The sequence below is a fragment of the Klebsiella sp. Sb-30 genome (genome assembly GCF_057652795.1).
Genome location: NZ_CM172749.1, coordinates 3,205,235 through 3,433,468, shown reverse-complemented (window position 1 = coordinate 3,433,468; position 228,234 = coordinate 3,205,235). Strand labels below are relative to the sequence as shown.

The following is a 228,234-nucleotide window of genomic DNA, read 5'->3' as shown; positions in this document are numbered from 1 at the left end:
AGCAGGTTAAAACACAGCAGAACCAGCAGGGTGATGAACATTGTCGCGTGGGCATACTGTACGTTGCGAAAAGCAAAAAACAGCACGCCGGTCAGGACAATGAGCAGCAGCTGGCCTTCAACAGATGGCACGAGCAGTAATATCGGCAGGCCTATGGCCACCCCAACCAGGGTACCGATAATCCTCAGCGCGAGCCGATGACGGGTGGCGTTATAGTTCGGCTGGCAGACAAACAGGCTGGTCAGGAGTATCCAGTATCCGTGGTCTAAGCCGGTGAACTGGATAAATGCATAGCCGGTACAGAGGACCAGTGACATCCTGACCGCATGACGGAACAGCGCCGATTCTGGCGACATGTTGCGGCGCAGCCGCAGCCAAATATCGCTGAAACTGTTAAGTCCATCGTCCGCGAGCAGGTTTTCGGTCGCGCTGTTTGCCGGGGCACTGGTTTGCGCCGATTCAATTGTTGCCAGCTGAGCATCGATCGCACGGAGATTGTTAAGCAGAAAGCCCAGCGCTTTCATCTGTTCAGCCGGAGCGCCGCTGGCGTGTACGCGGTCGAGGGCGGCATCAAGGTGCATAAATGCCCGCTCGAAATGGGCATCGTGCTGGTAAGGTTCGCGTAAAAGAATCGCGCGGGATAATTTCTGGCATGCCTGCGCCTGCATCGACAGCATGCGCTGGAAGCGGAACATTACATCGCTATAGCGAAAATGATCGCGTAGCGTTTGGTACTGAATGTGTGATGAACTGGCGCGCTCGTGAATATCCTGAGCAACAAAGTAGTATTGTAACGTGCGGCGGGTGCCGCGCTGGCCACGGTCGCCGCGCAGACGCGTCAGCAGAGAGGCCTTGGTCTGATTGAGCGTCGTCACCAGTTGACCATTGGCAATGGCTAAATCATACAGCGGCGCCTGGCTCTCATCCTCAATATCCGGGTCAAACAGACGGGATTTGAGCTCAAGGTAATGCGCCAGCTGTTCATAGCTGCGCGCAAGATTATCCTGCAGGGGGCGAATCGGGAAAATCAGGTGTCCGCAGAGGGTCAGCAGGTTGTACCAGACCGCACCGGTCAGCAGAAAGCACGGCTGCAGATACCAGCGATCGTAGAGCGTTACGCCCAGCATGGTATAAATGGCGATCAGCAAGGCGCCAAATGCGATAGTGGCATAACGCTGTCCCAGACCGCCGAGCAAAATAAATCCGGTGGTCGATACGGTTAACCCAAGCGCAAACAGCCAGGGCCAGGGGAACAGTAGCTCCACCGAGGCGGAAGCAATAAAAAAACACACCAGCGTGATGGCCAGATTGCGCAACCGGCCGGCCAGACGATCGTCGAGGTCGGTCAATGCCGCGGCCACCACGCCCAGCGTCAGGGGAATGGTCAGTTTGACTTCGCCAAGCCACCATGGAACGGCGGTTGTGCCGCAGAGTGCGATAAAAATCCTGGCGTTATACAGCCAGGCACTGTTCCATGTATAACGGCGTAGCAAGGGGCTAAGCATGGTCGTGTTCCGTCCGGTTACTGAAAGCGACGACGCGCATTTGCTTCACGCGCGGCACGAGCCGTTTCGACGGAAACCACTCTACGTCCCACCGGCCATAATGCAATGGCGGCAATTTTAAAATTAGCAATACCGACCGGGATGCCAATGATGGTCAGGCATTGGGCGATACCGCTGAAAATATGCATCAGGCACAGCCACCAGCCAAAAAAGATAAACCACAAAATATTCAGAATCGTACCACCGGCATTCAGCAGGCTATTTTTGCCTTGCGGTTCAAGTTCATCGACATGAATGGCTTCATTCCCGTAAGGCAGCAGGGAGAGTCGGGTAATTTCCCAGCATGAGCGGGTTAATGGCAAGGTGAAGATCAGGATGATGCTGACCAGGGTTGCCAGCAGCCAGCCCAGCGTGGTGGCGAAACCGCCAAGGATAAAGTTCAAAATATTCAGAATGGTACGCATAAACCCTCAGTTCAGTCCTGGAGATAATAAGACCTGACCATTGTAACGTTTTTTACGCTGGAGCACCTGGTCGCTGGCGGTTAAACTTAAAAACATCCAACCTGATTGAAATTCGGCATGATATGGAACTTAAAGCGACAACATTGGGCAAACGTATGGCACAGCATCCCTACGACCGGGTGCAACTGCTTAACGCGGGAGTAAAAGTCTCGGGTGATAACCATGAGTATCTTATCCCTTTCAATCAGTTATTGTCAGTTCAATGTAAGCGCGGCCTGGTCTGGGGCGAACTGGAGTTCGTTTTACCGGACAGCAAAGTCGTGCGTTTACACGGCACCGAGTGGAATGAAACGCAGCGTTTTTATCATCATCTGAATACCCTCTGGCAGCAGTGGAGCGCGGAAATGAGCGGTATTGCCGCCGGTGTTCTCCAGCAGCAGCTGGAGGAGGTTGCCCGCGCCAGCGCCGAAGGCAAGTGGCTAACCCGTCAGCAGGTTACTGATATTCAGGTGAAGATTCGTCGTGCGTTGACCGGTCTGCCGATGCCGACCAGCCGTCTTGACGCTTTCGAGAACTGTCGTGAGCTGTGGCGGCAGTGCCAAAGCTGGCTGGCTGATACCGAAGAGGCCCGGCTGGCTCATAATCAGGCTTTTACCGAATCGATGCTCGAGCAGTATCACGGATTTTTTGCCAGCGTCGAAACTTCTCCGCTGAATCCCGCGCAGGCGCGGGCGGTGGTCAACGGCGAGCGCGCTTTGTTGGTGCTTGCCGGGGCCGGAAGCGGCAAAACCTCCGTGCTGGTGGCGCGAGCCGGGTGGTTATTAACGCGGGGAGAAGCCGCCGCCGATCAGATTCTGCTGCTGGCATTTGGCCGCCAGGCGGCGCAGGAAATGGATGAGCGTATTCGTGAACGTCTGGGTTCAGAAGAGATCGCGGCTCGTACCTTTCACTCTCTGGCATTACATATTATTCAGCAGGGCAGCAAAAAAGTGCCGACCATCAGCAAGCTGGAGAGCGACAGCACGGCCCGCCAGACCTTGCTGCTGAAAAACTGGCGCCAGCAGTGCCAGGAGAAAAAAGCGCAGGCCAAGGGGTGGCGGCAGTGGCTGGAGGAAGAGATGGGCTGGCAGGTGCCGGACGGCGAATTCTGGCAGGATAAAAAAATCCAGCGGCGAATGGCCAGTCGCCTCGATCGCTGGGTTAGCCTGATGCGCATGCACGGGGGATCGCAGGCGGAGATGATCGCCGGCGCGCCGGAAGAGGTGCGCGACCTGTTCGGCAAGCGCGTTAAGCTGATGGCGCCGCTGTTAAAAGCGTGGAAAACGGCGCTGAAAGACGAAGGCGCGGTCGATTTTTCCGGGCTGATACATCAGGCGATTAATATTCTGGATAAAGGGCGCTTCGTCAGCCCGTGGAAACATATTCTGGTCGACGAGTTTCAGGATATCTCGCCGCAGCGCGCCGCCTTGCTTGCTGCGCTGCGTCGGCAGAACACGCAGGCGACGTTATTTGCCGTTGGCGATGACTGGCAGGCTATCTATCGCTTCAGCGGGGCTCAACTCTCTTTGACCACCGCATTCAATCACTATTTTGGCGAAGGCGATTGCTGTGCGCTGGATACCACCTACCGGTTTAACGGGCGTATTGGGGAGGTGGCGAACGGTTTTATACAACAAAACCCGCATCAGTTGAGTAAACCATTGAACAGCCTGACGACCGGAGACAAGAAAGCCGTGACGCTGCTGGCGGACGATAAGCTCGACGATCTCCTCGATAAACTCAGCGGCTATGCGAAACCGGACCAGCGGATTTTATTGCTGGCGCGCTATCATCATTTGAAACCCGAGGCGCTGGAAAAAGCGGCGACGCGCTGGCCGCATCTGCAGCTCGATTTTATGACCATTCATGCCAGTAAAGGCCAGCAGGCGGATTATGTCATTGTGTTGGGGCTGCAGGAGGGGGACGATGCGTTTCCGGCCCCGGCGCGCGAATCCATTATGGAGCAGGCGCTACTGCCGCAGCCGGAGGATTTTCCGGATGCGGAAGAGCGGCGCTTGCTCTATGTCGCTATTACGCGTGCGCGGCTTCGCGTCTGGCTGTTGTTCAACAAAGCGCGGCCTTCGCCGTTTGTCGAAATGTTAGAAGATCTGGATGTGCCGGTGGCGAGAAAACCGTAAGTGCCGGCGGGCGGGCCGCCGGCCGGGATTACTTCAGACGGTCGGCGAGGTAACGTTGATAATCCGGGATCAGAATATCGAGAGGTTCGGCGAAATTCGGCGACAGAATAATAAAGTCGGCCGTTGAGGCATTGGTGGCTACAGGGATGTTCCACACCGTAGCCAGGCGCAGCAGTGCCTTGACGTCCGGGTCGTGCGGCACGGCGTTGAGCGGATCCCAGAAGAAAATCAGCACATCGATTTTACCTTCCGAGATCAGCGCGCCGACCTGCTGATCGCCACCCATCGGTCCGCTCAGCATCGCGTTAACCTCCAGCCCGGTTGCGCGGGAGATAAGGTTACCGGTGGTGCCGGTTGCATAGAGTTCGTGCTGGGCCAGCAGCGGCTGGTGGCGCGCAACCCATTTCATCAGCATATCTTTACAGTGATCGTGAGCAACCAGCGCGATATGTTTGCGTGCGGGTAACGTACGTGTCGTCAGTTCCATATTTTCATTCCACATTTTGACCTGCAGACAGATTACTGGAAGTGACTGCTGCTGCAAGTGTCCGGGTGAAAATTTTTGACGCATCCGTAAGTTAGGATGAATGGCTCGTTCAGTCGGATTAGCATACACTTGGGCTAAAGAGTGGAGGATAAAATGAAAGAGAACGATATCGCAGGCATTCTCACCTCAACCCAGACGATTGCGCTGGTGGGGGCGAGTGACAAACCGGATCGCCCAAGTTATCGGGTGATGAAATACCTTCTTGAACAGGGCTATCACGTTATCCCCGTTTCGCCGAAAGTTGCTGGTACCACGCTGATGGGGCAGAAAGGTTACGCCACCCTTGGCGATGTACCGGAAAAAGTGGATATGGTCGATGTCTTCCGCAACTCCGATGCGGCGCTGGCCGTTGCTCAGGAGGCCATCGCAATTGGTGCGAAAACGCTGTGGCTGCAGCTGGGAGTGATTAACGAACAGGCGGCGGTACTGGCGCGCGAGGCTGGGCTGAATGTGGTGATGGATCGCTGCCCGGCGATTGAAATACCGCGCTTAGGTCTGGCGAAGTAAATAAAAAACCCCGCAATAGCGGGGTTTTTTTACATCAGTTACGTAGCCGCGGGGCCTGCAGCTGTCGGCGAATCGTTCTGGCCAGCTCGTCCATCGACGGCTGTTCCGGATGTTCATCGCTGGCTTCACCGCTCAGCTGCGCTTCCGCAAGATAAGTGTGGATCGGCTGGCCGTCCTCATCTTCCATTACCACATGATACCAGGGCGAGGCGCGCAGTTCGTCATTGGCTGCAATTTCATCCTCTTCCGGTTCGGCGAGCGAGTATACCGGATCGATATCAACAACCACGCCGAGGTAGCCTAATAGCGTATGGCGAACCTGCTGGCCGATACCGAATTTGCTGGCAATCATAGGCACCTCCTGGGAAACGTTATTACCTGCTATATGCGGGCAATGTTCCGCTTTTCAAGTTACATGATGCGACAGGCAAACCCTTTCAGATACAGCCCTTCCGGGTAGGTTGCAATCACCGGGTGATCGGCAGCCTGACGGAACTGTTCTATAAATTGTACATCACGTCCGGCATCAATTGCGGCATCGGCAATGATTTTCTGAAATAAATCGGTCGCCATCAGACCCGAGCAGGAGAAGGTCAGCAGGATGCCGCCGGGATTCAAGAGCTGAATCGCCAACATATTGATATCTTTATAACCACGGCAGGCGCCCATCAGCTGGTTTTTATTCTCGACGAACTTCGGCGGATCCATGACGATAACGTCAAACGTCTCCCCCTGATCGCGATATTTACGCAGCAGTTTAAAGACGTCGTCGCGAACAAATTCCGCTCTGGAAAGATCCAGCTTGTTCAGCTCTACGTTTTGTTTCGCAACGTCCAGCGCCTCCTGGGAGGTATCGACGCTAATAACCTGGCGGCAGCCGCCCATCAGGGCGGAAACAGCGAAACCACCGGTATAGGAGAAACAGTTAAGAACGCGCTTGTCGGCGACATAGCGGCGGGTCGCCAGACGGCTATCGCGCTGGTCGAGGTAGTAACCGGTTTTGTGGCCGCCCTGAATGTCGACCAGCAGCTGCATACCGTGCTCGGTAATCGGCAGCAGGGCCGGCGGCAGTTCGCCGACAACCGGACCTTGCGCCAGCTCCAGCCCCTCTTTTTTACGCACCGCGACGTCGCTGCGATCGTAGATAGAGCAGTTCGGGAACAGCGTTTGCAACGCGCTGACGATGGCGGCACGCTGGTATTCAGCACCGGCGCTCAGCAGCTGCAGGACGAAGAAGTGACCAAAGCGATCGATGGTCACGCCCGGCAGACCGTCGGATTCGCCGGCGATCAGACGATAGCTGTCAAGGCCATCGCGAGCCGCCAGCCATTCGCGCCAGGTCTGCGCCTGCTGCAGGCGACGCTCGAAAAAGGCGTTATCGATAGCTTCATTGCGATCGAAGCTCCAGACGCGAGCGCGGATCTGCGAAGAGGGCGAATACGCGCCGCGGGCCAGCCATTTCCCTTGCGAATCAACGATATCGATGGTCTCACCGGAGCGAGCTTTACCTTCCATCCGGGCGACGGCGCCGGAGAAAATCCACGGATGGCGACGCAGCAGGGATTTCTCGCGTCCTTTGGTTAACACTAAGCGGGGGAAAATGGAATCTGTCATGGAGCTACCTTTAAGCAACGGGAATGTCGGCACCGAAAAATGGCGCGTAGGTTAGCACAAGTGACCGGCGCAAGCATCATTCCACCCGCGCCGACAGGTGAGCGTTTCGGCACAAAACGCAGGCGCTTTGGCACAATAAAAACCTTCCCGCGATCTTACAGTGATTCCTCACCCAACGGAGGAAAATACGATGAAAACAGGATCCCGGTTAGCGGCAATCTTAATTGCGGTTATCAGTACCAGCGCGGCAGCGGCGCCATTTCGCGTCACCAGCAGCGACATGCGCGAAGGGGATAGCCTGGCGGCATCCCAACAGTTTAATGGTTTTGGCTGTCGCGGGGGGAATGTCTCGCCCCAGCTGGTCTGGGAACATGCGCCGACGGGCACCCGCAGTTTTGCGGTGACCGCCTACGACCCGGATGCCCCCAGCGGAAGCGGGTGGTGGCACTGGACGGTTGTGAACATACCGTCGACGGTTTCCAGCCTGGCGACTGGTGCCGGAGATAAAAACAACGCTAAACTGCCTGCAGGTGCCGTGCAGGGGCGAAATGACTTCGGCTATGCGGGCTTTGGCGGAGCGTGTCCTCCGCCTGGGGATAAGCCTCATCATTACCACTTTACGGTATGGGCGCTGAATACGCCGACTTTACCGATTGATGCACAGGCCAGCGGCGCGTTGGTGGGCTTTATGCTGCGCAGCCATGCTATCGCCAGCGCCCGGCTGACGGCCATGTCAGGACGCTAAACGACAGACAGAGAGCTCAAATGCGGAATATTCACTTTCAGCATAACGCGTTATCGGCGGCAGAAATCACCTCCCGGCGATTATATAAACTGCACCGCGTCAGGCTTTTTTCGCCTGCGCTGTGTCGGGTCAATCGTGGAAGTAAAATCATCGTGCAGGGGGCCAGTCAGATGCAGGTCACCCCGCAGCAGCTGATTATTTTGCCCGCCGACCTTGAGCTTGAGGTCATTAATCAGCCGGACAATGGGCTATTTTGTTCCGACCTGCTCTCGTTGACCGCAGACCTGCTCGCGGATTTTAAAGCCCGTTACATGAGCGAGCCGCCGCCCGGCCGGCTGACATCACTATGCGCGCCGATGACCCCGGAGCTGTCGTTTATGTGGCAGAACGTGTTGCAAGCGGTGAGAGGGGGACTCTCGACGGAGCTGCAGCATCATCAGGCGATGGGGCTGCTGCTGGCATTGCAGCAGGCGGGATATGCCGGACCGCTATTAAACGAAAGACAGCAGGATCTGACCGGCCAGGTACGGCAAATTATCATGCTGTCGCCGGCGGAAGCGTGGAGCGTTCCTCGGGTGGCCAGGTTGTTGTTTCTGGGGGAGTCGACGCTGCGCCGCCGTTTACAGCAGGAATCGCAAAGTTTTCGCCTGATCGTTGAAGAGGTTCGTATGGCGTACGCCTTAGGCCAGCTGCAGTCAACGTCGCTGCCTATAGGTGAGATCGCACTCAACAGCGGCTATCAGTCCGGGTCACGCTTTACCGCGCGTTTTCGTCAACACTATGGCCTGTTGCCGAAGCATGTGCGCTGACGAGAATTTGCTATTCTGTGCTTCAGGGCAGGCCAAAAAAGGAGTGTAACGATGGCGACAATCTGCACAATGGCATGGGTATATGGCTCGGTTCAGGGCGTGGGGTTTCGCTACTCGACGCAGCGGGAGGCGCTACGCCTTGGGCTGACGGGCTATGCACGTAATCTTGATGATGGCAGCGTGGAGGTGCTGGCCTGCGGGGAAGAAGACCAGGTTGCGGCACTTATCGCCTGGCTAAACGCCGGTGGGCCGCGCAGTGCGCGGGTTGACAGGGTCAATACTGAGCCTCATCAACCCACCAGAGAGTGGCAAAAATTTGCCATCCTCTATTAGATGCATTTCACCGGTTTAGGCAGGCCGGCAATTTTGGTGGCCTGTTTAGCCGGTCCTTTCGGGAACAGGCGATAGAGATAGCGGCTGTTGCCTTTCTCTTCGCCAAACTTATTCGCCATCGCCTTTACTAACATGCGAATGGCGGGCGATGTGTTGAATTCCAGATAAAATTCGCGCACAAAACGCACCACTTCCCAGTGTTCAACGGAAAGCGTAATGCCCTCCTGCCCGGCGATAACTTCCGCCATGGCTTCGTTCCACTGTGTCGTCTCTTTCAGATAGCCTTCGCTATCGGTCTCAATTTCGTTGCCTTCAAAGATAAACATAATTCTTCACATACCGTTCAGACTGGCCGCAGTGTAGCAAAAAATAAGGCCCCGCATAAGCGGGGCCTGAGTACGGCGTCGGCAGAGGTTAGTCCCGGCTTGCGAAGCCAAGGATGCTCAGCAGGCTGACGAAGATGTTGTACAGCGACACGTACAGGCTGACGGTAGCGCGGATATAGTTGGTCTCACCGCCGCGGATGATATTGCTGGTTTCAAACAGGATTGCGCCTGAAGAAATCAGGATAAACACCGCGCTGATGGCCAGGTGCAGAGCCGGCAGCTGCAGGAAGATGTTAGCAACCATACCGATCAGCACCACCACTACGCCTGCCATCAGCATTCCGCCGAGGAAGGACATGTCTTTACGGGTGGTCAACACATAGGCCGAGCAGCAGAAGAACACCAGAGCGGTACCGCCCAGCGCCAGACCAATCAGGTCACCCATGCCCGCAGACAGATAGGCGTTGAGCATTGGCCCAAGGATATAACCCAGGAAGCCGGTGAAAGCGAAGGCCGCCAGAATACCTGTCGGCTTATTGGCCAGTTTATAGGTCAGGAACATCAGACCATACATACCCACCAGCGTCAGAATCAGCCCTGGAGAAGGCAGCATCAGCACCGTGCTGGCCGTTGCCGTAATGGCGGAAAATGCCAGCGTCAGACTGAGGAGGAAATAGGTGTTCCGCAGAACTTTATGCGTACTGAGCAGCGATGAACGGTCACGCGACGACGTAATAATACGATCCATGAGTCACTCTCTTATGACAGATGTAATTAATAATGAAGCATAAAAAAACCACGACGGAAGCCATAGTGCTTTTACCCATCTTTACTTAGACCCCCGAGGCAATCACGCAGCATATTATGCTAATAAATAATGGAAAGGTGGTGAGTTTGTGTGTTTGGCTTCAGGAACCAGATCGGAATCTGATAGGTTACTGAAAAATATTGCGTTATTGCCGTTCTGTGGCTAAGTGTGGAGAGGGTACAAACGAAGCGTAATAAAGGCAAGGGATATGAAATCACAAAAATACAATCACATCACGCAAGCAGTGCTGGCTCTCGGTTTACTCTGCACGACGGCCACGGTATTTGCCGCTCAGGTTCCCCCCGGGACGGTGCTGGCAGAGAAGCAGGAACTGGTAAGAAATAACGGCAGCGAGCCGGCATCACTGGATCCGCATAAGGTCGAGAGTGACGTTGAGTTTAATATTATCAGCGATCTTTTCGAAGGGCTGGTCAGCGTCTCACCGGCTGGTGAAATACAGCCGCGGCTGGCGGAAAAGTGGGAAAATAAAGAGAACACCGTCTGGACCTTCCATTTACGTCCGGGCATTACCTGGTCGGACGGGACCGCCATTACCGCTCAGGATATTGTCTGGAGCTGGCAGCGACTGGTCTCTCCTCTGACGGCATCACCTTATTCCAGCTACCCGGGCAATATGCATATTGTGAACGCGAAGGAGATTGCCGAAGGGAAAAAAGCGCCGGAGACGCTGGGGGTGAAGGCGGTGGATGATGCGACGCTGGAAGTTACATTAACCCAGCCGAACGCGGCGTTTTTAGCGATGCTGGCGCACCCTTCGCTGGTTCCGATTGATAAAGTGCTGGTAAACCGCTTTGGCGAACAGTGGACCAAACCGGAGCATATCGTGACCAGCGGTCCGTATAAGCTGTCTGCGTGGGTCGTTAACGAGCGCATCGTGGCCGAACGTAACCCGCGTTATTGGGACAATGAGCATACGGTAATCAATAAAGTGACCTGGCTGCCGATTCATTCAGAAGCGGCGGACGTTAACCGTTATAAAGCGGGTGAAATCGATATTGTTTATACGGTACCGATTAACCAGTTCGCGCAGCTTAAAAAGACCATGGGCGATCAGCTGAATGTGTCGCCGCAGCTGGCGACCTATTATTACGAGTTCAACACCACCAGGCCGCCATTTAACGATCCGCGTGTCCGGCTGGCGCTGAACATGGCGCTGGATAAAGACATCATTGCGGAAAAAGTACTGGGGCAGGGACAACGCCCGGCCTGGCTGATTAGCCAGCCTGATATCGGCGGCGTAAAACTGCAAAATCCGGAATACGCCAGCTGGCCGCGCGAGAAACGCATTGCCGAAGCCAAAAAACTGCTGAGCGAAGCGGGATACTCAGATAATCACCCGCTGGTGTTTAATCTGCTGTACAACACATCGGAATCACACCAGCGCGTGGCGATTGCCGCCAGTTCGATGTGGAAGAAAAATCTCGGCGTGGAGGCGAAGCTGCAAAACCAGGAGTGGAAGACGATGCTCGACACCATGCACACGCACAATTTTGACGCGGTGCGCTATGCGTGGATTGCCGATTATGACGATGCCGCCACTTTCCTGAATAACTTCCGCACCGGCGACAGTGAGAATACCAGCCAGTACAGCAATCCTGCCTATGATGAAGCCTTAAAGAACGCCGCCAAAGCGTCAGATGGGGTGACGCGCGGTAAGTACTACCAGCAGGCAGAGGATCTGCTGGCGAAAGATGTGCCGGCGGTTCCGGTTTATCACTATGTTCGTACCCACCTGGTAAAACCGTGGGTGGGGGGATTTACGCCGGATAAGCTGGGATACTACTTCACCAAAGATATGTACATCAAAAAGCACTAACGCTCAGGGGTAAGATTTTGTGCTGAAAAAACGGTCAATCTGTTGTTGATTCAACCGATTAACAGCATTTTGGTTATTTTTGAAGCAAGTGAACGGTTGCTGGCTTTACACGACGCAAGTAGCTGTTTATAGTGCGCCTCATTACGGAAGTGTGGCCGAGTGGTTGAAGGCACCGGTCTTGAAAACCGGCGACCCGAAAGGGTTCTAGAGTTCGAATCTCTACGCTTCCGCCAGATACAAAAAAATCCCGCGATAGAAATATCGCGGGATTTTTTTTTGTCTACACTGCGGAATCTTGCTGTCAGGGCCTGGTCTTGTCACTGCGCCAGCCCATCATAGATTCAGCGTAACGTGTGCTATCCAGCAGAGGCTTTGCTTGCACCCAGCCATCATTGACTTCTTTTTGCCAGGATTCTCCCCAGCTGTTTATAACCTTCAGAACCTCTATGCACGGATTTCCGCTGGCATTTCATCGGCACGGTAAGTTTAACCACGAAGTCGCGATAAGTAGGTTCCCGCATGAGCCTGAGAAAACTGACCGACTCCTGTTTTATATTGGGAAATATTTTCTTTAAGGTTGAGAATGCTGTTTTGTGAGTATGAAAAAAATTCTCAATGCATGCCTGACAATTAAAGTTTATTTTTTGAACTGTGTTTGTGAGGTTTTCGTAAATATTATAAACCTGATTCCACATTGTATATTCCCGAATACCACCATCATCGTTATCGGCGAAATCAGGCATCGTTTTATCTTTTGACGAGCACTCCAGTGATGGGTTACCGAACGCGACATATGCGGCATAATTTAAGGCATTTATTGCACTCCCGCCTTCATCTGCAAGAGGCTCATGACTTCCTGAATCCTCTTCACCAAAAGGTTTTACCAGCCCGTAAGGTGAAAAAATCTTGTCTGGCGTATAGCGAGTACAATCCTCAGGTAATTTGAGGCCGTTTTCTGCAGTAAGCATGACTGCCGCAGAGGCGGCGTAACAGATCCCCCGGCCACCCTGTGCAGGCACGTTGGGTAAGTTAGTGACTTCACTCAGATCGCTTTGCACCACATATTCTTTCGACGGTGGGGTGAATGCCGCAAATGCAGGATATTGAGCCGATGCTTCAGAGGGGAGCAATAAAATAAACGCCAAAATAGCTAAGGCGTTGACCCTTTTCATATCGGCGAACCTTCTCTATGGGCGCCGTTGTAAATAACGATGTTAGCGCATTGCTCGTTTTTTGCGCCATTGCGAGAGAAACCTCCGCGTTCGATAAATTCCTGCTTTACATGGCGCTAAGAGGTGTTTATAGTGCGCGTCATTCTGGAAGCGTGGCCGAGCGGTTGAAGGCACCGGTCTTGAAAACCGGCGACCCGAAAGGGTTCTAGAGTTCGAATCTCTACGCTTCCGCCAAATAAAAAAAGGGGTTACCGAAAGGTAACCCCTTTTTGCTTTGGGGTCGTTTCCCCATCAGTAACATCGCCTCCATTGTGAGGCGCTCAGGACGCCACGCTCTTGACCCTGCTGCGCCGGGGCCGCGAACTGAGTTCCGGGCCGTTGTCTATTCGCCGTTTCCCGGCATCACCCGTTCATCCAGTCTGCTATCAGGCGCCAAAAGTAGAGCATCCTGCTCAGCGATAGTGACTATCTTGCCTGGCCCGGAATAACCCCTCCCAGGGAACTTATCTGTTATGGATAGATTGCAACGCATCGCCTTACTGCTTGCTCGCATTGATGAAAAGCAGAGACCATTCCTGCGGGGGCATTCACTTCTGTCATTGAGATAAGCTTTCATATAGGGATTCGGCACTTTTATTGGCAAAGGTATTTGTCTGGTACAATTTCGGTACTGGAGCATTCGAACCGATCCGCCAGCATATCCCGCAGCGAACAGATGCGCTGCGCAGGTAGCGTCGCCGGCGAGGATAACATTGCGCGACCTTGAAACTAGCCGGAAAGGTGACTAAATTCCAATGTGGTCACAAATTTCAATCAATGGCTATCACGCTAAGCTGAAAAAATGACTAAGAATATGAACGTCCCATCATCACGTGGTCCACTTGATCACAGCGTCCGAGAGCAAATTGTCGAAGCTGCTTTTGAGCATTTCGGCCACTACGGCTACGAAAAAACCACCGTGGCAGAGCTTGCTAAATCTATAGGTTTTTCAAAATCTTACATCTATAAATTTTTTGATTCTAAACAGGCTATCGGCGAGGTGATCTGCGCTAACCGTCTGTCGTTGATCATGGAGGCCGTGCATTCGGCAATAGCCGATGCGCCGTCAGCCAGCGAGAAACTCCGTCGTCTCTTCGGGGCGCTCACCGAAGCGGGGAGCGAGCTGTTTTTCCACGATCGTAAGCTTTACGACATTGCCGCCGTAGCCGCACGGGACCGGTGGCCTGCGACGGAAAAGTATACAGAACATCTGATGAAGCTGATTGAGGGCATTCTGCTTGAAGGCAGGAAGAACGGGGAGTTTGAAAGAAAAACGCCGCTGGATGAAGCCACGCACGCGGTATATCTGGTGATGTGTCCTTTCGTTAACCCCGTCCAGCTGCAGTTTAATCTCGAAGCGGCTCCCAAAGCAGCGGTACTGCTTTCTTCACTGATTTTAAGAAGCCTGGCCCCCTGATTTGTGACCATTGACTTTATTGGTCACTAGTCTGAGAATGCGGATACCATTCTGCTAATGCAATAAGGTTCCCATGCTCAGGCTTAATTCAGCCCGCCTTGCCGTCTGCCTCCTGCCGTTCATCCTGGGGGCCTGCGGCGACAATTCCGCTAATGACGATCCGCGCACGCGGCCGCCGCTCGTCAGAGCCGGGTCCGTTGAACTCGCGAACACCACTTCCCGGAGCTTTACCGGCGTGGTGGTAGCACGAACGCAAAGCGATCTTGGTTTCAGGGTGCAGGGTAAGATCCTCGAACGTTTTGTGGATACTGGCCAGAGCGTTAAACGTGGTCAGCCATTGATGCGACTGGACCCTGTTGACCTGAAGCTGCAGGCGCTGGCGCAGCAACAGGCCGTTGATGCCGCCAGGGCACGCGCAAGAAAAGCAATCAGTGATGAGGCGCGCTATCGTGGCCTCGTTGCCTCTGGCGCCGTATCCGCGTCAGAGTATGACCAGATTAAAGCGGCGGCCGATTCGGCTAAAGCGGAGCTCAGCGCCGCCCAGGCTCAGGCAAACGTGGCGCAAAACGCGACGGGCTATGCCGTGCTGCTGGCCGATTCCGACGGCGTGGTGATGGAGACCCTCGGCGAACCCGGTCAGGTCGTCAGCGCCGGACAGGCGGTGATCCGGTTGGCGAGAGCGGGGCAGCGCGAGGCGCTGGTGCAGCTACCGGAGACGTTGCGTCCCGCCATCGGCAGCGAAGCTCAGGCTACGCGCTATGGCAACGAAACAGAGCCTGTCGTTGCCAGACTGCGGCTGCTTTCGGATTCGGCCGATGCGACGACCCGCACATTCGAGGCGCGGTACGTGCTGGAAGGGCCGCTGGCGAACGCCCCGCTGGGGTCGACCGTGACGCTGCAAATCCAAAAAAATAGCGGGGAGCGCCCGGTGATGCAGGTTCCGCTGGCTGCTCTGTACGATGCGGGCAAAGGGCCCGGTATCTGGCGCATTTCCGCGCGGCCGACAAAGGTCGTCTGGCAGCCGGTGAAGGTGCTTAGCGTAGGTGCGGAAGCGGTGCAGGTGACTGGCGATCTGCGGCCGGGCGAGAAGATTGTGGCGCTAGGGGCGCATCTTCTGCATGAAGGCGAGTCTGTCCGACTTGCTGAACCACGCGATGCTGCCCATGCGGGGAGCAAACCATGAGCGCAAAACGCTTCAATCTGTCAGCGCTTGCGGTGCGCGAGCGCTCGATCACGCTGTTTTTGATTATTCTGATTACGATAGCCGGTATTTATTCGTTTTTTGGCCTTGGGCGAGCGGAAGATCCGCCCTTTACGGTCAAACAGATGACCATTATCAGCGTCTGGCCAGGGGCGACCGCGCAGGAAATTCAGGATCAGGTTGCCGAGCCGCTGGAAAAACGTCTGCAGGAGCTCAAATGGTATGACCGTACGGAAACCTATACCCGCCCCGGCATGGCATTTATCACGCTCTCATTGCAGGACAGCACGCCGCCATCTCAGGTGCAGGAAGAGTTCTATCAGGCGCGAAAAAAGCTTGGGGATGAGGCCAAAAATCTCCCCGCTGGCGTGACCGGGCCGATGATCAATGATGAATTCGCCGACGTGACTTTCGCGCTCTTTGCGCTGAAAGCGAAAGGGGAGCCGCAGCGCCTGTTGGTTCGTGATGCCGAAACATTACGCCAGCAGCTCCTGCACGTCCCTGGCGTGAAGAAAGTCAATATTATCGGCGAGCAGGCTGAACGGATTTATATCTCTTTCTCGCATGAGCGTCTGGCTACGATGGGACTCTCTCCGCAGGATATTTTCAATGCGCTTAACAGCCAGAACGCCTTAACCCCGGCGGGCTCCATCGAGACTCGCGGCGCGCAGATCTTTATTCGCCTCGATGGCGCTTTCGACGAATTGCAGAAGATCCGCGATACGCCATTTATCGCTCAGGGTAAAACGCTCAAGCTATCCGACGTGGCAACGGTGGAACGAGGCTATGAAGATCCTCCCACGCTGCAGATTCGTAACCAGTCTGAACCAGCGCTGCTGCTCGGTATTGTCATGCGCGAAGGCTGGAATGGTCTGGCGTTAGGTAAAGCGCTGGATGCCGAAGCGGCAAAAATCAATGCGGCTATGCCGCTGGGGCTGACCCTGACGAAAGTCACCGATCAGTCGGTGAATATCGGCGCGTCGGTCGACGAGTTCATGATCAAATTCTTCGCCGCCCTGCTGGTCGTTATGATGGTCTGTTTTGTCAGCATGGGGTGGCGCGTGGGCGTTGTGGTCGCGGCGGCGGTCCCCCTGACGCTGGCGATTGTTTTTGTGGTGATGGAAGCCTCCGGTATCAACTTTGACCGCGTCACCCTCGGCTCGCTTATTCTTGCTCTCGGCCTGCTGGTCGATGATGCCATTATCGCCATCGAAATGATGGTGGTGAAAATGGAGGAGGGCTACGACAGAATTAAAGCTTCGGCCTACGCCTGGAGCCATACCGCCGCGCCAATGCTGGCAGGAACGCTGGTGACAGCCATTGGCTTTATGCCAAATGGTTTTGCGCAGTCTACGGCCGGAGAATACACCAGCAATATGTTCTGGATTGTCGGCCTCGCTCTGATCGCCTCGTGGCTGGTTGCCGTTGTTTTCACACCGTATCTGGGCGTGAAGATGCTGCCGGATATTGTAAAAGTGGAAGGCGGCCATGCCGCTATCTATAACACGCCGCGCTATAACCGCTTCCGCCGTATGCTGGCCCGCGTTATCGCAAGCAAATGGGGAGTGGCCGGTTCCGTCGTCGCTATTTTCGTTCTGGCCGTTCTCGGAATGGGGCTGGTGAAAAAACAATTTTTCCCCACCTCTGACCGGCCGGAAGTTCTGGTCGAAGTGCAGATGCCCTATGGCACCTCGATTGGGCAGACCAGCGCAGCGGCGGCCAAAATAGAGGCGTGGTTGCAAAAACAGCCGGAAGCGAAAATTGTTACCGCCTACATCGGCCAGGGCTCACCGCGCTTTTATCTGGCGATGGCCCCCGAGCTACCCGACCCGTCGTTTGCCAAAATAGTGGTGTTGACGGACAGCCAGCAATCACGCGATGCGCTCAAACTTCGACTGCGGGAAGCCGTCGCCAGCGGACTGGCGCCAGAAGCGCGCGTTCGCGTAACGCAACTGGTGTTTGGCCCGTATTCACCTTTCCCGGTGGCATGGCGGGTGATGGGGCCAGATAGTGATAAATTGCGCGACATCGCCGATAAGGTTAAGGCTGTGCTGCAGGCAAGCCCGATGATGAGGACCGTCAATACCGACTGGGGGACAAAGGTACCAGCCTTACATTTCATCCTCGATCAGGACCGTCTGCAGGCAACCGGTTTAACGTCGAATGCCGTGGCCCAACAGCTCCAGTTCCTGTTATCGGGTATTCCCATTACCTCGGTACGGGAAGATATTCGCTCGGTGCAGGTAACGGGGCGCGCCGCCGGTGATATACGTCTGGATCCGGCGAAAATTGAGGGGCTTACCCTGGTGGGCAAGGCGGGGCAGCGCATTCCTCTGGCGCAAATCGGCGAGGTGGAGGTGAGAATGGAAGACCCGCTACTGCGTCGTCGCGATCGAACGCCCACCATTACCGTGCGGGGGGACATTGCCGATAATCTTCAGCCGCCGGACGTTTCTGCCGCCCTCATGAAGCAGCTACAGCCGATTATTGATTCGCTCCCGCCCGGATACCGTATCGACATGGCGGGCTCGATTGAGGAATCGGGCAAAGCCACTCAGGCGATGGCGCCGTTGTTCCCCATCATGATTGCCCTGACGCTGCTGATCATCATTCTGCAGGTACGTTCAATGTCAGCCATGGTGATGGTGTTTCTTACCGCTCCGCTGGGGCTGATCGGCGTGGTTCCTGCGCTGCTGCTTTTCAATCAACCGTTTGGCATCAATGCTCTTGTCGGGTTGATCGCGCTTTCGGGGATCCTTATGCGTAATACGCTGATTCTTATCGGCCAAATCCATCATAACGAGAGGCAAGGCCTCGACCCGTACCATGCGGTGATAGAAGCTACGGTACAGCGGGCAAGACCCGTACTCCTGACGGCAATGGCCGCTGTGCTGGCGTTTATTCCCCTGACCCATTCGGTGTTCTGGGGGACCCTCGCTTATACGCTGATTGGCGGAACGTTAGGGGGCACCATCATGACGCTGGTCTTCTTGCCGGCGATGTATGCGATCTGGTTCCGGATCCGTCCTGAGGTTCCGTTCCATTCGATACGACCACAGGCGTAAACGGTATTTCTTCTCATCGCGCGCGACCGACCAGGAGGGGAGGAGACCTCAGGCTCCCCCCCGAACGGGGAGGGGTATTTTTGTGATGCAAGTCATAAAATAACCCCCGGTTATTGTGATGTTACTTGCATGCAATGGATTTGAATTTGAATCGACCCGCTCTATCTCTGCGGGTTTTTTTTTCTTCCCGCGAGTGCTGACCGGCGATCGGCTGCACGTCAGGCGGATTCAATGGCCGAAACCAGCACCGAATCCAACACATTCCAGCCAACGCGTTCTTGACCTTGCGCCAGGGATTCACTCATCCATCGCTGGGCTATAGGCCGCTGAGCGAGAACATCTGTCTGGCGCAGGCTATTTGCGCTTTTCCAGATGATGCCCGCCAGATAATGCTATCGCCACGAGTCTTGCGCCATGCCTGACGTCGTAAAACTCACGGGATCGGCGTTGTTGCTGTATTTCCCTGTCAGGATTGCCATGATTTATCTTCCGGGTCTATGCTGAATGAGCAGGCATCATGTGCCGTCCAGGCAGGTTAAACACTGATTAACAGGTGTTGTTATGGCCACTGATCCGGAACTGATTTATCTTGAGATCCTGGAAACTATCCTGATGGCCACGCTGGATCCCCAGCTGTGGAAACTCGCGCTGCAGAAGCTGTCGTTCCTGACAGGTCATCAGTACGCGGCATTACTTTTTTATGATAAAGGTAATGCACATCTGATGACCGATTCCTTCCTCTTTGAAGAAAAGGTATTTACGGCCTACCGGGATGTATTTCTGGCCATTGACCCTGCTGAAAAAATACTGACGGGGCTGCCTGTCGGGCAGATGTACAGGGACAGGGAGTTTTTAGGCGATAAATTTATTGCTAACAGCATTTATTACAATGAATTTCATCACCCGAATGACCTGAATTATCTGACCAGTGTCAAGCTGTGTACCGTCAACGGTTATTCCACCTATTTATCGCTGATGACAGCCAACGATGCCGCCTATCCGCAGTCTGCACAATTTGACGTATTTCGGCGGCTCATCCCGGCGTTAATTACCGCCAGTCAGCTTCACGCCAGATTTGAGCAACTTCGTGACACGATTGAGTATCAAACTGCGATTATGGATAACGGTATTTACCCGGTCTGGCTGGTGGATCGTAGCGGGAAAATTCTTTACGCCAGTGCCCATGCCGAAAGTTACCAGCGTGCGAGCGTCCGGTTGGTCTGGTCTGCCGGCGCGGATACACTCAGTCTGGATACTGACAGCAAAAAACTGAAACATGCCATCGAACAGGCCACGCGAACCGGGGCGCCCCCCCGGGCGGGATTGTGCTACACCACCAGACGCCCTGCAAAACCGATCCTGGTGCTTCCGGCCTCCCGTATTCCCGGAGTCGCCTGCATTATCATCCCCGAGCCTTTCCTCAGCGGCAGCGCCTTAATGGAGGTGTTTGATGTTAAACCCGCCGAGAATGCGGTGGCAGAACTGCTGGTCAGGGGGATGACCCCGGATGAATGCGCCCTACATCTGGGCGTATCCATCACCACCATCAGAAGCCATCTCAGTGCGCTGTACCGGAAAACACATACCCGAAATCAGTCCGAATTGCTGCTCATTATCCGGGCCATTCACGGCTGATTTATTTCACGCACTCCTTCATATGAATGAGTGAGAGTTGCATTCCCGCCATTATACTCATGCTTATACGGCTGACCGGATTTTCACTACCTTCATTCATGCCGGCAGTATATCCGTGTCTGTTTACGGGATGCGGGAATGATGTTTTATCTTTATCTGACCGTCTTACTGTTTTTAGCGCGCCGGGTTATGTTTGGTGTGTGGAATTTGATGAGAAATAACCTGAAACGTCTTTCGTTCATCATTCTGACATCACTGCTATCGGCGTGTGGTTCTGAACAGGCGCGAAGCACGGAACCCCGGAATGGCGAAAAGAAGCGAGATCGCATCCTGTGTAACGGATGTCATTATATGAATGACGCTATCTTCACATGTCAATAATAAATGAAAGTTATATTGATGAGGAGTGTATTTATGTTTTCTCGCAAAACATACTGGTCAGCACATGCAATATGCCTGCTCTTTTTTTCTGCTTCAGTCCTGGCCGGGGAACCATCAGCACAGGGGCAGTATCTGTGTGAGGAAAATTACAGATGTATTTTCTTACCTGTCATACTTTTTATTGTCATCTGCGGTACGCTGGTTTCTATTTTAGTTATCCGCCGCTCTCTTCCTGAAACGTGGTCTTTGGCGGATGCGCTTTCTGAAGATGTGGAGTTATCTGCCGTCACTGAAGTTAAGGAAACAAAAGATGGTATTGATACAGTGACCAAAACACCGCTTTATGACCCGGCAGGCAAACCTGTTCTGGAAACCGTAATGAAAGCCAGCTCGAGTCGACTCATTGCACTGACAGGAATGCTGGTCATTTTATTTATGTTTATTGGTTTTGGGTCCTTAATATTACTTGATTATGGCATGACTGGTAAAATATCAAGTCCTGAATCCGTTGGCGAGATTATTAAATTCCTGTCTGCCGGGATGACATTATTTGCACCATACCTGGTGAATAAGTTCTCTTCTTTGTTTCAGAGCCTGTCCTCAAATAAATAGAGACGAAATCGCGTCTCTGCAGTAATAAACCCATGAAGGAGAATATTATGGAGACGATCAACAAACGTATATTCATCACGACCCGCTATCCCGTCAGCGCGCAACATGGTCGCCCGCCCATCGCGTTTCTGCAACAACTGGTGGAGACTCTGGATGGGTTACCCGATGATGTTTTTGCTGAAAATGAGCTTCATGATATCTATGCCGTCATGAAAGGTGTGCTTGGGCCTTACACCAGCCTTAAACACCGAAAAGCAGTGATGTGTGAAGTGCTTCGCGTGCAGGCGGGGTTTGAATCGGACTGGCGCTGGGATGCTGGCGTCGATTCGGGAAATCATCGTTCCCGGACTCACATTGAAAGCGAAGAGACCGGAGCCTTCCAGGTATCATTTGACAGTATTGGCACCAGACAATCGGCACTGCTGGGTTTTGCGAAACAGCATGGCATAGACACGGCAGAAACGTTCATTACTAAAATGAAAACGGACCACGGCCTGGCCGTGGAATATTGTGCCCGATTATTGCGGATCAGCACCGCCTGGTGCGGTACGATAAAAGACCCGACTAAGGTTATCTCCCACGTGCGGCGCGATGCCGTAGAGGAATTTCAGACATTCCTCTCGCCCCGAATATCGTCCCAAACGCTCTCCGCGGCAGGTATCGGGCCGCTCAGCGACAAAGATAAAATGATTGAGGTGATAAATATTGCCAGAACGCCAGCCCGTTATGAAAAAGTACAGGAGATTGCCGCGAGTGAGCTCTTTAAGCTGACCCATGAGAGCTGGCCACATGACGGCTGTGCGTTAAATCTGGCTAATCTATTGCAGGAAGGTGGCATTGCCGTTCCCGATATTACGCAAGCATTAGCTTTGGGCAACTATCTTCACGATGAAAGAAAATGGCAAAAAATTCCTGTTGGACAACAGCAACCTGGAGATGTTGGTTCTACCTGCGGCCCGACGGCCCACCATGGTTATGATCATATTTATCTGGTGCTGGAACGCCAGGACAGCGACAAAATGGTGATTGTCGATAATCAACAACCCCTACCTCATGAACGACTCGCCAGCGGAAAGGGTAAAACACCGACGAAATTCTTTTTGCGCCCGGTCTGAAGCAACCAACAAAGATCGGCCTGGTTTGCGCGTAGCGTCTCTCCCGCTGCGGCCGGGGAACCGTCAACGCGAGCTGAAGCACAAGTCGGCAACTGCGTTATTTCAGCAGTTGCCGCGCAGGACCCACGCGATATTTGGCGGCTGGCCCTCTACGCTCATTCGGCGCTAAGCCCCCAAAGCATCTGCTCTGCATTCCTCGCTGGCTGCGTGCAGGGTGCGCAATCCCGATCTATTATCGCAGCGGCGAGAGCGGTTATTTAGTTAGCAGCTTATTATAGACGTAGAAATCCGTGTCGCGTACGAAGCCATTTTTCTCATACAGCGCTTGTGCTCGCGTATTATCCGTTGCGGTACTGAGCATAATAAAAGCCGAGTCGGACTCTTTGGCTAACTGCCCGGCGCGGGCGATAAGCGCTTCAGCAACCCCCTGTTTACGGGACGAAGGATCAACAAACAAGTCATACAGTAACCAGATACGCTTCATTTCTAATGAGCAGAACAGCGGATACAGTTGCGTAAATCCCACGACTTTGTCGGCAATTTGAGCAAAGAAAATAGTCGATTCATTAAGCTGTAAGCGTTGCAGAATAAAATCACGCGCCTGCTCACGCTGGGCCCCGACATCATAAAATTCGCGATATGCAAGAAACAGCGGCAGGATTTTATCCACATCCTTGGGTTGCGCCTGATAAATATTCATCTTAAACCTCGTGGCAAAGACCCATTATTGTAGGCCGAATTATCCCACTGTAAATACCAACCTTGTGGGGGAACAAAATACCGACCATTTCACCCACAGCGCGCGGTGGGTGTGCGGAGGATTGAACGTGCCGTCAGCGGGCAGACCCGCTGCTATTGTGGCGCATATTCGCGCTCGCTGGCGTCCGGTGAGCTGATGGTGTAGGATTTTTGTTCGCGGCATAAATGCAATCTGGATCATATTTTTAATATTTTCCGCGAAAAACGATCGCATCTTAAGGTTGTTTTAATCTTTTATTTTATCTTGTTTTAAATAAAGCATTTTCAGATAAGAAAGCGATGCGGGGCAATATTTTTAACTGTTTTTATTTTATGGGAATTGTTTTCATTATCATTCCCATTTCTCTGTGTTTTAATCCTTTCCGGCCAGGCTATCGGCGGCCATTTATCCATTAATACTAAGGATTAGCACATGAATTTTCGCCTGTCGTCTTATTGCTCCGCCGCGCTCGTCGCTGCTTCTGTGTTTCTTGCTCCTCAGGTCCTGGCGGCCGAAAGCGGTGAAGGCATTGTTGTCTATAACGCGCAGCATGAAAATCTGGTCAAGTCGTGGGTGGATGGCTTTACCAAAGAAACCGGTATTAAAGTGACTCTGCGTAACGGCGGTGATAGCGAGCTGGGAAATCAGCTGGTGCAGGAAGGCGCGGCTTCGCCGGCTGACGTTTTCCTGACGGAAAACTCCCCGTCAATGGTCCTGGTCGACAATGCAAAATTATTCGCGCCGCTGAACGCCGACACCTTAAGTCAGGTGGCGCCGGAATTTCGCCCTGATCACGGCCGCTGGATCGGCATCGCGGCGCGTAGCACCGTTTTTGTCTATAACCCGGAAAAAATCAGCGAAGCTCAGCTGCCGCATTCTCTGATGGATCTGGCGAAACCGGAATGGAAAGGGCGCTGGGCCGCATCGCCATCGGGTGCTGATTTCCAGGCCATTGTCAGCGCGATGCTGGCACTGAAGGGCGAGCAAGCGACGCTGGACTGGCTCAAAGCGATGAAAACCAACTTCGTGGCCTATAAAGGCAACAGCACCGTGATGAAGGCCGTCAATGCCGGGCAAATTGATGGCGGGGTGATTTACCACTACTATCGCTTTGTCGATCAGGCCAAAACCGGTGAAAACAGCAAAAACACCAAACTGTATTATTTCAAACATCAGGATCCGGGTGCTTTCGTGAGTATCTCCGGCGGCGGCGTGCTGGCCTCCAGCAAACATAAAGAGCAGGCGCAGGCCTTCATCAAGTGGATCACCGGTAAGCAGGGTCAGGATGAGCTGAGAACCAATAATGCCTTTGAATATGCCGTAGGTGTCGATGCCGCCTCTAACCCGAAACTGACGCCGCTGAAAGAACTGGATGCGCCGAAAGTAGAGCCTTCTTCGCTGAACAGCAAAAAAGTTATCGAACTGATGACGCAAGCTGGCCTGCTGTGATCCCTCCGGTGAAGTGAATACCTTATGTCTGGTCTGAGTATTACACTCGGAAAAAAAGTACGACGCCTGCCTGAGCGCAGGCGTCCTGCATTTCCGATGGTTGCATTAGCGGTACTGTTTTCATTATTAGCACTCCTCCCGCCGGGTTTTGTCGTTGCCGTGGGGATTGATACCGGATGGGAGACCATTAAGGCGCTGGTGTTCCGTCCGCGCGTCGGGGAGTTGCTCAGCAATACGCTGTGGCTCAGCGCCCTGACCGTCCCGGCGTGCATTGCGCTCGGCGTGACGGTCGCGTGGCTGACTGAACGCACGACCCTGGCAGGGCGGCAGGTCTGGTCGGCGCTGGCGGTTGCCCCGCTGGCGATTCCGGCGTTTGTTCAGAGCTATGCCTGGGTCAGCGCGGTGCCATCGATGCACGGCCTCTCCTCCGGCGTGTTCCTCTCGGTGCTTGCCTACTATCCCTTCATCTATATGCCGGTCGCGGCGGTGCTTCGCCGCCTGGATCCGACGCTGGAAGACGTTGCCGCCTCGCTGGGCACGCCGCCGTGGAAGGTTTTTTTCCGCGTGGTGTTACCGCAGCTGAAGCTGGCCATTTGCGGCGGCGCGCTGCTGGTGGCGCTGCACCTGCTGGCGGAATACGGCCTGTATGCGATGATCCGTTTCGATACCTTTACGACCGCGATCTATGACCAGTTCCAGTCCACGTTCAGCGGTCCGGCGGCCAATATGCTGGCCGGCGTGCTGGCGCTGTGCTGCCTGGCGTTCCTGCTGCTGGAGAGCGCCACCCGGGGGAAAGCGCGCTATGCCCGTATTGGCGCCGGGGCCGCGCGGGAGCAGAAACGCAAACGCATGAATGTGATGGCGACCCTCGCTGCACAGTCGCTGCTGTGTGCGCTGGTGCTGCTGGCGCTAGGGGTACCGCTGCTGGTGCTGTGTCGCTGGCTGTGGTTGGGGGGCCTCGAGAACTGGATGAACGCCGACCTGTGGCACTCTCTTCGCCAGACGCTGGTGCTGGGGGCCAGCGGTGCGCTGCTGACGACCGCCTGCGGTATCCCCATCGCCTGGCTGGGGATTCGCTACCCGCATCGTCTGTTTCGCCTGCTTGAAGGGTGCAATTACATGACCAGTTCGCTGCCGGGTATTGTGACCGCGCTGGCGCTGGTTACGGTGACTATCCACTATGCCCGGCCCATCTATCAGACTGAAGTGACGCTGTTTCTGGCCTACCTGCTGATGTTTATGCCTCGTGCGCTGATCAATCTTCGCGCGGGAATCGCCCAGGCGCCGGTGGAGCTGGAAAACGTCGCGCGGAGTCTGGGAAGAAGCCCGGGGCGGGCGCTGTGGAGCATCACGATGCGTCTCGCCGCGCCGGGCGCGACGGCCGGGGCCGCTCTGGTCTTTCTCGGCGTCAGCAACGAACTGACCGCGACGCTGCTGCTTTCACCGCTGGGAACCCGTACGCTGGCCACCGGCTTTTGGGCACTAACCAGCGAGATAGATTATGTCGCTGCGGCGCCCTACGCGATGCTGATGATCGCGATTTCTCTACCGTTGACCGGTGTGCTCTATCACCAGTCGAAAAAAATTGCAGGTCTGTAAATGCTGGAATTAACCTCGATCTCAAAATCTTTTGCCGATGTTCAGGTGCTGGATAACCTTTTTCTGTCGGTGGCCCCCGGCAGCCGCACGGCCATCGTCGGGCCGTCCGGCTCCGGAAAAACAACGCTGCTGCGTATTCTCGCCGGGTTTGAAACGCCGGATGCCGGGCGCATCGTGATGCAGGGCAGAACGCTGTTTGATGAGGGGATTTTTATTCCCGCCCATCAGCGCGGCATCGGTTTCGTCCCGCAGGAGGGAGCCTTGTTCCCGCACCTTAACGTCGCCGACAATATTGCCTGGGGCTTAGATTGCTCCCGGCAGGAGAAGCGCCGTCGGGTCGCGGCATTGATGGAGATGGTGTCGCTGGATGGGCAGCTGGCCACGCACTGGCCGCATGAAATATCCGGCGGCCAGCAGCAGCGCGTGGCCCTCGCCCGGGCGCTGGCGCAGCGGCCATCGCTGATGCTGCTGGATGAACCTTTTTCCGCCCTCGATACCGGACTTCGTGCCACCACGCGAAAGGCGACGGCAGACCTGCTTGCCCAGGCCGGCGTCGCCGCGATTCTGGTGACCCACGATCAGAATGAAGCGCTGTCGTTTGCCAGCCAGGTTGCGGTGATGCGTCAGGGGCGCTTTACCCAGGTGGGCACCCCGTTTGAGGTCTATTCGCGGCCCGCCGATGAAGCCACGGCGCTGTTTCTGGGCGATGCGCTGGTGCTTCCTGCCGAGCTTCAAGGCGGACGGGCGCAGTGCGCGATTGGCGCGCTGCTGACCGATAATGACGATATCACCGGGCAGGGGCGGGTTATGCTGCGTCCGGAACAGCTAATGATTACGCCTTGCCAGAATGAGGAGAGTGCCGCCACCATCCTCGACGTGGATTTTTCCGGCCATTTGTCGACTTTAACGCTGGCGATCGCGCAGCAGACGCTGACCCTGAAAACCGTCAGCCGGGCGGACTGGGTGCCGGGCCGCCGGGTACATATTGAGGTCAGCGGTAAAGGGCGGGTGTTTATTCCTTAATAAATGAAAATCGCGCCAGGGTATTTCTGGCGTCATTTATTCTACCGGCGACCGTGACGTGGATGAATAATATCGACACGCATGGTCTGGCGGCTAAAAATGCTGATTGCGGATCCCTGTCGGCTAATCGCGCCGCATTTTCGCGCCCGTCATGCCGGCGTACAGGCTAGCGTTAGCCCTTGAGTTAACTGAATGAATCGATTAATGTGAGTCGTCGTTCACCCATCCTTTGCACGTTCCGTGGGGCCTCTGAACAACTAAAAATACGAATAAGATAACACTCACTTCCTCTTTGCTATCGGTGAAGCGTAACGGCGTGCGCGGTAATGCACAATAAGAGAATAATGATAGTGCTGGAGTTCATATGTGGACTGTGATTGGCATTTTTTTAGTTCTGGTTTTTATCGGCAATGTAATAAAGAAAAAAGAAACGCCCCCTACTAAAAAAGGTAGTCGGGTGGCCGAGCCGTTGGTTGACGTTGAAAAACGAAAAGCATATACCCTGCAGGTTGACCCGGTAAAGCCGGTGACGAAGCCGCGGATGCTTTTGAGTGACATAGCGACGGATGACAAGGCGCCGCACTCGTTAATGGTCGATGTAAATAAGGCTGCGCCCGGTATTACGATAGCGGAAGCGCTAAATCTTATTATGCATATTGACGGGTTTAAAGAGTATATGTTAACGCGCTATGCAATAACGGGATTAACTCACCTGGCACCGGCTTATATGTCCGATGTCCATGATAATTTCATGCGCTTAATTGTGAATAAACCCTTCTATGCTATTCAGCAATTTAACTGGGCACGAGTCATTGATTTTTCTTCTACCCCGCGGAGAAATATTTCTTCGTTATATCACTTTAGCCACCTGTCAAATCTGAGAAGCATATTTAAATCTGGGATTATTAGCCGCCAACGACTCGAAGAGGGTGGGCACCGTTTTCACTATAATGATGAACTGAGGCTGGAGGGGGTAAGGGATGCGATTTCCCTGTCGTTAGGTGAGGTGAATAAAAAAATGCTCTACAAATATTCCCACGGGCTGCGCGATCGCGACTGGGTGATCTTCAAAATTAAAAAAGAGCTAATTAGCGGACCCACCCAACCTTCATTCGATCATCGGGCTTTGCTCAAACGAGCCATTTTTTGCCACCACAACGCGGCGTCTTCCGCTGTCAGAGCCATCAGCGTGGAGCAGCGGCAAAAACATCAGGCTTTCCAGGCGATGTTTTGCGGTGATAATCATCAAGATTCCGGCGATCGCCCGTATGATATCCAGGCCGAAATTTTATATTCTGGCGAGATCCCAGTCTGGTTTATTAGTGACGTTATTTTTTATTCCGCGGATAAGATCCCGCCGTGGTTACGCGACTATACGGTGAACATCGTGGTTGACCCTTCACATTTTTCTTTCAGGTGAGTTTATGGCCGTTCGTCCCGTCTTTATCCCGACCCGAGAAGGGGAGGCGCTGGTTGACATCGTTAACGTGGATTTCAGCTGGTCACCGGGTCTGGCGGTCAGCCAGAAACAAAAGTCTATAGCCGCGCTGCATGACGGTTACGCCCGGATGTCGCCGGAAGCAAAGATTCTTGAAGTATCCAGTAAATCTCCGGATGCACTGGGCGTTCAGCTCAGCGCCTTTAACATGGGCGTCGGTAGCCTCGGCGGACAATTTATCAGCGTGGAATCGCTGTTCCAGTCTTCGAAAGTGTTTACCGATAGCGGAACGGTACGCGGGCCCTTTCGCGAGCTGATGCGAAAGGCGCCAAAAGAGGCCCGACGCGCGGAGGTGCTCAAAACTTCGGGGCGCTTAACCCACTTTTCCTTTCAGCCCAACGAGGCGCGTGAACCGGTTATCTGGCCGCTGGAGCCGAAAAGCGCGTTCTATGACTGGCTGTATCTCAACGCGCTGTACCACTCGCCTTGTAAAGAGCAGGTGCTGAACTATTCGGCCTTTACCGATATCGAATTTAATCCGGCGAAATCGGTCAACTGCCAGGCCTACTCCGTGGCGCTGTGGTGCGCGCTACGCCAGCGGCAATTGTTAACAACGGCTATTCCCCCGCGAGATGCGTTCATCGCACTGATCGAACGCTTCACCATTTACAACACCAGCGATGGCGATCTCCGCAATATGTCTCTTTTCTAACTAATCAGGAGCGATAATGGCAAGGCAACGACTCAATGGCGATATCCCTGTGCCGACCGCTTCTGCGGCAGATACCTTTGACGATATTCCGCAGGCGCGTAAGCAGGCGATTCGGGAAGAGGTGATGGACGACTATTACGCGCGCCTCCAGGCTGTGAAAAAAGAGGTGGATGCGATGACCATTACCCAGCGCGAAATGTTTCACCGTAGTCTGACAGAGACGCTGGCATTGCTGTCGGTCGGGGAGACGAAAAAATGAATGAGAATAAAATCCTGGCCGCCGTTGCTGAATCCCTTAGTAAAACCCACGACGCCATCAACCAGGCCAATAATGCGCTCGGGACGCTGGCACGCGAGTATTTGTATCGCTCAATGCTGGAGAGCGCGCTCTCCGGAGAGCTGATTGCGATGGAAGCGGCCTTGAAATCGGTGCAGGAGCGTATCCAGCGCCAGGAAAAACATGAGGCGATGCTGGCGGAAATGGATCCCCAAAATCGGGAGGCGTTTAACGCGCTGTACGAAGAAAACAGGGCCAGATACGCCCGGCTGCTGAATGAAAAACACCCCGGAAAGTAAGCCGCCATCGCTGTATTCCGGCGGCGAAAAAAAAGCCAGCCAGAAACTGGCTGGCAAAGTTTCGGATACAACTCCATATTATGATTGGTGTTTCGGGGGAACCTGAACACCTGTCTGGACACGGCGGTAGACGCTGCAATACCCAGAAAGCTGGCCAGCTATCGTCGCCTCGCGGGGTTATTCTCCGGCCAGCAGCTTTTTGCAACTGTAGATAAACGCGCTGGAACGCCGGGTTAACCCTTCAATCTCCCTCGGCTTCATGCCGTTACGCAGATGGGTCATAATCCATTGCCGATCGGCGTCGACATGGGAGCGGCAGTGGTATTTCGCTGCCTCTTTCTCTACTTTTTGCTGCGCCAGCAGGGCGGCGATCTCCTGCTGCTTTTGGCGGGCTATCGGCGCCAGCTCGCTGTCCTCGTGTCGCGCTATTTCGTTCCAGATCGCTAAGGCGCGCCGCAATAATCCCCGCTCCTGCAGACTTTGCGCCTGAATCTGTTTCTCTTGCAGTGTTGTTACCATGATATCGGCACGGCCCGTTCGCTGTGGGGTTATTTGTCATACAAATATGGCGATGATTGATTCAGAAAGAAAATGAATAATTTTTATCTTAATTATGAATGAATGGCATGATTTTATATCTTGCTGATTATAATAAATTTTATTGTGATGCGCGGGAGAGGGCAGGTCCGGCGTCTGAGAGGCTGGTGTGCGCTATCATCAGACTCCGGAAAGATAAAAATTACAAATCAATCAGCAAGTTGGCCGAGCGGCTGCGGGAGCAGCACAGGGCTATCTGCTGTGCGGCGGCGGCTTTCTCGGCCTCTGACTGTACCGTATCACGATGATCGGCCTCGCCGGCCATCAGCGGGGTCAGGCAGGCGCCACACATCCCCATTTCGCAGGAGAGCGCCACGGCAACGCCATGTTCCTGCAGCACCTGGGCAATGGTTTTATCGCCCGGGACCGGCCACGTCTCGCCCGACGACGCCAGGGTGACGGTAAACGTATCCTGACCATCGGTCGCCGCGGCGACCTTCAGCGGCTGGAAGGCTTCGCTGTGAACCTGCGCCTCGGGCCAGTTTTTTTCCGCCGCAATCCGCCGGGCGGTAGCCATAAAACCCGACGGGCCGCAGAGATACAGATGGTGGTCGGCGCGCGCATCGCCCAGCGTATCAGCCAACGATGCGCGTGGACTTTGCCCTTCATCTGAACAATGGACCACGCAGGTGCCGTGGCTGATGATTTTTGCCATTTCGCCGACAAAAGCCGCATTTTCCCGACATTTAACGTAATAATGCAGCTCAAACGGCGTGCCCACCGCGTCGAGATACAGCGCCATGGTATACAGCGGCGTGATGCCAATGCCGGCGGCCAGCAGCGTTACCTGTCGCGCAGGCTGCAGCGCAAACAGATTGCGCGGCGGAGAGATAAGCAGCGTCTGGCCCGGGCGCAGCGTCTCATGAATATAACGTGACCCGCCGCGGGAGGCCTCCTCCCGGCTAACGCAGATCAGATAAGCGTCGGCGCCCGCTTCGGCGTGGGGACCGGTAAGCGAATACTGGCGAATTATCCCGCAGGGCAGGTGAACATCAATATGCGCCCCCGGCAGCCAGCCGGGAAGCGGTCTGCCGTCCTGGGCTAACAATTTGATAGCGAGGCTTTTGTCCCCCTCGCGCCACAGGCCATCGACAACCACCTTCAGTACGTCACTCATCACTCTTCTCCCTTTACACCAGGAAAAACTCACCAAAGCCCATTTTCTTCAGGCTACGACGATAGGCGATTGAACTGCGATCGGCGGGAATGTGCGCCTCAAGCGTTAAGTCCAGCGGCAGTCGTTCCGGACGCTGGGTCTCCACCATCAGACGGTCTTCTTCGAACACGCGCAGGTTGAAGGCATGTACCTCTTCGACCGGCACATGCAGATCAAAATTGCGCGCAATGGGGGCAAACATTCGGGTCACCCGCGATGAGACCGGTGAGGCGGCATTCATGATCACCAGTCGGGCCTCGCCGGGGAAATGGATGGTCAGGGTCGCCGTGAAGGGCAGGTGCAACTCAAAATGGCGCAGCCACTGGAAGCCGTCCGGGGCCCGAAATTCAGAACTGGCCGGGTAATTGCCGACCGAACTCCAGTAATCGGCGGTGAAGCCAAAGGGGGTCTCCTGCGGGATATAGTCGGGAACCAGCTGATTATCGGGATCCGCAAAGGTGTCGGTATGGATCCAGGCGAAGTGGGCAACATCGAGAAATCCCTCGACCTGGCGGCCGGCAAAGCCATTGACCTCAAATCCGGGGCAGTTAATCTGCTGGAAGCCCTCATCGTCCCAGTGGGGAAGGGTGGGCAACGGCATTGGGTTTTCCGCGTCGAAAGCCAGGCAGGTCCAGATCAGCCCGTAGCGCTCTTCGACCGCGTAGCAGGTGAGATTAAGCTTTGCCGGCACCGGACGATCGGGGCTTGAGGGAATGCGGTTGCAGAGGCCATCCTCCCCGAAGCGCAGGCCGTGATAGGGACAAACGATCCCTTCTCCATCATGGAAGCCCAGCGTCAGCGGCACGCCGCGGTGCGGGCAGACGTCGCGCGCAACCACGACCTGCCCCTTAACGCGATAGATAACCAGCTGTTCATCCAGCAACACTGCTTTCACCGGCGCGGCGCCAATATCTTCGGCGCGGGCGACCGGATGCCAGCAGCGGGCCAGGCGTAGCCAGTCTTCAGGATCGAAAGTGCAATGGGCGGGGGGCGTTGGCGCGGCTCTGTTCATGATTTTCCTTCCTGCTCACAGAATACATTTGTTTAATTGTTGTGAGTTTATTGTTGTCATATTAGGGTGTTGACATCCATCAGCATTATTTCACTCACCCGTTGCAAAAAAGAGGACAGGGTAGGCATGAGTCCGTTTTCGCGTTTTGCGCTCTATTTTGCTGAAGTCGCCCGCAGCGGCAGCCTGCGTCGCGCCGCTGAAAAGCTGCATATTTCGGCTTCGGCGATCAATCGCCAGATCCTGCAGGCCGAAGAGGCATTTGGTACGCCGCTGTTCGAACGTCTACCGGAAGGTCTGCGGATGACGGCCGCCGGCGAGCTGCTGTATGACAATCTGCTGCGCTGGCAAAAAGAGTTTCGCCTGACCCGGCAAAAGTTTGATGAGCTGCAGGGGCTGAAGCGTGGAACGGTCAGCGTGGGGATGGTGCAGGCGCTGGCGGAGGGGAGCTTTGCCGCGGCGCTGGCCGATATCATCGGCACCTGGGACTGGCTGGAGCTGGTTTTGCAGGTGGCCGACAGCCATACGGTCAGTGAAAAAGTCCGTCAGGCCGATCTTGATTTCGGCCTGATTCTTGACCCGGAAGGCCAGGCGGGGCTGAGCGTACTGGCGTTTGTTGAACTGGAAATGGGGGTGGTCATGCGTCCGGATAATCCCCTGGCGGATGCGGCTACGCTCTCGCTGGGGGAGCTCAGCCAGCAGCGCCATATCGTCCCTGGCGCTCCGCTGATTGTGCACGACCGTGTCGGCATGCTCTATCGCCATTATGATTTTAGCCCGGCCAACAGCATCAGCTGCAACGATATCCGGCTGATTAAATCGCTGGTGCTGAAGGGCAGCGGCGTGACCGTTCTGAGCCTGCTGGATGTTCTGGATGACGTGAAAAGCGGCCAGCTGGCGTTTGTTCCGCTGCGCAATAAGCTGCTGCGGCCGCTTACGCTGGCGCTGTGTACGGCGCCATCGCGCCAGCTATCTCGCCCGGCGCAAATGGCGATTCAAAAATTGACGGCGGTGATGGAGGAGATGCAAACCGTTGGCGGAGGTTAGCCCAGCGGGCCGCCCTGGATGGTTTCACACAGGCCATTGATAATTCGCTCTCCGGTCTCCTCCTTGAGCTCCTGATACCACGCCTGGGTCAGAGCCATATCTTTCCCGTGCGTGATGTCGCAGCGCTTGCGCGCCTTGAGTATCAGGTCGCGCACGCGCGCGCAGCGCAGCGCTTCGTACTGCCGCAGCGCGGAAACAATCTCGCGATTTTCCAGGAAAATATTGCCCAGCACCACCGCATCCTCCATTGCCGCGCAGCCGCCCTGTCCGATGTCCGGGGTCGTGCTGTGTCCGGCGTCGCCGAGCAGCGCGACCTTGCCGCGCACCAGGGTATCGAAGGGCTCAATGTCATGGATTTCAACGCGGTTGGTCGTCTGTGGATCCAGAGCGGCAATCAGTTTTTGTACCGCTGGCGCCCAGCCGCTGAAGTAGCGGCTGAGATCGTCGCGCAAAGTGTGCCGATCTTCGGCCAGACCGGCGGGCAGCGGAACATCAAAGAAGAAATAGAAACGGCCATGCGCCACCGGCATCAGCGAGACGCGCTTGCCTTCACCAACGAAGGTGGTCCACTGATCCGCCGGGGCAATGCTCTCATCGATATCCACCAGTCCATTCCAGTTGACGTAACCCGCATAGCGGCGTTCGGGCTTATGACCAAGTACATAGGGGCGCAGCGCCGAGTGGCTGCCGTCGGCGGCGATCAGAAAATCACCGTGGGCCGTGGTCCCGTCGCTAAACCAGACGGTCACGCCGTCGGCGTTTTCTTCCGCACGGGTCACCCGTTTACCAAACTGCACCGCCTCGCGTCCCCAAAAATCGAGCATCTCCCTTTGTAGTTCGCTACGTGACACGGGGCAGGGGCGGCCGCCGGTGCGTTCAACCAGCGGGGCAAGGCTAAACCGGGTCAGGGTTTCTCCGCCCTGATACTCTTTATAGGCTAAAAAGTGCATCGGGCCGCCGTAGGTTTCGATGATCTCGCCCATGCCGAGGTTTTTCATGCACTTCACGCCGTTTGGCCAGATGGAGATCGCCGCGCCGACCGGTTTTATCTCTTTCACCGCCTCAAACACCTCGCAGGTGATTCCCGCATTCTTCAAGGCCACCGCCGCGCTCAGACCGCCGATGCCGGCACCAATCACTAATGCTTTCATGCTGTTCTCCTTATATTGCGTCATCAGGAGGTGAGCAATTTGCGTACCAGCTTGCGCAAAGCACCAAAATCGGCCTTGCGGCGACAGCACGGCAAGGTTTCGCACTCATCTGGTGCGTTGGAGGGTGGCAACTGCCATTTTATGAACTAAAAATTTCTTAATGGTGATGAAGGAATCGAAAGTTTCATGAATGGCGCCCCCCTGATGAGCGGACAAGCAACGGTGTCATAGGATAATTATCATTAATAAACAATCGGTTATTGAACTCTGCAACTGATGAGAGATCCGCGGTGCCACTCTGGCCTGCTTTGTGCACTGTGCAGACAACGTTGATGTGAAACAGGGGAATGATAATGTTGCAAAACAAGAACCGCGGTCAGTTTACGGCCGGGACAATGGGCAATGGCGCTGGATCCTGTCGGCGCGGTCAACGGCTGGCGACGACCCTGCGCCGGGCGATATCACGCGGACAACGCGGGGCGGCGGCAAGGAGCGACAATGATCCCGCTGACTCACTTTAACCAACTTCCTCCCGACGAGGCCGCGCGTCTGCTGGAACCGTGCGTGGCGATTGATAGCTGGGTGACGGCGCTGGTGCAGGCCCGGCCATATCCGGACCTTGCGACGCTGCACGCCGTAGCGCGGCAGACGTCGCTGGCGTGGGGCGAACCGGAACTGGATCTGGCGCTGAGCGCGCATCCGCGCATTGGCGAAAAACCCGCCGCCCGGCACGGGCATGCCGCGCTGTCGCGGCAGGAACAGGCGGCGGTCAACGATCGTGACGCGTCGCTCATCCAGGCGTTAATGGAGGGGAACGCCCGCTACGAAGCGCGCTTTGGCCGGGTATTCCTGATTCGCGCCACGGGCCGCAGCGGGGAGGAGATACTGCAGGCGCTGGGGCAACGACTGACCCACAACGCGGCGCAAGAGGTTGCGTCCGCGCTGGCACAGCTCCGTGAAATTACCTTATTACGACTAACGGGAGTCATTGGCGAATGAATACGTTAAGTACCCATATTCTGGATATTTCCACCGGTAAGCCTGCACAGGGAGTGGCGGTCAATCTGCTGCGGGGAGGGCAATCTATCGCCAGCGGCATCACGGATGAAAAGGGGCGTATCGCGTCGCTGGCGCCGGGCAAGCTAACCGCCGGTCGCTACCGGCTGGTGGCGGAGACGGGCGACTGGTTCACACGCGGCGGCCTCGAGACGCTGTATCTGTGCGCGCAGATTGATTTTGCGATTGCCGAGGAGGCGGATGAGCATTTCCATCTGCCGTTCTTGATTGCCCCGGGGGGCTGGTCAACCTATCGCGGAAGCTGAGCGCACCGACGCCCGGCGGCTGGCCGGGCTTGCTTATTCCGCCTCTCTCTGCCAGACGCACTCGCCGTTGACCCAGGTCTGGTGAATATTGCGTTCGTCGCCCAGCGTCATCAGGACAAACAGCTGTTCGTAAATATCCTGACAGCGGGAGAGGCGCAGCCGCTGCAGCGGCGTCACCCCTGGCGTGATGGCGACAAAGTCGGCCTCTTTTCCCGGCTGGAAGTTGCCAATCCTCTCATCGAGACACAGCGCGCGGGCTCCTCCCAGCGTAGCATGGTAAAACGCTTCGCTGGCACGCAGACGATAGCTTTGCAGCTGTGCCACTTTATAGGCTTCACCCAGAGTGCGTAGCATACTGAAGGTCGTCCCCGCGCCGACGTCGCTGCCGATGCCAATACGCACCTTCTGCTGCCAGCTGGTGGGCAAGCGGAACAGACCGCTGCCGAGAAACAGGTTTGAGGTCGGGCAGAAGGCGAGCGCCGAGCCGGTTTCGTGCAGGCATCGCCACTCCGCATCGGCGAGATGAATTCCGTGGGCAAATACGCTGCGTTCGCCGGTTAAGCGGTAGTGGTGATACACATCAAGATAGTGCTCATGCTCCGGCCACAGGCTTTTCACCCACGCAATCTCATTGAGGTTTTCGCTCAAATGGGTATGCAGCCAGGTATCCGGGAACTCTTCCCGCAGGCGTTGAACCGCCGTCAGCAGCTCTGGCGTCGACGTAGGGGCAAAACGCGGCGTGATGGCGTAGCCGAGGCGGCCCTGATGGTGCCAGCGCTGAATGAGCTCCCGGGTCTGCCGGTAGCTCTGCTCCGCCGTTTCACTCAGATAGTCCGGAGTGTGGCGGTCCATCATCACTTTACCGGCGAGCAGGCGCATATTCAGCCGCAGGGCTTCGGTAAACAGCGCATCGACCGATTCGGGATGCAGGGTACAAAACACCAGCGCGGTGGTGGTGCCGTGGCTCAGCAGCTGGTTGATAAAGAACTGCGCGATCTCTGCGGCATACTCTTCATCACAAAACTGACTCTCCACCGGAAAGGTGTAGGTGGTCAGCCACTCCAGCAGCTGCTCGCCGAAGGCGCCAATCATCTCAGTTTGCGGATAATGCACGTGCGCATCGACAAAACCGGGGAGTAACAGCTGCCCGCGCAGATCGAGATAGCCTGTTTGCGGATGCAGGTACCGTTCGCCCTCCTGCCACGGCAGCAGCGCCTGAATTTTTCCCTGCTGGATAAACAGCACGCCATCATCAAGGTAGCGCGCATGGCGAGCGATATCGTCGGCGCTGTCGGCGATGCGGGCGATATCGAAAAAAGCGCCGCGAACGGCGGTGTGGTATTCAATCATCAGGACAACCTTCTTTGTTCCAGACAGGGGCAGGGGTATTGAGCAAAATTAATGCCAGTTTGCCGGACGGGAGATACCGCGGCGCAGCGCCGCGGCAAAAGGGAGCGGGCTACTCTTTCTGGGTAAGCGGGCGGGAGGTCAAGCGCGATGCGGCGGGGGCGCGATCGTCGCGGGCGATCCAGCGATAGGCCGCGCCGCTCAGGAAGACGCCGATAAACCAGCTAAAGTTCGCCACTTCATGCAGGGCCGGAATAAAGCTAATCACCAGACCGATCGCCACCGATGGGATCAACGCCGCAATGGCTTTCGGGTTAAAGCCGTTGCGATACCAGTACTGACCCTGCGGCGTGGCATCAAACAAGTCGTCGACGGACACCTGGCCGCGCTTAATCAGGTAGAAGTCGACAATCAGAATACCAAACAGCGGGCCGATAAAGGCGCCCAGAACATCCAGCGTATAGTGAATCAGCTCCGGTGAGTTAAACAGGTTCCACGGCGTGAGCACAATGGAGCCGACCGCGGCGATCATGCCGCCGGTACGGAAGCTGATTTTCTGCGGCGAGCAGTTGGAGAAGTCAAACGCCGGTGAGACAAAGTTGGCGACAATATTGATACCGATGGTGGCCGTAATCATCGTCAGCAGACCAATGGCGACCGCCAGGTCGTTCCCCACGCGGCTGACGGTTTCAATCGGGTCGGTGATCATCCGGCCGAACAGCGACTGGGTGCCGGAGACAATCACCACGGTAACGATCGAAAACAGCAGGAAGTTAAACGGCAAACCCCAGCGATTACCGCGGCGGATTTCACCCATGCTTTTGCCGTAGCGCGAGAAGTCGCCGAAGTTCAGCAGCGGGCCGGAGAAGTAGGAGACCACCAGCGCGGTGGCGGTGATCATCTGCCAGGTCTGCTCGCCGGCGGTCAGCGATTTGCTGGCCAGGGTAAAGGAAATACCGTCAAAGCCGGTTTTGTATACAATCCAGCCCGCCAGCGCCAGCATCACCACGTAGACCGCCGGCCCGGCAATATCAATAAAGCGCTTAATGGCGCTCATCCCGTGCCAGAAAACCATCGCCTGCAGTAGCCACATGGTGGCGAAACAGAGCCATCCGAGGTGCGACAGGCCAAGGAAGGAGGCTGCGGTTAATGTCGCCAGCGAAGGCCAGAACTTGAGCAGCACCAGCATCAGCGCGTTGGCCGCCAGATAGGTCTGAATGCCGTACCAGGCGAAGGCGATAAGACCGCGGATCACCGCCGGGATATTGGCGCCAAAGACGCCAAATGCCTGACGACAGATGACCGCATAGGGCACCCCCGCCATCTGGCTCGGCTTCGCTACCAGGTTGGCGCACAGCTGGACGATACAAATTCCCACCAGCAGGCAGAGAAGGACCTGCCAGCTGGCCAGCCCGAGCGTGAAGAAGCTCGCCGCGACCACGTAGCCTCCCATGCTATGGACGTCGGACATCCAGAAAGAAAAGATGTTGTACCAGCTCCAGTTCTGGTCGCGCGTCGGCGCCAGATCCTCATTACACAGCCGTGGGCTGTAGCCGACGGTGGAGTCAGCGGCCTTAACCTGATGGGTATGTTGTCTGTTTGGCATGAAACCTGCTCCTCTGAATGAAAACCCTTTTACGTTACTGGTTGAGGCTGTTGCAGGATTCAGGCCAGAATCGTTAATCTTGTATACAAGAAATTTATTTTATGTATACGATTGGCTATCGAAAAGTAAAATCCGGAGTGGGTGAATGCGTAATGAAAACCGTCAGCAGGCCGCGGCAGCGCCGCATGACAAGGATGAATCCATCTATCAGGCCCTGATGACCGCCATCGTCGAACATCAGCTCCTGCCGGGCAGCAGGTTGCCGGAGGAGGCGCTGGCCGAAGTGTTCGGCGTGAGTCGGACCGGGATCCGCAAGGTGCTGCAACGACTCAATGCTGTGCAAATGGTGACATTAGCGCCCAAACGTGGTGCACAGGTCGCCAGCCCGACGGTGGAAGAGGCGCGGGAGATCTTCCGCACCCGCGCGCTGCTGGAGGTGGCGAACCTGCCCGATGTCATCGCCCGCTGCCAGCCACCGCACCTGGCGGCGCTGGAGGCGATTATTCGCCAGGAGCAGCAGGCGCATGAAACCGGTGATGGCCCGGCGGCGATTCGCTTTTCCGCCGAATTTCATATTCAGCTGCAGGCCATTTCCGGCAATCAGGTCCTCACCGAAATGGTGACCCGCCTGAGTCAGCGCTCTTCATTAGTGATTGCGGCATGGGGGGCGCCGTGGCGTCAGGGCTGTCGCTGCGACGATCACCAGCAGCTTGTCCAGCTGCTGCGGCAAAAAGCGCTGCCGCCCCTCAGCGCGGCGTTAACGCACCATTTTGAACATATTGTTGCCAGCCTCTGCTTTGAGCGGGCTGGTGAATGCCTGCCTGATTTTGCCCGGCTCTTTGCCGGCGACAAGGAGTCCTGATGGCCGCTATTTGTATACAAGTGATTAATCCCAACACCAACGCCGGGATGACCGACACCATCGCGATCGCCGCCCGCATGGCGGCGGCGCCGGGGACCGAGATTATGGCGGTCTCTGCACGGGAAGGGGTGCCGTCCATTGAAGGCCATTTTGATGAAGCCATCGCCGCCGTCGGCGTGCTGGAGCAGATTCAGGCCGGCCGCCAGCAGGGCGTTTCGGGCCACGTCATCGCCTGTTTCGGCGATCCGGGATTGCTGGCGGCCCGCGAACTGGCGCAGGGGCCGGTGATCGGCATTGCCGAAGCGGCGATGCATATGGCCACGCTGGTAGCCACGCGCTTTTCCATTGTGACCACGCTGCCGCGTACGCTGATCATCGCCCGCCATCTGCTGCACCAGTATGGCTTTTACGACCACTGTTCCGGGCTACACGCCATCGATCTGCCGGTGCTGGCGCTGGAAGACGGCAGCGGCGTGGCGCAGGAGAAGGTGCGCGCGCGCTGTATCCAGGCATTAAAAGAGGATGGCTGTGGCACCATCGTGCTGGGCTGCGGCGGAATGGCGACCCTGGCCCAGGAGCTGACCCGCGAACTGCAGGCGCCGGTCATTGATGGCGTCAGCGCAGCGGTAAAGATGGTGGAGTCGCTGGTGGCGCTGGGGCTGTCGACCAGCAAACGCGGGGACCTGGCGTTCCCGGAAGCCAAAACCCTGAGCGGTAAATTTCAGGCATTCAATACATTTTCAATTTAAGGGGTGGGAGATGACGTCAGCAGCACAGAATTACCCTCGCGACCTGCGAGGATACGCCGGTCAACCGCCGCACGCGCAGTGGCCGAACCAGGCGCGCATTGCCGTGCAGTTTGTCCTCAATTATGAAGAGGGGGCGGAAAACCATGTTCTGCATGGCGACGCCGGTTCCGAGCAGTTTCTCTCCGATATTATCGGCGCCGCCAGCTACCCGGACCGGCACATGTCGATGGACTCGCTGTATGAGTACGGCAGCCGCGCCGGGTTCTGGCGCATTCATCAGGAGTTCAGCCGGCGCGGGCTGCCGCTGACGGTGTTCGGCGTGGCGATGGCCCTCGCGCGTCACCCCGATATCGTCGCGGCGATTAAAGCCGCCGACTACGACGTGGTTAGCCACGGCTGGCGTTGGATCCACTATCAGCATATGGATAGCGACATGGAGCGCGAGCATCTGCACAAGGCAGTGCACGTCTTAACAGACCTGTTCGGCAAGCCGCCAACCGGCTGGTACACCGGGCGGGACAGTCCCAATACGCGGCGGCTGGTGGTGGAACACGGCGGTTTCGAGTATGACAGCGACTACTATGGCGATGATTTACCTTTCTGGACCGAGGTGCCGTGCGGCGACGGTTCGCGCAAGCCGCATCTGATCGTCCCCTATACCCTCGACGCCAACGACATGCGCTTTGCCACCGCGCAGGGGTTCAATACCGCTGAGCAGTTTTATACCTACCTGAAAGATAGTTTTGATGTGCTGTATGAAGAAGGGGAAGATGCGCCGAAGATGATGTCTATCGGTATGCACTGTCGCCTGCTTGGCCGGCCGGGGCGCTTCCGCGCCCTGCAGCGTTTCCTCGATTATGTCCAGCAGCACGAGCGGGTGTGGGTCTGTACGCGCCAGCAGATCGCCACGCACTGGCGCGAAGTCCATCCGTACCGGGAATAGCTGTCGTTCCCGGGTAGCCCGGCTCAGCGCCGGGCTAGCTCATCAGGCTGACCTGCGCGGCAACAATCCGCCAGCCAAAAGGAAAGCGGACCCAGGTTTGCTGCTGGCGGCCGATGCGATCGCTGCCGGCGCGGGTAAACTCGGTGCTGCACACCGCGTAATCCTCGCCGAAGGTGACGATCTCGGTGTGGCGTAATTCGCGCTGTAATCCCGCCGCCGGACGTGCGGCGCGAAAGGCGCGAATTTCATCGATACCGTAGAGGTTCTCGCCGGCGCCCAGGCGCACCGTCCGTTTATCGTGCCAGAAGAGCTCATCCAGCACCGCAATGTTGTTGCTGACCAGCGCCTCTTCGTAGCGGTAAAAGGCGGCCGTTACCTCGGCCAGAACGCGCGGCCGGTTAATATTATCCTGATTGATCATCGTGCTCTCTCCGCAGGGCGGGCCTCGCTGATGCCCGCGTGTTCCAGCGCGCGCGCGGCGCGCAGACAGGCCAGTTCATTAAACGGCGCGGCAATCAGCTGCACGCCAATGGGGCGGTTGGACGCGGTGCGCAACGGGACCGTCACCACCGGCAGGCCAAGGAACGAGATGGGCTGAGTGAGCATGCCCATACTGGCGCGAACGGGCAGCATCTCGCCGTTGATCGTCATCGTCGGTTGGCCGATAAGGGTGGCGCTGCACGGCGTCGCCGGGGCGATGAGTACATCGACGTGGTGAAACAGCGATTTTATCGCCTCCCGGGCATGGCGCCGAAAACGCTGCGCCTGAAGATACCAGGCCGAAGGAATCATCGCCCCGGCCAGCAGACGCTCCCGCGAGTTCGGTTCAAAGCGAGCCGGTTCACGCCGCAGCGCCGGCAGATAGTGATTGCCCCCTTCGGAGGCGCTGATGATAAACGCCGCCGAACGGGCAAGCTCCGCCTCGGGGAAAACATGCTCTTCGCGGGCCTCAAGGGCCTGCGCCACACGTGCCACGGCGGCACGGGCGTCGCTATCGCACCAGTCGCTGAAATAGCCGCCCAGCACTCCGCAGCGCAGATCCTCCGCCCCGCGTTCCAGCCGCTGGCGAGTGGGGGCAACGGCTTCGTCCGCCTGGGCATCATCATCGGGGTCGTGCCCCTGTAAGGCATCGTACACCGCCGCCAGATCGTCGACGCAGCGGGCAAACGGGCCAATGTGATCGAGGCTGGCGACGAACGGATGGCTGCCCGCACGCGACAGGCGGCCAAACGTCGGTTTCAGACCAAAAATGCCGCACAGGGAGGCCGGGACGCGGATTGAGCCGTTGGTATCGCTTCCCAGAGAGAAGTGAACCAGCCCGGCGGCAACCGCCGCTGCCGAACCGCCGGAAGAGCCGCCGGCAATACGCTGCAGATCGTGCGGATTATGGGTGGCGCCATAGTGGCTGTTTTCGGTGGTGAACCCGTAGGCGTAGGCATCCATATTGACCATTCCGCTAAGCAGGCCGCCTGCCGCGCAGATCTGCCGTACCGCCCAGCCGTCATTGACGGCAGGCGGGCGGTCGCTGAACAGCTGTGCGCCGGCGAGGGTGGTTTCCCCGGCAACGTCGAACAGATTTTTTACCGCGTAGGGGACCCCCGCCAGCGCCGGTAACGGCTGACGGGTTCGACACAGCGCATCAATCTGGTCGGCTTCGGCGAGCATCCGGCGTTCGGTGATCTGCGTCCAGGCATTAATCTGCGGGTTAACCTGCGCCATGTCGTCCAGGGTGCGGCGGGCAATTTCTCTGGCGCTCAGCTCACCCTCGGCCAGCGCGCGCTGAATATCAGCAATCGTCATCTCAGTCAGCGTCATGCTTTGTACACTCCGGCAATCTCCAGGCGTTCATCGAGGGGAAAGGCCATCAGCGGCTCAGCCATGGCGGCAATGCGGGCGAACTGTAGCTGAAGCTCGCCGCGGCGGGTGTCGTCCAGTTCCAGCGCCAGCAGGTGTTCCATTTGCGCCAGATAAGCGCGCCAGTCGTTTACGCTATGCGTCATGTTGGTCTCCTAATAACCGGCGGCGGAGCCGTTGCTGCGTGGATCGGAGGCCCCTTCAAACAGGCCGTTGGGATGGCGGACGATGGCGCCGGCGTGGCCCATGGCTTCGCTATAATCGGCCAGCACCTCCACGTCATGACCCAGCGCCCGTAGACGGGCGATGCTATCCGGCGGGAAGCGACCTTCCAGCTTCAGTGAATCTGAGGTTTGTCCCCAGGTCCGGCCCAGCAGCCAGCGCGGGCGCGAAATACTCTCCTGCAGCGGGATGCCCTGCAGAATGTAGCGGGTGAAAATGGCCGCCTGAGTTTGCGGTTGGCCATCCCCACCCATTGACCCATATACCATGACCCGGCCATCGTTAAGGCGCGCGGCGGCGGGGTTGAGGGTATGAAACGGCTGTTTGCCTGGCGCCAGCGCCAGCAGATGCGCGGGGTCGAGACTGAACGAGGCGCCGCGGTTTTGCCAGACGATCCCGCTATCCGGCAGGACGACACCGCTGCCAAATTCATGATAAAGACTTTGAATAAAGGAGACCGCCAGCCCGCTGCTGTCTATCACCCCCATCCAGACGGTGTCGCCGGGGCCTTTTCCCGCTCCCCAGGGGGCGGCCTGCCGATCGTCGATGTTTTCGGCCAGCTGCTGGAGCGCCTGCGGGTCGAGCAGGCTTTGAATATCCACGTCGAGATGACGGGGGTCGGTAATGTGGGCATCGCGCAGGCCAAAAGCCTGCTTGGTGGCCTCGACGATACGGTGCACGGTCTGCGCGTCATCGGCATCGTGCATCGCCAGCCGGTCGGTAATCCCGAGGATCGCCAGCGAGACCAGTCCCTGCGTGGGCGGCGCCAGATTCCACAATTCGCCGTGCTGGTGCTGAAGCTTCAGCGGCGCAGGGCGACGGGCGCGATGCTGCTGGAGGTCTGCAAGGGTGACGGGCAGGCCGCAGGCCGCCATCCCCGCAGCCAGACGGCGGGCCAGCGGGCCGCGATAAAAACTGTCGAGGCCATCGTCGACCAGCTGCTTAAGCGTTGATGCCAGCGCGGGCTGGCGAAACCGACTGCCGGCGACCGGCGGTTGGCCGTTGACCAGAAAGGTCTCGGCGAACCCCGGCAGGTCGCGGAGTTCGGCGAGTTTTCCGGCGCTGGCGCTGGACTGGGACGCCGTCACCGGCGTGCCGTCAGCGGCATAGCGAATCGCATCCTCCAGCAGGCGCGCCAGCGGCAGCGCTTTTCCGGTCAGCGTCTGCGAGATCTTGAGCGCTTCATCCCAGCCGCTGACGGTCCCGGCGACGGTCAGCGCCGCTTGCGGCCCGCGGTGCGGAATTTGCGCCAGCCCGGCGTAGGCTTCCGGGGTGGCCAGCGACCCCGCCGCGCCGCTGGCGTCAATGGCTATCGGTTCGCCCTCCGGCGGGACGATAAGCCAGAAGCCATCGCCGCCCAGGCCGTTCATATGTGGGTAAACCACCGCAATGGTGGCCGCCGCGGCGACCATGGCTTCTATCGCGCTGCCGCCTTCGCGCAGCACGGCAACCGCGCTTTGGCTGGCCAGATGGTGCGGGGCGACCGCCATCCCGTGGGCGGATACATTACTCTGCATGGGTTGTCCTCATGATCCAAACGTGATGCCAACGCTGCAAAAGCTGTTCCACTTTGAGCGTAAAGTTTCATTCGTCAGGGGGCCGGACCTTTTTCTTAAACTGGCATGCATTATGAAAGGGCTCACATCATGTATAGTTTGATGAAACAAAAGTTACAGAGGCCGTATGGAACAACTGGATGAACGCTTGAAAGGGCAATATGCCTCATTGTCGCCTCAGGAACAGCGGGTGGCGGATTTTATTTTCGATCACTTCGACGACCTGATTAGCTATAACAGCGCCGAGCTGGCGCAGCTGAGCGGGGTGTCAAAAGCCACGGTGAGCCGTCTGTTTAAGCGGCTGGGCTACGAAAAATATAAGGATATGCGCGATGAGCTGCGCACGTTACGCCAGAGCGGAATGCCGCTGACCGATCATCGCGATGCGGTGCAGGGGAACACGCTGCTGGCGCGGCACTATAAACAGGAAATGGCGAATCTGACGCAGTGGGTCAATGCGCTCGACGCGCAGCAGTTTGCCGATGCGATTAGCGGGATGGTCGATGCCCGGCGCATTGCGATCATCGGAATGCGCAACTCCTGGCCGGTGGCGCTGCACCTGCGCCAGCAGCTGCTGCAGGCGCGCGGGCAGGTACAGGTGCTGCCGCAGCCGGGGCAGAGTTTAAGCGAAGAGCTGGTGGATCTGACGGCGGACGATCTGGTGGTGGTTATGGCTTTTCGCCGCCGTCCGCGCATTATTCGCCCGCTGTTGCAGCAGCTCCAGCTGCGCGGTATTCCGGTACTGCTGATTTGCGAACCGCAGGCATACAGCCTGTTTCCGCTGTCCCGCTGGCAGCTGTGCGCCCCCCTGGATAGCGTCTCGGCCTATGACAGCTACAGCTCGGTAAACAGCTTGATCAACCTGCTGGCGAATGCGTTTTTACATGAAATTCTCGATAAAGGCCGTCCGCGTATCCACGATATAGCCACCCTCTATCAGCAGCTGGACGAGCTTGAGCAACGATAATGGGGCCTCAGGCTGGTGCTTTGCTCTTTTTTGGTGCAATAAAATAGTGGGGAAATGAGCTCCGTTTTCCCACTTCTTTCCGCTATATCCTGTTTATTCTCTCTTTTTTTGCGCTTTCTGGCGTGGCCCTCTCATTTTTTGTATCTGGCACATTAGTTGCAGAAGTTTATTTAAAGAATCTTTTGTTTCATACTAACGTAACGGGTAAACATCATGAAAAAACTGCTGATCGCACTGGCCGGGGCCGCTTGTCTGTTCACGCAAATCACAGCGGCAAAAGCCGACCAGCTGCAGGATATTGAAAAGCGCGGCGTGATTCGCATTGCGGTACCGCAGGATTTCCCGCCGTTCGGTTCGGTGGGAACCGATCTCCAGCCGCAGGGCTATGACATCGATATGGCGCGTTACCTTGCCAGTCAGATGAAGCTCAAGCTGCAGCTGGTGCCGGTCACCAGCGCCAACCGGGTACCTTATCTGCAAACCGATAAAGTTGACCTGGTGATCTCCAGCCTCGGTAAGAATGCCGAGCGCGAGAAGGTGATTGATTTCAGCCGCGCCTATGCGCCGTTCTTCCTCGGCGTGTTTGGCCCGAAAGGGGCGGAGATCAAAGAGGCGGCGGCGCTGAGCGGGAAAACTATCGGCGTGACCCGCGGTGCGGTGGAAGATATGGTGCTGACCGGTATCGCGCCAAAAGAGGCGCAGATTAAACGCTACGAAGACAACAACACCACGCTGTCGGCTTATCTCTCCGGCCAGGTACAGTACGTGGCGACCGGGAACCTGGTGGTAGCGGCGATCGCCCGCCAGAATCCGGCGAAAGCGCCGGTACCGAGTTTTATGCTGAAAGATTCGCCGTGCGTGATTGGTCTGAAAAAGAATGAACCGGCGCTGAAAGCCAAAGTGGATGCGCTGATTGAGCAAGGCATCAAAGACGGTACCCTCAACGCGTTATCGCAGCAGTGGCTGAAAGCGCCGTTGCCCGCCGACTTTTCCGCATAAGGTCAGTGAATGACGGAACAACTTCATTTTTCTGCGCTCTGGCCGCACTGGCCGGAGCTGCTGGCCGGGCTGTGGGTGACTATTCAACTGACGGTCATGGCCACGATCGGCGGCCTGGCTATCGGCATTTTGGGGGCCGCCATTCGCAGCGGGCGGCCATCGTGGTTGAGTCGGATTTGGGGCGGCTATGTGGAGCTGATTCGCAACACGCCGTTCGTGGTCCAGCTGTTTTTTATCGTCTTTGGGCTGCCTAACCTCGGGCTCAAGATGACGGCGGGTGAAGCCGCGCTGCTGGCGATGGTGGTCAACCTTGGCGCCTACAGTACCGAGATTGTCCGCGCCGGGATCCAGGTGACGCCAAAAGGGCAGTGGGAGGCCGGGCGCGTGCTGGGGCTGAGCCGCACGCAGACCTTTATCCGGGTGGTATTACCGCCGGCGCTACAGCGGATTTATCCGGCGCTGGTCAGTCAGTGCATTATCGTGATGTTGGGATCGTCGGTGGTTTCTCAGGTCTCTTATGAAGAGCTGACCTTTGCCGCCAACCTGATCCAGTCGCGGACGTTTCTGAGCTTCGAGGTCTATCTGGTGACGACGGGGATCTACTTAGTGTTATCGATAACGCTGCGTCAGCTGCTGATGGCGGCAGGGCGAAAATGGCTGGGGGTGCAGGCATGATGGTCACCTTTACCGACTGGGACATTATTCGCAATCTGCTGCTGGCCGGCCGCTGGACGGTGCTGCTGTCGCTGGTGGCCTTTATCGGCGGCGCGCTGGTGACGTTGCCGCTGCTGCTGCTGCGCCTGACCGGCGGACGCCAGGTCAGACGTCTGATTCGCGGCTATATCGAACTGTTTCAGGGGACGCCGCTGCTGATGCAGCTGTTTCTGGCCTTTTTCGGCGTGGCGCTGTTCGGCATCGATGTTTCGCCGTGGACCGCTGCGTCGATGGCGCTGACCTTCTACACCAGCGCCTTTTTACTTGATATCTGGTTTGGCAGCATCCGCGCGTTGCCGAAAGGGCAGTGGGAAGCTTCGCGCTGTCTGGGCCTCAGTTTCGCCCAGACGCTGTTTCGCGTCATTGCGCCGCAGGCGCTGCGTATCGCCATTGCGCCCACCGTGGGGTTTGCGGTGCAGGTGGTGAAAGGTACCGCGCTGGCATCGATTATCGGCTTCGTCGAGCTGACCAAAGCCGGCACGATGCTGACCAACGTCACCTATCAGCCGTTTAAAGTCTTTGCGCTGGTGGCGCTGGGCTACTTCATTCTGTGCTACCCGCTGTCCCGCTACAGCCGCTATCTGGAGAATAAATTCAATGCCTCTCATCACCATTAATCAGATGCAGAAGTACTACGGCGACAACCACGTGCTGAAAGGTGTCGATCTGGACATCGAGATGGGCGAGGTGATTTCCATTATTGGCCGTAGCGGCTCGGGAAAAAGCACGCTGCTGCGCTGCATCAACGGGCTGGAAGGTTATCAGGATGGCAGCATCAAACTGGGCGGCATGACCATCACCGACCGCGATTCGCAGGCCCGCGAGATCAGCCGTTCCGTCGGGATGGTGTTCCAGAACTTTAACCTGTTTCCGCACATGACCGCGCTGGAAAACGTCATGCTGGCGCCGCGACGGGTGCTGAAAAAAAGCGCCGCCGAATGTCGTGAGCTGGCGCAGCGAATGCTGGAGAAGGTCGGTCTTGGCGATCGGCTGGACTATTATCCTTCCAGTCTCTCCGGCGGCCAGCAGCAGCGGGTGGCGATTGCCCGCGCGCTGGCGATGTCGCCAAAGGTGTTACTGTGTGACGAGATTACCTCGGCGCTGGATCCTGAACTGGTGGGTGAAGTGCTCAAGGTTCTTGAGCAGCTGGCTGCTGAGGGAATGACGCTGATTCTCGTCACCCATGAAATGAATTTTGCCCGTGAAGTGGGCGATCGGGTGGTGTTTATGCATCAGGGACGGGTCTGGGAACAGGGTGACAGTAAAACGCTGTTTGCCAACCCGCAGACCAATGAACTGAAGCAGTTTATCTCCTCCGTTCGCGGCCTGAATTAATCAAAGGACTCTAAAATGGATATCGCTCAATTTTCGCAACTCAACCCGCCGCCGCGCCTGCTGATGGGGCCGGGGCCGATTAACGCCGACCCGCGCGTGCTGCGCGCCATGTCGAGTCAGCTGATTGGTCAGTACGATCCGGCGATGACCCACTATATGAATGAGGTCATGGCGCTGTATCGCGGGGTGTTCCGTACCGAAAACCGTTGGACGATGCTGGTGGACGGCACCTCGCGCGCGGGAATCGAAGCGATTCTGGTATCGGCTATTCGCCCTGGCGATAAGGTGCTGGTGCCGGTATTTGGCCGCTTCGGCCATCTGCTGTGCGAAATCGCCCGCCGCTGTCGTGCCGAGGTTCACACCATCGAGGTACCGTGGGGCGAAGTCTTCACTCCCGATCGGATTGAAGACGCCATCAAACGCGTGCGTCCGCGCCTGCTGCTGACCGTGCAGGGCGACACCTCGACCACCATGCTCCAGCCGCTGGCGGAGCTGGGCGATATCTGTCGCCGTCACGAGGTGCTGTTTTACACCGACGCGACCGCCTCGCTGGCCGGCAACGCCCTGGAGACCGATGCCTGGGGGCTGGATGCGGTGTCGGCAGGCATGCAGAAATGCCTCGGCGGCCCGTCCGGAACCTCGCCGATTACCCTCAGCGCGCGCATGGAGGAGGTGATTCGCCGCCGCAAATGCGTGGAGGAGGGCATTCGTACCGACGCCCACCTTGATGGTGTGGATGAGATGGTTTACTCCAACTACTTCGACCTCGGCATGGTGATGGACTACTGGGGGCCGGAGCGCCTGAATCACCACACCGAAGCTACATCGGCGCTGTTTGGCGCCCGCGAATGCGCGCGCCTGATCCTGCAGGAGGGGCTGGATCAGGGGATCGCCCGGCATAAGCTGCATGGCGATGCGCTGCTCAAAGGCATTCAGGCGATGGGGCTGGAGACCTTTGGCGACCTGCAACATAAGATGAACAACGTGCTCGGCGTCATGATTCCGCAGGGCATCAACGGTGACCAGGTACGGAAACTGATGCTGGAAGATTTCGGCATTGAGATCGGCACCTCCTTTGGCCCGCTGCATGGCAAAGTGTGGCGCATCGGCACTATGGGCTATAACGCGCGGAAAGATTGCGTGCTGACCACGCTCAGCGCTCTGGAGTCGGTACTGAATTACCTGAAATTCTCTACCACCCAGGGCGCGGCGATGCAGGCGGCGTGGGATCACTATTGCAGCGAGAGTGCGCGATGAATCAATCAACACGCCAGCAGGCGGAGATGATGGCGGCCGCGGAGCGGGTGATGGCCCGCGCCGATGAGCTGGCCGCGATCAGCGAAACGGCAGAAGGACTGACCCGGGTGTATCTCTCGCCGCAGCATTTGCAGGCCAATCAGCAGGTGGCGCGCTGGATGACGCAGGCGGGGATGACCGTCTGGCAGGATAGCGTCGGGAACATTTGCGGGCGCTATGAAGGCGAGCAGGAGGGGGCGCCGGCAATTCTGCTGGGGTCGCATCTGGATACGGTACGCAATGCCGGGCGCTACGACGGCATGCTGGGGGTGCTCACGGCGATTGACGTGGTGGAAAACCTGCATCAGCAGGGGCGTCGCCTGGCGAAAGCGATAGAGATTGTGGGTTTCTGCGATGAAGAAGGGACCCGTTTTGGCATCACGTTGCTGGGCAGCCGCGGCCTGACGGGAACCTGGCCAGAGAGCTGGCTGACGCAGACCGATGCCCAGGGGATCAGCGTGGCGCAGGCGATGGTGCAGGTCGGGCTTGATCCTGCGCGAGTCAGTCTGGCCGCGCGTCCGACGGCGGATATCGCTGGTTATCTGGAGCTGCACATTGAGCAGGGGCCGTGCCTTGAGCAAGCGGGGCTGGCGCTCGGGGTGGTGGAGGCGATCAACGGTGCCCGCCGCCTGAACTGCCGTTTTACCGGCGAAGCGGGCCATGCCGGAACGGTTCCGATGAGTCAGCGTCGGGATGCGCTGGCCGCCGCCGCCGAATGGATGGTCCTCATTGAGACGACAACCCGGCAGCACGGGGGAAACCTGGTGGCTACGGTGGGGACGCTGCGCTGCTCCCCGGGCGCGGTTAACGTCATTCCCGGCGAGGTGGCGCTGACGCTGGATATTCGCGGCCCGCAGGATGGTCCGCTCGACGCGCTGCTCGCCACGTTGCTGGATGCCGCGCAGGCGATAGCCGCTCGTCGCCATCTGCACTTTGCCGCCGAAGCGTTCTACCACATCGCCGCGACCGCCTGCGATCGGCGGCTACAGGCGGTGTTGACGCAAGCCGTCAACGAGGTTCAGGGGCGCTCGCTGTCCCTGCCGAGCGGCGCCGGGCACGATGCGATCGCCATCGCCGAACGTTGGCCGGTAGGTATGCTGTTTGTGCGCTGCAAAGGCGGCGTCAGCCACCACCCGGCGGAGTCCGTGACCCGGCAGGATGTGGCGTTGGCTATTGCCGCGTTTCGCCGCGCGACCTGGGCGCTGGCCGAAAACGCATAAGTCGTCCCGCGCGGTCGCACTCGCGGCTTCTTCTGCGCCGGCGCCGCGCTGGAGGCCGCTGACCGGCGGCAGATTGACCGCAGTGAAGGGCTATTTTTACGCGAAAGTAGCACAAAGTGCTAAATGTGCGGGTGATGAACTCTATACCATCCGCGGCACTGACCTCGTCGCCATGGATTGGTAGTCAGTTGGAATAATTCCGCGGGGTCAGTCTGCTCTTCTTGTCAAGCATCGATGACGCCTTTAACCCTCAGATAATCATCATTTTTATTCGCTGAAAATTCCCCGACTGTTATGCTACCTTGTGAAAAGATATGCTGCTGACGAGAGACATGCCGATGCTGAATTCAGATAAGAGTATTAATATACAGACGCAGTCCTCCCGTTCCGGGATGAATCTTTTCCCCGCATTACTGGTGATTATCGCCGTTTCCACATTGTGTGTCGTGATATCGAAACCATTAGGTCCCTGGGAGGTTATCTTCGCCAACGCCGGGCTGTATATTGATCTGTTAGCCTTATTGTTCCTGGTGTTTATGTTATGGATTTCGGCAAAAGTCAGAATGAGCTATGTCGCGGTAAACTGGGTGCGCTACGGGCTGTTACTCTGGATAGCCGGCGGCACCTTTGATTTAATGGACGAGATATTTGTCCAGCCGAAATGGATGGGCTATTACTGCGAAGATCTGCTCCGTCTTTCCGGCATGCTGTTGACGACTATCGGCATCTACAAAATTATCGAGCGTATTAACGTGCTGTACGTGGACGCGCGTTCTCAATCGTTAAAAGACGAGCTGACTCAACTGCCTAACCGGCGCTTTTTCATTGATACTATCCGGGAAAAACAGGGCCATCAGCTGGCGCTGATGATTCTGGATATTGATTTTTTCAAGAAGATAAATGATACCTACGGCCATCTGGTGGGCGATGAGGTGCTATTCGCGTTGGGTAAACAGCTGGCAAAATTAACCAGCGATAAAATTCTGCCGGCCCGGATTGGTGGCGAAGAGTTTGCCATTATTGTTGACGGAATGTCGGCCGAAGAGGTGCGCAACCTGGCGCAGTCCATTCTGGAGAATGTCCGCTCCATTCTGATTAATCATGATTATCCGCTGTCGGTCAGCATTGGCGTCGGCATGCGTGAAAAAGATGAAGCGCAGGATGCGTTTATTAAGAAGGTGGATGAAGCGCTCTACCAGGCTAAACATAACGGCCGCGGACGCGTCGAGTGGGCCGCATCCTGAGGCCGCTACCCCTGCTGCGCGCTGCGACAATGGCGGCGATATTCGGAAGGCGAACGTTCGGTATAGCGTTTAAACACCCGGCAAAAATAGTTGCTGTCGATAAAGCCGCAGTTGTGGGCAATCTCTTTGACTTTTAAGTCGTAACCCCGCAGCAGCTTTTTGGCCTGCTCCAGCCGGACGCGGGTCAGGTATTCGTTAAAACCGACGGAACCCGATTTCTGAAAAATGTGCGACAGGTAGTTTGGGGTGATATGAAAACGTTTTGCCACCGATTCGCGGGTTAACGGCTGGCTGAGATTCTCCTCCAGATAATCCTGTACCGCCATAAACAGATCGCGGCTGCGGCTGACCCGCATCTCCAGGCCGACCAGCTGTTCAAGGCAGTGGCTCAGCAGCGCCGACACCACAAGCCGGGCGGTGACCGGGTCTGGCTGCAGACAGATTTCGTTCAGCGCCAGCAGCAGATAAGAGCCCACGCGCGGCCCCAGGCGGGCGACGCTTTGTTTCTCCGTTCGCAGCCGTTTACCGTCCCAGTGCTGGATGCAAAACCCCAGCTTTTGTCTGCCAAATAAAATACTTAAGGTCGATGCCTGACCGGTCCACTGCGGGCAGGTCCACTTTCCCGCCTGGACATAAAGCACCTGCGATGTTGACAGCACCATATCGGACAAGGGTAAACCGTTCTCCCGCAGCTCGCCCTCCAGCACAATCTCCAGACGCGGAAACGCGACCTGATAGGCCAGTTCCGGGACAGAAATATCCGGTTCCGGGAACCTGACCAGCAGCCTGTCCTTCTGATTGACCAGACGATTTAAAATATCCGGCAGATCTTCAATCATCCCTTCACCCCGAGAGCGAACTATTATCCTGTTGAATATAATCTATTTAATATCCGCAGATCTCTTTTAGTTCGCCCGATTGAGCGCGCAGAGCCAGCCTGCGGCCGCCTGAGTCTCAGAGTTTGACGATCATCACACTTTGCCTCCCCGCGTACGGATGTCCAGTTTTTCGTAGGAATCGCCTCATGTATTTCCCCTGGCCGACGATTAGAGTTTATTTCGTGTTATCGAAAGGTTAAGGAAAGGAAATATGGAACATCAATCTGCTGTCTATCTGGATGCCCTCGGCGCCAACATCGCCTTATCCGACAAAATGAAACAGGAGCTGGATACGCTTGGCTACACCGTGGTGCATCATCTGGCCGACCCGGCGTGGCTGGCGGCGATGCGCGAGCTCATCGATACGCTTGTCGAGAGCGAGGGGGATAACCTGGCCATAGAACACCATCAGGAGGCGACCGCGACGCGCATTGCCAACCTGGTGAATAAAGGGGTGATTTGGGAGAAGGTGTGGTCCCATCCGCTGGTGCTGTCGGCCTGCCGCTATATTTTTCAGGGCGATTTTAAAGTGTCCAGCCTGAATGCGCGCGAGGCGCTGGTTAACGGCGGCCACCAGCCGCTACATGCCGACTGGAAAAAACCGCGTCCCGATTTTCCCAAAGTGCATCTGGTGAATACCATCTGGGCAATCGATGATTTGAGTGCTGAGAATGGCGCCCCGCGAATTATTCCCGGTACGCATCTGCGCCCGGAGCTGCCCGAGGAGGTCCTGAGCGACCCTGAACTGCCGCACCCGGATGAGGTGGTGTTTGCCGCCCCGGCGGGGAGCGTAATGATTTATAACGCACATACCTGGCACGGCGGAACCTGTAATACCACCGGCAGCAGAAGACGGGTGCTGCACGGTTTATACATTGACCGCCAGGACAGCGCGCAGCAGGACCAGCGGCGCTGGCTAAAGCCGGAAACCGCCAGTCGCCTGACGCCGGCGCAAAAATGGCTGCTGGATGTGGAGTAAGCCCGGGCGTCCATTTTTTGCCAGATGGCGGCGGGATAGATTATTTGCCCGGGCTACGGCCCGGCATCCCTTGCCGGTTCGGTATCAGGTAGCCCCGGTAAGCGTAGCGCCACCGGGGAGAGACTCCCGGGCGGCGGGATAAATTATTTGCCCGGGCTACGGCCCGGCATCCCTTGTCGGTTCGGTATCAGGTAGCCCCGGTAAGCGCAGCATCACCGGGGAGGTTCCCGGGCGGCGGGATAAATTATTTGCCCGGGCTACGGCCCGGCATCCCTTGTCGGTTCGGTATCAGGTAGCCCCGGTAAGCGCAGCGTCACCGGGGAGAGGTTCCCGGGCGGCGGGATAGATTATTTGCCCGGGCTACGGCCCGGCATCCCTTGTCGGTGCGGTATCAAGTAGCCCCGGTAAGCGCAGCGTCACCGGGGAGAGACTCCCGGGCGGCGGGATAAATTATTTGCCCGGGCTACGGCCCGGCATCCCTTGTCGGTTCGGCGGCGCGGCTCTGCTGTCCGGGCGACAAACCGGCAGACGATAGCGGTTCGTCGTTCCTGAGAAGCAGTGGAATGCGCCAGCCCGCTCTCAGGGGATCTCTAAATAGACGACCGGCTTTTTCATGATGCTTTTTACCGCTTCAGCGATCTGCTGCGGCTGAAGTAAAAACGTTTTGATGCTGGTTTTAATCGTGCGCTGGCCGCAAAAGCGCCTGGCGTCGTCGATTTCAATATCCGTAACCAGCAGGACGACATCGGCCCCGGCAATATCGTCGGGGGTAATTTTATTTTCAATCCCCAGCGCGCCCTGGGTTTCGATTTTGATCTGCCACTTTTCGTGGTGGCCGACTTTTTGTAACCGCTCCGCCGCCATATAGGTATGGGCCACGCCGCTCACGCAGGCCGTGACCGCAACGATCTTGAGATCCATAGCATCCTCCGGGCATTAGCCACCGACAGTTACGCGAAAACCAGCTTGTTCAGCCATGAGAGTGAATCGGTTAATCTCTGCTGCCGATGGCGCTCCGACCTTTGCCATCGCCCATCTCTTGCCCAACAGCGAGTATTTCGGTTCGCCATAGTGGTGAAACGGCAGCAGGTGAATGTCAGGCAGCGCAAACGGCGCCAGGAAGGAGAGAATCTGGCTGAAGTTCTTTTCACACAGGGTAAAGCCGGGAATGAGCGGCACTCTGGGAATGACGTGAACGCCATTTTCCACCAGCCGGCTGAAATTTTCCAGCACCCGGGGGAGATTCAGGGCGAGCTGTTCTCTGGCCTGCCCGGGATCCATCATTTTCAGATCAAACAGCACTTCGTCGCATGCCTGGGCAAGAGGGTAAACGCGGCTGAAGGCGGCGTCGCCCGCCGTTTCTATCGCCGTGTGGATCCCCCACTGGCGCAACGCGCGTAAGAAACGGGTGGCAAACCCGGCCTGCATCAACACCTCTCCACCCGATAGCGTGACGCCGCCGCCCGAGGCGCGAAAAAAGATCTCATCTTTCAGAACCTCTTTGAGCAACGCTTCCTGAGTGACATCGCGGCCAATTTGCTCCCATGCGCCGGAAGGGCACTCTTCGACGTCCTGCTGGCAGCGAGCGCAGTGGAGACACCGGCTTTCCCGGCGCACGGTTTCAATTTGGGGGGAGAGGGATTCCGGGTTGGCACACCACGGGCAGGTATGCGGGCAACCTTTAAAAAAGACGACGGTTCTGATCCCCTGGCCATCGTTCAGCGAGTAGCGCTGGAGATTGAAAATGCGCGCCCGGTCGGCGCGCGTCTCGATAACGTCACAGTTGATGCGTGGTGCGGTGGATAATGTCATCCTGGATCTCCTTCGATAACTCCACAAAGAAGGCGCTGTAGCCCGCGACGCGTACCACCAGGCCGGCGAAATCCTGAGGGCGCTGCTGCGCTTCGCGCAGCGTCTGTGCGTTGACCACGTTAAACTGGATATGCTGTAGCTTCAGGCTGGTGAAAGCCTGTAAGAAATCGGCCAGCTTGTTGAGCCCGCTCTCTCCGCTCAGGGTCGCCGGGGTGAACTTCACGTTCAGCAGCGTGCCGTTGGAGAGCAGGTAGTTATCCAGCTTGCTGACCGATTTCAGGACCGCCGTTGGCCCCTGAGAATCCTGGCCGACCATCGGCGACAGACCGCCATCGGCTAACTGCTCGCCGGCCAGGCGGCCATCCGGCGTTGCGCCGACCACCGAGCCGAGCGGAACGTGCGCCGAGACGGTATAGGAACCGGGGGTGAAGTGCCCGCCGCGCGGGTTGCGGTACTGCTCAACCTCTTTACAGTAAAAGCGCAGCACGTCGGCGCTGATATTGTCTACCTCGTCGATATCGTTGCCATATTTTTCAAAGCGGTGAACCAGTCGGGCGCGGATTTTCTCGCCTTCCGGCGTCTGGAAATTGGCCTTGAGGACCTGAATCAGCTCGTCGTAGCTCATGCGCTGCTGCTCGAAGACCATCCCCTTGAGCGCATGCAGGGAGTCGCTGAGATTGGCGATACCAATTCCCTGAACGCCGGAGAAGTTGTAGCGCGCGCCGCCTTCGGTGATGTCCTTTCCGTGCAACACGCAATCCTGAATAAACGAAGAGAGCAGGGGAACCGGCGCCTGATCCCGGTGGCCGAGGTCGCAAATGTTGCTGCCTTCGACCATCAGCCTGATGTAGTAGCGGATTTTCTCGCGGATCTGCTGAATCAGCCCGTCCCAGCTGATATCGGGGTTACCTTCGTTCTCCAGCATCACGATCTCCATGACCTTCAGCAGGTTGAACATCGCAATATCGTGCAGCCCATAGGTGCGGCCGGGGATAGAGAGTTCGACGCAGCCGACGACGGCATAATCCCGCGCATCCTCCAGCGAGACGCCGCGGTTGAGAAAGGCCGGAACCACCACTTCGTCGTTGAAAATTTGTGGGATCCCGGTACCTAAGCGGATGGTTTCCGCCGTTTTGTGCAGGAACGGGCGGTCGATCAGTTCGTTGACGCGCACGCCGAGATTGGGCTGCGGCAGACGGACGTTCTGGTAGGCATCCAGCGCGAGAAAGGAGAGCACGTTTACCGCGCTGCGTCCGGTCTCACTCAGGCCGCCGAGCAAGGCGGTATAGCCCGTCGGAAAGCCGGCAAAGTAGCGGGCGCTGCTGGATGAGCGCAGCAGGACAATATCGTTGCACTTGACCCACAGCGATTCCAGCAGCGTTTTCAGCAACGCGGGATCCTCGCCACGGGTTAACGACGCCTGATAAAACGGCAGCATATACTGGTCAAAACGGCCAAGCGAAATCGAACTGGCGTTGGACTCGTACTGCAGAATGATGTTCATGTACCAGAACAGCTGGCAGGCCTGCCAGAAATCTTCCGGGCGATGCGCGGCGTTATGGCGCGAATGAGCGGCAATCGTCTCCAGCTCCTGGCGTCGCTGCGGATCGTCGCAGCGGCGGGCCATGTCAGCGGCGAGGGTGGCGTAACGCAAAATGTGGCGCTGCGAGGCCGCCAGTAAAATCAGCACCGCCTGATAAAAGTCGTTCTCCGGATGCTGTCGGGCCAGACTTTTCATTTCCGTCGCCAGCGCCGCCAGTCCTTTATTCAGCAGGCGGGGATAATCGATAATGATGTGCCCCTGGCCCTTGTCGGTCTGGTTGATGCTGAAAATCTGCGTGCCTACCGCCGCTTTCACCTCGTCGGTCATCTGGGCGTTAATAACATCTTTCATCGAGCGTTTTTCCCAGTACGGGAACAGCGCTTCACGGTAGATGCGCTTGTCTTCATCGCTGATGGCGAAGCGATCCTGCGGGCGAACCGGGAACCGATCCAGCTCGTTAAGCAACCAGTAGGGGTCCATCTCGGGCGAGACGATGCCGGCGCGCGGTTTGATTGTCCGGTTGCCGGCGATCAGTTCATCATTACGAATCGAAATCTGTACATGGTCAAGGATCCAGGCGGTGGCCTTCGCCCGACGAATCATCGTCGGCTCCCCCTCGGTGCGTTTGTGGCTTTCGGTATAGAGCAGGGCGCGTTCGAGCGAGATTTCCCGCGGGTGAGCGAACAGGCCCGCTATTAAGCGTTGGGTACGATTGGTCATGACAAACTCCATGTGAACGCCCTCTCCACGCGCGGATTGAGGCAATTCGCGACGCGCGTTGCGCACGGACTGCCGGTCACTATGACGCTCGTGGAGCGGGGCGCTGAGTTTTGCGCAGCGTCGCTGCGCGCGACGGTATTCAGGCTTTCTGCGAAAGATGGCTGTCGATTTTGTTCATAATGGCGTCAGCCCGCTTCACGGCATCGCTGATATTGACGCGAACGATGGTTTTACCGGCAAACCGCTCTTCACTCTTGATGCCGATATCTTTGGTCAGAATCACGATATCGGCGCTGGCGACATCGTCTGCCGACAGCTCATTTTCAATACCGATGGAGCCCTGGGTCTCCACCTTGACCTGCCAGCCTTTGGCTGTGGCGGCGCTCTCCAGCGACTCCGCTGCCATGTAGGTGTGTGCGACGCCGGACGGGCAGGCGGTAACGGCGATAATCCTGGTCATAAACTATTCCTTCTGCGGTTTCAGTTAATTTCGAAATCAAGATCCAGTTCGTCATCGGCTTTGGCTTCTGACGCTTTCTTCCTGGTGAGGGCTTTAAGCACGATGACGCAGGCGGCGCTGACCAATGCCCCGACCAGCAGGCCGATGATGAACCCGCCTTTACCCTGAACCACCGGCAGGACAATCAGTCCGCCCCAGCCGGCGTAGCACTGAACGCCGAGCAGGGCGGTCGTCGCGCAGCCGCTGGCGGCGCCAATCATGATCGACGGGATGACGCGCAGCGGGTCGGCGGCCGCGAAGGGGATGGCGCCTTCCGACACGCCAACGCAGCCCATGACCAGCGCGGCTTTGCCCGCTTCTCGCTCCTCTGGCGTGAAGTATTTGCGACCCACCAGCGTCGCCAGACCCATGCCCAGCGGCGGAATGGCGATCCCGACGGCGGCGATAGCCACCACGCTATAAACCCCCTGGGAGACGCAAATCAGCATGAAGGCGTAGGCCACTTTATTGACCGGCCCCCCCATGTCGAAGGCCAGCATCAGCCCCATGATGATGGCGAGAAGCACGATGCTGCCCTCGCGCATGCCCTGTAGCCAGGTTGTCAGACCGGCGGTGAGCGCGCCGATAGGTTCACCCAGCCCCCACATCATGATCCCGGCCGTAATAAAAGTGCCGATAATGGGGATAACAAAAATGGGCATCACGGAGCGCAGCACTTTGTGGACTGGGATTTTCTTCAGGTAGTAAACCACCAGGCCGCCGATCATCCCGGCGATCAGTGCGCCGAAAAAACCGGCGCCAAAACTGTTGCCGACCCACGCGCCAATGGCGCACGGGGCCAGCGCCGCGCGGTCAGAAATGGAGTAGCCGATATAGGCCGCCAGAAAAGGCACCATCAGGGTCAGTCCGGCGACGCCAATATCAAACAGTTTTTTCAGGTTGGGATCCGTCGCGCCATCGGGCACGGCGCCTTTGCCGTATAGCATGACCGAGACGGCGAGGAGGATCCCGCCGGAGACCACAAAGGGGATCATATGTGAGACGCCGGTCATGAGATGCTGGCGTGTATTTTTTAGTATTTGCACCAGTTCGTTCATTGCTTGCTCCTGAGCGCGCTAACGCTCGTGACAGTATTGTTGCTTCAACAGTAGGAAAATGGCGGGGGAGAAAACAGTAGAGAAAAAGTGCATTTACTGGATATTTGTAAGGTGCGCGTGAAATTGCGATCCACCTCAAATCTTAGGTGTTATGGGGGAATGTTGCGAGCAAACGAGAGAATTGTGAGCCGGAACAGAAAAAAGATCTCTGTGTACAATTTTCCAGTAATTCACTCTTTTCTCGCGTAGTTCCTGCGGCGCGCTTTCTTTACCGTTGAGGCAATGATGTCTTGCTCAGGAGAAAGCCAATGGCCCAGGTTATTAAATTCCGTTGTGATTTGCCAAATGGCGTCCACGCCCGTCCGGCTAGTCTGGTAGAAACGCTATGCAATACCTTTTTGTCTTCTGTTGACTGGTGGAATACGCGCAGCGACCTGCGCGGCAATGCGAAAAGCGCGCTGGCTATTATTGCCACCAACACAATACAGGGCGACGAGTGCCAGTTAATTATCCGCGGTGAGGATGAGCAGCGGGCGCTTGCTGCCCTGTCGGCATTTATTCAGGATGAATTTCCGCACTGCGATACGCCGTTGCCGGCGGCGGAAAGTCCAGAGGTACAGCCGGTTCCGGAATCGCTGTCGCGGCTGAATCCCATCCTGTTGCACGGGCGGCCAGTGTGTGCCGGGAGCGCCGGGGGCACGCTCACCCGGCTGAAATCTTTCGATCTGCGCGACCCGGGCCCGCTGCCCGCTGCCGGGAATGTTGAGCACGAGCAGGCGCTGCTGGATCAAGGTTTGCTGCTGCTGGTTAAAAATATCGAGCTGCGGCTGCTGGATAACGACGGAACCGCCGGCGCCATTCTGGAGGCGCATCGTTCGCTGGCGACGGATGCTTCTCTACGCCAGCATCTGCTTGGCGGGCTGCTGACCGGCCTGAGCTGCGCCCAGGCGATCGTCGCCAGCGGCGAGCACTTCTGCGCTCAGTTCCACGACTCCGGCAACCGCTATTTACAGGAGCGGGTGCTGGACATCCGCGATGTCTGCTTCCAGCTTCTGCAGCATATCTACGGCGAGTCCCGCTTCCCGGCTCCGGGTAAGCTGACCGTCCCGGCGATTTGTCTTGCCGATGAGTTAACGCCCAGCCAGTTTCTTGAGCTGGATAAAACGCTGCTGAAAGGCCTGCTGCTGAGCGGCGGCGGGACCACTTCGCATACCGTGATTCTGGCGCGTTCGTTTAATATTCCGACTCTGGTCGGCGTGGAGATGGCGGCGCTGCAGCCGTGGGTGGGGCAACCGGTATATATCGACGGCAATGCCGGGCTGGTGGCGGTTAACCCGGATGAGGCGGTGACGCGCTACTACCAGCAGGAGGCCTGGGCCGCGGCGCAGTTACGTCGTCAGCAGCAGGCGTGGTTTGATAAAGACGGGGTCACAAAAGATGGCCTGCGTCTGGAGGTGGCGGCCAATATTGCCCACTCCGTTGAAGCCGCCGCGGCGTTTGGCAACGGCGCACAGGCGGTGGGCCTGTTTCGTACCGAAATGCTGTATATGGACCGGCCCGGCGCGCCGTCCGAAGATGAGCTGTATAATATTTTTTGTCAGGCGCTGGAACCGGCGAAGGGCCGCAGCATTATTATTCGCACCATGGATATCGGGGGCGATAAGCCGGTGGCCTATCTCAATATCCCGGCGGAAAACAACCCCTTCCTCGGCTATCGCGCGGTGCGAATTTACGAAGAGTACCAGACGCTGTTCCGCACGCAGCTCAGGGCGATTCTGCGCGCCTCGGCGCACGGCTCGTTGAAAATTATGATTCCGATGATCTCCTCGATGGAGGAGATTCTGTGGGTGAAAGAAAGGCTGGCCGAAGCCAGGCAATCCCTGCGCGATGAACATATTCCGTTCGATGAGAAGATCCCGTTTGGCATCATGCTGGAAGTGCCGTCGGTGATGTTTATCATCGACCAGTGCTGTGAAGAGATCGATTTTTTCAGTATTGGCAGCAATGACCTGACGCAGTATCTGCTGGCGGTGGATCGTGATAACAGCAAAGTCACGCGCCACTACAACAGCCTCAACCCGGCTTTTTTGCGCGCGCTGGACTACGCCGTGCAGGCGGTACATCGGCAGGGGAAATGGATTGGTCTGTGCGGTGAACTGGGGGCGAAAGGCTCGGTGCTGCCGCTGCTGGTGGGACTTGGGCTGGATGAACTGAGCATGAGCGCGCCGGCGATTCCGGCGACGAAAGCGCGTCTGGCCCGGCTGGATAGTCGGGCCTGTCGCCAGCTGCTGAACCAGGCTATGCAGTGTCGCACCTCGCTGGAGGTGGAACATTTATTAGCTCAGTTCCGCATGGCCCAGCAGGACGCGCCGCTGATTACCACGCAGTGCATTACCTTAAACAGCGACTGGCGCAGTAAAGAAGAGGTGCTGAAAGGCATGACCGACAATCTGCTGCTGGCGGGGCGTTGCCGCTACCCGCGTAAGCTGGAGGCCGATCTCTGGGCGCGCGAAGCGGTATTTTCCACCGGGCTGGGCTTCAGCTTTGCCATTCCGCACAGCAAGTCGGAACATATTGAGCAGTCCACCATCAGCGTGGCTCGCCTGGCCCGGCCGGTGGCGTGGGGAGAGGACGAAGCGCAATTTGTGATTATGCTGACGCTGAACAAACATGCCGCCGGGGATCAGCATATGCGCATCTTCTCTCGTCTGGCGCGGCGCATTATGCACGAGGCGTTTCGTCACGCGCTGGTCACCGCCGACAGCAGCGAGGCCATCGCCGGGTTATTGCAGCGCGAGCTGGAGCTGTAGTTTCTCCGGCGGAACGGTGCCGCCGGAGAGGCGGGTTAGCGCAAAATCGCCTGGCAGATGGCTTCGCTGACCTGCCGGGTCGAGGCATCCCCCTTCATATCCGGCGTTTTCGGCCCGCTGGCGATAACCTGCTCAATAGCCTGTAAAATACCGTCATGGGCGGCCTGATAACGCGCATCGCCGGCGCCGAGGAAATCCAGCATCATGGCGCCCGCCCAGATAGTCGCTATCGGGTTGGCGATGTTCTGACCGTAAATATCCGGCGCTGAGCCGTGGACCGGCTCGAACAGAGACGGGAAGGTACGCTCCGGATTCAGGTTCGCCGACGGGGCGATGCCAATGGTACCGGTACAGGCCGGGCCAAGATCGGAGAGGATATCGCCGAACAGATTTGAGCCGACGACCACGTCGAAGCGTTCCGGCTGGAGGACGAAGCGGGCGCACAGAATATCGATATGCTGTTTGTCCCAGCGGATCTCAGGATACTCCCGGGCCATGGCTTCTACGCGCTCATCCCAGTAAGGCATGCTGATGGCCAGCCCGTTGGATTTGGTGGCGGAGGTCAGGGTTTTACGCGGGCGGCTTTGCGCCAGTTCAAACGCGTAGCGCAGGATCCGGTCTACGCCGCGGCGGGTGAAGACCGACTCCTGAATCACCATCTCATACTCGGTCCCGGGGTTCACGCGTCCGCCGAGCGAGGAGTATTCCCCTTCGGTATTCTCCCGCACCACGTAGAAATCAATATCGCCGGCTTTTTTACCCGCCAGCGGGCAGGGAACGCCGGGGAACAGGCGCACCGGACGCAGGTTGACGTACTGATCGAACTCGCGGCGAAACTTGAGCAGCGAGCCCCACAGTGAGACGTGATCCGCTACGGTGTCGGGCCAGCCGACGGCGCCAAAATAGAGAGCATCAAAGGTTTTGAGCTGCTCATGCCAGTCGTCGGGCATCATTTTACCGTGGCGGACATAATAGTCGCAGCTGGCCCATTCAATCTGTTCAAAGCTTAATGACAAATCCCAGCGTTCAGCCGCGGCTTGTAAGACGCGAATACCTTCAGGCAGCACTTCTTTACCTATCCCGTCTCCTGGGATGGCGGCAATACGACAGCTTTTCTTCATACCGGTTCTCACTTATCAGCGATGAAAATTGACTTCCTTTCTATCCTATAATTGACTGGTTCATAATTAATCACGCTAACTGGTGAAACATAAAACACAGTTCATGAATAATCTGCCGCTGCTAAATGATTTACGCGTGTTTATGCTGGTAGCCCGCCGCGCCGGTTTTGCCTCTGCCGCCGAAGAGCTCGGCGTTTCGCCCGCCTTTGTCAGCAAGCGCATTTCTTTGCTTGAGCAGACGCTGAATGTGCTGCTGCTGCACCGCACTACCCGTCGGGTCACGATAACCGAAGAGGGCGAGCGCATCTACGAATGGGCGCAGCGCATTTTGCAGGACGTCGACCAAATGATGGATGAGCTGTCCGATGTGCGTCAGGTGCCGCAGGGTACGCTGCGGATTATCAGCAGCTTTGGTTTTGGCCGCCGGGTGGTGGCGCCGGCGCTGTCGGCGCTGTCGCGTCAGTATCCGCAGCTGGAGCTGCGGTTTGATGTTGAAGACCGGCTGGTCGACCTCGTGAATGAAGGCGTCGATCTCGATATTCGCGTGGGTGATGATATTGCCCCCAATCTGATTGCCCGCAAACTGGCGACCAACCAGCGGATTCTCTGCGCTTCACCGGCGTTTCTGGCCCGCTATCCGCAGCCCAGGCAGCTCAGCGATCTGGCGACCTTGCCCTGTCTGGTGATTAAAGAGCGCGATCGACCGTTTGGCGTCTGGCAGCTCCACGGTAAAGAGGGGGAGCAGGCGATTAAGGTGACCGGCCCGCTCGCCTCTAACCACGGGGAGATCGTGCATCAGTGGTGTCTTGACGGGCAGGGGATCTCGCTACGCTCGTGGTGGGATGTCAGTGACAATATCGCCAGCGGTCACCTGGTGCATCTGCTGCCGGAATACTCTCAGCCGGCCAACATCTGGGCGGTGTATGTGTCGCGGCTGGCGACTTCGGCGAAAATTCGGGCCACGGTGGAGTTTTTACGCCACTACTTTCAGCAGCACTATCCGCAGCAATGCGTTGTGAGCCGCGAAACCTGATGCGCAAGACGAGAACACCACCGGCGTTGGCTGTCGGTGGTGCGGACGGCGTTAACGCCGCCGGGCGTTGGCTCAAACAGCGGCGCGCCGGGCGCCGGATCAACGCACCCGGCGGCTGTTGTTCCAGGCGGCGTAGCGGCTCACACGCCGAGGCGGTCGCGCAAGCTGTAGTACGCCGCGCCCATTGCGGTAAACGGAATGCGTAAGCTGCGCCCGCCCGGGAACGGGTAGTGGGGCAGGTTCGCAAAGGCGTCGAAGCGCTCGGCATCCCCGCGCAGCAGCTCGGAGATCAGCCGCCCGGCGAGATGGGTACAGGTGACGCCGTGGCCGCTGTAACCCTGCATATAGTAGATGTTGTTGTCCAGGCGTCCGAACTGCGGCATCCTCGAAAGCGTCAGCAGGAAGTTGCCGGTCCAGCGATAATCGATTTTCACCCCTTTCAGCTGCGGGAAAGTCTTCAGCAGTTTCGGCATGATCAGCCGTTCAACGTCGTCCGGATCGCGGGCGCCGTAGACGACGCCGCCGCCGTACAACAGGCGGTTATCGCCGGTCAGACGGTAGTAGTCCAGCAGGTAGTTGCAGTCTTCCACGCAGTAATTTTTCGGGATCAGCGAACGGGCGACGTCGTCGGACAGCGGCTCGGTGGTGACGACCTGGGTACCGCACGGCATACTGCGTTTGGCCAGCTCCGGCTCCACTTTGTCGCCAAGGTAGGCGTTTCCGGCGACGATCACGTAGCGTGCGGTCACCTGGCCTTTGGCGGTGCTCACCACCGCCGGGCTGGTGTGCTGGATGCGGATGACCGGCGATTGTTCATAAATCCGACCGCCGTTCAGACGAATGGCATCCGCTTCGCCGATGGCCAGATTCAGGGGATGAATATGACCACCGCTATGATCGAGCAGGGCGCCGATATAACGATCGCTGTTGACCTCACGGCGGATGGCATTGGCATCCAGCAGCTCCAGCTGGTTGTTACCGTAGCGCTGCCAGTTGGCTTTCTGCTCTTCCAGAGTTTCCAGCTGTTTGTGGTTCATCGCCACAAACAGGCCGCCGGGGCGATAGTCGCACTGAATCTGATAGCGCTGGATACGTTCGCGGATGATCTCGCCACCTTCAAACATCATGCTGCCGAGCATTCTTGCCGCGTCCGGTCCGTAGGTTTTTTCAATGACGTCAATATCGCGGCTATAGGAGTTAACCAACTGGCCGCCGTTGCGTCCGCTGGCGCCAAAGCCAATTCGGGCGCTTTCCAGCAGCACCACGTCGTAGCCCATTTCGGCAAGATGTAGGGCGGAAGAGAGGCCGGTGTAGCCGCCGCCGACGACGCAGACGTCGCAGCTGATGGATTCGCTCAGCGTCGGAAACGGTGCGTATTTGTTGGCGCTGGCGGCGTAATAACTGGTGGTATGTTCGGTCATGATTAAGACTCCAGAGTCATCCAGATCGTTTTCAGTTCGGTGAATTTTTCCAGCGCGTGCAGAGATTTATCGCGTCCGTTGCCGCTTTGTTTATAGCCGCCAAACGGGACGGTCATATCACCATCGTTATAGTTGTTCACAAAAACGGAGCCCGCTTTCAGGCGGCGGCTCATGCGGTGGGCGCGGGAAAGATCGCGGGTCCAGACCGCTGCGCCCAGGCCGTAATGGCTGTCGTTGGCAAGCCGCAGTGCCTCGGCTTCTGAGGTGAAGCGGGTGACCACCAGTACCGGGCCGAAAATCTCTTCCCGACTCAGGGGAGAGGCCGGATCGACATCAACGAAAATGGTCGGGCCGACGGCGGCCGGCCACGGATTTTTCCGGCCATCGAGCAGTAAGGTGCTGTGACTTTCTCCCACGCGGATAAAACTGTGGACGCTGTCGGCATGGGTGTTATCAATCAACATGCCCATGGTGGTGTTGGGGTCGAGCGGGTTGCCCGGCTGCCAGAGGCGAGCCTGCTCCTGCAGACGGCTGAGGAACTCATCGGCAATGCTCTCTTCAACCAGCAGGCGGGTACCGGCGATGCACACCTGGCCCTGGTTGTAAAAGATGCCGCCGGCGGTGGCGTTGACCGCTTTTTGCAGATCCGGGCAGTCGGCAAAGACGATATTGGCGCTTTTCCCCCCCGCTTCCAGCCAGACGCGCTTCATGTTGCTGTCGCCGGCATCTTTTAACAGCTGTTTGCCGGTGCGGGTAGAGCCGGTAAAGGTGATGACCTCAACGTCCGGGTGCAGCGACAGGGCCTGGCCCGCCTCGTGGCCAAACCCGCTGATCACGTTCAGCACGCCGTCCGGCAGCCCGGCTTCTTTCGCCAGGCCAGCAAGACGCAGGGCGGTGAGCGGTGATTTTTCAGACGGTTTAAGCACGATGCTATTGCCGGTGGCCAGCGCCGGGCCGAGTTTCCAGCAGGCCAGCAGCAGCGGGAAATTCCACGGGACCACGGCGGCAATCACGCCTACCGGCTCACGGACGATCATCGCCAGTTCATTGACGCCGGTAGGGGCGACTTCGCCATACACTTTGTCGATGGCTTCCGCATACCAGCGGATCGCCCGCGCCGCGCCGGGGATATCGTCGCGCAGGCTGTGGCGGATCGGCTTTCCGGTATCGAGCGTCTCCAGCAGCGCCAGCTCTTCACGGTGGCTTTCCATCAGGTCCGCCAGCTTATTGAGCACCGCTTTACGCTGCGCGGGTGAGGTCTGCGACCAGTCGCCGCGTTCAAAAACGCGGCGCGCGGCCTGAACGGCGAGGTCGACGTCGGCCTTTTTACCGCGGGCGACGTGCGCCAGAGTTTGCTGGGCGGCAGGGTCGATGGTTTCAAACGTGGTATTATCGACAGCAGAGCAGTATTCGCCATTAATAAATAACCGCGTTTCAATCTCCATGCTTTTCGCTTTATCCTGCCACCAGGCCAGATGTTTGAAATCCATATAAGACTCCTTAATCACATAATCGAATAGTGGGCATTTCAGACAGCACAGGGCGCAGGGCGTCCCCGGAGTCAGATACCGTCTTTCGCGCGTTTTATTTGCGCGTATTATTGAGGCCAGCAGGAAATAAGATTCCGCACTACGCTGCGTATTATTTGCGTGTTCTTCGCTCCGCCGGAAACAGGGCATCCGACGGAGCAGGCCAGAAGAAAGCCTGAAACCTGCTCAGGCTAAAAAATCAGAATGTGGTGGGAGTATGGGCACTGATAATTCGGCAAATGCCGGCCGAAGTATTGCTGAAACTGTGCGGTATGCCGGTATTTATGGCATAGCTTTGCCCAGCCACCAGATGATACGACTGACCATTTATGACCAGTACGACTTCACCTTCCAGTATGGTGCCAATTTCCTCACCTTGATGTTTGATCCTCTCCCCGGTTGTGGTTCCAGGCTGGTAAGTTTCAAAAATCATCGCCAGCGTACGGTTCGGATTTCCGTTATGCACCAGCTTCATCGAAACCCCCTGACTGCCGATTTCGATAAGGTCATCCTGATTAATAACCACCTGCGGTTCATCAGGTTTTTCTGGTTCAGAAAAGAATTCCGAGAGCGACAGCCCATAAACTTTCAGCAGCTTTTGCAGCGTACTGATGGCAGGACTGACTTTGTCCTGTTCTATGGTACTGATGGCACTATGTGTTAACCCAGACAGTTCGGCGGCACGACGTTGTGAGAGACCCAGCTGTTGGCGGATCTCTGACAGACGTTTTCCTGGCGCCAGTCCGTCATCGCTCATATTTGCATTTCCTTAACTGTAATGGTCAGAGTCGCGGCTTTTCAGCCATGCGCTTCTGACAGGCGGTGATAAAACCTTCAAACAACAAACGCGACAGGGCGTATTCACTACTGTTCCATTCCGGATGCCACTGTACCCCCAGCGCGAAGGGGTGGTCATTAACGCTGACCGCTTCTGCCAGCCCATCGGAAGAACGGGCTTCGACGCGCAGACGCGAGCTTAATGTCTTTGCTCCCTGCCCATGTAGCGAGTTTACCCAAAACGTGTTGCAGCCCGGTATTAACTGAGAAAGTAATCCTCCTTGCTGAACCTGTACTTCGTGAGACGGCGCATATTGCTGCTCAACCGGCAGTTCCGGATCTTCGCGATGTTCGAGGAGCTCCGGCTGCTCGAAAAGACGACGATACAGAGTCCCACCGGTGGCGACAACCAGTTCCTGTAACCCACGGCAGATGGCGAAAATGGGGATGCGCCTTTCGAGTGCGGCGTTAATCAGTGCCATGCTCAGAAGATCACGCCCGGGATCGGCGTCAGGCTCATCGCCGTTTTCACCATAAAGGTGCGGCTGCACATTGCTGGGGCTGCCCGGCAGGTAAATTCCGTCCAGTTGAGGTAACAACGCGGCAAGCAGTTCCGGTTCAGCCAGCGCATGCGGCAGGGCAATCGGTAATCCACCGGCGTTAATTATTGCATTCAGGTATTTTTCTTGCAGGGTCTGGGTCTGGTGACCCTTCAGCCTGTTCCTGCACATCACGACACCAATAACTGGCTTGTACATTATATTTTCCATGATCGCCCTCACAAAGTGGACTAAATTATGACCATTTAGCGCTTTAAATGGCCATATCGTTCAATATTTTCTCAATCTAGCAGTGAGAATTGCCGTTTGCAAACTTAATTTAACATTTGACAAACATTTTGTTTGCATACACATTCGAAGAGTGGACATTATATTTAACGGCAAGAAAGCCCGGCTCCGAAACCAACACAACGGCGGTGAATGATGGAAACCAATATTGTAGAAGTTGAGAATTTTGTTCAGCAGTCAGAAGAGAGACGGGGCAGCGCATTCACCTGGGAAGTGAAGCGCTACCTTGAGCAGTATCCGAATACGCAGTATGTCGATGTGCTGCTGACCGATCTGAACGGCTGTTTCCGCGGGAAGCGCATCCCGGTCTCCAGCCTGAGCAAACTGGAAAAAGGGTGCTACTTCCCGGCCTCCGTTTTTGCCATGGATATTCTGGGAAATGTGGTAGAAGAGGCCGGTCTCGGCCAGGAGATGGGGGAACCGGACTGCACCTGCGTACCGGTACCGGGTACCTTAACGCCTTCTGCTGCCGACCCGGCATTTATCGCGCAGCTGCAGCTGACCATGGTTGATGAAGATGGCGCTCCCTTTGACGTTGAGCCGCGGAACGTTCTCAATCGACTCTGGCAGCAGCTGCGCCAGCGTGGGTTGTTCCCCGTGGTAGCGGTAGAGCTGGAGTTCTATTTACTCGATCGTAAACGCGATGCTGAAGGCTATCTCCAGCCGCCTTGCGCGCCGGGTACCGGCGATCGCAACACCCAAAGCCAGGTCTATTCCGTGGATAACCTCAACCACTTCGCCGACGTGCTCAACGATATTGATGAGCTGGCCCAGCTGCAGCTGATTCCGGCCGATGGCGCGGTGGCAGAAGCGTCGCCGGGTCAGTTCGAAATCAACCTTCATCATACCGATAACGTGCTGGATGCCTGCGATGATGCGCTGGCGTTAAAACGCCTCGTGCGTTTGATGGCCGAGAAGCATAAGATGCATGCCACTTTTATGGCCAAGCCTTATGAAGAACATGCCGGTAGCGGGATGCATATCCATATCAGCATGCAAAACAACAAGGGTGAAAACGTCCTCGCGGATGCCAATGGCGAAGATTCTGCGCTGTTGAAACGCGCGCTCGCCGGGATGATTGACCTGATGCCGGCGTCGATGGCGCTGCTGGCGCCAAACGTCAACTCATACCGCCGCTTCCAGCCGGGTATGTATGTGCCGACGCAGGCCTCCTGGGGGCATAACAACCGGACGGTGGCGCTGCGGATCCCCTGCGGCGACCGCCAGAATCACCGCGTGGAGTATCGCGTGGCGGGGGCCGACGCCAACCCGTATCTGGTGATGGCGGCGATTTTTGCCGGCATTTTGCACGGTCTGGACAATACGCTGCCGTTGCAGGAAGAGGTGGAAGGCAACGGCCTGGAGCAGGAAGGGCTGCCGTTCCCGATCCGTCAAAGCGATGCGCTGTGGGAGTTTATGCAAAACGATAGCCTGCGCGAGCGCCTGGGTGAACGTTTCTGCCACGTTTACCACGCCTGTAAACATGACGAATTACTGCAATTTGAGCGTCTTATCACAGAAACAGAAATTGAGTGGATGTTGAAAAACGCCTGATTGTCGCCCCGCAAGGGGCCTGTAGATTTGATCGACAAGTAGCATCATACGGCCTGAGCGGAGCCTGGTCGGACGTTTTTGCTGGGAGTCCAGCCATTTCCCGGATGTCGCGTAAAGGAGCGCAGGCGATAACGGGGCTTCAGTTAACGACACAGTGTGTGACGAGGTAAGAGATGACGCCGATGTTCAAATATCCGCAGGGAGAAGGGGGCCATGAAGGCCGCAATAACACAGAATTAACCGCCGTAAGTCGATACGTTTTAACCGATTATTTATGCCTTACCCCCTTGCTAAGCAGGTTTGTTACCCGGTCATTGCGCCTACAAACCCACGTTTACATGGGGGGGTATGACTATGGCTGCTAACGCTTCTCTCGATATCTCATCCGAGGCGGGAAAACCTCGTCTGCGTAAGTCGCTCAAGCTCTGGCAGGTGGTGGTTATGGGGCTGGCCTATCTCACGCCGATGTCGGTATTTGATACGTTTGGTATTGTGTCGGGTATCAGCAATGGCCACGTGCCGGCCTCCTATATTCTGGCGTTGGCTGGGGTACTGTTCACCGCTATTAGCTATGGCAAGCTGGTCCGTCAGTTCCCCGAAGCGGGGTCGGCGTATACCTATGCGCAGAAGTCGATCAGTCCGCACGTGGGCTTTATGGTGGGCTGGTCGTCGCTGCTGGATTATCTTTTCTTACCGATGATCAACGTGCTGCTGGCGAAGATTTATCTGTCGGCGCTGTTCCCGGAGGTGCCGCCGTGGATCTGGGTGGTAGGTTTTGTCGCGATTCTGACCGCGGCGAATCTTAAAAGCGTCAATCTGGTGGCCAACTTCAATACGCTGTTTGTGCTGGTGCAGATTGCGATCATGGTGGTCTTTATCTTCCTGGTGGTGCAGGGATTACATAAGGGAGAAGGGGTCGGGACCGTCTGGTCGCTGCAACCGTTCATCAGCCAGAATGCCCATCTGATTCCGATTATCACCGGGGCGACGATTGTCTGTTTCTCGTTCCTCGGTTTTGATGCGGTCACCACGCTATCGGAAGAGACGCCGGATGCCGCGCGCACCATTCCGAAAGCCATTTTCCTGACGGCGGTCTATGGCGGGATTATCTTTATCGTCGCCTCCTTCTTTATGCAGCTCTTTTTCCCCGATATCAGCCGCTTTAAGGATCCGGATGCGGCGCTGCCGGAAATTGCGCTGTACGTTGGCGGAAAACTGTTCCAGTCGATTTTCCTCTGCACCACCTTCGTCAACACGCTGGCCTCGGGTCTGGCCTCACACGCCAGCGTCTCCCGCCTGCTGTACGTCATGGGGCGCGATAACGTCTTTCCGGAGCGTATTTTTGGCTATGTGCATCCGAAATGGCGGACTCCGGCCCTCAACGTGCTGATGGTGGGCGTGGTGGCGATGTCGGCGCTGTTCTTTGATCTGGTGACCGCGACGGCGCTGATTAACTTTGGCGCGCTGGTGGCGTTTACCTTCGTCAACCTGTCGGTGTTCAACCACTTCTGGCGGCGTAAAGGCTATAACAAAACGTGGAAGGATCGCGTGCACTACCTGATTCTACCGCTGATTGGCGCGGCGACGGTGGCGGTGCTGTGGGTTAACCTGGAGGTAACATCATTGACCCTCGGTCTGGTGTGGGCGGCGGTAGGGCTGCTGTATCTGACCTGGTTGACCCGTCGCTTCCGTCAGCCTCCGCCGCAGTTCGATGGCCGCAAAGCGGAGCAGGCCTGGGAGTCGTAACCGTTCAGACTGAACAGGAAGTAAAGAATAAAAGCAGGCATAACGCCTGCTTTTATTCTTCTATGATGCGTCGTGGCGCAACGTGGTATATCGAGAGGGGCTATTTTTTCTTCTTATGGGTCGGGAGCTGGCTGGCGCGGCGTTCTTTGACGTATGACACCAGACTGTAAATCGCCACTCCCAGCAAAATGACCGCGACAACAATGAGAATAATACCGGACATAAGCGATCCTGGGCTTGAGTTGAAAACCATGAACTCTATTAAGTTACGTGTAAGATAGCATCAGGATGTGTCCGAAATATGACTCGTTTTTCGGTTAAAATCGAAAAAAATCAGGATGATAAAACCATGCTGACCGGTCTGAAGCGCCGTTTCGTCGGTCGGGTAACACTCCGTTAAGTGATTTTACAGACGTACAGCCCGCGGGCTGATACCCTGCATTTGAGTAAGAATTATCTGAGAGTAATGCATGCGTAATCAACATATCGTCGGCCTGGTTGGGCTGACTCTTATCCTGACTTCATTTGCCGGCGCAGCGGAGTCAGATCGCCAACAAACCCGCGAACGCATCATGGATCAGGTGCTAAAACCCTGTGAAGGCAAAAAAGCGGGGGACAAAGTAGTGATGGTCGATCGCCGCGGCGGCGAACATCAGGCGATCTGCACGCTGGCGGCGGTACCGCTACCGGAGTAACCCCCGCCGCCGCCGGGTCAGAGATTTCCCGTGCCGCCATCCACCCGCAGTTCGCTGCCGAGGACGTAGCTGGACTCATCCGATGCCAGATACAGAGCGGCGTTGGCCAGTTCCTGCGGCGTGCCCATCCGTCCCAGCGGCACCAGGTTTTTGATCTCCTCCTGCAGGTCGCTCAAGGCCTGGGCGCTGAGGCCCAGCTTATCCAGCGCCGGGGTGCGCACGGGGCCCGGACTCAGGCCATTCACCCGGATCCCGCGCGGCAGCAGCTCCGCCGACAGGGTGCGCGCCAGCGACAGCAGCCCGGCTTTACTGGCGGCATAGGCGCTGCTGGTGGGCAGGCCGATGTGGGCGCTGACCGATCCGCAAAGAATGACCGACGCCGGGTTGGCGAGCAGCGGCAGCAGCGCCTGCAGCAAGAAGAACGGCCCTTTCAGGTTGATATTCATCAATCGATCCCACTCCGCTTCGCGCCAGTCGCCGAAGGGGGCGTGGGTGACATCACCGGCGTTGACGAACACCACATCCAGCTGCGGCCAGCGGTCGGCGAGGGTTGCGGCCAGCTGGCGCTGCCCGGCGGCGTCGCCGGAATCGGCGGCGATGACCCAGCCATTGTCACCCAATAGCGCCTGCGCCTGCTCAAGGGCGAGCGGATTACGCCCGGTCACCGCCACCTGCGCCCCTTCGGCGATAAACGTCTGCGCCGTCGCGAGACCAATCCCGCTGGTGCCGCCGGTGATCAGCGCATATTTTCCTGCTAAACGTCCCATTATCTTCTCCTGACTGTGCTCTGGAAAAGGGACTATAAAAGCTTTAGTATCCAAAGGATACCAGGTACCAATTGGATACTAATGAGGCGAAAGGTGTGCTATGGCGAAGAGAGCGGCGCGCGTCGGGGAAAATAATTTTGTGCAGCATGCGTGCCCGATGACCGATTTTGTGAATCTGATTGCCGGGAAGTGGGCGATCCCGATTCTCTACCGGCTGATTGTCCTTAATGCGCCGGTGCGCTTCGGCGAGCTGCTGCGCGCGGCGGCGCCGATTACGCAAAAAGAGCTGACCCGCCAGCTGCGGCTGTTCGAGCAGCGCGGGCTGGTGTCGCGCTGCGTCTATCCCGAAATTCCCCCCCGCGTTGAATATCAGATAACTGTCCTGGGGCTGTCGATGCGCAGTGCGCTTCAGCCGCTGGCGGAGTGGATGAGTCAGCACGGCCACCTGCTCAAACGTTAAGCCCGGCGATAGCGCGGCGCCGGTTGGCCGGTGCGTGCACTGCCGAACAGCGCGAGTCTCGCCTGGTCGAAATGGGTCCACAGCGCCAGATCGTGAACCGGCGGCAGGGTGATATTCTCGCCCTGATCGAGGCCGCTCAGCGCCGCGTCCACCAGATCTTCCGTCGTCATCACCGATCCTGCCGGCAGGGCGTCAAGAGCGACGCCGGAGGTGGGCCACAGATCCGTCGCGGTTGCCGCCGGAAGCACCGCCTGAATACGCACACCGCTGTCGGCAAACTCTTCCTGAAGCGCGCGGGTAAAGCTCAGCACCCACGCTTTGCTGGCGCTGTAGACGGCGCTGCCCGGTAGCGCATGCAGCGCAAGGATTGAGGCGATATTGATCAGCGTCCCCTGACCTCGGGGGCTGAAGGCGGCCAACGCAGCATAGCTCAGGCGCAGCAGAGCGGTGGTATTCAGGGTATGAATCATCTGATGCTCGCGCACATCCGCGCTCAGCAATCCTCCCATTTTCGCCGTGCCGGCGTTATTAATCACCAGCGCAATCGTCGGATCCGACTGCAGGCGCGCTTCAACGGCGCGGATACCGCTTTCTTCGCTCAGGTCTGCCTTTAGCACGTCGGCCCGAATGCCATACTGGCGTTGCAGATCCTCGGCGAGGGCCTGCAAACGTTCTTCACGGCGTGCGACCAGAATCAGGTGATAGCCGCGCGCGGCGAGACGTTCGGCATACAGGGCGCCGATGCCGGAAGATGCGCCGGTAATTAACGCGGTTTGGGAAGGGATCGTCATGGCGTTACCTCAAGTAATATGGTTGCATTATTAAACCAAATTCAGCATGAGTTAAATGGTTTAATAATGCAACCAATATGTAAGGATTATTTTATTATGAGAAATGATTAAAACAGAATAATAATTAAAATCAGTCTGTTACAGGTAGTCTGGTGGTGATGTCATCGGGTCGGAGCGTCCGGCCATCGGCGGCCTGCAGCACCAGTTTGCGCAGCGGCTGGCGCGTGAGATTATCAATCAATACGGTGGCGGGTTCGTCGGGCGTCAACAGATACTCGTCGGCCCATTGCGCCAGCGCCACCAGCACAGTTTGCAGCCCACGCCCCTTTTCGGTAAGCACGTACTCCTGCCATGCGCTACCGTCTGAAGCGGGCTGCATCGTGAGAATACCTTCATCCACCAGCATTTTTAGCCGCCCGGCGAGCATGTTCTTAGCAATGCCAAGGTGCTTTTGAAATTCGCTGAAGCGCCGGGTCCCCCCCAAGGCATCGCGGACAATGAGTAGCGACCACCAGTCGCCAATGACGTCAAGTGAGCGGGCAATAGGGCAACTGCTGTTTTCCAGACGGGTACGTTTCACGAGAGCTCCTGTGGCTTCAGTTGTTTTATTATAAAACTATTTCCCCGGGCTGAGAAAAGTTTCTCCCGTTGCGTCAGTTTGCGAGCCGTCGTGCGGAAAAATGTCATCAATTTGTCACAATGTAAGCGATGATAATCACTGACTGAGGATTAAGGGATGCAAAAGAGTCTACTCGCCAGCGTCGTGGCCGGCGCCATATTGTTATCGACGGCTGCCCAGGCTGAGGAACAGACGGCACCGCAGGGCTATCAGCTACAGCAGGTGTTGATCATGAGTCGCCACAACCTGCGCGCGCCGCTGGCCAACAACGGCAGCGTGCTGGAGCAGTCAACGCCGAAATCATGGCCGGAGTGGGATGTGCCCGGCGGTCAGCTGACCACGAAGGGCGGAGTGCTTGAGGTCTATATGGGGCACTATATGCGTGAATGGCTGGCGCAGCAGGGGCTGGTCACCCGCGGTGAGTGTCCGCCGGAGAATACCGTTTACGCTTACGCCAACAGTCTGCAACGTACCGTGGCGACCGCGCAGTTCTTTATAACCGGCGCCTTCCCAGGCTGTGGAGTCACGGTTCATCACCAGCCGCAAATGGGCACCATGGACCCGACGTTTAACCCGGTGATTACCGACGATTCTGCCGCCTTTAGCGAAAAAGCCGTACAGGCGATGGAAAAAGAGCGGCAGACAATGCAGCTGGCCGACAGCTACAAGCTACTCGAAGTGATGACGGACTATCAAAATTCACCCTCCTGTAAAGAGAAGCAGCAGTGCTCGCTGAGCGACGGCAAAGATACCTTCAGCGCAAAATATCAGCAGGAACCGGGTGTTTCCGGGCCGTTAAAGGTGGGTAATTCGCTGGTTGATGCCTTCACGCTGCAGTATTACGAAGGGTATCCGCTGGATCAGGTGGCGTGGGGTGAGATAAAAACCGACAAACAGTGGCAGGTGTTATCGAAGCTGAAAAACGGCTATCAGGATAGCCTGTTCACCTCGGCAGAAGTGGCGCGCAACGTGGCTAAACCGCTGGTGAAATATATCGATAAAGCGCTGGTCAGCGATCCCGCTCAGGCGGCGAAAGTGACGCTGCTGGTGGGGCACGATTCCAATATTGCCTCACTGCTGACGGCATTAGACTTCAGACCTTATCAGCTGCATGACCAGTATGAACGCACCCCGATCGGCGGGAAGATCGTTTTCCAGCGCTGGCATGATAGCGGCGCTAACCGCGAGCTGATGAAAATTGAGTATGTGTATCAAAGCACGGCGCAGCTGCGCAATACCGAAACCTTAACCCTGCAATCCCCGCCGCAGCGCGTGACCCTGGCGCTGAACGGCTGCCCGGTGGATGCCAACGGCTTCTGTCCGATGGAGACCTTTAAGCAGGTGATGAACGACGCGGCGAAATAGAAAAAACGGACCGGCCATGGCTGGTCGGTCCGGGTTTTGTTTTGTTGGCCCGATCGTGCGCCGGGCGCTTCGGGTTATACGTTTTTGCGCTCGATGGTTTGCTCACCCCAGAAAAGGGCGTCTTTATCTGTTTTCGCGAAGGCCAAAGAGAGCACTTCATCGCTGCCTTCTTCCCAGATTTTTTCTGCTAACTTCTCATCGTATTTGGCTAATTCAAAAATCGCTTCGGCGATCTCTAAAGAGGTATTTCGTAAACTTGCCCATTCACCCACGTGGTGGGCTTTCGCTTCTTGAGTTGGCATGCAAATCCTCCTGCTGAAGGTTAGCCGTGTAGTTTAACTGCCAGTCCTGCGACATGTTCACCCTGATAGCGGGCGATCGCCAGCTCTTCCTGACTTGGCTGACGGGAACCATCGCCGCCGGCGATAGTGGTTGCGCCATACGGTGTGCCGCCGCGCACCGCCGACACATCAAAAAGCTCCTGGGCACCGTAGCCGATAGGGACAATCACCATCCCATGGTGGGCAAGCGTTGTCCAGGTAGAGGTAATGGTCTGCTCTTGTCCACCGCCGGTACCGGTAGAGCTAAAGACGCTGGCCAGTTTGCCGTACAGTGCGCCCGATGCCCACAGGCCGCCGGTCTGATCGAGGAAGGTGCGCATTTGCCCGGACATATTGCCGAAGCGGGTGGGGGTACCAAAGATGATAGCATCATACTCTGCCAGTTCCTGCGGCGTGGCGACGGGCGCATTTTGCGTTTTCCCGCCTGCTTTGGCGAACGCCTCAGCTTGCATAGTTTCCGGCACGCGCTTCACGACCACCTCAACGCCGTCTACTTTGTTCGCCCCTTCGGCGACGGCATGAGCCATGGTTTCGATGTGTCCATACATTGAATAATAAAGCACCAGAATTTTAGCCATTTGCATCACTCCTCGGTTGCGTTTGAGACCAGCCAAACGACTGGCTACCTTTAAAGATAAGGCCTCTGGCTAAGAGTGCAAATCTAACAATCATTTATTTGATTTATAACAAAATTGCAAAGAACGCGTTTGTCGCAAAAAGAAACATCTTTATCCGCCCGCTTTTCATCAGCCATAAGAGACGCTTAGCGCGGCGCGGACGGCGGTAAATCCGTTGCGGGCGTCAAATTATTACAGAATGTTACTATTTACCTGGCGAATGAGTTTCATTCACTACGCTTAACAGCACGCAATACGAAAAATGGCCATGCCATATGCCGCTGAGTCGCGGCCTCGTATTGTACGCAATGCAAGATGATGTCTAACCAAGTGGAGGTCAGTGATGGCAAACCATCGTGGCGGTTCCGGCAATTTTGCTGAGGATCGTGAAAGAGCATCAGAAGCAGGTCGTAAGGGTGGCCAGCATAGCGGGGGGAACTTCAAAAACGATCCCCAGCGCGCCTCGGAAGCAGGCAAAAAAGGGGGGAAAAACAGTCACGGCAATCGTCATAGCTGATCGGCGCGGCTGACTGTGTTCGATGTGGCTATCCTCTCCTCGGCGCCAGCCACATTCTCCTCGCCGCCGGCATTCGCCGGCGGTTTTTATTGCCCATCGCGAGAGCCTGCTGGCAGCGCATAGAGGGTGGGGCGACACCCTCTTCGCCGCCCATAAGCGCTGCGATTTAAACGGGGGTGACGCCGGGCTGTTCTGCTTCACGTGCGCGGCGGTTAAGCAGCGCGTGAAGTAAAATGGCGCCGAAGGTGGCCGTTCCGATCCCGCCAAGGGTAAACCCGCCCAGCGACAGGGCAAAATCGCCGGCACCGAGCACCAGCGTGACCGCCACCATGATCAGATTGCTGTTCTGGCTCAGATCAACCCGATTCTGCACCCAGATACGGGCGCCGGCGACCGCAATCAAGCCAAACACCACGATCGACGCGCCGCCGATAACCGGCCCGGGAATGGTGTGGATTAACGCGCCAAACTTCGGTGAAAAGCCGAGTAAAATGGCAATCAGCGCGGCGGCTACGAACACCAGGGTGGAATAGACTTTGGTCACCGCCATCACGCCGATATTTTCGGCATAGGTGGTCACGCCGCTGCCGCCAACCGCGCCGGAGAGCATCGTCGCCAGCCCGTCACCGACGAACGCCCGTCCCATATAAGGATCCATATTGCGTCCGGTCATTCCGGCGACCGCTTTCAGATGCCCCAGGTTTTCCGCCACCAGAATCACCGCCACCGGGGCTATCAGCATCATTGCCTGGCCGTCAAAGGTCGGGGCGGTAAAGTGCGGCAGCCCGAACCACGCCGCCTGGTGGAGTAAGGTAAAGTCGAGCGGTTTACCCAGCCCGAGGAGATTCGCCAGCAGCGCGTACAGCCCGCAGGCGACGATCAGGCCAACGAGAATCAGCAGCCGCTGGATCATCCCGCGGGTAAAAACCGCCACCAGTCCAATACAGAGTACGGTCAGCACCGCAATCCAGCCATCGAAGGCGGAGGCGGAGACGCTGTGCACGGCGATAGGGGCGAGATTGAGCCCAATGGCCATCACCACCGCGCCGGTCACTACCGGCGGCATCAGTCGTTCAATCCAGCGGGTACCGATTTTCATCACCACGACGCCAATCAGGGTGTAGACCAGGCCGCAGGCGATAATCCCCCCGAGGGCAACGCTAAGGTGCGGATTGAGTCCCTGCCCATTAAAGCCGGTGACGGCGATAACCACGCCGATGAAGGCGGCGCTGGAGCCCAGGTAGCTTGGCACCCGGCCGCCGGTCACGAGGAAAAACAGTAGCGTGCCGATACCGGACAATAAAATCGCCAGGTTAGGATCCAGCCCCATCAGGATGGGCATCAGCACCGTGGCGCCAAACATGGCGACCGCGTGCTGGACGCCCATGACCATCGTTTGTCCGACGGAGAGGCGTTCATCGGGGGCCACCACGCCGGACGCGGCGGAAGGGGAGGTCAACTGCCAGCGAGGAAAATCGAAAAGTGCCATGATGATATCCCGGGTTTGAAGTTAACAGGCTGGACGCATAAGCGTATGGTAGCCGCGGTCGAACCACATCAGCCCGCGCGGCTCTGGATGTCTGACGATGGCGGCCACTTCACAGAACAAAATGTCGTGGGTGCCGACGCTGACTATCTGGTTGATACGACAATCGAAGCTGACCAGCGCATCCACCAGCCGCGGGCAGCCGGTGAGACCGGTTTGCCATTCGGCGGCAGCGAAACGCTCCGCCATCGGCGTTTTACCACCAAAGACGTTGGAGAGCGACTCCTGGCCAGCCGCCAGGGTGTTGACGCACAGCGCCTGGTGCTGGCGGAAGGTTGGCCACACCGAGGCGGAACGGTTGAGACAGACCAGCAGCGTGGGGGGCGTATCGGTCACGCTACAGACCGCGCTGGCGGTAAATCCGGCCCGACCCGCCGGGCCATCGGTGGTAATGACGTTGACCGCCGCGCCGACCTGGGCCATGGCGTCACGAAAACTCTGTTTATCCGCTACGGACATAGTGGCTCCTTACGCCAGCTGGCAGGCATCATCGAAGGGCAGGCGCGGCAGACGACCATACAGCCGGGTCTCGTCGCCGTAACCGATATTGATCAACAGATTGCTCTTCCAGCCGTTTTCGGCGAAGAACGCCGCATCGACCTTGTCGCGGTCAAATCCCGACATCGGGCCGGTATCCAGGCCAAGGGCGCGGCAGGCGAAAATCAGATATGCCGCCTGCAGAGAGCTGTTGCGAAAGGCGGTCTCTTCCGCCAGCTGTGGGCTGGAGGTGAACCAGCTGCGGGCATCGCCGTGGGGAAACAGCGTCGGCAGACGATCGTAGAAGGCGCGATCCCAGGCCACGATGGCGGTCACCGGCGCGCGCAGGGTTTTTTCGAGGTTGCCGCTGGAGAGCGTCGGGCGCAGCTTCTCCTTTCCTTCCGGCGTGCGGACAAAAAGGATCCGCGCGGGGGAGCAGTTGGCGGAGGTCGGACCCATTTTCATCAGATCGTATATTTCGTGCAGCAGGCTATCGCTGACCGGTTTATCCAGCCAGCCGTTGTGGGTACGGGCGTGAGTAAACAGACTGTCGCGCGCGCTTTGGCTAATGCTTTCGCTCATAGATTCTCCTGATATCAGGCCAGCATGGCGGCCAGACCGTTGCATAAAATAGGGTTGAAGGTGTCGGCATCGGTCACGTTGCAGGCGTGGCCGCCCCAGGCCATCTCGACCCGCTGGCTACCCGGTATCGCCGCTTGTAGCGTGCGCGAGCAGGAAGCAGGAACCAGCAGATCGTCATGGGCGCTGACGATCAGGGTCGGGCATGCCACGGCGGCGGCCCGGCGAGTGAAGTCGGCCTGCTTCAGCGCCTGCAGCCGCTTGAGCAGATTCTCCTTGCCCTGAAAATGGCTGAGCGCAAGCGCATCTTCCGCTTCCAGCCTTGGCATCCGGGCGGCCATCCACTCCGCGGGGTAGAGGAACAAAGGCTGCGCCTCAACCCACGCCTGGGCACCGCCGGCGTGCAGCAGCCGCTCGCGTACCTGAAAACAGCGACGGGTGTGGGGAGACAGGGTTAGCCAGCCGTTGACCAACACCAGGCCGCTGACCGCGTCGGGAAAATCCAACGCCAGCTGCAGGGCGATCAGCGCACCGAGGGCGTGCCCCACCAGGGCAAAGCGGGAGATTCCCGCCGCCTGCAGCGCCTGATTGAGCTCCTGCGCCATGATCGCCATGCTGTAGCCGGCGGGCAGCGGCCCGGCGTTTTCACCGGTGCCGTTCTGATCATAGCTCACCAGCTGATACCGTTGTTCCAGCGCCGCGCGCTGCGGGAGCCAGTAGCTGCCCGCACCGCCTAAACCGGCGCTCAGCACCACCGTCGGTGCGCCCTCAAAGGGGGCCGGGGAGATATTCAGTTTCATGATGCGGTTTTTCCGATATGGGCGACGGTCGCAATCTCAACCAGCGCCTCTGGCTTGACCAGTCCGCACTGGATGCAGAAGCGCGCCGGTTTATCCCCGGGGAAGAACTCGGCATAGACTTCGTTAATCGCGGCGTAGTTTTTCCAGTCGGTGATAAAGATGCTGTTGAACGTCACATCCTCCATGCGGCCACCCGCCGTTTCGATCACCGTTTTGATCGTTTCGAGAACGTGGCGGGTTTGCGCCTTTGGGTCATCGAGATAGACCACGTTATTGTGTTTATCAAACGGCAGCGTACCGGAGACGTAAACCACGCCATCGGCCAGCGTACCGGGGACAAAAGGGGCGATCGGCGTGGTGGTGCCGGGCGGAATAATGACCTGTTTAGGCATAACGTTTCTCCTCCGGGAGAGAGTGCGCGGCGGCCGGGGCCAGCGCATCGCAGAAGCTGGCGACATCGCTGACCCAGCCAAAAAAGGTCTCAATATTGAACAGCGCAGCCTGCTGGGCGAAGGCCGGGCCCGCCTGGTGGGTGGCGTCTTCCAGCACGACGCCGAAATACTCCAGGAAGAAGCCGTCGCGCAGGGTGGACTCCACGCAAACGTTGGTGGCGATACCGGTAAAAATCAGGTGACGGATGCCGCGGCTGCGCAAAATACTGTCCAGTTGCGTGTTGAAAAAGCCGCTGTAGCGCGGTTTCGGCAGCACCACATCACCGGGCAGGGGCTGCAGCTCATCGACCAGCTGATAATCCCAACCGCCTTTAGCCAGCAGCTTGCCCTGCAGCTCAGGACGACGGCGCATGGTCTTCAGGGCGTTAGATTTGTGGTAGTTCGGCGACCCCGGGCCACCGGCTTCCATATACTCCTCGTCCCAGCCGTTCTGGAACCAGACGATCGCCATTCCGGCGGCGCGAGCCGCGGCAACGGCGGTTTTAATGTTGTCGATAACCGGCCGGGTGGTGGAGACGTCAAATCCGGCGAGGTCGAGATACCCTCCCTGGCTGGCATAGGCGTTTTGCATATCGACGACGATCAGCGCGCTGTTTTGCGCCGGGAAGGTCAGGGATTCCGGACGGGCGGAAAGCGTAATCATCAGGCAACCTCGCGGGTAACGGTGGCAATATGGTCGCGGCAGCGCATCAGCGGCTGAATGCGCTCGCCAAAGGCATCGATGCCGGAAAGAAAATCATCAAACGTGAGCAGTACGCCGTCGGTGCCGGGTACGGAGGCGACGTCGTCGAGCATACGGGCGACGCTGGCGTAGGATCCAACCAGCGTGCCCATATTGATATTGACCGCCGAGGTCGGATCGGCCATTTGCCGCACGTTGGTGTCGCTCCCGGAACGGGTGTCTTTCTGGCTTTGTTCGGTGAGCCAGGCCAGCGCTTCGTCATCGGCTCCCGCCTTGTAGTGCTCCCATTTAGCACGAGCCGCTTCGTCGGTTTCATCGGCGATAACCATGAACAGCACATAGGAGCCCACGTCGCGACCGGTCTTTTCCGCCGCCTGCATCATGCGCGCGGCGGTCGGCGCAAAGGCGGTCGGCGTATTGACCCCTTTGCCGAAGCAGAAGTTATAGTCGGCATACTGGGCGGAGAAGGCCATCCCCGCATCGCTCTGTCCGGCGCAGATAACTTTCATCGGCTGCGACGGCTGCGGGCTGACGCGGCAGTCATTCATCGTGAAGTAGTCGCCTTTAAAGTCGCTGCGCCCGGTGCCCCACAGGTCGCGCAGCACCTGGACATATTCGGTGAGATAGTCGTAGCGACGGGCGAAGTAGTCGTCGCCGGGCCAGATGCCCATCTGCTCATATTCTGGTTTTTGCCAGCCGGTCACCAGATTGACGCCAAAGCGGCCGCCGGAGATAGCGTCGATGGTGGAGGCCATACGAGCGACAATGGCCGGCGGCAGCGTGAGCGTCGCGGCGGTGGCGTAGATCTGGATCCGCGAGGTGACCGCCGCCAGGCCGGCCATTAAGGTGAAGGATTCGAGGTTGTGATCCCAGAATTCGGTTTTGCCGCCGAAACCGCGCAGTTTGATCATCGACAGCGCAAAATCAAAGTGGTAATGCTCCGCTTTCTGGACGATCGCTTTATTCAGTTCGAACGTCGGCATGTACTGCGGAGCGTGGGTTGAAATCAGCCAGCCGTTATTACCAATCGGAACGAAGACACCAATTTTCATACGTACCTCTCTGCAATCGTGAAGAAGAAGGCGCGCGGTGCTGCATCCTGCATCTCCTGGGTCACCTCGCCAGAAAGCTAAAGCAAAGGCGATGCCAGTTTTGCAAAAACCAATGTTATTAATGTGTTGCGTATTGGTTGCTGAAAGTGAGCGTGATAAAAGTGGACTGAATGGTCAAAATGAGTGCACGAAAAAACGGCAGTCATGCGCAATTGGAGTGCATAAGGTCGTGCCAGGGGTGGGCTTTTGCTATGCTGATGGCGTTGAAAGAAGGAGATGATGATGGCAGAGGGCGCTGTGAAAAAAACCGGGAAGCGTTCGCAGGCGGTGAGCGCAAAGAAAGAGGCTATCCTGGCCGCTGCGCTGGACGCATTTTCCCAATTTGGTATCCACGGTACGCGGCTTGAGCAGGTTGCAGAGTTGGCCGGGGTATCGAAAACCAATCTACTCTATTACTACCCGTCGAAAGAGGCGCTGTATGTCGCCGTACTGCAGCAGATCCTCACCATCTGGCTGGCGCCGCTGAGGGCGTTTCGCGAAGATATCAGCCCGCTGGTTGCTATCCGCGAATATATTCGCCTTAAGCTGGAGGTGTCGCGCGATTATCCGCAGGCCTCCCGGCTGTTTTGTCTGGAGATGCTACAGGGCGCGCCGCTGCTGATGGGCGAGCTGACCGGCGATCTGAAAGCGCTGGTTGATGAGAAATCGGCGATTGTCTCTGGCTGGGTCGATAGCGGGAAACTGGCGCCGGTCGACCCTCAGCATCTGATCTTCATGATCTGGGCCACCACTCAACATTACGCCGATTTTGCCACGCAGATTGAGGCGGTCACCGGCGCAACGTTACGCGACGAGGCGTTTTTTCAACAAACCGTAGACAACGTCCAGCGGATGATCATTGAAGGAATCCGGGTACGTTAATTGGCGGGGGGAAGCGGGCAGCTCTGGTCGCCATCTTCACACTGCAGCAGCGAAGCAAGGAACGATTCGCGCTCAACGGTTTTGTCTGCCATACACTGGTTAATAAGCATCGGCTGGACGCTGCCGCCTTCGGCGCCGGAAGCGAGGAAGGTGCAGTCGGCGTCGCGCAGCGCTATCCACGCCAGCTGCGCTTTTTTCAGCTGTTCCTGCTGTTTACCCGCCGCGCGCTTCAACGCTTCCTGATAAGTCTGATTCAGCTTGCTATCGGCCGCCTGATATTGCGCGGCCGTACACTGGTTCATCTCAGCCTGATTGCCGGCGTTGGCGCATTCGTCCGCCAGCGCATGTCCGCTTGCCAGCAGAGCTGCGAGGGCAACTAAAGTTCGTTTCATTGGTCCACTCCCATAAAAAAAGCTCCCGTCGGGGAGCTTTAATTAACCACAGCCGGCGTCCGGTGTCATCAGCCGACATGGATACCGGTCGGAACAGACCCTTAGCCGATGGTCATCAGGCTGGCGTTACCGCCTGCCGCCGCGGTATTGACGCTCAGCGAGCGTTCAATGTAGAGGCGTTCCAGCAGCAGGTTGGTTTCACCGCGGGCGAAGCCCTGGACCGAAATAATCGCGCCGTCGCGTGCCGCCACCTGTTCGCACAATTCACGCAGCTGATCGGAGTCGCCGTGGTAGATCACCGCATCGAAAGCCTGAGCGGTCAGCATCTCTGGTTTGGCAAAGTGGAGACGTTCGCTGACCTCGCGCGGCAGCTTTTTCGCCAGCTCACGATGCAGAGCGCTCTCCGGCCACAGGATTTCACAGCCGACCGCGGTGACCGCCGCCAGCTGAATCAGCGCATCCTGCTCGTTATCCGCTACGCACAGTACGCGGTCGCGAGGGATAAAGGTCAGGGTATTGCGCTCGCCGGTCGGGCCCGGCAGCAGACGTTGGGTTCCGGCTTGCGCCAGGTCACGGTACTGCTGGCACAGCGCCTGCAGTTCAGGGCGACCGGCGGCCCACTGCTGCAGCGCGTTCAGCGGTTTTTCCAGCAGGGTTTTCAGCTGCGCATCCAGCGGACGTTCCGCATCCTGGCGGGCAAGGGTGGTCCCCACGGCATTTTGCGGACGGCTGGAGAGCAGGCGATACAGATACAGAGGGCCGCCGGCTTTCGGTCCGGTCCCCGACAGACCTTCGCCGCCAAACGGCTGCACGCCGACCACGGCGCCAACCATATTGCGGTTAACGTACAGGTTGCCGACTTTGGCGCTGCCGGTGACCTGAGCGATGGTCTCATCGATGCGGGTATGGACGCCGAGGGTCAGACCGTAGCCGGAGGCGTTAATCTGCTCGACCAGCTGATCCAGGGCGTTACGGTTATAGCGAACCACGTGCAGCACCGGGCCAAAGACCTCTTTTTTCAGCTCATCAAAGCTCTCGAGCTCGATCAGGGTCGGCGGAATGAAGGTCCCGCTTTGCCACTCACGCGCATCCTCGCTGTTTTCCCGTACCGCCTGGAACACCGTGCGGCCCTTGGCGCGCAGGCTCTGAATATGGCGTTCAATATTCTCTTTCGCTTCGGCATCGATGACCGGACCAATGTCGGTGGTCAGACGGCCAGGGTTGCCCATCCGGCATTCGCCCATCGCGCCGCGCAGCATGGTCAGCGTATGGTCGGCGATCTCTTCCTGCAGGCAGAGTATACGCAGGGCGGAACAGCGCTGCCCGGCGCTATCAAACGCCGAGGCCAGCACGTCGACCACCACTTGCTCGGTGAGGGCGGAGGAGTCGACGATCATGGCGTTCATCCCGCCGGTTTCAGCGATAAGCGGCGTCGGGCGACCCTGTGCATCCAGGCGGCTGGCGATGTTGCGTTGCAGCAACGTGGCGACTTCGGTTGAGCCTGTGAACATCACGCCGCGAACGCGTTCGTCGGTGGTTAGCGCGGCGCCGACGGTTTCCCCGCGGCCCGGCAGCAGCTGAATGACGCCCGGCGGAACGCCGGCTTCCAGCAGAATTGCCACGCCCTGAGCGGCAATCAGCGGCGTCTGTTCGGCGGGTTTCGCCAGTACGCTGTTACCGGCGGCCAGCGCGGCGGCAATCTGACCGGTGAAAATCGCCAGCGGGAAGTTCCACGGACTAATACAAACGACCGGTCCCAGCGGACGGTGGGTTTCATTATCGAAATCGTCGCGCACCTGACCGGCATAGTAGTGGAGGAAATCGACGGCTTCGCGGACTTCGGCGATGGCGTTGCTGAAGGTTTTACCGGCTTCGCGGACCAGAATGCCGATCAGCGTCTGCATCTGATCTTCCATCAGCACCGCCGCGCGTTCAAGGATCGCCGCTCGCTCCTGCGGCGGGGTGGCAAACCAGATAGGCGCGTTATTGACTGCGCTGGTCAGCGCCAGTTCAATCTCTTCCGGGCGGGCTTCACGCACGTGGCCGACGATATCTTTCGGCTCGGCCGGGTTAATTACCGTCTGCAGTTCCCCGGCAATGACCGGATGTTCCAGCGCCGGCAGCGCCTGCCATTTGTGCAATGCGCTGTTTAGCAGAGAGGAGGAGAGGGAGGCCAGACGATGTTCGTTGGCCAGATCCAGGCCCGCGGAGTTGCTGCGGCCTTTGCCGTACAGATCGCGCGGCAGCGGGATCTTCGGATGGGGCAGACCGGCCTGACCCTCCTGCTGAGCCAGTTTTTCCACGGCGCTGACCGGGTCGGCAACCAGCTCATCCAGCGGTAGCGTCGTATCCGCGATACGGTTAACAAAGGAGGTGTTGGCGCCGTTTTCCAGCAGGCGGCGTACCAGGTATGCCAGCAGCGTTTCGTGGGTCCCGACCGGCGCATAAATCCGGCACGGACGGTTCAGTTTCCCGTCGGCAACCTTGCCGACTACCTGTTCGTAGAGCGGTTCACCCATGCCGTGCAGGCACTGGAATTCATACTGGCCCGGATAGTAGTTCTGCCCGGCCAACTGATAAATGGCTGCCAGAGTGTGGGCGTTGTGGGTGGCGAACTGCGGATAGATCAGGCTCGGCACCGCCAGCAGCTTTTTCGCGCAGGCGAGGTAGGAGACGTCGGTATACACTTTGCGGGTATAGACCGGATAGCCTTCGAGGCCGTCCATCTGCGCGCGTTTGATTTCACTATCCCAGTAGGCCCCTTTTACCAGGCGGATCATCAGGCGACGGCGGCTGCGGGTGGCAAGATCGATCAGAGAATCAATGACGAACGGGCAGCGTTTCTGATAGGCCTGAATGACGAAGCCGATCCCGTTCCAGCCGGCCAGCTCCGGTTCAAAGCACAGCTTCTCCAGCAGGTCGAGAGAGATCTCCAGGCGATCGGCCTCTTCGGCATCGATGTTAATCCCGATATCGTACTGACGCGCCAGCAGGGTCAATGATTTCAGGCGCGGATACAGTTCATCCATTACCCGATCGTATTGCGCGCGGCTGTAGCGCGGGTGCAGCGCGGAGAGCTTGATCGAAATCCCCGGGCCTTCATAAATGCCGCGGCCATTAGAGGCTTTGCCGATCGCGTGGATCGCCTGCTGGTAGGAGACCATATAGGCCTGAGCATCGGCGGCGGTGAGCGCCGCTTCGCCCAGCATATCGTAGGAGTAACGGAACCCTTTCTCTTCCAGCTTGCGGGCGTTGGCCAGCGCTTCGGCGATGGTTTCGCCGGTCACGAACTGTTCGCCCATCAAACGCATCGCCATGTCGACGCCTTTGCGAATCAGCGGTTCGCCGCTTTTGCCGATAATCCGGTTCAGCGAGCGCGAAAGGCTGGTTTCGTTGTGGGTTGAGACCAGTTTGCCGGTAAACAGCAGGCCCCAGGTTGCCGCATTGACGAACAGCGAAGGGCTGCGACCGATGTGCGACTGCCAGTTACCGTTGCTGATTTTGTCGCGGATAAGGGCATCGCGGGTGGCTTTGTCCGGAATACGCAGCAGCGCCTCCGCCAGACACATCAGCGCCACCCCTTCCTGTGAAGAGAGCGAAAACTCCTGCAGCAGACTCTGCACCATGCCGGCGCGACCGCTGGCGGTTTTTTGATTACGCAGTTTTTCCGCCAGCTGATAAGCCAGCTTATGCGCCTGGTCTGCCAGCGGCTGCGGCAGGCGCGCCTGCTCCAGCAACATCGGGACGGCGTCGGTTTCTGCCCGGCGGTAGGCGGCGGTAATCGAGGCCCGGGTGACGGACTGCGGCAGAATCTGCTCGGCAAAATCGAGGAAAGGCTGCCACGGTTCATCGACCGGGCTGCTGACGTCATCGCTTTCATTGGCGGCGCCGGCAAGCAGGGCCGGCAGCTCGGGCAGCGTCTCGTCGTTTTCCAGCTTTTCCAGATAGTTGAAAATGGCCTGTTTAATCAGCCAATGCGGCGTGCGGTCAATACGGCTCGCGGCGAACTTGATGCGTTCACGCGTCGCGTCGTCAAGCTTAACACCCATGGTAGTGGTGCCCATGCTTATCACTCCTGTTATGAATCGTTGTTCTTTTTTGCGGTTACGCGAAAATATCCACTATGTTGCAACTTTGTGCAACCTTGTTAATCGTGACCTGTGTAGCAAGCTGAGAAATGAGTGAGTTGTTAATTGAGATGGTGGATGTAACGGGAAATTAACCTTTCTCCATCAGGGTGTTTTTATGCGTCAGTTAACAGTTTTACAAGGTGCAACCAATAAAAACGTGAGAGAGTGCAACCTATAACAAAATGAAGTTTGGTGCGGACAAAAAGTAGTGTAAATGCTGTGTTAAATCGTTTGTGAAATTCCGACGCTTCCGTCAGGATACGGTCGCCCAATACAACCATTGTGCCATTACCCCGTTCCGGTAGTGGAATAAAATGACAAAGCAGGATGTTGTCGACAAAAGAATCTGGAGATTTTACATGGCTATTAGCACCCCCATGTTGGTGACTTTTACTATTTATATATTTGGCATGGTACTGATCGGTTTTATTGCCTGGCGATCGACGAAAAACTTTGATGATTATATTCTCGGCGGCCGCAGTCTCGGGCCATTTGTGACGGCGCTCTCCGCCGGCGCCTCCGATATGAGCGGCTGGCTGCTGATGGGATTACCTGGCGCAATATTTCTCTCCGGTATTTCTGAGAGCTGGATTGCCATTGGTCTGACGCTTGGCGCATGGATTAACTGGAAACTGGTCGCCGGTCGTCTGCGCGTTCATACCGAGGTAAATAATAATGCGCTGACCTTGCCGGATTATTTTACCGGCCGCTTTGAAGATAAAAGCCGTGTGCTGCGTATTATTTCGGCGCTGGTTATTTTGCTGTTCTTCACCATTTATTGTGCCTCCGGGATTGTCGCCGGTGCTCGTCTGTTTGAAAGCACCTTTGGCATGAGCTATGAAACGGCGCTGTGGGCCGGTGCGGCGGCGACGATTGTGTATACCTTCGTCGGCGGATTCCTCGCGGTAAGCTGGACCGATACCGTGCAGGCCAGCCTGATGATTTTCGCGCTGATTCTGACGCCGGTGATGGTGATTATTTCCGTTGGCGGTTTTGGCGAATCGCTGGAAGTGATCAAGCAGAAGAGCATTGAAAACGTCGATATGCTCAAAGGACTGAATTTTGTGGCGATTATTTCGCTGATGGGCTGGGGCCTGGGCTACTTTGGCCAGCCGCATATTCTGGCGCGTTTTATGGCGGCGGATTCCCACCACAGTATCGTTCACGCACGTCGTATCAGCATGACCTGGATGATTCTCTGCCTGGCGGGTGCCGTGGCGGTCGGTTTCTTCGGTATTGCATGGTTCAATAATAACCCGGCGCTGGCCGGCGCGGTGAATCAGAACTCCGAGCGCGTGTTTATCGAACTGGCGCAAATCCTGTTTAACCCGTGGATTGCCGGTATTCTGCTGTCGGCGATTCTGGCGGCGGTAATGTCCACCCTGAGCTGCCAGCTGCTGGTGTGCTCCAGCGCGATTACCGAAGACCTGTATAAAGCGTTTCTGCGTAAAAACGCCGGTCAGAAAGAGCTGGTGTGGGTCGGACGGACGATGGTCCTGGTGGTGGCGCTGATCGCCATTGCGCTGGCGGCAAACCCGAACAACCGTGTGCTGGGTCTGGTGAGCTATGCCTGGGCAGGCTTCGGTGCCGCGTTTGGTCCGGTGGTGCTGTTCTCGGTGATGTGGTCGCGCATGACGCGTAACGGGGCGCTGGCCGGGATGGTGATTGGCGCGCTGACGGTGATTGTCTGGAAACAGTTCGGCTGGCTGGGGCTGTATGAAATCATCCCTGGCTTTATCTTCGGCAGCCTGGGCATCGTGGTCTTCAGCCTGCTGGGCAAAGCCCCGTCGACATCCATGCAGCAACGCTTTGCCGAAGCGGACGCCCATTATCATTCGGCTCCGCCGATACCGGCTACCGCCGAGTAAATTCAGGATCGCTTAATCAAGCCCGCGCTCAGCGGGCTTTTTTGTTGCTGAAAGCAGTTCCGGCGTCCGCCACAGCTCCCCCCTCTTGCTAATTCCATGAAAATACGCTGATATCGGGGGCACAAAAAACAATGAGGATAGCAAAATGACGTTCAGACAGGGTGCGCTGGTGCTGGTGATGGCAGGGCTGCTTGGCGGTTGCGTGGCGCCGGCGAAGAAGCGTCCGCCGACTCCCACGGCAGCGGTATGCCCGGCAGAGAATGCGATGGTGCAGACCACGCTCTATTTCGGTTTAAGCCGGCCGGCGGGTAAAGATATCACCGCCCAGGAGTGGCAGCAGTTTGTTGACCGCGACGTCACGCCGCGTTTTCGCGAGGGGTTAACGGTGTTTGACGCCCGGGGGCAGTGGCTGGGGAATGACGGCAGCGTGGCCCGCGAGCAGAGCAAAGCGCTGATGCTGATTCATGGTAAAGACGGTGGCAGCGAAGAGGGGATTGAGGCGTTACGTCACCTCTATAAATCGCGCTTTGCCCAGGAGTCGGTGATGCGCGTTGACCAGCCGGTCTGCGTTCACTTCTGAAAACAGGGCGGGGAAATTCCCCGCCCTGTCTGTTACAGCACCAGGCCGGCGAAGCTGGCGGAAAGCAGACTGACCAGCGTGGCGCCGTAGACCAGACGCAGGCCGAAGCGGGAGACGATATTCCCCTGCTGTTCGTTCAGTCCTTTAATGGCTCCGGCAATAATGCCGATGGAGGCAAAGTTCGCGAAAGAGACCAGGAAGACCGAGAGGATACCCAGTCCACGCGGGGTCATGCCGGCGGCAATTTTTTGCAGCTCAATCATCGCCACGAACTCATTCGCCACCAGCTTGGTTGCCATAATACTTCCGGCGCTCAACGCATCGCTGAGCGGAATACCAATCAGCCAGGCCAGCGGATAAAAAACGTAGCCGAGAATTTGTTGGAAACTCAGGCCAAATAGCGTGGCAAACAGGGCATTAATGGCGCTGATCAGGGCAATAAAACCAATCAGCATCGCCAGAATAATCATCGCCACTTTAAAGCCGGCAAGAATATATTCCCCGAGCATTTCGAAGAAGCTTTGTGATTCGTGGAGCTTCTCCAGCTTAATCTCTTCTTCGCTACCCGGACGCGTCGGGTTAATAATCGACAGTACAATAAAGGTGCTGAACATATTAAGGATCAGCGCCGCGACCACATATTTTGCATCGAGCATGCTCATATAGGCGCCGACGATGGAGAGCGATACCGTTGACATCGCGGTGGCCGCCATGGTGAACAGCCGGCGTGAGGAGAGGTCGCCGAGCACGCCCTTATAGGCGATAAAGTTCTCCGACTGGCCGAGAATCAGCGAGCTGACGGCGTTGAAGGATTCCAGTTTACCCATGCCGTTGACTTTGGAGAGCAGGGTGCCAATCACACGGATGAAAACAGGCAGAATGCGCCAGTGCTGAAGAATACCGATCAGCGCCGAAATAAAGACAATCGGGCACAGCACGCCAAGGAAAATAAACGCCATTCCTTTTTCGCTCATACCGCCAAATACAAAGTTGGTGCCTTCGGCAGCAAAACCGAGCAACGAAGTGAAAAAGCTTGAGATATTTTTAACTATCCACAGACCGCTTTCGGCATGCAGAAAAAAGAATGCCAGCGCAATTTCAATGATAATTAACTGGATAATATAACGAACACGGATTTTTTGTCGGTCATAGCTGGCAAGCCAGGCAAGGCCGAGAATAACCGCCAGCGCCAGCAGGAAGTGCAAGAATTGTGTCATGTTGTTCTTTTCGCAGGTCAATAAGGCCGCTATTTAGCCACAGCCGGTCAGCCTGGTAAATATCTGTAGCGAAAAAACCGCCGCGCCGGCTGCCTGACCGCGATGAAGACAGATAATCCCCTAAGTAATTATTTTAAAGCGATTAATTTACAACTCGATACCAAACTCTCTACATTTCACTTGTGTTTCTGATTATTGTAATGATAATCACTATCAGAAATATTTACTTATCTTTGCATCCACTGACTGCGATTCACATTGAAGGGTGTCGGCATGTTCGTTCCATTTCTCATTATGTTACGCGAAGGGCTGGAGGCGGCGCTGATTGTCAGCCTGATTGCCAGCTATCTCAAACGCACCCAGCGCGGCAGCTTGATTGGCGTCATGTGGATTGGCGTTATCCTGGCGGCGGCGCTGTGCCTGGGCCTGGGGATCTTCATTAACGAAACGACCGGCGAGTTTCCCCAGCGGGAACAGGAGCTGTTCGAAGGCATCGTGGCACTGGTAGCGGTATGCATCCTGACCTGGATGGTCTTCTGGATGCGCAAAGTCTCGCGCAACGTGAAACAGCAGCTGGAACAGGCGGTGGATAATGCGCTGCAGCGCGGTAATCATCATGGCTGGGCGCTGATCATGATGGTCTTTTTCGCCGTCGCGCGGGAAGGGCTGGAGTCGGTGTTCTTCCTGCTGGCGGCCTTCCAGCAGGATGTGGGGATTTGGCCGCCGCTCGGGGCGATGCTGGGGCTGGCTACCGCGATTGTCCTCGGCTTTCTGCTTTACTGGGGCGGGATCCGCCTCAACCTCGGCGTGTTCTTCAAATGGACCAGTCTGTTCATTCTGCTGGTGGCGGCCGGGCTGGCGGCCGGGGCCATTCGCGCCTTCCATGAGGCCGGTCTGTGGAACCACTTCCAGGACGTGGCGTTTGACCTGAGCGGCGTGCTGTCGACCCACACGCTTTTCGGCACGCTGCTCGAAGGGATCTTCGGTTACCAGGAGGCGCCTACCGTCAGTGAAGTGGCGGTCTACTTTATCTATTTGATTCCGGCGCTGGTGCTGTTTGCGCTGCCGCCGCGTAGCAATACAGCAACCTCGCGCACTGCTCCGCTTAAGTAGGGCGCCGCAGGATTATGGTTACAACATACTTACCGAAAGGGATGATCATGATGATTCATTTTCGCCGTAATGCGCTGCAGCTTGCCGTCGCAGCGTTGTTCAGCTCTGCCTTCTACGCTCAGGCTGCGGATATCCCGCAGGTAAAAGTCACCGTTAACGATAAACAGTGTGAGCCGATGAACGTCACCGTGAAAGCGGGGAAAACGCAGTTCATTATTCAAAACCACAGTCAGAAAGCGCTGGAGTGGGAGATTCTCAAAGGCGTGATGGTCGTTGAAGAGCGCGAGAACATTGCGCCAGGCTTTACGCAAAAGCTGACGGCGAACCTGCAGCCGGGCGAATACGACATGACCTGCGGGCTGCTGACCAACCCGAAAGGCAAGCTGATTGTGACCGGTGCCGCCACCAAAGATGCGGCGAAAGCCGATGCGCTGCTGAGTCTTGGCGAGGCGATTACCGCCTATAAAGCCTACGTTACGGCGGAAACCGCACAGCTGGTTAGCGGCACGAAAGCGTTCACCGACGCGGTGAAGGCGGGAGATATTGAAAAAGCGAAAGCGCTGTATGCTCCGACGCGTCAGCACTACGAGCGCATTGAACCGATCGCGGAGCTGTTCTCCGATCTGGACGGCAGTATTGATGCTCGTGAAGACGATTACGAGAAAAAAGCCGCAGATCCGAAATTCACCGGCTTCCACCGTCTGGAAAAAGCCCTGTTTGGCGACAACAGCGTCAAGGGGATGGAAAAGTATGCCGATCAGCTGAACAGCGATGTGCTTGAACTGCAAAAACGCATCAGCGAACTGGCGTTCCCGCCGTCGAAAGTGGTGGGCGGCGCGGCGGGCCTGATTGAAGAAGTCGCGGCCAGCAAAATCAGCGGTGAAGAAGATCGCTACAGCCACACCGATCTGTGGGACTTCCAGGCGAACATCGACGGCGCGCAGAAGATCGTTGACCTGCTGCGCCCGCAGCTGCAAAAAGAGAACAGCGCGCTGCTGGCGAAAGTTGACGCTAACTTCAAGAAAGTTGACGCTATCCTCAGCAAATACCGCACTAAAGACGGCTTCGAAACGTATGACAAGCTGACGGATGCGGATCGTAATGCGTTAAAAGGGCCGATCACCACGCTGGCGGAAGATCTGGCTCAGTTGCGCGGGATCCTTGGGCTGGACTAAGTCGATGGCAGAACAGAAGCAACTTGATGTGAATGAACCTTCACGTCGTCGATTATTAAAAGGGATCGGCGCGCTTGGCGGCGCGCTGGCTATCACCGGCGGCTGTCCGGTGGCACACGCGGCGAAGGGCAACAGCTCTCCGGGCGTGCTGTCGCCGGACGCGCGTGCCGAAGCGCAGCCTTTTTACGGGCAGCACCAGGCCGGCGTGCTGACGCCGCAGCAGGCATCGATGATGCTGGTGGCCTTTGATGTGCTGGCCAGCGATAAAGCTGACCTGGAGCGCCTGTTTCGCCTGCTGACTCAGCGCATTGCCTTTCTGACCAAAGGGGGGCCGGCGCCGGACACGCCAAATCCGCGTCTGCCGCCGATGGATTCGGGGATCCTCGGCGCGTGGATCTCCCCGGATAACCTGACTGTCACCGTTTCGGTTGGCCATTCGCTGTTTGATGAGCGCTATGGATTAGCGGATAAGGCGCCGAAAAAGCTGCAAAAAATGACCCGCTTCCCCAACGATTCGCTGGATGCGGCGCTCTGTCATGGCGATCTGCTGTTGCAAATCTGTGCCAATACTCAGGATACGGTTATCCATGCGCTGCGCGATGTGATTAAACATACGCCGGACCTGCTCAGCGTCCGCTGGAAGCGCGAAGGGTTTATTTCCGATAGCGCCGCGCGGAGTAAAGGCAAAGAGACGCCGGTTAACCTGCTGGGCTTTAAAGACGGCACCGCGAACCCGGTCAGTACCGATAAGGCGCTGATGGATGAAGTGGTATGGGTGACCTCCGATCAAGGCGAGCCTGCGTGGGCAACCGGCGGCAGCTATCAGGCGGCGCGTATCATCCAGTTCCATGTGGAGTTCTGGGATCGCACCCCGCTGAAAGAGCAGCAGACCATTTTTGGGCGCGATAAGCACAGCGGCGCGCCGCTGGGTATGCAGCATGAGCATGACGTGCCGGATTACAGTCGGGATCCTGATGGCGATATTATCGCGCTGGATAGCCACATTCGTCTGGCGAACCCGCGCACACCGCAGACGCAGTCCAGTCTGATGATGCGTCGCGGCTACAGTTATTCGCTGGGGGTGACCAACTCCGGGCAGCTGGATATGGGACTGCTGTTTGTCTGCTATCAGCATGATCTGGAGAAGGGATTCCTGACGGTGCAAAAACGCCTTAACGGCGAAGCGCTGGAGGAGTACGTCAAACCTATCGGCGGCGGCTACTTCTTTGTGTTACCGGGCGTAATCGACAGCCAGCACTACCTGGCGCAATCTCTGCTCGAAGCCTGACGCACCTGCCCGCAAGGGCAGGGCGTTTCTGCTGTTTTTCCATTCTTTTTTTGTATTTCCTGCCTTGTGTTATTTTTCTGTAATCTATTTGTCGGAAACTCTCCTGAGCTGCGATGAGAATTATTTGTTGTCCGCATGTAAAAAATAAGTTGCATTAAGAATTATTTTTGATGTACTTATTACAGACGCGGTAGTTCCCGGCAGTGATGTCGTTTCACTATGGAGATCGCGAATGCCCGATTGCTGTAACGGAAAATGTAAATCTTCTTACCGTACTCCTCAGCACGGGGGCCACACTTCCGGCCGCGATTCCCACACCTCGAATTTTTCTCCAGTCACCACCAATAACCTAAACCCAGACCGGGTACGCGGTGCGCGTAGCCGTGACCCGTTGTCAATTCGACAGGCAAGCAATGGCTTACAAGGAAGCCAAACCTCAATCGTTCGTGCGCATAATCGCGTCGATATTGACGCGTGTGATGTAAACCAACAACGCAAGGTGCTATCCATGGGAAGACAAAAAGCAGTGACCAAAGCTCGTCGTGAGGCCAAACGTGTGCTGAGACAGGATTCGCGCAGCCATAAGCAACGCGAAGAAGAATCGGTCACATCGCTTGTGCAAATGAGTGGCGTAGAAGCAATTGGCATGGCGCGGGACAGCCGTGATACTTCCCCAATTGAAGCGCGCAATGACGCTCAGGCGCATTATTTGAATGCCATCGACAATAAACAGCTGATTTTTGCCACGGGCGAAGCCGGGTGCGGTAAAACCTGGATTAGCGCAGCAAAAGCCGCTGAAGCCCTGATTCACAAAGATGTGGACAGGATTATTGTTACCCGTCCCGTTCTGCAGGCCGATGAAGATCTCGGCTTCTTACCGGGAGATATCGCCGAGAAGTTTGCTCCCTATTTCCGACCGGTGTACGACGTACTGGTGAGAAGGCTGGGCGCTTCCTTTATGCAATACTGCCTGCGACCGGAAATTGGCAAGGTGGAAATCGCGCCGTTCGCCTATATGCGCGGACGTACATTTGAAAATGCGGTTGTGATTCTGGACGAGGCTCAGAACGTGACCGCTGCGCAAATGAAAATGTTTTTAACCCGCCTCGGGGAAAACGTGACGGTCATCGTGAACGGCGACATTACCCAGTGTGATTTACCCTCTGGCGTGAAGTCCGGGCTGGTCGATGCGCTGGCGCGTTTTGCGGAAGACGACATGATCGGCGTTGTGCGTTTTACCGCCGATGATTGCGTCCGTTCGATGCTTTGCCAGCGAACGTTGAAAGCCTACTACTGATCGCTATCTTGTGTGCAAAGCCCGGGGAAACCCGGGCTTTGTTATCTGGAGCGCAGGGCGTTAGCCGATCGCGCCCAGCGCATCTTCGCTGCCCTGGGTTTTTGGCAGCAGGAACAGGGTGGCGAAAATATCCAGCAGATAGAGCAGGGCCAGCAGGGTGATCGCCGCGGTAAACGACCAGTGGCTGACGAACAGGCCAATCACCAGCGGTCCAAAGCCGCCCACGCCGCGCCCGAGGTTAAACAGCACGTTCTGCGCGGTGGCGCGGACCTGTAGCGGGTAGGTATCAGAGATCAGCGCGCCATAGCCGCCAATCATGCCGTTGACAAACATCCCCATTACCGCTCCGGTAAACAGCATCAGGGTCGGGTCCCGCAGCTGGGCGTAGACGATGACCATCACGACGGCCCCCACCTGGTAAATCAGAAAGATCTTCCAGCGGGCGAAACGGTCTGCCAGCACGCCGAACAGCCAGATGCCGAAGGTCATCCCCACGACGGTGACCGCCGTCCACAGCCCTGATTTGGTGAGCGAAAAGCCAAAACTGGAGGAGAGATAGCTGGGCATCCAGATCATCAGGCCATAGTAGCCAAAATTCTGTACCGAGCAGAGGATGAGGATGCCGATACTGGCCTTCGAGGTGGCGCGGTCGGCAAACAGCATCCTGAGGCGCGCGGTGAACGATATTTCCTGCGCGACGCGGCTATCTTTGGTAAACGCCTCCGGTTCTCCCATCCCGCGGCGGATGGCAAATGAGACCAGCGCCGGCAGAAGGCCAACCAGAAACATCCCGCGCCAGCCGATGATATCCAGCAGGAGAGGGGTGATAAAGGCGGCCAGCAGCACGCCAAGCTGCCAGCCGATACCAACCCACGCCGAGGCGCGGTTGCGCTTATGGGCCGGCCAGACTTCGGCAATCAGCGCCATGCCGATACCGAATTCGCCGCCGAGCCCCATACCCGCAAGGGTGCGATAGGCCAGCAGATCCCAATAGCCCTGGGCAACCGCACAGAGACCGGTAAAGACCGAGAACATCAGGATCGTGAAGGTCAGGACGCGAATGCGGCCCAGACGGTCGCTGAGATGGCCGAAAAAAATCCCGCCCAGTACCGCGCCAATCAGCGTCCAGGTAACGAGGGAACCGGCCTGAGAAGTGGTGAGCGCCAGCGAAACGCTGATTGCCGGCAGCATGAAACCGAGGATCAGCAGGTCAAAGCCATCCATTGCGTAGCCGCTGATCGCCGCGACCATGGCTTTCGCCGGCGTTACGCCGCGTTTGTTAAGTGGAGAAGAGAACGTCATGTCCAGACCTTTGGAATAAAAATGTGCGCTAAGTATAAATTTGTCGGCGGATGCGATCTACTCGGTTGAGGGGCATTGTGGGCTGTTATGATGACATTAACTGTATGTTTTTAATATTTATAACGGAATAAATGACCAGGGTTTTATTTAAAACACTGTCTGTCATGCTTCATGGGGAAAGACTGGTAACGTAATGTGTTGACGACAAAAAACGACGAACGTCGGATTCTGCCTGCGGGGCGGCCAGTCGGGGAGGCATTTATGCCGATTCCGGGAGAAGGACGTATGCCTGTATGTGGGAGTTTTGCTTCGCCTGTAGACAATCTTTCTTGTAGCGGAGTTTGTGCCCTGACATTTCGCTTAACCATTTATTAAGCGGCTTTTCTTTGTCATTTAATCCGGCGGTGCGCTGGCGTATCAGGTTGAGCCGCTCTTCATCGAAACGCGCCCACGCTTCGGCGCGTCGTCGCCGCCCAGCACTTTCCCCAGCAGCCTTTTGCTGGTGACGCTGTTGGTAAGAGGGCGCAGGCGAAAGTCGATAAAGACGACGGGAATACCGATCGCCGCAAGCAGATCCAGCACGCGGCTCTCTTTCAGTTTTCCCCGTACGCCAAAATCGAAGACGTTCAGATCCGGCTGCATCTGAACGGCGCGCTCGACGCTGAAACCAGTGAGATATGCATTTTCAAGCATCGGCAGCTGTTTTAGCTGGGGGGATTTTGCAAGATAAAGCGAGTCAAGGTCCGGCGCTTTGATTTTGAGGGGATTATCCCAGGCAATCAGCTGCGCAAAAGGATTATCCGGATGCACAATCTGTCATGCCTGAATGGCCCTGGCATCCGCCAGGATGACTCTTTTTGCCGGTTGCTGGAGGGGCACTTCTCTTCCGACAATATCCATCGCCGTGACGGGAGATGCCTGTAAATTTGCTGCCGACAGTAAAAGTAGCCAGCCTAATACCAGCCGCCAGAAAAGTTTCTGCCTCATTTTATCCAATCCGTCTGTCCGCAGCCGTGAGACAACCCGGCCAGTTTGGCTGGAGCGTAAAACAACCTTCCGTTCAAAAAAAAGTTTACATTGCTATGTATTGCTAACTATTATCATTTCGTTTCTCATAATTCAAATCATTCGCAACACAAATAATTGATAATTAATATATTTATTTTACAGGGGATCTTCTCATGTCTGGTCACTTCCGGCTCTCGCTGCTTGCTAGCGCTATTGTTTTAGCGTTCCCGGCCTGGGCTGCTGATAAAAATGATAACTCTTCATCAACCGATCGTACGGATACCCTGACGGTCGTGGGCAACTGGCTTGATTCGCCGGATTACAGTACGGTAGTGCTCGATCATCCCGGCGCAAGGACCATCGTGACGGAGCAGCAGGTTAAAGAAAAAGGCGGCGAGACGATTTCAGAAGCGCTGCGCGGTATTCCCGGGGTTCAGGTTCAGGAGAATAACGGCACCGGCGGGAGCGATGTGTCACTGAACGTCGGCGTGCGCGGCCTGACATCGCGCCTTTCGCCTCGCTCAACCATCATGATGGACGGCGTACCGCTTTCTGTCGCGCCTTACGGCCAGCCGCAGCTGTCAATGGCTCCGCTGTCAATGGGGAACATTCAGTCCATTGACGTCATCCGCGGCGGCAGCGCCGTTCGTTACGGGCCGCAGAACGTCGGCGGAGTGATCAACTTTGTCTCGAAGGATATTCCGGAAACGTTCGGCGGTGCGGTGAGCGCGCAAACGGAAGGGGCCTCACACGGCGGATTAAAAACGCTGACCAGCGCTTCCGTTGGCGGCACGGCGGAGAACGGTCTGGGGGCGGAGCTGCTGTACTCGGGCTTGCACGGGCAGGGATACCGGGAAAATAATGACAATACCGATATTGACGATTTTATGCTGAAAACGCGTTATCGTTTCACTCCGCAGGACGAACTGACCGGTAACTTCCATTATTATAACGCCTCCGCGGGTATGCCCGGCGGCCTGACGAAAGAGCAGTACCAGCAAAATCCCTTCCAGTCAGTGCGCCCGTTCGATCAGTTTGCCGGACGCCGCCAGGATATGTCTTTCAAATATCGCCATCAGGAAGAGGATAGCCAGTTTGAAGTGCTGACCTATTTCACCAAAAGTTTCCGCACCAGCGATATTCAGACCAACGGCTCCGGGGCTCTGGAAGGGCAGAGTCGTCTGGCTGCCGCCCCTCGCCACTACACCACCTGGGCCATCGAACCAACCTATTCGCATCTGTTCCGCTTCTGGGATATGGCCCATGAAGTCACCCTTGGCTATCGCTATCTGAACGAGACATCGGATGAAAAAGGATATCGGTCCAACTGGTACGATCCGACGACCACGACCTCTGCCCCGAATTCTAAAGAAAACTATTATCAGCATACCTCCGGCGGTACGGAAGCTAACGCGTTTTATATTGATGATGCCGTCAACGTTGGTAACTGGACGATTACCCCGGGGCTGCGTTATGAAAGCATCCGCACGCATGTGAATGACGCTTTTGCCGATATTGCGCGTGAAAAATCGTACAGTGAACCGCTGCCATCGATCAACGTGATGTATCACCTGTCCGATAGCTGGAAGCTATTTGCTAATGCCAATACCTCTTTCGGCAGCTTGCAGTATTTCCAGCTCACCCGCGGAGGGAATCACGGGCAGCCGGCTCCGGGCCTGCAGCCGGAAAAGGCGCGCACCTATGAAGTCGGTACCCGCTATGACGACTCCTTACTCAAAGCGGAGCTGACGGCTTTCTACATTGATTTTGATAATCAGCTGCAGTACATCAACAACACCATCGGCTGGACCACGCTGGGCGCCACCAAACATCAAGGCGTCGAGCTGGCTCTGAACTACGATCTCAGCGAACTGACGCACAGCCTGGATGGGGTCAGCCTCTATTCCACCTATACCTATACCCGCGCCGTATCCGTCAGCGGCGAGTTTTCGGGTAAAGATCTGCCCTTCTATTCCCGCCAGGTACTGACGGTGGGTTCCCGCTACGCGACGGGCAACTGGGTGTGGAACGTCGATGGCTATTCGCAATCCCGCCAGCATTCTCCGGGATCTTCTGCTGCCGGGAATGGCTATATCACCCAAGAGAGCGATGATGGTCAGTACGGTAATATTGCCGGCTATATGGTGTGGAATATGCGCGGCGAATATGACATGGGGCCGTCGTGGTCAAATCTGAAACTGGGCGCCGGGGTTAAAAACCTTTTCGATCAGCGCTACTACACGCGTTCAACGGATAATAACTACGGCAAATATGTCGGCGAGCCGCGAACCTTCTTTGTTCAGGCGTCGCTGGCGTTCTAAACGTGTGACGCTTCGCGGGGCAGGGATGCACCGCGAAGCGGTCAGGTCAGAGAGCGGGGGTTTGGCGGAGGAGCGATAAGGCCATACCTCCGGCTGGCTGCGCCAGCTGTCGACCCCCGGTCGGGGTTTCTCATCCCCCCGGGCGGTGCCACAGGCGAAAAAAAAGCCCGTACCTGCGTACGAGCTCTTCTTTAAATATGGCGGTGAGGGGGGGATTCGAACCCCCGATACGTTGCCGTATACACACTTTCCAGGCGTGCTCCTTCAGCCACTCGGACACCTCACCATATTGTTTTGCTGCTCACCTTGGGTGGGCAACGGGGCGCTACTATAGGGAGTTGCGCTAAAACGGTCAAGCAGTATTTATTCTTTCTTTACCGTTCGGTCAAGCAATGAACACTGCCCCGCTGAAAACCGACGGGGCAGCGATTTTAACGCAGAGAATCAAGCTGTTTGCGATGCTTCACCAGCCTCGTGCGCTGCTTTAGCGCCACGCTGGCAGGCCGGGAAGGCACTGATGTCAGATTTGGCCAAAGCGTCCGCCGTTAAAATCGCGCACGGCTTCTGCGATCTGCTGCCTGGTATTCATCACAAACGGACCGTAACCCACAATGGGCTCCCGCAACGGTTCACCGGCCAGCAGCAGCACTTTGGCATTCGCCGTTGCATGAAGATGAATTGCTTCTCCCTGCTGACTAAACACCACCAGCTGCCCTTCACGTGCCTGCTCTGCACCGTTGACCGTAATCTCACCTTCAAGGACCACTAGCGCACTGCTCCAGCCATCAGGCTGACGGAGCGTGATGTCATGGCCCTGATTCAGCTGCATATCCCAGACGTTCAGTGGCGAGAAAGTGTGCGCAGGTCCAGTCACCTGGTCATAGCTGCCGGCGATAACCCGGATATTTCCCGCGCCGTCCGCCAGGGCGACATCGGGGATGACATCCGCGGTGATGCTCTGATAGCCCGGATGAGTCATTTTGTCTTTCGCCGGCAGGTTGACCCACAGCTGGATCATCTTCAGTTCGCCGCCGGTGCGGGTAAACTCCGCCGAATGGAACTCTTCATGCAGAATGCCGGCGCCGGCGGTCATCCACTGCACATCGCCCGGGCCAATGACCCCACCTTTACCCGTCGAGTCACGGTGTTCAACTTCACCGGAATAGACGATGGTGACGGTTTCAAATCCGCGATGCGGATGTTCGCCAACCCCACGTCTGCCGCTTCCCGCCGGGAAGTGGTGAGGACCGGCGTAGTCCAGCAGCAGGAAGGGGCTTAACGGTTCGCCATGAGTCTGGTAAGAGAACAGTGAGCGAACCGGAAAGCCATCCCCAACCCAATGTTGGGCCGGTGCGGTGTAGACGCCTGTAATCTGTTTCATGGTGCTCTCCTGTGTCGCGATTTCTGATGACTATAAGATTAGATCTGCGGCCAATAAACCGGTAGATAGCAAAACTGGCCTATACTGTTCTGAAAATGGAACAATGGAGGAAGGATGCTGGATCTCAATGACTTAGCCTGGTTTGTCCAGGTCGTCGATCATGAAGGATTCGCCGCGGCGGGCAGGGCGCTCGATCAGCCGAAATCAAAATTAAGCCGTCGGATCGCGCAGCTGGAAGAGCGGCTTGGTGTGCGGCTGATTCATCGCACGACCCGGCAGTTCGTGGTCACCGAAGTGGGGCAGACCTTCTACCAGCACTGCAAAGCGATGCTGATAGAGGCCGAGGCGGCGCAGCAGGCGGTGGAAACGCTGCGTTCGGAGCCGCGCGGCAGCGTTAAACTCACCTGCCCGGTGACCTTATTGCATGCCCATGTCGGGCCGATGCTGGCGCGGTTTATGCTACGTTACCCGGGCGTCAATGTGCAGCTGGAGGCTACCAATCGGCGGGTGGACGTTGTTGGCGAAGGGATTGACGTTGCGATCCGCGTGCGCCCGCGTCCGTTTGACGATAGCGATCTGGTGATGCGGGTACTGGCCGACCGCGGACAGCGTCTGGTCGCCAGCCCGGCTTGTATTGCGCGAATGGGGCGGCCACAGGCGCCATCGCAGCTGAGTACGTGGCCGGGACTGAGTCTCGATGCCGGAAAGCATCAGCATAAGTGGCAACTGAGCGGGCCGGAGGGGGCAAGGGCGGAAGTCTATTTCACGCCGCGGATGGTCACGACGGACATGCTGGCATTGCGTGAAGCGGCGATAGCCGGCGTTGGGGTGGTTCAGCTTCCTCTCTTAATGGTGCGCGATCAGCTGGCTGCCGGGACCCTGGAGGTGGTACTGGATGCGTGGCAACCACAGCGGGAAGTCATTCATGCGGTTTTTGCCTCTCGTCGCGGTCTGCTGCCGTCGGTGAGAGCACTGGTAGACTTTCTGAGCGAAGAATACCAGCGGATGGAAGAGGATTGATAAGGGGGTTGTATCCCGGGCAAAGCACGCATGTCGACACCCGGTCGGGGCTTCTCATCCCCCCCGGGCGGTGCCACAGGCGAAAAAAAAGCCCGTACCTGCGTACGAGCTCTTCTTTAAAGATGGCGGTGAGGGGAGGATTGATTCGCTTCGCTCACCGTTACTCGGCCCGTCCCTGGGCCTCGCCCCTTCGGGGCCAACGCAGGCGTTGTTCAAAAATGCTCCCGGCATTTTTGTGCGGGCAGCCCGCTCGCAGGCTCGCGGTCTGTCCAGCTGGCTGCGCCAGCTGTCGACCCCCGATCGGGGTTTCTCATCCCCCCGGGCGGTGCCACAGGCGAAAAAAAAGCCCGTACTTGCGTACGAGCTCTTCTTTAAATATGGCGGTGAGGGGGGGATTCGAACCCCCGATACGTTGCCGTATACACACTTTCCAGGCGTGCTCCTTCAGCCACTCGGACACCTCACCATATTGTTTTGCTGCTCACCCTGGGTGGTCAACGGGCGCTAATTTAGGGAAATACGTATCTCTCGTCAATCAACTTTTTCAAAAAACAGCGCGTTTAGACAAACTTCGCGCAACTTGCTTTTTAAATGCGCGACAATCGATTTTTTTGTCGCCACCCTCTTTTTATTCGATAGAAAAATGAAATTTGCTATGCTGGCAATCCAATAGAAAACAATAAGTAAAATACGGCGCCAGGGTCAACCTGCAACCAGCGCCCGCGATCAGGAGCCATGATGGACATAATCTTTTATCACCCGACATTTGATACCGCTTACTGGATTGCTGAGCTGGAAAAACAGCTGCCGGGCGCGCGCGTACGCGAATGGAAATCCGGCGATACTCAGCATGCGGACTATGCGCTGGTCTGGCATCCGCCGGTGGAAATGCTTCAGGGACGGGACTTAAAAGCCGTTTTTGCCCTCGGCGCTGGCGTCGATTCAATTCTGACTAAACTCCGTGAACACCCGGAAATGCTGCCGATGTCGATTCCACTCTTTCGCCTCGAAGACACCGGAATGGGTCAGCAGATGCAAGAGTATGCGGTGAGCCAGGTGCTGCACTGGTTCCGTCGCTTCGACGACTACCAGGCATTAAAACAGCAGGCCCGCTGGCAGCCGCTGGAGGATTATCGTCGCGAAGAGTTCACTATCGGGATAATGGGCGCGGGCGTGCTTGGTTCGAAAGTGGCGGAAGCGCTTCAGGTATGGGGATTTCCGCTGCGGAGCTGGAGCCGTAGTCGTAAATCCTGGCCTCAGGTGCAAAGCTTTGCCGGTCAGGAGGAGCTGGGCGACTTCCTCGGCGCGACGCGGGTACTGATCAACCTGCTGCCAAACACGGCGGAAACCGTCGGCATTATTAATCAGCGACTGTTGGCGCAGCTTCCGGATAACAGCTATGTTCTCAATCTGGCACGTGGCGTTCACGTGGTCGAAGCGGATCTGCTGGCGGCACTGAATAGCGGTAAGCTTAAAGGCGCGATGCTGGATGTCTTTAGCCGCGAGCCATTACCGGCGGAAAGTCCGCTGTGGGCGCATCCTCGGGTGGCGATGACGCCACATGTCGCCGCAGTCACCCGTCCGCTGGAAGCGATCACCTATATTGCCAGCACCATTGGCCGCCTGGAGCGTGGGGAGGCGGTGAACGGGCAGGTCGATCGTCAGCGCGGATACTAAGAGAAACCCCGCTGTGGCGGGGTTTTGCTAATCATGCGTCCTGATTCCTGCTATTCTTGCCACAAACAGAGAAGGAGATTGTGATGTATCCTGTTGACCTGCACATGCATACCGTCGCCAGTACCCACGCCTACAGTACCCTGCACGATTATATTGCTGAAGCAAAGCGTAAGGGGATCAAACTTTTTGCCATAACCGATCATGGTCCGGATATGGCCGATGCTCCGCACTACTGGCATTTCGTCAATATGCGCATCTGGCCGCGGATGGTCGACGGCGTCGGCATTTTACGGGGTATTGAAGCCAACATAAAAAATACCCTCGGCGAAATTGACTGCACCGGGCCGATGCTGACCTCGCTGGACCTGTTCATTGCGGGCTTCCATGAGCCGGTTTTCCCGCCGCAGGATAAAGCCACCCATACTGAAGCGATGATCGCCACTATGGCGAGCGGCGCGGTACATATTATTAGCCATCCGGGTAATCCGAAATACCCCGTCGATATTCCGGCGATAGCCGCCGCGGCGGCAAAATACCAGGTGGCGCTGGAAATCAACAACTCATCCTTCGTCTCGTCGCGTGTGGGCAGCGAAGATAACTGCCGGGCGGTTGCCGCCGCCGTGCGCGATGCCGGAGGTTGGGTCGCGCTGGGATCGGATTCGCATACCGCATTTACGCTCGGCGAGTTCAAAGAGTGTCGTAAGATCCTCGATGATGTGAACTTCCCCGAAGAGCGGATCCTTAACGTGTCCCCGCGTCGGCTGTTGAATTTCCTTGAGTCTCGCGGGATGCCGGCGATCCCTGAATTTGCCGATCTTTAATATGAATAACTGGAAAAATTGAATGAACGAGTTTTCAATCCTCTGCCGCGTGCTGGGCTCTTTGTACTACCGTCAGCCGCAGGATCCGCTGCTGGTGCCGCTGTTTACCCTGATCCGTGAAGGGAAGCTGGCGGCGAGCTGGCCGCTGGAGCAGGATGAGCTGCTGGAACGTCTGCAAAAAAGCTGCGACGTGCAACCGCTGGCCGCCGATTACAATGCGCTGTTTGTCGGTGAAGAGTGCAGCGTTCCTCCTTATCGTAGCGCGTGGGTTGAAGGGGCAAGCGAAGCTGAAGTTCGCGGTTTCTTCAGCGAACACGGGATCCCGACCGGAGAAGGTCAGGCCGACCACATTGGGTCACTGCTGCTGGCGGCCTCGTGGCTTGAAGATCATGCTACGGAAGATGAAAGCGAAACGCTGGAAACGCTGTTTGCTGACTACATTTTGCCGTGGTGCGGGGTTTTCCTCGGCAAAGTCGAGGCGCATGCCGGGACACCTTTCTGGCGGACGATGGCGCCCCTGACGCGGGAAGCGCTCTCCGCCATGTGGGATGAACTGCAGGAGGAATCGGAAGAGTAAATGTGATATTTGTCACGTTTTTATTGCAATGGAAAGTATGAGATTGCATATAACGTGCTTCAGATCTCATTTGGCGGACGCGTATCTGCTATGATACGCGTCATGAACATACTCTTCGCAATCGCAATAACGACAGGCATTCTCTCCGGAATCTGGGGATGGGTGGCGGTCGCGCTTGGTCTGCTGAGCTGGGCGGGCTTCCTGGGCTGCACGGCCTATTTCGCTTGCCCGCAGGGCGGGCTAAAAGGGTTGCTGATCTCAACCTGTACGGTAATGAGCGGTGTGGTGTGGGCGCTGGTCATTATTTACGGCAGTGCGCTGGCGCCGCATCTGGAAATCCTTGGCTATATGATGACCGGGGGCGTGGCCTTCCTGATGTGTATTCAGGCTCGTCAGCTGCTGCTCTCTTTTGTCCCCGGCACTTTTATTGGCGCCTGCGCCACATTTGCCGGCGACGGGAACTGGCGGCTGGTGGTACCTTCTCTGGCGCTAGGGCTGGTGTTTGGTTACGCGATGAAAAATTGTGGGCTATGGCTGGCCGCGCGTGCGCGGAAAAACAAATCCACATTAGTGAACGAAACGCCCGACCAGGCATAAGCTGATGTCACCCGCACAAGAAACAGGACCTCAGGTCCTGTTTTTCTTTCTGCTGGCGCTGGTCGGGCTGTTCAGACTTGCGGCCCGTCGACCCGACTCACGGGGTAGCCCCCGCCACGCAACCGTAACGTGAAAGAATATTAACCCGCAACATAGCCTTGCTATCCTCCAGACGGGTTATAGCCGCCGCAAGTTTCCCGGACTTTCGTCGGGCGGGCTATCGTGCCATATTACCCTCTGTGCTTTATGTAAAGACGTTTGCCGACAGGAGGCGAAATGACTGTTAAACCTGAGGTTATTCTCGGCGACATCACTACGCTTGACGTCGATGTTATCGTCAATGCCGCCAATCCCTCGCTGCTAGGCGGCGGGGGCGTGGATGGCGCAATCCATCGTGCAGCCGGGCCGGAGCTCCTTGCCGCGTGTCAGGTCGTCCGGCAACAACAAGGCGAGTGCCCTCCGGGTCATGCGGTGATTACTACCGCGGGTCAGCTGCCGGCCAGCGCGGTGATCCATGCCGTCGGGCCCGTCTGGCACGGTGGCGGGCATCAGGAGGCTGAACTGCTTGCTGACGCGTATCGAAACAGCCTGCAGCTGGCGTCAGCGAACAGCTATCGATCGATTGCCTTCCCGGCCATCAGTACCGGCGTATATGGATATCCTAAGCAGGCGGCGGCAGAAATTGCCGTGCAGACGGTCAGCACCTTTCTGACGCGTTACAATCCTTTAGAGCGCGTCTGCTTTGTCTGTTTCGATGAGGAGACCGCGGACATTTACCGGCGCTTGCTTGAGCCGCAGCGAGGTGCGTGAAAGTCGGGGGCCCCGACCACCCGCCGCCTGACATCTGCGGGCGAGCGGGCGGGCGATCAGCCAGCGGACACTTGAGTCTTAGCTGCTTTCGGCTGGAATTTTCCCGAAAAGAGAAAGCGTAGCAGAGGAATGCGCAGATGAATTTCATACAGCACCAGCGCAATACCGACCACGAAGACTAAGCCAGCAATAAACCCAAGCGCGTTGGATTTGATCGCCGGCGCCAGCCATGCGCCATAAAGCAGGGTCAGCGGGTGGTGCACCAGATAAATGAACAGCGAAGCATTAACAAAATAGGTCACCCGCGCCGACTGAAAGTTCAGCAGACGGTGGCCGAGAGAAAAGACCACGTTCACCATCCACAGACCCAGAACCATGGTAATGACCGATTCGGTTTCATACATCCAGCCATCACCGGAACCATATTGCTGATTCAGGCGATAGGCGATAAAGCCTAGCAGCGCGCCGACGAAGCACCATGGCGACGGAGTGGTAAACATCGTTTTTAAGCGCGGATTGATAAATACCTGGGCACCAAGAATGAAGAAGGGCAGGTAAAACAGAGTCTGCATCACGATGAAATTAAACAGGCCGTTGCTGAGCACGGGGGCGTAAAGGACAAACAGCGAGCGGCGGATCACCGCGTAAAGCACGCCGAGCGCCAGAAAAATCATCGACAGCTGAGCTAATGTGACGGTGTCACCAAAGGTCGATGCCCTGGCTGAGCGGCGGCCGGTCAGCCAGCGAAACAGCACGACTCCCAGAGAGGTCAGGACCACCAGCACCAGTAAAAACCACAGGTGAGAAACCAGTTCCCACGCCAGAGTATTGAATTTGTCGTAACCCGAGAGGGTGTGCCAGTTTTCGGCCTTGCCGTTAACGTACTGCAGCATGATGAACTGCGGCAGCGTCAGCAGAGGAATGGCGGTCAGCATCGGAATGCCGACACGCTCAACGCGCACTTTCCACCACTTCTTCAGCGGATAACGTAAAAAAAGCATGTAGGAAAAGTAGCCAGAAATGACAAAGAAGACCTGCATGCGAAAAGCATGGATAAAATCGTTAAACAGCGTCAGCCACCAGGAGGGCTCGAGGCTATTCACATGCCAGCTGTGGCTGGAATAGATCAGTGATATATGAAAAGGGATCCCCAGTAGCATCAGCCAGGCGCGGATGCTATCGAAGAAATATTCACGTTGTACTGGCGTATTATTCATACAATATCACTACATTCTCGGACAATTCGTCTTATCACTCAACGTGATAACGTTTAAATTCTCAGCAACCCTACATCAACTCTGGATACCTGTCTCCAGGATAAGTACGTAAAGTACAAATGTGGCAGTTAACTGCCTATTACCTGCGCCGCTAAGGTGAACAAAGCAGGGATTATGTTGTCGGATTGCCTGAATTACCATTAAAATAGATCGGATCGATTTAAGCACACAAAGGGGGAAGTGCTTACTTATATGAAACTTAAACCACAGATGATGAAAATGCGCTGGTTAAGCGCAGCCGTAATGTTGTCCCTGTGTACTTCATCTGCATGGGCGTTTAGCATTGATGACGTTGCAAAACAGGCCAAAGCGTTAGCCGGGAAAGGCTATGAAGCGCCGAAGAGCAACTTGCCCTCCGCTTTCCGCGACATGAAATACGCGGACTACCAGCAAATCCAGTTTAATCACGATAAGGCTTACTGGAACAATCAGAAAACCCCATTCAAACTTGAGTTTTATCATCAGGGCATGTACTTCGACACGCCGGTCACCATTAACGAAGTGACGGCAAGCAGCGTGCGTAAGATTAAATATAATCCGGATTACTTTAATTTTGGCAGCGTCCAGCATGATAAAGATACGGTGAAAGACCTGGGCTTCGCCGGTTTCAAAGTACTGTACCCGATCAACAGCAAAGATAAGAACGACGAAATCGTCAGCATGCTCGGCGCCAGCTACTTCCGTGTTCTGGGTCAGGGCCAGGTGTACGGGCTTTCCGCGCGCGGCCTGGCTATCGATACCGCGCTGCCTTCCGGCGAAGAATTCCCTCGTTTTCGTGAGTTCTGGATTGAGCATCCAAAAGCCACGGACAAGCGTTTGACTATTTATGCACTGCTTGACTCCCCACGTGCGACCGGCGCCTACCGTTTTGTGATTATGCCGGGCCGCGATACCGTCGTTGATGTGCAGTCTAAAGTGTACCTGCGTGACAAAGTCGGCAAACTAGGCGTTGCACCGCTGACCAGCATGTTCCTGTTCGGGCCGAATCAACCCTCTCCGGCGACCAACTATCGTCCGGCGCTGCATGATTCTAACGGCCTGTCGATTCTTGCCGGTAACGGCGAGTGGATCTGGCGTCCGCTGAACAATCCGAAGCATCTGGCCGTCAGCAGCTATGCGATGGAAAATCCGCAGGGCTTCGGCCTGCTGCAGCGCGGCCGTCAGTTCTCGCGCTTTGAGGACCTCGACGACCGTTACGATCTGCGCCCGAGCGCCTGGATCACGCCGAAGGGCGACTGGGGTAAAGGGAAAATCGAACTGGTTGAAATCCCGACCAATGACGAAACCAACGATAACATCGTGACCTACTGGACGCCGGATCAGCTGCCGGAACCGGGTAAAGAGATGAACTTCAAATACTCGATTACCTTCAGCCGCGATGAAGACAAACTGCACGCGCCGGATAACGCCTATGTGATGCAGACCCGCCGTTCTACCGGGGATGTGAAGCAGTCGAACCTGATTCGTCAGCCGGATGGCACCATTGCCTTTATCGTTGACTTCACCGGCGCTGAAATGAAAAAAATGCCGTCAGATACGCCGGTAACGGCGCAGGCGAGCATCGGCGATAACGCAGAAATTGTTGAGAATACCGTGCGTTATAACCCGGTCACTAAGGGCTGGCGTATGGTTCTGCGTGTGAAGGTAAAAGATCCGAAGAAAACCACGGAAATGCGCGCTGCGCTGGTCAATGCTGATCAGACGCTGAGTGAAACCTGGAGCTATCAGCTGCCTGCCAATGAATAAGATAACGAAGTACATTGACGCGTTGCCGCTGTCTGAGGCTGAAAAAGCCGCGCTGCCTGATACAAGCCTGCAGGCCGTACATGAAGCGCTGGACGCCGATCATCATGCTTTTGTTCGTGAAGACGATTCCCCGCTGGGTTCCGTGAAATCACGACTGGAACATAGCTGGCCAGACTCCCTGGCCGGTAACCAGCTGATAAAAGATGATGAAGGGCGTACTCAGCTCAACGCAATGCCGAAAGCAAAACGCTCCTCAATGTTCCCGGACCCGTGGCGCACCAACCCGGTTGGGCGTTTCTGGGATCGGCTACGGGGACGTGATGTCACCCCGCGCTATCTTTCTCGCCTGACCAAAGAAGAGCAGGAGAGCGAGCAGAAGTGGCGTACCGTCGGGACCATCCGTCGTTACATCCTGCTGCTGCTGACGCTGGCGCAGACCGTTGTCGCAACCTGGTACATGAAAACCATCCTGCCGTATCAGGGATGGGCGCTCATCAATCCGGCTGACATGGTCGGGCAGAATCTGTGGATTTCCTTCATGCAGCTGCTGCCGTACATGCTGCAAACTGGGATCCTGATCCTTTTCGCGGTCCTTTTCTGTTGGGTTTCCGCCGGTTTCTGGACCGCGCTGATGGGCTTCCTGCAGCTGCTGATGGGGCGCGATAAGTACAGTATCTCCGCGTCAACCGTCGGCGATGAACCGCTGAACCCAGAACACCGTACGGCGCTGATCATGCCGATCTGCAACGAAGACGTCGATCGCGTATTCGCCGGCCTGCGTGCCACCTGGGAGTCGGTGAAGGCGACAGGGCAACAGCAGCACTTCGACGTGTATATCCTGAGTGACAGCTACAATCCGGATATTTGCGTTGCCGAGCAGAAAGCGTGGATGGAGCTGATTGCGGAAGTGCAGGGCGAGGGGCAGATTTTCTATCGCCGTCGTCGTCGTCGTGTGAAGCGTAAGAGCGGTAACATCGATGACTTCTGCCGTCGCTGGGGCAGCCAGTATAGCTATATGGTGGTGCTGGATGCTGACTCGGTGATGACCGGTGAATGTCTGACCGGGCTGGTGCGTCTGATGGAGGCGAACCCGAATGCCGGGATCATTCAGTCCTCGCCGCGCGCTTCTGGTATGGACACCCTGTATGCCCGTTGCCAGCAGTTTGCGACCCGCGTTTACGGTCCGCTGTTCACCGCCGGCCTGCACTTCTGGCAGCTTGGTGAATCACACTACTGGGGCCATAACGCCATTATCCGCGTGAAGCCGTTTATCGAGCACTGCGCGCTGGCGCCGCTGCCGGGAGAAGGTTCATTTGCCGGGTCGATTCTGTCGCACGACTTCGTGGAAGCGGCGCTGATGCGTCGTGCCGGCTGGGGGGTGTGGATTGCCTACGATCTGCCGGGCTCTTATGAAGAACTGCCGCCGAACCTGCTGGATGAACTGAAGCGTGACCGCCGCTGGTGCCACGGTAACCTGATGAACTTCCGTCTGTTCCTGGTCAAAGGCATGCACCCGGTGCACCGGGCGGTGTTCCTGACCGGCGTCATGTCCTACCTGTCGGCGCCGCTGTGGTTCATGTTCCTCGCCCTGTCGACCGCGCTACAGGTCGTGCATGCGCTGACTGAGCCACAGTACTTCCTGCAGCCGCGGCAGCTGTTCCCGGTCTGGCCGCAGTGGCGTCCGGAGCTGGCGATTGCGCTGTTCGCCTCGACGATGGTGCTGCTGTTCCTGCCGAAATTGTTGAGCATTATTCTGGTGTGGTGCAAAGGTTCAAAAGAGTACGGCGGCTTCATTCGCGTGACGCTCTCTTTGCTGCTGGAAGTGCTGTTCTCGGTACTGCTGGCGCCGGTGCGTATGCTGTTCCATACCGTGTTTGTGGTCAGTGCGTTCCTCGGTTGGGAAGTGGTATGGAATTCTCCGCAGCGTGATGATGACTCCACCCCATGGGGTGAAGCCTTTATGCGCCACGGTTCGCAGCTGCTGCTGGGGCTGGTGTGGGCGGTCGGTATGGCGTGGCTGGATCTGCGTTTCCTGTTCTGGCTGGCGCCGATCGTCTTCTCGCTGATCCTGTCGCCGTTCGTGTCGGTGATTTCCAGTCGGGCCACCGTGGGCCTGCGTACCAAACGCTGGAAGCTGTTCCTGATCCCGGAAGAGTATTCCCCGCCGCAGGTGCTGAAGGATACCGATGCATATCTGACCCTGAACCGTCAGCGTTCCCTGGACGATGGGTTTATGCACGCCGTGTTTAACCCGTCCTTCAACGCGCTGGCGACGGCAATGGCGACGGCACGTCACCGCCATGGTCACATTCTGGATATCGCCCGCGAACGTCACGTTGAACAGGCGCTGAACGAGACGCCCGACAAACTCAATCGCGACCGTCGTCTGGTGCTGTTGAGCGACCCGGTCACCTTGTCACGTTTGCACTATCGTGTGTGGGCCGCGCCGGAGAAATACTCTTCGTGGGTGAGCGCCTATCAGCAGGTGACGCTCAACCCGCTGGCGTTGAAAACGAAATAAGCGGTATGTGAAGGAAAATACCGGCAATATTGCCGGTATTTTTTTATCTGAGCATTGAGGTAGCAGATGAGAATTTTACTGGTTATTGCCATGGCGCTGCTGCTCAGCGGCTGCGGCAGTATTATTAGCCGCACGGTGCCGGGGCAGGGGCATGGGAATCAGTATTACCCCGGCGTGCAGTGGGATGTGCGTGATTCGTCATGGCGATACATCACCATTCTCGATCTGCCTTTTTCGCTGGTGTTCGATACGTTGCTGTTGCCGCTTGATGCCAGCCACGGTCCGTACAACTAATCAGCGTTCATCCCACTCATCGGCGGCGGTCTGACCCTCTTCGGTATCCAGAGAGGGTTCCAGCTGAAACTCTCCTTCGTCCCACTCATGCAGCGTATTCTCTTCCAGCCACTCCTGACGCAGCTCTATCTCGTCATAGTCGCCGTCAAAAACGCTCTGTGCCGCTTCGCCGCTTAACATCGGCAGGCATTCGCCTTCTTCATCTTCGTCGGCAAAAAATTCGGCCTGCCAGGCGATATCGCCATCCTGCAGAACGTACTTTTGGATATTCAGCTGCTCAACGTTGGCACTCTCCTCGTCGCTATCCGGATTATTGACCAGGAACTCTTCGCGGGCCGCATCGATAGCTTCTTCGAGCGTGGCATAGAAAATCGAATCCTTTGGCATAGATAACCCCCTAAGAAGAATGAAAAATGGACACGATTCAATCTATAGAAGGCGGTGAGCGTTGCGTCAAGGGGAAGGCGACGCTGTTGAACTTAATTTACCGAACGACCGCCCGAGTCCGCGTTCTGCGCGGGTTCATCACCGGAAGGACGCCGCAAGCTGAGGGTGGAATAGATAGCGTTGAACAGGACGACCGTTGCGGTGACAAAAAAGACCGCCCGGAAACCATAGCTGGCAGATACCGCTGCGCCGATCAATGGGCCGGTGACGTTGCCGATATCGCGAAATGACTGGTTATAGCTAAAAATGCGCCCGGCCACCTGGCTGGTTGAGTTGTACACCAGCAGCGTCTGGACGGCCGGCAGCAGCGCGCCGTCGGCGGCACCCAGCAGAAAGCGTAAAATAGCCAGCTGCAGCGGCGTCTGGACGAATGACATTGGAATCAGCAGCAGAACGGAGACCATCAGCGCGACGATAAGGATTTTTTCCGGCCCGATACGATCCCCGAGCTTACCGAGGCGCGGGGCGCTGATCAGCGCCGCGACGCCCGGAACGGAGGCTATCATCCCGCTGATAAAGGCGATATTTCCGACGTCTCCGGCCAGCTCCCGAACGTAGAGGGTCAGGATAGGAGCGATTGAGCCGGTGGCGACCTGAATAATCATCGTGGTGACAAACAGACTCAAGACCAGCTTTGGGCTTTTCAGGGACGAAAAGACATCCCTTGCATTAAGCATCTCTTTCTTCGCGACCGGGACGAACTGCTCGCGAATGAAAAACAGCGTCAGGATAAAACAGACGAGCAGGACGCTGGCGGTCAGAAAGAAGACGGTGCGTAGTCCCCAATGGTCGGCAAGAAAGCCGCCCGCCAGCGGGCCAAGCAGCGCGCCGCTCACGGCGCCGGTAGATAGCGTACCCAGCGCCCAGCCGCTCTTCTGGCGCGGGATCTGGGTGGCGATCAGGGCATTCGCATTGGGAATAAAACCACCCAACAGCCCCAGCAAGGCCCGCAGTACCAGAAACTGCCAGATGTTTTGCGCCAGCCCCATCAACATCATGACGATAGCCATCCCCAGCGCGGAGCGCAGCAGCATAATTTTTCGCCCTTTGCGATCGGCCAGGCCGCCCCAGAAGGGAGAGGCAACGGCGGAGAACAAGAAGGTAATGCTGAATACCAGTCCTGACCACATATTCAGGGCACTGTGGCCCGTCACGCCAAGCTGCTCGACGTAGAGCGGGAGAAAGGGCATGACCAGGCTAAAAGCGGCACCGGTCAAAAAACAGCCGAGCCAGGTGACCGTGAGATTTCGTTTCCAGTTAATCGGACTATCTGCAGACGACATAGGCTTCCATTGGCCTGCGATGCAGGACAAAAAACAAAAGATGAGCCTGCTAATTATGCGCCTGAGTAACGATCATCGCAATGGAGGAGAGCGCTTAACGCTAAAGCGGAAAGTGCCTCCGGCAGCATCGGGCTGCCGGAGGAAGCACACTTAATAGCGTGAAGGTACGCCGGGCGGACGGGTCTTAAAGCGGCGGTGCAGCCACATATATTGCTCCGGCGCCATCAGAATGCATTTCTCGACGATGCGGTTCATCCAGGCCGCGGTCGTTTCCGCATCATCAAGCGGCGGATCGCATTCCGGCGGCAGAATAATCAGCTCATAACCTTTACCGTCGGGTTTACGCCGCGGAACGAACGGAACAATGCAGGCTTTCGACATCTTTGCCAGCATCCAGGTCCCCGACGTCGTTGCCGCCTGGTCGACGGCAAAGAGCGGCACGAATACGCTGGCGGTCGGGCCGTAGTCGTGGTCAGGCGCATACCAGATCACTTCGCCTTTTTTCAGCGCGCGAATCATCCCTTTCAGATCTTTACGGTCGATCATGTCTTTATTCGAGCGCAGCCGGCCCCAGGTTTGCAGCCAGTCAATGACCGGATTGTCATTTGGACGGTAGACGCCGATGCCGGGTTCGTTGATACCAAACATCCGCGCCCCCATTTCCAGCGTGAGGAAGTGAATGCCGATCAGCAGAATGCCGCGCTGTTGCGCCTGAACGTCCCGGATATGCTCAACGCCGATGGAGTCGGTCCAGCGCGCAATACGCCGGGTCGGCCAGAACCAGGCCATCCCGGTCTCCATTAACCCCATCCCCACCGATTCGAAGTTTTGCACCACCATCTGATGGCGCTCTTCTTCGCTTTTGTCCGGGAAGCACAGCTCCAGGTTACGGTAAGCGATTTTGGCGCGGCGTTTCATAAAGCGCATTGCCAGGCGGCCAATCGCATTGCCAAGGCGGTAAATCAACGGATAGGGAAGCTGAACAACCAGCCACAGCAGGCCAATACCTAGCCAAAGCAGCCAGTAACGCGGATGCAGCAGCGCCGCGGAAAATTTAGGTAAATGGGTCATCTCATACCTGTTTAAATAAGCAACTCATTCTATTATCGCATTTTTTCATGCTTCAGCCAAAACGGCTGTCCCAGGTGGCATTTATTGTTAAACGCGAACGAACGGGAGTGAAATGAATGTAGCGCAAAATGTGGGGATGTAAATTAACGTCGTTTGCTATATGATGCCGGCCGTTTATTTACCTCATTTCCTATGTCGAGCAGGTACACCATGCCAGTGTTACATAACCGCATTTCAAATGAGACGTTAAAAGCGCAGATGTTAGCTGAGAGCGAACCGCGTACAACGATCTCGTTTTATAAATATTTCACCATCGTGGATCCAAAAGCCACGCGCGATGCATTGTGGATTGCCCTCACCAAATTAAACGTGTTTGGTCGTATCTATCTGGCCCACGAAGGGATCAATGCCCAAATCAGCGTGCCAGAAAGTCAGGTCGATGCGCTACGCGAGTTTCTCTACGCCTTCGACCCGGCGCTGGATGGCCTGCGGATGAACATCGCGCTGGACGACGACGGAAAATCCTTCTGGGTGCTACGCCTGAAAGTCCGCGATCGTATCGTGGCGGATGGGATCGATGATCCGACGTTTGATGCCTCAGACGTGGGTGATTATCTGAAAGCGGCGGAAGTGAATGCGATGCTGGACGATCCCGATGCGGTGTTTATCGATATGCGTAACCACTATGAATATGAAGTGGGCCATTTTGAGCAGGCGCTGGAAATCCCGGCGGACACGTTCCGCGATCAGTTGCCGAAAGCGGTCGAGATGATGCAGGAACATAAAGATAAAAAAATCGTTATGTACTGCACCGGCGGTATTCGTTGTGAAAAAGCCAGCGCCTGGATGAAGCACAACGGCTTCAGTAAGGTCTGGCACATTGAGGGCGGGATTATTGAATATGCCCGTCGTGCGCGCGAACAGGGGCTGCCGGTACGCTTTATCGGTAAGAACTTTGTCTTTGACGAGCGGATGGGGGAGCGGATTTCCGATGATGTGATTGCCCATTGCCACCAGTGCGGTACCCCGTGTGATAGCCATACGAACTGCCTGAATGACGGCTGCCATCTGCTGTTTATACAGTGCCCGAGCTGCGCCGAGAAGTTCGCCGGCTGCTGTAGCGAGGCGTGCATGGAAGAGCATAAGCTGCCGGAAGAGGAGCAGCGTCAGCTGCGTGCCGGACGAGAAAACGGCAATAAGATCTTCAACAAATCTCGCGGCCGCCTGAACACGAAGCTGGGGATCCCGGACCCTGAGACCTCAGAAAAACCATAACCAGATAAGATCAACGATCGCCAGCAGCAGCCATAGTGCGAGATAAATCATAAAGTGCTCGCGGACGTTGTTGACCAGTAAATCGTACAGGCGACGCATAAACTCTCTCTGTGATGAACGGCCTCCTCTGAGGCCGTTTTTTATTGCTCAAATCAACACCGCGCACGGCGGCCATCTAACCCTGAAAGCGTGCCAGCGAGAAGGGGGTCAGGTCGAAGGCGGGGGTTTCCCCCTGGGCAAACTGCGTGGCAATTTCTCCCAGCACCGGGGCGAATTTGAAACCATGACCGCTTAACCCGCTAATCAGCAACGTTTCAGGATGGCCGGGGAGGGTGTCGATAATAAAGTCTTCGTCCGTCGTATTATCGTAGGTACAGGAGGCGCCATGCAGGCAGCCGCCGATACCGGGCAGCACGTTACGCAGGAAACTGAACGACTCAGAGCCGTCGGTGGCCACCGCGCCAAATGGCGTGCGTTCTTCCGGCGCGGAGATAAGTTGCCCGCCGTTGTGCTTGCCGATCTTCAGTTCATTGTCTTCCGCCGGGAAACCATAGAACTGGTCGCCGTTTGGCAGCTCACCGGTAAATGCCGGGAAGTGGTTTTTAGTGCTATAGCGTCCATCAGCCTGGAACCAGGCGAAGATTTTGCGTACGGGCTGGACTGGCAGGTCGGGCAGCAGACGCGTTACCCATGTACCGGCGCTGACCAGCAGTTTCTTGCCGCTGTAGCTGCCATCGGCGGTGTCGATTGTCACGCCATCCGGGTGATGGTGTATGGCGGTAACCGGGCAATTAAACAGCTGAGCGCAGCCCGCCTCACGCGCGAGACGTATCCAGGTTTCGATGGCCAGCTCGCTACGTAAAACCCCGGATGCCGGTTCGAATATGCCACGATAATCATCCGGTACGCGAATCTCAGGCCAGCGGGCCATGATAGCCGGGGCATCCATCTCTTCGACGTTCAGTTGGAACTGGCGGGCGCTGTTCGCAACGTTGCTGAGAAACGTCGAGTTTGCCGGGCCGAGGTTAATCACCCCGGTGCGTTCGAAGACCGCCTCGCCGCTGAGGGTTGCAAGCTCATCCCACAGCGCCTGCGCACGCAGCACCAGCGGGACATATCTCTCTCCTTCACCGTAGGCGTGACGGATAAGACGCGTATTACCGTGATGGCTGCCCTCCTGATGCGGAGGCGTGTGCGCGTCGGTCATCAGCACGTTAAGTCCAGCCCGGCGGGCATAATAGCCGGCAGCGGCGCCAGTGGAGCCGCTGCCGATAATGATGAGGTCGTATTGCATGGTCTGTTCCGGTTTTTTGCTTTATTAGCAGGGTAATTAACAACCTGCACATATACAAGCCCGAAAATAAATCAGGCACCCGCAGGTGCCTGTTTAGTTAGCATATATCGATCGCGGCATAATCATTAATGCCTGCGGTACTCGTTTGCCTGGTATTCACCTGATTCTATCTTCGCAATACCTGCTTCCAGGATAGAAATAAATTGACGTGCGACTTCCGTCGTTAGCCAGAGCGTCTGGCCAATTTCAGCTTCGTTACTGCTTTCTTGAGTGGGGTTTTGGTAGTGCAGGCGCAACATCATTGCATCGTAGCTATCAACGGTGCTGATGTCCCATCCGACGAGGGGATGGGTCTGGATGACTTCATTATTCTTTTCCATCATAACCCCTTATTCATATGTTAAAAGACAACAATTCTCGAGGTTTAATGCATATTTTTTGAAGCAAGTTAATTATATCAGCTGTTAAGAATAAACTCGAGAAATTAAATCAAACAGGGCGAGCTTTCATCTGTTTGGTGCTTTTTTGCGCAAATTTAGTGCCGTGCATCGTTATTTTTAAAGGAAATAATCAGGAGGAAAAAGAAAAGTCTGAGATTGCAACGGGGATAAAAAAGCCGGGGCGACCCGGCAAAAAAAGCACAATGAGGGAGCAAATTGAATTTGCTGTGCCTGACGCGATGTTCCGGCAGCTTTTGCTTCAGACTGGCCTGCTCTGTTTGTTCAGAGCCCGTGCCATTCTGCTGCGGCATGCTGCCAGAGAGGCGTCAGGATGCGTCATGGACAAACCAGTCATCAGCGCTTTCCCAGGTTTCTTGCAGGATTTCGCTTATCCGGTCTTTATCTTCTTTCAGGCCGCCAATGACGGACAAATTGTTATTGGCGGCAAAGCGTACGGTTACCTGGCTTGGAAGAGCCGGGAACTGCTGTTCAATGCGTCGGGAGAGTTCATTATTTAGCGCTTCTAAGGCGCCGTGTGGTAAGGCTGTAGATTTGGCGATAGACACTTCGATGCGCATGATTGCCCCCTGTGTAATATACTGGTTATTTATACAGTATTCAGTTTGCGTTTACAACAAGGGGCAGCGCTTTTATTTTTTCATCGTCCAGCGCAGGGTTTCACCGGCAAGGAAAGGCACCAGGGTGTCGTCCGGCAGGGCGATGCTTTCAACGACGGTGCTCTCTTCGCGCACCAGCTCAACAAAGGTATCATTCACCGGCAGGCCGTAGAAGCGCGGGCCGTTGAGTGAACAAAACGCTTCGAAGTGCTGCAGGGCATTCATCTCTTCAAATACCGTCGCATAGCTGCCCAGCGCGGTCGGCGCGTTAAAGCAACCGGCGCATCCGCAGCTGGCCTCTTTACGATGGCGGGCGTGCGGAGCGGAGTCGGTTCCCAGAAACGCGCGGCTAAAGCCGCTGGCAACCAGCTCACGCAGCGCCTGCTGGTGGATATTGCGCTTCAGAATCGGCAGACAGTAAAGATGGGGACGCACGCCGCCAACCAGCATGTGATTACGGTTAAACATCAGATGCTGAGGCGTAATGGTCGCGGCCAGCAGTTCGTTACCGTCGCGAACGTATTCGGCGGCATCTTTGGTGGTGATATGTTCGAACACCACTTTCAGGCCCGGTAAACGCTGACGCAGCGGCTCCATTACCGTTTCGATAAAGCGCGCTTCGCGATCGAAGATGTCAATCTCGGCGTGGGTGACTTCACCGTGAACCAGCAGCGGCATGCCCAGCTTTTCCATGCGCTCCAGCACCGGCATGATGGCATCGATGCTGGTGACGCCGTGGCTGGAGTTGGTGGTGGCATTGGCCGGATAGAGTTTGGCTGCGGTGAATACGCCAGCGTGGAATCCACGCTCCAGCTCCGCCGGGTCGAGCGTATCGGTCAGGTAGCAGGTCATCAACGGCGTAAAGTCGTGCCCGGCGGGAACGGCGTCAAGGATACGCTGGCGATAGGCTATCGCAGCTTCAACGGTGGTGACAGGCGGCACCAGATTCGGCATCACGATCGCCCGGCCATAAAATTCACTGGTGTAAGGCACGACGGTCTTCAGCATATCGTCATCGCGGAGATGGATATGCCAGTCGTCAGGGCGGCGGATTTTCAATACCTGGGATTGTGCTGTCATGGAAAGCTCCGGCTAATAGGGTCAGTCATCAGGGCTGTTTTTGCCGGGCACTAAGGATAAGCGTAAACGTTTTCCTTTGCATCAATTTCCGTAAAAAAACGGGCGCGGCAGCGCCCGTCGTATTAATTGGTGAACGGGATGATAATTTCGCCCGGTTTCACCTCGATGCCTTTTGCGTATTTTTTCGCCAGCGCTTCGCCGGTGCTGGCATCTTCGCGCAGAACGTAGGCCGGCTGCTGGTTAAAATAGCTACGCAGAGACTGATTCAGATAGGGAATCAGGGTCTGTACGACGGACTGCAGTTTCTCAGGCGACACTTTCGCATCAACCACTTCCATCTCCTGCAGGAAGATCGCGCCTTTCTCTTTATTAAAGACCGGCAGCGCCTTGAGCTTCAGGTCGATGGTGGCTTTCTGATTGCCGAATAACGAGTTCAGATCCAGGTTGGCAATGCCGCTCAGCGTCACTTTATTCGGCTCTTCACGGCCAATCGCACTGGTCAGATCGTGTAACTCAATATGGGCATCCGCCACGCCCGGCAGGCCGATATCTTTGGCGAAATGGTTACGTTTCTGTAGCGCCTGGTTAATTTCCTGCTCGCTAACTGAATACTGTGTGAGCTGGTTACAGCCGCTCAGAAGGCCGCTGACAATGAGCGCGGCCACGATAAACATCTTTTTCATTAGATTCCTTAACGGTCATGCCAGGACTTATCCTGACATAAAGCAGTATGGCCTGCCAGCATTCGACGCACTAGCGGAAAATGCTGAAAACAGGCCTTACCTTAAATCTCTGGTCAGGTACGTGGCTCCAGCATGCCGGACGTCGACCGCTTCTGGCTGAACTGCCACCACAGAGCAATGAAGGTAAACAGGCCGATAACACCCAGCATCAGCCACGGCAGTTCGGGCTGATTCAGCGCTTTACCCGCATCGAACAACCATCCGCCGCCGGCGTAGCCAAATGCGCCGCCAAAGGCCAGCCCCAGCCGACTGAAGCCCATATAGCTGCCGCGCGCCCGGGCATCGGCTAAAGAGGCTCCCAGGGTTTCCCGCGCCGGTTCCGCAACGATCGATCCAATATAGAAGATACAAATCAGGGTAAACAGCTGCTGTAAATTGCTGGTCAAGCCAATAGGCAACATGGCGAGGGTCATCACCAGTAACCCGGCCATCAGCCGATGCTCCAGGCGAAATCGCTGTTCGCTCCAGCGGGCAATGGGATAGAGCAGGGTTAACGATATAGCGGCTTCAATGGCATACATCCATTTTACCGCGGTCGGTGAACCGGCGATGTCGTTAACCATAATGGGCAGCATGAGCATCACCTGGACGGCCAGCATATAGTAGCCGGTGAGCGTCAGAACGTAGGTGACAAAGCGCTTGTCGCGCAGCACCCGGCCCAGGCCTTCCCGCACCGGTGTTTTCACGGTGGAAAGCTTCCACGCCGGGAGATACCAGGCGTTGAACGCGGCGCAGGCGACAAACAACGCCGCGCCCACGCTGCAGACCAGGCGGAAGTCGTATTGCAGCAGCCAGCTGCCGAGCAGGGCGCCAATCACCGCCCCGGCGCTGTCCTGCATCATCAGAATCGAAAAGAATCGCCCGCGCTGATGCGGACGCACCAGCTTGACCACCAGCGCGGCGCGCGGCGGATCGAACAGGGTGCCGCCGAGCCCGGAGAGAATGCAGGAGAGCCACAGAACCCACGGTTCATGGGCCACGGCCATCGCCGCGAAACCGCCCGCGCGCATGAGCATGCCGGTGACGATCATCGGCTTGGCGCCAAAGCGATCGGCGACCGCGCCGCCAAAAATGCCTAATCCTTGCTGTACCAGCTGGCGCAGGCCGAGCGCAATCCCGACCATCAGCGCCGCCCAGCCCATCTGGTCAACAAAGCGAATAGAAATTAGCGGGAAGACGACAAAAAAGCCCAGAACCACCAGCATGTTGTCGACCAACAGGAAATATTTACCCAGGCTCCTTGCCTGCGATACGCGGGACATTTCCCCTCCAGGGAAAATAAAGAGTTACCCGGATAGTGTGCGGGGAAGATGCTGACTTTCCCAGCATCATTGCGACAATATTTTTTTATCAAAAAGCAAGATCGATAGAGTCTATTCATCGAAAAAGGGAGATGGTGCAGAAAATGGTATGTTGCTGTTTTCACACAACCGTTCAGGACAGGTATAGTGAAAGGAGCAGGGTAATCAGTCAGGGGAACAGGAGAAGGGAATGTTTGGCTATCGCAGTAACGTACCTAAGGTGCGTTTGACGACGGACAGGCTGGTGGTGCGGCTGGTATACGATCGTGACGCCTGGCGTCTGGCCGATTATTACGCGGAGAATAAAGGGTTCTTAAAACCCTGGGAGCCAGTGCGCGATGACAGCCACTGCTACCCCTCTGGCTGGCAGGCGCGTTTATCGATGATTTCCGAGTTTCATAAACAGGGCTCGGCATTCTATTTTGCGCTGCTCGATCCGGAAGAGAAAGAGATTATCGGCGTGGCAAATTTTTCCAATGTGGTTCGCGGGTCGTTTCATGCCTGCTACCTCGGCTATTCCATTGGCGAGAAGTGGCAAGGCCAGGGGCTGATGTTTGAGGCCCTGACCGCGGCGATTCGCTATATGCAGCGCACGCAGCATATCCATCGCATCATGGCCAACTACATGCCGCATAATCAACGTAGCGGCGATTTACTGGCTCGTCTTGGCTTTGAAAAAGAGGGGTACGCCAAAAATTATCTGCTGATTGACGGGCAGTGGCGTGACCATGTACTGACGGCGTTGACGACACCGGACTGGACTCCGGGTCGCTGAGGAGAGAGCATGAAATATCAGTTAACCGCACACGAAGCGCGCGTCATCGGGTGTCTGCTGGAAAAACAAGTAACCACGCCTGAGCAGTATCCGCTGTCGGTCAATGCGGTGGTGACCGCCTGCAATCAGAAAACCAATCGTGAGCCGGTGATGTCGCTGAGCGAAAGTGATATTCAGGATCTGCTGGATGCCCTGGTCAAACGCCATTACCTGCGTACGGTCAGCGGTTTCGGCAATCGGGTGACCAAATATGAACAGCGCTTTTGTAATTCCGAGTTTGGCGATCTGAAACTGTCTCCGGCGGAAGTGGCGATCGTGACGACGCTGCTGCTGCGCGGCGCGCAGACGCCGGGCGAGTTGCGCAGCCGAGCGCAGCGAATGTATGACTTTAGCGATATGGCGGAAGTGGAGAGCGTGCTGGAAACGCTGGCAACCCGGGATGACGGACCTTTCGTCGCTCGTCTACCGCGCGAGCCAGGGAAACGAGAATCCCGCTATATGCATCTGTTCTGCGATGATATGGACTCGCTTATTACCGCCGTCGAGGCCGTCTCGCCGCCGGCCGATGATCTTCTCGCGCGGGTTGAGGCGCTGGAAGGCGAAGTCGCGGAACTGAAAGAGCGGCTGGCCTCGCTGCTGGCTCACCTGGGAGATTAATCGTGACCGCGAAATTACGCATTGGCGTGGTGGGGTTAGGGGGCATCGCGCAGAAGGCCTGGCTGCCGGTGCTGGGCGCCGCAGACGGTTGGACGCTGCAGGCGGCCTGGTCGCCGGGTAAAGAGAAAGCGCTACGCATCTGCGACGCCTGGCGCATTCCTTATGCCGACTCGCTGGAGCAGCTGGCGGCGCAGTGTGACGCGGTCTTTGTGCATACTTCAACGGCTTCGCATTTTGAGGTGGTGAGCCGCCTGTTGCATGCCGGGGTGCATGTGTGCGTGGATAAACCGCTGGCCGATAAGCTGAATGAGGCAGAGTCGCTGGTCGAACTGGCGGCGCGCCGCAAGCTCACGCTGATGGTCGGTTTTAACCGTCGCTTTGCGCCGCTGTATCGTGAACTCAAAACGCAGATGGGCGGCGCCGCATCGCTGCGCATGGATAAACATCGCAGCGACAGCGTCGGCCACGATCTGCGTTTTACGTTGCTGGATGATTATCTGCATGTGGTGGATACCGCGCTGTGGCTGGCGGGCGGTACCGCGCGCCTGAGCGGCGGCTCGCTGCATACCACGGCCCAGGGCGAAATGCTCTACGCCGAACACCACTTCAGCACGCCTCAACTGGAGGTCACCACCAGCATGCACCGGCGTGCCGGTAGTCAGCGGGAGTGGGTGCAGGCGGTGACTGACGGCGGACTGTACGCCGTCTGTGATATGCGTGAATGGCAGGAAGAGCGCGGTCAGGGGGTGATTATGCGCCCGGTTCCGGGCTGGCAAACCACGCTCGAGCAACGGGGTTTTGCCGGCTGCGCTCGCCACTTCATCGAATGCGTGCAAAATCAGACGGTTCCGGAAACTGCGGGTGAACAGGCGCTGCTGGCGCAACGGGTGGTCGAAAAACTCTGGCGCGAGGCAATGAGTGAATAATTGGTTGTAACATCTGGGAGTAGTAATTCATGACGAACCCGGTAGACTATCGCCACTTTCCAGCGCCCGCAATCGCGGGCGTTTTACTTCAGGGTTGTGGAATAACACGTTAATGAACCTTTTAAAATCACTGGCAGCAGTCAGTTCGATGACCATGTTTTCACGCGTTCTGGGGTTTGCGCGTGATGCTATCGTCGCCCGAATTTTTGGCGCAGGGATGGCGACGGATGCCTTTTTCGTCGCGTTTAAATTACCGAATTTGCTGCGCCGTATCTTCGCTGAAGGGGCGTTCTCTCAGGCATTTGTTCCCATTCTTGCCGAATATAAAAGCAAGCAGGGCGAAGATGCGACCCGCGTGTTTGTGGCCTATGTCTCTGGCCTGCTGACGCTGGTTCTGGCGGTCGTTACCGTTCTTGGAATGCTGGCGGCACCCTGGGTGATTACCGTGACCGCGCCCGGTTTTGCCGACAGCCCGGATAAATTTACCCTGACCACCCAGCTGCTGCGCATCACCTTTCCTTATATTCTGCTGATTTCACTGGCGTCGCTAGCCGGGGCGATTCTCAACACCTGGAACCGTTTTTCCGTTCCCGCTTTCGCTCCGACGTTCCTCAACGTCAGTATGATTGGTTTTGCTCTGTTTGCCGCACCCTATTTCCATCCGCCTATGCTGGCGATGGCGTGGGCGGTCACCGTCGGCGGCGTGCTGCAGCTGGCCTATCAACTGCCGCATCTGAAAAAGATTGGCATGTTGGTTCTGCCGCGCATTAACCTGAAAGATGCCGGCGCAATGCGGGTGGTCAAACAGATGGGGCCGGCGATCCTTGGCGTCTCCGTCAGCCAGATTTCATTGATTATCAACACCATCTTTGCCTCGTTCCTGGTATCCGGTTCGGTGTCGTGGATGTATTACGCGGATCGCCTGATGGAGTTTCCGTCCGGGGTCCTTGGCGTGGCGCTGGGGACTATCCTGCTGCCATCGCTGTCAAAAAGCTTTGCCAGCGGTAATCATGATGAGTACTGCCGCCTGATGGACTGGGGGCTGCGCCTGTGCTTTCTGCTGGCGTTGCCAAGCGCCGTGGCGCTGGGGATCCTGGCGAAGCCGCTCACCGTGGCGCTGTTCCAGTACGGGAAATTCAGCGCGTTTGATGCGGCGATGACCCAACGCGCGCTGGTGGCTTACTCCGTCGGACTGATGGGACTGATTGTCGTTAAGGTTCTGGCGCCGGGCTTTTATTCACGGCAGGACATTAAAACCCCGGTAAAAATCGCGATCGTTACGCTGATTATGACCCAGGTGATGAACCTGATCTTTATTGGCCCGCTGAAGCATGCCGGGCTGTCGCTCTCTATCGGCCTGGCGGCCTGTCTTAACGCCGGTCTGTTGTACTGGCAGCTGCGTAAGCAAAAGATCTTTACTCCGCAGCCGGGATGGTTCTCCTTCCTGCTGCGCCTGGTGGTTGCGGTGCTGGTGATGTCGGCGGCGCTGCTGGGTATGATGTATATCATGCCGGAGTGGTCGCAGGGCTCCATGCCGTTCCGTCTGCTGCGCCTGATGGCGGTTGTGGCGGCGGGCGTAGTGGCGTATTTTGCCACCTTAATGGCGCTGGGCTTCCGGGTAAAAGAGTTTGCCCGACGTACGGCCTGAGGTCATTCGCCGGATTGAAAAAGACCCGTTCCGCATGGCGGAGCGGGTCTTTTTTTATCGGACTGCGCGCGCTACGGATGCCAGACGGGCGCTTTCCCGCAGACGAATCGCGAGCGCAATCGCGCCGGTGACCACGGCCAGAACAACAACACCGTTCCAGCCGGCGACCACGTATAGCCGACTGCCGAGTACTGAACCGAGCGCCATCCCAATAAACACGCCGGTGAACAGCAGGGCGTTCAGGCGACCGCGAGCCTGCGGCTCGAGGCTATAAACCAGATTCTGGTGCGCGACCAGGCTGGACTGTAGACCGAGATCGAAGCCGATGGCCGAAAGACCGATTAGCAGCAGCTGACCATGTGGCGGCAGGACCGGCATCAGGAACATCAGGGTAAAAGAGAGGGTAACCAGGCCTGCACCCAGCTGAGTGACTCTTCCCGCGCCATATTTATCGGCCAGACCACCCGCCAGCGGGGCGGCAAGGGCTCCGGCCGCTCCGGCGATGCCGAATCCCCCGGCCACGGCGCTGCCCATCTGATAATGTGCGAGCAGCATCACCGCCAGCGTTGACCAGAAGGCGCTGAAGGCTATGGATAAAAAGCCCTGAGCCAGTGCCGCGCGTCGCAGCGCAGGATAGCGTTGCCACAGATGCGCCATGGATTTCATCAGCTGCGGATAGCTTAGCGTGGAGTGAATCGCAAAGCGGGGAAGAATACGCCACATCAGCAGACCGATGAGAGCGATACTCACGGCTGCCGCCTGATACATCACCCGCCAACCGAACAGCGCCCCGACCAGGCCGCTGACGGTCCGCGAGAGCAGAATCCCCAGCAGCAGGCCGGTCATCACCGTCCCGACCATTTTTCCCTGCTTACCGGCCGGGGCCAGAATCGCTGCTGCCGGAACAATATCCTGCGCCATCGTCGCGGCCATCCCGATCAGTAAGCTGACCACCAGCAGTGAAGTGAGCTGGTCTGTCAGGCTACACAGCAGTAGCAGGACCGCCAGCGCCGCGCTTTTCAGCAGAATCAGCGTCCGCCGGTCGTGGCGATCGCCGAGCGGCAGCAGAAACAGAATGCCCAGCGCGTAGCCCGCCTGGGTCAGGGTCGGGACGAGACCCATCCCTTCAACGCTCAGGCGCAGGTTGGCACCCATCAGCGGGAGCAGGGGCTGGGCGTAATAAATAGAGGCAACGCTAAAACCAGCGCCAAGAGCGAGTATAAAAATGATCCAGCCTGCCTCGCGGGAGGATAGTGGAGTCGGGGTCATGATGAAGTCCTCGTAGATGAGATGGCGCTATTCTTCCCCGAATGCCGCTGGCGCGGTAGATAGCGTGGTGGTAAAACGGTTATACGTTTCACGTATAGAGAAAATGATAATGAAGAGGCAGGAGCGTATAGATCGCATCGAACTGATGCGGACCTTTATTCGAATCGTCGAGGCCGGTTCACTCTCTTCGGCGGCGCGGCAGCTGGAGACTACCCAGGCGACGGTCAGCCGCCGTCTGCAGTCGCTGGAGAGTATGCTCGGTAGCCGGCTGATCCTGCGCACAACCCATGCGATGAAGCTCACCGATGATGGCGAACGCTGTTACCAGCATGCGCGTCAGGTGGTAGATGCCTGGCTGGCGCTGGAGGACGAGATGAGTATCGCCGACGAGCGGCCGGTAGGGGTACTGCGCGTGCGTGCGCCTCATGCCTTTGGTCAGCAGCAGCTGCTGGGGCCGCTGGTCAGTTTTCTGCAGCGCTATCCGCAGCTGGCGGTGGAGTGGATGCTGAATGACAAAACCGTCGATTTTCTCAGTGACAATATCGATTGTGCGATTCGGGTGGGGGCTGAAGTTGACCCGGCCACGGTGTCGGTGCTGCTGGCCGAAGTTCCGCGTAGTCTGGTGGTCGCCCCGGAGCTGTTGTCGCGCTATCCGGCATTAGCGATACCTCAGGATCTGTCGCGGCTGCCGTGGGTGGCCATCAGTACCTTTTATCAACATGAAGTGGAGTTGCAGCATCAGGAGGATAGCCGGGAGCTTTCGTTTGGTATTGTGCCGTGCCTGAGCACCGATAGCGTGTATGTGGCCCGTAATACGGCGCTGGCGGGGCTGGGGGCTGCTATCGTGTCGAGTTGGGCTGTGACGGAGGATATCGCCGCCGGTCGGCTGATTGAGCCATTTCCGCAGTGGCGGGCCTCTCCGCTGCCGGTCCACCTGGTCTATCCGTGGGCGCGTTATTATCCGACCCGCCTGCGGAAGTTTCTCGATCTGATGCGCGAAGTGATGCCGCAGGTTGCCGGGATGCAGCGCCCGGAGGGGGAATAAAGAAACGGCCAGAGGCTAATATCGATTGTTTAAGGGGCGGCTGACCGATCCGGCAGAGGTGTAAGAATCCGTCATCTCACGGAGATTACCGTTTTTTATGCGGCGTGGTCAGGTTTTCAACATCTCTGCAGGAGTTTCTGTCCCGTCGTTCGCTGTTAAGCCAGGGATGTCATTTTTACGCTGGTTTATGCGAAAAGGGTCTTCGTACTCTGGCGCATGTGTTGTGTGGAATATTCCGTTCACGTGAGATTCCGCACGCTGCTGTTTCCTGCGCGACAGGTGAACGGCACAAGGCCGGTTTCGCCTGGCCCTGGGAACCCGGCATTGCGGCAGGAAAATCGTCGCGACGCGATACCTTTGTCTCCGCCGTCTGGCTGTTGGGGGACGGCAAGAGGTCACCTCCCTGTAAGGCTTGCCTCCGCCAGATGAAGACGGAGTGGAGCATACCGCGCAGCGGCCGTTTTCAGCGCAATGCCGTTCACCCGCAGCGGGGGGGAGAAAAGTGGCGGATTTATCGTGAACGGAACATGCCACAAAAGTGAACGGAATACTCCACTGCACCCCCGCGGCAGACCCTTTTCGCGCCAACCACCGTTTACCGGCATCACCCTGTCCGGCGATAAAGCAAAAAAAATGCGGGTTACCTTTAAGTAACCCGCATTAGGCCTGTGGCCGGTTTTTTATGACGTACCGCGTTTACTCGGCAGGTTGTGGACGGGTAGGTTCCGCCGTCGCCTGGTGAGTTGCGCTGTGGCCGCCTGCTGCGCCTTTGCCGTCAAAGGCAAACGACGGACGAACCCAGTCGCTGTGACGCGGCGCTTCTGGCTCGTAGGCCGGCGCCGGAGCACGCGTCATCGGGGCGGTGGCGTGGCGATGAGACACGACAACCGCTGCCGCTGGTGTAGCGACCACGACCGGAGCAGGCGCTGATTCGACGACCGGCACGGCTTCAACTACCGGAGCAGCTTCAACCACCGGAGCAGTTTCAACTACCGGAGTAGCTTCAACCACCGGCGCCGGTTCAATGACCTGCGGTGCCGGAGCTTCTGCTGCCACAACCGGGGCAGGTTCCTCAACAACGGCTTCTGCAGCCGTGTCTACCGCTACTGTTTCCGGCTCGGCAACAACCGGCGCAACAATGCTTTCTGCCTCAACTACCGGCGCTTCTGCGGCGATAATATCCTGCGGAGCAACCTCGGTTTCGCGGGCGACCTCCGGCTGAACAGTCTGCGCGGCTTCAGCGACGGTCGCTTCGGCTACGACAGGTTGTTCGGCGGCAACAGGCGCTGCTTCGGCAACCGCCGGGGCGACCACTTCTGCAATGGCAGCTTCAGCGACAGCAACAGGAGCGACAGTTTCAGTCACGGAGGCCTGAACCTGCTGTTCTTCCTGCTGTTGATCCTGCGGACGGGCAACCGGGTAACGAATCCACACTTTACCTGACGCCATTTCCGGAGATGCACAGGCTACGGTCAGCGGCATCGGCGACTGGGTCGGGTAACGCTCATCGCGGTAACGACGACGGCGCTGACCGCTGACGCGCAGATGACGCGGCGAGCGACGAGAGCGACGCGGCATACCGTTGGCTTCGCGAGACTCGTTGTTGTCGTCATGGTCGCCGTTACTTTCAACGACGGCAGGCAGATCGACTTTCGCCAGTTCCGTGCGCGGAGCGACAGCTTCCGGCTGGACCGCAGCCGCGGTTTCAGCAACCTGAGCGGCCGTTTCTGCGACCGCAGACTCGATGCGAACCTTCTGGGATAACTGACGCGGTTTACGACGAGACATCGTCTGAACGCGTTCTTCCTGCTCGGCTTCCTGCTGGACTACCGGCTCTTCGCGCGTTTGTGGCTTAGCTTCCTGCGGCGCCTGGCGCTTCTCATCGTTACGACGACGATTACGCTCACGACGCGGCTGCTGCTCATCGCGCGCTTTGCCTTTTTCAGCATCCTCGGTCACCGTCTGGCGAGATTCACGCGGCTCGACATTCTGCTGCTGTTTCTCGCGACGATTACGGCGGTTTTCCTCGCGGGATTCACGAGGTTCACGGCCTTCGCTATTTTCAGCGCGGTTATCGCGGTTATCACGACCGTCGCGGTTATCACGGTTATCACGACGATCGTTGCGGTCGCGGCGATTGTTGGTCCGCGGTTTGCGACGTTCTTGCTGACGTTCCGGTTTCTCTTCGGCTTTCTTCTCTACCTGAGGTTCTGCCGGTTTAGCTTCTTCTGCACCGGAGAAGATGTTTTTCAGGGCACCAAAGAAGCGCGAGAGCAGACCAGGCTGCGCCGGCGCGGCAGCGGCAACCGCTGGTTTTGCGGCGGCAGGTGCGGCAACAGGAACTTCCTGCTCGGGTGCAGGCGGTACGTCCGGCATCACGAAGGTGGCCAGAGCCGGTTGCTCAGGGCGTTTACGCTCGGCCGGTTCTTCGTCCGCAGGCAGCGCCATCTCTTCTTCATGCAGTTTAGGCAGCAGATAGCTCAGGGTAGAGGTCTCTTCGCCTTTGCGTACGCGCAGCACGGAGTAGTGCGGGGTTTCCATCTGATCGTTCGGGACGATGATCACGCGAACGTCGCCCTGACGGGTTTCGATGGCGCTCACCGCAGCGCGTTTTTCGTTCAGCAGGTAGGACGCAATCGGCACAGGCACGATAGCGTGAACTTCCTGGGTGTTCTCTTTCAGCGCTTCTTCTTCAATCAGACGCAGGATCGAGAGCGACAGGGACTCGTTATCACGAACGGTGCCGGTACCGCTACAGCGCGGGCAGACGTGATGACTGGATTCACCCAGCGACGGGCTCAGACGCTGACGCGACATTTCGAGCAGGCCGAAGCGAGAAATATGGCTGATCTGGATACGGGCACGATCCTGACGTACCGCTTCGCGCAGGCGGTTTTCAACCGCGCGCTGGTGGCGCACCGGCGTCATGTCGATGAAGTCGATGACAATCAGGCCGCCGAGGTCACGCAGACGCAGCTGGCGGGCAATCTCATCGGCCGCTTCCAGGTTCGTGTTGAATGCCGTTTCTTCGATGTCACCGCCGCGGGTGGCGCGAGCGGAGTTGATATCGATAGCGGTTAACGCTTCGGTGCTGTCGATAACGATTGACCCGCCGGAAGGCAGGCGCACTTCGCGCTGGAAGGCGGATTCAATCTGCGATTCGATTTGGTAATGGCTGAACAGCGGGATTTCACCGGTGTACAGTTTGATTTTGCTGCTGAAATCCGGGCGACCCAGTGCAGCGATGTGCTGGCGAGCCAGCTCAAGCACTTTCGGGTTATCGATCAGGATTTCGCCGATGTCCTGGCGCAGGTAATCACGGAAGGCGCGCACGATGACGTTGCTTTCCTGATGAATCAGGAACGGCGCCGGGCGGCTATCAGCGGCTTTCTGGATGGCTTCCCAGTGTTTCAGACGGAAGCTCAGGTCCCACTGCAGCGCTTCGGCAGATTTGCCGACGCCCGCGGTACGCACGATAAGCCCCATGCCGTCCGGCAGCTCAAGGCTGGCCAGCGCTTCTTTCAGTTCGGTACGGTCGTCACCCTCGATACGGCGTGAAATGCCGCCCGCGCGCGGGTTGTTCGGCATCAGTACCAGATAGCTACCCGCCAGGCTGATAAAGGTGGTGAGCGCGGCACCTTTGTTGCCACGTTCTTCTTTATCAATCTGAACAATTACTTCCTGACCTTCACGCAGAACATCCTTAATATTCGGACGACCGTGAGAATTGTAGTTGGCAGGGAAGTATTCGCGGGCGATTTCTTTGAGGGGGAGGAAACCATGACGCTCGGCGCCGTAATCAACAAACGCGGCTTCAAGGCTAGGTTCAATACGGGTAATTTTGCCTTTGTAGATGTTCGCTTTTTTCTGTTCGTGCCCGGGGCTTTCGATATCCAGGTCGTACAGGCGCTGCCCATCAACAAGGGCGACGCGCAACTCTTCCTGCTGAGTTGCGTTGATTAACATTCTTTTCATCGTAACTTACTCATTATTCTTACATTGACGACTAAGCTGCGGGCAGAGTATTGCCTTGCCGGGGAAAACCGATGGCCTCGTGTCTGTTTCACGTCGCCAACCTCACGGTTGTCGCGCGCTTAAGAGGCGCAGAGTGTCGGTCGCCTGTATTTCAAACGGAAACACAGCGCAATTAGCAGGGGAACAGCCTGGGATGTATCACCAGAGAAGATTCCATTTATACACGTCATTTTTCAGGTTGCTTCTGCTTCGGCTTGCTCGTTCACCCCTGTCGCTGACCTACTGATGATGTCAGTTCCGGAGATTCTCTCTTTCGCCGCCTTGGCGCATCCTGAATAATTTTGCGTATATCTCGTCGTCTTTCACATTACAGATGTAGTGGCTTAACCCGCTCATCTCAATCAGCGGACTGAGTAGAGCACCCGGGAATACCCGGAGTCGACGCCTTCCTGCGACGTGAAATCCATAGAGGCCTGTACCGGTAAGGACTGCAACCCGCAGCCCGCTAACTGTCTGAAAGATCAATACGTCTTACGCCATTGCTGCGTGGATGATCGGTCAGACAAAATTGGTCATTCCGCTAATTTCTTGTTCTAACAAGATTCAACACGGAAAACGGCATCATTATTCCATTGCTAACCTTGTTATAGCAAGTTGACTTTTACCTTTTATCACCCGGTTACTCACAGTTTTTTCACCAGCGCATACAGATTGTTCTAATAACAAACAAAACGCTGATGAAGCATTCAATGAAAACCGGATAATGATAAATATAAGCATATAAAAATGAGTGGCGCTAATGCGTCGGGCTATTTAGAATCGCGCACCATGAAAACTGAGACTCCAAGCGTAAAAATGGTTGCCATTACCGCCGATGAAGCGGGGCAACGCATCGATAACTTTTTGCGTACGCAGCTAAAGGGCGTACCGAAGAGCATGATTTATCGCATCCTGCGTAAAGGCGAGGTGCGGGTGAATAAAAAACGCGTCAAGCCGGAATACAAGCTGGAAGCCGGCGACGAAATCCGCATTCCTCCCGTTCGGGTTGCCGAGCGTGAAGAAGAAGCCGTCTCCCCGCATCTGCAGAAGGTGTCGGCGCTGGCCGATGTGATTCTGTATGAGGATGACCATATTCTGGTGCTGAATAAACCTTCCGGTACCGCGGTGCACGGCGGCAGCGGCCTGAGTTTCGGCGTCATTGAAGGCCTGCGCGCGCTGCGTCCGGAAGCCCGTTTCCTCGAACTGGTTCACCGCCTTGACCGCGATACCTCCGGCGTACTGCTGGTGGCGAAGAAGCGCTCCGCACTGCGTTCGCTGCATGAACAGCTGCGCGAAAAAGGGATGCAGAAGGATTATCTGGCGCTGGTGCGCGGGCAGTGGCAGTCGCACACCAAAGTGGTGCAGGCACCGCTGCTGAAAAACATTCTGCAGAGCGGCGAACGTATCGTTCGCGTCAGTCAGGAAGGAAAACCGTCGGAGACGCGCTTTAAGGTTGAAGAGCGCTATACGCACGCGACGCTGGTTCGCTGCAGTCCGGTTACCGGGCGTACGCATCAGATCCGCGTTCACACGCAGTATGCGGGCCACCCGATTGCTTTTGACGACCGTTATGGCGACCGCGAGTTTGACAAACAGCTGGCTGGCACCGGCCTGAATCGGTTGTTCCTCCATGCCGCCGCGCTGAAATTTACTCATCCGGGGACCGGGGAAGTAATGCGTGTCGAAGCGCCGCTGGATAACCAGCTGAAGCGCTGCCTGCAGGTGCTACGTAATAGCAAATGATCGTCCCGGCGGACGGTGAGTCCGCCGCTGTCATCTGCCGCGTCGCTGTGCCAGCCTTCACCGCGACCTTTACACCTCTCCGGGTCAATTCATCCGCAGCACGCCGCGCCTGCGCGATATGCCCATACCACAACCAATCAAGATTGCCGGTGTACTCCATCGCCAGACCTCCGGGTCAGGCGCCAGACAGCGGTCGACTCGCTCCCCGCAGCCACTGACCTGTTGTCAGCGCCATCCTGACTTCGGCAATAGCCGTGTTGTGTCGTCCACCAGCGGATGGATAAACAGACCGACAGTCCGCGCCCTCTAATCAGGCTGGCGGGGTAATGGGCAGCCGGGGTCGACGCGTGAGTGAGTCCACGGTCATTTCAGTCGACAGGGGAAAAGAGATGGCTGGTTGAGACGGGAAAACCCAGGGCAAAGAAGCAGGCCAGAACGGCGGTTCCGGCCCGGCAGAATAAACGGCTAGCGCAACAGCGGATTACAGCCTTCCCGGCGTAGCATCTGACACAGGGCGATCAGCGGCAGGCCCACCAGCGCATTCGGGTCGCGTCCTTCCAGGCGTTCGAAGAGGGTAATGCCCAGTCCTTCACTTTTAAAACTCCCGGCGCAGTGCAGCGGACGCTCTTTGCGCACATAATTGTCTATTTCCTGCTCGCTTAAATGGCGAAAATGGACATCAAAGGGTTCACACTCGGTTTGTAGATGGCCGTTGGCGGAATTATAAAGCGCCAGCCCGGTATAAAAGGTCACAATTGTGCCGCTGGCTTTCCTTAACTGCAGGCGCGCATTCTCTTCGCTGTGCGGCTTGCCGGTAATTTCGCCATCGAGGACGCAGACCTGATCGGAACCGATAATTAAGTGCCGCGGATAGCGCTCGGCAAGAGCCTGCGCCTTTGCCTGTGCCAGACGGACCACCAGCTGGCGGGCGGGTTCGCCTGGATGAGGGGTTTCGTCGACGTCAGGCGCCGCGCAGTCAAACGGCATTGCCAGTTTTTCCAGCAACATTCGCCGCCAGGGCGATGTCGATGCCAGGATAAGCTCAGACATATTTTTTCATCCACATATAGCGCTTCGAAGAGCATCATTTTAAACTATGGGCCGCAATGTGTGCGAATAAATGGCGAAAGGCAACCTGAGGCTGCCTTTTTCTTTGACTCTATGACATTACAAAGTTAATATGCGCGCCCTATGCAAAAGGTAAAATTACCCCTGACTCTCGATCCGGTTCGCACGGCTCAAAAACGCCTCGATTACGAAGGTATTTATGCCCGTGATCAGGTTGAACGTGTAGCCGATTCAGTCGTCAGCGTGGACAGCGATGTGGAATGCAGCATGTCGTTCGCTATTGATAATCAGCGCCTTGCCGTTATTACCGGCGATGCAAAGGTATCAGTAACCCTCGAATGTCAGCGTTGCGGGAAACCGTTCCCCCATCATGTCCACACAACGTATTGTTTTAGCCCCGTCAGAAATGACGAACAGGCCGAAGCACTGCCGGAAGCGTATGAGCCGATTGAGGTTAACGAATTCGGTGAAATCGACCTGCAAGCGATGGTTGAGGATGAAATCATTCTCTCCTTGCCTGTAGTTCCGGTGCATGATTCTGAACACTGTGAAGTGTCCGACGCGGACATGGTCTTTGGTGAACTGCCTGAAGAGGCACAAAAACCAAATCCATTTGCCGTATTAGCCAGCTTAAAGCATAAGTAATTGAGGAGTAAGGTCCATGGCCGTACAACAGAATAAACCAACCCGTTCCAAACGTGGCATGCGTCGTTCCCATGACGCTCTGACCGCAGTCACCAGCCTGTCTGTAGACAAAACTTCTGGTGAGAAACACCTGCGTCACCACATCACTGCCGACGGTTTCTACCGCGGTCGCAAGGTTATCGCTAAGTAATCACGCACTACTCCATGGATTTCGCGCGGCAAGAGGCGTAAGCGAAGACATCGCCGGCAGCATAGACAACTATGCGATCGGGATGAACAAGCGCAGTCAACATACTTGCAGCGTGAAAGACAAAGAGTATAAGCGTGATGAAGCTTAGCGAGGATTTCCCCAGGTGACTGGGGAATAACCGAACCGGGCAGCGACGATACCTTGACACGTCTAACCCTGGCGTTAGATGTCATGGGGGGTGATTTTGGCCCATCCGTGACAGTGCCTGCAGCACTGCAGGCACTGAACTCTAATTCGCAACTCACACTTCTTTTAGTCGGCGACCCCGACACCATCACGCCATTACTTGCCAAAGCTGATTTCGAACAACGTTCGCGACTGCAGGTGATCCCTGCGCAGTCAGTTATTGCTAGTGATGCGCGGCCCGCTCAGGCGATCCGCAGTAGCCGCGGAAGCTCAATGCGCGTGGCGCTGGAGTTAGTAAAAGAAGGGCGGGCGGAAGCCTGCGTCAGCGCGGGGAATACCGGTGCGCTGATGGGGCTGGCAAAATTATTACTCAAACCCATTGAAGGGATTGAGCGTCCGGCGCTGGTGACGGTCTTACCGCATCAGCAAAAGGGCAAAACGGTGGTGCTTGATTTAGGCGCCAACGTAGATTGCGATAGTACGATGCTGGTGCAGTTTGCGGTGATGGGCGCCGTACTGGCCGAAGAAGTGGTCGGCATTGAGAACCCCCGCGTCGCGCTGCTGAACATCGGCGAAGAAGAGATGAAGGGCCTCAGCAGTATTCGCGATGCCGCTGCGGTGCTAAAGACACTGCCGTCGCTGAACTATATCGGCTATCTTGAAGCCAACGAACTATTGACGGGCAAAACCGATGTGCTGGTTTGTGATGGATTCACGGGCAACGTCACATTAAAAACTATGGAAGGTGTTGTCAGAATGTTCCTCTCGCTGCTGAAATCACAGGGTGAGGGCAAAAAACGGTCGTGGTGGCTGCTGTTATTGAAGCGTTGGTTACAAAAAAGCCTGGCCAGGCGATTCAGTCACCTCAACCCCGACCAGTATAATGGCGCCTGTCTGTTAGGATTGCGCGGTTCCGTGATTAAGAGTCACGGTGCTGCCAATCAGCGCGCCTTCAGCGTGGCGATAGAGCAGGCAGTGCAGGCGGTGCAGCGGCAAATTCCTCAGCGGATCGCCGCTCGCCTGGAATCTTTATACCCAGCAGGTTTCGAACTGCCCACGGGCGACAGAAACGGGAACTCCCGGCAGCAAAGCGGGACGAACGAAGAAGGCTGACGACCAGCGGTTTGAACAAGGCGGGTATATTACCCAAGAGTGACTGAGCGTACATGTATACGAAGATTATTGGTACCGGCAGTTATCTGCCCGAGCAAGTGCGTACTAACGCCGACCTGGAAAAAATGGTAGAGACGTCTGACGAGTGGATTGTCACTCGTACGGGTATCCGTGAACGTCGTATTGCTGCACCGAATGAAACCGTTGCTACGCTGGGTTTTGAAGCGGCAAAAAATGCGCTGGATATGGCGGGCGTTAAACCGGAGCAAATTGGTCTGATCGTTGTTGCGACCACCTCGGGTACTCACGCATTTCCAAGTTCAGCGTGTCAGATTCAGGCTATGCTGGGTATTAATGGCTGCCCGGCCTTTGACGTAGCGGCGGCGTGCGCAGGGTTTACCTACGCGCTGAGCATCGCCGATCAATACGTGAAAAACGGAGCCGTGGACTATGCGCTGGTGATTGGCGCTGACGTTCTGGCGCGCACCTGCAATCCTGACGATCGCGGGACGATCATTATTTTTGGTGATGGCGCGGGAGCCGTCGTACTGGGCGCTTCTGAAGAGCCGGGGATCATTTCCACCCACCTGCATGCGGATGGCCGCTACGGCGAGCTGTTAACGCTGCCGAATGCCGATCGCGTAGAGCCGGAAAATCCGATCTATCTGACGATGGCGGGCAACGAAGTGTTTAAAGTTGCCGTGACCGAGCTGGCGCACATTGTTGATGAGACGCTGGCGGCGAACAATCTCGATCGCTCGGCGCTGGACTGGCTGGTACCGCATCAGGCTAACCTGCGCATCATCAGCGCGACGGCGAGAAAACTGGGAATGTCGATGGATAACGTGGTGGTGACGCTCGATCGTCATGGCAATACCTCCGCGGCTTCCGTTCCCTGTGCGCTGGATGAAGCGGTTCGCGATGGCCGCATCCAGCGTGGTCAGCTGATTCTGCTGGAAGCCTTTGGTGGCGGTTTCACCTGGGGTTCCGCGCTGGTTCGTTTTTAGTATAAGGATTTAGACATGACGCAATTTGCTTTTGTGTTCCCGGGACAAGGTTCTCAGACGGTCGGCATGTTGTCTGACATGGCAGCGGCGTATCCGGTTATCGAAGAAACTTTCCGTGAAGCCTCTGCGGCGTTGGGTTACGATCTGTGGGCGCTTGCTCAGCAGGGCCCGGCGGAAGAACTGAACAAAACCTGGCAAACTCAGCCTGCGCTGCTGACTGCTTCCGTGGCGCTGTATCGCGTCTGGCAGCAGCAGGGCGGTAAGACCCCGGCTCTGCTGGCGGGTCATAGCCTGGGTGAGTATTCCGCGCTGGTTTGCGCCGGCGTGATTGATTTTGCCGACGCGGTGCGTCTGGTCGAAATGCGCGGCAAATTTATGCAGGAAGCTGTTCCGGAAGGGACCGGCGCCATGTCAGCGATTATCGGTCTTGACGATGCGTCTATTGCCAAAGCCTGCGAAGAGTCTGCCGAAGGGCAGGTCGTGGCTCCGGTCAACTTTAACTCGCCGGGCCAGGTGGTCATTGCCGGCAACAAAGAAGCCGTTGAGCGTGCCGGTGCCGCCTGCAAAGCTGCCGGTGCTAAACGTGCGCTGCCGCTGCCGGTGAGCGTCCCGTCCCACTGCGCGCTGATGAAGCCTGCGGCGGAAAAACTGGCGGTTGAACTGCAAAACATCACCTTTAACGCACCGGTTATTTCGGTGGTGAACAACGTTGATGTGAAGTGTGAAACGGCGCCAGACGCGATTCGCGATGCGCTGATTCGCCAGCTGTACAGCCCGGTTCAGTGGACCAAAACCGTTGAGTTTATGGCATCCCAGGGCGTAGAGCATCTGTATGAAGTGGGACCGGGTAAAGTCCTCACCGGTCTGACCAAACGTATTGTTGACACCCTGACCGCTTCCGCGCTTAACGAGCCAGCAGCGATGTCTGCGGCGCTTGAGCAATAAAAGAGGAATACCATGAGTTTTGAAGGAAAAATCGCGCTGGTTACCGGTGCAAGTCGCGGCATTGGCCGCGCAATCGCAGAAACGCTTGTCGCCCGTGGCGCAAAAGTGATCGGCACGGCCACCAGCGAGAGCGGTGCGCAGGCGATCAGCGATTACCTCGGTGCTAATGGCAAAGGTATGCTGTTGAATGTGACCGATCCGGCATCTATCGAATCTGTTCTGGGAAATATTCGCGCAGAGTTTGGTGAAGTTGATATCCTGGTTAATAATGCCGGTATTACTCGTGATAACCTGTTAATGCGAATGAAAGATGATGAGTGGAACGATATTATCGAAACCAACCTGTCATCAGTTTTCCGTCTGTCAAAAGCAGTAATGCGCGCTATGATGAAAAAGCGTCACGGCCGCATTATTACTATCGGTTCTGTGGTCGGTACCATGGGAAATGCTGGTCAGGCCAACTACGCTGCGGCGAAAGCGGGTCTGATTGGTTTTAGTAAATCGCTGGCACGTGAAGTCGCGTCCCGCGGTATTACTGTTAACGTTGTTGCTCCGGGCTTTATTGAAACGGACATGACGCGTGCGCTGTCTGAAGATCAGCGTGCGGGTATTCTGGCGCAAGTTCCTGCGGGTCGCCTCGGCGATGCAAAAGAAATCGCCAGTGCGGTTGCGTTCTTAGCTTCTGACGAAGCAGGTTACATCTCTGGTGAAACCCTGCACGTCAACGGCGGAATGTATATGGTCTGACCGAGATTTGCACAAAACGCTCAGGAACCGCGCAGTCTGTGCGATCCCGAATGCGGTTTTGTGCAAAATGATTTGCGTTCTGAGGGCAAACACCCGCAAAATAGCGTAAAATCGTGGTAAGACCTGCCGGGATTTAGTTGCAAATTTTTCAACATTTTATACACTACGAAAACCATCGCGAAAGCGAGTTTTGATAGGAAATTTAAGAGTATGAGCACTATCGAAGAACGCGTTAAGAAAATTATCGGCGAACAGCTGGGCGTTAAGCAGGAAGAAGTTACCAACAATGCTTCCTTCGTTGAAGACCTGGGCGCTGATTCTCTTGACACCGTTGAGCTGGTAATGGCTCTGGAAGAAGAGTTTGATACTGAGATTCCGGACGAAGAAGCTGAGAAAATCACCACTGTTCAGGCTGCCATTGATTACATCAACGGTCACCAGGCGTAAGTGAACATCTCCAGGCGGTCATTCGACCGCCTGAGTTTTATCTTTTTGTCCCACAAGAATCTATTTTCCCTCCCTGGAGGACAACCGTGTCTAAGCGTCGTGTAGTTGTGACCGGACTGGGCATGTTGTCTCCTGTCGGCAATACCGTAGAGTCTACCTGGAAAGCTCTCCTTGCCGGTCAGAGTGGCATCAGCCTGATCGACCATTTCGATACTAGCGCCTATGCAACAAAATTTGCTGGCTTAGTAAAGGATTTTAACTGTGATGACATTATCTCGCGCAAAGAACAGCGCAAGATGGATGCCTTCATTCAATATGGAATTGTCGCTGGCGTTCAGGCCATGCAGGATTCTGGTCTTGAAGTAACGGAAGAGAACGCAACCCGCATCGGTGCCGCTATTGGTTCCGGCATTGGCGGTCTCGGCCTGATCGAGGAAAACCACAGTTCGTTGACCAACGGCGGACCTCGTAAGATCAGCCCGTTCTTTGTACCGTCTACAATTGTTAACATGGTGGCCGGGCATTTGACCATCATGTTTGGTCTGCGTGGGCCGAGTATTTCTATCGCGACCGCTTGTACCTCTGGCGTACACAATATTGGTCAGGCTGCGCGTATCATTGCGTACGGCGATGCTGACGCAATGGTGGCCGGCGGTGCGGAAAAAGCCAGTACCCCGCTTGGCGTGGGTGGCTTTGGTGCCGCGCGTGCGCTCTCAACCCGCAACGACAATCCGCAGGCGGCAAGCCGTCCGTGGGATAAAGATCGTGACGGTTTTGTGCTGGGCGACGGTGCGGGTATGGTCGTGCTGGAAGAGTACGAACACGCCAAAAAACGCGGCGCGAAAATCTACGCGGAAATCGTCGGCTTTGGTATGAGCAGCGATGCTTACCATATGACGTCTCCTCCGGAGAATGGTGCCGGTGCGGCCCTGGCGATGGTGAATGCCATCCGCGATGCAGGGATTGAACCGGGCCAGATTGCTTACGTCAATGCGCACGGCACCTCGACGCCGGCGGGCGATAAAGCAGAAGCGCAGGCGGTTAAATCTGTCTTCGGCGATGCTGCAAGCCGCGTGATGGTCAGCTCAACCAAATCAATGACCGGGCACCTGCTGGGCGCCGCCGGAGCAGTAGAATCGATCTACTCCATCCTGGCGCTGCGCGATGGCGTGGTTCCGCCGACCATCAACCTGGATAATCCGGATGAGGGTTGTGACCTGGACTTCGTTCCGCACGAAGCGCGTCAGGTTTCCGGTATGGAGTACGCGCTGTGTAACTCCTTCGGCTTTGGTGGCACCAACGGTTCACTGATCTTTAAAAAGATCTAAGCCCGTCGCGCCTGCCGCTAAATCCTGACTCAGGCCTGCATAAAATGCGGGCCTTCTTTTTTCTTCAGCTTTCTCTGCTTGTCCTGCGTAATTCATCCTGAGACACTGACAGGCCACCGATAAGGAGCCGCTATGTTCTTGATTAATGGCATTGAACGGGACACCCTCGCCGCCAGTGACCGGGCAATCCAGTTCGGCGACGGGTGCTTTACCACCGCACGTATCGTGGGACATCAAGTGCAGATGTTGCCGGCCCATCTCCGACGTTTGCAGCTGGCCTGCGCAGCGCTCATGATTCCCTACGCGCAATGGCAGCAGCTGGAAGCTGAAATGCAGCGCCTGGCGCTTGAACAGCAAAGCGGCGTGCTGAAAGTGATACTGACCCGGGGGGCGGGCGGTCGCGGCTACAGCGGCGCGAGCTGTCAGAGTCCCACACGTATCCTCAGCGTTTCAGCTTATCCCGCCCATTATGCGCGCTGGCAAGAAACCGGCGTTGCGCTGACGCTAAGCCCGGTTCGCCTGGGGCGTAATCCATTGCTGGCCGGGCTGAAGCATCTGAACCGACTGGAGCAGGTGTTGATCCGGTCTCATCTTGAGCAGACGGACGCCGATGAGGCGCTGGTTCTTGACAGCGACGGGTGGCTTACGGAATGCTGTGCCGCAAATCTGTTCTGGCGCAAGGGGATGGATGTGTTTACGCCACGTCTCGATCATGCCGGAGTCAATGGCATTATGCGTCAGCATTGCATCGCGCAGCTGGCACAATCGTCGTTTCGCGTTGTCGAAGTCACTGCGGGCGCAGATGCCTTGCGTGATGCCGATGAAGTGCTGATATGCAATGCGCTGATGCCGCTGGTACCGGTTCGCCGCTGGGACGAGACATGCTGGTCCTCGCGAGAGCTTTATCATTTTTTAGCCCCACTGTGTGAGCTGTCTGGTTAGTCATGAAGAAAATGTTACGTTTTATCCTGCTGTTATTGGTCGTGCTGGGCATTGCTGCAGGCGCGGGCATCTGGAAAGTTCGTCAGCTTGCCCAGAGCAAGCTGCTGATTAAAGAAGAGACGATCTTCACCTTAGAGGCCGGTACCGGGCGCATGGCGCTGGGGGAACAGCTGTACGGCGATAAGGTCATTAACCGGCCGCGCGTATTCCAGTGGCTGCTACGTCTTGAGCCTGAATTATCCCACTTTAAAGCCGGTACCTACCGCTTCACGCCGAACATGACGGTGCGTGAAATGCTGCAACTGCTGGGCAGCGGCAAAGAGGCCCAGTTCCCGCTGCGGTTTGTGGAAGGGATGCGGGTGAGCGACTACCTGCGTCAGCTGCGCGATGCGCCGTACATCAAACATACGCTGGCGGACGATCGCTACGAAACCGTCGCCCAGGCGCTTAACCTCGAGCATGCGGACTGGGTTGAAGGCTGGTTCTGGCCGGATACCTGGATGTATACCGCCCATACCAGCGATGTGGCGATCCTCAAGCGCGCGCATCAGAAGATGGTCGCGCAGGTCGAAAAAGCCTGGGAAGGGCGGATGGATAATCTGCCGTACAAAGATCAGAACCAGCTGCTGACCATGGCGTCCATTATTGAAAAAGAGACGGCGGTTGCCGCAGAACGCGACCGCGTGGCGTCGGTATTTATCAATCGTCTACGGATTGGCATGCGTCTGCAAACCGACCCGACCGTGATCTACGGTATGGGGGAGAGTTATACTGGCAAGCTGACTCGCAAAGATCTGGAGACGCCGACGGCCTACAATACCTACGCGATCGGCGGTTTGCCGCCGGGGCCTATCGCCGTACCGGGAGAAGCCTCTCTGAATGCCGCGGCGCACCCGGCGAAAACGCCTTATCTCTATTTTGTTGCCGATGGTAAAGGTGGGCATACGTTTAATACCAATCTGGCCAGCCACAACCGCTCGGTACAGGATTATCTGAAAGTACTTAAGGAAAAAAATGCGCAGTAACTATATCGTTATCGAAGGCCTGGAAGGCGCAGGGAAGACCACCGCGCGCAATCTGGTGGTGGAGGCGCTGCAGGAGTCGGGTATCAGCGATCTGGTGTTTACCCGTGAGCCGGGCGGCACTATTCTGGCCGAGAAGCTGCGCAGCCTGGTGCTGGATATTCAATCCACCGGCGATGAAGTGATTAATGACAAAGCCGAAGTGCTGATGTTTTACGCCGCCCGTGTTCAGCTGGTCGAGACGGTGATCAAACCCGCTCTGGCTCGCGGCCAATGGGTCATCGGCGATCGTCACGATCTGTCGACCCAGGCCTATCAGGGCGGCGGTCGCGGTATCGACCAGACGATGCTGGCGACGCTGCGTGATGCGGTACTGGGCGATTTTCGCCCGCACCTGACGCTGTATCTGGATGTGACGCCGGAGGTGGGTCTGAAGCGCGCGCGCGCGCGCGGCGAACTCGATCGCATTGAACAAGAGTCGCTGGATTTCTTCAATCGTACCCGGGCGCGCTACCTTGAGCTGGCGGCGCAGGATCCTACTATTCACACCATCGATGCGACGCAATCGCTGGACGCCGTCGCAAGCGATATCAGGGCGGTTATCAGTCGGTGGGTCGCGGAGCAAAGCGCATGAAATGGTACCCGTGGTTACGCCCGTCATTTGAACAATTAGTCGCCGGCTATCAGGCTGGACGGGGTCACCATGCGTTACTGCTTCAGGCATTGCCTGGCATGGGGGGCGAGGCGCTGATCTATGGGCTGTGCCGCTATCTCATGTGCCGCCAGCCGGAAGGAAATAAAAGCTGCGGGCAGTGCCATAGCTGCCAGCTGATGCAGGCTGGCACGCACCCCGATTACTACACCCTGGCGCCGGAAAAAGGCAAAAGCGCCCTCGGTATTGACGCGGTGCGTGACGTTAACGAAAAGCTGTATGAGCGTTCCCGTCTTGGCGGCGCCAAAGTGGTATGGATAGGCGATGCTGCCTTGTTAACGGATGCCGCGGCAAATGCCCTGTTAAAAACGCTGGAAGAACCGCCGGAAAACACCTGGTTTTTCCTCGCCTGTCAGGAACCCGCTCGGTTGCTGGCCACGCTGCGCAGCCGCTGTCGCCTCCATCACCTTGCGCCACCGTCAGAGTCCTACGGGCTGGCGTGGCTGGAACGCGAGGTGGCACTGCCTCAGGAGGCGCTGCTCTCCGCGCTACGCCTGAGCGCGAATGCGCCTGCGGCGGCGCTGGATCTGCTGCAGGAAAGTCACTGGGCTTCCCGGCAGCAGCTGGTCCAGACGCTGGCGAGCGTGTTAAGCAGCGGCGACTGGCTGGCGCTGCTGCCGATTCTGAATCACGAACAGGCCGCAGTTCGTTTGCACTGGCTGGCATCGCTGCTGCTGGATGCACAAAAACGGCAGCAGGGAATCACCCTGGTGAGTAACCCTGATGCCTGGACGCTGGTCAATCAGCTGGCGCAGGCGCTGCCTGCCGCCCGCTTGCAGGCGATCGCACGCGACGTCAGCGCCTGCCGGGACCAGCTGTTGAACGTGGTTGGCGTCAACCGCGAACTGCTGCTAACCGAGCGCCTTCTGCGCTGGGAACATTACCTGCAACCTGGGACGGTACTTCCCGTATCCCACCTCTGAGCGAGACATTATGTTTTTAGTCGACTCCCACTGCCATCTGGATGGCCTGGATTATCAAACGCTGCACAAAGACGTGGACGATGTGCTGGCAAAAGCCGCTGCCCGTGACGTGAAGTTTTTCCTCGCGGTGGCCACGACGCTGCCGGGATACCGCGGAATGCGTGAGTTGGTCGGCCCGCGCGACAATGTGGTTTTCTCCTGCGGCGTCCATCCGCTCAATCAGGATGAAGAGTACGATGTTGACGAGCTGCGCAAGCTGGCGGCGGAAGAGGGGGTTGTCGCAATGGGGGAGACCGGGCTGGACTATTTTTACACGCCGGAAACCAAACCCCGCCAGCAGGCCTCCTTTCGCGATCATATCCGCATTGGCCGCGAGTTAAACAAGCCGGTTATCGTGCATACCCGCGACGCGCGCGCCGACACGCTGGCGATTTTACAGGAAGAAAAAGTGACGGATTGCGGTGGCGTACTACACTGTTTCACTGAGGACAGGGAGACGGCAGGTAAACTGCTGGATATGGGTTTCTATATCTCGTTTTCCGGGATCGTCACCTTCCGTAATGCCGAACAGCTGCGCGATGCCGCGCGCTATGTTCCGCTCGACCGCCTGCTGGTGGAAACCGACTCGCCGTACCTGGCGCCGGTCCCGCATCGCGGCAAAGAGAACCAGCCGGCAATGGTACGCGATGTTGCGGAATACATGGCGGTACTGAAGGGGGTTTCGCTTGAGCAACTGGCGCAACAGACCACGCAAAATTTCGCCAGCCTGTTCCACATTGACCCCGCCAGACTGTAACCTGCCGATCTTTCTATTATTTTAAGGCTCGTAATTAATAGGTAAAGCGAGTAAAGTTCACCGCCACAAAATGGGCGGTGAAGGGTTTTTTGCAACATCCAGACACGGCTTATGTAAGTTGGTGTAAATTTTTCAACGCTGACTGATTGAAACGTGATAGCCGTCAAACAATGATTCCGTCAATTATTTTACTCTGTGTAATAAATAAAGGGCGCTTAGATGTCCTGTCCACGGCACGGTTCTCCCCCCGTGCCAATGCGTGAAAACGTAAAAAGCACCAAATACTCAGGAGCACTCTCAATTATGTTTAAGAATGCATTTGCTAACCTGCAGAAGGTCGGTAAATCGCTGATGCTGCCGGTCTCCGTGCTGCCTATCGCAGGTATCCTGCTGGGCGTCGGTTCCGCAAACTTCAGCTGGCTGCCAGCCGTTGTTTCCCACGTTATGGCAGAAGCAGGCGGTTCAGTCTTTGCCAATATGCCATTGATCTTCGCTATCGGTGTGGCGCTTGGCTTCACCAATAACGACGGCGTATCTGCGCTGGCTTCCGTTGTTGCTTACGGCATCATGGTGAAAACCATGGCGGTCGTTGCGCCGCTGGTTCTGCATTTACCTGCTGAAGAAATTGCGGCCAAACACCTGGCTGATACCGGCGTACTCGGCGGTATTATCTCTGGTGCTATTGCAGCGTACATGTTCAACCGCTTCTACCGTATCAAGCTGCCTGAATATCTGGGCTTCTTTGCGGGCAAGCGTTTTGTTCCGATTATCTCCGGTCTCGCCGCTATTTTCACCGGCGTGATCCTGTCCTTCATCTGGCCACCGATCGGTACTGCTATCCAGACCTTCTCTCAGTGGGCGGCATACCAGAACCCGGTTGTGGCGTTCGGTATCTACGGCTTCATCGAACGCTGCCTGGTACCGTTTGGTCTGCACCACATCTGGAACGTTCCTTTCCAGATGCAGATTGGTGAATACACCAACGCGGCAGGTCAGGTCTTCCACGGCGATATCCCTCGTTATATGGCAGGCGACCCGACTGCGGGTAAACTGTCCGGTGGCTTCCTGTTCAAAATGTACGGCCTGCCGGCTGCTGCTATCGCGATTTGGCACTCCGCTAAGCCGGAAAACCGCGCGAAAGTGGGCGGTATCATGATCTCCGCAGCGTTGACCTCGTTCCTGACCGGTATCACCGAGCCGATCGAGTTCTCCTTCATGTTCGTTGCGCCGATTCTGTACGTTATCCACGCAATTCTTGCCGGTCTGGCCTTCCCGATCTGTATCCTGCTGGGTATGCGTGATGGTACGTCGTTCTCTCACGGTCTGATCGACTTCATCGTCCTGTCTGGTAACAGCAGCAAGCTGTGGCTGTTCCCGATCGTCGGTATCTGCTATGCCATCGTCTACTACGTTATCTTCCGCGTGCTGATTAAAGCACTGGACCTGAAAACTCCGGGTCGTGAAGATACCACTGAAGACAGCAAAGCCGGTGCGACCAGCGAAATGGCTCCGGCACTGATTGCAGCGTTCGGCGGTAAAGACAACATCACTAACCTTGATGCATGCATCACCCGTCTGCGCGTCAGCGTGGCCGACGTAGCGAAAGTTGATCAGGCTGGCCTGAAAAAACTGGGCGCTGCTGGTGTGGTTGTTGCAGGTTCAGGTGTTCAGGCAATCTTCGGGACCAAATCCGATAACCTGAAAACTGAAATGGATGAATACATCCGCAGCAACTAAGTCGTGATGTGGGGAGACTAAGGCAGCCAACTGGCTGCCTTTTTTATTGCTGCCTTGGGCCGCGGATGAACAGGTGAATAAGAGACGAGATGGATGATATCGGGGATGAAAAAGCCCCCGCCGTATTATTCACGAGCGGGGACTGACTGGTAGAGAACAGCTTAAATCGATAGATCAGAAGCTGTAGCTGGCATTAACTGAGAAGTTGCGTGGCGCACCATACACGCCGTAGCTACCCAGATAGTCGTAGTACTCTTTGTCGAACAGGTTGTTGACATTGCCCTGCACGGCAAAGTTTTTACTCACCTGGTAGCGGGTGAACAGATCGATAATCGTGTAACCGCTTTGGGTAATCGTGCTGACGTTGTTCGGGCCATTATCAAGCTCTTGCCAGGTTTTATTCTGCCAGCGCGCGCCGCCGCCGATGGTCAATGCCGGCAACACTGGCAACTGGTAACGGGTGAACAACTTCAGTGAGGTACGCGGCTGGCTTGGGTTAACCGCATTTCCGTCTTCATCTTCTGCAACGTAGCGACTGCCGCCAAAGGTTAATTGCCAGTTATCGGTCAGCGCACCGTTCAGCTCAAATTCAATCCCTTTGCTGACGGTGCCATCGACAGATTTATATGCCGTCTGGCCGCCAGAACCTGGAATTGTTGTCCCGGTATTCACGGCGACGTTGTCCTGTTCAATACGGAAGAGGGATACCGTTGCTGTCAGACGAGTGTCGAACCAGTCACCTTTCACGCCTGTTTCATAGCTCTTACCGGTCGTCGGATCGAGGAACACACTATTGATATCGCGCTGGCCGGTCGGCTGGAAGATAGAGGTATAGCTGGCGTAAACGGACCAGGTATCGTCGATGTCATAAATCAGGCCGGCATACGGGGTCACGTCGTCGAATTTTGCGTGACGGATTTCATCCGGCTGGCGCTCGAGGTTATATTTAGCGCTCCACTCTGTATAGCGGGCGCCAAGGATCAGGTGCAGCGGATCCGCAAGGGAGATGCGCGACGCGGCATACAGGGATTTCTGCCGGATCACGTCGCGCTGATAGAGCGCAAAATTGGACCATGCCGGGTCGGACAGCTTACCGTTATAGTCGTAAATACTGCCAACGTCCATCAGGCCATAGTTATCGTTAACCGGATAGGCGTTGTCATAGTTATTGCGCTGGCGGCTATAGCTGCCGCCGAACATGACTTCATGCTGGCGGCCCAGCAGGTTGTACCCGCCGCGTACGAATGCGTCCACTGAGTCCTGTTTACGTTGACCCTTGTTCCAGCCGCCCCAGGCGCCATACCATTTGGATGCGTCATACAGTCCCGTTGCTTTATCGGGATAACCGTCGATATACATTAACTTGCTGTCAAAGTTGGTTTCCGCGTGCATGGTATTGATTTTGGCTTCCCAGCCGTTATCAAAGCGCTGTGTGAGGTTGGCGAAGATTTTGGTTGAATCGACGTTAGAGTAGGTCCAGTCGGCCGCGGTGTTAAAGCCTCGACGGAAATGGGTCTTGCTGCCATCGCTGAACATTGACGGGAAACCGCCCCAGGTCGGGCTGTCTTCCTCACTCTCCTGATAGTCATAGCCCAACGAAAGAGTGGTGGAATCCGTGACGTCCGCATCCACGACGCCGTAGATGAATTTTTTACGATAGTGGTTACGTTCAACCCACGAATCCTTATCCTGGTAGCCGGTGATGACCCGTCCCCGGACGTTGCCCGACTCGGTTAACGGAGCCTGGAGATCCAATACATAACGTTGATTGTTCCAGCTGCCATAGGTGGCAGAAACCGAGCCTTTAAATTCTTTACTGTCGGCATGCTTACGTACCATGTTGACATAGGCTGAAGGGTTGCCCGTACCGCTCATTAACCCCGCCGCGCCGCGTACTACTTCGATTTTGTCATAAATTGCCGTATCGCCAGCGGTATCGCCGAAGTTCCATCGGTTATCGAGGAACGTTGGCATATCTTCATACGCAAAGTTGCTGACGAAGAAGCCGCGGGAATAAAAGTTAGTACGATGGGTGTCAACGCGGGATGCGCTCACGCCGGTCGTATTATCCAGAACCTGTTCGATAGTGTTGAGTTCCTGGTCCTGCATGCGCTGCTGGCTGATGACACTGACGGATTGTGGGATATCCCGTTGTACTAATAGCAGTTTAGTGCCAGTGGTGGTGGTTTTAACGCTGTAATCCTGCTGCTGGGCATCAGGCCTGATTTCCGTTGTACCTTCTACAATGATGGTATCGTCGGTATCGGCGGCGGCAATGCTGAGGCCGGGATGAAGCGCCAGCGCAATACCAACGGCCAGCAGGGACGGCGCGATACGCCGATCCCGGGAATTAATCGTGAGAAGCATCATAAACCCTTAATCAAATAGTTATTGTTATGTGCCGGGACTCTACGGCCACGGTCATATCGTGTCTGGAAGCGCACCGCATCCAATAGTGAATACAAATGAGAAATATACGCATTAGTATTTAATGTGTAAACAGAAGTAAGAAGTGTTATCAGAAACGGCAATTAGCGCTTCGGTTAAACGCATTCACCGGAGATATGATTAATCCATCAGCAGCTAACAGCGCCGCGGGATAAGAAAAAGCGCATTCAGGTTGAAAGAGGAGGAGTAACTCGCTCATACTCTTAGGCGAATCCTGTGCATCCGCGTTTATCTGCAGAGGCAGGCCAGAGCACGGTATAAAAATTAATAAGGAATCAGTCATGGCAGAAGAAACGATTTTTAGCAAAATCATTCGCCGGGAGATCCCGTCGGATATGGTTTATCAGGATGAACTGGTGACCGCTTTTCGCGATATTTCCCCGCAGGCGCCGACCCACATTCTGATTGTCCCCAATATCCTGATTCCTACCGTCAACGATGTGACCGCTGAACATGAACTGACGCTGGGGCGCATGATGACCGTGGCGGCAAAAATTGCGCGTGATGAGGGTCTTGCTGACGATGGCTATCGTCTGATTGTCAATTGCAACCGCCACGGCGGCCAGGAAGTCTACCATATCCACATGCACCTGCTGGGCGGTCGCCCGCTAGGTCAGATGCTGGCTCACAAAGGTTAATCGATGCGCGCAGCTCATTTCGGCCCGCTTCTGGCGGCTGTGCTCCTGGTCGGGTGCGGTTCCCATGCGGAAATCCCCGTGGGTGAACAGCAGACTCTGGTGATGGAATCCAACGTGCTGGCGGCGGGCATCAGCGCCGATGCGCCAGAGGTCACGGCCTCAGAGATTCAGGCAACCGCCACTTCCAGACTGTTTAATGAACGACAGGAACCGATCACCGTGCATTACCGCTTCTTCTGGTATGACGCCAGAGGACTGGAAATGCATCCGCTGGAGCCGGCCCGGAGTATCACGGTGCCTGCGCACTCTTCTGTCACCTTGTACGGTAGCGCGAATATTTTGGGGGCGCATAAGGCCCGCCTGTATCTTTATCTGTAAGGGGTAATTGTAATGATTAAAATGTGTCGCTACGCGTTAATCACGGCACTGGCGATATTCCTTGCTGGGTGCGTGGGGCAACGCCAGGAGCCCGCTCCCGTTGAGGAGGCGCAGCCGAAGCCAACGCAGCCCGCCCAGCCGCAGCCGACGGTACCAACCGTACCTACGGTTCCGACTATTCCGGGGCAGCCAGGGCCGATTGAACACGAGCAGCAGCCGGCACAGCCAGCGCCGCGCGTGCGTCATTATGACTGGAATGCGGCGGTACAACCGATGGTGGGGCAAATGCTGCAGGCAGGCGGCGTCAATGCGGGAAGTATTCTGCTGGTCGACAGCGTGAATAACCGCACCAACGGCACGCTAAACGCCGGAGAGGCGACGACGGCGTTGCGCAATGCCCTGAGCGGCAATGGCAAATTTACGCTGGTGTCTGCCCAGCAGCTGGGCGTGGCAAAACAGCAGCTGGGTTTATCCCCTCAGGATAGTCTCGGCAGCCGCAGCAAAGCGATGGGGATTGCCCGTACCGTGGGAGCTCAGTACGTGCTGTACTCAAATGCGACCGGCAACGTCAATTCACCTGAGCTGAAAATGCAGCTGATGCTGGTTCAGACCGGCGAGATTATTTGGTCAGGTAAAGGTGCCGTTCAGCAACAGTAAACTGACGCGCGATGAGGTGTTGTCGCGCTTTTTTCCCCGCTATTCACCTGTCGCCGGCCTGGGCCAGAATGGCCTGAGCGGCGGCAGCTGTATTATCAGCGACGGCGTCCGGCGGCTGGTCCTGCGCCAGCCGCACGACCCCGACGCTCCCGCCCGTGAATTCCTCCGCCAGTACCGCACCCTGTCTCGCCTGCCGAAGACCGTCGTCCCCGCGCCGCTTTTCTATTCGCCGGGATGGCTGGCGGTGGAATATTGCGACGGCGAGATGAAAAGCACGCTTCCGGAGTGCCCGCGGCTGGCAGGGTTATTGTATCATCTGCACCGGCAGCCGCGTCTGGGCTGGCGTGTGGCGCTGGCACCGCTGCTTGAACGCTACTGGCTGGCCTGCGATCCTGCGCGGCGCACGCCGCTGTGGTTGCGTTGGCATAAACGTTTGTTGCAGCGCGGCGAGCCTCGCCCTCTGCGGCTGGCGCCGCTACATATGGATGTGCACGCCGGCAATATTGTCCATACGAAAGCGGGGCCGCGGTTGATCGACTGGGAATATGCGGGCGATGGCGACATTGCGCTGGAGCTGGCCGCGGTGTGGATTGCGCCGACGGCGCATCGCCAGCTGGTCACCGCATATTCCCGGCTGGCACATATTGATGAGCGGCTGCTGTGGCGACAGGTACAACGCTGGCGTCCCTGGGTCATATTGCTGATGGCGGGCTGGTATGAACGCCGCTGGCAGCAGACCGGCGACCGGCAATTTATCACGCTGGCAGATGAAACATGGTGTCAGTTAGGCAAAGAATGAAAAGGATAAGAGAGGTCAGTGTGGGTCCGGTAATGTTGGATGTCGAAGGGTTTGAACTGGATGCGGAAGAGCGTGAGATTCTCGCTCATCCGCTGGTGGGCGGGCTGATTTTATTCACCCGCAACTATCACGATCCGGCCCAACTGCGGGAGCTGGTGCGCCAGATCCGCGAGGCTTCGCGCAATCATCTGGTGGTGGCCGTCGATCAGGAAGGCGGTCGCGTTCAGCGCTTTCGCGAGGGGTTTACCCGACTGCCGGCCGCGCAATCTTTTGCGGCGCTACTGGGGATGGAAGAGGGCGGCGCGCTGGCGGCTCAGGCCGGTTGGCTGATGGCCAGCGAGATGATCGCGATGGATATCGATATCAGCTTTGCGCCGGTTCTCGATGTCGGCCACATCAGTGCCGCGATCGGTGAACGCGCTTATCATGACGATCCGGATAAAGCGCTGGCTATCGCCCGCCGCTTTATCGACGGAATGCACGAGGCGGGAATGAAAACCACCGGGAAACACTTCCCGGGACACGGCGCAGTGACCGCGGATTCGCATAAAGAGACGCCGCGAGATCCGCGTGCTGAAGCCGAGATTCGGGCCCGGGATATGGCGGTTTTCCGCACCCTGGTGGCGGAAAATCGTCTCGACGCCATTATGCCTGCCCACGTTATCTACAGCGATGTGGATCCGCGCCCGGCCAGCGGTTCAGCGCACTGGCTCAAGACGGTGCTGCGCGGTGAACTGGGTTTCGATGGGGTGATCTTCTCTGACGATCTGTCGATGGAAGGGGCGGCGATCATGGGCAGCTATGCCGAACGCGGGCAGGCATCGCTGGATGCAGGTTGCGATATGATCCTGGTCTGCAATAATCGTAAGGGGGCGGTCAGCGTGCTGGATAACCTGTCGCCGATCAAAGCAGAGCGTGTTACGAAATTGTATCATAAAGGTTCATTTACCCGTCAGGAGTTAAGGGATTCTGCCCGTTGGAAGACGGTTAATGCGCAGCTGGAGCAGCTCCACGCGCGTTGGCAAGAGGCGAAGTCTGCGTAATTGACCTGAAGTCTGGTGAGGATGCGATGATTATCTATTTACACGGTTTTGACTCAAACAGTCCCGGAAACCATGAGAAGGTGCTGCAGCTGCAGTTTATCGATCCCGATGTGCGTCTGATAAGCTACAGCACGCGGCACCCAAAACATGATATGCAGCACTTGTTAAAAGAAGTCGATAAAATGCTGCAGCTTAATACTGACGATCGGCCGCTGATTTGCGGCGTCGGTCTGGGCGGCTATTGGGCGGAACGGATCGGTTTCCTTTGCGATGTGCGTCAGGCTATTTTTAACCCCAATCTGTTTCCTGCGGAAAACATGGAAGGGAAGATCGACAGGCCTGAAGAGTATGCTGATATCGGGACCAAGTGCGTCAATAATTTCCGCGAGAAAAACCGCGATCGTTGTCTGGTGATACTCTCCCGCCAGGACGAAGCGCTGGACAGCCAGCGTTCCGCCGACCTGCTGCATCACTACTATGAAATCATCTGGGATCATGAGCAGACCCACAAATTCAAAAACATCTCACCCCATCTGCAGCGGATAAAAGCCTTTAAGACGCTAGGCTGATCTGCTCCCGGCCTCCGGCCCGTCGTATGTGAATACGGCGGGCTTTTTTTATGTCGCCGGTGATGGCATGGTTAAAAAACAGGCGGTAAAACTTGATGCATATCAATTTTGGTATGACCAATGACCCGTTCATGGTATTCTCAATTTCGCTGAATGGTTTCACTGCTGTAACTTGTTGTTAAATAAGAGCTATTTATATAACTTTTAATTAACAATTGGTTAATATTTTTAGGGGGTCTCGTGACTACACCATTGAAAAAAATCGTAATCGTAGGTGGCGGTGCCGGTGGACTGGAACTGGCGACTCAGCTGGGGAGAAAGCTGGGGCGTAACAAAAAAGCGAAAATCACGCTGGTGGACCGTAATCATAGCCATCTGTGGAAGCCGTTGCTGCATGAAGTGGCGACCGGTTCGCTCGATGAAGGTGTCGATGCGCTGAGCTATCTGGCCCACGCCCGCAACCACGGTTTCCAGTTCCAGCTGGGTTCAGTGGCGGATATTAACCGTGAAGCGAAAACCATTACGCTGTCCGAGCTGCGTGACGAGAAGGGTGAGCTGCTGGTCGCCGAGCGCAAACTGCCGTACGACACGCTGGTGATGGCGCTGGGCAGTACCTCTAACGATTTTAATACTCCGGGCGTCAAAGAGAACTGTATTTTCCTTGATAACCCGCACCAGGCACGTCGTTTCCATCAGGAAATGCTGAACCTGTTCCTGAAATACTCGGCTAACCTCGGCGCCAACGGCAAAGTCAATATCGCGATCGTGGGCGGCGGGGCAACCGGCGTAGAGCTCTCGGCTGAACTGCACAACGCGGTGAAGCAGCTGCACAGCTACGGTTATAAAGGGCTGACTAACGAGGCATTGAACGTGACCCTGGTTGAAGCGGGTGAGCGTATTCTTCCTGCGCTGCCGCCGCGTATTTCCGGCGCCGCTCACAATGAACTGACAAAGCTTGGCGTGCGCGTCCTGACGAAAACCATGGTGACCAGCGCCGATGCCAATGGTCTGCACACCAAAGACGGCGAGTTCATTAATGCCGACCTGATGGTTTGGGCGGCGGGGATCAAAGCGCCGGACTTTATGAAAGAGATCGGCGGTCTGGAAACCAACCGCATTAACCAGCTGGTGGTTCAGCCAACGCTGCAAACGACGCTTGACCCGGATATTTATGCGATCGGCGACTGCGCATCCTGCGCGCGTCCGGAAGGCGGATTTGTGCCGCCGCGCGCCCAGGCGGCTCACCAGATGGCGACCTGCGCGCTGAATAATATTCTGGCGCAGATGAAAGACAAACCGCTGAAGTCCTACGTCTACAAAGATCACGGTTCGCTGGTTTCGCTCTCCAACTACTCGACCGTCGGGAGCCTGATGGGCAACCTGATGCGCGGTTCGATGATGGTTGAAGGACGTATTGCGCGCTTCGTCTATATCTCTCTGTACCGTATGCACCAGATCGCGCTGCACGGCTACTGCAAGACCGGCCTGATGATGCTGGTAGGTCGCATCAACCGCATCATTCGTCCCCGTCTGAAGCTGCACTGAGTATCTGTTTGCCTCATTCCCGGGTTGTGCCGCCAGGCGCGCTCGGGATTGTGACAAGGCTAACGTCGAGCCGGTTATCTCCTTGCCGGCTCAACGACAGAATTTCTGTCTGTCATTGAGCGCATAACATCTCAGATTCCTCTGAATCCACTCCGTTTTCCGCTTTTCCTCGCATTTTTCATCCGCTTTCTCATTTGCAAGGTTCCCGGGTCGATAGCAGAATTGTTTCTATCAGCAACAAGGGAGGATACCCCGTGAATAAATCAATGTTGGCGGGTATAGGGATTGGCGTGGCTGCCGCGCTGGGTGTTGCAGCTGTCGCTGGTCTTAACGTCTTAGATCGTGGCCCGCAATATGCGCAAGTGGTGTCCAGTACACCGATAAAAGAGACCGTAAAAACTCCGCGTCAGGAATGCCGTAACGTCACCGTGACCCATCGTCGTCCGGTGCAGGATGAAAACCGCATCGCCGGCTCCGTTCTTGGCGCCGTTGCCGGCGGGGTCATCGGCCATCAGTTTGGCGGCGGTCGTGGTCGCAGCGTGGCGACCGTAGTGGGCGCGTTGGGCGGCGGTTATGCCGGTAACCAGATTCAGGGCTCGATGCAGGAAGGGGATACCTACACCACCACCCAGCAGCGCTGTAAAACGGTGTACGACAAGTCGGACAAAATGCTGGGCTACGATGTGACCTACAAAATCGGCGATCAGCAGGGAAAAATCCGCATGGAACACGATCCCGGTACGCAGATTCCGCTGGACAGTAACGGCCAGCTGGTCCTTAACAACAAAGCGTAAAAAAGACGTGACTGTTATTTGCCCCTCCTGCACTCAGGCTGAGGGGCTTTTTTTATCAGAAGCTGACGGCGTAGTTCAGGCCAAAGGTACGCCCGCGACCTTTGTATTCATACAGTGAACTGCTGCCGTAGGTCGGGCTGTAGAGCAGCGGGGCGCGCTGTCCCCAGATGGTGACATAGTCTTCGTTCAGCAGGTTCTCGATGCTGAAGGTCAGTTTGCCAACCGGGAGCGCATAGCTGCCGATAAAGTCTACGGTATTGTAGCCGTCGAGCTTATTACCGCTGGCATCGCTCAGGTCGAATACCTGCTGAGTCTGCACGCGCAGCGACCACGGATCCGGCGCCCAGCCGACCCAGGCGGTGGCTTTGGAAGGCGAAGCGAGAGTCACATCCCATTTCTGCCAGCTACCGTCACTCTTCACCTGGGATTTCAACACGTTGAAGTTTGCACCTGTGCTCCAGTCGCTATCCGGGAAGAAGTAATCGACGGCCCCTTCCACACCGTAAATACGCCGCTTGTCGGATTGTACGTCGATCGTCATATCGGTACGGTTAACAACAATGGTTTTGTCCGAGGTGGAGTAGTATGCCGCCAGCTGGGTACGCAGATTATCGCCGGTGTAACGCCAGCCCAGTTCGTAGGAGTTGACTTTGATCCCCTGCAGCGGCGAATCACCCACGTTGACACTCGACAGCAGGGGATAGTTGCCGTTGACCGCCGCGCCGTATTTGCCGATACCATAGTATTTACCCGGGTCCGGCAGCTCGACGCCCTGCGAGAAGTTAAACCAGGTCTGCTGGCGGTCGGTGAGGTGGGCGACAATACCGGCGTTAAACAGGAAGTTATCATAATCCGTTTTACCACCCGGGATGGCATCGGCCGAGTTCACCTTGCCGCTGGCGACATCCTGCTGCTGGGCGTAGCCGACAAAATCATCAACCCGGTTTTCCGTCCACTGATAGCGCACGCCGCCGCTCAGGGTGAAAATATCATTCAGGTCATAACTACTCTGCAGGAACGGCGCCAGGTTTGTAATGCTATAGCCCGGATAACGTCCTGTTGTATAGATAGACTCGTTGTGCAGGCCGCCTGATGCCATCGAGGTGTTCAGATCGAAGAACATCTGGTTGGCATTAAAGGTCTCATGATCGGCATCCAGCCCCCAGGTCAGATCCCAGCCGTCGAGCGGTTGGCTGTTGAGGGTAATCTTCGCACCGTACTGATCGGTATCCTGTTTAGATGAGGAGAAGCTGTTGACCTGACCTTTGGTGAGCGTCGGGAAGGGGTAAAAGGTCAGCGACTCGTCGCGATAATAGATCTGGCTGACCAGATTCTGGCCGTAGAAATCGGCATCGGAGTATTGCAGGCTAATCAGATGCCGTTCGGTGCCAGGAACGCGGTCGGAATTGAGTCCGTCGGTGGTATAGGCTTTACCCTCGCCGGTGACGGCCGACATGTTTTTGCCGAGATACAGGCCGTAATCATCGCCCTGGCTTTTATAGTATTGCGTTACCAGCTGCAGCTGACGGTTATCGTCAATGTTGATGGTGCCGGTGCCCATGACATCCAGACGATCCGAGTGCTGCAGGCCGGTCTGCGTATTATCGAGGACCAGCGCATCGTTATTGCCATCATACCAGCCGCCAAAACGCTGATAAGCCACCGATAACCGGCCGGAGGCATGGTCGGTGCCGCCGCTGACCGCCGCCGCTACGCGTTCGTCGTGATCGTTGCTGTTGGCAAACCCGCTTTTGCCACCTAATTCCAGATCCACCTGGCGTTCCTGCTGCCCTTTTTTGGTCACGATATTGATCAGGCCGCCGGTACTGCCGCCGCCATACAGCGAAGTGGCGCCGGAGATGACTTCAATATGCTCAATGTTGAACGGGTCGATGGCGTCGAGCTGACGGCTGTCGGTACGGGAAGAGTTGAGGCGAACGCCGTCGATCAGCACCACGATGGCCCGCCCACGCATGTTCATTCCGTAGTTGGTTCGTCCCTGGCTGCTGACATCAATGCCGGGAATCAACTGGGCCAGGACGTCTTTGAACTCCTTTCCACCCTGAACCTGTTGTTCTATCTCCTGACCTTCGATAACCCACGTGGTTTGCGCCATTTCGGCGACGGTGCGGTGAGTTCGGTTGGCGCTAACGATAATGTTTTCTTCATCCGCCTGCGCGACAAAGGCGGGCAGGGCGGTGGCCAGCAGCAGTGGGTTAAGCACCCAGAGACGCTTGTTCATACGCATTCCTTTTATGAGTTAACGGCATTCATATTGTTTTTAGTGTTCGATGCGGGCGCATCGGATGTTACAGATGGAAATAAGCAGAAAAACTTAAGAGCGGATTTTGCACGTAGTGATTATTGTTATCAATATCATTTACAACAAAATTGACACCTAACAGCGTGAAAACATGAGTAAAATTGGGGTTAATCAGGAAAGAAGGGTGAAAACCCGGTGGCGATCGTCACCGGGGAAGCGCAGATTAGTGCTGGAGGATTTGCGGCCACAGCCGCAGAGTGGTATCGGCGATTTGCATCAGTCTGGTGAAATCAGCCCCTTCGCGTGCGCTGATGGACATCCCTTGCAACACGCAGTTTAAGAACTGCGCCAGCTGTCGCACATCGCCGTTTTCCGGCAGCTCGCCGCGCAGCTGACGCTGCTGGAAGAACTGGGTCAGCGTTTGTTCCTGCATCGCGTGCCGCGACTTAATGGTATTGGCGATCGCGGTAGATGATGCCGCCAGCGCCGCGGAAGTATTGATCATAAAGCAGCCTGCCGGCGTGTCTTTGCTGGTAAAGCAGGTGGCAATGGCGGTGAAATAGTCCCGCAGCGCCTGATCGACTGATTTTTCTTCGGCAAACAACAGCGCTTCATGTCTGGCGGCAAAACGTGAAATATAGCGATCCAGAACCGCGCGAAATAACCCTTCCTTGTTGACGAACTCAGCGTACAGCGTCGGTGCTTTTGCCCCGGTCGCCTCCACCAGATCGGCAAGAGAAGTTGCCTCGTAGCCGTGCTGCCAGAAAAGTGCCATAGCCTTATCCAGCGCCGCTTCCTTGTCGAACACTTTAGGTCGGCCACGGCTTTTTTTTGTGCAACTTTGAACGTCAGTTGTCATGATGCCGCTGTACCTATGTTGGTTTGTTGAAGGGGCATTATAAAAACAAACGTTACAACCTTCCAGCGCTGAACCCGCAAAAATAAATAATTCATATATGTATGAATTTTAAGTTGTTTATAAATAAATAAACGATCGTTATAAAAATTCATTGACGTGTGATATAGGTCACATTATTATTTACCTATCGATCGTTAGTTAATTCTTGCGACCCTACTAAAAAAATCATCTGCATAGGTATAATAATCATGAAAAACATCAAAACGCTGACGCTGGCCGCCGTGCTAAGCTCTCTTTCTTTCGCCAGCTTCGCGGCTGTTGAGGTGCAATCCACACCTGCCGGCCAACACAAAATAGGTACTGTTTCTGCCTCCGCCGGGACAAACCTGGGCTCGCTGGAAGACCAGCTGGCGCAGAAAGCGGAAGAAATGGGCGCAACCTCTTTCCGTATCACCTCAGTCACGGGTCCAAACACCCTGCATGGCACTGCGGTTATCTACAAATAAGTTTCGTTTTACCCCTGTCATGCCACTGACAAAACGCGACCCCTGACCCCTTTATCAGGCCGCGAGCAGTAAGTTGTTCCCTGTTATGCCACTTACGTGACGCGGTTTTCACCCCTTTATGAAACCGCGAAGCGTCGCACTATCGTTTTACCCCTTTGTTATCCCATAAAAAAACCGCCCCCAGGGGCGGTTTTTTTATTTCAGTCTACGCACTTACAATGACTGCTCGCCAGCAGTATGGTGGCGGGTAACGTCAATCGGCATACCTGAACGCAGCGTCATCGCACGATCCATCACCGTCTGATCGGTCTGCGCGGCCTGCTTAAACGCCGTCATCTCACTATTCAGGACTATCGGCAGCGTCTGCGGATCGTCATTTAAGTGTTTGGACAGCGGCTGATGGATTTCCACCAGACGTCTACCGTCAGGCTCCACGGAGACTTTCACTGGCGTGTTGATAATATTGACTTTTGTCCCTGGGGTGACGTGCTTAAACAGGGTTTTGATGTCGTCATCGCGCAGGCGGATACAGCCGGAGCTGACGCGCATTCCGATGCCAAAATCGGCATTCGTGCCATGCAGCAGATAGACGCCGCCGTAGGCCGCAAGGCGGATAGCATGGTGGCCCATCGGGTTATCCGGCCCGGCAGGTACCACGCCCGGGAGTTCTATCCCCATCGCTTTATACCGTGCGCGAATATTCGCCGTCGGCGTCCAGGTTGGATTTGCGCGCTTGTCGGAGACGGTGGTGATCATCGTAGGGGTCAGGGTATCGCCTCCCAACTGGCCGATACCGATAGGGTAGACGGTGACCTCGTTTTTCCCCGGCGGGTAATAGTAGAGGCGAAGCTCGGCGAGATTAATCACCAGCCCTTCGCGCGGCGCTTCCGGCAGTAGAGTCTGGAGCGGAATGGTCAGCACGCTGCCGGCACGCGGAACGTAAGGGTCGACGCCGGGATTAGCCTGAAGTAATGCCAGAAAGCCCACGTTGTATTTTTTGGCGATAGCTTCCAGCGAACCGCCGTTATTCTGGACGACGTGAAACTGATTTTGCCCGACGAGGCGGCTGCCTGACGGCGGTAAGGGCCAGGTATTGGCGCGGGCAGGAAGGGCCAGGACGCCAGCAACGGCCACCATTATCAGCCACAGTGAGAAACGCGATATGAGAGTAGTCATAATAAATAAGTGGTTATTTTTTATGAGGAAACAGACGGGGATTATCGCGCGGGCATCTGTGGGGAAACCCTGGTGAATTGCAAAATGTTTGTAAAGTTTACCGGGTGTGACCGCGACGGAAGAAAAACAGGCGCGGAAGACGGCGACGGGCACCGTCTCCGCGCTGCGATTATGCGGTCGCGTTCTCTTCTAACTGACGCATAAACTGGCGAACCCACTCCATCCGCGTTTTACGCTCGCCAAGATCCTGCATGAACTTCAGTCGCGTCGGACCATCCAGACGGAAGTGCTGTGGCTGTTTTTGCAGCAGGCCAATCAGCCATACCGGGTTGACGTTGTTCTTTTCATTGAACTCAATCACGCCGCCTTTCTCATTGCCCTCCAGCTTCCGGATTCCCAGCTTCTGCGCCTGTTGACGCAGGCGGGCGATATCCAGCAGGTTTCTCGCCGCATCCGGCAGCGGGCCGAAGCGGTCAATCAGTTCGACTTTAATCTCTTCCAGGTCGTGCTCATTCCTGGCGCTGGCAATCCGCTTGTAGAACGAGAGTCGGGTATTCACATCAGGAATAAAGTCGTCCGGCAACAGTGAAGGCATACGCAGCTCAACTTCAGTCTGCTGGCTGGTCAGATCCTCAAGCGAAGGTTCGCGTCCGGCTTTCAGCGCATCGACAGCATTCTCCAGAAGCTCCATATAGAGCGAAAAACCGATGGTGGTCATCTGCCCGCTCTGATCTTCGCCCAGCAGCTCGCCGGCACCGCGGATTTCCAGGTCATGCGTAGCCAGCGCGAAACCGGCGCCGAGATCCTCCAGCGAGGCGATGGCTTCCAGACGCTTTTGCGCATCGGTGGTCATCGCTTTCGGGTGCGGCGTCAGCAGCCAGGCATAGGCCTGATGATGCGAGCGGCCAACGCGTCCGCGCAGCTGGTGCAGCTGAGCCAGACCGAAATGGTCCGCGCGCTCGATGATAATGGTATTGGCGGTCGGGATATCGATCCCGGTCTCAATGATGGTGGTACAGACCAGCACGTTAAAGCGCTGGTGGTGGAAATCATTCATCACCCGTTCCAGCTCGCGCTCGCGCATCTGCCCGTGACCGATGGCAATACGTGCCTCCGGCACCAGCTCCGCGAGTCGATCCGCCGCTTTCTGGATATTCTCCACGTCGTTATAGAGGTAGTAGACCTGGCCGCCGCGCAGCACTTCACGCAGAATCGCCTCGCGAACCACCAGCGAGTCATACTCCCGGACGAAGGTTTTCACCGCCAGACGGCGGGCGGGCGGCGTGGCAATAATGGACAGATCCCGCATTCCGCTCATCGCCATGTTCAGCGTTCGTGGGATCGGCGTGGCGGTCAGCGTCAGAATATCGACGTCGGCACGCATCGCCTTGATTCGCTCTTTGTGGCGAACCCCGAAGCGATGCTCTTCATCGACGATCAGCAGCCCAAGGTCGCGCAGTTTGACTTCGCTTTGCAGCAGCTTATGCGTGCCGATAAGAATATCGATTTTACCCTCGGCGGCCTGTTCAAGAATCTGCGCCTGCTCTTTCGCGCTGCGAAAGCGTGACAGCATTTCAATGCGTACCGGCCAGTTGGCAAAGCGGTCGCAGAAATTATCGAAGTGCTGCTGCGCGAGCAGGGTGGTTGGCACCAGGACCGCGACCTGCTTGTGGTTCTCCACTGCCAGGAACGCGGCACGCATCGCTACTTCGGTTTTACCGAAGCCGACGTCGCCACAGACCAGGCGGTCCATGGCCAGCGGTTGACACATGTCGCTGAGAACGGCGTTAATTGCCTGCGCCTGATCCGGCGTGGTCTCAAACGGGAAACCGTCGCAGAATAGCTGGTACTGTTCGCGATCGTGCTTAAAGGCAAAGCCCGATTTCGCCGCGCGCTGGGCATAAATATCGAGCAGTTCCGCCGCCACGTCGCGCACTTTTTCCGCCGCTTTCTGCCGCGCGCGCGCCCAGGCATCGCCACCGAGTTTATGCAGCGGGGCGCTCTCTTCTGCCCCGCCGGCGTAGCGGCTAATCAGATGCAATGATGACACCGGCACATACAGTTTGGCATCGTTGGCGTAGGTCAGCATCAGGTATTCCCCTTTGATGCCGCCAGCTTCCAGCGTGGTCATACCGGCATAACGACCAACGCCATGCTCCAGGTGCACCACCGGCTGGCCGATGTGCAGTTCCGCCAGGTTACGGATTAAGGTGTCGGGGTTAATGGTGCGGCGTGAATCCTGGCGACGACGCGCCACGCGCTCGCCCAGCAGGTCGCTTTCGCAAATCAGTGCCAGATTACGCGGGCTATCGATAAACCCGTGTTCGGCGGCGCCAATCATTAAATAGCGGCCGTTGCCGGTGGCTTCTTCCAGCCGCAGAATATGTTTCGGCGCAATTTTGATGCGCGCCAGCACTTCGCCCAGCGCCTCCCGGCGACCTTCGCTCTCAACCGAGAAAATAACCGGGCCGTTAAAGGTTTCGAGGAAACGACGCAGATTGTCCAGCGGCGCTTTGTTCTGTGCCTGCACCGAGAGGTCCGGCAGCGTTTGATAGCCGAGGTTAATATTGGCGGCTTTCTCGGCCAGACGCTCCGTTTTTAACTGAATACGCGGCCATTTTTTCAGCTCGCTGAACAGTTCGTCGATCCGCAGCCAGAGCTGTTCCGGCGGCAGCAGCGGACGCATCGGGTCGACGCCGCGGCTTTCGAAACGGGCGCGGGTTTCGTTCTGAAAACGCCCGGCGCTGGCTTCCAGATCGCCGGTATTGACGATCAGGGCGTTTGCCGGGAAGTAGCTGAACAGCGGCGGGAGCGGCTCACTGAAAAACAGCGGCTGCCAGTATTCAATCCCGGTCGGTAAGGTCCCTTTGCTGACCTGCTGATAGATATGTTCGGCGTCCCGCTTGACCTCAAAACGGTCGCGCCACTGGCTACGGAACAGCTCAATCGCCGCCTGATCGGTCGGGAACTCATGTGCGGGCAGCAGATTAATGGCGGCCACCTCTTCCAGCGTACGCTGGCTGTCGACGTCGAACAGGCGCAGGCTGTCGATTTCATCATCGAAGAAGTCGAGGCGGTAGGGTTGTTCGCTACCCATCGGGAACAGGTCAAGCAGGGCGCCGCGGGTGGCGTACTCCCCGTGTTCCATTACCTGATCCACATGGCGATAGCCGGCGCTGTCCAGCTGAGTGCGCAGGGCGTCACGCGACAGACGCTGGCCTTTTTTCATCACCAGCGCGTGTCCGTGGAGGAAATTATGCGGACAGACGCGCTGCATGAGTGTGCTGACCGGCACGATCAGCACGCCGCGCTGCATGGTGGGTAATTGATAGAGAGTGGCGAGGCGGGAAGAGATAATGTCCTGATGCGGCGAGAAGCTATCGTAAGGTAGCGTTTCCCAGTCTGCCAGGCCCGTCACCATGCTGTCGGTAAACTGGCGAACTTCATCGTTCAGGCGCAGGGCATTTTGCATATCGGGGGCGACGAGTATAACCGGCCCACCGTGGCGCTCGGCCATTTCCGCAACCAACGTGGCACAAGCCGCGCCGGTTAATTCACCGAGGTGCCGCTGTTCGCCGGGCTTGACCGGCAGTGTGTATCGGTATTGTTGAGGCATAGCTGTTATCAGGATCCCTTCTTGATTCGCTCGATATGTGTACCCTAAATATTTCGAATTGCTGCTCAAAAACACCTCAGGCATTGTTGAACAGCGCTTGCACTGACCCCGAAGGGACAAGGCCACAGGCCAGGTTACGCGGCAAGTGAGCGACAAATTCGTCAGGAACGAACCTGAACAGTCGACGATGCCTCTGGCGAGGGACAAAGTGATCCCTCATTTTGCCGATTGCGACCCGATGAGCTTACGCAGGTAAGTGATTCGGGTAAACCAGCGTCGCCAATGCACATGCAGCTTGAAGTATGACGGGTATATAAGGGCAAACCGCTAATATTCAATGTTGATGATTATCCGCGATTGACCCGTATTCGCCAACCTGATTGACGGTGAGAGGACCCGCCACGGGGAAAGATTCTGATAGATATGCGCTGACTAATCAAATATCCATTTGATTTATCTTTACTTTTTTCTTATTGCGCGACAAAAACTTACCGTTCCAGTGATTTACGCGTTGTGCTATGCCATATATACTCGTGCATCGGCTATCAGCAACCAGATGGATTACATGTACCAACCTGCCGCACTCTTTATCGGCCTTCGCTACATGCGCGGGCGCGCAGCCGACCGCTTCGGTCGTTTCGTCTCCTGGCTATCCACCATCGGCATTACGCTTGGCGTGATGGCGCTGGTGACCGTGCTTTCGGTCATGAACGGCTTCGAGCGCGAGCTGCAGAACAACATCCTGGGGCTGATGCCGCAGGCCATGATCAGCGCACAGCAGGGCTCGGTGAACCCTCAGCAACTGCCGGAAAGCGCCATCAAATTACAGGGCGTTACGCGTATTGCGCCATTAACGACCGGCGATGTGGTGCTGCAAAGCGCCCGCAGCGTCGCAGTTGGCGTGATGCTGGGTATCGACCCGACGCAAAACGATCCGCTCACTCCCTATCTCGTTAACGTGAAGCAAAGCGATCTTCAGGCCGGGAAATATAACGTTATTCTGGGCGAACAGCTTGCCGGTCAGCTGGGGGTCAACCGCGGCGATCGGATTCGGGTCATGGTGCCCTCAGCCAGTCAGTTCACGCCAATGGGGCGGGTGCCCAGCCAACGACTGTTTAACGTTATCGGCACCTTTGCCGCCAACAGTGAAGTGGACGGCTATCAGATGTTGACCAATATCGACGACGCCTCGCGCCTGATGCGCTACCCGCTGGGTAACATTACCGGCTGGCGTCTGTGGTTGAGTCAGCCTTTGCAGGTGGATACTCTCAGCCAGCAGGCGCTGCCGCAGGGAACGAAGTGGCAGGACTGGCGCGAGCGGAAAGGCGAGCTGTTCCAGGCCGTGCGTATGGAAAAAAATATGATGGGCCTGCTGCTGAGCCTGATCGTGGCCGTTGCGGCGTTTAATATCATTACCTCGCTGGGGATGATGGTCATGGAAAAACAGGGCGAGGTGGCGATTTTGCAAACCCTGGGGCTAACCCCGCGACAGATTATGCTGGTCTTTATGGTCCAGGGGGCCAGCGCCGGGATCGTCGGCGCTTTGCTTGGCGCCGCATTCGGCGTACTGCTTGCCAGCCAGTTAAATAATTTAATGCCGATTATCGGCGCGTTCCTTGACGGCGCTGCGCTGCCGGTCGCAATCGAGCCTTTACAGGTGACGATTATCGTTCTGGTGGCCATGGTGCTGGCATTGTTATCAACGTTGTATCCTTCCTGGCGCGCTGCCGCCACTCAACCCGCTGAGGCTTTACGTTATGAATAAGATCCTGCTGCAATGCGACAATCTGTGCAAACGCTATCAGGAAGGCACTGTGCAAACCGACGTGTTGCACAATGTCAGCTTCAGCATTGAGGAAGGGGAGATGATGGCGATTGTCGGTACCTCGGGTTCCGGGAAAAGTACGCTGCTCCATCTGCTCGGCGGACTGGATACGCCGACCTCCGGCGATGTGATCTTCTCCGGGCAGTCGATGAACCGGCTCTCTGCGGCCGCGCGAGCCGACCTGCGTAACCGTGAACTGGGTTTTATCTATCAGTTCCACCACCTGTTGCCGGATTTCACCGCCCTTGAAAACGTGGCAATGCCGCTGCTGATTGGCAAACAGAAAGCAGCGGATATTGAACGTCAGGCTAAGGCGATGCTGCATGCCGTGGGGCTGGAACACCGCAGCAACCACCGCCCGTCAGAGCTATCCGGCGGCGAGCGCCAGCGGGTGGCGATTGCCCGGGCGCTGGTCAACAAGCCGCGGCTGGTGCTGGCGGATGAGCCGACCGGTAACCTCGATGCCCGCAACGCCGACAGTATTTTTCAGCTGCTGGGGGAACTGAACGTTGCCCAGCGCACCGCTTTTCTGGTGGTGACCCACGACCTGCAACTGGCCAAACGGATGAATCGCCAGCTGGAGATGCGTGATGGCCATCTGGACGCGGAACTGACCCTGATGGGGGCCAGGTAATGACTTCTCCGTTATCGTTATTGATTGCCCTGCGTTTTAGCCGCGGACGGCGGCGTGGCGGCATGGTGTCGCTGATTTCGGTGATTTCAACCATCGGGATTGCGCTCGGGGTGGCGGTATTGATCGTCGGCCTCAGCGCAATGAACGGTTTTGAACGTGAGCTGAACAACCGCATTCTGGCCGTGGTGCCGCATGGCGAAATCGAGCCGGTGAAGCAGCCGTGGACCAACTGGAACGACGCGCTGGCGAAGGTGGAAAAGGTTAAAGGGATCGTTGCCGCGGCGCCGTATATTAACTTCACCGGGCTGGTGGAGAGCGGCAGCAACATGCGCGCCATTCAGGTCAAGGGTGTCGATCCTCAGCAGGAAAGCCGCCTGAGTTCGCTGCCTCAGTTTGTTCAGAATAACGCGTGGGCTAATTTTAAAGCCGGCGAACAGCAGGTCATTCTCGGTAAAGGGGTGGCGGATGCGCTGCACGTGAAGCAGGGCGACTGGGTTTCCATCATGATCCCCAACTCTGACTCCGAACATCAGCTCCTGCAGCCGAAACGCGTCAGGCTGCATGTGACCGGGATTTTGCAGCTCAGCGGCCAGCTCGATCACAGTTTTGCGATGATCCCGATGAGCGATGCCCAACAGTATCTGGAGATGGCTGGCAGCGTGACCGGGATTGCGATTAAAGTTACCGATGTGTTCCACGCCAACACGCTGGTGCGTGATGCCGGCGAAGTGACCAACAGCTACGTTTACATCAAAAGCTGGATCGGGACTTACGGTTATATGTATCGTGATATTCAGATGATCCGCGCCATTATGTACCTCGCGATGGTGCTGGTGATCGGCGTGGCCTGCTTTAACATCGTTTCCACCCTGGTGATGGCGGTGAAAGATAAAAGCAGCGATATTGCGGTACTGCGCACGCTCGGGGCGAAAGATGGCCTGATCCGCGCCATTTTTGTCTGGTATGGTTTGCTTGCCGGTTCGGTCGGGAGCCTGATTGGCGTGGCGATCGGCGTCATTTGTGCGCTGAATCTGACGTCCATCATCAACGGCCTCGAATACCTGATCGGGCACAAATTCTTGTCCGGCGACATCTATTTTATTGACTTCCTGCCGTCTGAACTGCACTGGCTGGATGTTATTTATGTGCTGGTGACGGCACTGTTGCTGAGTTTGCTGGCCAGCTGGTATCCCGCCCGCCGCGCCAGCCGCATAGACCCGGCGAGGGTGCTGAGTGGCCAGTAATTCAGTGGATTGCGGGGGATGAACTCGTAGGTCGGGTAAGGCGAAGCCGCCGCCTGACATTGCGCCCGCTGGCGCTTCGCTTGCGCGGACCTACAAGAACTTCTGTCGTCCACTCTTTACGTCCTGACCTTTTCGGTCAGTAAAGAGGAATTGCTATGTACTACGGATTTGACATTGGTGGCAGCAAAATAGCGCTGGGCGTGTTTGATAGCGCGCGGCGATTGCAGTGGGAAAAACGCGTTGCCACGCCGAAGGAGAGTTATGCCGACTTTCTGCAGGCGGTAGAGGCGCTGGTCCATGAAGCTGACAGCCGCTTTGACTGTCAGGGGACGGTGGGGATTGGGATTCCGGGAATGCCGGAAACTGCGGACGGCACGCTGTATGCTGCCAATGTTCCCGCAGCCAGCGGTCAGTCGCTGCGCAGCGATCTGAGCGCCCGGCTCGGGCGTGAAGTCCGTCTGGATAACGATGCCAACTGCTTTGCTCTCTCCGAAGCCTGGGACGATGAATTTACGCAATATCCGCTGGTCATGGGGCTGATTCTCGGTACCGGAGTGGGCGGCGGCCTGGTCCTCAACGGTAAATCGATTACCGGACATAGCTATATTACCGGTGAATTTGGCCATATCCGGCTGCCGGTGGATGCGCTGGAGGTGGTGGGGCGTGATTTCCCGCTCACCCGCTGCGGCTGCGGCCAGCTGGGCTGCATTGAAAACTATCTCTCCGGCCGCGGTTTTGCCTGGCTCTATGAACATTTCTATCAACACACCCTGACTTCACCCGACATCGTGGCGCTCTGGCAGCAGGGCGATGCGCGGGCGCGTGAGCACGTCGAACGCTATCTTGACCTGCTGGCGGTCTGTCTGGGTAATATTCTGACTATCGTTGATCCGGATCTGCTGGTGCTTGGCGGAGGATTGTCTAACTTTACTGCCATAAGCGAAGGGCTGGCGCAGCGCCTGCCGCGACATTTACTTCCGGTTGCCCGGGTACCGCGTATTGAACGTGCGCGCCATGGCGATGCCGGAGGTATGCGCGGTGCGGCCTTCCTTCATTTGACTCATTAACCACAGGGGGAGCTATGTTGTCGCGCCGCTTACACCGATTGAGCCGTTTTCGTCGCAATAAACGTCGCTTGCGTGAACGTCTGCGCCAGCGGATTTTTTTTAAAGAGGATAAGGCGGCTGTGGAAACAGTAGATAAACCCAGGGTTGTGGTGCTGACCGGCGCCGGCATTTCGGCGGAGTCAGGTATTAAAACGTTTCGCGCGGCCGATGGTTTGTGGGAAGAGCACCGGGTGGAAGATGTGGCGACGCCGGAAGGCTTCGCCCGCGATCCTGCGCTGGTGCAGGCATTTTATAACGCCCGTCGCCGGCAGCTGCAGAGCCCCGAGATAGCGCCGAATGCGGCACATCAGGCGCTGGCGCGGCTGGAAGCGGCGTTGGGCGATCGATTTGTGCTGGTCACCCAGAACATTGATAACCTGCACGAACGCGCGGGAAACCGCCGGGTGATTCATATGCACGGCGAGCTGTTGAAGGTGCGCTGTTCGTGGAGCGGACAGGTGCTGGAGTGGACCGGAGACGTCACGGCGGAAGATAAGTGCCACTGCTGTCAGTTCCCGGCGCCGCTGCGCCCGCACGTGGTCTGGTTTGGGGAGATGCCGCTGGGGATGGATGACATTTACAACGCGCTGGCCGATGCCGATATCTTCATCGCCATTGGCACTTCCGGGCACGTTTACCCGGCGGCAGGTTTCGTGCACGAAGCCCGTCTGCAGGGAGCGCATACCGTGGAGCTCAACCTCGAACCCAGCCAGGTCGGCAGCGAATTTGCCGAAAAACACTACGGTCTGGCGAGCGAGGTTGTACCGGCATTCGTCGACCGGCTGTTGAAAGATCTCTGATTCCGTCGCGCGATGGCGTTGATTGCCGGGCGCGAAAGACACCAGGCCGCTCTATGTTTTTCATAGGCGGCCTGTTTCATATCGGCCCGATCGTTCCCGCCGGGTATGACAGCAGAGCAGGCGGCAAACCGGAGCAACGGCCAGCGCTCCCCGGTTATGCAGGCCGCGCCACGCGCCACGTTTTATAACGCTTTGTGCATATTGATGACCGCGCGGGCGTTGGACGCGCTGGTGGCGAGGACATCGATGACGCCAGTGCGCAGGGCGCCGAGTATCGCCGTTGCTTTGGTACTTTCCGAGGCGATGGCAATGACGCAGGGGATGGACCGCAGTTGTTCAAGACTCAGGCCGATAACCCGATCGTTCATAACGGTATCGACCGGTTTCCCCTGGATATTGAAAAAACTGTATCCGGCGATATCTCCCACCACTCCCTGATCCTGCCGGGCTGTCGCAATCTCTTTGGGGGAAAACCAGCCGAGCTGAACCATAAAGCTGTTCTCATTCATATCGCCGAGACCAATTATCGCAACGTCAGCTTTGCTGGCCTGCTCAAGGGTCGCTTTGATGAGGCGGTTTTGCATAAATGCCGCTCGCAACTCCGGAGTTTCAACATATGCAGGGGCGTAGAGCGTTTCACTGAAGCCGTTAAATTTACGTGCCAGGTTACGGCTGATGTGATCGGCATCTATGAGCTGGTTGTCGCGTTTGGTTCCGCCGATTCCACAGATAAAACGGCAGTGCCGCTCCGGGAAGATCCCAACGTGGTTGGCGACGGCAGCCACATTGCGCCCTTGTCCGACGGTCACCGTCATATCATTCTTTAAGATGCCGGCAAGGTAGTTACTGACCAACGCCGCCACCTGCTGACGCTGTTCGTCTTCATCATGGTGGTCCAGGGCGATTAAGGCGCGTTTGATGCCGAAATGGGAAATAAACTGCTGCTCTATCTGCGAGCTAAAGACCGGGTGATATTTCACGCTGATCTCCACAATCCCTTCCTGTCGGGCTTTTTTCAGCAGCCGACCGACTTTAATCCGTGAAATGCCGAATCGCTGGGCAATCTCTTCCTGAGTTTGTTCCTGGTCATAATAGGCCACGGCGATTTCGGTCAGCAGTGCATAATCTGGGTCTTGTTCAGTCATCGTTTGGTGTTTCCATCTCTGATGTCCGCCTAATATTACTGCGACTTAAGAATAAATTCCTGTGTAACGCGTTGAACGATTTCACAATAGGCAGTGGCGTCCCAGGCCGCCCGGCCAATGAAGAGACCGTCGACATCCTCTTGTTGCAGTAATTCCACCGCATTTTGCTTGTTAACGCTGCCGCCGTAGAGCAGGGGGATTTGCAGCCCGGTTTCCTGACCAAAAAGTTCACATAGCCCCTGGCGTAGCGCCCGATGGATCTCTCCTGCTTGCTCCGGACGGGCCGGCGTACCCTGTTCGCCAATCGCCCAGATTGGTTCATAGGCAACAAGCGTGTCTACAACCTGCTGCCGGCTTAAGCCATGAAGGGCGATTTTCATCTGACGGACGACCGTTTCGCGCGAGACCTGCCAGCTTTTCTCTTCGGCGCTGTCGCCAATACATATCAGCGGACGCAAGCCATGACGCAACGCGCTATGGACCTTTCTGTTAATGGCGGCGTCGGTTTCGTTGAAGGCACCGCGTCGTTCGGAATGACCGAGCTCAACAAGCGTCGCTCCCGTTTCCAGCAGCATGTCTGCGGATATTTCACCTGTCCATGGACCGCTGTCGGCTTCATGCATATTTTGCGCGCCGGTCAGACAGCGAATATGTCGCTCCTGCAAATAGCGGCTGACCGGATGAATGGCCGTAAAAGGAGGGATGACAAAAGGCTGAATATCCGGATGAACAACCTGCCCCAGACGCTGCGCCAAAATCTCGCACCATTGCATCGCTTCGGAAAGCGGCTTGTTCATCTTCCAACTGGTGCCTAACCAAATTGTCTTCATCTTTCGTTCTCCATCGTAAGTAAATCAATGCGTTGTGAACATGGTTTATTCACCGCTGTGAAAGATTGAACTTTTTATCACTGTGTGAACATATGTTAGATCACATTTTTTTATTAAATAATTCGGTTGATTTTTTTATGTGACAAAGATCACCAATATCTTCTTAATCCTCAGGTAATGTTTTGCTCATATGATTAGCAAGTGAACATATGAACAAAATGACGTTCAACTACGAGAGGCCCACGATGTCACAAGAAAAAAAACCTGTTGTCGCAATCACTATCGGCGATCCTGCTGGGATCGGCCCGGAGATCACCGTTGCCACCATGATGGATAAAAGCGTGTATGACGAGTGCCAACCTTTTCTGATTGGATCGATCCCCATTGTCGCCCGGGCGATGAAGATCATGGGATGTGATTTTGCGTTGAACAAAATCACACACCCGGAGGAAGCGCTGTATCGCTGGGGAACCATCGATGTGATGGAAACCGGCGATTACGATTGCGACAGCATTGAATGGGGAAAAGTGCAGCAGTTGGCGGGAAAAATGTCGCTAGATTATGTGATGAAATCCATCGAATTAGGTAAAGCAGGCCTGATTGATGTGGTCTCGACGGCGCCGATTCATAAAGAAGCGATTAAGCTGGCAGGCTGTAAATTACCGGGTCATACCGAGATCTATCAGGTTGAAACGCAGTCAGATTATGGCCTGACGATGTTTCATGTTCAAAAATTGCGGGTGTTCTTCGTCAGTCGCCATATGGCGTTGAAAGCCGCGTGTGATTATGCCAACAAAGAACGCGTGCTGGCCTGCGTACAGCAAATTCACCATGAGTTCACCGCCCTCAAAATTGCCAATCCGCGTATCGCGGTTGCGGCGCTTAACCCGCACGCTTCTGATAACGGCCTGTTTGGTCACGAGGAAGCGGACAACCTGATTCCGGCGGTGAAGGCGGCGCAGGAGATGGGAATCAATGCGATTGGCCCGGTTCCGGCGGATTCGGTATTCCATCTTGGCAAGCAGGGACGTTATGACGCGATCCTTTCCCTGTACCACGACCAGGGGCATATCGCCTGCAAAACCCTCGACTTTGAACGCTCCATTACTATCACCTTCGGCCTGCCGTTTATGCGCAGCTCCGTTGACCACGGGACCGCTTTCGATATTGCCGGTACTGGCAAAGCAGGAACCGTCAGCATGCTGGAATCGACGCTGGTCGCGGCGCGTTACTGGAAAATGAAACATCAATAATCGCGGGCGTTAATGCGAATCAATGAGGACAAAGAGATGGAAAAGCATCTGTTGATTAGCAAAGGCAGTAAAGGCTGGGGTGGGCCGCTGACGATTGATATCCATCAGAGCAAAAAGATTGCTTATATCACCGGGGGATTGGTTCCCCCGGTTGTTGAACGACTGAGTGAGCTGACCGGCTGGCCTTCCGTTGACGTCTTTAAGAACGGCGAGCCACCGGAAGACGAAATTGGTTTGATGGTTATTGATTGCGGCGGTACGTTGCGCTGTGGGCTCTATCCGAAACGGGGTATTCCGACTATCAACCTGCATCCAACCGGTAAAAGCGGTCCGCTGGCGGAGTTTATTCATGAAGGCATCTATGTTTCCGGCGTGACGCCGGCCTGCATCGAAATGGTCTGGCCGCAAGGGGAAGGCGGTAAGCTGGGGATCGTCGCCGACGATCTGACCGGTGCGACCACCGTTGGGGTATTACTGGCGCGCAGCGGTTTAAAAACCGCCGCGTTCTTCGATACCGAATCCTTCGCTCGCAATGAGGTGGAGTATCCGGCGATGGTGGTCAGCAGCGACAGCCGTCCTCTGCCGAAAGCGGAAGCCCAGCAGCAGGTCAGCGCCGCGGTGAAACAGCTGCAGACCCGCGGCGCGCACTACTTTACCAAGCGTATCGATACCACCCTGCGCGGCGGCATAGGTTTTGAAATCGACGCCATGCTGGAGCAACTGCCGCTGGAAACGGTTGCCGTTGTGGTGCCGGCTATGCCGCAGTCGCGGCGTATTCTGGTTGGCGGCTACTCGGTGATTGACTCCGTCGCGCTTTCACGCACAGATGTGGCACGCGATGTACGCACTCCGGTTACCGAGTCCTGGGTGCCGGGGCTGCTGGCGGCGCAGACTCATCATCAGGTTGGACATATCGCGCTGGCCTCGGTGATGAAAGGCGAGGGGCAGTTGCAGGAGGATCTCCAGGAACAGCAGCAGCGCGGCGTGCGGGTGATTGTGGTCGATGCCATTACCGTGGAAGATGTCGATGCGATTGCCGGGGCGGTGGTTGCGCTGAACTGGAACGTACTGGCGGTCGACCCGGGCCCCTTTACCGAACGACTGGCGGTGCGTCGTGGCCTGATGCGGGAGACGCGAAGTAGCGTATCAGCGACGACGGCAGCGGAAAGCCAGCGCGGATCGATTCTTGTGGTTGCCGGTAGCGCAACGCCGGTGACGAAAAAGCAGCTCCAGCATCTGATCGCCAATGATGAAAGGGTTTGCCACATCCCCGTTGACGCCGAACTGTTGGTCGACAGGAAAAACGCCGCTGAAATCGAAGTTAATCGCGTGGTACAGCATGCCCGGCAGTGCGTACCGGCGCAGCAGAACGCCATATTCGTTTTTGAATCAGCGTTAACCGGACGACTGCTGGATCTACAGGAAGAAGAACAGCGCTTTGGTCTGGCGCACGGTCAGGCTGCGAAAAATATTAACCAGGGATTGGGGAATATTGTCCGTGAAGTGCTTAGCTGCGCGTCGGGAGAAATTAAAGGTCTGTATATGACCGGTGGCGACACGATGGTGAATGTTCTTAAAGAACTCGGCGCCACGGGAATTGAAATGATTGACTATGTGATACCGCAAACCGATATGGTGCGTATTATCGGCGGCGATTATGCCGGCCTGATTTGCATTGGCAAAGGCGGTTTAACCGGGCCGGATGATATTATTAGCACCATTGTCGAAAGAATTTATAAAGAAGCACAGCAATAATTAATAATTCATATAAATAAAAATCGGCGTAATGGTCGTCTGGGTAGTATTGCGTCGTTATCTCTGTCAAATCATAATTTATGAGTTACCCTATGAACATAAATATACTTGAAAAGATGAACAAGGTGCCAGGCGGTTTAATTATTATCCCACTGCTTGCGGCGATTTTTATTAATACCCTGGCCCCCGAAGTGCTGGGCATCGGCGGCCCGACAACCGCATTATTCAAAGTCGGTTCCAGCGCGATGATGGGGATTTTCCTACTCATTTGCGGCACCTCGATTAATATCCGTCAGGCCGGGCTGCCGCTTTATAAAGGTGCGGTACTGCTATTCCTTAAATGTCTCGCCGGCGCGCTGGCAGTGTGGGCTGCGGGGGCGCTGTTCGGCCCTAACGGTTTCCTCGGGATTTCCACGCTGGCGCTGATTGCCTGTTTAACCAGCTCCAACAGCTCGCTGTATATCGCGCTGTGCAGCAACTACGGCGATGCCAGCGACGCCGGGGCGATCTCCGTCTTCTGCGTCAAGGACGGCCCGTTTGTTACTATGATGGTGCTGGGGGTCAGCGGCCTGGCCAATATTCCTTTCGCCGCGCTGCTGTCGATGCTGATCCCGCTGCTGATTGGGATGCTGTGGGGCAACCTTGATGAGCGCTTTAAACAGCTGTGCGCCGCCGCTCAGCCGCTAATCATTATTATTATGTCGTTTGCTATCGGCGCCAATTCCAGTATCAACACGGTATTTACCGCCGGTCTGTCGGGGATCCTGCTCGGCATTATCTCTGCGGTGACCGGCATTGTGTTCTATTTTATCTACAACCTGTTCCTGAAGAAGAAAACCGCGCTGGGAGCCGCGCTGGGTACGACGGCAGCCAGCTCGGCGCTGACGCCAGCAATGGTCGCTCAAGCCGACCCCTCGCTGGCGATGTACGTTGATGCCGCCACCGCACAGCTGGCGACGGCGAGCATCATCACGATGATTACCGCGCCGGTACTGGTGGCCTGGTTTGATAAACGTCTGAAAAAGCGCGCGCCGGTGGTTGAACCGGTGAAAGAAAAGAGCAGTGAAGAGAAGGTGGCATTATCTTCTCATGCCGCAAAAGGAAACAAATAATATGACTGTGCCGTTGTATTCATTACTTATCACGGCTGTCGGGGAGTATGTTGAAAACTATCTGCAGGAACAGAAGCTAATCTTATTCTCTGAGCCCGTTCCTGACGATATTGCGATGTATTGCGCGGTACACCGGGGCAGTGAGCTAACGGCTGAATTATCACCCGGGCAGATAATGAAAATAAATCAGGCTATTTATCGGGTGACGGCGGTAGGTAGTGTTGCAACGGCAAATTTAAAACAGCTTGGCCATATCACTTTAAATTTTGATGGTGCTGCAACGGCTGAATTACCGGGGATGGTACATCTGTGTGGTCAATCACCACATGATATCCAGCGTGGTGACCGAATATCTTTCTATCAGGATCTAAATTAAGACCTGGAGCTAAATTAAGGAAATTATCATGAAAACAATCGCTATTGGTGCGGATGATGCCGCCTATGCTTTCCGCGACGCTATCGTCGCTTATCTGAATGGGCTCGGGATGAAGGTCGCGGATTACAGCAGCGATAAACGCCAGGGCAGTACGGTCTATCCGGATGTTGCTCATGCGGTGGCGATGTCGATAAAGCAGGGCGAGCACGATCGCGGCATCCTGATTTGCGGCACCGGTATTGGGATGAGCATTGTGGCGAATAAAGTACCGGGAGTACGTGCCGCCCAATGCCACGATACTTTCTCCGCCGAGCGGGCGCGCAAAAGTAATAACGCGCAGATTATTACCCTTGGCGCGCGCGTGATTGGCCCGGAGCTGGGCAAAAAAATTATTCAGGCCTGGCTTGAATCCGAATATGAAGGCGGCGGCTCCGCGTCAAAAGTGGAGCGTATCGACTATTACGAACACCAGCACGCCAGAGATTAATATCCGCAGTCGTAATATAAGGAACAGACTATGAGCCAGTTAGACGAGCTGAAAAAATATACCACCGTGGTGGCCGATACCGGTGATATCGAATCGATTAAAAAGTTTGCCCCGCAGGATGCCACCACCAACCCTTCGCTGGTGCTGAAGGCCGCGCAGCTCCCGCAATATCAGGCGCTGATTGCCGACGCAATCGGCAAGGCGCGTCAGCAGGGCGGCAGCGCAGAAACCCAGCTGATTAACGCCTGTGATCAGGTCGCGGTGGATATCGGCACTGAGGTGCTACGTCACGTGCCGGGGCGTATTTCTACCGAAGTCGATGCCCGTTTTGCCTGGGATCGCGGGATGTGCGTGTCGAAAGCGCGCAAGCTTATCCAGATGTATGCAAAGAACGGCATTGGGCCGGAGCGCATCCTCATCAAACTCGCCGCCACCTGGGAGGGCATTCGCGCCGCAGAGGAGCTGGAGCAGAGCGGCATCAACTGTAATCTGACCCTGCTGTTCTCCTTCGCACAGGCGCGGGCCTGCGCCGAAGCGGGCGTCTTTTTAATCTCGCCGTTCGTCGGGCGTATTTATGACTGGTATCAGAAAAACCAGCCGCAGGCTGAGTATCAGGTCGACAGCGATCCGGGCGTGGTTTCCGTGCGCCAGATTTATCAGTACTACAAATCTCACGGCTACGACACCGTGGTGATGGGGGCTAGCTTCCGCCGCATTGAGCAGATCCAGGCGCTGGCGGGCTGTGACCGTCTGACCATCTCCCCGGCACTGCTCGATGAGCTGGCCGCCAGTGCAGGGACGCTGAGTCGCCAGCTGGCGCCAGGCTGCGTCACGGAAACTCGCCCCAGCCCGATGACGCAGGCGGCGTTCCTCTGGCAGCATCATCAGGATCCGATGGCGGTGGAAAAACTGGCGGAAGGTATCCGGCTGTTCGCCGTCGATCAGGTCAAACTGGAAAACCAGATTCAGCAGATGCTGTAAGGGCAGGGAAAGAAGCTCATGAACACCACGAAAACCCACCGCCGTCTGTGCGCCAACGCGCTGCGTGCGCTGAGCATGGATGCGGTACAGAAAGCCAAATCCGGCCACCCGGGTGCCCCGATGGGGATGGCTGACATTGCGGAGGTCCTGTGGCGGGACTTCCTGAGACATAACCCGAACAACCCGGCCTGGGCCGACCGCGACCGCTTTGTGCTGTCCAACGGCCACGGCTCGATGCTGATTTACAGCCTGCTGCACCTCACCGGTTATGATCTGCCGATCGAAGAGCTGAAAAACTTCCGTCAGCTGCACTCTAAGACGCCGGGCCACCCGGAAGTGGGCTACACCGCTGGCGTAGAAACCACCACCGGCCCGCTGGGTCAGGGGATTGCTAACGCTGTGGGCATGGCTATCGCGGAAAAAACGCTGGCCGCGCAGTTCAACCGTCCGGGCCACGATATCGTTGACCACTTCACCTACGCCTTCATGGGCGACGGCTGCATGATGGAAGGGATCTCTCACGAGGTCTGCTCCCTGGCCGGTACCCTGAAACTGGGTAAACTGGTGGCGTTCTATGATGACAACGGTATCTCCATCGACGGTCATGTGGAAGGCTGGTTCACCGACGACACCGCTAAACGTTTCGAAGCCTACGGCTGGCACGTGGTGCGCGGCGTTGACGGTCACGACGCAGACGCCATCAAACGTGCGGTAGAAGAAGCGCGTGCGGTCACCGACAAACCGTCCCTGCTGATGTGCAAAACCATCATTGGCTTCGGTTCCCCGAACAAAGCCGGTACCCACGATTCCCACGGCGCGCCGCTGGGCGATGCAGAGATTGCGCTGACCCGCGAACAGCTGGGCTGGAAATTCGCGCCGTTCGAAATCCCGTCTGAAATCTACGCACAGTGGGATGCCAAAGAAGCCGGTCAGGCGAAAGAAGCGGCCTGGAACGAGAAGTTCGCTGCTTATGCGAAAGCCTTCCCTCAGGAAGCCGCAGAATTTACCCGTCGCATGAAGGGTGAAATGCCGGCTGACTTCGACGCCAAAGCCAGTGAATTTATCGCTAAGCTGCAGGTGAACCCGTCTAAAATCGCCAGCCGTAAAGCGTCGCAGAATGCGATTGAAGCATTTGGCCCGCTGCTGCCGGAATTCCTCGGCGGCTCTGCTGACCTGGCGCCGTCCAACCTGACTCTGTGGTCTGGTTCGAAAGCGATTAACGAAGACACCGCCGGTAACTATATCCATTACGGCGTGCGTGAATTCGGCATGACCGCGATCGCCAACGGGATCGCTCTGCACGGTGGTTTCCTGCCGTACACCTCCACCTTCCTGATGTTCGTGGAATATGCCCGTAACGCGGTGCGTATGGCGGCGCTGATGAAACAGCGTCAGGTGATGGTCTACACCCACGACTCCATCGGTCTGGGCGAAGATGGCCCGACGCACCAGCCGGTAGAGCAGGTGGCGTCCCTGCGCGTGACCCCGAACATGTCCACATGGCGTCCGTGTGACCAGGTGGAATCGGCGGTGGCGTGGAAATATGGCGTTGAGCGTCACGACGGCCCGACCGCGCTGATCCTCTCCCGTCAGAACCTGGCGCAGCAGGATCGTACTCCTGAGCAGCTGGCGAACATCGCTCGCGGTGGCTACGTGCTGAAAGAGTGCGCCGGTCAGCCGGAGCTGATCTTCATTGCCACCGGCTCTGAAGTGGAGCTGGCGGTGGCCGCATGGGACAAACTGACTGCCGAAGGGGTGAAGGCGCGCGTGGTCTCCATGCCGTCTACCGACGCGTTCGACAAGCAGGATGCGGCGTACCGTGAATCGGTGCTGCCGAAAGCGGTCTCTGCTCGCGTGGCCATTGAAGCCGGCATCGCCGACTACTGGTTCAAATACGTCGGCCTGAATGGCGCTATCGTTGGCATGACCACCTTCGGTGAGTCTGCGCCGGCAGAGCAGCTGTTCGAAGAGTTCGGCTTCACCGTCGACAACGTGGTCGCGAAAGCGAAAGCGCTGCTGTAGTCATAGCGTCGCAGAACGCGCGGGCTTTGGCTCCATGAAATGAAAAGGGGTTACCTGACCAACCGGCAGGCAACCCCTTTGACCTCGTCGCCGGGCGGCGCGGTTATTGTTTACCCATCGCGTCTTTGCCCATTTTGTCTTTCGACATTGAATCTTTGGCCATACCGTCTTTGCTCATACTATCCTTCGACATCCCATCTTTCGACATACACTCTTTTTTCATGCTATCTTTCGTGCAGTTGTGAGACATCTTACCCATATTATCTTTGGCCATGTTATCTTTCGCCATATTATCGGCAGCGTAGACGCTGGATATACCGAAAAATAAAGCAGAGCACATCAGTAAGGTATTCATTTTTTTCATTTGGTAATTCCTTCATGTTGTATAAATAACGGATGATGACGGCTATAAATTAACTACCCGCGAACCAGTTATAACCCTGGTCTTCCCAGTAGCCGCCGGGGTAACGATTGGTCACTTCAATCGCCATAATATGTTTCGGGTTTTTATAGCCGAGCTTGGTTGGAATTCTTAACTTCATCGGAAAACCATATTTACGCGGCAATAGCTGGCCATCGTAGGTTAATGCAATAATCGTCTGGGGATGGAGCGCAGTGGCCATGTCGATACTGGTATAATAATTATCAGCACAGCGAAAACTGACGTAGCTGGCGCGCAGATCGGCACCGATCCTTTTGAGGAAGAGGGCAAAAGGAACCCCGCCCCATTTACCAATGGCGCTCCATCCTTCCACGCAAATATGCCGTGTGACCTGGCTGACCTGCGCCATTGTATGGAGTTCGGCCAGTGTCCAGGGGCGTTTGTCCGTTACTAATCCCGTAATTTCAAGGCGATAATCGCTGGCATCGATCGTAGGCGCCTGATCCTCGCTATAAAATGCATTAAACGGGAAAGGGCGAGCGATCCTACTTTCGGGATAAACCGGCGCAAGGTTATCAGGATTAAATAACCAGTGTTGAATACGATCGTTAAATCGGGAGATCTGGCTTAAGGTTTTTTCGACCTCGCTGTTATTGCTGATATCGCAACCGGTTAACAGCATCAGGCCGCCAAAGGTTAATCCCTGCCTGATAAAGCGGCGGCGGCCTTCCGATGAGAGCTGCTTGTTAATTTCCCGGCTCGCCTCCTGAACGACGATTGTCTTGTCGGCTGCGGAGAGTAAATTTTTATGATTGTTCACTGTATTTTCCTTATCGTCCGCGGAGCATCGCCAGTAACGTTTTCGGGACCAGCAGCACCATCAGCAGATGAATAACGGCAAACCCCATCAGTGCGGACATCGCCAGGAAATGAATCACCCGTGCATTGTCATATCCCCCGAGTAAGGTTCGTAGCAGCGGAAACTGCACAGACTTCCAGATAACCAGACCGGATAGCGCCAGAATAATGCTATCGAGCATGACGAAGAGATAGGCCAGTTTCTGGACGTAGTTATAATGGCCGTGATTGTCATGTGTCAGCCTGCCGCGTAATGCGGAAATAAAATCGTGAATGACCCCTCGTGGCGACAGCGGCCAGAATTGTTTTTTTAAGCGTCCGCTGACAACATTCATCAGCAGGTAAAATACACCGTTAAGAGCAAATAACCACATTGCTGAAAAATGCCATTGCAATGCGCCGGCCAGCCAACCGCCAAGAGTCAGTGCATCCGGAATATCAAAATTAAACAACGGTGATGCGTTATAAATACGCCAGCCGCTGGTCACCATAATTAATATCGAAAGCGCATTGACCCAGTGGCAAATTCTTAACCACAAAGGATGAACGATAGCGGGTTTCACCTGACCTGAGGGGCTGTTCATCATGATATTCCCGGTTATTGCGTTAATCACAGTGTGGCCTGAATCTGTTCGCCGATGTATCACGAAAAGTTAAATTAAATGTGATAACTCGCGATGCAAATGTCGTATAGACTTTCTCTGAAAGCGATCAATAAGGCGGCAGCGATGAAGCCCAAAAAAGTGTTAATTATTGAAGATGATGAAAATATCGCGGAGCTTCTGCAGCTACATTTATGCGAAGAGGGCTATGAAATCAGCCATGCTGCTGAAGGCGTCGGTGGGCTGGCGATGGTCAGGCAGGGCGGCTGGGACGCGCTGATCCTCGATCTGATGTTACCGGGCATCGACGGTCTGGAGATCTGCCGGCATGCTCGCACTATGGCAAGCTACATGCCGATAGTGATAATCAGCGCGCGCTCAAGTGAAGTCCATCGTGTCCTGGGGCTGGAGCTCGGGGCAGATGACTACCTCGCGAAACCCTTTTCAATGCTTGAACTGGTGGCGCGAGTGAAGGCGCTCTTCCGCCGTCAGGAGGCCATGACCCAGAATCTGATGCAGGACGCCGGCATGTTGCATATTGACCGGCTGGCCATCGACCCGCTTGCGCGCGAAGCGCGCCTGCGCGATCTCCCGCTTGACCTGACGCCGCGCGAGTTCGACCTGCTGTGGTTCTTTGCCAGGCATCCCGATAAGGTCTTTTCCCGCATCAGCTTGCTCAACCAGGTCTGGGGCTATCAGCATGAAGGGTATGAGCATACGGTCAACACGCACATTAATCGGCTGAGGATGAAAATAGAAGATAATCCGGCGGAGCCGGAGTTTATCCTGACGGTTTGGGGAAAAGGCTATAAATTTACGGCCCCGCACCCCGAGCCTGGCCGCTGAAACATTCCGCCGGCGCGAGTCGAATGCGGCGCGAGTACCACTCGTACTTTCTTCGCTGCGCGCCGCTGTCTCGCTCGCCGTTCACCGGCCTCTCTTCTGCCGATAGCGCGCGCTGTCGCGGCGGGTGAAAAGCCATCTCCCATCACATTCCCCGCCGCCAGACGAGAATTGTTGTGCGTGAACGCTAAATTTTGCACATCTGTTTTGGTTGGCTGCCAGGGTTGTTGCCAGATTTAGTGAGAGTTCGCGTGCACACCGGACCGCATCACTTACACAACATATCAGCCAGTCGCGGAGTATCAGTCATGCATCCACCGATGATGTATCAGGATTTAACGACCCGGGCGCTCATTGAACATGCCGCGCGATATCATAGCGATACGGGAATTGTCTCGGTCGGGACGTTGGGGGGAAGGGAGTACAGTACCTGGGGAGAGGTGGCGGATAACGCCCGGCATCTGGCCTCCGCCATGCATCGGCTGGATCTCCCGGCAGGCGCCCGCTGCGGTACGCTGGCGTGGAATAATCGCCGTCATCTGGAAATCTATTTTGGCATCAGTTCTGGGGGATGGGTGACGCATACCATCAATCCACGCCTGTCCGCGGAACATCTCGCCTTTATCATCAATGATGCCGCGGACGAGATTCTGTTTTTCGACTACACCTTTCTGCCGCTTATCTGCGCGCTGCGGCCCCAATTGCCAACGGTAAAGCATTTTGTTCTGCTGGCGCCGCGGAATGACGAAGCGCTCGCCGCGCTGGATGCGCTGCTGTTTTTTGATGAGCTGGTCGCTGAAGCGGATCCGGCGTATCGCTGGCCCGAGGTGAGCGAAGATTCTCCAGCCTCGCTGTGCTATACCTCCGGGACCACGGGGAAGCCGAAAGGGGTGCTGAATACCCACCGCTCGCTGGTACTGCATACGCTGAGCGGCAATCAACCGGATGCGGCCGGTATATCGGCACAGGACACGCTGCTGCCGGTGGTGCCGATGTTCCACGTCAATGCCTGGGGCACGCCTTTTATTGCCGCGATGGCGGGCGCTCGCCTGGTTCTGCCGGGGCCGAATCTGGACGGCGACAGCCTGCTGCGGCTGCTGAGCGAAGAGCAGGTCAGCGTCGCCTTCGGCGTTCCGGTCATCTGGGCCGGTTTGCTTGCCGCGCTGCGTAAATCGGATATTCGCCTGCCGCATTTTAAACGATCTTTTGTCGGCGGGTCGGCGCTGCCGCCGTCGATGATTGAAGTCTTCCGCCGCGATTATGATATTGCGCTGATTCATGCCTGGGGGATGACCGAGACTTCGCCCATCGGCACCATCAACACGCCGCTGAGCAAACATAAGGCCCTGACCCAGGAGACACAGGAAAAACGGGGGCACGGTCAGGGACGCGTCATTTTTGGCATCGATCTGCGGGTGGTGGATGCGCAGGGCCAGACGCTGGCCAACGATGGCGAAAGTCAGGGCTATCTGCAGGTGCGCGGCCATTGGGTGGCGGCAAATTACTATGGTCGTCCCGATACGGCGTTGACCGATGACGGCTGGTTCGATACCGGCGATATTGGCACTCTTGATGAGAATGGCTACCTGGTGATTCACGATCGGGCGAAAGATATCATTAAGTCCGGCGGAGAGTGGATCTCGACGGTGGAGCTGGAGAATATTGCCCTTGCCCATCCGGCGATTCGCAGCGCGGCGGCGATTGCGGCGCAGCATCCGCGCTGGGATGAGCGTCCGGTGCTGCTGTGCGTCAGGGCGGAAGGGGGCGAAATTGAAGAGCCGGAGCTGCTGGCCTGGTACCAGGCACGGGTGCCGAAATGGCAGCTGCCGGACCGGATTCTGTTCATCGATGCGCTCCCCGTCAGCGCCACCGGTAAAGTCCTGAAAAACCGACTGCGCGCCGAGTTCGGTCAGATTCTGATGGCGGATGGGCGCGAGGCGGGCTAAATCGGTTTCTGGCCGCCCTAAGGTTTATGCCCCGTGAGCCAGGGGCATAAGCATTTTGCTTTCTCTGTAAGCGGCGAACAGTAAAAAAATGATGATATAAAGACAACAGATCAACGCCATCGCGCTGATGTAAGCCGGCAGGTGGGTGACGTAAATCAGGCTGCACGAGAGAATGACCAGAACGATGCCGGTATACATAGGGTGGGGAAGCCATCTAAAAATGCCGGTTCTGATAGCCGACACGCCTGGCAGATAGTAACCCGCCCAGGTATGGCACCGGCCTAAATCAAGTTTGCCTTTTATCATCAGGATATTACCGATCACGGCAATCGCCAGACATCCCCATTCAATCAGGCTAATGGTTGCCACCAGAGACAGGCTATAGCCAAAAATAAGGATCGGAACCAGCCACATGAACCTTAAGAGTTTGATCGCGGCGACAGGAAACAGAGGAGATGCCTCGGCCGGCTGCTTGCGCGGAATGATAAAGGCGGTAAATACGACCAGATTGAGCAGTGCCAGAAACAGCCATACCGTCGCCATCATGATTAACCTCGAGCCGGACATTCAGCGGTGTCATGAGGAAAAGTGTAGCTGAGCCACGCAGAGAGAGGACAAAAAAACGGCGGAGCCGGGGCTCCGCCTGACGGGATTAACGGCCCGCTTTTAGCTTCTGATAATACTCTTCATACAGGGTGCTGGCGCTGCCGACATCGTTTTGCCATTCGCCTTTGGCGATGGTGTCGGCATCCGGGTAGAGCGACTTATCATTGGCGACTTCCGGGCTGAGCATTTTACGCGCGGCGAGGTTTGGCGTCGGGTAGCCGATGGTTTCCGCCACCTGTTTTGCCACTTCCGGGCGCAGCAGGAAGTTAATCAGCTTGAGCGCGCCGTCGACGTTTTTCGCATTCGCCGGAATCGCCAGGCTATCCATCCAGAAGATCCCGCCTTCTTTCGGCCAGACGACCTCGAGCGGCGTGCCTGACTGGCGGGCAACCCATGCCGAACCGTTCCACACCATGCCGAGATTCACTTCGCCTTCCATATAGGGGTTGGCCGGGTTATCGGAGTTAAACGCCGCCACGTTAGGCATCAGTTTTTTCAGCTCGTTGTAGGCGGCTTCAATCTCTTTCGGGTCGGTAGTATTGCCGGAATAGCCCAGCTTACGTAAGGCAACCTGGAACACTTCCCGCGCATCGTCGGTCAGCAGCAGGCTGCTCTTATACTCTGGTTTCCACAGGTCGGCCCAGCTGGTGACGGTTTTCGGGTCGATAGCATCGCTATTGACGCCAATGGCCGTAGCGCCCCAGATGTAGGGAATGGAATAATCGTTGCCCGGATCGAACGGTTTATTCAGCATCTGCGGATCGAGGTTATTGAAGTGAGTCAGCTTGCTCTTATCGATCTTCTGCAACATGCCTTCTTTACGCATCTTGTCGACGAAATAGGTGGAAGGCACCACCAGATCGTACGCCCCGTCTTTATAGGTTTTGAGTTTGGCATACATGGTTTCATTCGACTCGTAAGTGGAATAGATAACCTTGATGCCGGTCTCTTTGGTGAACTGCTCCAGCAGACCCGGCGGTACATACTCGGTCCAGTTATAGAAATAGAGCGTTTTGCTGTCGTCCGCATGCGCGGCGCTGATACCCATTACCAGAGCGCCCGCTGCGAGCAGGTGGCGTGACCATTTTTTCATTTTAACGTCCCCTGAGTTTTATCACGTGCAATCAATTGGCTGGCGATGACCATCACCAGCGACAGAACTAACAGAATCGTCGCCAGGGCGTTCACTTCCGGCGATACGCCCACTTTGACCATCGAGTAGATCTTCAGTGGCAGGATCTCGTAACCCGGGCCGGTTACGAATGACGATACCACCACATCATCCATCGATAGCGTAAAGCTCAACAGCCATCCGGCGGCCACGGCAGGCAGCGCCAGCGGCAGAAGAATTTTACGCAGAATGGTCAACTCGCTGGCGCCCAGATCTTTCGCCGCCTCCAGCATCCGCACATCAAAACCTTTGAGACGCGAATAGACCGTCACCACCACGAAAGGCAGGCAGAAGGTGATGTGCGAAAACAGCAGCGACCAGAACCCGAGCTGGATGCCGATCAGCATAAACAGCACCAGCAGGGAGATCGCCATGACGATATCCGGCGACATCATCACCACGAACAGCATCCCGCTGACGAACGGTTTACCACGAAAACGATAGCGATACAGCGCGACGGCGGTCAGCGAGCCGATCAGCGTCGCAAAGGTGGCCGATAGCACCGCCATGGTCAGCGAGTGCTGTGCTGCCTGCAGCAGGCTATCGTTGTTCATCAACAGGCTATACCACCGGGTGGTGAAGCCCTGCCAGTTAATACCAAAGCGCGAACTGTTAAACGAGTTGACGATCAGAATAATGATCGGAATATAAAGGTAAGCATAAATGGCGGTCATAAAGCCGCCGCGCAGCAGTCGACCGATCATTCGAGCTCCACCTTCTTATTCAACAGACGCGCCGCGCGCCAGTAAATTAACAGCATCAGGCCCATAACCAGCGTCAGAGTAATGCTGGTTGCGGCGCCAAACGGCCAGTCGCGGATATTCAGGAACTGACTCTTGATAACGTTACCGATCAACAGGTTTTTAGCGCCGCCCATCAGATCCGAGACGTAGAACAGCCCCATCGCCGGCAGCATCACCAGCAGGCAGCCGGCAATAATGCCCGGCATCGTCAGTGGAATAATGATGCGGATAAAGGTTTGCAGCTTGCTGGCGCCCAGATCCCTTGCCGCTTCCAGCAGAGGACGATCCAGCTTCTCAATACTGGAGTAGAGCGGCATCACCATAAACGGCAGCAGAATATAGACCAGTCCGATGATGACCGCGGACGGGGTGTACATGATGCGCAGCGGCGTATCAATCACCCCCAGCCACAGCAGAAACTCGTTGAGATACCCTTTGGTGCTGAGGAATATTTTCAGCCCGTAGATACGGATCAATGAGTTGGTCCAGAACGGCACGATCAGCAGAAACAGCAGCAGCGGACGCACTTTTTCCGGCAGCCTGGCCAGAAACCAGGCGAAAGGATAGCCGAGCGCCAGGCAGGCCAGGGTCGCCAGCAGCGCCATATTGAGCGAGTGCAGCAGCACGTCGTAATAGAGCGGATCCAGCAGGCGCGTGTAGTTATCCAGCGTGAAGACCAGCTTGACGAAACTGGCGTCGTCGCGGGTCAAAAAACTGGTACCGATGATCATCAGGTTGGGCAGGAACACAAACAGCACAAGCCAACCCACGATAGTGGCGATCACCACATTCTGGAATTTACTTGTGTTCTTCATCTGCCAGCACAACCTCCCAGCTTTCTACCCAGTTAATGGCCATTTTCTGGTCAAGCGGGTGGTCAAAGTCCGGATCGTCTTCGTTAAAGAATTCACTGACCATCACCATTTTGCCATTTTCCAGTTCGACAACCGACTCCAGCGTCATGCCTTTGTAGTTGCGCTCGCGGATGTAGCCGATCAGTCCGTCGGCATCGCTGCCGTCGTGGACTTCATCGACGCGCAGATCTTCCGGGCGCAGCAGAACGTTCAGCCGCTGGCCCCGCTCGACGGGGAAGTTGACGTAGATATTGCATTCACGGCCTTCAACACTGGCGCGGACGCGCTGCTCGTCAAGGCGTTCAATGACCGTTGCATTAAACAGATTAATCTCGCCGATAAAACTGGCGACGAACAGGTTTTTCGGCTCTTCGTAGATTTCACGCGGCGTGCCGTCCTGCTCGATTTTCCCATCGCGCATGACCACGATGCGGTCGGACATGGTCAGGGCCTCTTCCTGATCGTGGGTGACGAAGACGAAGGTGATGCCAAGCTTACGCTGCAGCGCCTTCAGCTCGTTTTGCATCTGTTTACGCAGCTTGTAATCCAGCGCCGACAGGGACTCATCCAGCAGCAGCAGGCGCGGTTTGTTGACCACTGCCCGGGCGATAGCCACCCGCTGCTGCTGGCCGCCGGAGAGCTGATGCGGTTTGCGTTGGGCAAACTCCTCCAGCTGGACCATGCGTAGCGCATCGAGGACGCGAGGCGTGATTTCCGCCGCCGGCGTTTTCTGCATCCGCAGACCGAAGGCGACGTTTTCGAATACGCTCATATGGGGAAACAGAGCGTAGCTTTGAAAGACGGTATTGACGTGGCGGTTTTCCGCCGGAACATGAGTGATGTCCTGATCTTCGAGATGAATTCGCCCGCTGTCGACGTTTTCAAGCCCGGCAATAAGACGAAGAACGGTGGTTTTACCGCAGCCAGAGGGGCCAAGCAGGGTGAGAAACTCACCGTTGTTGATGGTCAGATTCAGATCTGAGATAACCGTTTTTCCATCAAAGCTTTTGCGAATTCCCGCCAGTTGCACCAGCGGCGAAAGCGAACGCGGTTGTATATTCAATTTTTAACTCTGTCCCATGTAGACGCAGCGGACGATTGACCGTTGCGGGGTTTGTGGTTAACCACCTTTGCGGTTGCGCATAATAAACGAGGGCAAGCATTCTACGGCAATCGCTTGCGATCGCCAATGCCTGTCTCATATGGATGCACGACCTTTACAACAATACGTCGGTTCATGTATTAAATTTTTATTTGCCGGGCTAAAAATGACCTGACGCAATATTTGTCTTTTCGGGCTTATGAATAATGTTGTCACAAAAGATGAGGGTGGCTACATGGATAAATTGCTTGAGCGTTTTTTACAGTACGTTTCTCTGGACACACAGTCGAAGCCTGGCGTGCGTCAGGTTCCAAGCACGGAAGGTCAGTGGAAGCTGTTACGCCTGCTGCAGGCGCAGCTGGAAGAGATGGGACTGGTTAATGTAACGCTAAGTGAGAAAGGGACGGTGATGGGAACCCTTCCGGCCAACGTTGCCGGCGCTATTCCGCCCATTGGCTTTATTTCCCACGTCGACACGGCGCCGGACTTCAGCGGCAAAAACGTAAACCCGCAAATCGTTGAAAACTACCGTGGCGGTGATATCGCTCTCGGGATTGGCGATGAAGTGCTCTCCCCGGTGATGTTCCCGGTCCTGCACCAGCTGCTCGGGCAAACGCTGATCACCACCGATGGCAAAACGCTGCTTGGCGCCGATGACAAGGCCGGTATTGCCGAGATAATGACCGCGCTGGCGACGCTGAAGGCGAAAAACATTCCTCACGGCGATATTCGCGTGGCCTTCACGCCGGATGAAGAGGTCGGGAAAGGGGCGAAGCATTTTGACGTCGCCGCGTTTGACGCCCGCTGGGCCTATACCGTTGACGGCGGTGGCGTGGGCGAGCTGGAGTTTGAAAACTTCAACGCCGCGTCGGTGACCATTAAGATCGTGGGCAATAATGTCCATCCGGGCACCGCAAAAGGGGTGATGGTGAATGCGCTGTCGCTGGCGGCACGGATTCATGCGGAAATCCCTGCCGACGAGGTGCCGGAAACCACCGAAGGCTACGAAGGTTTTTACCATCTGGCGAGCATGAAAGGCAGCGTTGACCGGGCCGAAATGCACTACATCATTCGCGACTTTGACCGTAAGCAGTTCGAGGCCCGCAAGCGCAAAATGATGGAAATTGCCAAAAAGGTCGGTAAGGGGCTGCATCCGGATTGCTATATTGAGCTGGTGATTGAAGACAGCTATTACAATATGCATGAAAAAGTGATGTCGCACCCGCACGTCGTCGAGATTGCCCGCCAGGCGATGGTGGATTGCGATATTGAACCGCAAATGAAGCCAATTCGCGGCGGTACCGACGGTGCGCAGCTCTCCTTTATGGGACTCCCCTGTCCGAACCTGTTTACCGGCGGCTATAACTATCACGGCAAGCATGAATTCGTCACGCTGGAGGGGATGGAGAAGGCGGTTCAGGTGATTGTGCGCATCGCGGAGCTGACGGCAAAACGCGGCGTCTGATCGCGGAGAGCCGCCACCGGGCAATATATGCGGTGCGATACACCATTCCGGCGTCCGGCCCGTAGGCCCGGTAAGGCGCAAGCCGCCACCGGGCAATACATGCGGTGCGATACACAATCCCGGCGTCCGGTCCGTAGGCCCGGTAAGGCGCGAGCCGCCACCGGGCAATATAAAAACGTGCGGTTGGCAAAGACTCCGTACCTGCGGAAGAGGAGATAACCTCTGATGTCAAATTACCGCCGCAGCAATATCCCCGGCGGCACCTGGTTCTTTACTGTCAATTTGCGAAATCGGCAAAGCGATCTTTTGACCCGCCATATCGATCGGCTTCGTACTGTGACAGCCGCCATTAAACGCAAAAAGCCCTTTCTGATTAACGCGTGGGTTATTTTACCCGAACATATGCACGCTATCTGGACGTTACCGGAAGGTGATACCGATTATTCGGGACGCTGGCGGGATATTAAAAAAACGTTCACCCGCGAACTGGGTATGCGCGAGGTCTGGCAACATCGTTTCTGGGAACATGCGATACGTAACGAAGACGATTACCGACGGCATATGGATTACGTTTATATCAATCCGGTGAAGCATGGCTATGTGAAGAGGGTGATTGACTGGCCGTATTCAACGTTTCATCGTGATGTGAGTCTCGGGGTGTATCCGCCGGATTGGGCCGGGGAGGTTGCCGATTTTGACGCCGGAGAGCGCAGACAGAACGCCGGGTGACGGCTTGCGCCTTACCCGGCCTACAGAATCCGGCCTCACATTCAGCCCGTAGGCCCGGTAAGGCGCAAGCCGCCACCGGGCAATACATGCGGAGCGATACACCATTCCGGCGTCCGGCCCGGAGGCCCGGTAAGGCGTGAGCCGCCACCGGACAATACATGCGGAGCGATACACCATTCCGGTGCCCGGTCCGTAGGCCCGGTAAGGCGCAAGCCGCCACCGGGCAATACATGCGGTTCGATACACAATCCCGGTGCCCGGTCCGTAGGCCCGGTAAGGCGTGAGCCGCCACCGGGCATCGCGCGGTTTAGTCCTCGAAGAACCAGTAGCCGCAGTTGACCAGCGCAGCCAGCATCGCGAGGAACGACGGGTCTTCCAGCGCATCGCCAAAATGTTCCGCGTTAAGCGACAGATGCGTTGCCAGCGCGTCCAGCGCCGGACGGTGCGGCGAATTAATTTTCTCGCCGTTGACGAACACCTCGCCATCGATACGCAGCACGCGTAGCCCGCCCAGCCGCACCAGGCGATCGCCCTGTTGCAGCGCGTCGTAAATCTCATCAGGCTGATACGGCGGCTCGGCAGGAGCCACGTCCAGCTCGTGGCGGGACTGGGTGATAAACTCGCCAAACCACTGCTTAAAATGCTCTGGCTGGTTAATCAACCCCAGCATCATATCGCGCAGGCGGTCGAGTTCAGCCGGCAGAATATCCGCCGGGTGATCGCGGGAAGGCACATCCGGATCGGCATAGCGCTGGCTGCCCAGTTCACGCTGCAGAATATAGTCGGCAAAGCCGCTGAACAGCTCGCGGGCATTTGGCGCGCGATAGCCCACCGAATAGTTGAGCGAGTTTTCCAGGGAATAACCCTCATGCGGGAATCCCGGCGGAATATAGAGAATATCGCCCGGTTCCATCTCTTCATCAATGATGGCGTCGAACGGATCCACCTGCAGCAGGTCCGGATGTGGACAGTGCTGCTTCATCGGGACTTTATCGCCCACGCGCCAGCGACGCCGGCCGGTTCCCTGGATGATAAACACGTCGTACTGATCGAGATGGGGACCTACGCCGCCGCCGGGCACGGAGAAAGAGATCATCAGATCATCAATACGCCAGTCGGGGAGCGCGCGGAAGGGCTGCATCAGCGCGGCCGTCGGCTCGTGCCAGTTATTCACCGCCTGCACCAGCAGCGACCAGTTGTTTTCGCTCAGGTGATCGTAGCTTTCGAAAGGGCCATGGCTGACCTGCCATTTCCCGTCCTGGTGGCTGACCAGGCGGCTATCGACTTCGCTTTCCATCGCCAGCCCGGCCAGTTCATCCGGGCTAATGGGATCGACGAAATTAGCGAAGCCGCGCTTGAGGACTACCGGGCGTTTTTGCCAGTAGCGTTCGATAAAGTCAGGCCAGTTGAGCGTTAATTGATAATCCATTTTATTTATTCCACAGCAGGTGTCTGTCTGGGATTATACACGCCATGCTTCAAACTGCCTCTTTGTTGACGGCGATTGTGCTTCGCAGTCACAGAGTTTGCCCAGGCGCGGGAAGCGGGGCGGTTCAGCTTTCCGTATCGTCGGGCAGCTGGCGGCCGAAAACGACCTCCATGCAGGCTCCGCCGAGCAGACTTTCGCCGGTGAGAATGTCGCCATCGTATTGCTCAACGATCTCCCGGGCGACGGAAAGTCCTACGCCCTGACCTGGTCGCAGCGTATCGGCTCGTTGCCCGCGATCGAATACGGCAGTTCGCTGGTTCAGCGGGATACCGGGGCCATCATCTTCCACCAGAATATGCAGGTGGTTGTCGTTGGTCTGACGCACGGAAACTTCGACAAATTCCAGGCAGTATTTGCAGGCGTTATCCAGCACGTTGCCCATCACTTCCATAAAATCATTCTGTTCGCCGACAAAGCTGATCTCCGGAGAGATATCGAGACTGATATTGACCCCTTTGCGCTGGTAAACCTTGTTCAGCGCCGAGGTCAACTTGTCGAGCAGCGGCGCAATGGGGTGCAGTTCGCGGCTGAGCAGGGTACCGCCGCTGCGCATACTGGCGCGATGCAGGTAGTAGCCAATTTGCTGTGAGATGCGGCTGATCTGCTCCAGCATGATCGGTTCTGCTTCATTGAGGTCAATCTTCTCGCCGCGTAAAGAACGCAGGGTGCTTTGCAGCACGGCCAGCGGCGTTTTCAGACTATGGGTCAGATCGGTCAGCGTGGTGCGATATTTGTCGTAGCGCTCGCGCTCGCTTGTCAGTAGCCGGTTAAGGTTGCTGACCAGTCGGGTCAGTTCGCGGGTGGTATTCGGATTGAGCATTTCGCGGTGATGCTCTTCCAGCTCGCGGACCTCTTTTGCCAGCGACTCGATGGGGCGCAGGCTCCACCAGGCCGCCACCCAAAGCAGCGGGATCACCAGCAGCAGGTTGGCAACCAGCACATAGATAAACCAGCTCCAGACCATATAAGAGCGTTTCAGTTCGACAGGAATGGTGTCGATCACCACGATGCTCAGCTGCGGCAGCTTATCGGTTGCCGGGTAGATATTGATCGCCACCGAGTGGGTCATTTCGGAACCATCATCCTGCTGGCGAAGAGCGTCCAGCTCCTCCTGGAACTGATGATTGTTGCGCAGCAGCATGCTACTGCTGTCAACGTCGGACTCGATTTCGTGGAAGCCGTTTCTTTTCAGCCATTCAGGTTGAATGCGTTTTGCCAGCCAGCCGACATCGCGCTGCATCCACAGCAGTTTGCCTTTGGCATCGTATATCAATGTCACCGTCGGGCTCTGCATGTTGAGGTTTTCGGGGATATCCACGTCGATATGGTTGTTTTCCCACTTTGCCAGCATATAGAACAGGTTACTTTCGCCGCGCAGCAGGCGGAAGGTGGTTTTATCAAAGCTGACGCTGTAGCCCACCAGCGCAACCATGCCGTAGGCCAGCGAAAGCACCAGCACCACTGCCGCCGTCGCCAGCAGAAAACGAACGCGTAAAGAAAGCGGCAAAATATGCCGGAGCGGGCTTTTCATTCGCGTAGTTCAAATAAATAGCCCTGGCCGCGCACGGTCGTAATGACGTCATGCGGATGCTGAGTCTGAATTTTTTTCCGCAGCCGTCCCATCAGTACGTCGATGGTGTGACTTTCGCGCAGTTCAGCATCGGGGTAGAGCTGGAGCATTAACGAATCTTTGCTGACGACTTTGCCACGGTTACGGATCAGCGTTTCCATAATGGTGTATTCAAATGCGGTCAGCTTGATGGGCTGTTCGTTAATCGATAGCTCGCGGCGTGACAGGTCAACCTGGAAAGGCGGCAGAGAAATAACCTGTGACGCCAGGCCGCTGTTGCGACGCAGTAGCGCCTGCATGCGCGCCGCGACCTCTTCAATATGGAACGGTTTGGTGACGTAGTCGTCCGCCCCGGCGCTCAGCACCTCGACTTTATCCTGCCAGCCTTCACGGGCGGTCAACACCAGTACCGGAACCGACACGTCATGACTGCGCCAGCGGCGAATCAGTGAAAGACCGTCTTCATCGGGCAGACCCAGATCGACAATGGCGATATCCGGCACGTGCTCACCCAGATAGTAATCGGCTTCCTTTGCATCTTCTGCTGCGTCCACCTGATGGCCTAATTCCTGGAGCTGAACTTTCAGGTGATGGCGCAGTAAAGCGTTATCCTCAACGACGAGTACGCGCATGCCTTTTCTCCCGTTTATTTTGGTTTCGAATAGTGTAGCGCTGAATAGATATACTGAATTTAAACGGCTGTAAATGAAAGGCTTGCGATGTAACTTCGCCAGCCGTTCTGCTTTCTGGCCTGCCACGCCGGTAGAGAGAGGGCGGTAGCGCCAGCGCCCGATATACATCCGGCAAGAGAAGGGGCATATCGTGGGCATATATTGGCAAGTTTATCCTCCTGTTGCCAGCCCGACGAACATTGTGTGGATAAAATGGTGGGGCTGCCCGGGAAGAGTATCCCGGCGCAGAGCGTTCAGGGATGAGACTGAGTGGGTTGGAACCGGCTTCCTGATGCTAACAACATGTTTAATCTTAGTTTTCTTTTCGTCAGTTTTGGCTGAAAACCCCGCCAGAAACGGCCGACAAAGAGCAACTAAAAGAATCCGCATCGTATCAGCGATGACGACGGAGCTCTCAGCAGCGCGCAGGTGAAGGAGGGGGGAAACTCAGGCTGGGTTAAGAGACGATGAAATGGAAAGCGGCGCAACGATGGAGGATGTGACGAAAAAAGCAAACTCAGGCGGGTGACGGGGGGATTTATCGCCCTGACGACGTCATGACAAATTGATGGCCGGAATAATTCCCGGCCATCTGTTTCTCTGCATTCACTCACTCTTCGCCGATTCCCGCAGGAAGGCGAGACCAGGCGATTATTTCAGTTCGTCAACCATAGTCGTCGCGCGACCGATGTAGTTAGCCGGCGTCATGGCTTTCAGGCGAACCTTCTCGTCTTCCGGCAGCGGCAGGCTGTCGATGAACTGTTGCATCCCTTCCGCGTCCACGCGCTTACCGCGGGTCAGCTCTTTCAGCTTCTCGTATGGTTTTTCGATGCCGTAGCGGCGCATCACGGTCTGGATCGGCTCAGCCAGCACTTCCCAGTTATGATCCAGCTCGTCCAGCAGGCGATCGCCGTTCAGCTCCAGTTTGCTGACGCCTTTAAGGGTCGACTGGTAAGCAATCAGCGCATAGCCGATACCCACACCGAGGTTACGCAGTACGGTTGAATCGGTCAGGTCGCGCTGCCAGCGGGAAACCGGCAGTTTGCTCGCCAGATGCTGCATCATGGCGTTAGCCAGGCCGAGGTTACCTTCGGAGTTTTCGAAATCGATCGGATTCACTTTATGCGGCATGGTGGATGAACCGATTTCACCGGCGATCGTCTTCTGCTTGAAGTGGTTCAGCGCGATGTAGCCCCACACGTCGCGATCGAAGTCGATCAGGATGGTGTTGAAGCGGGCGATGCAGTCGAAGAGCTCGGCAATATAGTCATGCGGCTCAATCTGCGTGGTGTACGGGTTCCACTGAATGCCCAGCGAGGTAACAAACTCTTCGCTAAACTGGTGCCAGTCCACTTCCGGATACGCCGCGATGTGGGCGTTATAGTTACCCACCGCGCCATTGATTTTGCCCAGAATTTCTACCTGGTTCAGCTGACGATACTGACGCTCCATACGGTAAGCGACGTTAGCCATCTCTTTACCCATTGTGGACGGCGTGGCCGGCTGACCGTGAGTACGGGACAGCAGCGGTACATCGCGATACTGAACCGCCAGGTCTTTCACCGCGTCGATAAGCTTGCGCCAGTACGGCAGAACCACCTCATCGCGCGCGGTTTTCAGCATCAGCGCGTGGGAGAGGTTGTTAATGTCTTCGGAGGTGCAGGCGAAGTGGATGAATTCGGATACCGCATGCAGTTCAGCGATATCGGCCACTTTTTCCTTGAGGAAATACTCTACCGCTTTCACATCGTGGTTGGTGGTACGTTCGATGGTTTTGATGCGCTGCGCATCTTCAACGCTGAAGTCGGCAACGATTTTATCAAGGAAACCGTTTGCGTCGGCAGCAAAAGCAGGAACTTCCTTGATCGCTGCGTGCGCGGCTAACTTCTGCAGCCAACGTACTTCAACTTGTACACGGAATTTCAGCAAACCGAATTCGCTGAAGATACCGCGCAGCGCGCTGACTTTATCGCCGTAGCGTCCATCGACAGGGGAAACGGCGGTCAGTGAGGATAATTCCATAGATCACAACTCCGGGGTTAAATGAGCAAGAATTTGTTTTGCCTGGTTAACCAGACGATTACGAGAAAACATGAGCTGCATGCGCCCGCCGCCCACCTGATGCCAGAGCACGGCGGCACGAATGCCTGCCAGCAGGGAGGCGCGGACCTTGGCCTGAACCTGCGGGCTTTGCAACACGGCCGGTGAGCCGGTCACCTGAATACGCGGACCAAGTGGACTGATGACGTCAACATAGATGCCCGCCATGGCGCTGAGCAGCGTTTCAGACTGCAGGTCGAAATGTTCCAGCTGACGGCGCAGACCGGCGATGCGGTTGCCAAGGGTATCCATCGCCCCTTTGCTGCCGTCAAGCTTACGCTCGAGCACCATCAGGCTTAACGTGTAGCGGGTCAGCTCGGCATTGAGGCCCTGGCGACTGCCGCTGTTGAGCACGCCAAGCAGCGTTTCCAGCCCGAGGCGAAGATTGGCTTCACTACCACCGAACACCGCCAGCGTTGAATCCGGGTTGAGATCGATGATGCTGTTCAGCGAAACGTGCAGGGCATCGCTGTCGCAATGGCCCTGGTGCGCCAGCTGCTGAACCAGACGGGCGGCCTGGCAGATGCCCGCCAGCGCCAACGTGATGTCATAATAATTCTTCGCCACACCTACTCCTTGTAAACCGTCGGGGAGGGTTTTGTCTCACCGGCGGTAAAAACTGTCTGTCAGGACTGCAGCGGCAGACGCTGCTCGATCACGCCGCCGCCGAGGCACACTTCGCCAAGATAGAAGACCGCCGACTGGCCCGGCGTCACCGCCGCAACCGGTTCGTCAAACAGCACTTCGATGCGCTCGTTATCCAGCGCGTTCACGGTGCACGGGATATCGGTCTGGCGATAGCGGGTCTTCACCGTGCAGCGCAGAGTGCCGGTAACCGGTTCGCGATCGACCCAGTGCAGCTGTTGGGCAATCAGGCCCCTGGACATCAGACGCGGGTGGTCGTGGCCTTGAGCTACGACCAGAATATTGTTTTCGACGTCTTTATCAACCACGTACCACGGGTCTTCGCTGCCTTCTTTGGTGCCGCCGATGCCGAGGCCTTTACGCTGGCCAAGGGTATGGTACATCAGACCCTGATGCTCACCGATTTCGTCGCCGTCAACGGTGACGATTTTGCCCGGCTGAGCAGGAAGGTAGCGCCCGAGGAACTCGCGGAATTTACGTTCACCGATAAAGCAGATCCCGGTAGAGTCTTTTTTCTTCGCGGTGATCAGGTCGAGATCTTCCGCGATCTTGCGCACCTGCGGCTTTTCCAGCTCGCCAACCGGGAACAGGCTCTGGGCAATCTGCTCATGGCTGAGGGTGTACAGGAAGTAGCTCTGATCTTTGTTGCCGTCCAGGCCGCGCAGCAGCTGGCTTTTACCGTTGACATCGGCACGGCGCACGTAGTGACCGGTCGCAATATAGTCGGCGCCCAGATCTTCTGCGGCGAACTCCAGGAAGGCTTTAAATTTGATTTCTTTGTTGCACAGAATGTCCGGGTTCGGCGTGCGCCCGGCTTTGTATTCGGCCAGGAACAGTTCAAACACGTTGTCCCAGTACTCTGCGGCAAAGTTAACGGTATGAAGCTCAATCCCGAGCTTATCGCAGACGGCTTGCGCGTCGGCGAGGTCGGCAGCGGCGGTGCAGTATTCCTCACCATCGTCTTCCTCCCAGTTCTTCATGAACAGGCCTTCTACCTTATAACCTTGCTGAAGCAGCAACCAGGCAGAAACAGAGGAGTCGACGCCGCCGGACATGCCGACGATCACTTTTTTTTGGCTTTCTGACATTGGAATATTCACCACATTGAACTTCAAGGCGGCATATTCTAGCACGCACGAGCGGCTCAGGCACCCCCCAGGAGCGGCCAGTTAAACGCACCAATTAATGACAGCGGATAGCGCGGGTCCTGTTGATAGCTGCGGATGCTTTCGGCAACCAGCTGAGAGCGCAGATTTGATGCCGTCAGGATCTCTTGCGCGCTCAGCCACAGGCAGCGGTCGATATCGCTGTCATGCGGCTGTGTGGCGCACGTATCGTTAAGTTCGATGGCGAACAGGAAGCGTAAAAACGGCGTATTGTCCGGCGCAATCCACTGATGCATGCGGATAAAATGCTGTGGCGTGGCGCGAATGCCGGTCTCTTCCCACAGCTCTCGTTCGGCGGCCTGCACCAGCGTTTCATCTGCTTCGAGGTGTCCTGCCGGCTGATTCCACAGCGCTTTGCCGTTGATGGTTTCCTCAACGATCAGAAATTTGTCTTTCGCGTGTACGACGCAGGCGACGGTGACGTGCGGTTTAAACATACTTCCCGTTCCTTGTGTGATTAGCCGACCTGGCGCCACTCGCCGTTGGCCAGTCCGTCGAGAGTATAGCCGCCCATGGCGTAACGAATAAGCCGCAGCGTGGGGTAACCTACGTGAGCGGTCATGCGTCGCACCTGGCGGTTGCGTCCTTCATAAAGGGTGATTTTCAGCCAGCTGGTGGGTATGGATTTGCGTTCGCGGATAGGCGGGTTGCGCGGCCACAGCCAGGCCGGTTCAGCGACCCGCTCAATACCTGCGGGCAGGGTAGGACCATCGTTGAGCGTGATGCCGGCGCGCAGCGCGGCCAGCGCATCTTCCGTTGGCAGGCCTTCAACCTGAACGTAGTAAATTTTACCGGTGCGCTTGCCGGGTTGAGTCAGCGTAGCCTGCAGCGCGCCATCGTTGGTCAGCACCAGCAAGCCTTCGCTATCGCGGTCAAGACGACCCGCGGCGTAGACCCCGGAGACGGAAATAAAATCTTTCAGCGTGCTGCGCCCGGCTTCGTCCGTAAACTGCGGCAACACATCGTAGGGTTTATTGAACAAGATCACGCGTTTTGGCGCGTGTTCTTTGCGTTGTCTGGCGACTTGTTGTGAGCTGAATCGCTCAACGCGATGTTTTCTAAATGAAGTTTTCTGCATGGTATTTTCAGGTCCTGACAATTGCCGCATTATAGCCTAATTACGAATGCCTTTCATGGACGCAAACATTCAGGTAGTATTGACATGCTCATCACAATTTTTTAACAAAAATATTGCTCAAACTGATTCGCGCTACTAGAAGGCGGCACGGACGCGAATCTCCGGTTAGCGGGATGACCCGGTGGCGGAGTGGGCGGATAAAGCCAACGCTCGGTTAGTGTGAAAAGGAAGAGCAGAACCAGAAGCGCTCGAAGGAGAGGTTAATGGAAAGCAAAGTAGTAGTTCCGGCGGAAGGTCAAAAAATCACCCTGCAAGATGGCAAACTGAATGTCCCTAACAACCCGATCATCCCGTTTATCGAGGGTGATGGTATCGGTGTTGACGTGACTCCGGCGATGCTGAAAGTGGTGGATGCCGCCGTTGAGAAAGCCTATAAAGGCGAGCGTAAAATTTCCTGGATGGAAATTTACACCGGCGAAAAATCGACCCAGGTGTATGGCCAGGACGTCTGGCTGCCTGCCGAAACTCTTGATCTGATTCGTGACTATCGTGTTGCTATCAAAGGCCCTCTGACGACGCCAGTTGGCGGCGGTATTCGTTCTCTGAACGTTGCGCTGCGCCAGGAACTGGACCTCTACGTCTGCCTGCGCCCGGTTCGTTACTACCAGGGTACTCCGAGCCCGGTTAAACACCCTGAGCTGACCGACATGGTTATCTTCCGTGAAAACTCCGAAGACATCTATGCGGGCATCGAGTGGAAAGCGGACTCTGCTGAAGCAGAAAAAGTGATCAAATTCCTGCGCGATGAGATGGGCGTGAAGAAAATTCGCTTCCCGGAACATTGCGGTATCGGTATCAAGCCGTGCTCTGAAGAAGGCACCAAGCGCCTGGTTCGCGCGGCGATGGAATACGCTATCACCAACGATCGCGATTCGCTGACCCTGGTACACAAAGGCAACATCATGAAGTTCACCGAAGGCGCGTTTAAAGACTGGGGCTACCAGCTGATCCGCGAAGAGTTCGGTGGCGAGCTGATTGACGGCGGCCCGTGGCAGAAGGTTAAAAACCCGAATACCGGTAAAGAGATCATTATCAAAGACGTGATCGCCGATGCTTTCCTGCAGCAGATCTTGCTGCGTCCGGCGGAGTATGACGTCATTGCCTGTATGAACCTGAACGGCGACTACATCTCCGATGCTCTGGCAGCGCAGGTTGGCGGTATCGGTATTGCACCGGGCGCGAACATCGGTGACGAATGCGCGCTGTTCGAAGCGACCCACGGCACAGCACCGAAATATGCTGGCCAGGATAAGGTGAACCCGGGTTCTATCATTCTGTCCGCTGAGATGATGCTGCGCCATATGCAGTGGTTCGAAGCCGCAGACCTGATCGTTAAAGGCACCGAAGGCGCTATCGCCGCTAAGACTGTGACCTATGACTTTGAACGTCTGATGGAAGGCGCTAAACTGCTGAAATGTTCAGAGTTTGGCGACGCGATCATCGCGAACATGTAATCCAGCCTCTGGGTTAAACAATAACGGGAGCCTCGGAGCTCCCGTTTTTTATTATGTGTTTTCTGACGGTTATCAAAATTTTAGCAAAACAGGTTTACCAGGCCGCAGTCTTCAGCCTTTGCTTCACTGTACCTACACATCCGGCGGGTCATTTAGCGGGGTAGGCTGGGCTTGCCGGTTTCTCTCGACCGAGAGAGGCCAATGTCGCTGGCGGATGGTTGACGTGATCTTCTCGCTCAATCTGCCGCAGATCGGTTCACTGAACATGATACGTCACCAGGCTATTGTGTTAGGCTCACTTATTATTTTCAGGCAGTTAAAATTTCCTGCTAAACCGGCCTGAAACGATAGCCAAACCCAGGGAACCGAAGACCTGATGCTGAAAATGACAATGCTGGTTGAAAACCATCTCTCCCCACAGGCGGTGCCTGGGATGCAACCCCGTGCGGGGCTCTGTATTCTGCTGGATGACGGGGACAGCCGGATACTGTTTGATACCGGCCCGGATGAAACATTTATCCGCAACGCCCGGCTGATGAATGAACCTCTGTCGAATCTGAGCGCGGTGGTGCTATCGCATGGCCACTATGATCATATCGGAGGCGTCAACTGGCTCAATTCAGGGACCAGGATTATCTGTCATCCTGACGTTGGGCGGGAAAGATATGCCTGTGTACGCCTCCCCGGTAAGGCCATACCGGTGAAAAAGCTTTCACGGCACCTTAATTTCACCGGCAAAAATGTGCTGTTCAGTAAAGGCCCGCTGGCAGTGGGAAAACGCTTTACCTGGACAGGTGAAATTCCCGTCGAAAAGCCCGTTGCATATGGTATTACCGATCTCCGTACCGGAGCTCTTGATTATGTGGCTGACGAAGGGGCCCTGATCTGGCGCTCCTCGCGTGGTCTGGTCATTATTACCGGATGCGGTCACCGCGGGCTGGAGAACACGGTTCGCCATTGTCGGAATATTACGCGGGAAGAGAAGGTTTATGCCGTTATCGGCGGACTGCACCTGCGTACAGCCTCGCCATTAAAATTGATCAATCTTATGAAGTTTCTCAGGGAAATAGAGCCTGAAAAAATCATCGGATGCCACTGTACGGGACGATGGGGCAGACTGTGGCTGAGGGATAAATATCGCCTTTCCTGCGGGGATACACTCTTTTTTGACGAATAGCCCCTTTCTGTCATGCCGGTCATCCCGGCACATCTGTCTACGGAAGGGCGAATTTGTTTATCAACCCAGCAGCCCTGTTGAATACGCATAATGCGAAAACAGATCCGCCAACCATGAGCGTTTTGCGGCGGGTAGCGTCCGCGGAATGCTCACCTCTTCCTTGCGCAAGAGGCGCCTTTACAACACTGAAACGGGCCGGCACTCAAGAATGCCCAATATGTGACATCCGGCCGGAGTGAGCGGATTTAAGAACCGTCTTCAGCAGTACGCGACGCCGTTCGGCGTGCTTTCCTGATAGTCTGATCGTACTGCCAGGTGGATACCAGACATATCAGTAAGACCGGTAACATCATCAGGCCCAGCAGCTTCCAGCCCAGCAATGCCAGCATCACACCCGCCCCTGATGTGGCGATCGCGGAGAAAATAAAGCGGCTGGTTTCGGCCAGACCCTGCGCTTTTTTTCGCTCATGATCACGATAAGAGAGACTGAGCAGCGTAGAGCCCCCCACAAACATAAAGTTCCATCCGACCCCCACCAGAAGCAGACTTAAGCTGTATGCCAGCATCGTTTCCCCGGTCAGGTTAACCACGATAGCTGACATGTTGAGAGCGATCCCGCTATATAACAGTACGGTGAGCCCCACCTTTCGTATCAGGAGACCGGTAAACAGCGAAGGGACATACATTCCCAGCAGATGCAGCTGAATGACCAGGGCACCATCATTCATTGAATGGTGGTGCGTCACGGAGAGCGGGGCCGCCGTCATGAGAAACAGCATCACCAGGGAGCCAACAACCAGGTGAAACCAGGCGGTGCGATAATCCGGGCGTTTCATTAATTCCCGACTGGTCGGTGACCGTTCTGAAGGCGCAGCGGTGTCCGGAGTAGGGGAATATTTTTTCGCATGACCGAAGAACAGGGCCAGATTAAGTGCAGACAGAATACCCAGCGCGGCCACCACGAGATAAACGCCGGCAAAGCGAGGTAGCCCCGGGACATCCCGCGCAACAATCGTCAACAGCGGCCCCAGGATTGCCGCTACAACACCGCCAACCATGACCAGAGAGATAGACTGCCCCTTCACTTCCGGCGGGGAGTGATCGGCGGCAACCAGACGATAGTACTGGCTGAAAGCCTGATAGACGCCAACAAGAAAGCAGCCGGTGCAAAAAAGTAAAAAACTGCCCTTCAGCACAGCGACAAAAGACAATAATCCGCCGGCGGTACCGCATCCAGACCCCAACATAAACGCAAGTTTCTCGTTTCCCCGCCCGATCATGCCGGCAGCAAACAGACTCGAGAACGCGCCGGCAACAGTGATGAGCGCAAATGGCACGGTGGCCAGTTCATCCGACGGGGCCAGCTGATAGCCCACCAGAGTGGCAATTGTCAGGTCAACAGAGACCGCACAGGTAAAAAACAGATTACTGACCGCAAGGATAACGGGGATGCGGCCTGGTATGTATCGCATGATGCCCTCCTGGAGGGATGAACTGAACGGAAGTAAAGCGCAAGCATCCTCCGTTAAACGCTGCATTAACTGTTCCAGGCTGATGCCGGGAGGAACTTTTCCCCGCACATTGCGTTTATAAGCCGCAACGTCTTCCTGTGATGTCTCGATATGTTCACCGACAGACAATAAAACTCGCCGTAATCAAGTGGCAGCTCCTGAGCATAAATCGCATGGCGTGGACAGGGAAGAGCAAAGAGCAGCGGTTGCCGGCGGGCGTCTCTTTTAACGCGAAGGTTCCGGTGTGCATTTTTTGAGCTTCCATCCGTTATCCCTTCACTCAGTCCGCTATAGGTATTGCCACTCCATTGCCTGAGCAATAAATAAAGCAATATGGATGCCATAAAAAATGCGGATTTGACCCGTTATTCATGGCGCTCCTGCACCGTCCGCAAGCAAAGTTATCATTCTCGGGGCAACGCGCTTAATGACACAACGTTATTATTAATTATGAAATAGATAAATTATTTACCGATCGGGATTTAAATTAAAAAAGTCATTGGCAGCTCGCGGCGGCCTTATCATAAAGTTCAGCCGTAATACAATGTATCCGAAGCCAACCGGTTTAGCGGTCATTATCCTTCCCCTGCGTTCCAGCCTCAACCAATGACGGCATGCTCAGTCAGGCCTTGAATGAGTATGGTCAACTCCTGCGGGAAATCATGTTGAGCTCTACCGCATTTAAGGACGAAATATGCCGGATGTTTACGAACACCCTGAAAGCGCTTCTCGTAACGAAGCGGCGCAACGCTGCGTCTATCGCATCATGATCGCATCGATCGCGCAGGCCGCAGAGAAAACGCAGAGCATCCTCCTGCAATAGCGTTCTGCCGGAGTTAAAGGCAGTGATTTTTTTGCAGGCTGCAAGAGTCAATAACATAAAATACGGGAATGAAATTCGGAATATTTATCATCGCTGGTTCCGAAATAGACTTCATCGTCATCGATGTGATTAAAGTAGCAGCAAATAGGGCAAAATTTGTAAGATATAAAATTTAATCAATTGATTTTTAAGGTATCAGCAAAATTTTGTGACAAGAATAAAATGTTACTATAAAGTAAAATTTAGTGTATTCACTGTTCTGTTGTATCACGAATACTTCTGAAAAAAGGGGCTGGCTCCGGCGGGAAATTGACGCTGCCTGTGAGTGCCTGTCAGATAGCACCGTATTTGTCGACTCACTATATCGGGATCATTCCCGCTGATCTTACCGGGGTGCAGAGGCGCCCTTGCAGCTGACAGGATGTATCCTCATGCAACAAATCGCTTTTTATATTCTTATCGCCAGCCTGACCATCGCCAGCCCCGGCCCGGGCGTTTTGTTCACCCTGACGAACACGCTCAACTATAACTTGCGCCATGCCATGGCCGGGATCATTGGTGTCGCCGCCGGAATGGGGGTGATATCGATCGTCGCGGCCAGCAGCATTGGGGCGATCATTACCACCTCCTGGCTGGCCCTGCTGGCAGTGAAAATCATCGGGGCCGCTTACCTGATTTATCTCGGCAGCAAATTATTCCGTTCAGTACCCCGGGCGATGAACAATAACGCGGCCACTGCGGGAAGCGATGTCGCGCCGTCCACCGGTAAAAGCTTCCGCCAGGGGATGCTGGTTTCTCTGCTGAACCCTAAAGCCATCGTCTTTTTTATGGCCCTGTTCCCGCAGTTCATTAACCCGCAGCAGCCATTTGCCCCCCAGTTTTCGATACTCTCGGCTATTTTCTGTCTTTTGGTGATCGTCATCCACTCGCTTTACGGATTTTTCGCACACTCCGTAAAGATGAAGATGTCTTCCGGTCATCTCTTCAGTAAACTCAATAAAACCGGTGGGGTGGTGTTCATGTGTTTTGCTGCAGGCCTCATCATTTCCGCTCTGCAGCCTTACATCTGAACCTCTGCTCCCTTATCGCCCAGGGCGTCGTGAACATGGATATTTTGTTGGCTATCGCTGATGACCCTGCGATCCATCTTGTTGACCACCTCCCATTGAATATCCCGGCCTGGTGGGGGGAGAATGCTGGACTCATCGTGACAAACCTGGCTATCCGCAGAAACCAGGGCGATAACGTTTCTGAACATATCTCGCTGACCCTGGCCGTATGCCGTGATGCCGGAATTTATTAAACCGGGTACACCGACACAGAATAGTGACACCTGAAAAGCTGCGGCTGATGACCAGGAAGGCGCAATGATCAACAATAAGGTGGAGCGAAAACAGAGTAGTGATAATACCTGCTCAGGTATTTGCTATCATCCCCACATGAACACGTGAATGTTGTCTATGACGGCAAAACAGCAGCAATGAAAATCCTGTCAGAAGGGAAGCCCTTAGAGGGCTGCGCCAGCTACATAAGATAAAATTGACGGCAGGTCGCCAGGATGTTCTGAAATACAGGTGATAAATGTTTCAAAAAAAACCGTTTCTCCTCCCTCTGCTTATTGCGCTCTACTCCGGAGGAGCTATCCTGACAACTATTCTTCTCCTTGCCGGTATCTATTTCTTTCAAAAGAAAGAAATAGAAGATTCTCTCCGTGAGAGCAACCTGGCTTACGCGATGAAAATTGCGGATACCACAGACCGATATCTGGCCATGGCCCAGCGTGAATTAGCCTGGACAGCGTCTGAGTTACAGAGCACCGATGCATCCGTGGCCAGGGATGAGGTCGAGCGTCTGCGGATCCGGTCAGCGGTATTTAACTCGGTTGGGGTGGTTAATGCGAAGGCGGTGATTGTTGCCACGTCACCTTACTTGCCCGCACTGACAGGCGTCAGAGTACATTCCGAAGCAAGCCAGGCTGCTCTGGTTGCGCGAAAACCACTGATTTCTGGTCCGTTCACGTCGATTGCCGGAAATGACATGATAATGCTCTCGCATCCACTCCGTTCGCCAGATGGTCACTATCTGGGGTATCTCGGCGGCAGCATTTATCTGAAAAAACAGAGTATGCTCAGCGATCTTATTGGCCTTCATTTTTATAAAGATAATGTCTCTGTCACTATTGTCGATCGCGATGGCAAGGTTATATTCAATACTGTTCCCACGATGACCCGCTCGCCCGTCAATCTCACGCCGCAATTGAAAACGTATATGAGCAACAACTTAAACGGTTCTTTTGTCGGACGAGATTATTTGGTTGGCTATGCGGGTCTTAAGAAATCTGACTGGAATATTATTGTGTCGACGCCGTCAGAGGTCGTCACCAGTATGTTGCTCAATACTGTGAAGAAAATTTCCGGACTGGTGCTGGCGATACTGTTCTTTATTACTACAGGGGTGGCTTTTCTTTCTTCCCGTATCGCAAAACCGCTGGAGCAGCTTGCGCGGCTGGTTCAGGCCAATGACAGTCTCATGTCGCCAGAGAAACTCTCTTCGATCAGGGCCTGGTACCAGGAGGCGTATTTACTCAGAGATGCGATGGAAAAACGTTTTCGTTTAGTCTCTGCACAATTTGCAGCGCTCAGTGATGAGGCGATGACAGATCCTTTGACGGGTTTATATAACCGGCGTGGTTTCTATGAGCAATTAACGTATATCAAGAACCTTAAAAATCAGTGCGCAATCGCAGTAGATATCGATCATTTTAAAACGATTAACGATCGTTTCGGGCACAGTGCGGGGGATACCGTGCTGGTTCATACCGCGGATTTGCTCAGACTGACATGTCGAAAAGAGGATGTTATCAGCCGCTTTGGGGGCGAGGAGTTCGTTATCCTTTTGGCGGAAACCACGCTCGCCGAGTCTGCTGCGATAGCCGAACGGATCCGCCAGGTCATATCGGATACCGAGTTCTCTGAGGCCGGACACCTTACGGTCTCGATCGGTGTGGCGGGGCTAAAAGATTATGAGGGTGACTACGAGCGGCTTCTTATGGAAGCTGATTCCGCGTTATATCAAGCGAAACGACAAGGACGAAACAGAGTCGTGGTCAGTGGGCATAGCCAATAGTCAGGATTGTCAGAAGGTAATGCTCTCAAGTGGTGAGTGTTCGTTTGTTTCTTAATGAACACAGCGTTGCTGGCCTGGACTTTTGCCGACGCATATCCAGTAATACCGTCGGTGAATCGGGTAAAAGCCTGCGGACGCCATGTTGGTTTCCAACGTCTTTAAATCCGACATGTCGCGGATGTTTACGCATATTCTGAGAGTGGTTTTCAGACCGGAACCGGCGCAACGTTCCGCCTGCATCACCCTTGACCTTGCCCCATTTCGAAATGGAATTCTGCCATGCTTCCCTCGACCTGTAAGGCCGCCGTCTTCCATAAACCAGCTCGCCTTGCGGCGATGCAATCTGGCACAGCCGCCAACATTCCCGCTATAATCGCAGAAATTTCTCAACGGGTTCAGAGACGAAATGACAAAACTCACCTTACAAGAGCAGCTGCTGAAAGCCGGGTTAGTGACCAGCAAAAAGGTCGCTAAAGTGCAAAGAACGGCCAAAAAATCACGGGTTCAGGCACGTGAAGCGCGAGAAGCGGTGGAAGAAAACAAAAAAGCGCAGCTCGAGCGTGATAAGCAGCTGGGTGAACAGCAAAAGCAGGCCGCTTTAGCCAAAGAATATAAAGCCCAGGTGAAGCAGCTTATTGAAATGAACCGGATTGTTCCGGCAAAAGGCGACATTGGCTTTAACTTTACCGACAACAACCTCATCAAGAAAATTTTTGTCGATAAGCTGATTCAGGCTCAACTGATTAGCGGCCGTCTGGCGATCGCGCGTCTGGTGCCAGACAGCAGCGGCGAGAGCGTATACGCGATTATTCCGGCTAACGTCGCAGATAAGATTGCGCAGCGCGATGCGGACAGCATTGTGTTACACAGCGCGCTCAGTCAGGAAGAGCAGGATGAAGACGATCCGTATGCTGATTTCAAAGTACCTGATGATTTAATGTGGTAGCTGGCCTTGCCGCTCGTCATCTGTCGCTGTGGATGGCCGCGTCAATGAAAAGGGATGAATGCATCGTCTCGCTGCGAAAATATCGCCCCCTCAAAGGATGAATCAATGATGATGTTCCGCCCCATGCGCGAAGAAGAATATCCGGCATATCTGGAATACTTTATTACGGATTATGCGCGTGAAATTGCCGCCAACTATCGGCTTAGCGCAGAGGATTCACTGACAAAAGCGACGCGTGAAATCGCCGAGGATCTTCCTGAGGGGGTGAATACCCCCGGGCAGGTTTTGCTGTCTCTTTTTAGCCAATCAGACAATCGCGACGAGCACGTCGGCTACCTCTGGTACAAACCCGATACCGCCGCGCGAACCGTGTTCATCTTTGATTTTTATATCTTCAACGCCTGTCAGGGGCAGGGGCTGGGCACGCAGGCGCTACGCGCCTTTGAGCGGGAGATGCGGGAGCAGGGGATCGAACAGATTCGACTTCGCGTGGCCGGAGATAACCAACGCGCCCGCCACGTCTACGAGTCCACCGGCTTTTGGGTGACGGGAATCAATATGAGTAAGACGTTATCCGATTAACGCCCGCGGAGACAGCGTTCCGACGGGCTGCACGGCGGTTAAAGGGAGAGATGAACGCACGGCACCTCAGGCTTTCTGTGCGGTCGTATTGCGCGCTGTTCGGTCCGGCCAGGGGGATAGCGATCCGAACGCCTGACCCGGACTTTCTTTCAGCGCGCTGGCTCCGCCAGCGTTATTTCGCCAGCAGCTCTTTGCGGACGATCTCTGCGCCGGCACTTAGCGCATTGAGCTTGCCTCTGGCGACCTGACGAGACAGGGGCGCCATCCCGCAGTTGGTCGAAGGATAAAGCTTATCGGCATCGACAAACTCAAGCGCTTTACGTAGCGTACCGGCGACCTCTTCCGGCGTCTCAATCGCCTGGGTTGCCACGTCAATCGCTCCCACCACCACCTTTTTGCCGCGAATCAGCTCCAGCAGATCCATGGGGACACGCGAGTTATGACACTCCAGCGAGATGATATCGATATTCGATGTTTGCAGCCTTGGGAACGCCTCTTCATACTGGCGCCACTCTGATCCCAGCGTCTTTTTCCAGTCAGTATTGGCTTTGATGCCATATCCATAGCAGATATGTACCGCCGTTTCACATTTTAGTCCTTCAATGGCTCTTTCTAACGCGGCGATCCCCCAGTCATTCACCTCATCAAAAAAGACATTAAATGCCGGTTCATCAAACTGGATAATATCGACACCCGCCGCCTCTAATTCTTTCGCTTCCTGATTGAGAATTTTGGCGAATTCCCAGGCCAGCTTTTCACGGCTTTTATAGTGGTTATCATAGAGGGTATCGATCATCGTCATCGGTCCTGGCAGAGCCCATTTAATAGGTTGTCTGGTCAGCTGACGTAAAAACCGGGCATCTTCAACGAAAACGGGCTTCTGACGCGCCACTTCACCCACGACCGTCGGCACGCTCGCCTCATAGCGATTGCGAATTTTCACCACCTCGCGTTTCTCAAAATCGACGCCGCTGAGATGCTCAATAAAGGTGGTGACAAAGTGCTGGCGCGTTTGTTCGCCATCGCTGACAATGTCAATTCCTGCGCGTAACTGATCATACAGCGACAAGCTTAGCGCATCTTTTTTCCCTTCAATTAATTCCTGGTCGTGTAATTTCCACGGAGACCATAGTTTCTCAGGCTCTGCCAGCCAGGAAGGTTTAGGTAAGCTGCCAGCCGTCGACGTGGGTAATAATTTTTTCATAATAGAAAACCTTGTATGTTCGGTAAATTAAAGCGCGTAGCCAGCAGACCATTTCTCAAGAATATTCTGGTAAGGCTTGATAAAATGCTCTTCAGTAAATTTTCCCTGTTCAATCGCCAGTTGGCTGCGTTCTTCCCGATCATAAACAATTTTGGTTAATGAATGATCCTGGTGATTCAGGTTCGGTTGATAATATTGCCCTGCGGCGGCGTTGGCATTATAAATTTCAGGCCGATAAATCTTCTGGAACGTCTCCATCGTACTGATGGTACTGATAAGCTCAAGATTAGTGTAATCACTAAGCAAGTCACCAGAAAAATAAAAAGCTAACGGCGCAACGCTATTCTGCGGCATAAAATAGCGAACCTTTAATCCCATTCTGGAAAAATATTGTTCAGTCAACGACGAGCCATTTTGCTGGTATTCGATACCCAGTACCGGATGCTGATTTCCCGTGCGCTGATAGGTGTCTTTGCTCGATACGCTAAGGCAGATTACCGGCGGTTTGTTAAAGTTCTGCTGGTATACCGTTGAATTAACGAAGTGTTTAAAGATATTTCCATGTAATTCACCAAAACCATCCGGGATGCTAAAGGCGGATTGCTGTTGGTTATGCTCTAACAGTCGCACGCTAAAATCATAATCGCGTACGTAAGAGGAGAAATTATTCCCGGCGAGACCGTCAATACGTTCGTGCGTTTTTTTATCGAGAATGTTCGTTTTTAATATCTCAATGACCGGAAAGCTGCCGCTGCGGTGCTGGTCAGTGAGTGTCATTTCAACTGAAATAATTTCAAGCTCAACAGAATAACGATCGCTTTTCGGGTTATCCCAGTACGCCAGCGCATTAAAACGATTGTCAATCATCGTCAGCGTGTTACGCAAGTTCTCCTCGCGATTTTCCCCTCTGGCCAGATTCGCGAAGTTGGTTGTAATTCGCGTATTTTCAGCGGGGTTATAATGCGCGTCAAAACGACTACGTTTAATAGTAAAAGCAAAATCTTTATTCATCGCGATGGTGCACCCTAAGTTCTGATATGAAAACTGAAGTTATTCCCTGAATCCCAGCATATCCTTTCTTTTTATCTGGTTATTTCATTCAGCGATCATCATATTGTCTCTGATTAATAGAGCATATTTTATGCCAGAGTCCCTGGAGGAGTGAAAGCGACATAATTTCATTACAACATGAGTCATCTTCATGGTCGACGAGCAAACCCATGGCAGCAAGGCTGACGAAGTGCCGGAGCATCACTGCGGATAGCCGGCGGTCAGAGTGCAGCTTCTCGGGCGAAGTAGGTGAGTTGCAGGGCTGAGCAACCCGGAGAGTAGAGTCTCAATCACAAATGTGTTTAGATATTTGCTTCTGAAATCCGGTGACCAACATGATGAATCCACAAGAAAATATTGTCAGTCAGTTCAGTACACTTTCCCCTGAGTTACAGCGGGCTGCGGAGTTCTGTCTGCAAAACGTGAATATACTGGTTGTGCAATCTATGCGAGCGTTCGCGGCACAAGCCGGGGTGAAGCCCGCCACGCTGCTGCGTCTGGCGCAGCGTCTCGGATTTAGCGGCTGGGGAGAGCTGAAAGATGCCTTTATTGACGATCTCGGCTTACGCAATGATACATATGTATCTAAAGCAAAAAAGCTCGTTGCCAAAGATACGCAATCGAATCTGTATGAGGAAGTCTTTCAGGCGCATCAGGCGAATCTGGTCTTCACCGGGAGTGAAAATCAGCAGGCGATGCCGCGAGCCGTCACGCTGCTGGATGAGGCGGACAACGTCTATATCTGCGGGTTTCGCGCCAGCTTCCCGATTGCCTGGTCGTTGTATTACGTCTACCGCTTATTCAATCGTCGGGTGTCATTGATTGATGGCCTGGCAAGCAACATTGAAGTGTTTACCCGTGAACTAACCGCTCGCGATTGTGTTCTGCTCACCAGTTTTGCCCCCTATTCACGAGAGTCCCTGGGTGTCCTGCATGCGGCACAGCGGGCTGGTGCTCGCATTATCGCCATCACCGACTCACCGGTCTCCCCTTTAGCTCAGGCTGCGGAGTGTACATTGTTGTTTTCAATTGACAGCCCTTCATTTTTCCCGTCGGTCGTCTCCGGGATGGGGCTGGCGGAATGCCTGCTGGCGATGCTGGTGGCGCGTCACGGCAACGAGGCGGTCAGCAAAATCGAGAGCGCCGAGCGTTATCTGATCGACTCTGGCGCGTATGTGGTCCCCGGCAAATCCGGATAAATGAAGCATTTGTCTCTGTGATAAGAAAATTAAATACATGTGTATCATAATTGCGTTGACGTGATTCAAATGAATCCTGCAAGATAATCCTCATAGTACGCAATAGCGTTTTCAGGAGCAGGAACAGAGCATGAGTCAGATCATTCATCGCAGCTTACGCCACACCCCCGCCGTCGCGGCGAGCGCGCAAGGTGTTTACATCACCGATGCCAGCGGCAAACGTTATCTTGATGCCTGTGGCGGAGCCGCCGTCTCATGCCTTGGGCATGGGCATCCTGACGTGCTGGCCGCCTTGCATCGACAGATCGATCGGTTAGCCTATGCGCATACCAGTTTCTTTACCAGCGATACCGTTGAGCAACTGGCGGAGCAGTTGACTCGCCAGGCGCCGGGAGACCTTAACTACGTCTATTTCGTCTCCGGGGGCTCCGAAGCGGTCGAAACCGCATTGAAACTGGCGCGCCAGTATTTTGTCGAAATCGGTCAGCCGGAGCGCACCAAATTTATGGCCCGCAAGCAGAGCTACCATGGCAATACGCTGGGAGCATTGGCCGTGGGAGGAAATGAATGGCGTCGCCGTCAATTCGCACCGTTGCTGATCGATGTGATTCGCGTCGCCGCCTGCAATGAATATCGCGATCGGCGCGAGGATGAGAGCCAGCAGCAGTATACCGATCGTTTGCTGCTGGAACTGGAGCAGGGAATGATTGAGGCCGGCCCGGAAACTATCATCGGTTTCTGTGCAGAAACGGTGGTCGGCGCGACAACCGGCGCGACCCCACCGACCCCGGGTTATCTGCGCGGCGTGCGTCAACTGTGCGATAAATACGGCATTTTGTATATTGCCGATGAAGTGATGTGCGGCATGGGACGTACAGGCACGCTGCACGCTTTCGAGCAGGATGATGTTGTCCCGGATCTGGTGACCATCGCAAAAGGTTTGGGGGGCGGATATCAGCCGATCGGCGCGGTACTGGCCGGTGAGAAGATTATGGCCGCACTTCAGGCTGGTAGCGGTCTGTTCCAGCATGGACATACCTACATCTGTCACGCCACTGCCGCCGCCGCGGCATTGGCGGTCCAGCAGGTTATCGAGCGTGACAATCTGCTGGAAGCGGTGAAACAACAGGGTCATTACTTACAAAGCGCGCTGCGTGATGTGCTGGGTGCGCTACCGCATGTCGGTGACACCCGCGGACGAGGCCTGTTTGCCGGTGTTGAGTTGGTCCATGATAAAGGGGACAAAACTCCGTTCGATCCCGCATTAAAGCTGCATGCGGCAATCAAGGCCAACTGTTTGTCCCGTGGCCTGATGGTCTATCCGATGGGAGGAACCATTGATGGGCAATATGGCGATCATATCCTGATAGCCCCGCCGTTTATCATTACCCCGCCGCAGCTTGATTTTGTGGTAGATACGCTGCACCGGGTCATTCGTGAAGAAACGCACAAGTTAGCGAGGCCAGCATGATTAATCGCTTACCGCCGCTGGCCGAACAGGAGTGGGATGAATATCAGCGTCCGCTGGCAGAGGAGATCATCAACGGCCCCCGTGGTGCGCTGTTACCGCCCTTTGAACCGTTGCTGCGTAGCCCTGAATTGATGGCTCACGCACAGCGGATGGGGGAGTACCTGCGTTATCGCAGCGCACTCGGACAACGGTTGTCTGAACTGGCCATTCTTATGACCGCGCGCCATTGGTCCCAGCCGGTGGAATGGGCGATTCATGCGCCCATTGCCCGCGAGAAGGGAATTTCAGCCGCTGCGGTACAGGCTATTAATGAATGCCGTCTACCGCTGGATTTACAAGCGGATGAGTGGGTGGTTTATCATTTCTGCCAGCAGCTACACCAGGAGAAAAAAATCCGCGATGATACCTGGCAACACGCCATAGCGCTTTGGGGAGAAAAGGGCGTGGTGGATTTGATGGGAATTAACGGCTATTACAGCTTACTTTCTATGCTTATGAACGGTGCACAGACGCCAGTACCCGATACCGGGGATGAGATTATTCCCGCTTAAATAATTGACTGACAAACAGGAGTCTATTTTTTCTTCATTCCTCTTGGCAGGCATAATTTGTCATGGAATACACACATCAGTTGTTAGCCTTTCAGCGGGCGCAGCACCTGTTTTGTTATATATATTTTCTCATCGACGTTGAGGTTTATTATGTCTACTTTACTTAGCAAATTAAAAATCACATTGGCTCTGGTCGCGTGTTCCACCAGTTTCCTGGCCGCAGCCCAGGATAAAATTACGGTGGGTGTTGATACGGCATTTGTTCCCTTTGAATTTAAACAAGGTGATAAATACGTGGGCTTTGATATCGACCTGTGGGATGCGATTGCCAAAAAAATGAATATAAGCTACGAATTACGCCCCATGGATTTCGGTGGGTTAATTCCTGGCTTGCAATCGCGTAATTTAGATGTGGCTATGGCGGGGATTACCATTACCGATGCGCGAAAACAGGTTGTCGACTTTAGCGATGGGTATTATAACGCTGATTTATTAATGGCGGTGAAGACAGGTAATAATAGCATCACCCGCTTCAGCGATCTGGCGGGCAAGAAAGTAGGGCTTAAACAAGGCACCGCCGCCGCGACCTTTATGAAATCAAAATACAAAGCTAACTATATTGAATTTCCGAACATCGACAATGCCTATCTCGATCTGCAGGCAGGGAACCTCGACGCCGTGGTACATGACTCGCCGAACGTGCTCTATTACGTAAAAACGGCGGGCGGTGGGAAAGTTAAATCTACAGGGGAAAGCGATAGCATTTTGCCACAGCAGTATGGCTTCGCGATGCAGAAAAACAGCAGCCTGACACCAAAAATAAATGCCGCACTTGAGGCATTACGCGCAGATGGTACCTATAGCAAAATTTATGTGAAGTGGTTCGATAAACAACCGAAATAACATCTTCTGGCCGAAGAAATTCGGCCCATACTCCATCTGAACTGGTTTTATTATGAATTTTGATAGTCATTATATATGGCAATCCCTGCCACTGTTGTTGCAGGGGTTGCAACTGACATTGATTATTTCACTGTCAGGTCTGTTGGGCGGTTTTATTATTGGTTTGTTCGCCGGGACCTGCCGGGCTTTTGGTGGTCGCATAGCGAAAACGCTATCGTTAGTGTTTATTGAATTAATTCGTGGTACGCCGATCATGGTACAGGTGATGTTTATTTATTTCGCATTACCGATGATATTACCTGTGCGTATCGAACCCGTTACTGCCGCGATTGCGACGATTGTAATTAACTCCGGTGCCTATATTGCCGAAATAACGCGTGGAGCAATATTATCGATCAATAAAGGTTTTAAAGAAGCCAGCCTGGCAATGGGATTATCCCAACGCAGCACCGTGTGGCATGTGATTATGCCTCTGGCATTGCGGCGTATGATTCCAGCGCTGGGTAACCAATGGATTATCAGTATTAAAGATACTTCGTTGTTCATTGTCATCGGTGTAGCTGAGTTAACGCGGCAAGGACAGGAAATTATTGCCGGCAACTTTCGCGCCCTGGAAGTGTGGACGGCAGTAGCGTTGATTTATCTGATGGTGACGTTGTGCCTGAGTTTTCTGCTGAAGCAACTAGAGAAAAGGATCCATATTTTATGAGCATGGTTGAATTTAGCGCAGTATCTAAAAGCTTCGGCACGACGCCCGTGCTGCATGATATCAATCTGAAAATTGAAGCCGGAGAAGTGGTGGTGATTATCGGACCTTCGGGGTCGGGTAAATCGACGCTGCTACGCTGTATCAATAAACTGGAGGCAATTAGCTCTGGTACGCTGCTGGTGGCGGGGATGCATATTACCGATCCGCACGCCAGCGAATGTGATATCCGCCGTGAAGCAGGCATGGTGTTCCAGCAATTCCATCTCTTTCCGCATTTAACCGCGCTGGAGAATGTGATGTTTGGCCCCATTCGGGTGCGTAAACAGAGTAAAGCAGCGGCGCGCGAACAGGCGCTGGCATTGCTGGATCGCGTCGGCCTGAAGGACCGAGCTAATCACTATCCATCGGAGTTATCCGGCGGCCAACAGCAGCGCGTGGCGATTGCGCGTGCGCTGGCGGTGAAGCCGAAAATGATGCTGTTCGATGAACCTACTTCCGCGCTTGACCCTGAATTGCGTCATGAAGTGTTAAAGGTTATGCGCTCGCTGGCTGATGAAGGGATGACTATGGTCATTGTCACGCACGAAATTGGCTTTGCGCGTGACGTGGCATCGCGCTTGATCTTTATTGACAGGGGAACCATTGCCGAAGATGGATCACCTGATATGCTGCTAAACGCGAGCAGTAATCCGCGCCTGAAAGAATTTTTGCAACACGTATCCTGAATAGAAGTGAATGATAACAATATGAAAAAAATCACAATTAGTGGATCTTCGTTTGCCGTTGGTCAACGCCTGGGCGAATTCGGTCGCGACGCCTGGCATCAAAAGCTGGTACATATTCCGCTGTGGCAAACGGTTATCGGTATGAAAGACAGTGCGCAAACTCGGGCGATGCGAACCCTGGTTGAGCAGCAGTTTCCGTTGATTTGGCAGGAGCTGACCGGTATGGCAGCGGGTTTACAAGCGCCGGTTGACGAAGTTTTCGCCTGGAACTGCCGGGGTGATTTAGTGCGATCAACGTCCGATGGTTGTACCACGGTAGTGGGGGAGAGCCGCGAGGGGGAACGCGTGATCGCCCACAACGAAGACGGGTTCCCGCAGTTACGCGACGATTGCGCATGGGTCAGTATTTCACCTACCGAGGGGATGGCCTTTTCCAGCTTTGCTTACCCAGGTTCGCTTTGCGGTCATACTTTTGCAGTCAATGCCATGGGGATCGTGAATACCGTAAATAACATTCGCGCGCTGCACCGGCCCGTCGGTATACCGCGGCAAATCCTGGCGCGCGCTGCGCTGAATGCCAGCACGCTGGATGAGGCCATTGCCGTTTTAACCACCCTGCCGCGTTCAGGTGCATTCCATCACACCCTGGGACAGTCCGGAGATAGTCGTCTGTTCAGCATTGAAGCGACAGGCGCCGGGCATTCAGTGCGTTTGCTGGATGGCACATTTGGTCATGCTAACCATTTGATTCACGAATCGCTCAGGGATGTGCAGCAGGTCATTACCGACAGTTCCGCTTCGCGCCAGGCTCGCCTTATCGACGAGTTAACAACGTCATCGCAACTGGATGCAACGGGCGCCCTGGCTATCTTATCCGATCAGCAGGTTGCGGCACTGCCGATATACCGTTTATCGCCGCAGGATCCGGATGAGGAAAATACCCTGGCTACGGCCCTGTTTGTGCTGAATGCCCGCCAGGTAGAGTGGCGCATTTTCACCCTGGATCGGCAGCAGGCTATCTTGCAAGGGGCGGTAAATGCATGACCTGTGTGAGTGAATGCGCCGATGTTACTCTGGCACCCGAGGTTGCAGAACCGGGGCAAGAGAGGGCGTATGGAGAGCGGTTTGAGGGGCCGGCAGGCTGCATCAGAAGGGTGCAGCCTGCCGGCCTGGATCAGAATACGATCAGACTTTAAGCAGTTTCACCGTGGCATCGATGTCAATTTCATCTTCTGAGAAGATCAATGTCGTGCCCTGAAAAGTGGTGATCGCCAGTTTTTTCAGCGAGCGCATGTCACCGGGCTTAACGTCGGATTTCGGCTTGATGCTGCTCATCAGGATCCCCACGGACAGCACCGCATTTTCTTTATCAATGCGGGTATCGGCAGGTACCTCTTCGCTGTAGACCAGGTAGGATTTGATCGAAGTAAGCTTCAGGCGTTCGCCGGCGATATAGATATATTTGCTTTCTGGTACCACTTTCACCGCGTACGCTGACAAACCCTTGTTATTGGTGGTGGGTTCGAAGGTCACCGCCGCATCTTTCTTAATCAGCTCAGGATTGGCGACCTTAATCACATGAAAATAGCGGTTATCGCCGTTTTCATCTTTGATAAATCCAAAACCTTTATCTTTAAACCAGGTTGTGATTGTTCCGTTCATCGCCGTTACCACCTACTTAATCGTGTATTAACTCAATTTTTGCAGCGCGCAGTGTAATGCACAATGGCTGCGCAGACCACGTCTTTGGTTTCAGTCTGGACGATAAATTTTGGCTATGCGAGGGGAAATAGCGTGCCTCAGAATAACAACACGCCTGTTTATCATGGCCAGAGAACTGGTGGCAGGCTACTCATTGCCCCACTGATTAAGGAACGTCGCGATCTCATCGATACGATCCGGGTGGAGACCGGCTTCGTGCGCCATTTCTGCCTGGGCCTCTTCGCTGATCTCCTCGTTGTTCATCAGACGGCTGAGCAGCAGCTGAAAATAGTGCGCCAGAGGTTCGCGTTCCGCTTCACTGACCGGCTTTGCGCATTCTGTCGCGTACTCGTCGGCGATGTCATAATACTTTAACGGTATTTCATTATTCATTCAGTAGGCCCTTAGGTTAATGCCGGCATCATTTTCCAGAGATCATATCATCCTTATTTCATTTTTTCTGCCATCCGCATTGCGGAGATCCGAAGGCGAAAAACGCCCTGAGAGTATGGCGGTCTGATTTTCTGTTCCACCGCGCGGCCAACAGGATGCGCGTCAGGGGAACGCTGGACCGGGCATCACTTTCTTTTTATTCTCTGCAGAGGGTAATGTTGCCCGCTAACTCGTAACCCGATGCTGTCAATGAAGATATTGCTCGTCAGACATGGTGAAACCGAATGGAATAGCGTTAACCGCCTGCAGGGGCAGCTTGATAGCCCGGTAACCGCGCGTGGGCATCGACAAATCGCGGCATTGATTCGCGCGCTTGACGGTGAGGAGATAGATCGGGTGGTCTCTTCTCCTGCAGGTCGCGCCGTCGCGGCGGCTATGCCGATCGCGGCCCATTTTGCCTGTCCAATCCGCTTTGATGCGCGGCTCATTGAACGGGGTTTCGGGCCATTAGAGGGCACGGTCTATCCGCAGCTCAACGACGCGCAGCGAAGGCTGTTCGATACGATCTACTCCGGCGATCCGCACGTGACGCCGCCGAACGGCGAGTCGCTGACCGCTGCCGCCGCCAGAACAACCGCGGCGCTGCTTGCAGCCGGTGAGGCGGGGGATCGCTGCGTGTGCGTGGTTTCTCATGGCCAGGTCATACAGGCGGTTATCTCCATTCTTGACGGCCATGGCGCGGAGCACTTCCCCCGCTATACGCATCAGAATGGCAGCTACTCGGTTCTGGAGTATGCGGCAGGTCGGTTATCGCTGGTGAAATGGGGGATAGCCACCCATTTGCTGCTGCGGGGATAAGCAGACAGCTTATCCCCTTGTGGCGTTTAGTCGGATTTCAGCATGCCGAAACTGACTATTCTGGAGCGGCCCTGCTCTTTGGCCCGGTAAAGTGCGGCATCCGCGGCACGCAGCAGGCTGTCGCTCTGGGTATGCTGCGGGAAGCTGGCAATGCCGATGGAGACATCCACCTGGCCAATCTCGGTGAGGCCATCCCGCAGGGTCAGGCTGCGGACACTGTCGTAAATCTCCTCTGCGCAGGCCCGGGCCGCCTCTTCACTGGCGCCGGCCAGCAGCACCAGAAACTCCTCGCCGCCGTAGCGAAAAGCCATGCCTTTGTCGCGTACCGCGCGTTGGACAATGACCGCCACGCTCTTGATCACCAGATCGCCGGCTTCGTGACCATACCGATCGTTAATCGTCTTGAAGTGATCGATATCGATCATCAGGCAGCTCAGCGGAGCATGGTTTTGCACCGCGAGATTGATTTGCGTATGCAAGGCATCATCCAGATGATGACGGTTACGCAGCCCGGTCAGCGAATCAAACAGCGCTTTCTCCAGCAGCGCGCTGCGCAGACGCTGGTTTGCCAGCGCCAGACCCAGCGCTTCGGCCATCAGCTCCAGATAGGCACGCGAAGGGGCGGTAGCAGAGGTGACATTCCTGAAGGAGAGCAGGCCGATGGCTTCTCCTTGCGCAACCAGCGGCACGCAAAGCGATTGATGAATGCAGGCGTCCGGCAGGTGTGAACAGGCGATGTCAGGCTCACCATTGACCGGTGGATGGCTTAATCCACGGCGGACGGCCCAGCAGTTGTCAGGATAAAAGACCTCGGGTTCATCCGGCGGCGAGAGCCATTGGGCCACACAGCGCAACTGCCAGGGGTTGGTTTCGAGAACATACAGGCGCCCGGGAATTGCGGGGGCGATATTCGGCGCGAAGAGCTCGGCGACCTTGATAACATCGTCAAAAGATTCGCAGCCTTGCAGACGCTGCGTCATGCGCGCCAGCAGTTCCCGAATCGCCCAGTCGGCATCGCGCTCTTGTTCAAGACGCTGACGCGCCAGGCCATTTTCGCGGAAAATACGGATCGCCTGCGCCATATCGCCAATCTCATCGATCTGCGTGAACTGGGGAGCTTCGACGGCATAATCCTGTGAGGCGAGACGCTGTACCACATCGCTTAAACGAACAACCGGGTACAATACCCGCCGTTGAAGGATAAACCCGAGGACAAACAGGAACATCAGCGCCGTCAGCGCGACCATTATTTCTGATAACGTACGCCAGGTGTGCGATTTTTCCGTGGCTTGTGCAATGGCGCTGGCGGCCCGGCCTTCCAGCATAAGGCGGAAGTGATCGATCTGTGTCTGTACCCGGTCCAGCTCCTGTTCATAATGCTTGCCGTAGAGCAGGGAGAGCGCCTCGCTGTCTGCGCCGCGTTCAATACTGGCGAGCGCAGCCTGCTGTTCATCCTGCAGCTCATCCGCGATCTGCAGCCCCTCGCGCAGCAACATCAGCTCCTGCGGCGTCGCTCCCCGATCTTTCAGCTTTTCCAGCCGCTGCTCTATGGTCGTCAGCGAACGGGCCTGCTGGCGGTACTCCTGCAACACATCCGGATTTTTGTTAATGACGTAAGCGCGAGCGAGGTCGGATAATTCCCAGCTCTCGGTTTCAACCGTTTCGGTTAACTGGTCGAAGATCTGCCGCTGTTGTACGGCCTGGCGTTCGGCCGTCTCCGCGTTGGACGCCATCAGCATGGCAATACCGGAAGTGATGGTCAGGCAAACGGTGATCCCGTAGGCCCAGTTGGTCATGGTGGCGATTCTCACCCGAATTTTCCTTGCGTGCAGATGAACAAATGACGTTACGTCTAATTATAGAACCCGCTTTTGCCCACTTGCGGGCAGAGGGTTAGCTGCGTTTTTTGCGAATAATCGTGCTATGTAGCGTGCCGGCATGCTGGCATAAGGTACAAAAAACATCTTTATCCAGGGCGCCAGTTATAACATCGTTCTCTATCAGCTGTAATGCATCCTGATAACGCATGGCGACGCGATAGGGGCGATCTTCGGTCAGAGCGGTAAAAATATCGGCAATGGCGATGATCCGGTCAGGGAGTTGCAGATAATCCTGATTCAGATGCAGCGGATAGCCGCTGCCATCGAGTTTTTCATGGTGGTTTGCCGCCCAGTTAATGATTTCACCCAGTTCGCTAAAGGCGCTGAGAATTTCACCGGTCATATAGCTATGTTCTCGCACCTGACGGAGTTCATCAGGCGTGAGTTCGCTTTGCTTTTCCAGGATATCCAGCGGGATATTAATTTTACCAATATCGTGCAAATAGCCGGCAATTTCGATTTTTTTACACTCCTGTTCCGGCAGATGCATATAGGTTGCCAGCAGGCAGGATATTTCACCGACCATAATACTGTGGCTGGCGGTGAAACTGCTGTAGGTATCGACAATTTTGGCGATTAACAAACAAATATCTTTCAGCCCGTCGATATCGATGTACAGCTCGTTAATCGGGCCGATGATCTCCAGCATCCTTTGGATATGTCCGGGATGAAGATGCAGCCAGAAATGCTCTTTTTGCGCGAGCTGGCAGACGGTGTCACAGAGCATCGGATCAATCTCATGATGCAAGGTGCGGAAGGTGTCGATGATAATGTCGGGGTGGTGATCCGTGGTGATATTTCCGGTGGAGAGCAGACGTTCAAAAGCATCGGCAAAAAAAACGATATGCTCTTCGAGGTTACCTTTATGCGCCGGGTTAAAGTGGTGATGGCGGATAACAGGCAAAACAGGCGCGAAGGTGGGTAAGCCGCTGAGCATCTCGGCCCCCCGATGCTGGTGAGGGTCTTCGATATTATCAATGTCATTCAGCGAAGTGACGATTCGCTTATCGCCGAGCACGCCAATATCGTGAAGCAGTGCGGCGCAAAATATGGTCTGCTGCTGCGACCGCGGCAGTTCCAGAGCTAACGAAAGTTCGAGAGCAATTAGCGCCGTGCGTTGCATATGCAACTG

The 228,234-nt window shown here is 56.1% G+C and carries 215 protein-coding genes, 4 tRNA genes and 1 pseudogene (2 of these 220 only partly in view); 124 read left to right on the top strand and 96 right to left on the bottom strand.

Features of this window, described 5'->3' with window-relative positions; all coding sequences use genetic code 11:
* Both yccS and AC236I_RS16105 read right to left on the bottom strand, forming a co-directional pair.
* Positions 1–1,505: the 5' portion of a YccS family putative transporter gene (gene yccS, locus AC236I_RS16110; RefSeq protein WP_004860163.1), read on the bottom strand. The gene continues 631 nt to the left of window position 1, outside the view; the window shows 1,505 of its 2,136 coding nt (coding positions 1–1,505); its start codon is at positions 1,503–1,505; its stop codon lies off the left edge, out of view.
* A gap of 17 nt (positions 1,506–1,522) precedes the next feature.
* Entirely contained in the window at positions 1,523–1,969 is a 447-nt protein-coding gene (locus tag AC236I_RS16105; RefSeq protein ID WP_004860167.1) for a YccF domain-containing protein, read from the bottom strand.
* 122 nt (positions 1,970–2,091) lie between these two features.
* Here AC236I_RS16105 and helD point away from each other — a divergent pair, with 122 nt between their 5' ends.
* Positions 2,092–4,146: a DNA helicase IV gene (gene helD, locus AC236I_RS16100; protein ID WP_032717632.1), complete on the top strand. Its 2,055-nt coding sequence runs from the start codon at positions 2,092–2,094 to the stop codon at positions 4,144–4,146.
* A 28-nt stretch (positions 4,147–4,174) separates the two neighbouring features.
* Here the strand turns inward: helD and mgsA are convergent, their stop codons facing one another.
* Positions 4,175–4,633, bottom strand: coding sequence for a methylglyoxal synthase (mgsA, locus tag AC236I_RS16095; RefSeq protein ID WP_015584710.1), 459 nt, complete (start codon positions 4,631–4,633; stop codon positions 4,175–4,177).
* A 153-nt stretch (positions 4,634–4,786) separates the two neighbouring features.
* On the opposite strand from mgsA, the gene AC236I_RS16090 reads away from it, so the two are divergent.
* A complete protein-coding gene (locus AC236I_RS16090; RefSeq protein ID WP_004860175.1) occupies positions 4,787–5,200 on the top strand; it encodes a CoA-binding protein in 414 nt (137 codons plus the stop codon).
* A 34-nt stretch (positions 5,201–5,234) separates the two neighbouring features.
* Here AC236I_RS16090 and hspQ read toward each other — a convergent pair whose 3' ends face one another.
* Entirely contained in the window at positions 5,235–5,552 is a 318-nt protein-coding gene (gene hspQ / locus AC236I_RS16085; RefSeq protein ID WP_004860177.1) for a heat shock protein HspQ, read from the bottom strand.
* Positions 5,553–5,611: 59 nt separating this feature from the next.
* The gene (rlmI, locus tag AC236I_RS16080; protein WP_044349118.1) at positions 5,612–6,814 is read right to left on the bottom strand and encodes a 23S rRNA (cytosine(1962)-C(5))-methyltransferase RlmI; all 1,203 of its coding nucleotides are present in this window, start codon (positions 6,812–6,814) and stop codon (positions 5,612–5,614) included.
* Positions 6,815–7,004: 190 nt separating this feature from the next.
* Here rlmI and AC236I_RS16075 point away from each other — a divergent pair, with 190 nt between their 5' ends.
* From AC236I_RS16075 to yccX, 3 genes are read left to right on the top strand one after another with little or no spacing between them, the layout of a single operon-like run.
* The gene (locus AC236I_RS16075) at positions 7,005–7,559 is read left to right on the top strand and encodes a kinase inhibitor (RefSeq protein ID WP_044349120.1); all 555 of its coding nucleotides are present in this window, start codon (positions 7,005–7,007) and stop codon (positions 7,557–7,559) included.
* 20 nt (positions 7,560–7,579) lie between these two features.
* A complete protein-coding gene (locus tag AC236I_RS16070) occupies positions 7,580–8,368 on the top strand; it encodes a helix-turn-helix transcriptional regulator (RefSeq protein WP_044349121.1) in 789 nt (262 codons plus the stop codon).
* A gap of 51 nt (positions 8,369–8,419) precedes the next feature.
* Positions 8,420–8,701 carry an acylphosphatase gene (gene yccX, locus AC236I_RS16065; RefSeq protein ID WP_015584708.1) on the top strand — a complete coding sequence of 94 codons (282 nt, stop codon included), beginning with the start codon at positions 8,420–8,422 and terminating at the stop codon, positions 8,699–8,701.
* Here yccX and tusE read toward each other — a convergent pair.
* Together tusE and yccA are read right to left on the bottom strand one after the other, a co-directional pair.
* Positions 8,698–9,027 carry a sulfurtransferase TusE gene (gene tusE, locus AC236I_RS16060; RefSeq protein ID WP_004860187.1) on the bottom strand — a complete coding sequence of 110 codons (330 nt, stop codon included), beginning with the start codon at positions 9,025–9,027 and terminating at the stop codon, positions 8,698–8,700. The two genes, yccX and tusE, sit on opposite strands and share 4 nt — an antisense overlap.
* 88 nt (positions 9,028–9,115) lie before the next feature.
* Positions 9,116–9,775, bottom strand: a complete 660-nt coding sequence (yccA, locus tag AC236I_RS16055) for an FtsH protease modulator YccA (RefSeq protein ID WP_004860189.1) — start codon at positions 9,773–9,775, stop codon at positions 9,116–9,118.
* 268 nt (positions 9,776–10,043) lie between these two features.
* On the opposite strand from yccA, the gene AC236I_RS16050 reads away from it, so the two are divergent.
* On the top strand, positions 10,044–11,672 hold the full coding sequence (locus AC236I_RS16050; protein WP_118842509.1) for an ABC transporter substrate-binding protein: 1,629 nt from the start codon (positions 10,044–10,046) through the stop codon (positions 11,670–11,672).
* Between the two features lie 145 nt (positions 11,673–11,817).
* Positions 11,818–11,905, top strand: a tRNA-Ser gene (locus AC236I_RS16045).
* Positions 11,906–12,061: 156 nt separating this feature from the next.
* Here the strand turns inward: AC236I_RS16045 and AC236I_RS16040 are convergent.
* Positions 12,062–12,844: a hypothetical protein gene (locus AC236I_RS16040; protein WP_004860193.1), complete on the bottom strand. Its 783-nt coding sequence runs from the start codon at positions 12,842–12,844 to the stop codon at positions 12,062–12,064.
* A gap of 146 nt (positions 12,845–12,990) precedes the next feature.
* Here AC236I_RS16040 and AC236I_RS16035 point away from each other — a divergent pair.
* The 8 genes and pseudogenes from AC236I_RS16035 (at position 12,991) to AC236I_RS16000 (ending at position 22,309) form a co-directional block, all read left to right on the top strand.
* A tRNA-Ser gene (locus tag AC236I_RS16035) sits at positions 12,991–13,078 on the top strand.
* 607 nt (positions 13,079–13,685) lie between these two features.
* Positions 13,686–14,300 (top strand): TetR/AcrR family transcriptional regulator, encoded by a 615-nt coding sequence (locus tag AC236I_RS16030; protein ID WP_004860265.1) that lies wholly within the window; start codon positions 13,686–13,688, stop codon positions 14,298–14,300.
* 73 nt (positions 14,301–14,373) lie between these two features.
* Complete coding sequence (locus tag AC236I_RS16025) at positions 14,374–15,483, top strand: efflux RND transporter periplasmic adaptor subunit (protein WP_015584704.1); 1,110 nt, start codon at positions 14,374–14,376, stop codon at positions 15,481–15,483.
* Positions 15,480–18,566 (top strand): efflux RND transporter permease subunit, encoded by a 3,087-nt coding sequence (locus AC236I_RS16020; protein WP_032717642.1) that lies wholly within the window; start codon positions 15,480–15,482, stop codon positions 18,564–18,566. The genes AC236I_RS16025 and AC236I_RS16020 overlap by 4 nt, the downstream gene beginning before the upstream one ends.
* A 561-nt stretch (positions 18,567–19,127) precedes the next feature.
* Positions 19,128–19,241: pseudogene (locus AC236I_RS16015) on the top strand (helix-turn-helix transcriptional regulator); the annotation flags it as partial.
* A gap of 48 nt (positions 19,242–19,289) precedes the next feature.
* Positions 19,290–20,201, top strand: a complete 912-nt coding sequence (locus tag AC236I_RS16010) for a helix-turn-helix transcriptional regulator (protein WP_369974016.1) — start codon at positions 19,290–19,292, stop codon at positions 20,199–20,201.
* A gap of 414 nt (positions 20,202–20,615) precedes the next feature.
* A complete protein-coding gene (locus AC236I_RS16005; protein WP_004860277.1) occupies positions 20,616–21,194 on the top strand; it encodes a hypothetical protein in 579 nt (192 codons plus the stop codon).
* Positions 21,195–21,241: 47 nt separating this feature from the next.
* Positions 21,242–22,309: a hypothetical protein gene (locus AC236I_RS16000; protein WP_015584701.1), complete on the top strand. Its 1,068-nt coding sequence runs from the start codon at positions 21,242–21,244 to the stop codon at positions 22,307–22,309.
* A 253-nt stretch (positions 22,310–22,562) separates the two neighbouring features.
* Here the strand turns inward: AC236I_RS16000 and AC236I_RS15995 are convergent, their stop codons facing one another.
* Entirely contained in the window at positions 22,563–23,009 is a 447-nt protein-coding gene (locus AC236I_RS15995) for a GNAT family N-acetyltransferase (protein ID WP_134936764.1), read from the bottom strand.
* A 471-nt stretch (positions 23,010–23,480) separates the two neighbouring features.
* On the opposite strand from AC236I_RS15995, the gene AC236I_RS15990 reads away from it, so the two are divergent.
* The 7 genes from AC236I_RS15990 (at position 23,481) to AC236I_RS15960 (ending at position 29,845) form a co-directional block, all read left to right on the top strand.
* Positions 23,481–24,497 carry an iron ABC transporter substrate-binding protein gene (locus tag AC236I_RS15990; protein ID WP_327204215.1) on the top strand — a complete coding sequence of 339 codons (1,017 nt, stop codon included), beginning with the start codon at positions 23,481–23,483 and terminating at the stop codon, positions 24,495–24,497.
* 24 nt (positions 24,498–24,521) lie between these two features.
* The gene (locus tag AC236I_RS15985) at positions 24,522–26,096 is read left to right on the top strand and encodes an ABC transporter permease (protein ID WP_180278877.1); all 1,575 of its coding nucleotides are present in this window, start codon (positions 24,522–24,524) and stop codon (positions 26,094–26,096) included.
* Entirely contained in the window at positions 26,097–27,119 is a 1,023-nt protein-coding gene (locus tag AC236I_RS15980) for an ABC transporter ATP-binding protein (RefSeq protein ID WP_099843161.1), read from the top strand. It abuts the gene before it with no gap.
* Between the two features lie 364 nt (positions 27,120–27,483).
* Positions 27,484–28,539, top strand: a complete 1,056-nt coding sequence (locus AC236I_RS15975; RefSeq protein WP_044023549.1) for a DarT ssDNA thymidine ADP-ribosyltransferase family protein — start codon at positions 27,484–27,486, stop codon at positions 28,537–28,539.
* A gap of 4 nt (positions 28,540–28,543) precedes the next feature.
* Positions 28,544–29,269, top strand: coding sequence for a DarT1-associated NADAR antitoxin family protein (locus AC236I_RS15970; RefSeq protein WP_487608548.1), 726 nt, complete (start codon positions 28,544–28,546; stop codon positions 29,267–29,269).
* A 16-nt stretch (positions 29,270–29,285) separates the two neighbouring features.
* Positions 29,286–29,528: a hypothetical protein gene (locus tag AC236I_RS15965; protein ID WP_015584697.1), complete on the top strand. Its 243-nt coding sequence runs from the start codon at positions 29,286–29,288 to the stop codon at positions 29,526–29,528.
* Complete coding sequence (locus AC236I_RS15960) at positions 29,525–29,845, top strand: hypothetical protein (protein WP_048023096.1); 321 nt, start codon at positions 29,525–29,527, stop codon at positions 29,843–29,845. The genes AC236I_RS15965 and AC236I_RS15960 overlap by 4 nt, the downstream gene beginning before the upstream one ends.
* Before the next feature lie 177 nt (positions 29,846–30,022).
* Here AC236I_RS15960 and AC236I_RS15955 read toward each other — a convergent pair whose 3' ends face one another.
* From AC236I_RS15955 to hpxD, 3 genes are all read right to left on the bottom strand, one after another.
* Complete coding sequence (locus AC236I_RS15955; RefSeq protein WP_487608547.1) at positions 30,023–30,364, bottom strand: hypothetical protein; 342 nt, start codon at positions 30,362–30,364, stop codon at positions 30,023–30,025.
* Positions 30,365–30,584: 220 nt separating this feature from the next.
* Positions 30,585–31,559, bottom strand: a complete 975-nt coding sequence (locus AC236I_RS15950; RefSeq protein ID WP_487608546.1) for a PDR/VanB family oxidoreductase — start codon at positions 31,557–31,559, stop codon at positions 30,585–30,587.
* 13 nt (positions 31,560–31,572) lie between these two features.
* Positions 31,573–32,610 carry a molybdenum cofactor-independent xanthine hydroxylase subunit HpxD gene (gene hpxD / locus AC236I_RS15945; protein WP_004860301.1) on the bottom strand — a complete coding sequence of 346 codons (1,038 nt, stop codon included), beginning with the start codon at positions 32,608–32,610 and terminating at the stop codon, positions 31,573–31,575.
* Positions 32,611–32,736: 126 nt separating this feature from the next.
* Here hpxD and hpxR point away from each other — a divergent pair, with 126 nt between their 5' ends.
* Positions 32,737–33,654, top strand: a complete 918-nt coding sequence (gene hpxR / locus AC236I_RS15940) for a LysR family hpxDE operon transcriptional regulator HpxR (protein ID WP_004860304.1) — start codon at positions 32,737–32,739, stop codon at positions 33,652–33,654.
* Here the strand turns inward: hpxR and hpxO are convergent.
* Positions 33,651–34,805, bottom strand: a complete 1,155-nt coding sequence (hpxO, locus tag AC236I_RS15935) for an FAD-dependent urate hydroxylase HpxO (protein WP_004860305.1) — start codon at positions 34,803–34,805, stop codon at positions 33,651–33,653. The genes hpxR and hpxO overlap by 4 nt on opposite strands.
* 498 nt (positions 34,806–35,303) lie before the next feature.
* Here hpxO and uraD point away from each other — a divergent pair, with 498 nt between their 5' ends.
* Positions 35,304–35,804 carry a 2-oxo-4-hydroxy-4-carboxy-5-ureidoimidazoline decarboxylase gene (gene uraD / locus AC236I_RS15930; RefSeq protein WP_192226175.1) on the top strand — a complete coding sequence of 167 codons (501 nt, stop codon included), beginning with the start codon at positions 35,304–35,306 and terminating at the stop codon, positions 35,802–35,804.
* Positions 35,801–36,127, top strand: a complete 327-nt coding sequence (uraH, locus tag AC236I_RS15925; protein WP_004860309.1) for a hydroxyisourate hydrolase — start codon at positions 35,801–35,803, stop codon at positions 36,125–36,127. Before uraD ends, uraH begins: the two co-directional genes overlap by 4 nt.
* Positions 36,128–36,160: 33 nt before the next feature.
* Here uraH and guaD read toward each other — a convergent pair whose 3' ends face one another.
* Both guaD and AC236I_RS15915 read right to left on the bottom strand, forming a co-directional pair.
* Positions 36,161–37,477: a guanine deaminase gene (gene guaD, locus AC236I_RS15920; RefSeq protein ID WP_004860311.1), complete on the bottom strand. Its 1,317-nt coding sequence runs from the start codon at positions 37,475–37,477 to the stop codon at positions 36,161–36,163.
* 109 nt (positions 37,478–37,586) lie between these two features.
* Positions 37,587–39,080, bottom strand: a complete 1,494-nt coding sequence (locus AC236I_RS15915; protein ID WP_004860313.1) for an NCS1 family nucleobase:cation symporter-1 — start codon at positions 39,078–39,080, stop codon at positions 37,587–37,589.
* A 145-nt stretch (positions 39,081–39,225) separates the two neighbouring features.
* On the opposite strand from AC236I_RS15915, the gene AC236I_RS15910 reads away from it, so the two are divergent.
* The 3 genes from AC236I_RS15910 to puuE are packed head-to-tail and all read left to right on the top strand — an operon-like array spanning position 39,226 to position 41,634.
* Positions 39,226–39,942 (top strand): GntR family transcriptional regulator, encoded by a 717-nt coding sequence (locus AC236I_RS15910; protein WP_015584690.1) that lies wholly within the window; start codon positions 39,226–39,228, stop codon positions 39,940–39,942.
* Positions 39,942–40,691 carry an allantoin racemase gene (gene hpxA / locus AC236I_RS15905; protein WP_487608545.1) on the top strand — a complete coding sequence of 250 codons (750 nt, stop codon included), beginning with the start codon at positions 39,942–39,944 and terminating at the stop codon, positions 40,689–40,691. The genes AC236I_RS15910 and hpxA overlap by 1 nt, the downstream gene beginning before the upstream one ends.
* A gap of 10 nt (positions 40,692–40,701) precedes the next feature.
* Positions 40,702–41,634, top strand: a complete 933-nt coding sequence (gene puuE, locus AC236I_RS15900; protein WP_004860320.1) for an allantoinase PuuE — start codon at positions 40,702–40,704, stop codon at positions 41,632–41,634.
* Positions 41,635–41,668: 34 nt separating this feature from the next.
* Here the strand turns inward: puuE and hpxZ are convergent, their stop codons facing one another.
* From hpxZ to hpxW, 4 genes are read right to left on the bottom strand one after another with little or no spacing between them, the layout of a single operon-like run.
* Positions 41,669–42,055, bottom strand: coding sequence for an oxalurate catabolism protein HpxZ (hpxZ, locus tag AC236I_RS15895; RefSeq protein WP_071359281.1), 387 nt, complete (start codon positions 42,053–42,055; stop codon positions 41,669–41,671).
* Positions 42,052–43,449 (bottom strand): AtzE family amidohydrolase, encoded by a 1,398-nt coding sequence (locus AC236I_RS15890; protein WP_239613500.1) that lies wholly within the window; start codon positions 43,447–43,449, stop codon positions 42,052–42,054. The genes hpxZ and AC236I_RS15890 overlap by 4 nt, the downstream gene beginning before the upstream one ends.
* Positions 43,446–43,634, bottom strand: a complete 189-nt coding sequence (gene hpxX / locus AC236I_RS15885) for an oxalurate catabolism protein HpxX (protein ID WP_004860327.1) — start codon at positions 43,632–43,634, stop codon at positions 43,446–43,448. Before hpxX ends, AC236I_RS15890 begins: the two co-directional genes overlap by 4 nt.
* Positions 43,635–43,643: 9 nt before the next feature.
* Positions 43,644–45,227, bottom strand: coding sequence for an oxamate amidohydrolase (gene hpxW / locus AC236I_RS15880; protein ID WP_004860329.1), 1,584 nt, complete (start codon positions 45,225–45,227; stop codon positions 43,644–43,646).
* Between the two features lie 166 nt (positions 45,228–45,393).
* On the opposite strand from hpxW, the gene hpxU reads away from it, so the two are divergent.
* The 8 genes from hpxU to AC236I_RS15840 all read left to right on the top strand — a co-directional run bounded on the left by hpxU (position 45,394) and on the right by AC236I_RS15840 (position 53,041).
* The gene (gene hpxU, locus AC236I_RS15875) at positions 45,394–46,233 is read left to right on the top strand and encodes a MurR/RpiR family transcriptional regulator HpxU (RefSeq protein WP_004860331.1); all 840 of its coding nucleotides are present in this window, start codon (positions 45,394–45,396) and stop codon (positions 46,231–46,233) included.
* 213 nt (positions 46,234–46,446) lie between these two features.
* Complete coding sequence (locus AC236I_RS15870; protein WP_004860334.1) at positions 46,447–47,232, top strand: transporter substrate-binding domain-containing protein; 786 nt, start codon at positions 46,447–46,449, stop codon at positions 47,230–47,232.
* A gap of 9 nt (positions 47,233–47,241) precedes the next feature.
* Positions 47,242–47,907, top strand: coding sequence for an amino acid ABC transporter permease (locus AC236I_RS15865; RefSeq protein ID WP_004860336.1), 666 nt, complete (start codon positions 47,242–47,244; stop codon positions 47,905–47,907).
* Positions 47,907–48,563 carry an amino acid ABC transporter permease gene (locus AC236I_RS15860; RefSeq protein WP_015584686.1) on the top strand — a complete coding sequence of 219 codons (657 nt, stop codon included), beginning with the start codon at positions 47,907–47,909 and terminating at the stop codon, positions 48,561–48,563. Before AC236I_RS15865 ends, AC236I_RS15860 begins: the two co-directional genes overlap by 1 nt.
* Positions 48,544–49,281, top strand: coding sequence for an amino acid ABC transporter ATP-binding protein (locus tag AC236I_RS15855; protein ID WP_004860340.1), 738 nt, complete (start codon positions 48,544–48,546; stop codon positions 49,279–49,281). Before AC236I_RS15860 ends, AC236I_RS15855 begins: the two co-directional genes overlap by 20 nt.
* Positions 49,282–49,296: 15 nt before the next feature.
* Positions 49,297–50,538 carry a pyridoxal-phosphate-dependent aminotransferase family protein gene (locus tag AC236I_RS15850; RefSeq protein ID WP_004860342.1) on the top strand — a complete coding sequence of 414 codons (1,242 nt, stop codon included), beginning with the start codon at positions 49,297–49,299 and terminating at the stop codon, positions 50,536–50,538.
* Entirely contained in the window at positions 50,535–51,797 is a 1,263-nt protein-coding gene (hpxK, locus tag AC236I_RS15845) for an allantoate amidohydrolase (protein ID WP_004860345.1), read from the top strand. Before AC236I_RS15850 ends, hpxK begins: the two co-directional genes overlap by 4 nt.
* 338 nt (positions 51,798–52,135) lie before the next feature.
* Positions 52,136–53,041 carry a GGDEF domain-containing protein gene (locus AC236I_RS15840; protein WP_004860347.1) on the top strand — a complete coding sequence of 302 codons (906 nt, stop codon included), beginning with the start codon at positions 52,136–52,138 and terminating at the stop codon, positions 53,039–53,041.
* A gap of 5 nt (positions 53,042–53,046) precedes the next feature.
* On the opposite strand, the gene AC236I_RS15835 is transcribed toward AC236I_RS15840, so the two are convergent.
* A complete protein-coding gene (locus AC236I_RS15835) occupies positions 53,047–53,880 on the bottom strand; it encodes an AraC family transcriptional regulator (RefSeq protein ID WP_004860349.1) in 834 nt (277 codons plus the stop codon).
* Between the two features lie 250 nt (positions 53,881–54,130).
* On the opposite strand from AC236I_RS15835, the gene AC236I_RS15830 reads away from it, so the two are divergent.
* Positions 54,131–54,898 (top strand): phytanoyl-CoA dioxygenase family protein, encoded by a 768-nt coding sequence (locus AC236I_RS15830; RefSeq protein WP_099843171.1) that lies wholly within the window; start codon positions 54,131–54,133, stop codon positions 54,896–54,898.
* Positions 54,899–55,477: 579 nt separating this feature from the next.
* Here the strand turns inward: AC236I_RS15830 and AC236I_RS15825 are convergent.
* From AC236I_RS15825 to AC236I_RS15805, 5 genes are all read right to left on the bottom strand, one after another.
* A complete protein-coding gene (locus AC236I_RS15825; protein WP_004860355.1) occupies positions 55,478–55,819 on the bottom strand; it encodes a PTS fructose-like transporter subunit IIB in 342 nt (113 codons plus the stop codon).
* Between the two features lie 15 nt (positions 55,820–55,834).
* Positions 55,835–56,710: a [formate-C-acetyltransferase]-activating enzyme gene (locus AC236I_RS15820; protein ID WP_004860358.1), complete on the bottom strand. Its 876-nt coding sequence runs from the start codon at positions 56,708–56,710 to the stop codon at positions 55,835–55,837.
* Positions 56,676–58,973 carry a formate C-acetyltransferase gene (locus AC236I_RS15815; RefSeq protein ID WP_445129882.1) on the bottom strand — a complete coding sequence of 766 codons (2,298 nt, stop codon included), beginning with the start codon at positions 58,971–58,973 and terminating at the stop codon, positions 56,676–56,678. The genes AC236I_RS15820 and AC236I_RS15815 overlap by 35 nt, the downstream gene beginning before the upstream one ends.
* A 139-nt stretch (positions 58,974–59,112) precedes the next feature.
* The gene (locus AC236I_RS15810; protein WP_004860362.1) at positions 59,113–59,433 is read right to left on the bottom strand and encodes a PTS fructose-like transporter subunit IIB; all 321 of its coding nucleotides are present in this window, start codon (positions 59,431–59,433) and stop codon (positions 59,113–59,115) included.
* A 20-nt stretch (positions 59,434–59,453) separates the two neighbouring features.
* A complete protein-coding gene (locus AC236I_RS15805) occupies positions 59,454–60,530 on the bottom strand; it encodes a PTS fructose transporter subunit EIIC (protein WP_004860366.1) in 1,077 nt (358 codons plus the stop codon).
* A gap of 308 nt (positions 60,531–60,838) precedes the next feature.
* On the opposite strand from AC236I_RS15805, the gene ptsP reads away from it, so the two are divergent.
* Positions 60,839–63,340, top strand: coding sequence for a phosphoenolpyruvate--protein phosphotransferase (gene ptsP / locus AC236I_RS15800; protein WP_064359822.1), 2,502 nt, complete (start codon positions 60,839–60,841; stop codon positions 63,338–63,340).
* Positions 63,341–63,375: 35 nt separating this feature from the next.
* Here the strand turns inward: ptsP and AC236I_RS15795 are convergent, their stop codons facing one another.
* The gene (locus tag AC236I_RS15795; protein ID WP_004860370.1) at positions 63,376–64,461 is read right to left on the bottom strand and encodes a tartrate dehydrogenase; all 1,086 of its coding nucleotides are present in this window, start codon (positions 64,459–64,461) and stop codon (positions 63,376–63,378) included.
* Positions 64,462–64,543: 82 nt separating this feature from the next.
* On the opposite strand from AC236I_RS15795, the gene AC236I_RS15790 reads away from it, so the two are divergent.
* Positions 64,544–65,494, top strand: coding sequence for a LysR substrate-binding domain-containing protein (locus AC236I_RS15790; protein WP_160873471.1), 951 nt, complete (start codon positions 64,544–64,546; stop codon positions 65,492–65,494).
* 140 nt (positions 65,495–65,634) lie between these two features.
* On the opposite strand, the gene AC236I_RS15785 is transcribed toward AC236I_RS15790, so the two are convergent.
* From AC236I_RS15785 to puuD, 4 genes are all read right to left on the bottom strand, one after another.
* Complete coding sequence (locus tag AC236I_RS15785) at positions 65,635–66,915, bottom strand: NAD(P)/FAD-dependent oxidoreductase (protein ID WP_099843175.1); 1,281 nt, start codon at positions 66,913–66,915, stop codon at positions 65,635–65,637.
* A 2-nt stretch (positions 66,916–66,917) separates the two neighbouring features.
* Complete coding sequence (gene puuC, locus AC236I_RS15780; RefSeq protein ID WP_015584678.1) at positions 66,918–68,405, bottom strand: aldehyde dehydrogenase PuuC; 1,488 nt, start codon at positions 68,403–68,405, stop codon at positions 66,918–66,920.
* Positions 68,406–68,643: 238 nt separating this feature from the next.
* Positions 68,644–69,201, bottom strand: a complete 558-nt coding sequence (puuR, locus tag AC236I_RS15775) for an HTH-type transcriptional regulator PuuR (RefSeq protein WP_004860381.1) — start codon at positions 69,199–69,201, stop codon at positions 68,644–68,646.
* A gap of 25 nt (positions 69,202–69,226) precedes the next feature.
* The gene (gene puuD / locus AC236I_RS15770) at positions 69,227–69,979 is read right to left on the bottom strand and encodes a gamma-glutamyl-gamma-aminobutyrate hydrolase (protein WP_195874263.1); all 753 of its coding nucleotides are present in this window, start codon (positions 69,977–69,979) and stop codon (positions 69,227–69,229) included.
* Between the two features lie 225 nt (positions 69,980–70,204).
* On the opposite strand from puuD, the gene AC236I_RS15765 reads away from it, so the two are divergent.
* Complete coding sequence (locus tag AC236I_RS15765) at positions 70,205–71,623, top strand: glutamine synthetase family protein (RefSeq protein ID WP_004860385.1); 1,419 nt, start codon at positions 70,205–70,207, stop codon at positions 71,621–71,623.
* A 354-nt stretch (positions 71,624–71,977) separates the two neighbouring features.
* On the top strand, positions 71,978–73,369 hold the full coding sequence (locus tag AC236I_RS15760) for an APC family permease (protein WP_413698002.1): 1,392 nt from the start codon (positions 71,978–71,980) through the stop codon (positions 73,367–73,369).
* Between the two features lie 100 nt (positions 73,370–73,469).
* On the opposite strand, the gene AC236I_RS15755 is transcribed toward AC236I_RS15760, so the two are convergent.
* The gene (locus tag AC236I_RS15755; protein WP_004860391.1) at positions 73,470–73,592 is read right to left on the bottom strand and encodes a small membrane protein; all 123 of its coding nucleotides are present in this window, start codon (positions 73,590–73,592) and stop codon (positions 73,470–73,472) included.
* Positions 73,593–73,839: 247 nt separating this feature from the next.
* Here AC236I_RS15755 and AC236I_RS15750 point away from each other — a divergent pair, with 247 nt between their 5' ends.
* A complete protein-coding gene (locus tag AC236I_RS15750; protein ID WP_004860396.1) occupies positions 73,840–74,064 on the top strand; it encodes a hypothetical protein in 225 nt (74 codons plus the stop codon).
* 17 nt (positions 74,065–74,081) lie between these two features.
* Here AC236I_RS15750 and AC236I_RS15745 read toward each other — a convergent pair whose 3' ends face one another.
* Positions 74,082–74,831: an SDR family oxidoreductase gene (locus tag AC236I_RS15745; protein WP_004860398.1), complete on the bottom strand. Its 750-nt coding sequence runs from the start codon at positions 74,829–74,831 to the stop codon at positions 74,082–74,084.
* 100 nt (positions 74,832–74,931) lie between these two features.
* Here AC236I_RS15745 and AC236I_RS15740 point away from each other — a divergent pair, with 100 nt between their 5' ends.
* Positions 74,932–75,291, top strand: coding sequence for a winged helix-turn-helix transcriptional regulator (locus tag AC236I_RS15740; protein ID WP_128320951.1), 360 nt, complete (start codon positions 74,932–74,934; stop codon positions 75,289–75,291).
* Here AC236I_RS15740 and AC236I_RS15735 read toward each other — a convergent pair.
* Positions 75,288–76,082 carry an SDR family NAD(P)-dependent oxidoreductase gene (locus tag AC236I_RS15735; protein WP_152292384.1) on the bottom strand — a complete coding sequence of 265 codons (795 nt, stop codon included), beginning with the start codon at positions 76,080–76,082 and terminating at the stop codon, positions 75,288–75,290. The two genes, AC236I_RS15740 and AC236I_RS15735, sit on opposite strands and share 4 nt — an antisense overlap.
* Before the next feature lie 130 nt (positions 76,083–76,212).
* Positions 76,213–76,662: a winged helix-turn-helix transcriptional regulator gene (locus tag AC236I_RS15730; RefSeq protein WP_004860404.1), complete on the bottom strand. Its 450-nt coding sequence runs from the start codon at positions 76,660–76,662 to the stop codon at positions 76,213–76,215.
* 156 nt (positions 76,663–76,818) lie between these two features.
* On the opposite strand from AC236I_RS15730, the gene agp reads away from it, so the two are divergent.
* Complete coding sequence (gene agp / locus AC236I_RS15725) at positions 76,819–78,066, top strand: bifunctional glucose-1-phosphatase/inositol phosphatase (RefSeq protein ID WP_065906292.1); 1,248 nt, start codon at positions 76,819–76,821, stop codon at positions 78,064–78,066.
* Between the two features lie 74 nt (positions 78,067–78,140).
* Here the strand turns inward: agp and AC236I_RS15720 are convergent, their stop codons facing one another.
* Both AC236I_RS15720 and wrbA read right to left on the bottom strand, forming a co-directional pair.
* Positions 78,141–78,368: a YccJ family protein gene (locus AC236I_RS15720; protein WP_004860407.1), complete on the bottom strand. Its 228-nt coding sequence runs from the start codon at positions 78,366–78,368 to the stop codon at positions 78,141–78,143.
* Positions 78,369–78,388: 20 nt separating this feature from the next.
* A complete protein-coding gene (gene wrbA, locus AC236I_RS15715; RefSeq protein WP_004860410.1) occupies positions 78,389–78,985 on the bottom strand; it encodes an NAD(P)H:quinone oxidoreductase in 597 nt (198 codons plus the stop codon).
* 382 nt (positions 78,986–79,367) lie between these two features.
* Here wrbA and AC236I_RS15710 point away from each other — a divergent pair, with 382 nt between their 5' ends.
* The gene (locus AC236I_RS15710) at positions 79,368–79,541 is read left to right on the top strand and encodes a con-10 family general stress protein (RefSeq protein WP_004860412.1); all 174 of its coding nucleotides are present in this window, start codon (positions 79,368–79,370) and stop codon (positions 79,539–79,541) included.
* 166 nt (positions 79,542–79,707) lie between these two features.
* Here the strand turns inward: AC236I_RS15710 and rutG are convergent, their stop codons facing one another.
* Genes rutG through rutA form a run of 7 tightly spaced genes read right to left on the bottom strand, consistent with a single transcriptional unit; the run spans position 79,708 to position 85,129 of the window.
* Positions 79,708–81,030: a pyrimidine utilization transport protein G gene (rutG, locus tag AC236I_RS15705; RefSeq protein WP_487608544.1), complete on the bottom strand. Its 1,323-nt coding sequence runs from the start codon at positions 81,028–81,030 to the stop codon at positions 79,708–79,710.
* Between the two features lie 21 nt (positions 81,031–81,051).
* Positions 81,052–81,546 carry an NADH-dependent FMN reductase RutF gene (gene rutF / locus AC236I_RS15700; protein WP_004860416.1) on the bottom strand — a complete coding sequence of 165 codons (495 nt, stop codon included), beginning with the start codon at positions 81,544–81,546 and terminating at the stop codon, positions 81,052–81,054.
* A gap of 9 nt (positions 81,547–81,555) precedes the next feature.
* Positions 81,556–82,146 (bottom strand): malonic semialdehyde reductase, encoded by a 591-nt coding sequence (locus AC236I_RS15695; RefSeq protein WP_004860419.1) that lies wholly within the window; start codon positions 82,144–82,146, stop codon positions 81,556–81,558.
* A gap of 14 nt (positions 82,147–82,160) precedes the next feature.
* On the bottom strand, positions 82,161–82,946 hold the full coding sequence (gene rutD, locus AC236I_RS15690) for a pyrimidine utilization protein D (protein ID WP_032717671.1): 786 nt from the start codon (positions 82,944–82,946) through the stop codon (positions 82,161–82,163).
* The gene (gene rutC / locus AC236I_RS15685) at positions 82,940–83,335 is read right to left on the bottom strand and encodes a pyrimidine utilization protein C (RefSeq protein WP_004860423.1); all 396 of its coding nucleotides are present in this window, start codon (positions 83,333–83,335) and stop codon (positions 82,940–82,942) included. Before rutC ends, rutD begins: the two co-directional genes overlap by 7 nt.
* Complete coding sequence (rutB, locus tag AC236I_RS15680) at positions 83,328–84,038, bottom strand: pyrimidine utilization protein B (protein ID WP_004860425.1); 711 nt, start codon at positions 84,036–84,038, stop codon at positions 83,328–83,330. Before rutB ends, rutC begins: the two co-directional genes overlap by 8 nt.
* Positions 84,038–85,129, bottom strand: a complete 1,092-nt coding sequence (gene rutA, locus AC236I_RS15675; RefSeq protein WP_004860426.1) for a pyrimidine utilization protein A — start codon at positions 85,127–85,129, stop codon at positions 84,038–84,040. The genes rutB and rutA overlap by 1 nt, the downstream gene beginning before the upstream one ends.
* A gap of 282 nt (positions 85,130–85,411) precedes the next feature.
* On the opposite strand from rutA, the gene rutR reads away from it, so the two are divergent.
* Positions 85,412–86,050, top strand: coding sequence for an HTH-type transcriptional regulator RutR (gene rutR / locus AC236I_RS15670; RefSeq protein ID WP_004860428.1), 639 nt, complete (start codon positions 85,412–85,414; stop codon positions 86,048–86,050).
* On the opposite strand, the gene AC236I_RS15665 is transcribed toward rutR, so the two are convergent.
* Positions 86,047–86,442, bottom strand: a complete 396-nt coding sequence (locus AC236I_RS15665; protein WP_004860430.1) for a lysozyme inhibitor LprI family protein — start codon at positions 86,440–86,442, stop codon at positions 86,047–86,049. The two genes, rutR and AC236I_RS15665, sit on opposite strands and share 4 nt — an antisense overlap.
* Positions 86,443–86,543: 101 nt before the next feature.
* Positions 86,544–90,506 (bottom strand): trifunctional transcriptional regulator/proline dehydrogenase/L-glutamate gamma-semialdehyde dehydrogenase, encoded by a 3,963-nt coding sequence (putA, locus tag AC236I_RS15660; RefSeq protein ID WP_004860432.1) that lies wholly within the window; start codon positions 90,504–90,506, stop codon positions 86,544–86,546.
* Between the two features lie 425 nt (positions 90,507–90,931).
* Between putA and putP the strand changes: the two genes are divergently transcribed.
* Both putP and AC236I_RS15650 read left to right on the top strand, forming a co-directional pair.
* Positions 90,932–92,440, top strand: a complete 1,509-nt coding sequence (gene putP, locus AC236I_RS15655) for a sodium/proline symporter PutP (RefSeq protein ID WP_015584668.1) — start codon at positions 90,932–90,934, stop codon at positions 92,438–92,440.
* A 145-nt stretch (positions 92,441–92,585) separates the two neighbouring features.
* A complete protein-coding gene (locus AC236I_RS15650; RefSeq protein WP_004860436.1) occupies positions 92,586–93,020 on the top strand; it encodes a DUF3574 domain-containing protein in 435 nt (144 codons plus the stop codon).
* Between the two features lie 32 nt (positions 93,021–93,052).
* On the opposite strand, the gene AC236I_RS15645 is transcribed toward AC236I_RS15650, so the two are convergent.
* Entirely contained in the window at positions 93,053–94,237 is a 1,185-nt protein-coding gene (locus AC236I_RS15645; protein WP_004860438.1) for a NupC/NupG family nucleoside CNT transporter, read from the bottom strand.
* A 273-nt stretch (positions 94,238–94,510) separates the two neighbouring features.
* On the opposite strand from AC236I_RS15645, the gene efeU reads away from it, so the two are divergent.
* From efeU to phoH, 4 genes are all read left to right on the top strand, one after another.
* A complete protein-coding gene (gene efeU / locus AC236I_RS15640) occupies positions 94,511–95,350 on the top strand; it encodes an iron uptake transporter permease EfeU (protein ID WP_004860440.1) in 840 nt (279 codons plus the stop codon).
* A gap of 47 nt (positions 95,351–95,397) precedes the next feature.
* Positions 95,398–96,525 carry an iron uptake system protein EfeO gene (gene efeO, locus AC236I_RS15635; RefSeq protein WP_143722685.1) on the top strand — a complete coding sequence of 376 codons (1,128 nt, stop codon included), beginning with the start codon at positions 95,398–95,400 and terminating at the stop codon, positions 96,523–96,525.
* Positions 96,526–96,529: 4 nt separating this feature from the next.
* Positions 96,530–97,813, top strand: coding sequence for an iron uptake transporter deferrochelatase/peroxidase subunit (gene efeB, locus AC236I_RS15630; protein WP_032717675.1), 1,284 nt, complete (start codon positions 96,530–96,532; stop codon positions 97,811–97,813).
* Positions 97,814–98,321: 508 nt separating this feature from the next.
* Entirely contained in the window at positions 98,322–99,110 is a 789-nt protein-coding gene (gene phoH / locus AC236I_RS15625) for a phosphate starvation-inducible protein PhoH (protein ID WP_015584664.1), read from the top strand.
* A gap of 60 nt (positions 99,111–99,170) precedes the next feature.
* Here the strand turns inward: phoH and AC236I_RS15620 are convergent, their stop codons facing one another.
* The 3 genes from AC236I_RS15620 to AC236I_RS15610 all read right to left on the bottom strand — a co-directional run bounded on the left by AC236I_RS15620 (position 99,171) and on the right by AC236I_RS15610 (position 101,399).
* Positions 99,171–100,412 carry an MFS transporter gene (locus tag AC236I_RS15620; RefSeq protein WP_015584663.1) on the bottom strand — a complete coding sequence of 414 codons (1,242 nt, stop codon included), beginning with the start codon at positions 100,410–100,412 and terminating at the stop codon, positions 99,171–99,173.
* Between the two features lie 417 nt (positions 100,413–100,829).
* Positions 100,830–101,222, bottom strand: a complete 393-nt coding sequence (locus tag AC236I_RS15615) for a TroA family protein (protein WP_052626773.1) — start codon at positions 101,220–101,222, stop codon at positions 100,830–100,832.
* 6 nt (positions 101,223–101,228) lie between these two features.
* Complete coding sequence (locus AC236I_RS15610; protein WP_162769257.1) at positions 101,229–101,399, bottom strand: hypothetical protein; 171 nt, start codon at positions 101,397–101,399, stop codon at positions 101,229–101,231.
* 194 nt (positions 101,400–101,593) lie between these two features.
* Here AC236I_RS15610 and AC236I_RS15605 point away from each other — a divergent pair, with 194 nt between their 5' ends.
* On the top strand, positions 101,594–103,741 hold the full coding sequence (locus AC236I_RS15605; protein ID WP_004860455.1) for a TonB-dependent receptor family protein: 2,148 nt from the start codon (positions 101,594–101,596) through the stop codon (positions 103,739–103,741).
* Between the two features lie 198 nt (positions 103,742–103,939).
* Here AC236I_RS15605 and AC236I_RS15600 read toward each other — a convergent pair.
* Positions 103,940–104,027: transfer RNA gene (locus AC236I_RS15600), tRNA-Ser, on the bottom strand.
* Positions 104,028–104,261: 234 nt separating this feature from the next.
* Entirely contained in the window at positions 104,262–105,122 is an 861-nt protein-coding gene (locus AC236I_RS15595; protein WP_004860458.1) for a pirin family protein, read from the bottom strand.
* A 114-nt stretch (positions 105,123–105,236) separates the two neighbouring features.
* Between AC236I_RS15595 and AC236I_RS15590 the strand changes: the two genes are divergently transcribed.
* The gene (locus AC236I_RS15590; protein WP_004860459.1) at positions 105,237–106,142 is read left to right on the top strand and encodes a LysR family transcriptional regulator; all 906 of its coding nucleotides are present in this window, start codon (positions 105,237–105,239) and stop codon (positions 106,140–106,142) included.
* A 378-nt stretch (positions 106,143–106,520) separates the two neighbouring features.
* Here the strand turns inward: AC236I_RS15590 and AC236I_RS15585 are convergent.
* Positions 106,521–106,608, bottom strand: a tRNA-Ser gene (locus AC236I_RS15585).
* A gap of 272 nt (positions 106,609–106,880) precedes the next feature.
* On the opposite strand from AC236I_RS15585, the gene ghrA reads away from it, so the two are divergent.
* From ghrA to ymdB, 5 genes are all read left to right on the top strand, one after another.
* Positions 106,881–107,819, top strand: a complete 939-nt coding sequence (gene ghrA, locus AC236I_RS15580) for a glyoxylate/hydroxypyruvate reductase GhrA (RefSeq protein WP_126510025.1) — start codon at positions 106,881–106,883, stop codon at positions 107,817–107,819.
* Between the two features lie 83 nt (positions 107,820–107,902).
* Positions 107,903–108,640 carry a phosphatase gene (locus AC236I_RS15575; protein ID WP_004860463.1) on the top strand — a complete coding sequence of 246 codons (738 nt, stop codon included), beginning with the start codon at positions 107,903–107,905 and terminating at the stop codon, positions 108,638–108,640.
* Between the two features lie 22 nt (positions 108,641–108,662).
* The gene (locus AC236I_RS15570) at positions 108,663–109,217 is read left to right on the top strand and encodes a TorD/DmsD family molecular chaperone (protein ID WP_004860465.1); all 555 of its coding nucleotides are present in this window, start codon (positions 108,663–108,665) and stop codon (positions 109,215–109,217) included.
* Positions 109,218–109,319: 102 nt separating this feature from the next.
* Positions 109,320–109,814 carry a DUF1097 domain-containing protein gene (locus AC236I_RS15565; protein ID WP_015584660.1) on the top strand — a complete coding sequence of 165 codons (495 nt, stop codon included), beginning with the start codon at positions 109,320–109,322 and terminating at the stop codon, positions 109,812–109,814.
* A 276-nt stretch (positions 109,815–110,090) separates the two neighbouring features.
* A complete protein-coding gene (ymdB, locus tag AC236I_RS15560) occupies positions 110,091–110,624 on the top strand; it encodes an O-acetyl-ADP-ribose deacetylase (protein WP_004860470.1) in 534 nt (177 codons plus the stop codon).
* Positions 110,625–110,680: 56 nt separating this feature from the next.
* On the opposite strand, the gene mdoC is transcribed toward ymdB, so the two are convergent.
* Positions 110,681–111,841, bottom strand: coding sequence for a glucans biosynthesis protein MdoC (gene mdoC / locus AC236I_RS15555; RefSeq protein WP_088884069.1), 1,161 nt, complete (start codon positions 111,839–111,841; stop codon positions 110,681–110,683).
* 252 nt (positions 111,842–112,093) lie between these two features.
* On the opposite strand from mdoC, the gene mdoG reads away from it, so the two are divergent.
* The 3 genes from mdoG (at position 112,094) to AC236I_RS15540 (ending at position 116,462) form a co-directional block, all read left to right on the top strand.
* Entirely contained in the window at positions 112,094–113,647 is a 1,554-nt protein-coding gene (mdoG, locus tag AC236I_RS15550; RefSeq protein WP_004860475.1) for a glucans biosynthesis protein MdoG, read from the top strand.
* Positions 113,640–116,168, top strand: a complete 2,529-nt coding sequence (gene mdoH / locus AC236I_RS15545) for a glucans biosynthesis glucosyltransferase MdoH (protein ID WP_048023067.1) — start codon at positions 113,640–113,642, stop codon at positions 116,166–116,168. The genes mdoG and mdoH overlap by 8 nt, the downstream gene beginning before the upstream one ends.
* A gap of 66 nt (positions 116,169–116,234) precedes the next feature.
* Positions 116,235–116,462 carry a YceK/YidQ family lipoprotein gene (locus AC236I_RS15540; RefSeq protein WP_004860481.1) on the top strand — a complete coding sequence of 76 codons (228 nt, stop codon included), beginning with the start codon at positions 116,235–116,237 and terminating at the stop codon, positions 116,460–116,462.
* Here AC236I_RS15540 and AC236I_RS15535 read toward each other — a convergent pair whose 3' ends face one another.
* From AC236I_RS15535 to AC236I_RS15525, 3 genes are all read right to left on the bottom strand, one after another.
* The gene (locus AC236I_RS15535; protein ID WP_004860482.1) at positions 116,463–116,849 is read right to left on the bottom strand and encodes a MysB family protein; all 387 of its coding nucleotides are present in this window, start codon (positions 116,847–116,849) and stop codon (positions 116,463–116,465) included.
* A gap of 92 nt (positions 116,850–116,941) precedes the next feature.
* Positions 116,942–118,192 (bottom strand): multidrug efflux MFS transporter MdtG, encoded by a 1,251-nt coding sequence (mdtG, locus tag AC236I_RS15530; RefSeq protein ID WP_015584657.1) that lies wholly within the window; start codon positions 118,190–118,192, stop codon positions 116,942–116,944.
* A 150-nt stretch (positions 118,193–118,342) separates the two neighbouring features.
* The gene (locus AC236I_RS15525; protein WP_004860485.1) at positions 118,343–119,263 is read right to left on the bottom strand and encodes a Kdo(2)-lipid IV(A) acyltransferase; all 921 of its coding nucleotides are present in this window, start codon (positions 119,261–119,263) and stop codon (positions 118,343–118,345) included.
* A gap of 210 nt (positions 119,264–119,473) precedes the next feature.
* Between AC236I_RS15525 and trhO the strand changes: the two genes are divergently transcribed.
* The gene (gene trhO / locus AC236I_RS15520; protein WP_004860488.1) at positions 119,474–120,538 is read left to right on the top strand and encodes an oxygen-dependent tRNA uridine(34) hydroxylase TrhO; all 1,065 of its coding nucleotides are present in this window, start codon (positions 119,474–119,476) and stop codon (positions 120,536–120,538) included.
* Here the strand turns inward: trhO and AC236I_RS15515 are convergent.
* The 7 genes from AC236I_RS15515 to mdtH all read right to left on the bottom strand — a co-directional run bounded on the left by AC236I_RS15515 (position 120,524) and on the right by mdtH (position 125,974).
* Positions 120,524–120,637, bottom strand: a complete 114-nt coding sequence (locus tag AC236I_RS15515) for a YceO family protein (RefSeq protein ID WP_004860490.1) — start codon at positions 120,635–120,637, stop codon at positions 120,524–120,526. The genes trhO and AC236I_RS15515 overlap by 15 nt on opposite strands.
* Before the next feature lie 76 nt (positions 120,638–120,713).
* The gene (solA, locus tag AC236I_RS15510; protein WP_054829147.1) at positions 120,714–121,832 is read right to left on the bottom strand and encodes an N-methyl-L-tryptophan oxidase; all 1,119 of its coding nucleotides are present in this window, start codon (positions 121,830–121,832) and stop codon (positions 120,714–120,716) included.
* A gap of 125 nt (positions 121,833–121,957) precedes the next feature.
* Positions 121,958–122,212, bottom strand: coding sequence for a biofilm formation regulator BssS (bssS, locus tag AC236I_RS15505; protein ID WP_004860493.1), 255 nt, complete (start codon positions 122,210–122,212; stop codon positions 121,958–121,960).
* A gap of 386 nt (positions 122,213–122,598) precedes the next feature.
* Positions 122,599–122,850, bottom strand: coding sequence for a DNA damage-inducible protein I (dinI, locus tag AC236I_RS15500; protein WP_004860494.1), 252 nt, complete (start codon positions 122,848–122,850; stop codon positions 122,599–122,601).
* A 72-nt stretch (positions 122,851–122,922) separates the two neighbouring features.
* Complete coding sequence (gene pyrC / locus AC236I_RS15495; protein WP_004860495.1) at positions 122,923–123,969, bottom strand: dihydroorotase; 1,047 nt, start codon at positions 123,967–123,969, stop codon at positions 122,923–122,925.
* A 122-nt stretch (positions 123,970–124,091) separates the two neighbouring features.
* Positions 124,092–124,652: a lipoprotein gene (locus tag AC236I_RS15490; protein WP_004860496.1), complete on the bottom strand. Its 561-nt coding sequence runs from the start codon at positions 124,650–124,652 to the stop codon at positions 124,092–124,094.
* 113 nt (positions 124,653–124,765) lie between these two features.
* On the bottom strand, positions 124,766–125,974 hold the full coding sequence (mdtH, locus tag AC236I_RS15485; RefSeq protein ID WP_004860497.1) for a multidrug efflux MFS transporter MdtH: 1,209 nt from the start codon (positions 125,972–125,974) through the stop codon (positions 124,766–124,768).
* A 229-nt stretch (positions 125,975–126,203) separates the two neighbouring features.
* On the opposite strand from mdtH, the gene rimJ reads away from it, so the two are divergent.
* The 4 genes from rimJ (at position 126,204) to murJ (ending at position 130,019) form a co-directional block, all read left to right on the top strand.
* Complete coding sequence (rimJ, locus tag AC236I_RS15480; RefSeq protein ID WP_004860498.1) at positions 126,204–126,788, top strand: ribosomal protein S5-alanine N-acetyltransferase; 585 nt, start codon at positions 126,204–126,206, stop codon at positions 126,786–126,788.
* Positions 126,789–126,797: 9 nt separating this feature from the next.
* Positions 126,798–127,445, top strand: a complete 648-nt coding sequence (locus tag AC236I_RS15475; protein ID WP_004860499.1) for a YceH family protein — start codon at positions 126,798–126,800, stop codon at positions 127,443–127,445.
* Between the two features lie 2 nt (positions 127,446–127,447).
* On the top strand, positions 127,448–128,371 hold the full coding sequence (locus AC236I_RS15470) for a Gfo/Idh/MocA family protein (protein WP_015584654.1): 924 nt from the start codon (positions 127,448–127,450) through the stop codon (positions 128,369–128,371).
* A 112-nt stretch (positions 128,372–128,483) separates the two neighbouring features.
* Positions 128,484–130,019 carry a murein biosynthesis integral membrane protein MurJ gene (murJ, locus tag AC236I_RS15465; RefSeq protein WP_015584653.1) on the top strand — a complete coding sequence of 512 codons (1,536 nt, stop codon included), beginning with the start codon at positions 128,484–128,486 and terminating at the stop codon, positions 130,017–130,019.
* A 54-nt stretch (positions 130,020–130,073) separates the two neighbouring features.
* On the opposite strand, the gene AC236I_RS15460 is transcribed toward murJ, so the two are convergent.
* Positions 130,074–131,288, bottom strand: a complete 1,215-nt coding sequence (locus AC236I_RS15460; RefSeq protein WP_377349181.1) for an MFS transporter — start codon at positions 131,286–131,288, stop codon at positions 130,074–130,076.
* Between the two features lie 16 nt (positions 131,289–131,304).
* Between AC236I_RS15460 and AC236I_RS15455 the strand changes: the two genes are divergently transcribed.
* A complete protein-coding gene (locus AC236I_RS15455; protein WP_160873617.1) occupies positions 131,305–132,333 on the top strand; it encodes a LysR family transcriptional regulator in 1,029 nt (342 codons plus the stop codon).
* Between the two features lie 696 nt (positions 132,334–133,029).
* Here the strand turns inward: AC236I_RS15455 and rne are convergent.
* Complete coding sequence (gene rne, locus AC236I_RS15450; protein ID WP_325946017.1) at positions 133,030–136,308, bottom strand: ribonuclease E; 3,279 nt, start codon at positions 136,306–136,308, stop codon at positions 133,030–133,032.
* A gap of 828 nt (positions 136,309–137,136) precedes the next feature.
* Between rne and rluC the strand changes: the two genes are divergently transcribed.
* Positions 137,137–138,090 carry a 23S rRNA pseudouridine(955/2504/2580) synthase RluC gene (gene rluC / locus AC236I_RS15445; protein ID WP_015584649.1) on the top strand — a complete coding sequence of 318 codons (954 nt, stop codon included), beginning with the start codon at positions 137,137–137,139 and terminating at the stop codon, positions 138,088–138,090.
* A gap of 465 nt (positions 138,091–138,555) precedes the next feature.
* Here rluC and AC236I_RS15440 read toward each other — a convergent pair whose 3' ends face one another.
* On the bottom strand, positions 138,556–139,140 hold the full coding sequence (locus AC236I_RS15440) for a Maf family protein (protein WP_015584648.1): 585 nt from the start codon (positions 139,138–139,140) through the stop codon (positions 138,556–138,558).
* A 141-nt stretch (positions 139,141–139,281) separates the two neighbouring features.
* On the opposite strand from AC236I_RS15440, the gene yceD reads away from it, so the two are divergent.
* The 14 genes from yceD to ptsG all read left to right on the top strand — a co-directional run bounded on the left by yceD (position 139,282) and on the right by ptsG (position 151,898).
* On the top strand, positions 139,282–139,803 hold the full coding sequence (gene yceD, locus AC236I_RS15435) for a 23S rRNA accumulation protein YceD (RefSeq protein ID WP_032695736.1): 522 nt from the start codon (positions 139,282–139,284) through the stop codon (positions 139,801–139,803).
* Positions 139,804–139,819: 16 nt separating this feature from the next.
* A complete protein-coding gene (gene rpmF / locus AC236I_RS15430) occupies positions 139,820–139,993 on the top strand; it encodes a 50S ribosomal protein L32 (protein ID WP_000290724.1) in 174 nt (57 codons plus the stop codon).
* Between the two features lie 201 nt (positions 139,994–140,194).
* Positions 140,195–141,292 carry a phosphate acyltransferase PlsX gene (gene plsX / locus AC236I_RS15425; protein WP_071824628.1) on the top strand — a complete coding sequence of 366 codons (1,098 nt, stop codon included), beginning with the start codon at positions 140,195–140,197 and terminating at the stop codon, positions 141,290–141,292.
* A 53-nt stretch (positions 141,293–141,345) separates the two neighbouring features.
* Positions 141,346–142,299 carry a beta-ketoacyl-ACP synthase III gene (locus AC236I_RS15420; RefSeq protein WP_004860509.1) on the top strand — a complete coding sequence of 318 codons (954 nt, stop codon included), beginning with the start codon at positions 141,346–141,348 and terminating at the stop codon, positions 142,297–142,299.
* A 15-nt stretch (positions 142,300–142,314) separates the two neighbouring features.
* The gene (gene fabD / locus AC236I_RS15415) at positions 142,315–143,244 is read left to right on the top strand and encodes an ACP S-malonyltransferase (RefSeq protein ID WP_004860511.1); all 930 of its coding nucleotides are present in this window, start codon (positions 142,315–142,317) and stop codon (positions 143,242–143,244) included.
* Positions 143,245–143,256: 12 nt separating this feature from the next.
* Positions 143,257–143,991, top strand: a complete 735-nt coding sequence (gene fabG / locus AC236I_RS15410) for a 3-oxoacyl-ACP reductase FabG (RefSeq protein ID WP_004860512.1) — start codon at positions 143,257–143,259, stop codon at positions 143,989–143,991.
* Between the two features lie 210 nt (positions 143,992–144,201).
* The gene (gene acpP, locus AC236I_RS15405) at positions 144,202–144,438 is read left to right on the top strand and encodes an acyl carrier protein (RefSeq protein WP_000103754.1); all 237 of its coding nucleotides are present in this window, start codon (positions 144,202–144,204) and stop codon (positions 144,436–144,438) included.
* Between the two features lie 86 nt (positions 144,439–144,524).
* Positions 144,525–145,766, top strand: coding sequence for a beta-ketoacyl-ACP synthase II (fabF, locus tag AC236I_RS15400; protein ID WP_004860514.1), 1,242 nt, complete (start codon positions 144,525–144,527; stop codon positions 145,764–145,766).
* Positions 145,767–145,898: 132 nt separating this feature from the next.
* Positions 145,899–146,708 carry an aminodeoxychorismate lyase gene (gene pabC / locus AC236I_RS15395; RefSeq protein ID WP_044346839.1) on the top strand — a complete coding sequence of 270 codons (810 nt, stop codon included), beginning with the start codon at positions 145,899–145,901 and terminating at the stop codon, positions 146,706–146,708.
* A gap of 2 nt (positions 146,709–146,710) precedes the next feature.
* Positions 146,711–147,733 carry a cell division protein YceG gene (gene yceG, locus AC236I_RS15390; protein WP_004860519.1) on the top strand — a complete coding sequence of 341 codons (1,023 nt, stop codon included), beginning with the start codon at positions 146,711–146,713 and terminating at the stop codon, positions 147,731–147,733.
* Positions 147,723–148,364, top strand: a complete 642-nt coding sequence (gene tmk / locus AC236I_RS15385; RefSeq protein ID WP_004860521.1) for a dTMP kinase — start codon at positions 147,723–147,725, stop codon at positions 148,362–148,364. The genes yceG and tmk overlap by 11 nt, the downstream gene beginning before the upstream one ends.
* Positions 148,361–149,365 (top strand): DNA polymerase III subunit delta', encoded by a 1,005-nt coding sequence (gene holB / locus AC236I_RS15380; RefSeq protein WP_487608543.1) that lies wholly within the window; start codon positions 148,361–148,363, stop codon positions 149,363–149,365. Before tmk ends, holB begins: the two co-directional genes overlap by 4 nt.
* Positions 149,366–149,375: 10 nt before the next feature.
* Positions 149,376–150,161 (top strand): metal-dependent hydrolase, encoded by a 786-nt coding sequence (locus AC236I_RS15375; RefSeq protein WP_004860525.1) that lies wholly within the window; start codon positions 149,376–149,378, stop codon positions 150,159–150,161.
* Between the two features lie 303 nt (positions 150,162–150,464).
* Complete coding sequence (gene ptsG / locus AC236I_RS15370; protein ID WP_004860526.1) at positions 150,465–151,898, top strand: PTS glucose transporter subunit IIBC; 1,434 nt, start codon at positions 150,465–150,467, stop codon at positions 151,896–151,898.
* 174 nt (positions 151,899–152,072) lie between these two features.
* Here ptsG and fhuE read toward each other — a convergent pair whose 3' ends face one another.
* Positions 152,073–154,268, bottom strand: coding sequence for a ferric-rhodotorulic acid/ferric-coprogen receptor FhuE (gene fhuE, locus AC236I_RS15365; protein ID WP_015584644.1), 2,196 nt, complete (start codon positions 154,266–154,268; stop codon positions 152,073–152,075).
* A 359-nt stretch (positions 154,269–154,627) separates the two neighbouring features.
* On the opposite strand from fhuE, the gene hinT reads away from it, so the two are divergent.
* The 8 genes from hinT (at position 154,628) to AC236I_RS15325 (ending at position 160,769) form a co-directional block, all read left to right on the top strand.
* Entirely contained in the window at positions 154,628–154,984 is a 357-nt protein-coding gene (gene hinT, locus AC236I_RS15360) for a purine nucleoside phosphoramidase (RefSeq protein WP_487608542.1), read from the top strand.
* Positions 154,985–154,987: 3 nt separating this feature from the next.
* On the top strand, positions 154,988–155,362 hold the full coding sequence (locus AC236I_RS15355) for a YcfL family putative periplasmic lipoprotein (protein WP_015584643.1): 375 nt from the start codon (positions 154,988–154,990) through the stop codon (positions 155,360–155,362).
* Between the two features lie 21 nt (positions 155,363–155,383).
* Positions 155,384–156,019 (top strand): penicillin-binding protein activator LpoB, encoded by a 636-nt coding sequence (gene lpoB / locus AC236I_RS15350; protein WP_160873623.1) that lies wholly within the window; start codon positions 155,384–155,386, stop codon positions 156,017–156,019.
* Positions 156,000–156,818: a thiamine kinase gene (gene thiK / locus AC236I_RS15345; RefSeq protein ID WP_097357549.1), complete on the top strand. Its 819-nt coding sequence runs from the start codon at positions 156,000–156,002 to the stop codon at positions 156,816–156,818. The genes lpoB and thiK overlap by 20 nt, the downstream gene beginning before the upstream one ends.
* Before the next feature lie 20 nt (positions 156,819–156,838).
* The gene (gene nagZ, locus AC236I_RS15340; RefSeq protein WP_015584641.1) at positions 156,839–157,861 is read left to right on the top strand and encodes a beta-N-acetylhexosaminidase; all 1,023 of its coding nucleotides are present in this window, start codon (positions 156,839–156,841) and stop codon (positions 157,859–157,861) included.
* Between the two features lie 26 nt (positions 157,862–157,887).
* Complete coding sequence (gene ycfP / locus AC236I_RS15335; protein WP_004860539.1) at positions 157,888–158,430, top strand: alpha/beta hydrolase YcfP; 543 nt, start codon at positions 157,888–157,890, stop codon at positions 158,428–158,430.
* Between the two features lie 240 nt (positions 158,431–158,670).
* The gene (locus tag AC236I_RS15330) at positions 158,671–159,975 is read left to right on the top strand and encodes an NAD(P)/FAD-dependent oxidoreductase (RefSeq protein ID WP_004860540.1); all 1,305 of its coding nucleotides are present in this window, start codon (positions 158,671–158,673) and stop codon (positions 159,973–159,975) included.
* Between the two features lie 254 nt (positions 159,976–160,229).
* Positions 160,230–160,769 carry a glycine zipper 2TM domain-containing protein gene (locus AC236I_RS15325; RefSeq protein WP_004860542.1) on the top strand — a complete coding sequence of 180 codons (540 nt, stop codon included), beginning with the start codon at positions 160,230–160,232 and terminating at the stop codon, positions 160,767–160,769.
* Between the two features lie 55 nt (positions 160,770–160,824).
* Here AC236I_RS15325 and AC236I_RS15320 read toward each other — a convergent pair whose 3' ends face one another.
* Both AC236I_RS15320 and AC236I_RS15315 read right to left on the bottom strand, forming a co-directional pair.
* Positions 160,825–163,011, bottom strand: coding sequence for a TonB-dependent siderophore receptor (locus AC236I_RS15320; RefSeq protein ID WP_487608541.1), 2,187 nt, complete (start codon positions 163,009–163,011; stop codon positions 160,825–160,827).
* A gap of 244 nt (positions 163,012–163,255) precedes the next feature.
* Positions 163,256–163,891: a TetR/AcrR family transcriptional regulator gene (locus AC236I_RS15315; RefSeq protein ID WP_004860546.1), complete on the bottom strand. Its 636-nt coding sequence runs from the start codon at positions 163,889–163,891 to the stop codon at positions 163,256–163,258.
* 248 nt (positions 163,892–164,139) lie between these two features.
* On the opposite strand from AC236I_RS15315, the gene bhsA reads away from it, so the two are divergent.
* Positions 164,140–164,397, top strand: coding sequence for a multiple stress resistance protein BhsA (bhsA, locus tag AC236I_RS15310; protein ID WP_004860548.1), 258 nt, complete (start codon positions 164,140–164,142; stop codon positions 164,395–164,397).
* 213 nt (positions 164,398–164,610) lie between these two features.
* Here the strand turns inward: bhsA and ldtC are convergent, their stop codons facing one another.
* A complete protein-coding gene (ldtC, locus tag AC236I_RS15305; protein ID WP_004860549.1) occupies positions 164,611–165,573 on the bottom strand; it encodes a L,D-transpeptidase LdtC in 963 nt (320 codons plus the stop codon).
* Between the two features lie 169 nt (positions 165,574–165,742).
* Complete coding sequence (gene mfd, locus AC236I_RS15300; RefSeq protein ID WP_004860551.1) at positions 165,743–169,189, bottom strand: transcription-repair coupling factor; 3,447 nt, start codon at positions 169,187–169,189, stop codon at positions 165,743–165,745.
* A gap of 565 nt (positions 169,190–169,754) precedes the next feature.
* On the opposite strand from mfd, the gene lolC reads away from it, so the two are divergent.
* The 5 genes from lolC to cobB all read left to right on the top strand — a co-directional run bounded on the left by lolC (position 169,755) and on the right by cobB (position 174,798).
* Entirely contained in the window at positions 169,755–170,954 is a 1,200-nt protein-coding gene (lolC, locus tag AC236I_RS15295) for a lipoprotein-releasing ABC transporter permease subunit LolC (RefSeq protein ID WP_015584636.1), read from the top strand.
* Positions 170,947–171,648, top strand: a complete 702-nt coding sequence (gene lolD / locus AC236I_RS15290; RefSeq protein WP_004860555.1) for a lipoprotein-releasing ABC transporter ATP-binding protein LolD — start codon at positions 170,947–170,949, stop codon at positions 171,646–171,648. The genes lolC and lolD overlap by 8 nt, the downstream gene beginning before the upstream one ends.
* Complete coding sequence (lolE, locus tag AC236I_RS15285) at positions 171,648–172,892, top strand: lipoprotein-releasing ABC transporter permease subunit LolE (RefSeq protein WP_487608540.1); 1,245 nt, start codon at positions 171,648–171,650, stop codon at positions 172,890–172,892. Before lolD ends, lolE begins: the two co-directional genes overlap by 1 nt.
* A 155-nt stretch (positions 172,893–173,047) precedes the next feature.
* A complete protein-coding gene (gene nagK, locus AC236I_RS15280) occupies positions 173,048–173,959 on the top strand; it encodes an N-acetylglucosamine kinase (RefSeq protein WP_004860559.1) in 912 nt (303 codons plus the stop codon).
* 14 nt (positions 173,960–173,973) lie between these two features.
* On the top strand, positions 173,974–174,798 hold the full coding sequence (gene cobB, locus AC236I_RS15275; protein ID WP_004860561.1) for a Sir2 family NAD+-dependent deacetylase: 825 nt from the start codon (positions 173,974–173,976) through the stop codon (positions 174,796–174,798).
* 182 nt (positions 174,799–174,980) lie between these two features.
* Here the strand turns inward: cobB and AC236I_RS15270 are convergent, their stop codons facing one another.
* On the bottom strand, positions 174,981–175,943 hold the full coding sequence (locus AC236I_RS15270; RefSeq protein ID WP_004860563.1) for a sugar-binding transcriptional regulator: 963 nt from the start codon (positions 175,941–175,943) through the stop codon (positions 174,981–174,983).
* 35 nt (positions 175,944–175,978) lie between these two features.
* On the bottom strand, positions 175,979–176,773 hold the full coding sequence (locus AC236I_RS15265) for a triose-phosphate isomerase (RefSeq protein ID WP_487608539.1): 795 nt from the start codon (positions 176,771–176,773) through the stop codon (positions 175,979–175,981).
* Between the two features lie 245 nt (positions 176,774–177,018).
* Between AC236I_RS15265 and pdxA the strand changes: the two genes are divergently transcribed.
* The 7 genes from pdxA to tkt all read left to right on the top strand — a co-directional run bounded on the left by pdxA (position 177,019) and on the right by tkt (position 184,759).
* Positions 177,019–178,026 (top strand): 4-hydroxythreonine-4-phosphate dehydrogenase PdxA, encoded by a 1,008-nt coding sequence (pdxA, locus tag AC236I_RS15260; protein ID WP_004860567.1) that lies wholly within the window; start codon positions 177,019–177,021, stop codon positions 178,024–178,026.
* Between the two features lie 36 nt (positions 178,027–178,062).
* Positions 178,063–179,781, top strand: coding sequence for a four-carbon acid sugar kinase family protein (locus AC236I_RS15255; protein ID WP_088402228.1), 1,719 nt, complete (start codon positions 178,063–178,065; stop codon positions 179,779–179,781).
* A 92-nt stretch (positions 179,782–179,873) separates the two neighbouring features.
* Positions 179,874–180,893 carry a 2-keto-3-deoxygluconate permease gene (locus AC236I_RS15250; protein WP_004860575.1) on the top strand — a complete coding sequence of 340 codons (1,020 nt, stop codon included), beginning with the start codon at positions 179,874–179,876 and terminating at the stop codon, positions 180,891–180,893.
* Position 180,894: 1 nt separating this feature from the next.
* Positions 180,895–181,269, top strand: a complete 375-nt coding sequence (locus AC236I_RS15245; protein WP_032717213.1) for a PTS glucitol/sorbitol transporter subunit IIA — start codon at positions 180,895–180,897, stop codon at positions 181,267–181,269.
* Positions 181,270–181,297: 28 nt separating this feature from the next.
* Positions 181,298–181,756 (top strand): ribose 5-phosphate isomerase B, encoded by a 459-nt coding sequence (gene rpiB / locus AC236I_RS15240; protein WP_004860583.1) that lies wholly within the window; start codon positions 181,298–181,300, stop codon positions 181,754–181,756.
* A gap of 30 nt (positions 181,757–181,786) precedes the next feature.
* Complete coding sequence (tal, locus tag AC236I_RS15235; RefSeq protein ID WP_004860586.1) at positions 181,787–182,737, top strand: transaldolase; 951 nt, start codon at positions 181,787–181,789, stop codon at positions 182,735–182,737.
* 18 nt (positions 182,738–182,755) lie between these two features.
* Complete coding sequence (gene tkt, locus AC236I_RS15230) at positions 182,756–184,759, top strand: transketolase (RefSeq protein ID WP_487608538.1); 2,004 nt, start codon at positions 182,756–182,758, stop codon at positions 184,757–184,759.
* 103 nt (positions 184,760–184,862) lie between these two features.
* Here tkt and AC236I_RS15225 read toward each other — a convergent pair whose 3' ends face one another.
* Genes AC236I_RS15225 through AC236I_RS15215 form a run of 3 tightly spaced genes read right to left on the bottom strand, consistent with a single transcriptional unit; the run spans position 184,863 to position 186,583 of the window.
* A complete protein-coding gene (locus tag AC236I_RS15225) occupies positions 184,863–185,123 on the bottom strand; it encodes a pentapeptide MXKDX repeat protein (protein ID WP_004860594.1) in 261 nt (86 codons plus the stop codon).
* Positions 185,124–185,172: 49 nt separating this feature from the next.
* Complete coding sequence (locus tag AC236I_RS15220) at positions 185,173–185,919, bottom strand: molybdopterin-dependent oxidoreductase (protein WP_373365436.1); 747 nt, start codon at positions 185,917–185,919, stop codon at positions 185,173–185,175.
* A 52-nt stretch (positions 185,920–185,971) separates the two neighbouring features.
* Positions 185,972–186,583 carry a cytochrome b/b6 domain-containing protein gene (locus AC236I_RS15215; RefSeq protein ID WP_487608833.1) on the bottom strand — a complete coding sequence of 204 codons (612 nt, stop codon included), beginning with the start codon at positions 186,581–186,583 and terminating at the stop codon, positions 185,972–185,974.
* Positions 186,584–186,727: 144 nt separating this feature from the next.
* Between AC236I_RS15215 and AC236I_RS15210 the strand changes: the two genes are divergently transcribed.
* Positions 186,728–187,447 (top strand): response regulator transcription factor, encoded by a 720-nt coding sequence (locus AC236I_RS15210; protein ID WP_048024997.1) that lies wholly within the window; start codon positions 186,728–186,730, stop codon positions 187,445–187,447.
* A 305-nt stretch (positions 187,448–187,752) separates the two neighbouring features.
* Positions 187,753–189,390 (top strand): long-chain fatty acid--CoA ligase, encoded by a 1,638-nt coding sequence (locus tag AC236I_RS15205; RefSeq protein ID WP_004860606.1) that lies wholly within the window; start codon positions 187,753–187,755, stop codon positions 189,388–189,390.
* 24 nt (positions 189,391–189,414) lie between these two features.
* Here AC236I_RS15205 and AC236I_RS15200 read toward each other — a convergent pair whose 3' ends face one another.
* From AC236I_RS15200 to potA, 5 genes are all read right to left on the bottom strand, one after another.
* Positions 189,415–189,936: a methyltransferase gene (locus tag AC236I_RS15200; RefSeq protein WP_080636359.1), complete on the bottom strand. Its 522-nt coding sequence runs from the start codon at positions 189,934–189,936 to the stop codon at positions 189,415–189,417.
* Positions 189,937–190,042: 106 nt separating this feature from the next.
* On the bottom strand, positions 190,043–191,089 hold the full coding sequence (gene potD / locus AC236I_RS15195) for a spermidine/putrescine ABC transporter substrate-binding protein PotD (protein WP_004860611.1): 1,047 nt from the start codon (positions 191,087–191,089) through the stop codon (positions 190,043–190,045).
* Positions 191,086–191,871, bottom strand: coding sequence for a spermidine/putrescine ABC transporter permease PotC (gene potC / locus AC236I_RS15190; RefSeq protein ID WP_004860615.1), 786 nt, complete (start codon positions 191,869–191,871; stop codon positions 191,086–191,088). The genes potD and potC overlap by 4 nt, the downstream gene beginning before the upstream one ends.
* A complete protein-coding gene (gene potB, locus AC236I_RS15185) occupies positions 191,868–192,725 on the bottom strand; it encodes a spermidine/putrescine ABC transporter permease PotB (protein WP_004860619.1) in 858 nt (285 codons plus the stop codon). The genes potC and potB overlap by 4 nt, the downstream gene beginning before the upstream one ends.
* The gene (gene potA, locus AC236I_RS15180) at positions 192,709–193,827 is read right to left on the bottom strand and encodes a spermidine/putrescine ABC transporter ATP-binding protein PotA (protein ID WP_004860620.1); all 1,119 of its coding nucleotides are present in this window, start codon (positions 193,825–193,827) and stop codon (positions 192,709–192,711) included. Before potA ends, potB begins: the two co-directional genes overlap by 17 nt.
* Before the next feature lie 274 nt (positions 193,828–194,101).
* On the opposite strand from potA, the gene pepT reads away from it, so the two are divergent.
* Together pepT and AC236I_RS15170 are read left to right on the top strand one after the other, a co-directional pair.
* Positions 194,102–195,331: a peptidase T gene (pepT, locus tag AC236I_RS15175; RefSeq protein ID WP_004860623.1), complete on the top strand. Its 1,230-nt coding sequence runs from the start codon at positions 194,102–194,104 to the stop codon at positions 195,329–195,331.
* A gap of 225 nt (positions 195,332–195,556) precedes the next feature.
* Positions 195,557–196,060: an REP-associated tyrosine transposase gene (locus tag AC236I_RS15170; protein WP_032717228.1), complete on the top strand. Its 504-nt coding sequence runs from the start codon at positions 195,557–195,559 to the stop codon at positions 196,058–196,060.
* 307 nt (positions 196,061–196,367) lie between these two features.
* Here the strand turns inward: AC236I_RS15170 and AC236I_RS15165 are convergent, their stop codons facing one another.
* From AC236I_RS15165 to rluE, 8 genes are all read right to left on the bottom strand, one after another.
* Positions 196,368–197,489, bottom strand: a complete 1,122-nt coding sequence (locus tag AC236I_RS15165; RefSeq protein WP_004860624.1) for a ribosomal protein uL16 3-hydroxylase — start codon at positions 197,487–197,489, stop codon at positions 196,368–196,370.
* A 124-nt stretch (positions 197,490–197,613) separates the two neighbouring features.
* The gene (gene phoQ / locus AC236I_RS15160; RefSeq protein ID WP_032717229.1) at positions 197,614–199,080 is read right to left on the bottom strand and encodes a two-component system sensor histidine kinase PhoQ; all 1,467 of its coding nucleotides are present in this window, start codon (positions 199,078–199,080) and stop codon (positions 197,614–197,616) included.
* A complete protein-coding gene (phoP, locus tag AC236I_RS15155) occupies positions 199,077–199,751 on the bottom strand; it encodes a two-component system response regulator PhoP (protein WP_004860631.1) in 675 nt (224 codons plus the stop codon). The genes phoQ and phoP overlap by 4 nt, the downstream gene beginning before the upstream one ends.
* Positions 199,752–200,441: 690 nt before the next feature.
* A complete protein-coding gene (gene purB, locus AC236I_RS15150) occupies positions 200,442–201,812 on the bottom strand; it encodes an adenylosuccinate lyase (RefSeq protein ID WP_004860634.1) in 1,371 nt (456 codons plus the stop codon).
* Between the two features lie 3 nt (positions 201,813–201,815).
* Positions 201,816–202,457: a high frequency lysogenization protein HflD gene (hflD, locus tag AC236I_RS15145; protein WP_004860640.1), complete on the bottom strand. Its 642-nt coding sequence runs from the start codon at positions 202,455–202,457 to the stop codon at positions 201,816–201,818.
* Positions 202,458–202,516: 59 nt separating this feature from the next.
* Entirely contained in the window at positions 202,517–203,623 is a 1,107-nt protein-coding gene (gene mnmA / locus AC236I_RS15140; RefSeq protein WP_015584630.1) for a tRNA 2-thiouridine(34) synthase MnmA, read from the bottom strand.
* A 56-nt stretch (positions 203,624–203,679) separates the two neighbouring features.
* Positions 203,680–204,138 (bottom strand): NUDIX hydrolase, encoded by a 459-nt coding sequence (locus tag AC236I_RS15135; protein ID WP_004860645.1) that lies wholly within the window; start codon positions 204,136–204,138, stop codon positions 203,680–203,682.
* Positions 204,139–204,158: 20 nt separating this feature from the next.
* Entirely contained in the window at positions 204,159–204,809 is a 651-nt protein-coding gene (gene rluE, locus AC236I_RS15130) for a 23S rRNA pseudouridine(2457) synthase RluE (protein WP_015584629.1), read from the bottom strand.
* Positions 204,810–205,042: 233 nt separating this feature from the next.
* On the opposite strand from rluE, the gene icd reads away from it, so the two are divergent.
* Positions 205,043–206,293, top strand: a complete 1,251-nt coding sequence (icd, locus tag AC236I_RS15125) for an NADP-dependent isocitrate dehydrogenase (RefSeq protein ID WP_004860652.1) — start codon at positions 205,043–205,045, stop codon at positions 206,291–206,293.
* A 373-nt stretch (positions 206,294–206,666) separates the two neighbouring features.
* Positions 206,667–207,470, top strand: coding sequence for an MBL fold metallo-hydrolase (locus AC236I_RS15120; RefSeq protein ID WP_044023546.1), 804 nt, complete (start codon positions 206,667–206,669; stop codon positions 207,468–207,470).
* Positions 207,471–207,715: 245 nt separating this feature from the next.
* Here the strand turns inward: AC236I_RS15120 and AC236I_RS15115 are convergent, their stop codons facing one another.
* Positions 207,716–208,942 (bottom strand): MFS transporter, encoded by a 1,227-nt coding sequence (locus tag AC236I_RS15115; protein WP_015584627.1) that lies wholly within the window; start codon positions 208,940–208,942, stop codon positions 207,716–207,718.
* Between the two features lie 733 nt (positions 208,943–209,675).
* Here AC236I_RS15115 and AC236I_RS15110 point away from each other — a divergent pair.
* The 6 genes from AC236I_RS15110 (at position 209,676) to AC236I_RS15085 (ending at position 214,458) form a co-directional block, all read left to right on the top strand.
* Positions 209,676–209,804, top strand: coding sequence for a hypothetical protein (locus tag AC236I_RS15110; RefSeq protein ID WP_004860689.1), 129 nt, complete (start codon positions 209,676–209,678; stop codon positions 209,802–209,804).
* A 431-nt stretch (positions 209,805–210,235) separates the two neighbouring features.
* Positions 210,236–210,874, top strand: coding sequence for a LysE family translocator (locus tag AC236I_RS15105; protein ID WP_004860693.1), 639 nt, complete (start codon positions 210,236–210,238; stop codon positions 210,872–210,874).
* A gap of 35 nt (positions 210,875–210,909) precedes the next feature.
* The gene (locus tag AC236I_RS15100) at positions 210,910–211,107 is read left to right on the top strand and encodes a hypothetical protein (RefSeq protein WP_155407398.1); all 198 of its coding nucleotides are present in this window, start codon (positions 210,910–210,912) and stop codon (positions 211,105–211,107) included.
* A gap of 278 nt (positions 211,108–211,385) precedes the next feature.
* Complete coding sequence (locus AC236I_RS15095) at positions 211,386–212,930, top strand: sensor domain-containing diguanylate cyclase (protein WP_015584625.1); 1,545 nt, start codon at positions 211,386–211,388, stop codon at positions 212,928–212,930.
* Positions 212,931–213,336: 406 nt separating this feature from the next.
* Positions 213,337–213,876, top strand: a complete 540-nt coding sequence (locus tag AC236I_RS15090) for a DUF2058 domain-containing protein (RefSeq protein WP_004860702.1) — start codon at positions 213,337–213,339, stop codon at positions 213,874–213,876.
* 105 nt (positions 213,877–213,981) lie between these two features.
* Positions 213,982–214,458, top strand: coding sequence for a GNAT family N-acetyltransferase (locus tag AC236I_RS15085; protein WP_004860706.1), 477 nt, complete (start codon positions 213,982–213,984; stop codon positions 214,456–214,458).
* 172 nt (positions 214,459–214,630) lie between these two features.
* Here the strand turns inward: AC236I_RS15085 and AC236I_RS15080 are convergent, their stop codons facing one another.
* Complete coding sequence (locus AC236I_RS15080; RefSeq protein WP_487608537.1) at positions 214,631–215,662, bottom strand: methionine synthase; 1,032 nt, start codon at positions 215,660–215,662, stop codon at positions 214,631–214,633.
* A 27-nt stretch (positions 215,663–215,689) separates the two neighbouring features.
* Positions 215,690–216,673 carry a DUF1852 domain-containing protein gene (locus tag AC236I_RS15075; protein WP_004860711.1) on the bottom strand — a complete coding sequence of 328 codons (984 nt, stop codon included), beginning with the start codon at positions 216,671–216,673 and terminating at the stop codon, positions 215,690–215,692.
* A gap of 377 nt (positions 216,674–217,050) precedes the next feature.
* On the opposite strand from AC236I_RS15075, the gene AC236I_RS15070 reads away from it, so the two are divergent.
* The 7 genes from AC236I_RS15070 (at position 217,051) to AC236I_RS15040 (ending at position 223,314) form a co-directional block, all read left to right on the top strand.
* A complete protein-coding gene (locus tag AC236I_RS15070; protein WP_487608832.1) occupies positions 217,051–217,911 on the top strand; it encodes a MurR/RpiR family transcriptional regulator in 861 nt (286 codons plus the stop codon).
* A gap of 130 nt (positions 217,912–218,041) precedes the next feature.
* On the top strand, positions 218,042–219,382 hold the full coding sequence (locus AC236I_RS15065) for an aspartate aminotransferase family protein (protein ID WP_015584623.1): 1,341 nt from the start codon (positions 218,042–218,044) through the stop codon (positions 219,380–219,382).
* Positions 219,379–219,933, top strand: coding sequence for a carboxymuconolactone decarboxylase family protein (locus AC236I_RS15060; RefSeq protein WP_015584622.1), 555 nt, complete (start codon positions 219,379–219,381; stop codon positions 219,931–219,933). The genes AC236I_RS15065 and AC236I_RS15060 overlap by 4 nt, the downstream gene beginning before the upstream one ends.
* A gap of 150 nt (positions 219,934–220,083) precedes the next feature.
* Positions 220,084–220,836: a glutamine ABC transporter substrate-binding protein GlnH gene (gene glnH, locus AC236I_RS15055; protein ID WP_015584621.1), complete on the top strand. Its 753-nt coding sequence runs from the start codon at positions 220,084–220,086 to the stop codon at positions 220,834–220,836.
* A 52-nt stretch (positions 220,837–220,888) separates the two neighbouring features.
* Entirely contained in the window at positions 220,889–221,545 is a 657-nt protein-coding gene (glnP, locus tag AC236I_RS15050) for a glutamine ABC transporter permease GlnP (RefSeq protein ID WP_015584620.1), read from the top strand.
* Positions 221,546–221,547: 2 nt separating this feature from the next.
* Positions 221,548–222,270: a glutamine ABC transporter ATP-binding protein GlnQ gene (gene glnQ, locus AC236I_RS15045; RefSeq protein ID WP_015584619.1), complete on the top strand. Its 723-nt coding sequence runs from the start codon at positions 221,548–221,550 to the stop codon at positions 222,268–222,270.
* A 21-nt stretch (positions 222,271–222,291) separates the two neighbouring features.
* On the top strand, positions 222,292–223,314 hold the full coding sequence (locus AC236I_RS15040; RefSeq protein WP_048024543.1) for an acyl-CoA--6-aminopenicillanic acid acyl-transferase: 1,023 nt from the start codon (positions 222,292–222,294) through the stop codon (positions 223,312–223,314).
* A 141-nt stretch (positions 223,315–223,455) separates the two neighbouring features.
* Here the strand turns inward: AC236I_RS15040 and AC236I_RS15035 are convergent, their stop codons facing one another.
* Both AC236I_RS15035 and AC236I_RS15030 read right to left on the bottom strand, forming a co-directional pair.
* Positions 223,456–223,932, bottom strand: a complete 477-nt coding sequence (locus tag AC236I_RS15035) for a cold-shock protein (RefSeq protein ID WP_032717235.1) — start codon at positions 223,930–223,932, stop codon at positions 223,456–223,458.
* Between the two features lie 186 nt (positions 223,933–224,118).
* On the bottom strand, positions 224,119–224,364 hold the full coding sequence (locus tag AC236I_RS15030) for a YmjA family protein (protein ID WP_004860717.1): 246 nt from the start codon (positions 224,362–224,364) through the stop codon (positions 224,119–224,121).
* 249 nt (positions 224,365–224,613) lie between these two features.
* On the opposite strand from AC236I_RS15030, the gene AC236I_RS15025 reads away from it, so the two are divergent.
* Positions 224,614–225,222, top strand: coding sequence for a histidine phosphatase family protein (locus tag AC236I_RS15025; RefSeq protein WP_032724345.1), 609 nt, complete (start codon positions 224,614–224,616; stop codon positions 225,220–225,222).
* Between the two features lie 26 nt (positions 225,223–225,248).
* On the opposite strand, the gene AC236I_RS15020 is transcribed toward AC236I_RS15025, so the two are convergent.
* Both AC236I_RS15020 and AC236I_RS15015 read right to left on the bottom strand, forming a co-directional pair.
* Positions 225,249–227,033, bottom strand: coding sequence for a diguanylate cyclase (locus AC236I_RS15020; RefSeq protein ID WP_048024541.1), 1,785 nt, complete (start codon positions 227,031–227,033; stop codon positions 225,249–225,251).
* Between the two features lie 82 nt (positions 227,034–227,115).
* On the bottom strand, positions 227,116–228,234 hold the 3' portion of the coding sequence (locus AC236I_RS15015) for an HD-GYP domain-containing protein (protein WP_015584615.1). The gene runs 69 nt beyond the window's last position; the window shows 1,119 of its 1,188 coding nt (coding positions 70–1,188); its start codon lies beyond the right edge, outside the window; it ends in the stop codon at positions 227,116–227,118.

Excerpts from the sequence above, each read along its gene's own strand:
- yceD (WP_032695736.1), top strand. The coding sequence starts at position 139,282 with ATGCAAAAGGTAAAATTACCCCTGACTCTCGATCCGGTTCGCACGGCT.
- ymdB (WP_004860470.1), top strand. The coding sequence starts at position 110,091 with ATGACTGTTAAACCTGAGGTTATTCTCGGCGACATCACTACGCTTGAC.
- potD (WP_004860611.1), bottom strand. The coding sequence starts at position 191,089 with ATGAAAAAATGGTCACGCCACCTGCTCGCAGCGGGCGCTCTGGTAATG.
- AC236I_RS15975 (WP_044023549.1), top strand. The coding sequence starts at position 27,484 with ATGTGGACTGTGATTGGCATTTTTTTAGTTCTGGTTTTTATCGGCAAT.
- AC236I_RS16005 (WP_004860277.1), top strand. The coding sequence starts at position 20,616 with ATGTTTTCTCGCAAAACATACTGGTCAGCACATGCAATATGCCTGCTC.
- hpxZ (WP_071359281.1), bottom strand. The coding sequence starts at position 42,055 with ATGATCAATCAGGATAATATTAACCGGCCGCGCGTTCTGGCCGAGGTA.
- AC236I_RS15030 (WP_004860717.1), bottom strand. The coding sequence starts at position 224,364 with ATGAATAATGAAATACCGTTAAAGTATTATGACATCGCCGACGAGTAC.
- AC236I_RS15075 (WP_004860711.1), bottom strand. The coding sequence starts at position 216,673 with ATGAATAAAGATTTTGCTTTTACTATTAAACGTAGTCGTTTTGACGCG.
- rutC (WP_004860423.1), bottom strand. The coding sequence starts at position 83,335 with ATGCCTAAACAGGTCATTATTCCGCCCGGCACCACCACGCCGATCGCC.
- mdoG (WP_004860475.1), top strand. The coding sequence starts at position 112,094 with ATGAAACTTAAACCACAGATGATGAAAATGCGCTGGTTAAGCGCAGCC.
- pepT (WP_004860623.1), top strand. The coding sequence starts at position 194,102 with ATGGATAAATTGCTTGAGCGTTTTTTACAGTACGTTTCTCTGGACACA.
- AC236I_RS15910 (WP_015584690.1), top strand. The coding sequence starts at position 39,226 with ATGCGTAATGAAAACCGTCAGCAGGCCGCGGCAGCGCCGCATGACAAG.
- fabG (WP_004860512.1), top strand. The coding sequence starts at position 143,257 with ATGAGTTTTGAAGGAAAAATCGCGCTGGTTACCGGTGCAAGTCGCGGC.
- rutG (WP_487608544.1), bottom strand. The coding sequence starts at position 81,030 with ATGGCACTTTTCGATTTTCCTCGCTGGCAGTTGACCTCCCCTTCCGCC.
- AC236I_RS15475 (WP_004860499.1), top strand. The coding sequence starts at position 126,798 with ATGAAATATCAGTTAACCGCACACGAAGCGCGCGTCATCGGGTGTCTG.
- AC236I_RS15820 (WP_004860358.1), bottom strand. The coding sequence starts at position 56,710 with ATGACATTATCCACCGCACCACGCATCAACTGTGACGTTATCGAGACG.
- AC236I_RS15645 (WP_004860438.1), bottom strand. The coding sequence starts at position 94,237 with ATGACACAATTCTTGCACTTCCTGCTGGCGCTGGCGGTTATTCTCGGC.
- rluE (WP_015584629.1), bottom strand. The coding sequence starts at position 204,809 with ATGCGGCAATTGTCAGGACCTGAAAATACCATGCAGAAAACTTCATTT.
- AC236I_RS16090 (WP_004860175.1), top strand. The coding sequence starts at position 4,787 with ATGAAAGAGAACGATATCGCAGGCATTCTCACCTCAACCCAGACGATT.
- efeO (WP_143722685.1), top strand. The coding sequence starts at position 95,398 with ATGATGATTCATTTTCGCCGTAATGCGCTGCAGCTTGCCGTCGCAGCG.
- potC (WP_004860615.1), bottom strand. The coding sequence starts at position 191,871 with ATGATCGGTCGACTGCTGCGCGGCGGCTTTATGACCGCCATTTATGCT.
- AC236I_RS15315 (WP_004860546.1), bottom strand. The coding sequence starts at position 163,891 with ATGACAACTGACGTTCAAAGTTGCACAAAAAAAAGCCGTGGCCGACCT.
- AC236I_RS15320 (WP_487608541.1), bottom strand. The coding sequence starts at position 163,011 with ATGAACAAGCGTCTCTGGGTGCTTAACCCACTGCTGCTGGCCACCGCC.
- AC236I_RS15060 (WP_015584622.1), top strand. The coding sequence starts at position 219,379 with ATGATTAATCGCTTACCGCCGCTGGCCGAACAGGAGTGGGATGAATAT.
- putP (WP_015584668.1), top strand. The coding sequence starts at position 90,932 with ATGGCTATTAGCACCCCCATGTTGGTGACTTTTACTATTTATATATTT.
- ldtC (WP_004860549.1), bottom strand. The coding sequence starts at position 165,573 with ATGACTACTCTCATATCGCGTTTCTCACTGTGGCTGATAATGGTGGCC.
- rluC (WP_015584649.1), top strand. The coding sequence starts at position 137,137 with ATGAAAACTGAGACTCCAAGCGTAAAAATGGTTGCCATTACCGCCGAT.
- AC236I_RS15255 (WP_088402228.1), top strand. The coding sequence starts at position 178,063 with ATGGAAAAGCATCTGTTGATTAGCAAAGGCAGTAAAGGCTGGGGTGGG.
- tkt (WP_487608538.1), top strand. The coding sequence starts at position 182,756 with ATGAACACCACGAAAACCCACCGCCGTCTGTGCGCCAACGCGCTGCGT.
- rutR (WP_004860428.1), top strand. The coding sequence starts at position 85,412 with ATGGCAGAGGGCGCTGTGAAAAAAACCGGGAAGCGTTCGCAGGCGGTG.
- AC236I_RS15665 (WP_004860430.1), bottom strand. The coding sequence starts at position 86,442 with ATGAAACGAACTTTAGTTGCCCTCGCAGCTCTGCTGGCAAGCGGACAT.
- phoP (WP_004860631.1), bottom strand. The coding sequence starts at position 199,751 with ATGCGCGTACTCGTCGTTGAGGATAACGCTTTACTGCGCCATCACCTG.
- AC236I_RS16030 (WP_004860265.1), top strand. The coding sequence starts at position 13,686 with ATGACTAAGAATATGAACGTCCCATCATCACGTGGTCCACTTGATCAC.
- efeB (WP_032717675.1), top strand. The coding sequence starts at position 96,530 with ATGGCAGAACAGAAGCAACTTGATGTGAATGAACCTTCACGTCGTCGA.
- AC236I_RS15825 (WP_004860355.1), bottom strand. The coding sequence starts at position 55,819 with ATGGATCTCAAGATCGTTGCGGTCACGGCCTGCGTGAGCGGCGTGGCC.
- puuE (WP_004860320.1), top strand. The coding sequence starts at position 40,702 with ATGACGTCAGCAGCACAGAATTACCCTCGCGACCTGCGAGGATACGCC.
- uraD (WP_192226175.1), top strand. The coding sequence starts at position 35,304 with ATGATCCCGCTGACTCACTTTAACCAACTTCCTCCCGACGAGGCCGCG.
- AC236I_RS15115 (WP_015584627.1), bottom strand. The coding sequence starts at position 208,942 with ATGCGATACATACCAGGCCGCATCCCCGTTATCCTTGCGGTCAGTAAT.
- AC236I_RS15535 (WP_004860482.1), bottom strand. The coding sequence starts at position 116,849 with ATGCCAAAGGATTCGATTTTCTATGCCACGCTCGAAGAAGCTATCGAT.
- AC236I_RS15590 (WP_004860459.1), top strand. The coding sequence starts at position 105,237 with ATGCTGGATCTCAATGACTTAGCCTGGTTTGTCCAGGTCGTCGATCAT.
- hpxD (WP_004860301.1), bottom strand. The coding sequence starts at position 32,610 with ATGAACAGAGCCGCGCCAACGCCCCCCGCCCATTGCACTTTCGATCCT.
- AC236I_RS15215 (WP_487608833.1), bottom strand. The coding sequence starts at position 186,583 with ATGAACAGCCCCTCAGGTCAGGTGAAACCCGCTATCGTTCATCCTTTG.
- AC236I_RS15735 (WP_152292384.1), bottom strand. The coding sequence starts at position 76,082 with ATGACGATCCCTTCCCAAACCGCGTTAATTACCGGCGCATCTTCCGGC.
- AC236I_RS15810 (WP_004860362.1), bottom strand. The coding sequence starts at position 59,433 with ATGACCAGGATTATCGCCGTTACCGCCTGCCCGTCCGGCGTCGCACAC.
- AC236I_RS15855 (WP_004860340.1), top strand. The coding sequence starts at position 48,544 with ATGCCTCTCATCACCATTAATCAGATGCAGAAGTACTACGGCGACAAC.
- AC236I_RS15720 (WP_004860407.1), bottom strand. The coding sequence starts at position 78,368 with ATGCCAACTCAAGAAGCGAAAGCCCACCACGTGGGTGAATGGGCAAGT.
- AC236I_RS15595 (WP_004860458.1), bottom strand. The coding sequence starts at position 105,122 with ATGAAACAGATTACAGGCGTCTACACCGCACCGGCCCAACATTGGGTT.
- hpxR (WP_004860304.1), top strand. The coding sequence starts at position 32,737 with ATGAGTCCGTTTTCGCGTTTTGCGCTCTATTTTGCTGAAGTCGCCCGC.
- bssS (WP_004860493.1), bottom strand. The coding sequence starts at position 122,212 with ATGGAAAAGAATAATGAAGTCATCCAGACCCATCCCCTCGTCGGATGG.
- mdoC (WP_088884069.1), bottom strand. The coding sequence starts at position 111,841 with ATGAATAATACGCCAGTACAACGTGAATATTTCTTCGATAGCATCCGC.
- AC236I_RS15025 (WP_032724345.1), top strand. The coding sequence starts at position 224,614 with ATGAAGATATTGCTCGTCAGACATGGTGAAACCGAATGGAATAGCGTT.
- yceG (WP_004860519.1), top strand. The coding sequence starts at position 146,711 with ATGAAGAAAATGTTACGTTTTATCCTGCTGTTATTGGTCGTGCTGGGC.
- agp (WP_065906292.1), top strand. The coding sequence starts at position 76,819 with ATGCAAAAGAGTCTACTCGCCAGCGTCGTGGCCGGCGCCATATTGTTA.
- mdtH (WP_004860497.1), bottom strand. The coding sequence starts at position 125,974 with ATGTCCCGCGTATCGCAGGCAAGGAGCCTGGGTAAATATTTCCTGTTG.
- AC236I_RS15200 (WP_080636359.1), bottom strand. The coding sequence starts at position 189,936 with ATGATGGCGACGGTATGGCTGTTTCTGGCACTGCTCAATCTGGTCGTA.
- AC236I_RS15995 (WP_134936764.1), bottom strand. The coding sequence starts at position 23,009 with ATGAATATTTATCAGGCGCAACCCAAGGATGTGGATAAAATCCTGCCG.
- hpxX (WP_004860327.1), bottom strand. The coding sequence starts at position 43,634 with ATGACGCATAGCGTAAACGACTGGCGCGCTTATCTGGCGCAAATGGAA.
- AC236I_RS15650 (WP_004860436.1), top strand. The coding sequence starts at position 92,586 with ATGACGTTCAGACAGGGTGCGCTGGTGCTGGTGATGGCAGGGCTGCTT.
- trhO (WP_004860488.1), top strand. The coding sequence starts at position 119,474 with ATGCCAGTGTTACATAACCGCATTTCAAATGAGACGTTAAAAGCGCAG.
- AC236I_RS15695 (WP_004860419.1), bottom strand. The coding sequence starts at position 82,146 with ATGAGCGAAAGCATTAGCCAAAGCGCGCGCGACAGTCTGTTTACTCAC.
- AC236I_RS15420 (WP_004860509.1), top strand. The coding sequence starts at position 141,346 with ATGTATACGAAGATTATTGGTACCGGCAGTTATCTGCCCGAGCAAGTG.
- puuD (WP_195874263.1), bottom strand. The coding sequence starts at position 69,979 with ATGTACAAGCCAGTTATTGGTGTCGTGATGTGCAGGAACAGGCTGAAG.
- hpxW (WP_004860329.1), bottom strand. The coding sequence starts at position 45,227 with ATGCAGAGTAATGTATCCGCCCACGGGATGGCGGTCGCCCCGCACCAT.
- AC236I_RS15835 (WP_004860349.1), bottom strand. The coding sequence starts at position 53,880 with ATGATTGAAGATCTGCCGGATATTTTAAATCGTCTGGTCAATCAGAAG.
- AC236I_RS15270 (WP_004860563.1), bottom strand. The coding sequence starts at position 175,943 with ATGACTGAACAAGACCCAGATTATGCACTGCTGACCGAAATCGCCGTG.
- AC236I_RS15515 (WP_004860490.1), bottom strand. The coding sequence starts at position 120,637 with ATGCGTCGCCTGTACGATTTACTGGTCAACAACGTCCGCGAGCACTTT.
- AC236I_RS15815 (WP_445129882.1), bottom strand. The coding sequence starts at position 58,973 with ATGACCAATCGTACCCAACGCTTAATAGCGGGCCTGTTCGCTCACCCG.
- AC236I_RS15135 (WP_004860645.1), bottom strand. The coding sequence starts at position 204,138 with ATGTTTAAACCGCACGTCACCGTCGCCTGCGTCGTACACGCGAAAGAC.
- AC236I_RS15965 (WP_015584697.1), top strand. The coding sequence starts at position 29,286 with ATGGCAAGGCAACGACTCAATGGCGATATCCCTGTGCCGACCGCTTCT.
- pabC (WP_044346839.1), top strand. The coding sequence starts at position 145,899 with ATGTTCTTGATTAATGGCATTGAACGGGACACCCTCGCCGCCAGTGAC.
- tal (WP_004860586.1), top strand. The coding sequence starts at position 181,787 with ATGAGCCAGTTAGACGAGCTGAAAAAATATACCACCGTGGTGGCCGAT.
- AC236I_RS15105 (WP_004860693.1), top strand. The coding sequence starts at position 210,236 with ATGCAACAAATCGCTTTTTATATTCTTATCGCCAGCCTGACCATCGCC.
- AC236I_RS15750 (WP_004860396.1), top strand. The coding sequence starts at position 73,840 with ATGCGTAATCAACATATCGTCGGCCTGGTTGGGCTGACTCTTATCCTG.
- guaD (WP_004860311.1), bottom strand. The coding sequence starts at position 37,477 with ATGATTGAATACCACACCGCCGTTCGCGGCGCTTTTTTCGATATCGCC.
- AC236I_RS15985 (WP_180278877.1), top strand. The coding sequence starts at position 24,522 with ATGTCTGGTCTGAGTATTACACTCGGAAAAAAAGTACGACGCCTGCCT.
- mdoH (WP_048023067.1), top strand. The coding sequence starts at position 113,640 with ATGAATAAGATAACGAAGTACATTGACGCGTTGCCGCTGTCTGAGGCT.
- AC236I_RS15455 (WP_160873617.1), top strand. The coding sequence starts at position 131,305 with ATGAGATGGCGCTATTCTTCCCCGAATGCCGCTGGCGCGGTAGATAGC.
- AC236I_RS15540 (WP_004860481.1), top strand. The coding sequence starts at position 116,235 with ATGAGAATTTTACTGGTTATTGCCATGGCGCTGCTGCTCAGCGGCTGC.
- AC236I_RS15955 (WP_487608547.1), bottom strand. The coding sequence starts at position 30,364 with ATGGTAACAACACTGCAAGAGAAACAGATTCAGGCGCAAAGTCTGCAG.
- efeU (WP_004860440.1), top strand. The coding sequence starts at position 94,511 with ATGTTCGTTCCATTTCTCATTATGTTACGCGAAGGGCTGGAGGCGGCG.
- AC236I_RS15755 (WP_004860391.1), bottom strand. The coding sequence starts at position 73,592 with ATGTCCGGTATTATTCTCATTGTTGTCGCGGTCATTTTGCTGGGAGTG.
- AC236I_RS16050 (WP_118842509.1), top strand. The coding sequence starts at position 10,044 with ATGAAATCACAAAAATACAATCACATCACGCAAGCAGTGCTGGCTCTC.
- AC236I_RS15440 (WP_015584648.1), bottom strand. The coding sequence starts at position 139,140 with ATGTCTGAGCTTATCCTGGCATCGACATCGCCCTGGCGGCGAATGTTG.
- glnH (WP_015584621.1), top strand. The coding sequence starts at position 220,084 with ATGTCTACTTTACTTAGCAAATTAAAAATCACATTGGCTCTGGTCGCG.
- lpoB (WP_160873623.1), top strand. The coding sequence starts at position 155,384 with ATGTGTCGCTACGCGTTAATCACGGCACTGGCGATATTCCTTGCTGGG.
- AC236I_RS15210 (WP_048024997.1), top strand. The coding sequence starts at position 186,728 with ATGAAGCCCAAAAAAGTGTTAATTATTGAAGATGATGAAAATATCGCG.
- AC236I_RS16000 (WP_015584701.1), top strand. The coding sequence starts at position 21,242 with ATGGAGACGATCAACAAACGTATATTCATCACGACCCGCTATCCCGTC.
- AC236I_RS15980 (WP_099843161.1), top strand. The coding sequence starts at position 26,097 with ATGCTGGAATTAACCTCGATCTCAAAATCTTTTGCCGATGTTCAGGTG.
- glnP (WP_015584620.1), top strand. The coding sequence starts at position 220,889 with ATGAATTTTGATAGTCATTATATATGGCAATCCCTGCCACTGTTGTTG.
- AC236I_RS15745 (WP_004860398.1), bottom strand. The coding sequence starts at position 74,831 with ATGGGACGTTTAGCAGGAAAATATGCGCTGATCACCGGCGGCACCAGC.
- rutF (WP_004860416.1), bottom strand. The coding sequence starts at position 81,546 with ATGTCCGTAGCGGATAAACAGAGTTTTCGTGACGCCATGGCCCAGGTC.
- AC236I_RS16010 (WP_369974016.1), top strand. The coding sequence starts at position 19,290 with ATGACCGATTCCTTCCTCTTTGAAGAAAAGGTATTTACGGCCTACCGG.
- AC236I_RS16025 (WP_015584704.1), top strand. The coding sequence starts at position 14,374 with ATGCTCAGGCTTAATTCAGCCCGCCTTGCCGTCTGCCTCCTGCCGTTC.
- AC236I_RS15860 (WP_015584686.1), top strand. The coding sequence starts at position 47,907 with ATGGTCACCTTTACCGACTGGGACATTATTCGCAATCTGCTGCTGGCC.
- phoH (WP_015584664.1), top strand. The coding sequence starts at position 98,322 with ATGGGAAGACAAAAAGCAGTGACCAAAGCTCGTCGTGAGGCCAAACGT.
- AC236I_RS15620 (WP_015584663.1), bottom strand. The coding sequence starts at position 100,412 with ATGACGTTCTCTTCTCCACTTAACAAACGCGGCGTAACGCCGGCGAAA.
- AC236I_RS15830 (WP_099843171.1), top strand. The coding sequence starts at position 54,131 with ATGGAACATCAATCTGCTGTCTATCTGGATGCCCTCGGCGCCAACATC.
- hpxK (WP_004860345.1), top strand. The coding sequence starts at position 50,535 with ATGAATCAATCAACACGCCAGCAGGCGGAGATGATGGCGGCCGCGGAG.
- AC236I_RS15065 (WP_015584623.1), top strand. The coding sequence starts at position 218,042 with ATGAGTCAGATCATTCATCGCAGCTTACGCCACACCCCCGCCGTCGCG.
- rpmF (WP_000290724.1), top strand. The coding sequence starts at position 139,820 with ATGGCCGTACAACAGAATAAACCAACCCGTTCCAAACGTGGCATGCGT.
- AC236I_RS15085 (WP_004860706.1), top strand. The coding sequence starts at position 213,982 with ATGATGATGTTCCGCCCCATGCGCGAAGAAGAATATCCGGCATATCTG.
- rimJ (WP_004860498.1), top strand. The coding sequence starts at position 126,204 with ATGTTTGGCTATCGCAGTAACGTACCTAAGGTGCGTTTGACGACGGAC.
- solA (WP_054829147.1), bottom strand. The coding sequence starts at position 121,832 with ATGCAATACGACCTCATCATTATCGGCAGCGGCTCCACTGGCGCCGCT.
- ghrA (WP_126510025.1), top strand. The coding sequence starts at position 106,881 with ATGGACATAATCTTTTATCACCCGACATTTGATACCGCTTACTGGATT.
- nagK (WP_004860559.1), top strand. The coding sequence starts at position 173,048 with ATGTACTACGGATTTGACATTGGTGGCAGCAAAATAGCGCTGGGCGTG.
- AC236I_RS15565 (WP_015584660.1), top strand. The coding sequence starts at position 109,320 with ATGAACATACTCTTCGCAATCGCAATAACGACAGGCATTCTCTCCGGA.
- AC236I_RS15805 (WP_004860366.1), bottom strand. The coding sequence starts at position 60,530 with ATGAACGAACTGGTGCAAATACTAAAAAATACACGCCAGCATCTCATG.
- AC236I_RS15850 (WP_004860342.1), top strand. The coding sequence starts at position 49,297 with ATGGATATCGCTCAATTTTCGCAACTCAACCCGCCGCCGCGCCTGCTG.
- AC236I_RS15070 (WP_487608832.1), top strand. The coding sequence starts at position 217,051 with ATGAATCCACAAGAAAATATTGTCAGTCAGTTCAGTACACTTTCCCCT.
- rlmI (WP_044349118.1), bottom strand. The coding sequence starts at position 6,814 with ATGACAGATTCCATTTTCCCCCGCTTAGTGTTAACCAAAGGACGCGAG.
- hspQ (WP_004860177.1), bottom strand. The coding sequence starts at position 5,552 with ATGATTGCCAGCAAATTCGGTATCGGCCAGCAGGTTCGCCATACGCTA.
- murJ (WP_015584653.1), top strand. The coding sequence starts at position 128,484 with ATGAACCTTTTAAAATCACTGGCAGCAGTCAGTTCGATGACCATGTTT.
- AC236I_RS15165 (WP_004860624.1), bottom strand. The coding sequence starts at position 197,489 with ATGGATTATCAATTAACGCTCAACTGGCCTGACTTTATCGAACGCTAC.
- bhsA (WP_004860548.1), top strand. The coding sequence starts at position 164,140 with ATGAAAAACATCAAAACGCTGACGCTGGCCGCCGTGCTAAGCTCTCTT.
- AC236I_RS15225 (WP_004860594.1), bottom strand. The coding sequence starts at position 185,123 with ATGAAAAAAATGAATACCTTACTGATGTGCTCTGCTTTATTTTTCGGT.
- tmk (WP_004860521.1), top strand. The coding sequence starts at position 147,723 with ATGCGCAGTAACTATATCGTTATCGAAGGCCTGGAAGGCGCAGGGAAG.
- dinI (WP_004860494.1), bottom strand. The coding sequence starts at position 122,850 with ATGCGCATCGAAGTGTCTATCGCCAAATCTACAGCCTTACCACACGGC.
- hpxU (WP_004860331.1), top strand. The coding sequence starts at position 45,394 with ATGGAACAACTGGATGAACGCTTGAAAGGGCAATATGCCTCATTGTCG.
- AC236I_RS15245 (WP_032717213.1), top strand. The coding sequence starts at position 180,895 with ATGACTGTGCCGTTGTATTCATTACTTATCACGGCTGTCGGGGAGTAT.
- tusE (WP_004860187.1), bottom strand. The coding sequence starts at position 9,027 with ATGTTTATCTTTGAAGGCAACGAAATTGAGACCGATAGCGAAGGCTAT.
- mgsA (WP_015584710.1), bottom strand. The coding sequence starts at position 4,633 with ATGGAACTGACGACACGTACGTTACCCGCACGCAAACATATCGCGCTG.
- lolD (WP_004860555.1), top strand. The coding sequence starts at position 170,947 with ATGAATAAGATCCTGCTGCAATGCGACAATCTGTGCAAACGCTATCAG.
- rpiB (WP_004860583.1), top strand. The coding sequence starts at position 181,298 with ATGAAAACAATCGCTATTGGTGCGGATGATGCCGCCTATGCTTTCCGC.
- mfd (WP_004860551.1), bottom strand. The coding sequence starts at position 169,189 with ATGCCTCAACAATACCGATACACACTGCCGGTCAAGCCCGGCGAACAG.
- mdtG (WP_015584657.1), bottom strand. The coding sequence starts at position 118,192 with ATGTCGTCTGCAGATAGTCCGATTAACTGGAAACGAAATCTCACGGTC.
- lolC (WP_015584636.1), top strand. The coding sequence starts at position 169,755 with ATGTACCAACCTGCCGCACTCTTTATCGGCCTTCGCTACATGCGCGGG.
- AC236I_RS15460 (WP_377349181.1), bottom strand. The coding sequence starts at position 131,288 with ATGACCCCGACTCCACTATCCTCCCGCGAGGCAGGCTGGATCATTTTT.
- AC236I_RS15740 (WP_128320951.1), top strand. The coding sequence starts at position 74,932 with ATGGCGAAGAGAGCGGCGCGCGTCGGGGAAAATAATTTTGTGCAGCAT.
- holB (WP_487608543.1), top strand. The coding sequence starts at position 148,361 with ATGAAATGGTACCCGTGGTTACGCCCGTCATTTGAACAATTAGTCGCC.
- mnmA (WP_015584630.1), bottom strand. The coding sequence starts at position 203,623 with ATGTCAGAAAGCCAAAAAAAAGTGATCGTCGGCATGTCCGGCGGCGTC.
- cobB (WP_004860561.1), top strand. The coding sequence starts at position 173,974 with ATGTTGTCGCGCCGCTTACACCGATTGAGCCGTTTTCGTCGCAATAAA.
- AC236I_RS15040 (WP_048024543.1), top strand. The coding sequence starts at position 222,292 with ATGAAAAAAATCACAATTAGTGGATCTTCGTTTGCCGTTGGTCAACGC.
- puuR (WP_004860381.1), bottom strand. The coding sequence starts at position 69,201 with ATGAGCGATGACGGACTGGCGCCAGGAAAACGTCTGTCAGAGATCCGC.
- AC236I_RS16105 (WP_004860167.1), bottom strand. The coding sequence starts at position 1,969 with ATGCGTACCATTCTGAATATTTTGAACTTTATCCTTGGCGGTTTCGCC.
- AC236I_RS15610 (WP_162769257.1), bottom strand. The coding sequence starts at position 101,399 with ATGAGGCAGAAACTTTTCTGGCGGCTGGTATTAGGCTGGCTACTTTTA.
- AC236I_RS16075 (WP_044349120.1), top strand. The coding sequence starts at position 7,005 with ATGAAAACAGGATCCCGGTTAGCGGCAATCTTAATTGCGGTTATCAGT.
- AC236I_RS15915 (WP_004860313.1), bottom strand. The coding sequence starts at position 39,080 with ATGCCAAACAGACAACATACCCATCAGGTTAAGGCCGCTGACTCCACC.
- AC236I_RS15250 (WP_004860575.1), top strand. The coding sequence starts at position 179,874 with ATGAACATAAATATACTTGAAAAGATGAACAAGGTGCCAGGCGGTTTA.
- helD (WP_032717632.1), top strand. The coding sequence starts at position 2,092 with ATGGAACTTAAAGCGACAACATTGGGCAAACGTATGGCACAGCATCCC.
- rne (WP_325946017.1), bottom strand. The coding sequence starts at position 136,308 with ATGAAAAGAATGTTAATCAACGCAACTCAGCAGGAAGAGTTGCGCGTC.
- AC236I_RS15490 (WP_004860496.1), bottom strand. The coding sequence starts at position 124,652 with ATGAAAAAGATGTTTATCGTGGCCGCGCTCATTGTCAGCGGCCTTCTG.
- ptsP (WP_064359822.1), top strand. The coding sequence starts at position 60,839 with ATGGCCCAGGTTATTAAATTCCGTTGTGATTTGCCAAATGGCGTCCAC.
- AC236I_RS15570 (WP_004860465.1), top strand. The coding sequence starts at position 108,663 with ATGAACGAGTTTTCAATCCTCTGCCGCGTGCTGGGCTCTTTGTACTAC.
- AC236I_RS15605 (WP_004860455.1), top strand. The coding sequence starts at position 101,594 with ATGTCTGGTCACTTCCGGCTCTCGCTGCTTGCTAGCGCTATTGTTTTA.
- AC236I_RS15080 (WP_487608537.1), bottom strand. The coding sequence starts at position 215,662 with ATGAAAAAATTATTACCCACGTCGACGGCTGGCAGCTTACCTAAACCT.
- AC236I_RS15785 (WP_099843175.1), bottom strand. The coding sequence starts at position 66,915 with ATGACCGAACATACCACCAGTTATTACGCCGCCAGCGCCAACAAATAC.
- AC236I_RS15840 (WP_004860347.1), top strand. The coding sequence starts at position 52,136 with ATGCTGAATTCAGATAAGAGTATTAATATACAGACGCAGTCCTCCCGT.
- AC236I_RS15710 (WP_004860412.1), top strand. The coding sequence starts at position 79,368 with ATGGCAAACCATCGTGGCGGTTCCGGCAATTTTGCTGAGGATCGTGAA.
- AC236I_RS15795 (WP_004860370.1), bottom strand. The coding sequence starts at position 64,461 with ATGAAGAAAAGCTGTCGTATTGCCGCCATCCCAGGAGACGGGATAGGT.
- acpP (WP_000103754.1), top strand. The coding sequence starts at position 144,202 with ATGAGCACTATCGAAGAACGCGTTAAGAAAATTATCGGCGAACAGCTG.
- puuC (WP_015584678.1), bottom strand. The coding sequence starts at position 68,405 with ATGGATTTCAAACATCTGGCCTGGTGGCAGGATAAAGCGAAAAGCATG.
- hpxO (WP_004860305.1), bottom strand. The coding sequence starts at position 34,805 with ATGAAAGCATTAGTGATTGGTGCCGGCATCGGCGGTCTGAGCGCGGCG.
- uraH (WP_004860309.1), top strand. The coding sequence starts at position 35,801 with ATGAATACGTTAAGTACCCATATTCTGGATATTTCCACCGGTAAGCCT.
- AC236I_RS16040 (WP_004860193.1), bottom strand. The coding sequence starts at position 12,844 with ATGAAAAGGGTCAACGCCTTAGCTATTTTGGCGTTTATTTTATTGCTC.
- AC236I_RS15865 (WP_004860336.1), top strand. The coding sequence starts at position 47,242 with ATGACGGAACAACTTCATTTTTCTGCGCTCTGGCCGCACTGGCCGGAG.
- fabD (WP_004860511.1), top strand. The coding sequence starts at position 142,315 with ATGACGCAATTTGCTTTTGTGTTCCCGGGACAAGGTTCTCAGACGGTC.
- AC236I_RS15090 (WP_004860702.1), top strand. The coding sequence starts at position 213,337 with ATGACAAAACTCACCTTACAAGAGCAGCTGCTGAAAGCCGGGTTAGTG.
- AC236I_RS15110 (WP_004860689.1), top strand. The coding sequence starts at position 209,676 with ATGCCGGATGTTTACGAACACCCTGAAAGCGCTTCTCGTAACGAAGCG.
- rutB (WP_004860425.1), bottom strand. The coding sequence starts at position 84,038 with ATGATTACGCTTTCCGCCCGTCCGGAATCCCTGACCTTCCCGGCGCAA.
- rutA (WP_004860426.1), bottom strand. The coding sequence starts at position 85,129 with ATGAAAATTGGTGTCTTCGTTCCGATTGGTAATAACGGCTGGCTGATT.
- phoQ (WP_032717229.1), bottom strand. The coding sequence starts at position 199,080 with ATGAAAAGCCCGCTCCGGCATATTTTGCCGCTTTCTTTACGCGTTCGT.
- AC236I_RS15095 (WP_015584625.1), top strand. The coding sequence starts at position 211,386 with ATGTTTCAAAAAAAACCGTTTCTCCTCCCTCTGCTTATTGCGCTCTAC.
- hinT (WP_487608542.1), top strand. The coding sequence starts at position 154,628 with ATGGCAGAAGAAACGATTTTTAGCAAAATCATTCGCCGGGAGATCCCG.
- AC236I_RS15575 (WP_004860463.1), top strand. The coding sequence starts at position 107,903 with ATGTATCCTGTTGACCTGCACATGCATACCGTCGCCAGTACCCACGCC.
- purB (WP_004860634.1), bottom strand. The coding sequence starts at position 201,812 with ATGGAATTATCCTCACTGACCGCCGTTTCCCCTGTCGATGGACGCTAC.
- AC236I_RS15990 (WP_327204215.1), top strand. The coding sequence starts at position 23,481 with ATGAATTTTCGCCTGTCGTCTTATTGCTCCGCCGCGCTCGTCGCTGCT.
- ptsG (WP_004860526.1), top strand. The coding sequence starts at position 150,465 with ATGTTTAAGAATGCATTTGCTAACCTGCAGAAGGTCGGTAAATCGCTG.
- AC236I_RS15265 (WP_487608539.1), bottom strand. The coding sequence starts at position 176,773 with ATGAAGACAATTTGGTTAGGCACCAGTTGGAAGATGAACAAGCCGCTT.
- ycfP (WP_004860539.1), top strand. The coding sequence starts at position 157,888 with ATGATTATCTATTTACACGGTTTTGACTCAAACAGTCCCGGAAACCAT.
- pdxA (WP_004860567.1), top strand. The coding sequence starts at position 177,019 with ATGTCACAAGAAAAAAAACCTGTTGTCGCAATCACTATCGGCGATCCT.
- AC236I_RS15355 (WP_015584643.1), top strand. The coding sequence starts at position 154,988 with ATGCGCGCAGCTCATTTCGGCCCGCTTCTGGCGGCTGTGCTCCTGGTC.
- AC236I_RS15950 (WP_487608546.1), bottom strand. The coding sequence starts at position 31,559 with ATGAGTGACGTACTGAAGGTGGTTGTCGATGGCCTGTGGCGCGAGGGG.
- lolE (WP_487608540.1), top strand. The coding sequence starts at position 171,648 with ATGACTTCTCCGTTATCGTTATTGATTGCCCTGCGTTTTAGCCGCGGA.
- yccX (WP_015584708.1), top strand. The coding sequence starts at position 8,420 with ATGGCGACAATCTGCACAATGGCATGGGTATATGGCTCGGTTCAGGGC.
- AC236I_RS15375 (WP_004860525.1), top strand. The coding sequence starts at position 149,376 with ATGTTTTTAGTCGACTCCCACTGCCATCTGGATGGCCTGGATTATCAA.
- AC236I_RS16070 (WP_044349121.1), top strand. The coding sequence starts at position 7,580 with ATGCGGAATATTCACTTTCAGCATAACGCGTTATCGGCGGCAGAAATC.
- putA (WP_004860432.1), bottom strand. The coding sequence starts at position 90,506 with ATGGGCACCACTACCATGGGTGTTAAGCTTGACGACGCGACGCGTGAA.
- AC236I_RS15960 (WP_048023096.1), top strand. The coding sequence starts at position 29,525 with ATGAATGAGAATAAAATCCTGGCCGCCGTTGCTGAATCCCTTAGTAAA.
- AC236I_RS15760 (WP_413698002.1), top strand. The coding sequence starts at position 71,978 with ATGGCTGCTAACGCTTCTCTCGATATCTCATCCGAGGCGGGAAAACCT.
- AC236I_RS16020 (WP_032717642.1), top strand. The coding sequence starts at position 15,480 with ATGAGCGCAAAACGCTTCAATCTGTCAGCGCTTGCGGTGCGCGAGCGC.
- fhuE (WP_015584644.1), bottom strand. The coding sequence starts at position 154,268 with ATGATGCTTCTCACGATTAATTCCCGGGATCGGCGTATCGCGCCGTCC.
- AC236I_RS15035 (WP_032717235.1), bottom strand. The coding sequence starts at position 223,932 with ATGAACGGAACAATCACAACCTGGTTTAAAGATAAAGGTTTTGGATTT.
- AC236I_RS15765 (WP_004860385.1), top strand. The coding sequence starts at position 70,205 with ATGGAAACCAATATTGTAGAAGTTGAGAATTTTGTTCAGCAGTCAGAA.
- AC236I_RS15525 (WP_004860485.1), bottom strand. The coding sequence starts at position 119,263 with ATGACCCATTTACCTAAATTTTCCGCGGCGCTGCTGCATCCGCGTTAC.
- potB (WP_004860619.1), bottom strand. The coding sequence starts at position 192,725 with ATGAAGAACACAAGTAAATTCCAGAATGTGGTGATCGCCACTATCGTG.
- AC236I_RS15970 (WP_487608548.1), top strand. The coding sequence starts at position 28,544 with ATGGCCGTTCGTCCCGTCTTTATCCCGACCCGAGAAGGGGAGGCGCTG.
- pyrC (WP_004860495.1), bottom strand. The coding sequence starts at position 123,969 with ATGACAGCACAATCCCAGGTATTGAAAATCCGCCGCCCTGACGACTGG.
- AC236I_RS15890 (WP_239613500.1), bottom strand. The coding sequence starts at position 43,449 with ATGACGCTGACTGAGATGACGATTGCTGATATTCAGCGCGCGCTGGCC.
- AC236I_RS15170 (WP_032717228.1), top strand. The coding sequence starts at position 195,557 with ATGTCAAATTACCGCCGCAGCAATATCCCCGGCGGCACCTGGTTCTTT.
- AC236I_RS15205 (WP_004860606.1), top strand. The coding sequence starts at position 187,753 with ATGCATCCACCGATGATGTATCAGGATTTAACGACCCGGGCGCTCATT.
- icd (WP_004860652.1), top strand. The coding sequence starts at position 205,043 with ATGGAAAGCAAAGTAGTAGTTCCGGCGGAAGGTCAAAAAATCACCCTG.
- glnQ (WP_015584619.1), top strand. The coding sequence starts at position 221,548 with ATGGTTGAATTTAGCGCAGTATCTAAAAGCTTCGGCACGACGCCCGTG.
- hpxA (WP_487608545.1), top strand. The coding sequence starts at position 39,942 with ATGGCCGCTATTTGTATACAAGTGATTAATCCCAACACCAACGCCGGG.
- AC236I_RS15870 (WP_004860334.1), top strand. The coding sequence starts at position 46,447 with ATGAAAAAACTGCTGATCGCACTGGCCGGGGCCGCTTGTCTGTTCACG.
- yccA (WP_004860189.1), bottom strand. The coding sequence starts at position 9,775 with ATGGATCGTATTATTACGTCGTCGCGTGACCGTTCATCGCTGCTCAGT.
- AC236I_RS15100 (WP_155407398.1), top strand. The coding sequence starts at position 210,910 with ATGGATATTTTGTTGGCTATCGCTGATGACCCTGCGATCCATCTTGTT.
- wrbA (WP_004860410.1), bottom strand. The coding sequence starts at position 78,985 with ATGGCTAAAATTCTGGTGCTTTATTATTCAATGTATGGACACATCGAA.